We start from the raw sequence: 230,686 nt of genomic DNA on the forward strand, positions 1-230,686 counted from the left end.
TCCAATCCGTAGATCGGAAAAACCGACTTTATAAAGAGGTTAGCGTGACCGCTATTGATTTAACTGCGTTACACGTAACACTTTAAATTCTGTTCTTCTGTTCAGTTGTCTGCCTTCCGGATTATCCTTGCCATTAGGCAGGGTATTTGGCGCGATCGGCCTTGTTTCCCCGTAACCTTTCGCGATCATACGATCGCTCGAGATGCCTTTGCTGATAAGGTAATCCACACAGGACTGTGCTCTCCTCTGAGACAGTTTCATGTTGTATTCATCCTTACCCTTACTATCCGTATGCGCACTCATCTCGATGATGATATTCGGGTTATCCTGCATGATAGATACTACCGTGTCCAGTACGATCAGTGACTGCGGACGAAGCGTTGCTTTGTCGAAATCATAGTAGATATCTTTCAGGATAATAGGCTTACCTATTTCATAACGTTTCAGACATATAGTTTGGTTCACTAATGAGTCAACTTTTGTCAGATCGTCCGTATTTACATAGATCGCTTTTGAGAAATAATTCTCTTTCTCTGCCATGATCTTATAATGTTTGAGCGGCTCTACTTCAAAACGGTAGCGGCCTGTCTCATCCAGTGTTACCTGACCGATCACACGCTGTACGATCGTATCCAGCAATGTTACTTTCGCACCTGTCAATGGCAGGTCACCATCGCAATCCAACACTAAACCATTGATCGTTTTAGAGATTTTTTTAATAGTAAATACTTCCAGACAACAAACGGATTCCCTGTCAGAACTGATATAACCTCCCGCCATCGGATGGTCTCTGTCAGCGGCTGTAAAGTAAACGTCATCCTTTGGTGAATTAAGCGGCAAGCCCAGGTTCTTAGGTGATCCCCAGCTGCTGAAATCGCCATCACTCACAAAGAAATCCAGTCCGCCTAATCCTACTCTGCCATCTGTACTGAATATAAGCGCTTTCCTTTCTCCATCGTAAAAAGGGGCCTGTTCCTCATCACGGGTATTGATGTTGGTGCCAAAATTCTTTGCAGCACCAGCAGTACCGTTCTCCAGTGCACAATACCAGAGGTCATTTTTACCCATGCCGCCTGGTCTGTTGGATGCAAACAGTAAATATTTCCCGTCACTGGTAACGAAAGGCTGCATAGAACTATATCCGTCCACATTCACATTCGCGCCTAATACCTTCGGCTCTTCCCATTCATTCCCCTTGCGTTTACTACTGTAGATAGCAGCAGCTTTAATGCCATTTTTTGTCGTCCAGCGGGTCAGGTAAATAGTATTTCCGTCGGGGCTGACAGTCGCCACACCCTGATCGATGCCAGTGGCTTCCGGAATGGTGACCGCACGGCTGTTACTAAAGTTACTGCCTTCACCTGTCGCAACAAACAGATTATTGATATACGGGTTTACCTTCTTCGATTTCTTCTCCTTTTCCAGGTCACTGCTATCAGGACGGGAAGAGGTATACAGCAGCGTATTCTTAGCGAGTACAGCAGGAGCGTAGTTCGCACCACCCGCATTTACATCACCGGATAATTTGCTGATAGTATAACCAGGCATTCTGCTGGCTTCTGATACCGCAAACTCACAACTGGCTATTTCCAGTGTTGCTCTTGCACTGATATCATCCGTTTTGTTATATTCCTGTTTAAACTTCGTAAACTGTTCCAGCGCGTTAGTATACTTGCCATTTGCACGCAGACACACGCCATACCAGAAACGTGCGAGCGGGAACAGCGTAGTATTATTAAAACCTACAGCCTGCTCATAATATTTTTCAGCATTGCCATAGTCGTAATAGTGCCTGTATGATTCAGCCAGCTTGTAGATGACCGTTTCGTAATCCTTCAGCTTACCAGATTCCTTGCCACGTAATTCTACGGTATAAGGCAATATCTGTTCGGGTTTTATCTTAAAGGTCCCCAGTGCCCTGTTGTAATATTGAGCTGCGGAATAGTAATCCTTTGCTTCGAAATAAATATCACCGGTCCGCTTATAATCGTATACATACTGCGCTCTTGCAGTGCTAACAGTCCATAATAGCGCGATAACCAGCCAGTAGCGTACATTTTTTTTCATCCGTGTATTTTTTGTTTTTACAACCGCGGGCAAAAGAAATTCTCTTCAGAATAAACTTTCTTCTTCCTGCTTATGAAGGATAAGGATAGTTCAAAGCTGTTACTACCATTCACTAGTCTTCTGAGATTAGATGCGTTCACATCATAACTGAGACCCAGCACAAAATTTTTGAAATGGAAACCTGCAAAAGGAATCGCGGAGTCATTGATACGATAGTTAGCGCCCAGCAGGAAATCAAACTCTTCATTCAGGTACGCCTGACCATATAAACCCACCACTGCTTCATGCGCATTTCCCTGACGCATGTATAAACCGTGTGGTGTAAGGCTGAATATCTCATTCAGCTTTATACGTGTACCACCATGTCCGATATACCTTACCGGTAAACGTTTATTAGAGCCTGCAGACACAAATGGATCCTGTGGTTGTGTAAGGTGTCCGGCAGAGAAACCTGCAAATGGATTGAACTGGTGATTCGGGTTACCATCGAAGAACATCACACCAGCAGCCGCGTCAAATGAATTGGAAGACGTAGTACTGATATTCTCCCCACTCGGTTTAGAGGGGTCAAATCCCATCACAGGGTCATACTGACTACCAAGTTGCCATTTCGCGGGATCTATTTTACGATTGATCATACCTGCCTGGATACCGAAGACCAGCTGACTGGTACCGGTTTCCCCAAAACGTACGCCCTGGTAGGAAAAACTGGCCATTGCGTTGAGATAGTTATATCCGGCATCACCGGCAGACATGTTTGTGATATTCAGACCTACACCAATGTTATTGGCAGCCGCGGCATCAAACGATACCCCCACCGTAGAAAAAGGCTTACCGATATTTACCCATTGATTACGATAATTAGCACTGACACGATAATCTCCATCAACAACACCTGTCAGCGCAGGGTTCAGCCACATGGGATAAGCATAATACTGGGAGAAGTGAGGATCCACCTGTGCCTTTACCCAGCCTGGCATCAATGCGATCAGCACGGTTCCGACAACAAAGAGTATATTCTTATTCTTCATAGGAAGACTTTTTTGACGTTTTTTAAGGAATGGCCGGGATAGGGGACTACCCCGGCCTTATGTATTTTCTAACCCGTTTAGCGTACGATTGTGACGGTTCCCTTCATGTTAACAACTGAACCATCCTGGAGAGTAGCGCGGAGCACCCAGATATATACACCCACCGGTTGCTGGCGGCCGCCCATTGTACCATCCCATCCGGTACGCTGATCTTTTGTTTCGAAGATCTGCTGACCAAACTGGTTGTAGTATCTCACCACCACGTTGGCAATTGTGTTGCCGTATACATAATGGATGTCGTTGAAGCCATCACCGTTTGGCGTGAAGAGGTTCGGAACGAAGATCTTGTTGCCCTGTGGGTTTTCAGCTGTACCGGTCACCGCTGCAGAGAGTGCGCTGGTTTCACAATCAGCATCACCCAGTGCTCTTACACGTATCGTTACTGACTGAGTAGGCGTCAGACCTGATACAACATGTGTCAGACCGGCAGCACCAGAGCTTGGAACGATATAAGTAGTGCCGTTATCAAGTGTTACCTCATAAGATACCGCACCAGGAACAGCAGCCCACTGGAAGGTTACCTGTGTCGGTGTTGTTTCGCTGACGGTCACTACCGGTGCATCCAGTGCTTCCAGGATATTCACCTGTACCGCTATTCTGCTGCTGCTGGTACAACCACCTGCGCTTACTACTTCCACATAGTAGGTCGTGTTCTGGTTGAGAGCAGGTGTGGTAAATGCTGCCGTTGTAGCGACTGCTGTACCACCTGTCGCTGTTGTATACCAGCGGAAGCCTGCATTTGGTGTTGTTGAAGACGCGGTAAGCGTTGCAGTAGCACCCGGACAGATAGCGGCCTCATTACCGGTTACTGTCGCATTGTTTGCCGGTGCACCTACATTCACATTGACTGTGGTACGTGCAGCGCTTGCACAACCGGAACCATTCAGTGCTTCTACATAATATGTGACGTTTGCATTAATTGGAGGCGTGATAAATGTGCTGCCTGTGCCAGCCGCTGTACCACCTGTCGGAGTGGTATACCAGCGATAGGTGAGGGCTGCATTCGGATTCTGTATGCTCAGCGTAGCTGGCTGACCCTGACAGGCTGTTACACTTGCACTGGCCACTACAGGAGCGGTAGGTGTAGTATTCACTGTCACCTGTACAATCGTGCGGCTCTGGCTTACACAACCACCGGAAGATGCCTCCACATAGTAAGTCATGTTTGTATTCAGCTGCGGAGTGGTAAACTCGGCTCCAGTGAAGCCAGCAGTACCACCTATCGCTGCTTCGTACCATTTGTAGCTGATACCAGCCTGCGGATTCTTCACAGAAAGCAGGGCAGAAGTACCGGCACAGATAGTAGCGCCATCTGCCAGCGGTGCATCGATCGTATTCACGATGGTGACAGTCACGCCTTTTCTTGCCTGGCTGCTGCAACCGGAACCATTCAGTGCTTCCACATAGAAGGTCGTATTGCCGTTCAGCGCAGCAGTGGTGTACTCAGGACCGGTAGCCAGCAGGGTACCATTAGCCGGAGCATCGTACCAGCGATAGGTCAGTGCTGCATCAGGGTTGAGTACATTGAGGGTAGCAGTACCACCTACACAGGTCACCACATTCGCAGAAGCTACATCTGGTGTTGGTGCGGCAGCATCTACTACAATGCCTGCAGTTGCGCGGCCTGTACTTACACAGGTAGTACCTGAAGCAGCCTGTACATAGTAGCTGACATTTGCGGTTACCGCTGTCACGGTGAACGTAGTGCCTGTGAAGACAAGCGTACCACCGTTCGCTGCGTCGAACCACTGGTAGTCGATACCTGCCTGCGGACTCTGAACAGAGAGCGTTACATCCTGACCAGCACATACTCTTACGCTGGCGGCAGTCAGTACCGGTACATCAGGAGACTGACCTACAGTCACTGTAACTGCTGCTCTTGTACTTGAACCAGCGCACTGGTTGTTAGTGCTTACAGCTTCTACATAGTAGGTCGTGCTTGCATTCAGGTTTGGCGTTACAAATTCAGGACCACTGAATATTGCAGTACCACCTGTTGCGGTTGTGTACCAGTTATAGGTTACACCTGTTGTAGAAGAGGTGACACGCAGTCTTGCGGTACCACCTGTACAGGTGTTTACATTATTTGATTCAAGGGTTGGAACAGGCGGAACGCTGGATACTGTTACGCTTACAGCCGCTCTTGTCGCACTGCTACAATTACCATTGGTTGCTTCCACATAGTAGGTCACCGGTGCGTTGATCACAGGTGTAGTGAAAGTGCTGCCGGTGCCGGCAAGTGTACCACCCGTAGCAGCTGTATACCAGTTATAGGTCAGTGCTGCATCCGGATTCTGAACACTCAGATCAACCGTTGTACCTGGACATGTATTTACAGCAGATGCTGTTACTGGTGTAACCGGAGCTGGTGTAACAGTGATCGTCGCTGTTGCACGACCGCCTGCATTCACACAACCACCTGCATTCACCGCCTGTACATAGTAGATCACATTGGTTGTTACACCTGTTACAGTGAAAGAGTTGCCGGTAAACACAAGCGTACCGCCGGCATTGAACCACTGGTAGTCGACACCTGTCTGCGGACTCTGTACTGACAGCGTCACATCCTGACCGGCGCAGATACTTACGGTTGCAGCTGTCAGTACCGGTTTAACAGGGATCTGATTAACAGTTACAGTCACCGCAACTCTTGCGCTTGTACCTGCACACTGGCTATTGGTGCTAACCGCCTGTACGTAATAGGTAGTACTTGCAGTCAGGTTTGGTGTTACGAATTCAGGGCCACTGAATACAGGCGTACCACCTGTTGCTGCAGTATACCAGTTATAAGTCACACCTGTTGTACTGGATGTCACACGCAGTGTTGCGGTAGCACCTGTACAGATATTTACATTATTGGATTCAAGGGCCGGAACAGGCGGAGCGCTGGACAATGTTATGTTCACAGCTGCTCTTGTTGCACTTGTACAGTTACCATTGGTTGCTTCTACATAATAAGTAGCAGGAGCATTGATCACTGGTGTAGTGAAAGTGCTGCCGGTACCTGCGATCGTACCACCAGTAGGCGTTGTATACCAGTTATAGGTCAGTGCTGCATTTGGATTCTGTACCGCCAGATCAATGGTTGTACCCGGACATGCGGTCACATTGGAAGCCGTTACCGGCGTAGCAGGAACTGGTATAACATTGAGCGATACAGCAACCCGCGGACCTGCATTCGCACAACCATTTGCATTTACGGCCTGCACATAGTAGGTGATATTGCTGGTTACCGCATTTACTACGAATACTGGTCCGGTAGATACCAGCGTACCGCCGGTTGGAGCGTCATAGAACTGATAGGCCAGGTCATTCTGCTGATCCTGTATGAATATGATGGTATTCTGACCTGAACATACATCTATATTGTTGCTTACAACAGCAGGCGTACCAGGTCTTGGAACTACCGTCACTGTAGCCGCCACTCTTGCACCTGAAGCACCACAACCGGAAGCTGTATTCACTGCCTCTACATAGTATACGGTAGTAGTTGTCAGCTGCGCAGTCGTAAATTCAGGGCCGGAGAATACCGGTGTGCCGCCTGTAGCCGTAGTATACCAGTTATAGGTAATACCTGTTGTCTGGGAAGTTACACGCAGGGTGGCAGCCGCACCTGTACATACTGAAACATTTGCAGATTCCAGGGTCGGAGTCGGCGCAGGATCACTTACCACCACACTCACTCTTGCTCTTACCGCGCTGCTACAGTTGCCACTGGTAGCTTCCACATAGTAATCAGTATCTGTATTGATAACAGGCGTTGTAAATGTTGGGCCTGTGCCTACTGCGGTACCACCGGTAGCGGTAGTATACCAGCGATAGGTAAAGCTGTTATTCGGACTTTGTACAGCCAGTGCCGCTGTTGCGCCACGGCAGATATTAACCGCAGTGCTGGCCACTGTTGGCGTACCTGGAGCAGGTGTTACCACCACGCTTGCTTTTGCACGGGCGCCTGTACTGATACAGCCATTGCTGTTTACCGCCTGTACATAGTAATCTGCACTGGCGCTTGCAGCTCTTACCACAAAGGTCGGACCGGTAGCTACCAGTGTACCACCTGTAGCGGCGTCATACCACTGATAGGTCAGGGTTGCCTGTGGATTCAGAATGGCAAGGGTTGCATCCTGACCGGCACAAACCTGTACACTTGCCGTCTGCAGTGCAGGTGTACCCGGATTCAGGGCAACACTTGCTGTTGCTGCGACTCTCGCACCGGATGCTCCACACTGTGATGCATTATTGATCGCTTCTACATAGTAAACTGTAGTCGCTGTCAGCGCACCTGTAGTAAAGGTCGCACCTGTTGATACCGGTGTACCGCCCGTCAGCGCTGTGTACCATCTGTAGGTCACACCTGCTGCAGGAGATACCACTCTGAAGGTAGCAGTACCACCAGAACATATATCCACATTCTGTGCTTCCAGTACCGGTGTTGGAGCAGCTGCACCTACACTTACGGTTGCTCTTACTCTTGAAGAGAGTATGCAGGAACCATTACCTGTTTCTACATAGAATGCAGTATCTGTATTCAGTGCGTTAGTCACATATGTTGTACCTGTAAAGAGGAGTGTACCACCTGTTGGTGCACTGTACCAGCGGGTCTGGATATTCTGACCTGTTACAGTTGCTGTCAGGGTTGCCTGCTGACCAGCGCAGATAGTTGCGTTGGTGACAGTCGGCGTTACCAGACCAGGCACCACACTTACAGTAACAGATACCCTGTTCGGATTCGCGCAATTATTGCTGGTACGTACGCTCTGTACATAATAGGTAGTCGTAGCGGTCAGCTGTGGTGTAGTGAAGCTTCCGCCATCACCTACTTTCGTACCACCTACCGGTTGTGTATACCATTCCAGTGATGAAACAGCACTACCAGTTGCTGTCAGCGTTGCTGTATTACCGCTACAGATCGTAACGTTACGAACAGCAACAGCAGGAGCAGATACCTGTCTTGTAGCATAGTAAACATTCGCTTTCACCAGTGCGGCAATAATACCTGCTCTCAGGCGTACCTGAACACGGTCGTAAGTACCACCTGGTGCAAATGCTACGGTGAATTTGCTGGAACCTGTCAGCAGACGTACACTTACGCTGCTGTTGTTCAGGAATACAGCATCATTGTTTGGATTAGCACCATTGAAGCTGGATACTTCCAGAGAACTCAGCAGACCGGCATCCACTACCTGAGCAGGCAGTTCCAGGACGATGCGTACGCTATCGCCGGCAGCTGCTGCATCCGGGAAGATGAGGCTTTGCTGTACGCTACCGCTGCCGGCAGCCAATGGTACAGAAAGTATCGAGAAGTTATTGATATCAGCATCTGTTGTATTCGCTGCATCCTGTACAGAGCAGAGTACACATACAGCTGTTGTGCTGTTTGTCTGCGCATTTGCGAAATCACACGCAGTATTTGGCGCAACAGTCACGGTCAGCGGCACTGCTGTACGCTGGCTCGGACAGCTGCCTGCGCCAGCCACCGCTTCTACATAATAAGTGATGTTGCTGGTCAGTGCCGGCGTAGTGAATGTCGGACCTGTTGCAACCGGACTACCACCTGTGGCCACCGTATACCATGCGTAGTTTACACCTGGTGTTGTGGAACTGGCTGTCAGGGCTGCTGTCTGACCAGATACCACCTGACCATTCGCTGGTACAGTTGTTACGGTCGGAGCGGCAGGCACCGTATTTACAGTAACGGTAGTAGCCGTTCTGGATGCACTTGAGCAAGCGCCTGTTACTGCCTCTACATAATAAGTAGTAGTGACTGTCAGTACCGGCGTCTGGAAGGATGCGCCTTCAAATACCGGCGTACCGCCTGTTGCTGTTGCGTACCAGCGGAAGATGACACCTGGTGTTGCAGATGTAGCCACCAGCTGTGTGCTGTTATTCGCACAAATAGTAGCACTGGTTGGCGTTACCACCGGAACAGCCGGCTGATCGATCACATTGGCAGTTACCCTTGTGCGGGTTGTATTCGCACAACCGGTAGCATTTGATGCCTCGATATAGTATACAGTCGTCGCTGTCAGCGCCGGTGTAGTATAAGATGTACCTGTGAAGAAGGCAGTACCTCCTGTCAGCGCAGTATACCAGCGATAGGTAATACCTGCCACAGGTTTCACATTGAAGACAGCAGTGCTGCCACTGCAGATGGTCAGTGCTGTCGTATCCAGTACCGGTGCATCAGGAACAGGATCTACGATAGCTGTTACCGGCACACGTTGCAGATTAGGACAATTCAGACTTGTCTTCACTGCCTCCACATAATAAGTGGTGTTTGCTGTCAGGGCAGGTGTCTGATAAGCAGTACCGGTAAAGATCGAAGTACCTCCTGTAGCGGTAGTATACCAGCGGAAGGATACATTCGCCGGACCCCTTGCTGTCAGGTTTGCACGATTGCCTGCGCAGATCGTATCTCCCTGTACCACAGGCAGACCAACCACGCGGCTTGCGAAGTTCACACTTACAGCGCTCAGGGCTGTCGCTACGCCTGAATTCAGACGTATCACGATCCTGTCAAACAGCGCTTTCGGTTTGAAGCCTACCAGTGCCTGCTGACTGCCACCCAACAGGGCAACTTTCACCAGCGGACTATTCAGCGCCACAAAGTCATTATTGGAAGTCGCTCCATTATAAGAGCCTATTTCAACTGTAGAAAGCAGGCCAATGTCAGCCAGGGAACCATCGAAAGACAAACCAATCAGGGTGCTGTCATTCAGTTCGCTGATCTGTGGGAATACCAGTGATTGCTGTACATAACCGTTCAGCAGTCCCAGTACCACGTGAAGCGTAGATTTAGTTGCGGTGCTGTTATCAACTGCCAGGGCAGGATTTTCAACAAAGCAGCCTACGCATACGCCATTGGAAGTATGTTGCTCACTGGTAGCAGCATCACAAGGAATATCATTACCACCTGGTACAACCGTAGCAGTTACAGATACTCTTGGTCCACTGATACAACCACTTGCATTCACTGCCGCAACAGAGAAGGTAGTGGTGGCTGTCAGCGGACCTGTATTGAATACAGCGCCGGTATAGATAGAATCACCGGCAGCGTTGTACCATTTATAGATCACATTTGTGCCAGTCGCGAATGCCGTGAAAATAGCACCCTGACCGACGCTTACTGTTGTACTCAGTGGCGTAACGGTGAGGTTAACCGGAGCAGGGCTCACAGTAACCGGTACCCTGGTCCTTGTAACGCTCTTACAACCATTGTTGTCAGCTTCTACATAGAACGCAGTATCAGCCGTTAATGCATTGGTCGTATAATTTGCAGTAGATGACAGTAATGTACCACCGGTTGGTGCTGTGTACCAACGGAAGCTTGCACCCGCAGGAGCTGTTGCCAGCAGGGATGCAGGACTACCTGTACAAACAGATCTGCCGGCAGCTGTCGGAGCAGCAGGCGTAGCGCCTACATTTACTCTTACCGGTACCCTGGTAGGATTAGCACAACCAAAGCGGCCTGCTTCTACATAATAGGTAGCAGATGCGGTCAATACACCGGTTGTATAGGTAGGTCCGGTCTGTACGGCCGTTCCGCCAACAGCGGTCGTATACCAGGCAAGGTTAGCACCATTCGCAGTAGTCGCATTCAGCGTTGCTGTACTACCACTACAAACATCTACACTTGCAACACTCACTACCGGACGAGGCGTCACCACTGCTGCGAAGTATACTTTCACACTTGTCAGCGCTGCCAGTACACCATTGATGCTGACCATAACGCCGTTGAAAGCTTTGGATACCGGCAATGTTACACGAAACTTGTTACCAGTATTCAGCAGGGTAAGATGTACAGTAGGATTATTCAGGAAAACAGCATCTGCGTTTGGCGTGCTGCCATTATAAGTTTCCAGTCTGATGCCACCTAGCAATGTAACGTCTGCCAGCTGACCCGGAATTTCCAGATCCAGTGTGACACTGTCACCAGCAGGATAAGTGTTGTCAAACTGTAACAGCTGACCAACATAACCTAATGCACTGACAGTAGCGGTGATCGTAGATGCTGAGTTGGAATTCTCATCCACAGCCAGCGCAGGATCAGCTACAGAACATAGCAGACATACACCGGAGATCACAGGGCTCACCTGTTGTTTCGCATAGCTACATGGCGTCGGCTCGGTTGGCAGATTGATATCTACCTGTACTCTTGTACGGGCAGAGCTGGTACAGTTGTTAGAAGGATCTCTCACCTCTACATAATATACCGCAGCCGCTGAAAGCGCCGGAGTGGTAAAGGTGGATGAATTGCTTCGCACCACATTGCCACCAGCAGGCGCGTCATACCAGTTATACTGATAAGCCGGATTCGGGCTGGTAACAGTGAAGGTAGCTGTCTGACCAGCATTGATGGTTCTCACCGTTGGCGAAACCAGTGGCTGCGGCAGACCAACAATCACATATACAGGCTTTCTGACAGGATTTACACATCCTGCAGAAGAAATTGACTCAACATAATAGATCGCGTTGGTCATATCGCTTACCTGGAAGGTTGCGCCAGTGCCCAGCACTGTGCCGCCCGCAGGCTGATTATACCAACGGAAAGTAGTACCAGGACCAGTAGCACGCAGCGTACCGGTAGTGCCCTGACAGATATAAACGGTGTCTTTCTCAACAGTCGGCGTACCTGCGTAGATCTGTGCAGAATATACCTTCAGCGCAGTCAATGCGGTGGCCAGTCCGTTGAGTTTAATATTTACCCTGTCAAAAGCCGCTCCTGGTGCAAAGGAGTAGATCAGGTCTCTGTTACCGTTCAACAGTTGCAGATTCAGCGTACCCGAATTCAGGGTCACCTGGTCAGCATTTAATGTACCTCCATTCGAAGAGGAGATCTGGATACCGGCTAATGCGCTCAGGTCAGCCAGTCCGGTAGTGAAACCAAGTTTGATACGGATGCTGTCACCTTTCACACCCGGCCCCGGGAAGATCAGGGACTGCTGGATATTGGCCCCTACACCCAGAATGGTGTGAATAATCGAAGCTGTCTTAGAACTGTTATCTACCGCAGAATCCTGCTTCTCTACATAACAACCCACACAGATACCACTTGTGATACTCTGCTGGCTGGTAGCGCCACCACAATCAATATCACCAGGATTAGCCGGTCCACCATCACCATTGAGGGTAATAGATACCGGCGTACGTAAACTGCGACAGTTCGCATTACTCTGTGAAACCGCCTCTGCATAGTAGGTCACATTACCTGTAACCGGCGGAACAGTAAACTGATTACCTACAAATACCGGTGTACCACCTGTTGGTGTACTATACCAGTTATACTGATAACCAGGATTTGGAGAAACAATATTGAAGGTTGGTGTAGTACCTTCTTCTACAGAAGCAGAAGACGGTGTAACTGTCACACCTGGGAGACCAGTTTTGATCTGAACAGGGGTACGTCTTTCGCTGCCGCAACTGTCAGCGCCGGCGGCTTCTACAAAGTAAGTTGTGTCTTTGGTAATAACAGGCGTCACAAATGTAGCACCATAACCAACCGGAGAACCGCCTGTATAAGCTGTATACCAGCGGTAGGTATAACCAGTTGGAGCGATAATGCTCAAGGTAGCCGGACTACCCGTACATACGTAGGCTGTAGCCACAGCAGGTTGTACGATCGGCGTTACTACCTGGGCATAATAGAGGTTTAGTGAAGTCAGTGCGCCCACTACTGCATTCACCCTTATTTCAATTCTGTCAAAGTCTTTGTTAGCTACGAAAGTATAGGCATTTTGCTGTACGCCGTTGAGTAAACGGATCGTCAGCAGCGGACTGGAAAGACCAGCCATTTCTGCATCCGTTGGTCTTGCACCATTGCCCAGACCGACACCGATACCACTAATCACGCCAAGATCCAGCAGACCAGTTGTGGTACCCAAACCGATACGTACAGAGTCGCCGGCTTTCCCTTTGAAAGGGAATACGACATCCTGGTAGGCATATCCTAATGCACCAACTCCCAGACGGATAGTAGATGCGGTACCTGTATTATTATCTACTGCCAGCGTAGGATTTTGCGTACCACACAGCAGACAGGCCAGACCACCTGTGCCACTGCTCTGGGTCGTTGCACCACTACAGCTCAGTGGACCGTTGCCGGTAGCGCCATTCACGTCTACTTCCACAGCAGTTCTTGTAATACTGATCAGACCATCAGTAGGAGACACGGCTTCTACATAATAGGTCTTATCCAGGAACAGGGGAGGAGTTGTCAGACTATTGCCGGTATGAACAGGAGAACCTCCTTCTTTGGTTTCATACCAGTTGAAGATCACACCAGGGATGCTGGGGAGAGATGCATTCAGCGTAGCAGTCTGCCCTGCAGTGATCGTAGCAGGACTAGGTGTTACTGTTACAGGCGTCATTGCAATCACCTCATAAATATACAGGCTGTTTTCAACCGCCAGCAGACTGCTGATATCTACCTGTGCTGCGTCGAACGTCTTAGATACCGGTATCGCTACACGGAATTTATCGATACCTGCCGTTGTTTGCAGGAGATTTACCTTTAGGAGGGGGTTGTTCAATGTCTGCGGATCATTATTGCTGACATTGTTCAGGGAAGTGGTTATACGAATACTACCCAGCAGGGAAGCATCCGCCAGGAAACCTGGTTTGCTGCCAAGTATCAGAATGATGCTATCACCACTGTGATAGATACCAGGGAAATTGATTTTCTGTCCTACAGTAGAAGCTATGCCCAGTGGCAATGACAGTCTGGACGCTGTTGTGGAATCTCCATCAGCAGCAAATGCAGGATCTGTAATACTACAAAGTGCGCAGGCTACACCACCGGTGATAGGACCTGTCTGACCAGTACCATATGTCCACAGCGGACCAGTACCACCACCAATTGTTACCGGTACAGCTGTTCTTACGAGACTGGCTGTACCCGCAGGGTCTTCCGCTTCAACATAATATGTTGTGTTACGGATCAGTGCAGGCGTTGTGAAAGCGCCGGAACCGGTGAATACAGGTGATCCACCGGTAGGGGTGGTATACCAGTTATACGTAGGATTGGTGATCCGGATAGAAGGCGTTAATGTAACACCAGTATTATAAGGTGTTTTTGCCGGGTTAGGCAATACCGATACCGGGATCATTGCGGCCACTTCATATAATTTCAGTGAGCCGGATACGCCAACCAGTCCGCCGAAATCCACCTGTACCCCATCAAAGGTTTTGGTGGCCGGGATCGTAACACGGAATTTGCGGGCATTATTCAGACCAGCGCCCAGCAACTGGACTTTTACAGTAGGTGCATCCAGTGTCACGGCGTCATTGTTGGAGACCGCCGGACCTGCGATGCTATTATTGAAGGTAGTAACTCTTACTTTGGGCAGCACAACAGCCGCCAGGTTCTCAGTAGGTGCTTCCAGGAACAGGACAATACTATCGAGCGCCTGGTATACGCCCGGTAATTTAACCAGCTGACCTACATAAGCTGCCAGTCCTAAAGGAACTGTAAGGGTAGATGCTGTGGCGGTATCACCATCAGCAGCAGCTTCCGGTGTGCTGATCGCACAGGCCGCACAGGCTACACCGCTGGTGAAAGGGCCATCCTCTTCCTGACCATAGCTCCAGATCGTACCAGGACCACCTGCTACTTTTACTGTTACAGGCGTACGCACATAGCTGCTCAGATTATCTGCAGCGCTAAATGCTTCCGCATAGTAGGTAGTGGTACGGTTTAGCAGGGGAGTAGGGAAACTGTTGCCAGTTGCAACAGGAGTACCGCCCGTAGGCGTAGTGTACCATCTGTATATAGGACCTGCAATACGGCCATCGGTAGTCGCAGAGAGGGTTACGCTGCTACCCGCCGTAATCAGTGGAGCCGCAGGGCTTACTTTTACAGGTATGGTAGCTGCCGCCTCATAAATACGTAAAGAACCAAACGCACTGAATGCGGTGGTCAGACTTACCTGAGCGGCATCAAAATCTTTGGTGACAGGGATTGTCAGGCGCACTTTAGGCGAAGTACCGAGTCCGAGACCCAGTATATTCACACCAACAGTAGTGGCGCCCAGATTGATCATGTCATTATTGGCAACATCATTATTAAATGTCTGTATCTGAATAGCAGATAATGCACCGAGCGAAACAATCTGACCCGGGATATCTACATCCAATACAATCACATCACCGGCTTTATAGTCACCAGGGAATTTTAAGAGTTGTCCGACAGCAGTCAGTGCACCTACCGGCAGTTGCAGCATGGAAGCCGTAGTCGTATCTGCATCGACAGCGGCGGCAGGATTATCTACATAACAGAGCGCACAGGCAACGCCACCAGTTACTGGGCTTACCTGCTGGTCAGCATATGTCCAGATAGGACCTGCACCACCGCTCACGCGTACAGTAACAGGCGTACGTACCGGACTTACCAGCCCATCCAGTGGATTGGTGGCAGCCACATAATAGGTCGTACTGCGTTTCAGTGGAGGTGTCGTAAAGCCTGCGCCATTAAACACGGCGGTACCACCTTCGGGAGTGGTATACCATGAATAGGTAGCGTTAGGAATTCTGATAGAAGGAGAGAAGGTAACAGTACCACCGGAATTGATCGCCGGATTGGCGGGACTTACTGTTACCGGGATAAATGCGGCAGCTTCATATACACGAAGAGAAGTAAAGGTGCTTACCAGCGTTGATAAACTGATCTGTACTTCATCAAAAGCATGTGTAATGGGAGCTGTTACCCTGAATTTAGGTGTAGAACCAAGACCAAGACCCAGTAGGTCGAGACGGATCTGGGCACTATTCAGCGGCGTAGCGTCATTATTGGAAATGCCCCCATTAAAGGAGGTCACAGTAAGTGCGGAAAGTAACTGCTGGGAATAGATCTGGTCAGGTATTTCCAGGTCAAAGGCTACCTGGTCACCCACCTGATAACTGCCATTGAACTTTAGCTTTAGTCCAACCCCTCCGGCAGCGCCCACCGGCAGAACAAGTGTAGCTGCGGTATTGGGATTGGCGTCAATAGCATTAGCCCCATCGTCAACACGGCATAATGCACAGGCAACGCCGAAGGTGACAAAGGACTGGCTGCCGGCGTAGCTCCATAGTGGTCCATCGGCAGCGCCGGCATTACGCCAGGCATTTGGTAATAATGGCGCATAGGGGTGATGCAATAGGTAATTGTCCAACCTGGAGATTGCGCCGTCTTTCACAACGGCTTTAGTTACGGGGAGCTTCTTATAGGAAGCCTTACCCACCGGTAACCCAACCAGCCAGACCAGGCAAAAGAAAATAAGAATAAAAGCTCTTAACGGGCTTTTAGGAGTAGCTTTGAAATGCATAGCAATCAATTGGTTCGGGTTATAAAGCGTGTATGTTTTTCACGGTTTGAAATACAGTTTCTCGTACCACGGATTCTGGTCATATACTCTTTAGGGGCAGGCTATGAAACTTGGGGATAAGGATAAGGGAGCTACCAGGGCTGATTTAATAAATGCATGAACACGTAGGTGGTCCTTATACAGTTGTTTTTGTTAAAAAAATGTAAAACAACAAAGCGAAAGTATGTAGGGGCTACGATTTAAAGGGAGTTCTTTTTATTCAGTATATAAAATACTGTTCATTTCGTTCATTCATTAGTTTATGAACGTTCATTTTCATTCAAAAGCTTTTTGTAATGGAAAATATTACTATGATAAGGGAGTTATCGGATAGGGAAGAGGTTCATTATCAAACGATAGATCATGCAAAAAATTGCCTTGTTATGACTACTCATTATTTATACCGGGGTAGTCCTTTCTATTACAGACCCCTAAATAGATAAGCAGTACTAATCAAAATAAAAAAGCATTCTTCCCTGATAACAGGCTATTTCACTTTGACAAGCCGTGCCAGAAACAATTAACCTTCAGATAGTTAATTAATTATCAGTTGATATCACATTGCGTTCATTTTAATCTGTTTTGTTCATTTTATCCATTTTTTATACAAATAAATCTGAACTAAAAATGGATACGTATGTTTACTTTCGAGAACCGAAATCCATTTACTCAAAATCCATTTTCTTGTCCCCGTATGATAGATCTCTCCTATGACTTTATCATAACTCTGCAAAATGAAGTATCAAGAAAGTTCGGCGCTGACACGATTACGCCCAGCGATTGCAAAAGACTCTCTGATCTCATTAGGGATGAAACTACCAAGGCCGTCAGCGAGACCACTCTGAAAAGGGTATTCGGTTTTGCAACGACCAAGCATAGTTTTTCACGTTATACGCTAAATACCTTAGCGCAATATTGTAATTACCGTGACTGGGACGATTTCCAGGCGCAGCACTATGTGCAGACCGATGGTAATGAACTGAACGACAGCAAATGGCTGGACCTTAAAAATAAGGCCGTCACCATCTCCCACTATACGATCCTTACACTGAAAAACAGATCAGGTATTCCTTTCGCCCTCACGGTACCAAGGCCTTCCTGCTTTGCCCATATCGAACGTTTCCTGGAAAGCGACTATGCCGCCACCGCGCTGATCGCACCTTCCGGCTGGGGCAAGTCAGTTACCCTCGTACATATGGCAGAACACTTCTGGTTCAGTAAAGACGCCAAGTATAAAAAAGATATCTGCTGGTTCATTCACGCACACGCTGCCGGTAGCCTCCTCCTGAGAGGATTCTCACTGGCCACCTGGCTGGATAACCAGCTGAACCTGGGCACAGGAGAGAACTTTCGCGAATACTTCGCCAGTCATTTTGATAAAATAAGGGGAAGGCTGATCTTAATTATTGACGGATTTGACGAGATCGCAGTAGCTGGTGATAAACTCAAACTACTTTATACCAAACTGGAGGAATTCGTCTATTCGAACGATCTGTTCCCCTGGGTGAAAGTGATCCTGTCTATCCGCAGCAGTACCTGGTCAGATATTTTCCAACACTCCTTACAATACCCTGCCTTCCGCAGATACTGGTACCTCGGTCCCGAAATGGACGAAGAAACCAGTATCAATGTACCCTACCTGACGGAACAGGAAGTCAAGTCTGTATTATATAATCACCGTATCGATCCGGCTACCGTGCGGACCTTTAGTGAGGGATTTCTCCAGAAACTGCGGTATCCTTATTATCTCCAGCTGTTCTGTCAGTTGAATACCGGCCCCGGACAAACGTTTGTCAATGAACATCTCAGCCTGTTCGAGATGATCTCCAGGTTTGTACAGATCAAGGTATTCAATTCCCCCACCAATACCTTCAAGGTCAAGATCATAGAAAAGCTTTTGTGGTTGCTCGACCTGGGTAAAGCGGGACAGTATACAGATAAAAATCTGCTGCTCAACAAAAACGCCGATCTGTTCCCCGCCTATAAGGAATTACTCGCTGATAATATACTGGTAGAGGAAAATCTGAGTCAGGAAGTCATGTTCCTGGTGAAAGTGCGGTTTGCCCACCAGTTCCTGCTGGAATATTTTGCCGCAATGCATTATATCAAACACGCCAATGACGTGATCGATGATAATATGCTGCAAAAGATCAATAAGCAACTGCCTGCATCTTCCTACAGGGTGGGGGTGTTCAAATGGATCGTACGGTACGCTATTAATAATGCACAACTGGAAGGTATTCACAAAATATTCTATCTGCCGCTAAGCATGATGGAAAAGTCTTATCTCCTGGAATACCTCGCCGTCCACTATCAGCATGAAGGAGAAAAACAGATGCAGCTCAGCGCCGTATTCCCACAAGGATACTTCCGCAAGAATCCGCTGAGCCGTATCATTAATGATAACTTCCTGCACTTTGGCAAAAAACGGGTGCTGACTGCCCTGCTCGATCTCTCAGAAGTAGCAGAAGATAAACTCAAGATCCGTAGTATGCTCTTCACCATGTCCATGCTTCAGCTGGATGCAGAGCATTGTGAGATGGAACTGAACAGTATCAAGAAACTGATCCCCCGCGATACAATAGATGATGAAATATGGGTATCACCCTATGACCTCTATCTGTTCATCTACGAATACATGAAATTCGGCATCATCAACGAAAGTATTAAAGACAAAATATATAATTACCCCCGCTACCTGACCGGCAGCACACGCCATGCACCTACGGTCGCACAGGAAATGGTATTCCGGATGAGTGGTCTGGCTTTTGCCATGCTGACAGATTACTCCCATATGTTCAATTATACCAAACGGATATTTGAATGTTATCCATCACTGGCACTCCAACGCACAAATCCGTTAAGATTGTCATTATTGTGCTGGCAGGCATATGCACACCTGGGACTTAACAACCTTCCCATGGCCAGCAAAATATGCCAGCATACCGATAAACTGATACGTAATTATTCCTTCGACTTTACCAACGGACGCCATATTGAAGTGTTACAGAAACTGATCATGGCTGAAGTGTATTACGAGGAAAATGAACTGAACAGGGCTATTCGAACAGCAGAAACTGCTATTGAAATTTCACAGAAAATGGATTTCAAACTGTTATTGCTGGCTGGTTATAAACTGCTCAGTAAAATGTATCCACAGGCCCGTTTTGAAAAACAATATAATCAGGCACAACAACAGATAACGCTAATCAATAAAAGCACCTCATTTAAGCACTTCGACAGGATCCTAACCACTGCCGCCAAAACTAACTAATTAGCTACCAATACATTAAAAGAAAAAATTCAGAGAAAAAAAGATCATTTCCGATCGTATTTGCAAATTTTTAGAAGTCTTCTGGCATAATTTTGCGTTATTGCATACCATAATGGCTATTGATGAAAGCAAATACACTACATTCCAACGATTTCTGCTCAATTTACTGAGCCTGCTTACTATTATACCATTAGCTCCCTATCTGAACCGCTTTATTCCTCCGCTGGTCATCAATGGCTGGCACATGGATATGGTCGTCGCGGTACTGATCACAGTTCTCTTTGCACGTCTGCTTATCTGGTTATTCCGACCATTGATCATTCCCGCTTTTTTCCTGGTATGCACTATCTTTTGCATCAACTATTTCAACGACAATTATTCGTTCAACAATGTGTTGAATGACTATATGGGAATGGTACAGGGAAACTGGGGCGCCAAGAATAACAAACAATTTGATATCCTCAGCCTTTACCCAAGAAAGGTAGAAACCTACCGGGATAAAACCGTGCGCGGTATCCGGGATAAGGTGAATTATAAAGACTCTCTTGTCAGAAACTTCTCTGTGGCACATTCACTGGAAGATTTTGATGAATACTTTCCCAAGTATGGAAAAATCTCGCGTTACCTCGCATTGTTTCATTATCTGAACCGCCATTTCAAATATGTACCGGACACTCACCGTGACGAATACTTTGCAACACCCATGGAAACCATCCAGAACGGACTGGGAGGGGATTGTGACGACCATTCCATTCTGATGGCGTCTTGCCTGCAATCCATCGGTGCACGCTGCCGTATCGTACTGATACAGGGACATGCTTATCCGGAACTTTATTGCGGCAGCAAAGAGGAGTTTGAGATCATCAAACAGGCTATTGTTACGTTATTTCCTAATCCGCCGATAAAAGAAATCCACTACCACGAAATGAAAGGCGAATATTGGATAAACCTTGACTACACGGCACGCCACCCCGGTGGTAAGTACATGAACGACAAGGTTTATGCATTGATTGAATTATGACATTAGAATGAATTTGCCATGAGCCAAATCAAAACAATCAGACGTTATCACTCATTTTTCAGGTTTAAACGGGATTTTGAACGTTACAGCTTAAGGAAAGTAAGGAGTTACGAAATTATTATTCACTGGCTGCACAAAGTTTTAAGCAGAAGCCAGTTCCTGATCCTCTCAGGTATTCTTGTAGGGCTGGTCGCCGGTATGGCGGGTGTAGTGCTGAAAGTATTGGTGCACTATATCCACTACTTTATCACCTACAGGGTGCATTTCAGCACACAGGTCATCTTCTATGCGTTATTCCCATTTCTGGGGATAATGCTGACAACCATATTAGTGCTGTGGGTCTTTAAAGGACAATCCAGAAAAGGGATCGGGCTTATTCTCCATGAAATAGCGCAGAACTCCAGTAAAATCCCATCTGTAAAAATGTATTCTCAGATCCTGCAAAGCGCCATTACCGTCGGACTAGGTGGTTCTGCGGGCCTGGAAAGCCCTATTGCAGTAACCGGTGCGGCGATCGGCAGTAATTATGCATCAAACTATAATCTTGGATATAAGGAAAGAACGTTGTTACTCGCAGCCGGTGCCACTGCCGGTATAGCAGCCTCTTTCAATGCCCCGATAGCAGGAGTAATGTTCGCCTTTGAAATATTACTCACCGGCGTTGTATTCTCTGATTTCATTCCGCTCATCCTGGCAGCAATATGCGGCAGTTTATTATCAAAAGTCATTTTGCAGGAAGAGGTGTTGTTTCACTTTGAAACAAGACAGCCTTTTAACTATCATAATGTTCCATTTTATATTGCGTTAGGTTTATTATCTGCATTATACGCCCGTTACTATATTGTGATATCGCAGCGTGTCGAACATTTTATGGCTAAACTGAACTGGCCGGCGCTCCGGAAAGCTATACTGGGAGGGCTGATCGTATCCCTGCTATGCGTGCTGATGCCACCGCTATTTGGAGAAGGTTATTCCAGTCTGAAACTACTCACCGGAGGTTTCTCAGATGAAATCATCCAAAACAGTTTCTTCCGGTATTTCCCTGAAAAGAGCTGGATATTACTGGCATTCACCGGCTTCACCTGTCTGTTGAAAGTATTTGCCACCAGCTTTACTATTCAGGGTGGAGGGAATGGTGGTAATTTTGCACCGTCCCTGTTTGCAGGTGGCTTCCTCGGCTACTTCTTTGCGCTCCTATGCACTAATTTCGGATTTCAGGATGTCCCTTTTGCCAACCTTGTCCTTGTAGGCATGGCCGGTGTAATGAGCGGTGTGATGTATGCACCGCTGACAGCTATTTTCCTCATCGCAGAATCCAGTTTTGGATATGACCTGTTCATTCCACTCATGATTGTGGCTACCATATCTTTTGTAGTGGCCAAATGGTTCTCTGCGATCTCACCCGAATTGAAGCATCTGGCAGAAGAAGGAAAGATCTTTACCAAAGCACATGACAGAAATATCCTTTCTCTCTTAAAACTGGAGACGCTGATAGAAAAAGATGTCCAGACAATTGCAGCTGATCAGAAGCTACGGGATCTCATTGAACTGATAAAGGAAGGACACCGCAATATGATCGGCGTTGTCAATGCAACAGGAGGACTGGATGGCATCATCACACTGGATGATATCCGCCCGATCATGTTCAATGCATCCCTGTATGATATTACCACCGTCAGTCAGTTTATGAAGCCACCACCGGTGACCGTCCAGTTACAGGATAATGTTGCCGATGTAATTAATAAATTTGAAGAAGTACATACATGGAACCTGCCGGTATTGGATGATAATAAACTGGTAGGCTTCGTCTCAAAATCAGGTATACTTAATCAGTACAGACTATTATTGCAGGAATACTCCTGATCAGTTAGTCCGCAAAAACCAACGATACTTAATCTGATCTATGGCCAAAATTCTGATCTTATTTGCACATCCTGCATTCGAGAAGTCAAGGGTACATGCACAACTCGTGCGTGCTATCCGGGGTATGCAGGGAATTACGCTGCATGATCTTTATGAAATATATCCGGACCTTAATATAGATGTAAGACACGAGCAATCGTTACTCTTACAGCATGATATCATATTGTTTCAACACCCGTTTTACTGGTACAGCGCTCCGGCGATGATCAAACAATGGATGGACCTTGTACTGGAACATGGCTGGGCTTATGGCCATACAGGAAATGCACTGAGGGGTAAGATAGCAGGAAACGTAATTTCTGCCGGTTCCCAGGAAACGGCCTATCATAAGGAAGGCTGGCACAGACATTCTGTGAATGATTTCCTGTTGCCTTTCAAACAGACGGCTGCTCTTTGCAACATGCAATACCTGGATCCGTTCGTGGTCTATGGCACACATAAGTTAAGCCATCAGGAGATCAGCGAAGCTGCTATCAGCTACAGACAAATGCTGGAAAATTTACGGGACGGACAATTAAAACTTCAATGACATGGAGCATTCTTACTTCTTTATAGCAATGATCTATCTGGCGGCTGCGGTGGTCTTCATACCAATTGCCAGAAAACTCGGCCTGGGTTCTGTATTGGGCTATCTGCTGGCAGGTATCGTGATCGGCCCCTCGCTGTTAGGTTTCATCGGTCATGAAGGACAGGACATTATGCATTTCGCGGAGTTTGGTGTGGTAATGATGCTCTTCCTGATAGGCATTGAGCTTGAACCGGCCTTATTGTGGAACATGCGGGCGCCGATACTGGGATTGGGTGGTTTACAGGTGCTGATCACTACGGCAATTGTCACCGGACTGGCGTTATTACTTGGACAACCTTTGAATGCATCTCTTGCATTAGGTATGACCTTGTCCTTATCGTCCACAGCGATCGTGCTGCAAAGTCTGAAAGAAAAGGGGCAGCTTTCCTCTGCCGCAGGACAGAGCGCCTTTTCCGTGCTCCTGTTCCAGGATATCGCGGTGATCCCAATGCTGGCGATCTTCCCTTTACTGGCGGGTGCAGACACCGGGAATACCGCTGCACATGAGCAGACCTTCAGGGATAATCTGCCAGCCTGGGCGCAGACGCTGATGGTATTAGGGGCGGTAACGGTGATCGTAGTAGCAGGAAGATATCTGGTAAGGCCCTTACTAAGGGTAGTGGCCAGGGCACGTGTAAGAGAACTGTTTACAGCTTTTGCTTTATTGCTGGTGGTATCTATATCGGTATTAATGAGTCTTGTCGGACTCAGTCCGGCTTTAGGTGCATTCCTGGGAGGGATCGTACTGGCCAACAGTGAATACCGTCATGAACTGGAAAGCGATATAGAGCCATTCAAAGGATTGCTCTTAGGACTGTTTTTTATGGCCGTAGGCGCCTCCATCGACTTCAGGCTGGTACTTTCTATGCCCTGGGTGATACTCGGTCTTGTAGCGGCGCTAATGCTGGTTAAAGCACTGACGCTATTTATACTGGGTAAGACTTTCCGGATCAGTATTGAGCAGAATCTGTTATTTGCGATGGCGCTTTCTCAGGTGGGAGAGTTTGCATTCGTCCTTTTATCCTTCACACAGCAGAATAATATCCTTTCCCCGCAGACAGTCAGTATTATGACCGCTGTCGTTGCTTTAAGTATGGCACTGACGCCTTTACTGTTACTACTGCATGAGCGTATTATCCTGCCACGATTCAATAAAACAACTACTGACGATACACGCGAAGCGGATGAGATCCAGGAAAAGCATCCGGTGATCATTGCCGGCTTCGGGCGTTTCGGCAATATCGTAGGCCGTTTCCTGCGTGTTAACGGTATACAGGCGACTATTCTCGACCTTGATTCAGACAGGGTAGATGCCCTGCACAATCTGGGTATCAAAGTCTATTATGGCGACGCATCCAGACATGACCTCCTGGCTTCAGCCGGTGCGGCAGATGCAAAAGTGATCATTATTGCAATGGATACGGTTGAGCAGACGCTGGAGGTAGTGAAGGTGGTAAGAAAACACTTCCCGCATCTCCAGATGCTGGTAAAAGCAGAGAATATCCCGGATACCTATGAACTGATGGATCTGGGGGTACTGCATATCTATCGGGAAACGCTGGACACTTCCCTCCGTATGGGGGCAGACGCATTACAGCTACTGGGTGTCAGAGCTTATCAGGCGCAACGTAATGTGAATACGTTCAGGAAGCAGGACGAAAAAGCACTGAAGGGGTTATCCGCTATCCGCAATGATAAAAAGCTGTATATCAATACCGTAAAAGAAAGGATTGAAGAACTGGAAAAACTGATGTCCAACGACAGAGTTACCAGGTGGAACCCGGCTACGCAGGGATGGGATGAACAATCCCTCATTGACGAGGCAAACCAGGATTAAACGTTCAGCGCTTCCTCTATACGACGGGCGATCTCCTGCAGCAGTTCAGTGTCCACCGGTTTGTCAGCATTGACATTAACGTTGCTGATAGCGCGGTATTCACCTTCTTCATCTCTTTCAAAAGTAATATCGTGGCCTTCCACGATTACTTTGAAAGAGACCCTGTATTGCTGTATCCATGGATGGATCTCCAGGATATGCGGTTTCCCTTTGAATTCAAATTTGAGTATAAATGGTTCATCCATTCCTTCCATAATTCTTCAGTTAGCACGTAAAGATATACTTATTAAAAGCTTTTATTACGGATACGCATTTTCTCTTCTCTGGAAAGCTGATGAATGCCTAACAGGGAAAAATATGCGGCTGCGCTAATAATCAGTATGTAGCCGATAAAGCCGAGTGTATGAAATAACCAGAACAGGTTCCAGTCATTAATAATAGCGTACTGTCCTACAACAGCCAGCATTGTTCCGATGATCGCAAATGCGAATGCAATTCTCTTCATAAAGGGTACGTTTTGGGATCCGTTTAAATCTTCTCGAATTAATTGATCGTAATTGTCCGTTTTTTTTCTTTTGGTTATGTCCTATTGTCTAGGGGGCAAACAAAATGCCATGGCGTTAGCGCTGCAAAGTTACTATCGGCGCGGGTTTTCACGTAGATATTTTTCCACATTTCCGGGAAGCTTGGAAATGTGAATAACCACGGTTATTTTCTACATGCTGACACGCCAATTGAAATAGTAGCTATCATACTGATAATTCTTACATAACAGCATCATTTGTAAACTTTTTTACTTTATTTTTATCCTAATAAATGATTACATCACTACACAAAAGCCCCACAGTCATTACAATCAAAGCACATGTGTTGTGAATAACTCCCGGGCTATAAAATGTTATAATCTTGTCTGTTTCATTAAGACGAGCCATGCGCAGGTGCATTAAGCACCCGTATGGGATTAATTTGAGGGAAAGAGATACCCGGCGGGCTTTTCCAGGCCCCGGGTCTTTTTAATTTTATCGGTCTTATTTTATCACTAACCTATACTGATCTTAATATCAGCATTTTAATCGCTTAATCGCAGCGCTACACACACCTGGAAAATGAAACCGGCCATTTTCATTTTAGTAATGGCCCTTTTTTTATAGATCAACTTTACCATTACGCGATAAAATACCATCTCAGCAGCAGCTGGTATCGGAGGTTTATACACATCAATTACTACAAATAAAAAAGCCGGAATAAGATTATTCCGGCTCATTACCTAAACCTACAACTGTTACACTGTTAGTAACATATCTTTAATATCTTTTAGTGCATTGCACTTGGATCCAGTTTTGCGGCTTTCTTTCCTTTCACCATCATCACAAAAGGCACACAGATCAGGAACAGTACACCGAGGTAGAGGAATACATCCATGTAAGACATTACGGTGGCCTGCTTGGTCACACTGTATTCCAGTGACTGATAAGCGCTACCCAATGCTCTTCTTGTATCCATACCCTTTGAAGCAAAATTAGCGGTTGCTCCGGCCACTCTCTTCATCACATCCGGGTTATTTGTATCCAGTTTGCTCACAAGGTCCATTCTGTGTAACTCATTCCGGCGGGATACAAATGTTGTGATCAATGCCACACCGAAAGAACCACCCAACTGTCTCATCATACCGGTAAACGCCGCGCCTTCTCCAATTTCCTTCCCTTTTAATGTAGACAGGGAAAGCGTTGTGATCGGAATGAACAACATACCCATACCCACACCACGTACGATCAGCATCCAGAAAAAGGCTTCCGAACCGGTGTCGGGCGTGATGATCTTATATCCCCAGAAACAGAAAACAAAGAACAGGAACATACCTGCTGCTACCAGATACTGCTGCGGTATCCCTTTCTCCAGCATCTTACCAATGATCGGCATCATAAATGCCGTGGTGAGTGCTGCTGGTATCATCAGCATACCTGATTGCGTAGCGGTCCATCCCAGCAAACTCTGTGTATACAGCGGGATGATAAAGGTGGATCCGTATAATCCGAAGCCCATCAGGAAGGAGAGGAGTGTACCCACTCTCAGGTTACCATTCGACAACACTCTCACGTTCACGATCGGACTTTTATAGACCAGCTCTCTCCATATAAAGAAGAAGATGCCCATGACCGCCATTATTCCCAGGATCAATATCGTTGTGTCATTGAACCAGTCATCTTCCTGTCCGCGTTCCAGTACATATTGAAGGGAACCAACTGCCAGTGCAAGGAATCCGATACCCAACCAGTCAATTTCACTCGCCGATTTCTTTTCTCCGTATTTCGGACTTCTTACGAATTGCAGTGTCAGCAGGGTTGCTACTACACCGATAGGAATGTTGATGTAAAAAATGTACGGCCAGGTATAATGGTCAACGATATAACCACCTAATGGAGGACCTAATGTTGGTCCGATGATCACACCCAAACCGTAGATCGCCTGAGCCATCCCTCTTTTTTCCGGAGGATAACTTTCGGTGATAATTGTCTGGGAAGTTACCAGCAATGCACCACCGCCAAGACCCTGTATGAAGCGGAACAATACGAGTTCCCACATAGTGGTGGCGTTACCACATAGGAAAGAGGAAATAGTAAATATTACAACTGATACTGCAAAGTAGTTACGACGTCCAAACTGTTGTGACAACCAGCTTGTCATCGGTACGATGATCACGTTACCGATCGCATAAGCTGTGATTACCCATCCAATCTCACTCAGTGTAGCTCCCATGTTACCGCGCATTTCATTCAATGCCACGTTTACGATGGTCGTATCTACGATCTCCAGCAAGGCACAGAGTATGGCAGTTATAGTAATGATCACCCTGCGGGCGCCATACTCTACCAATGATTCTTGTTGTAGTAACACGTTTATTAGTTTTTATATGAAGGTCAGTTACCGAATGTTCCCGCCAGGTGACACGAAACATGCATTAATAGTATGCCAGTCTGAGAGTAGTTCCAATTTAGTTGTCAACCGCACCACTCTAGCGGGGTCATTCGTAACTGCTATTAGTCAAGATGTACATCCACCAGTACGTTCATACCTGGGCGGAGTTGTTTTACTTCAGCCTGATTCAGATTATCGAATTCGATCTTCACCGGCAGACGCTGTACTACTTTTACGAAGTTACCAGAAGCGTTATCCGGAGGCAGCAGTGCAAAACGGGCACCTGTAGCAGGAGAGAAGGAGGTAATTTTACCTTCGAGAGACTTACCAGGGAATGCGTCAACATGTACGCTTACTTTCTGGCCAAGTTTCATTTTATCCAGCTGTGTTTCCTTGAAGTTTGCTACTACCCATACATCGTTGGATAATACTACACTGAACAGGGACTGACCAGCCTGTACCAGCTGCCCTGGCTGTACGTAGATCTTAGATACTACACCGTTTTCAGGCGCCAGGATAATAGCGTAGCTAGCTGTCAGCTTAGCGTTGTCAAGTTCTGCCTGACGTTCTTTGATGATCGCTTTAGCAGCATTGATCTGTTCAGCAGTTGCATCGCTCTGGGTAGATACGGCGCTTGTCTGACGGGCAGCTACTTTTTTCTGCTCCTGCAGTACGTTCAGCTGACGTTCAGCAGTTTGTTTTGCAGCCAGTGCCTGCTCATATTGCTGTTGTGTGATGGAGTGATCTTTAATCAGGTTAGCATAACGCTCGTAATCCTGATTGGCACGCCATACGTTTACTTTTCCGGCTTCGATCTGTGCATCTACTGCAGAGATATTTGCCTGAGAAGAAGAGATATTGGAACGGGCAGCGTTTGTAGTGGCTACTGCTACCTGTACGTTTACTTCAGCAGCAGCCAATGCAGCTTCTGCCTGTTGAACTTTGATCTGCAGATCTCTGTCATCCAGCACTACCAGTGTATCGCCCTGCTTTACAACCTGGTTATCTTTTACACGAACTTCTTTTACATATCCTGTTACACGAGGTATAACAGGGCTCACGTTTGCTTCTACCTGTGCGTTGTCGGTTTCTTCATGGTGAAGGGAGTGAATATATTTTGAGATACCGAATGCACCACCACCGATAACAAGGACTGCCAATACGATGATGAAACGATAGTTCCTCTTTTTGGGAGCCTCCTGTACATTATTGGCACCTTTATTAGTAGCTGTAGCTGATTGCGTTTCCATATAGTATATATATGATTGTTACTTTTTTTTTAAAATCCTGAATTAGATAGTTGCGTTATTTAACGGCCTCTGCACCTGTCTCTGTCAATACACCTGCGGTTTCCAGCAGTTTGGTATAAGCTACAACTGCATCAGCTTTTGCGAAGGCGAAGTTCAGTTTTGCCTGAATATTGGCCACATCCGCTTCGAGCAGGTCAGTAGTTGTTGCGAGATTGTTCTCCTGTTTGTTCTTTACTATCTTATAATTCTCACCTGCCTGGTCGATTGCTTTCTGATATGCCTCGATCTTTTTCTGGTTTACCAGGTATTCCTGATATGCCCTGTTGATAGACAAATGGATGTTATCAACCAGCAGCTCTTCATTTACCTGTACTTCCTGCAGTCTTACTTTCGCTTCTGTTACTTTTGAACCGGACTTCCAGAAAGCGGAAGGAGAGTATTTAACACCTATTCCGACGTTGAGTGCATTTGTTACGGTCAGCGCATTCGGTACTGATATAGCAGCGTAACCACCGGTAAGACCAACAGAAGGATAATATTCACCTTTAGCAGCTTTAATACCTGCAGTGGCAGCTTTTTCACGGGCTGACAGGGAAGCGGCATCCTTACGGTTCTGTAATGCGATCTGTTCCCATTCAGCGGCTGCTTTTGAAGCAACAGGAGCAGACTGATCGAAAGTATTGTTATCTGCTACCAGTTCTGTTGTTTCAGGCAGACCTAACAACAGGTTCATCGATACGTTAGCCAGTTTCAGATTGCTTTCAGCTTCTACCAGGGTCACTTCCACATTTGACTGCTGTAACTGTACTTTTAATAAGTCGTTGCGTGCTACGAGGCCGTTCTTTTCGAGATTGGTGAAATCTGTTACGCGCTGTTGCTGTTGTTTCAGATTCTCACGTACCAGTTCTACTGCCTGCTGTGATTTATACAGATTGCTGTAAGCATTGATCGTGTTCTGAATAACTGCTTCGCGGTCTTTATCCGCATCAAGTTTTGCGGCTTCAGCCAGGTAACGTGCGGATTCCTTCTGGCTCTGGAGCATAAATCCTGAGAAGATAGGAACTGATACGGTTGCCATTGCGTAGGCAAGAGAGTTTACCTTCGGAGTAGATCCTCCACCTGAACCGGAACCGGTACTATCACCTCCGAGTTTGATTTTCAGATCTACATTTGGTTCGTTGATTCTGAGATATGAGCCTGAAACACTAACATCCGGTAACTGTGCATTGTTTGCTGTTTTTACAGATGCGAGTGCTGCGTCGATCCTTGTTTTGCTAAGTTTAAGTTCTTTACTGTTCTGTATACTAAGCGTTATGGCTTCTTTCAAAGACAGGCTCTTCTTGTCCTGCGCCTGACTGGTATAAGGTATAGCCAGTATTACGCAAACTGCCAGAGACCATAAACGCCTGTATGTGCTATTAAGCTTCATGGATTAGAATGGCTTTAAACAAATTTTTCAAATGATTGCTTGTATGAATAATTAAATATTCCTGTAGTTCACTATCTGTCAGATGTTCCAGATTGCTCATGCGCTGGAAATGGTGCCTGGTCGACATAATATGATTGGTTGTACCAGTCAGTGTCGCGACCATCATCAGCACATCCACATCCTTATTAAATATCCCCTGTTCCTGACCGGCGTTAATAAACGTACCGATCACTTCGTATACTTCCTTTTTACTTTCGTGAATCAGATCATTCACGAGCATATCCGCCTGGATCTGTGCCCTCATCATCATGAGATTAAAGCAGGGATTACCAATGATCCTGCGCACAAAATTCTCAATCAGTGAATCCAGTCTTTCTATATATGTTTTGGAATTATCAGCCAGCGTTTCGTTCAGAATTGCTTTCCAATTGATGATCCTTTTCAGGAAGATTGATTCAATCAATTTCTCTTTTGAACCGAAATAGTAAGATATCATTGCGATGTTCACACCTGCCTCATGCGCAATATCCCTCACTGAAGTAGCGTGAAAACCGTGGGAAGCGAATAGCTTCTCGGCAGACTCCAGGATTAATAATTGCTTCGGATTGTATTCCATGTGTAAATCGAATTGTGCGCACAAAGTTAAACAAACATTTAATTTAATCAAACGACCGTTTAAATATTTGCCAATATTAATACCTTTTTAAGCAGATTTTAAGGTGATATACCACATTAAGGTGAGAATAGTATAGGAGACTTTGAAGCTAAATCATTGATTTCCAACAGTTGGAAATTCAACCACTAAAAAAATGAACGGAACGAACTATTAAAATTAAAATGAACATAATGGACTCAGCAATTATGATCTTTTCATTTTACTTTTGAACTGTTGAGAGCGGAACTGCTTCCAACTCATTCATTTTGATATGCTATATCTATAAAAACCATTATCAAAATAATTCTGATTGCAGTTAACCAAACCATTCATCTTTATTATCCTGAACCAACGTTCTATGATCATTCATACTATCATCCATTATTTGTCAGACAGTAAGACTGCTCTATCCAATTTGTATCTGCTGATATATCCGGATATGATCAGATATCTGTACAATTTCTTGTCCATATCCATTATGTGAAAAACCTGTATCGGTTCAAAAACCAGTCAATCCGGCTTTTAGTTCACCTTTTCTTGTTTGCAATGCAGCATTGGTTGCCAATGTTGTAAGCACATCCATTGCTTGTATCTAAAGCGTTATAATTATTTATAATGCTCTGAGACTGTGTTTTTTCGGTCTTCCGATTACATCCAAGGTTGATAACGATCAAACCCGGGGCGTTGTCCAGCGCTCTGGTCCTTTATATCTCTTTTGAGGAATAGTATATTGAGGAATAGTCTGTTATGATTAGTTCTTCGATGTATACCCTTATTACTACGATACTACGCCGTTATCTCTTCGCTCATGAGCGGATAGATATGGGCCTAATAGCGGCATAATGGCCTGTTAACGGTACAATCCGGAGCTGCTGAACGGACAGGATGGGCATTGTAGCTTAACGGAGAGGAGTATTGTAGCTTAACGAAGAGGAGAAACGCCTGACGACAGCGACGTTTGAGAGAAGCTTTATGACCATATTACCGGACTTTGTTCATGGAATAATCTGCATCAATTTGAATAGGAAAGAGTATTATTATATAGTCAAAATATAATTTATTGAGCGCAAACACATTAGTTATGACACAATACAAAGTAGCCTGTTTTGGGGAAGTGCTCTGGGATATTTTGCCGGATAAAGCCCTACCCGGAGGAGCACCCATGAATGTGGCTTACCATCTTCAAAAATTGTCTGTTCCCGTAGCCATGATATCGGGTATCGGAGATGATGATCAGGGAAAATCCCTGCTGGAGCTTATGAAACGATATCAGCTGACAACCGACTTTGTTCAGATAGACCCGGTACACGAAACGGGTAAAGTATATGCACGTCCTTCTCCGGATAACCCGCTGGAAATGAAATATGAGATCGTTCAGCCGGTGGCCTGGGATTATATTGCTTTTACACCTGCCTTAAAAGAACTCGCACAGCAGGCAGGTGATACCTTCCTCGTATTCGGTAGTCTTGCGGCAAGAAATGCAGACAGCCGTCAAACCTTACAATTACTGCTTGAAGGCAACCGCACTTTTGTACTGGATATCAATCTGCGTCCTCCGCATTTTGAACAGGAACTGCTTGTTGGTCTGCTGCATCAATGTCATATCCTGAAACTGAATGAATCAGAATTATCTATCATCGGCAGCTGGCATCAATGGCCCGATACCATGGAGGCACAGGTGAAAGCATTAAGTCTGCAATATGCCATTCCAACTATCATTGTCACTTTAGGTGAAAATGGCGCGGCACTATTTACGGAAGGAAAATTCTATCAGCATCCCGGTTATAAAGTAAAAGTAGCAGATACGATCGGCAGCGGAGACGCTTTTCTCGCAGGATGTCTGTATAGCATTATCAAAAAATATTCACCGGCTGATACCTTATCATTTGCCTGTGCAATGGGTGCGCTTGTGGCATCTTATCATGGCGGATGCCCTGATTACCAACGTTCGGAAGTAACCACATTAATGGCAGCACACTAAAGCCGGATATATTGATTTTTCAAAGAGCATAATTTAATATTATGCTCTTTTTTTGCAATTTAATCATCCGATAAGACCATCCATTGAAAAAAATATAAAAATGGCAGTCCGCTTTCCTATATTTAAGGCATGTCTCAACTTATTCGTCATGTGATTACAGGATTAGGAATGGTATGCCTGTACCTTCCATCCTACGCACAACAAAAACCGGCCTATGTGCCACCCAGGCAGTATCATTCTTATCAAACTACTACTCCGATCAAAATAGACGGAGCCGGCAATGAAGACGCATGGTCTAAAGCCGTGTGGAGCGATGACTTCACAGATATCGAAGGAGATAAGCAACCTGCACCAGCCATGCGTACCCGTTTGAAAATGTTGTGGGATCAGGAGAATCTGTATATACTGGCAGAACTCGAAGATCAGCATATATGGGCGACGCTGCACCAACATGATACTATCATCTTTCAGGATAATGATTTTGAAGTATTTGTAGATCCTGATGGCGATGGCGAAAAATATTTCGAAATTGAGATCAATGCGCATAATACCGTCATGGACCTTTTCATGAACAAGCCCTACCGCGTTGGTGGCGACGCCCTGATGACCTGGGATACAAGAGGTATACAGACAGCAGTGCAGATAGACGGTACATTGAACAATTCTGCTGATAAAGACAGAAAATGGACAGTGGAAATGGCCATACCGTTCAGTGCATTCGCATTTTTCAACGAAGGCCTTACACCCAAAGATGGTGCACGCTGGAGAATCAATTTTTCCAGAGTAGAATGGGATACCGATATTGTGAAAGGTCAATACGTAAAACGTAAAGATCCCAAAACAGGCAAACCATTACCTGAACATAACTGGGTATGGTCGCCACAGGGCATCATCAATATGCATGCACCTGAGAAATGGGGATACCTGAATTTCATCAGCAAACCAGCAGGTAGTGCTCCTGTAACGATCACCTTACCTGCCATCGAAGCAGCAAAAGAATATCTCTGGGATATATACGGTAAACAACAACAATACCGCAGAAAAAATGGACGTTATGCTACAAGTCTGCAGGCGCTGGGCATCACCAATACAAACATTAAAGAACAGGGCGTTTCCTATACGTTAGAGCTGGAAGGCATCACGAATCAGTTCACCGCAACACTGCTCGACAAGAACACCAAACAACGCTGCTCTATTAACCAGGAAGGTAAAATTTCCCAAAACTCATCAAATGAATAAACGCAATTTCCTGAAATCAGTCGGTCTTGGTAGTCTGGCTATCATGCAACCTGGCTTACCATCCCTTTCCGCAACAGCAAAAGCAGCCGCGCCATCCGCAGCTAAAGCGAAACACCGCGTCTGGATCAATCCGGATGAGAAAGACACCACTGCCGATCTGCAAAAGCGCTATGCTGCTTACAAAAAGGCAGGTATCGGACTTATCTTCTTTGAAGCAGACAGTGAGAAACATTTCAGAGCGGCCAAAGAAAATGGTATTCAGGCACACCGATGGATCTGGACAATGAATCGTGGTGAGAAAGAATTGCTGGCCAGTCATCCTGAATGGTATGCTAAAAACAGAAAAGGAGAATCCTGCGCTACACACCCACCATATGTAGGATATTATCGCTGGCTTTGTCCGAGCAAGCCGGAAGTGATCAACTACCTGAAAGAACAGGCAGAAGCAGTACTGTCCAAAGACTATGTAGATGGCCTCCACCTGGATTACGTGCGTTACTGCGACGTAGTATTGCCGGTAAACCTCTGGAGCAATTACGGTATTGATCAGTCAAAAGAACTGCCTGAGTATGATTTCTGCTATTGCGAAACCTGCCGGGAAAAATACAAAGAACAAAAAGGCGTAGACCCGCTGGATATGGAACATCCTGATCAGATCCCTTCCTGGAGAAGATTCAGGTATAACCGCATTACAAATGTGGTGAACAATCTGGCGGCAGTAGCCAAACAGCATAAAAAACCTATCTCCGCAGCCGTATTCCCTACACCGGATATCGCCAAACGTATTGTGAGACAGGATTGGACAAACTGGCCCCTGGATTCAGTAAATCCGATGATCTACCACGGTTTCTATAAAGAAGACGTAAACTGGATAGGAGAGGCAGTCGCGGAAGGCGTCAGTGGTCTGCATGGTAAATTCCCATTGTACGCTGGCTTATATCTACCTGATTTCCATGGTAACATGGCCGATCTGGAAAAGGGTATTCGTCTGGCAATACAGCATGGTGCGGCAGGTGTTTCACTTTTTGGTGGCATAGATGACGCGGTATTAAGCACGCTGCAAAAAGCAAGTGTGTAATATGTTATTCCTGTTACCTGGATAAAAGATCTTTCAGATAACATAATTTAAATAACCGGGGATCAGGATTGATCCCCGGTATTCCATCTTAAAACCCCATGTTTCGCTATGAATTATTCCCAGTCAGTACGTTGACTTTATTTATTGATACATATTTATTGATACTTATTTACTCACATTCACCATCACCCTCATCCACACACACTCATTTATTTACACTTTTTTACTGATGCATATTTATTGATACTTATTTACTCACATTCACTCACCATCACTCTCATCCACACACACTCATTTATTTACACTTTTTATCGATACATTCAGTTTCTATAATTGATCAACACCCGCATATTATTCCCTCGCACATCATTACTGACCATTACCATAAAATATTCTTCTTTAGCATCATTCCTCTCTTTAAACAATAAATACTTTCATTACTGCATTATTGATTTAATATCTCAACGCAACTTTTCTACCCCAATTACTATGACTATCAACAACCGATAAAGTGCCAGACGCCATGAATGGCGTCCGGACTCAGTCTAATAACCTACTATTATACGATTAGAGCGATTCATAATTGGATAGTGCATAATCTTTATCTCCGTACATAATTTTTATCTCCAGCCATTTAAAAATGTCCAGGTGCCAGAATTAGCTCCTGGGTTTCTTCAGAATTGAAATACTCAAACAAATAATTGCGACTTCCTAAAGAGGTACGGTGGCCGTTCTTCATTAACTCATCTCACTTTACCGGCACACCGCTGCCTATCCTACAGTATGCATTTATATATAGACAGGAGATATCAACTTAATTTCTTAATCAGTTTAGTAAATGATGCAGGGCATAACCATGTCCATCCGTATGATTGCATACAGTAATCATGAGACATCTATCTACTTTTTTAATCAGCTTTAATAATCCACACAGCAGTCCATTATATCAGCACGATCTCTTACAGTAGCTATGAGATATCACGCTGATTTCCTAATCAGTTTTAATAACCGATCATGATATCACCACACCATCAACACACTCCCCAACAGCCACAATCCCTTATCCACACTCGCGTCCCACTCATCGTAGCAATAAGTACCAGGTGCCAGGAATGGCGCCCGGGAATGGATCAAATTGTTTGTTGATGTTAAACCCTCTGTTTCTTACATTCAAACATTAACTGAAAGTGAAATCTTAAAAATGAACAAATAATTTGCCGACACAAAGATTTAAAAGCCAGGTATCAGGAATGACACCCGGGTATACACAGTTTGTTTAACCCCTAAATAAATAACCATGAAAAACAAAGCAACCTCGCGGCTCCTATAATCATAAGGCACTTCGTATTATTCACATGACATAACACATCATTCCTTTAACAATTTATAGCTAGCGTAATCTTTCATTTTTACTGACAGGTAAATAAGCTGTTGCATCTTATCACTGATATGGTTAACTGAAAAACTATTATTATTCTGCCATTCATATTTGCATGACAGAACAAAAGTATAGTGCTGTTTTTAATTAACCTTGCGTCATTACATTCATTCAAATAGCGGCATTCATTTCATTCAGTATAAGTAAACACAAGGGTTTCAAAGGAAAAATTTGTAGTGATAAAAATGTAGGCCAACAGAGACATTCGTTGCCGTTCATCACTGAACAACTAACGTTTATACCAGTATGAAGATGAATTTTCTGTTCATTGGAGTAGAAATGACTGAACAGTTTTTACAGAAATGCAGAAAGTACAGAGATCTGATAAGAGAATAATTACAATTGGTTTTTCAAAAAGTTGCGATACTATAGTCCGTAAAATGCCTATTCCCGGTGGAGGTAACCAATCTCTACCCCCAACCGGGCAATAAGCTGCATCAAAATTCCACCACATTTCCAAACTGCACTATCTTTATGGCTGCCCGCAGCTCACTGCAGGAGCAGCAACATATCCCCCCTTCATAATGATCTGATAAGCGCAGAATCATAATCATGCGACATCAGCGTAAGATGTAAATTTCAATGCATAGGAGACTTTGTTAAGGGTTAGTAACACGAAGACATTACATCTCTGAACATACAAGGTCCTTTATGATCATATGCATGATCAATCAGACACGCAGGCATATGCAAAAAAGCAGGAGAGACCGCGTTAAACAGTCTCTCCTGAAGAATAATTAGTAGCCGTCGTTTTGCTTAAGGTTCTTATTAACAGCCAGGTCTTTAGTGGGTATTGGGAACAACAGGTTTTTAGGATTGTCTGATGGCTTCAGCTGCCATGGTTCCAGGAATTTACCAAAGCGGATCAGGTCTTCCCTGCGCCATCCTTCCCAGTACAGTTCGCGTCCTCTTTCATCTATCAGTTTGTCCAGATCGATAGAAGTCCAGGTGCTCGCTTTACGATGGGCTCTTATATCATTAACAATCGTGAGTGCATCACCTGCCTTGGATGTTCTCAACAGGGCTTCTGCCTTCATCAACAATACATCTGCATAACGAAGGAACACGTAATCGTTATTGGCGTTATTACCCCCCTTGGTTTCATTATTCGTCATATCCGGTGGATATTTTACTACCCTGATACCGGTTACTTCCAGTGTGTTCGGATCAGTTTCCTGTAATTTCAACTCACGGGTGAAGATCAATAAATTACCCTTTCTGTCTTTCAGCAGGGTACCAGCTGCATTTACCTGCTGACCTACCAGGAAGCCTACTTTCAGACCACTCTTATCTGTAACACCGGGATAAGCGCCACCACGACGTACATCGGTTGCTTCAAACTTATCGTAGAAGTCAGAAATAGTCGCATAGCCATTCCATCCACTTGGGTCCTGATTGTAGTGAAGGGTAGGCGCCCAGTGACAGTACACAGCATTACCACTTCTCACAGTACTGAAGCCTGGTCCGTTACGCTGTGTGAAGATGTTTTCTTTAGAGATCGCATCATTATTATAAGCAAAGTTGTCGAAGTAGTTCGTCAGACTGTACTTACCACTTGCAGTGATCGCATCTGCCAGTTCGATCACCTTTTGCATATCAGCGGCATCAAATGTTGGCGACTGTCTGTTGGCAAATGCACCTTTATTCAGGTAACACTTCATCAGCAGTGCTCTTGCAGCATTCTTATTAGCGGTATAAGCAGGCACATTTTCATCAAGTGCAGTTATGATCTCGGTCAGTTCACCGATAATATAAGTAGTAGCCTCTGTTGAATTCATCACCTTCGGTGCATTCAGCAAAGTATCTCCCGGGTTACGGAAAGGCACCTGTCCCCATCCATCCAGAATCGTATACATCGCATAGGCACGGAGGAAGCGCGCTTCCGCTGCCTGTTGTGCAGAAGGCTTGAAGCTGAGCACATTGGAAGCAAGGAACTGCAGCTGCAGGATATTCGAAAAGGTATTGCTGATATAAGTATGGTCAGGTGTCCAGTTGTGCAGTTTCAACGCACGCCATACACCGTTATCATCCCAGTCACCACCACGGGTAGGGGCTACGGCTTCATCTGCGGTCATTTCCTGAAGGGCCCAGAAGTTAGACTGGTCCTGATAAGGTAACTGAAGACCATTATAGGCAGATACCAGCAGCGCCGGCACCTCGATCAGTGAATCTGCCTGCTCGCGTGTCAGTGTAGATCCCAGCTGCTCATCAAGAGAACAGGAAGATAATCCACATCCGAATGCAAGTGATAATATGATGACTATTCTATTCAATCGCATAGTAGTAGTTTTTAAATCAGTGAATTATAACGAGAAGTTGATGCCTGCCAGAAAGTTTCTGGCGGTAGGATAAGGGGAATACTCAATACCAAAGGAGGTTACGCCATTGATACTTTTATCCGTATTCACTTCCGGATCAAATCCTGAATACTTCGTGATGATGAAGAGGTTTTGTCCGGTGATGTAAATGGATGCATTCTTGATCACCTTACCTATGTTCCCGATACTATAACTGATGGTGGCATTATCCAGTTTCATGAAATTGCCTTTCTCCAGATAGCGGCTGGATACTGTGATCGGATTGGAGAGATTTTCCTTTGTACCTATCACGTCCTTAGCCACGTTCCTGGAACCCAGGTTATTCAGCGGCAATACGGTATTGGCAGTGTTATTATAGACATCAAATCCGTAAGCGCCATGCGCACTCACATTCAATGCCCATTTCTTATAATTCACGGCAGTGATGATACCCAGCATGGTTTTAGGGTTTGGATCTCCTTTGAAGAACAGGGTATTACCACCATCTGTGTACTGGCCCTGACCATTCGCGTCAAATCCTTCGAATCTTCTGAGATAGAATGTGTTAAGTGGTTCGTTGTTTGCCAGACGCTGGGCATATGCATCAGATACACCCTGGCCGCTGATGGAACCTGTTAATACCGGCGGACCATCATAATTTTCCAGTCTGTTCTTCAGGAACGTCGCGTTCACACCGAGATTCCAGTTGAAATCTTTAGTCGCAACGATGTCTCCGCGTAATACCACTTCAATACCCTTGTTGATCACATTAGCCGGCAGGTTGATCCAGTAGTTGGATGCAGGCGCTGGCTGGATAGCCGGGAAGTTGAACAGCAGGTCGGAAGTGTTTTTATGGAAGTAATCCACACTACCATATAATCTGCCACCGAAGAAGGTATAGTCGATACCGGCGTTCAGCTGTTTAGAGCTTTCCCATTTCAGGTTAGGGTTAGCCACATTGCTCAGACTGGCGCCGCCATTTGAGTTAAGCGTATACTGTTCCTGTGCAGCACCTGCAGGGAACTCCTGGTTACCGGTGATACCCCAGCCCACACGCAGTGCTAACTGGTTGATCGTTTTGTTGTCTTTCAGGAAAGCCTCATTGCTGATATTCCATTTTGCAGCGAAAGACGGGAAGTAACCATATCTGTTATTGGAACCAAACTTACTGGAACCATCTGCTCTCAGGGTTGCTGTTAACAGGTATTTGTCCAGGAAGTTCAGGTTTGCTCTACCAAAATAGGATTGAAGCTTAGATTCAGGATTGCGGAAGGAGTTGATAAACGTATTGGTCTGAGAAGGGTTCTGGAGGATGTCGGTATATTTCAGCACATCTGTTGTGAAACCAAGTCCACCCAGATTTCTGCCTTTATAATCAAAGTCCTGACGCTCATACCCGATCACAGCCCCTAGAAATAATGCAGGCGTGATCTGCTTGCTATAGTTCAGGGTATGTGTCATCAACTGGGAAGTAAGGGTAGTGGTACCATAGTAAGCCTGTCCGTTATTCATCACCTGGGCGATGTTGATAAAGGAGGCTATCTGCGTTTCCCTTTCTCCGACCTGGTGGTTGATACTATAAGTAAAACGGTATTCCAGGTTATCAGTGATTTTATAAGATGGAGAAATGCTGGCTACAATACTGTTGATATTCACTTTATCATCATAAGCAGCTGACATTGCTTCCGGGTTGATGGCAGAACCTTCACCCAGTATATTAAATGAGCCATCAGGCTTACGCAGTGCAAGAGTTGGATTCCACTGGAGGGCCTGACCGATCAGACTACCGGTAAAACCAGCGTTGCTGGTGATCGGGGCTATCTGTTCAGTAGTATGTGCTGCCTGGATAGAGTAATCCAGCCCCAGCCTTTTATTTTCCATCAGTTTATACTGACCGTTCAGGTTGGCAGTATATTTCTTCAGACCGGTTTTCTTAATGATACCCTGTTGATCAAGTAAGCCGAAAGACGCTCTGTAAACGCCATTTTCATTACCGCCACTAACACCTACATTGACGTTGTGGGTAGTGCCGGTACGGAGAATGCTCTCCATCGCGTCAACGCTGGAGCCATTGTCACCACCGGTAAGGCTATATTGCTTCAGGGCGCTTCTGTATTCATCCGCGTTCAGTACGTCCAGTTTCTTAAGGAGCTTACTCATACCGGCTGAATAGTTAACATCCAGACGGGGAGCACCAACAGCGCCTTTCTTAGTTGTGATAATTACCACACCGTTAGCACCTCTTGCACCGTAGATGGCGGTTGCAGATGCATCCTTCAATACATCCATTGACTGAATATCAAAGGAGTTGATGAAGTTCAGCGGGTTAGCGTCCGGCGTCTGACCAAGACCGTTGGCGCTAACAGAAGGCTTAGCGGTACGGCCATCCAGCGGCATACCGTCTATTACATACAATGGCTGGTTACCCGTCCTTACGGAAGAGTTACCGCGGATCCTCACAGTAGTTGCACCACCTGGCGCACCACTGTTGGCGATCACCATGAGACCGGCTACCTTACCCTGGATCAGCTGATCAGGGGCAGTAACGATACCACGGTTAAAATCGGCAGATTTAATAGATACCACCGAACCCGTGAGGTCTTTTTTACGGGTGGTACCATAACCTACTACCACCACATCTGTGAGGGTTGTACTGGTGGGTACCAGGGCAATGGAAAATTCTGATTTGCCGGCAATAGCAATTTCCTGCTGTACATAGCCGACAAAAGAAACGACCAGTGTGGTAGCTGTGGCCGGCACATTCAGTTTAAATGTACCATCCGCCCCGGTGGCCGTACCTGTGCTGGTTCCTTTGACCTGCACAGTGGCGCCCGGAACGGCACTACCGTTTTCATCCGTGATCTTACCGGTCACGGGTTTGGTCTGTGCGCTGGCTATACCTGCAACAAGCAGTAATAACGAGCATAACAGACGCACCTTGCGAAATAGAAGATTGGTCATAGATCAGTTTTTATTGGTTTTGTGGAATAATGATGCCTGCATGAATGGGTCCGGTAGGCCTGGGCGGCCTGCCAAACGTGGAATACTTCTTTGCGCCGATGGCATATCATCAAACGTGGATAATGTCACACTATAAGTCCTGACCTGGTTGAATTAGGGCCGGGCATATATGATTCATAACGGATTTTTTTCTGACATTGATCGTAACGTGGTCTCACTGGTTTCAACTGCGTCGGATAGATTACGGCTGCGGTCGATAAGTCAAAGTAAGCCTGCCTGAAACAGGTTAACAATTTATATGGTACTTATATAGAAAATATTGGTTCAAAACATGTTTTCATAAACTTCAATTTACTGATTAACAATGCATTGTATTTATATTATCGTAATTTATATATAACGATAATAACCGGGTTTTCTTAACATTTCAGAGCGATTTTCAAAGGGCTTTGATGTCCATCAGTCGTTCTTCAAACTCTTCTTTTGGTATAATTGCCTTGTTTTTGATCTTCGTTTTATAAGTGTAAATAGTGTTCACTGAATATTCAAGAATCTGGGCAATTTTTACATTGTCGCTGATTCCGATCCTGATCAGTGCGAAAATCCTGAGATCGGTATTTAGCAGTTCGTTGTCTTTTAGTCTGATCCGGTCCTCTTCTTTAAAGAAGGAGTTAAAGACCGTTACAAAGTTGGGAAATATTTTCAGGAAGATACGGTCAAAATTCCGGAACAATTCATCTCTTTCCTCTTTAAGATCTATGTTATTGACCAGATACCTGACTTCGGCATATTTATTATCTGTTAGTTTCTGATCAGCCAGCTTTTTGAATTTTTTGATTTTGTCGAGGTAGGATGAGTTGATCTGAAAACAATAGCCGATATATTCCTCTTTGATCTTATTTGCCTCCATCAACTTATAGTTGATTTCCTGTTGCAATGCATGAGCAGAAGTAATGACCTGCTGGGCTGCCTGTAACTTTTTATATTGCCGGAAGATGATCACCGCCAGCCAGATAAGTGCCAGCAATAACAGGGTGGCGATCGTAGAGTAAACAAACAGCAGGGTTTTCTGCGCTTCTACTGTATTGATCTTTTCCACCTCGATGATAGGGAGGATAGCGCTTACCTGTACTTTTCTGAGCCGGGCGCCATAAAAGGAGGCATCCGCAACCGCATATTCTATATAACGGGAGGCATGTTTAACGTCGCGTTCCTTAAACAACAGTTCGGCCAGGATGAACATGGCGGTTGTTTCTTTGGTACTCGACATGATATCTGCCATTGCGGCACGGGTCATCATAATAATGGCACTGTCCTGTTTGCCTATACGTATATATATATTACCCAACGAGGAAGTAGCGATCGCCTGTTGATGCATGGTCAGGTCCTGATGAGCTACCGTAAGGGTGTAATAGTACTTCGCACTATCTAACTGCTGCTTTTTCTGATACATTAATCCATAACTATAGTCATAGCTAAAGGAATGGGGTTTATATAACATCAGTGCAGAATCTATGTAGATATTTCCCTGCCGGGTGTAGGAAGGAGCGAAGTAGGTATCGCTGCTATAATCAGACATGTCATAGTAATAGCGTCCCATGAGGGAGTAGTATTCCGCACGCGCCGTGTCAGGCAGTGAATGAACGTTGACAGTCAGCAGGTAGTCGCCCGCCTCCCGGAACATACCGGAAGACAGCAATACAAACCCCAGTTTTACCACGGCATAGTTTACCCGTTGAGAATCATTCATTTGCTTTGCCAGCTCCTGCAATTTCCGGGCATAGGCAAAAGCCGAGTCATATTTAAAAACCTTGAATTGTTCGTAGAGTTGCTGACAGATATTAAACTGTTCTTCGGTAGACAAATGCCTGCTGGTTGACAATGCCTGTCTCAGGACATTGATCTGCTTCACCCTGTCCGCATCATAAACGTGTGCATTTTCAATTGTCTGATTCAGCCTGTCCAATAAAGTATCCCGGGAGGATCCGGCAAATGATATTTTACACGCAAACAGCAATAACAAACAAATAAGCTTCGATTTCATTTTTCAGATTTGTGGAACAGTTCGGGGTCATCGTAATTCTGTATGCCCCGCTGAAATTTTCTATGAATTCTGTCCCGGAGAGAATTTGGGCTCAGCACGATCATCCCATCGCCATAACCCAGAATTTCCCTTTCGAGTTCGAAATTCTGTTGGACCTTCAGGTTAATAATGATACCATCTTCCCGGCTCTCCAGGAGCTCCTGGGAGTGATGCATGGGCTTTGTAAGTATGTATGGCGCATGTTCATGGCTGACGAGTATTTTGACATTTCGTGGATGCACATTATCAGAAACAGTTACACCTATTACGTGTTTATAATAATCGACCGGTTCTATATGTTCATTCTCAATATACAAAGGGCCGTCCAAAAGTTCTAATTCTGATATTCTGTCCAGCGCCAGGTGATACAGCTGATTTGATTTCCCCTTAACACCTACCGCAAACCAGCGATTTTTGAACTCCTTCAGCCACCACACATGATACTCAAATGAGTTACCGCTTTTAGCCTTAAAAGACTGATAAGCAATGCGGATCACTTTTTTCTGTACGACAGATTGATATAACAGCTCCAGGTGTTCCAGTCCCTTCAGTCGTTCGTTCTTTTCAAATTCTATCACGGAGCGCGTATTATGGGAGGCCGCATATACGTGGTCTTCCAGTTTCTGCACGACCTCATTGAGGCTATTGAAATGGGAAAAGCCCTTAAACTGTTTCAGGACCTCCACGGCTTCGTTCATACGGCTCAGGTCCACCTCACTTAAAGGTATATTGGTGATGCTGTACTCCGGATCCTCGTAGGTATAATACTTCTTGTCCACCACAATAATAGGCGCACTATATCCCAGTTTGTCGCTACGCATGGCCTGCAGATCCATCTGAATAGCCCTGCGGCTGATCCCTTTGTGAATGTCTTCATATTCGTACAGGGCATCGCCCACAGCATCGATCAGATCCTGCAGGGTCCATTTACGCCTGCGGTTCCGGAGGCAGTTATCTATTGTTCTGTAACGGATAAGGGCATTCTTATTAACGGGCATGCAGACTATTTTTTCAAAAAGTAGAAAAAAAAATCAAATGCGCAAAAAAAGTGCGCACATGAGTTTGACCTTTGTATTGTCATCGTTGATGATACAATTACAGATACTGTGGCGGGCCGGATGAGGGTTTTTGAGAGCCCCGTAGTATTGCCTCCGATGGATGGTAATATGCTTCCAAAGCAGGTCGTAATTGTTGCTGCGCAGTCTAAGCGTCACAGGTTCGAGTCCTGTTCCCGGAAGGGGTAGCTCAGTTGGTAGAGCGATAGATTGTGAGGGATCTATGGGTCGCAGGTTCGATTCCTGTCCCTGGAAACAGGGTAGCTCAGTTTGGTAGAGCAATGGATTAGCATCGGGCCTTCGGGCTCATTCACTTTTTCTCTAATCAGAAAAACAAGCCAGGCAGATGGCGAAACTGCCTTATAACAATGCGCCTCACACAACAGGATCAGCAACCTGGATCGATAGCAAAAGGCTATTATATCCGATTGCTACCGCCTTGAAAAAGGCAGATACCGTTGCTGAACGTGTAACTGATAGCCGGCTGGTAACCGGTTCATCCCTATACCCCTGATATCCCTGTACTATGTAGCACACCGGTTATCATCACCTGCATCACGTTACACCGCCACCAACTCAAGCCCGCTTCCGCAGGTACCAGTTTTAACGGTGCTGATCCTATTAATTTATTCACTAACAACCCGCAGGAGTCCATATAAATACCCTATAACCTTAAAATTATTCAACTATGATATCACGTGTAAAAATAGCAGCATACCATAAAGGACTGGTTTTCAAAGAAAACCGTTATGTAAAGCTGTTAAATGAAGGAACTCACTGGAAGAAATCCGGGGAAGATGTTGTGCTGTGTGATATGTTCAAACCATTCACTCCTGCTACTGATCTGAATATATTACTGCAAAATAAAGACCTGGCGGATGCGCTGGATGTCATTACTGTCAACCAGCAGGAAGTTGCGCTGGTATACGAAAATGGTCAGTTATATACCATATTGACAAATGGTAAATACGCCTTCTGGAAAGGACTGGTAGAACGTAGATACGATATCTATGATATGTATAAGGCGTTCACACCTGCCACTGACCTGAATGTACTGTTGCAAAACAAAGTACTGGCCGGCATGCTGGATGTACTGATCATCAAACAGCAGGAAGTGGGTCTGGTGTATGAAAATAACCTGTTGCAAACCGTATTGAATACCGGTAAATACGCCTACTGGAAAGGAGCCGTAGAACGTACCTATTCGATCTGTGATCTGGCGAAGCCATTCCAGCCCTTCATTGACCTGAACTTACTGCTGGCGCATAAGGACCTGGCGGAAAGACTGGAGATCATCAGCGTTGAGCAGGAAGAACTGGCGCTGGTATATGAAAATGGTCTGATCAAAACAGCGTTGCCTGCTGGTCAGTATGCCTACTGGAAAGGTCTGGTAAAACGTAAAGTCGTAATGGCCGACCTGTCCAAGTATGAGATCACCGAGGCAATTGACCGCGCAGTATTGGCCAAATCTGAATTACAGGCGTACCTGAGAGTATTCAACGTAGAAAACTACGAGAAAGCGATCCTGTATGTAGATGGTACGTTCAATAAAGAACTGGTGGCAGGTACCCACTATTTCTGGAAGAATCCGGCGCAGATGACGTTGTATAAAACAGATATACGTCAGGCCCAGTTAGAGATCAATGGCCAGGAAATCCTGACAAAAGACAAGGCGAACATCCGTCTGAACTTCACTGTACGATACAGCAATGCTGATATCTACAAACTGGTGGAGAACAAAGACTATGAGAAACAGCTGTATGTATTGCTGCAGTTAGCCCTGAGAGAACAGATCTCCAGTTATACGCTGGATGAACTGCTGGATAAACGTGACGATATATCGCCAATGGTGATGAATGCGGTAAAGGATAAAGCATTCCAGCTGGGGGTAACCCTGCTTGACTGTGGTATCCGCGATATCATACTGCCAGGCGATGTGAAAGAGATCATGAACCAGGTACTGATCGCTGAAAAGAAAGCACAGGCCAACAGTATCATGAGAAGGGAAGAAACCGCGAGTACGCGCAGCCTGCTGAATACCGCACGCCTGATGGAAGAAAATGAGATGTTATTCAAGCTGAAAGAGATGGAATATGTGGAAAAGATCGCTGATAAGATCAGTAGTATCTCGGTAACCGGAGGCGATATAGTCGGACAGCTAAAACAGATATTCGTACCAGCTAAGAAGGGATGATGAGGATCATCCCTTCTTTTTTTGCATAAAACCCCTGTTTTCAGGGATTTGCATTCCCGGTAATCAGTGATATTTTTAGCTTATGCTCAAATACGGCATTACCATCTTTATTGTGACCACTACCGCTATCTGTAGTTACTTCCTGTTAGCGTACAAGCTGGATACGATCGTGTTATACGATCGCACAGACGCTTATACCACTATTGCCCCTTATTTTGCGGCTGTTCCGGAAATTCTGGTCAAAAACGATAATGAACTGGACGTCGTGCTCAGTTTTGAAGGTGTCCGGGAGTCGGTTTACCTGAATAATCTTGAGATCAATATTGCACCTGGCAACGCTACACCAATGATGCCGGTTGCCGTCAGAGAAGACGGCAGTAATTGTCAGGCCTCCTGCTACAACGCCCTGCCCTGCAAATCCAAGATGCTGGAACCGCTGAAACAGGACCAGCATTTTACTTTTACATTTAATACCAGCAAGCTCCATACGAAACGTTATATGGTGACTATCAAGGGGGATATTGTCAATGGCGGCTTCAAATCTTCCTTCCGGAAACAGATCCCTATACAGGAAAAGGCTGTGTTCCTGGAGCGTAATTAATTGTTATTTTTAACAGGAATCAACCTGTTTTCTTTGCATCAATCAGTCTCAACCCGCTTATCTTCCCGGCAATTGGGTGTCGCCCTGTTCTCCGCATTTGTCGCTTTTGCGGCATATACCTGCATTTTTGCATTCAGAAAAGCATTCAATGTGGCCCCTTATCAAGGCTACAGCGTATTAGGTATCGACTACAAGATCATTCTTGTCATTACCCAGGTAGCTGGATATATGAGCAGCAAGTTCTATGGCATCCGGTTTATATCTGAAATGAAACGGGTGGGACGGGGAAGGTTGATATTGATCCTGGTTGGCATCTCCTGGTTGTCCTGGCTGCTATTTGCACTGGTACCTCCACCATATAACGCCTGGTGTTTATTCCTGAATGGATTTCCCCTGGGGATGCTGTGGGGAGTCGTCTTTTCATTTGTAGAAGGACGAAAAACGACTGATCTGATCAGTGCCGCACTGGCTGTCAGTTTTATCTTTGCCTCCGGACTGGCAAAATCCACGGCTCAGTGGGTGATGCAATCATTACATGTCAGCGAATACTGGATGCCTTTTGCTGTGGGGGCTATTTTTTTGTTACCCCTCATCGTATTCATTTATCTGCTGGAAAAAATACCGGCGCCTGACGCTGAAGATGAAGCCATGCGTATGCACCGTTTACCAATGCAGGCACAGGAAAGGAAAAAACTACTGGCAGAATTCTTACCGGGATTACTTACACTGATCGTTATCTATATACTGGTCACGATACTGAGAGAGGTGAGGGATAGTTTCATGGCAGACATGTGGCGGGTATCAGGCGTCGCATATAATGCGGCCACTTTCACACAAACTGAAACGATCATTTCACTGGTTATACTTGTGATGATAGCCTCCATGATCTTCCTGCAAAATAACTATCGTGCATTTCTGTTAACGCAGGTCATTATGTTACTGGGATTCATCTTATCCCTTACAGTGACCATCATCTATCTGCAACACATGCTTTCACTCTATATGTGGATGATATTGGTGGGATTGGGATTGTTCATGGTATACATTCCCTTTAACAGTATTCTGTTTGACAGGTTTATTGCGACGTTCCGGTTTTCGGGAAATGTTGGTTTTCTCATCTACCTGGCAGATTCATTTGGCTATCTCGGCAGCGTGGGCGTACTATTGACCAAATCGCTTTTCCGTATACAGACAGACTGGCTGCAATTCTATACACACCTGGTATTAATAGCTGGCGGTATAGGCATTGCGGGAACGATCATCAGTATTATTTATTTTACCCAAAAATATAAGCAACGATCATTGCAGTAGCTCAGACCACTGAAGAGGCGCGGGCAATGACTGATCACTGAACTCAATATGGATCACCCTGCGTTTGTGATTATTCGTCGTTCTGCTGGATGCGTGTAGCAATAAAGGACGCATGATCATAATACCACCTTCAGGTACATCACAGATCGCTTCCGTTTCTACTGTCCAGTCAATTGTTTCCGGCCGGTACATTCCTTTTCTATGAGAACCAGGTACTACTCTCAACGCGCCATTCTGTTCATCTGTATTATCAAGATGTATGCGGATCGTAAAATTCTGCTCCAGTATATGTAAAGGAGGTTGTACAGCATATTGCTGTTGCTTAACCGTCCATGGTCCAAATCCGGGAAGTTCTGCCTTCTCCTTTACAGAAATTGTCAGGTCCTGGTGATAAGGTACAAACCAGTTAGACTCCCCCGGCTTATCGAAGTAGATAGATTTGACCGGACGATATCCTTCTCCGAACAAACGGCTGATCACATCCTTTAGCTTATCATTAAATACCACCGGCACAATCGCCGGTATTTCTTTCAGAAACTGCCGGATAGCAAAAAGGTCTTTTGTTTTCCGAAAGGTATCATTCGAAGTATCTGCATCCTGAATGCACGTTGTCAGTGCAGCTACTTCTTCCGATGTAAAGATATTCCCGACAACCGTAAATCCTTTATCCGCTATTTCCTGTTGATGGAGTGCTGTGTTCATATACTATGGTTATAAAATGCGGCTCTGATGTTCACCAGTATATCTTCTGCTTTCTTCAGATCAGGTGTATCAGGCAAACCGGAACGTGCATACAGATCATCCATCTTTTCCATTTTCTCATCCACCATTTTCATGAGATCATCATATTCGAAAGCGCCTGCCTTTATCTGCAATAATAGTTCCCTGTCATTCCGTTTTACAATCACTTTCTGTTCCGTCGCAATTTCTTCAGCCATGCTAAGTAAACGGAATGTATGCATCATGTTTTTGGCATCATAATTTTTGCCATGGCTCATGGTATTCTGATAGCGGGCATCATTTCTCTTTTCCACCCATTCCCAGTATTCTAAGTATTCACGACAATACATAGAATAACCATCCTTATTGAAATTCATCACAGCCAGGTGCGGCACCGCAACCGGTATAGAACTAAGTTGCACATCATTGGCAGCATCACCGGATGCAATTCCTTTCAGATAAGAACCATCGTTTATCTGATGCTGATGAAAGAGCAGATACACATCCCTGAAATGATCTACCTGCGTAAGACCGCATTCCTCCTGTGCATACTCATTCTTCTCTAACCATTTCTTCAGCGGCATACTGCCATTACCGGCAATAATATAACAGAAGTCCAGAATGGATTTACGGGCAGGTTCCATCGGACGATGAATCTTTTTATTCAGCCCTTTCGCTTTCCTGATCTGCGAAGCAGCATAACCTGCGAAGGTATCTTTACAAAGCCTGGAGAGAAAGTCTTCCGATTTGATTTGCGCCATAAGGGGATGACGAAAGAGCACACAATCTTCCGGCGTACTTAACAACTCAATAATATTGGGGTTGTTTTTAGTAAGCAGATCGATGAAGCGACCTATTTCATAGTACACTTCATCATTTGTTTCATTTGCCACTTGCGTGGTATAATTCAATCCATATAGTTCTTTCGCAGGCAGCACAAAAATTCCTCTGATATCCGTATCTGAAGTAGGGGAGTGTAAGTGTTGTGCCCTGCTGCCACTGATAGATTTCAACAGCAGATCTGTTGTTCCTGTTTGTAGTTGCCCGAGCGTCATTTGAGTGATTATTTTCTTGTAAGAAACAAGATATATTTTTTTTAAAAATTTCCTTACATAAAATGCTAATATTAAAAAAATAGTTTCATCTTTGCATCGTTAAAACAAAACACAAGAACAAACAATGTTACGCATACAGCTACATAAAGATTGCAGAGGCTCATTTAGTCCGATAGAGGACAATGAGGCGCGCAGGGCTGCTTATGCTATCAATTAGTTAACAAAACTAACTCGATATAACTCAAGCCCTGCAAGCAATTGCGGGGCTTTATTTTTTTCACCCCATTGTCAATTATATGCATACACGAAAAATGTCCATACGATTCAAACGCATCAGCGCAGGCTCGCAGCAAAGCGGGTTAACGCCCTGTGCGTGGCTCAACGTGGGCTATGATCCCGAGAGACCCAATTATCAACGAACCGAATTTTTATAGTCTGAAAAAGCAATAGCTGCATTCAGTATAGATATAAAAAACCCGGTCGTTGCAACGACCGGGTTTTTTAATATCATCATCTGCACAGGAACTAATATCCCGTGGTGGAGAAGGTATGTCTTGTACCCGGCAAATGCAGGTTGCATAAGGGGATTCGTGTGCGCATACATATTCATTGATCTGTAGCTCAACGGTTAGAGCAACTGCCTTATACGCAGCAGGCTACCGGTTCAAATCCGGTCAGATCAACATATTTCCGGATAGTGTAATGGTTAACATATCACACTTTGACTGTGATGTTCTCAGTTCGAATCTGAGTCCGGAAACATACAAAATGGTGTCAGTAATTCAAGGGCAGAATACCCGAATGTGAATCGGGATATGAGGGTTCGAGTCCCCCTGACACCCATAAAATTATTAGTAACAAATATGACATAGCAAATGCAACACATCAACAAATGGAGGCGGCTTAACGGCGATGAAATACAACGGCCTATCGCAGATGAAATCACTGAAATGCTGATCGCTGAAAGAGAAGCAGGTAATGATCTCAAAGTGTGTATCGGCACCGATAGCCAGGTAAAGGGGCGAATCACAGAATTCGCTACCGTTATCGTTTTTCTCCGGAAAGGTAAAGGTGGATTCATGTATATCCACAACTTCAGCACACAACGAAAAATGAGCATCAAAGAAAGGATGCTGGAAGAAGTGGGCAGAAGTATAGAAGTGGCTTACTCATTGTGTCACATTTTCACAGCATATAATGTGGACATGGAAGTACATGCAGACATCAACACCAATCCGAACTTCAGGAGTAATGATGCATTAAAGGAAGCTATGGGGTACATCATGGGAATGGGCTTTACCTTTCGGGCTAAGCCTCACGCCTTCGCCAGTACCTCCTGCGCAAATAAAATAGTACATTAAAAACAGATCATATGGTTCATGTAAGCGTCCTGATGGACATTGCAGAAGCAAGACAGAAAGATATTACCAACACAGCACACATCCTCGGTTTTCAAACAACTGTGATGGCTACAACAAGAATGTCTGAGGAGGCAGATCTTGTTGATAACGTTAACGTGAAGATCACAAGGGGAGGAGCTACTTTACCTGCGATCGTGCAGGATGATTAGACATCCTGCAATGAACTTTTCTTTATCATTAATTCTATTATATGATATCCACAGGAGATCTCCTACTTATCCCCCTATATCCCTATTCCTTAGTAATTGTTATCCTGAGTCAGCATAGAACAAATGCTGACTTTAGCTTTTTTTGTATTAAAATTGTGCTGTCTTTTGTCCCATTGCCGACGTCTTTAAAGAAATGCGGATCAACCTGTAATGAACTATAGCGGGGCGTTATTACACTGCTCAACGATCATTAAATAGCTATTCCTTTTGTGGATTAACGATATTTCGCAAATCGTCATATGGAACTAATTTCCATATTATTCACAATCAGATAGTTATCTATTGGCACAAAATTCACTTATCAAAGACACACCATATAAATCAAATCAGCATTAGCAACCTATATGATCACACTTATTATTGACGACAATGCCATCGCGCGGACTACATTACTGGAACTCACCAGCCAGATAAAAGGCGTTGTTGTTGCCTGTGAGTGCGGAAATGCCATTGATGCTTATAATTATCTCCAGGAAAACACAGTAGACCTGTTGTTACTGGACATAGAAATGCCGGGAATGTCGGGACTCGAACTGATCAAAAACATGGGGAATAAGAAGCCTGTTATCATCTTCACGACTTCCAAGAAGGAGTATGCGGTAGAGGCATTCGAACTCAATGTCGCCGACTATCTCGTGAAACCGATCACGCCCGGCCGGTTCCTGCAGGCCATAGAAAAGGCTAAACAGGTGGTTGAAAGCAATAAAGAGGAGATCCGCTGGGAAAATGATGAGTTTATCTTTATCCGGGATTCCAATATTGTCAGAAGGCTGAAACTGGAAGAAATCCTCTATGCCGAGGCCATGGGCGATTATGTTAAGTTATTCACTGCCAAGAAGTTCTTCGCCGTACATACCTCTTTACGTTCGCTGGAAGAACGCCTGCCGGCGTCCCGTTTTCTGAGAATACACCGCTCCTATATGGTGGCCATCGATAAAATAGACACCCTGCAGGACGGAGCTGTCCTCATAGGGGAGAAGAGTCTGCCAGTGGCAGATGCCTACCGCAAGGCGCTTAATAAGCGCATGAACGTACTATGACCCCGGCTAACTGAATAGGGTCCCCGGCGATCGATTTTGCCCGTCTGGCGAAAGCCGCCCGACAGGGAGCTCCTGGTATATGACTTTTACGGATTGACATGAATAACAACCGCTTTACATACCTGATCCTTACCGCGTTCCTTATAGGGACGCTTATACTGGCCTTTATACAGTATAATTCCTCCAAAAACATTGATCAGCTGATCAAGGGTAATCAGAAGCTGTTAAGGGAACTCCAGGCAGGGAATAAGCTGCGGGAGCTCGAACGTGATATTATCTGGGTAGAATCCAGGATCAGGGCAGCAATCGCTACTGACGACACTTCTCATATCGAAGGGGTAGACGCCAAGATCTCTGAAGTGGAAGCATTTGTTGATACATTGAAAGACATGAATACGGACGATAGCGCCGTCATGTATATAGAACGTCTGAAATACCTGGCTGGGCTGAAATTGCACAACAAAAACCAGTTGATGCATGAGTTTTTCCGCACCGGCAGGATGGATGATACCAGTCTGATCGCCAATCCCCGTGCCAGGGAAATCTCTAATGAGATCAGTACCGTCACCAGGAAGATCTACGACAGCCGTCAGCATGTAATGACGGAACTGAGTAATAGCATCAATGAAAGCAGCAGAAGAGCCAGAAACTGGGGGATTATCCTGATCTGTCTTATCCTGCTGACAGCAGCAGGTATGCTTTGGTTTGTAATGAGCAGGATCCGGAGACAGCAACAGCTGATACTGGAACTGGACAGATCTGAGAAAAAGATCCGTGAGATTGCGATGATCAAAGAGAATTTCATGACCAACATGAGCCATGAGATCCGCACGCCGCTGAATGCCATTCTGGGCTTTACCAATCTCTTAAAATCCAGAAAACTGGATGAATCTTCTACCGAATTTGTTGGTTCTATACAGAAGGCAGGCGAAAATCTGCTGACCATCATCAATGACATACTGGATCTCTCCAAGATCGAAGCCGGTATGGTCAGGATAGAATCCAATCCTTTCAGTGTACGCGGATTGCTGCACTCTATCCAGACGCTGTTCAGCGAAAAAGTAAAGGAAAAGAAACTCGTATTACAGGGGGAGATCGCTGCTGATGTGCCGGATACGCTTATTGGAGATGCCACCCGTCTGACACAGGTATTGGTAAATCTGATCGGGAATGCGCTGAAGTTCACAGAAAAGGGCGGGATCGTCATTTCTGTCAGCAATAAGCAAAGCGATGGTAATATCATTCAACTGGCATTTGCCATCACAGATACAGGTATCGGTATTGAACCAAACAAACTGGCTTCCATCTTTGACCGTTTTAATCAGGCAGAAGATTCTATCACCCGGAAATATGGCGGTACTGGTCTGGGACTTTCTATCGTAAAAGACCTGGTCATATTACAGGGAGGGGATATCAGTGTGGAAAGTGAGCCTGGTAAAGGAACGACCTTCCGGTTCTTTATTCCCTATGCGATCGCATCTAAACAAATGCCGATACCAGACAGCATCGATATCAGTCAGTTCAGGATCACCACCAACAATGAAGTCAAGATACTGGTAGTAGATGATAATGAGATGAACCGTAGTCTGATGAAGCACCTGTTCACCGAATGGGAACTTGCTTTTGATGTGGCGAGTAACGGTATGGAAGCAATTGACTGTTTGAAAAAGAGCCGTTACGACCTGATATTAATGGATATCCAGATGCCGGAGATGGATGGCTATACCGCCACCCGCGTCATCCGTAAGGAAATGAAGCTGGAAGTGCCGATCGTCGCCATGACTGCCCACGCACTTGCGGGAGAAAGGGAAAAATGTCTGAGCAATGGAATGAATGAATACATCTCCAAGCCCATCAATGAAAAGGAACTGTATCAGCTGATCAACCGTTTTGCCGCTATCTCAAATGTCAGACAGGACAAACCAGCGCCGGTTATTCCGCCAGCATCGGTACCAGCTTATCAGTATATCAATCTGGATTACATGAAAGAGATCAGTCAGGGGAATAAGGTATATGAGCAGAAAGTGACCAGACAGTTCATTGATGCGATGCCGGTCGAACTGGCGCAATTACAGCAGGCATTTCACAACAACGACATTACAACATTAAGAAGTACAGCACATAATCTGAAGACCACCATTTCTATTATGGGGCTGACAGAGCGCTTATCTCCCACACTGGATGAACTGGAATCAGCGCCAGCCATCACTCCACCGTTACAGATTCACATTGATCTGTTGAAATCATTCACAGACAATGCGATAAGGGAGGCAGAAGATTTTTACTCACAGGTGTAATGTTAACCCAGTCATTTAAAAGAGCAGCTCACAACTGCTCTTTTTTTGTGCCCTCCCGTTTCCCCCGACAGCGACAGTTTTTGCCTGTTTAGCGAACGACGCTTTCCTTCGGCTTTCATTTAAAGTAGTTTTATATCAACACTTACAGCAAGCAATTATTCACTAAAATCTAAAGCGACCCATATGCTACGTCCTATATTTAACGCCGCTCGCGATCACTATCAGGGAGATCCATTTGCTCCTGTTGAGTTGGTGATGTACGCAGATCTTCATAACGCAACCTGCGCTTCTATATATCCAGCGATTCAGCACCTTCGCAGCATGATGGGTAATGACCTGAAATTTGTATTTCGTCACTATCCGGCGCCAGATAAACACCCGCTGTCCCTGGATGCAGCTATTGCGACAGAAATAGCCGCCAGATATGGTAAGTTCTGGGAAATGCATGACATTATCATCGAGAATCAGCCCCGCCTTTCACGCAGCATATTTCCTTATCTCGCGTCAGCTGTTGGTGTAGACATGGCATTCTTCGAAGAAGGCAGAAAACACCGGGAAGTATTTCACAAGATCATCAATGATTATGAAGGCGCAAGCCGTAATGGTGTAGATGCCGCTCCTACGATCTTCATCAACGGCAAAAGATACAATGGGCATCTTCACTATGCCAGCCTTTACAAGACATGTCGATACGCCATCACACTAAAAGAAATGGCATTCTAAAAATCCTCCTCCTTTAACGCTCAAAATATTGATGTTATGACTACCACGAAACCATTCTTTGAAATCTATACATTCGAACAGATCAGCAACAACCGTGAATTCAATAACAGTACCCCACATGCGCACGATCTTATAGAAATTATCTGGACCGTATCCGGTAATAGTTTCCTGAAAGTGGACATGCAAACTTATTCCCCTGAGGGCGATCAGATATTCTGTATCATGCCTAATCAGACGCATCAATTCTCTATCGACAATGATGATGACTCAACAGGTTACATCATCCGTTTCAATGAACTCTTCCTCCAGGAATATAACTCTGTATATCATGCAGATCTGCTCCTGGTCCTAATACAATCCGCCAATATCAGATATAGCCAGGAAATCCGCCAGGAGATGCAATCTATCATGGACAAGCTTATCCAGGAATTCAGTCATCAGCAGATCTATAGTCCGGACATCCTGAGCCGTTATCTCAACATCCTTTTCATACATATGTCCCGCCAGTCGCACAGTCAGCAACCGGTCAGCCAGCAGCATCATAACGTCAGACAGGCAAAACGTTTCATCCAGCTGGTAGACCAGAATTTCAGATCACACAAAAAGGTATCTGAATTTGCAGAGCAAATGTGCGTAACTCCCAGCTACCTGAACGAAGCTATAAAAAAGGCCACGGGGTATACCGCTGGCCACCATATCCGCCAACGTGTAATACTTGAAGCCAAGCGATATGCTGCGTATTCAGATGCCAGCATGAAGGAAGTCGCATGGGATTTAGGGTTCACGGATATCTGCTACTTCAGCAAGTTATTCAAGAAAGAGACCGGCTATAATTTTTCGGAGTTTAAGAAACGACAGGAAAAAGTTTTGGCTGTATAGCAGATCGGGCGTGCCGGCGAATGCCGGCATGCCTTTTTGGTTGTGTTTATTTTAAGTCAGGCCCACGGTGTAATGCCGTGGGTTTTTTATTTATCTTCGAAGCATAGACAGCACCTGCCATGAAATATTATTTCTCTCTGCTCATATTGATATTCCTTACCAGTCACGCATCCTCGCAAAGTAAACCAGTTAAAAGTGTGTATGGACAACTCGATACGATCATCGAATATGATTATAAGCAGCGGGCAGCCATTAAACCCTCTTCAGAAGGACATTATATGAACGGTACCCTTACCAACGATATAGCGTCCAGCAATGCGGAAGTATCCCGGAAAGAATTTGCGAATTGCAAACCCTGCGTAGTCAAAACGTACAACAAAGACGAAGTGCTTGTGCGGATAGCAGTACAATACAGTGATTGTCCCGCCGGTGATTACATTGACTACTATCCGAATGGAAAAATAAAAACGCGGGGACAGTTCAGATCAAATCCTTCCGGTGACTGGAAGACGTTTATCAAACAGGGACATTGTGGGGAGAAGGAGGGCAGATGGTTATATTATGGCATCTATGGTAATGTGCTCAAACTGGAAGATTACAGGAATGATACACTGGTATATAAAAAAGAAGTACCTCCTGAACAATAACAGATTCCCACTATTCACTAACAGCTAAGAAAATCCCAATCACCCCAAACATTTAAGCGCCGGAATGTCTGGTCGCCCTCCCTATTTGTCCACCTCAACAGATACTACTGTGCCGCCCATTGGTTTTAGAACATCTTTGTGTCATCAAACAAACAATTACACACAACAACTAAAACCAACAACAATGAACGCAAAAACATCAAAATTAATTTACTGGATAGGTGCCGTATTTATGTCTTTATGGTTCGGCGCAAGCGGTTTCTTTGAATTAACACACAATCCGGTTGTTTGGGACATCACCGTTCAACTGGGTTACCCTCCACACTTCATCTATATTCTTGGAGTAGCTAAAATCTGCGGTGTTGTCGTGCTGTTAACGCCAGAAAAACTGCTTCGACTGAAAGAGTGGGTATTTGCCGGCATGTTCTTCGACATTACTTTCGCATTCTTCTCTAAACTGGCTGTATTGAATTTTGCAGCAACGATCGATGCCATTATTGCATTTACAGTTTTATCCATAACTTATGTGATGTTCAGGAAATTGTATCCTGCGACATATGAGAGGGCTTAAGATGATAGTCTGAGTATACTTATCCTACGTTAGTGCTTCGTTTTTGAACGATAGATCAATGAAGGATATGTATACTCAGACTATTAATTTATAGCACCAAGTTACTGAATAAAACTGCTGTTGATGGTGGTGCCATCCAGCTTTATCTGGTAAGGCCATTGCTCGTCATTACTATCATTATTATCATTTAAATGTTCCCAGTGCTCAGTAGGAGCACCGCTAACTATCAACCATAGAAAGGCTGTATTGGCAGGAACTGTGTAGTTTACATCTCCATTAGTATTGTTATATGTGCTGCCATAGACACGGCTGCCATCTGTTTTTACCGCCAGGAAACCATATCTCCATCCAGCCTTATCGATCTTAATACTTCTGAATCCGGTTTGTCCGGCAATACCTTTAAATTGTAAACGGACTGTTGTTCCCGCTGCAGGCACATTTAATCTGATAGCATTATATCCATAGTTCTGCGGACAAACTTCAGGACTGATCGTATACCAGCCATTCGCAGCCGTATTCAGCTTTGAAATATGCTGATTTGCATACTGACTGGCAACACTCCTGATCCTCGATATATCCCAGGTCACAAACTTTCTGTAGGCATCAAACAGTTCATCATTGAACGCCTGCTGATCAACCTGGGCAAGCCGTTTATATGTGGTAACAGCATCTTCACCACGTCTGGCGCCTTTCCATAATTTCGCGACAAAATCCTTCCCCCGTTTATCAGACCAGTACTCCAATACAAAAGGAGAGTGGTATTGATTGATCTCATGCAGAAATGCGTAATTAGTATACTTCATAAATGCCTGCAAATGATAATTCTCAAAAGTCAGCCATTGGGGATATACCTGCCAGAGCATATACTGCGAGGTCATTTCAAATATCGTCTGACCATTACTTCCCTGCGGTGAACTGGAATAGCCCCAGTTACCATCCGACTGTACATAATACTGGAATACATGTCCTAATTCATGTGCCACAGCACCAAACGGATAAGTATTAATACGGGGAGGCGTTACCCAGAGTATACCGACCTTATTCTCTGCGCCGCCGCCATAGGCAGTCCCGTCGGTGGAGTTGGTAACATATATCAGTGCCTTCAGACTATCTGAAACAGACCTGCCTTTGTCAACAAATTTTAGCGTATCCGTATAGTATTGGAAAAAGCGTTCACACTCTGTTAGTATCTGTGTGATGTCAAATCGTTTATTAGGGTCTGTATTGGTAGCCGGAGTGGCGCCAAAATCCTTTGCCCAGAATGCTACAAAATCGGCCGATTCGGCCTTTCGCTGATTGCTGTAAAGGCTTGCGTCATTGTTGTAATCATTATTAGCAGGGACATTCCAGATCACCTTTGGAATGTATACTTTTTTCACAGGAGCAAGGCGCTTACCTAATGCCAGTGGTTCAGCAACATTCTTTTTTGCACAGGAATAAAAAAGGGTACTGATTGCTACAGTGAGACAGCAGATAATTTTTGTCATCTTTAGTTGGGTTAATGAATACTAAAATACCCCTCATTATAAGTCAGCATTTCATTGTATTTAACAAAGCCTGCTCAGATATTCACCTTTTATTACCCTTCTCCACAGTAAGTTAATTTCCGTCTTTCATCGGTTAATATGCGGGTAAGTACTGGCACAAATGGACACTATTTTTGGAAATACCAGACGCGATTCTTCGACTTTCTTAAACACTATTTAGTATGATCCGGCATAAGTATTTAAAGGGATTTTTGATATGTATATGCAGTTTGCTTTCAATCAACGTATTTCCTCAGTCAGTGATACTGTTATCATCTCCTGATAAAAGCCTAACCATTGAGATCAATACGAAAGATAGTCTGTCATGGAAGCTGATGAAGGGGAAGGAGATCTTAGTAGATCATGCAGTAGCAGGTATTGATATTGAGCACAAATCCTATATCGGTTTTAATGAACGTATAAAATCATTTAATAAGGTTGCTAAAAGTGAGTTGCTCCACCCGGTTGTTGCTGTAAGACAAAGCTCAATAAAAGATGCCTTTAATGAGCTTACGATCAACCTCAAAAGCGGCAATTCCATCATTTTCCGGGCCTATGATAACGGAGTCGCCTACAGATGGGTGACCCATTTTAAAGATTCCATCAATGTTAAAAATGAGATCGTTGATTACCAGTTCCCGGACAACAATCATGTACTATGGGGAGTAGAGGAGAACAAACAATTTCTTTCCCATTTCGAGTTATTATTCAGGGACACCACGCTGGCATCGTTTTCAACAGCAGAACATTGTGGTCTTCCCTTGTATATGTCTTCGTCTGCCGGTACAAAAATGCTTTTCTCCGAAGCCGATCTGCTGGACTATTCTAACCTGTTTTTCTTTGGTACAGGCAGTAATAAGATCACCAGTGGTTTTCCCAAAGTAATTCTGAGAGAAAGCCTGGTCAGAGACAGGGTTACCAAAATAGAAGAAATTGCTGATTACATCGCCAGGACCAATGGGACCCGTTCTTTCCCCTGGCGGCTGATCATGGTCGCTGATGAGGATAAGGGACTACTCGAAAACAACCTTGTGTATCAGCTGGCATCACCCAATATTCTCAAAGAAACAGACTGGATCCTACCCGGGAAAGCATCCTGGGACTGGTGGAATGCAAATAACATCTACGGCGTCGACTTCCGGTCCGGCATCAATAACCAGACCTACAAATATTATATCGATTTTGCTGCGAGATTCGGTCTGGAGTACATCATCCTGGATGAAGGCTGGTCAAGATCGACCTGGGATATCACCCATCCCAGGGATTCCATCAACGTACCGGACCTGGTTGCTTACGGCAAAACAAAGCAGGTAGCTGTCATTTTATGGACGCTCTGGCAGCCGATGGATAAGGATATGGACAATGTGCTGGCTACTTATGAGAAATGGGGTGTAAAGGGTATTAAAGTCGATTTTATGGCCCGTGCCGATCAGTATATGGTCAATTTCTACGAACGCCTGTCCGCAAAAGCCGCAGCACATCATTTACTGGTAGACCTGCATGGCGCCTATAAACCGGTGGGGTTGAACAGGCGGTATCCCAATATTATCTCTTACGAGGGAGTAAGGGGACTGGAAAATTATAAATGGAGTGATGATGAAGCAACACCTCCACATGAAGTGACACTGCCATTTACCCGGATGGTATTAGGCGCAATGGATTTCACCCCGGGCGCTATGCGTAATGCTACTAAAAAAGACTTTCATGCCGATTTTGATGCCCCAATGAGTCAGGGAACCCGGGCGCATCAGGTAGCCATGTACGCGGTTTATGAAAGTCCGTTGCAGATGCTGGCAGATAACCCTTCCAACTATCTGCAGGATACTGCCTGTACGCGTTTTATTGCGACTTTTCCTACTACCTGGGACACGACCATTGCACTGGAGGGAAGGATCAAAGCATACGTGGCCATTGCCCGTAAAAAGGGGAAACAGTGGTTTATAGGCGCGATGACGGACTGGAGTTCGCGGGACCTGACATTACATCTGGACTTCCTGGAGCCCGGAAAGCAATACAAAGTAAAAATACTGGCTGATGGAATAAATGCTGACAGGTTTGCGGAAGATTACCGGCTTTCTGAAGCTGTATGGCAAAAAGGGCAGCAGGTACCGGTACACATGCAGGCAGGAGGAGGCTGGTCTGCTATTCTGACGGAGGAGTAGCCTGAACTTCCAGTAATTTACCGGCGATCAGACAATGGGCAGCAATAGGCATAATTCCCTTTTTCCATAGTATACCGGGGCATAAAACTATGCTTAAGCTGTCTATAATCGTTAAATTTGAAGAACGCCCTACCGAAGCCGGTAATAACGACAACCATGACCCTGGGAAACAATTTACTCTTTTTCTTCAGTACCCTTGGCGCATTTAATGCGCTCATTATTGGCATCTATTTCCTTTGCTTCACTGCAAAGAAAAATCTGTCCAATTACTTGCTTGGCGCCCTGCTGATTGTATTGAGCATCCGCGTGGGGAAGTCCGTCGCCTATTTTTTTGACTATAATATACCAAGGATAATCCTGCAAATCGGATTAACCGCCTGTCTGTTCATTGGACCGTTTTTATACTTCTATGTAAAAACGGAGATGCAGCAGATCCGGAAACTGCCGGTATCCTGGAAATTACAACTGACGGGCTGGTTGGCTATGATACTGATAGCGGGTCTGCCTTTCCCTTATGCCACCTTTCCATATCTCTGGACGCATTACATTATTCCGGCCATCTATCTGCAATGGGGTATTTATATTGGTCTCACGATAACTTCACTTCACCCGCTCTTTAAAAAGATCAGGACCAGAGAGCAACTGAAACCTTTCGAGAAGTGGGTCCTGGCCATCTGTGCGACGATATCGCTGATCTTTATTGCTTATGTATGGTCTATTATGAAGATCACCAAAGGCAGTTATATTACAGGACCTTTATACTTTTCACTGGTCACCTATCTTGCTATATGCATATTGCTCTACCGGAAAAAGGCAAATGACCTGTCTTCTTTTACAGGCCAGAAATATGGTGATAAGAAACTGAATGAGGACGACGCTGTGCAGGTGATTGCCAGATTGCAAACGGCCATGAAAGAAAAAGAGCTCTTCCGGAATCCCAATTTAAAAGTGGGAGATCTGGCTCGCGAGGTCAACATTCCCAGTCACCAGTTATCGAGGATACTGAATGACAGTCTGCAGAAAAACTTCACTCTTTTTGTAAATGAATACCGGGTAAATGCGGCCTGTAAAATGCTGTCCCGCCAGACCAATTTCACCATAGAAGCGGTTGGAGACGAGGTGGGGTTTAATTCAAAGTCGACATTCTTCGCCACCTTCAAAAAAATTAAAGGATTGACTCCCAATGCATTTATAAAAGAAACTACTCCGGATTTGTAAATCCGTACTAATGTCTGCTCATCCGGAAGCTCCCTAAAAACATAAAAATGCACCTTTGGCTAAACGCCTTTTTTCATGAAAAAGATAGCCCTGTTACTGAGTTTATTTTCTATCAGTTTTCCTGCATTTTGCCAGGATACTTCTACCGAAAAACAACTAATTAAAAAGACGATCGAACTGTATTTCGATGGCTGGGCGACAGGAGATACGACTAAATTAGGAAAGGCGATGCATGCTTCCTGTCACCTGAAAAATTACCGGGATGGGAAATTTACAGTGTATACACGAGAGCAGTATCTGAGTTTCTTCAAGCCCCGTCCTGTTCCACCTAACCTGCAAACCCGTATTATCAGCCTGGATGTTACCAATAACATGGGTAGCGCCAAAGTAGAGATCAGTACAGAGAAAGACCTGTTTACGGACTACTTCAATCTGATGAAAACAGACGAAGGGTGGGTCATTGCGGACAAAGTATCCACCAGGACGCCACATATCACAGGGGACGCTTGTACAGCGGCAGGAAGGAGGGTAGACTCCCTGTTTGCCGTTTATAACTCACAGACACCCGGCGCCGCCGTAGCCATAGTAAAGGATGGGAAAGTGGTTTTTCAGAAAGGCTATGGCATGGCCGACCTGGAACATGATATCCCCATCACACCGCAGACGGTCTTTAATGTCGCTTCTGTTTCGAAACAATTTACCGCCTTCGCTACCTACCTATTAGCCAGTGAAGGCAGGATATCACTTGAGGATGATGTCCGTAAATACATACCAGAACTCCCGGACTACGGTCATGTTATCAAAATAAAGCATCTGCTCGGTCACACCAGTGGTCTGAGAGACCAGGCGGCCATCTGGTCATTAGCCGGAAGCATCTCAGGAGACATCTCGACAACCGAACAGACACTGAAATTATTAGCCAGGCAAAGAAATCTGAATTTCACACCCGGCACCGCCTTCGGTTACTGCAACACCGGTTATACCCTCCTTGCAGAGATCATACATCGCGTAAGCGGCCAATCATTTGCTACTTATACAGCGGAAAAGATATTCCGGCCACTCGGCATGACCAGCACGCAGTTCTGTGACAACTATGGCAAAGTGGTAAAAAACAAAGCGGAATCCTATGAGCTGATAAACGGCATTTATTACCACCAGCCATTGAATGTCTCTAATCCTGGTCCTTCCAATCTCCTGACTACAGTAGAAGACCTCACCAGGTGGATATTGAATTTTGAACACCCGGTAGTCGGTACGCCTGCATTAATTAAAGCCTTCAATGAGGCGTCCTACCTGGACAATGGCTCAAAAGTCATATTGCGGATAGCCGGAGACCATGACACCATCTTTCATGCAAAAGGGCAAAACCTGAGTAATTACAAAGGAGTGGAGATGATTACGCATGGAGGACATGCGGCTGCTTTCCGGACCTTTATGGGACGTTTCCCCCATGAACAACTTGCGATTATTGCCCTTAGTAATGATGAACATAATGAAAGGCTGAATGCCAGGTGGCAGATGGCGGAGTTTTATATAAAAGATAAGCTGAAGGAAGAGTCGTCCTCTCCGGCGGCGTCCAGGCCACCAGTGCTCAAGCCTACTGTAGAATATACAGGGGATGTAAAGGACTTTGGAGGGGAATATTATAGCGATGAACTGGGGACGAGTTATACGTTTATTCCACGCGGAAATGTGCTTGTTATGAGACATCTGAGATTAGATGATATTGTGTTGAAACGGGAGGGAGAGGGGAAGTTTTCAGGTGCTGGTCCGGAGACGTTTGCGTTTGAGATGGCGTTTGAGAAAGATGAAAAGGGAGGTGTAAAGGGTTTTGTGATTTCGAATTTCGGGGTGAAAGGGTTGAGGTTTGAGAAAGTGAGGTAGGCGACAGCTAAAAAAGTAAAGAGTATCTTAGTGGCTGTTACAAACATTAAGCACTCTTCGTTCAATGGAGCAACAATATTGGGAACTATTCGAGACTAAAGTCCGGCTGCTCACTGAAAGGCAGCAGCGGATAATTGCGTATCAGTTTTGTTTACTTGTGGAGACGGACCTGGATGATCTGGGTAAGGGTGCGCTTATGCTTGTGCAGCAGCTTACGTCGGATCAATTCTTATCGGAAGAGTGTGCATCTTACCGGGAGCAGTTGCAGGAAAAATTGCCAGACGAGGGCACAAGCCTGTATAGTCCTTTGATATGGGCATTAATGCCGAATACGGATAGTTATCCTGTATGGTATTCGACGGCTATTGTGGGGGGAAATATAGTTGATCTTGGGGTGAGCAGTTTTATGGAATTGACGGATTTAACGGAGAAAATTTTGAGCGGGGTTTAAAGCCGGTATAACTGGTTATATCAAGTGTAATAGCTAATACTTGATCTGACAGATTAAGCATTTTTGGTTCATAAGATCGTCTATAAAGCTATGCATCTTTTATCAATAAAAGCCCTCAGGTTGACACTTTGACTGTACCATACAATTGATCAATCTTCTTCTCATTAGCTAGTTCTTTGCTATCTAACCAGGTTTGCATGGGCGTTTTTCCATAGCAGTAACGCCCGCTGTGGGATCGTTCTGTGTTGTAATATTGAAGCCACTTATCGAGATCTTCCTGCAAAGCATCCAATGAATCATACATTTTCTTTCTGAACGCAATGGCATAGAACTCTTCCTGCATTGTTCGGTGGAATCGTTCACAAATGCCATTGGTCTGAGGGCTTTTGGCTTTGGTTCGCGTATGATCAATATCCTCGATAGTCAAGTATAACTGGTATTCGTGATGTTCTCTGGCTCCGCAATATTCGGTTCCGCGATCCGTAAGAATACGAAGAAGATCAATTTCCTGTTCCTGATAGAAAGGTAGTACTTTATCATTGAGTACTTCCGCAGCTACTAGTGCGTTTTTCCGATCATAAAGCTTGGCAAATCCAACTCGAGTATAGGTATCAATGAATGTCTGTTGATAAATTTTGCCTACACCCTTGATATATCCCACATAATAAGTGTCTTGTGCTCCGAGGTAGCCTGGGTGGAATGTTTCAATTTCGCCCCTGCTTTCCTGTTCTTCTTTTTTACGTTCCAGGGCTGCAACCTGGCTTTCAGTGAGGATAATGCCATCCTGAGCAACTTTAGCTTCTAAAGCTTTTAATCGCTTCTGCATTGTCTCTAAATCATGTCGTAGCCAAACACATCGGATGCCAGCTGGGGATACAATGGTCCCTCTTTTTCTTAATTCATTGCTGGCGCGAGATTGTCCCTGTTCAGGATGCTCAATAGCGTAAGCAACGACTGCGTCTTCGTCTTGACTGGGAATGCGATTTTTTAACAGGGGCTTACTGCGACTGATCTCTTTGAGAGCTAGTTCGCCACCCTCTTCATAAAGCTTTTGGAAACGATAAAATGAGTCCCGACTATAGCCCATAACTTTACAGGCTTCGGATACATTGCCGAGCTTCTCGGCCAACTTCAACAGACCCATCTTTGGCTGGATAATCTTTTGAGTTGTTGTCATGACTTTAATCTTTTACAATTATTAATTAACAATAACTGTCAGATTAAGTTTTAACTTCTACATATCAAGTAATATTTATCGCCAATTCAATGGTCTCCAAAAATTTCTTGATCAGAAAAGAAAGATTTAATTTAATGCAGGAGCTTTGCTAAAAATATTAAGGAAACATAAATAGAAAGACTGCTACAACTAATACTCGTAACTGCTTTTTTACCGAATAGGAGAACCTTATAAACATTTTTCTAACTTTTGTTAGAATTCAACGCTTGCGATTCACTTCATATACAAGATCAACTATCACAGCATCGGCCAAACATCTACACCAAATTCTTCCTTAATTGCTCTGACATAAGAAACCTGGCAGTTATCATCGTTAATCAGATTAGCAAAAAAGACATCAGCAGCCTCTCCATAAGCTTCCATGTCTGATCTTTTTCTGTTAATATATTTTTTTCTTTTCTCAGCTAGCAACAAGTCGTCCAATTTTAAAAGACTAACCAAATTGGAGGCCTCAATATCATTTCCATTTTTTGCAAAGTAATCCCCCTGATGATAGGCGATCCTTTCTTCAAAATCTTCAGAAGTTGGATGTAGAACTGGTTGAAATTTCTCCCATTTATTACCCTTTTCTTTATTCCATTGATTTTTTATTAGAAACCAATTGGTATAACTGTCCCCTTCAGTATTCTTAAGATTTGGATTGAAATGATCGATGTCTGAAGCATCCGCCCGACCAATATACTCATCAGTATAAGCACAGTAGCTTTTCTGCTCCTGAAGTAAATAGTCCTTGAGCTTTTTATTATGGGTAGAGTTATTAGGAATATACTTTAAGTCGTCAGCTAAAATTCCGGAATCTTCTGTTTTATTAGCCTTTCTCATCAAAAATTATATTTATCCCCTAATTGTGTTAACTCACTAAGTAATTCACGTTTCCTTTGTGGTTCCGTTTCCTCCTGCATTTTTCTTTTTAGATCAAGATATTGCTGATATGCCCGTTTTCCATAATCATTATAAAAATCAACCTGAAAATCATTCCTCAATATATCGTTGGGGTCATCGCCAATAGGAGACTCACCTCTACGAACAGCTATTTTTCCGTTTTTCTCATAATATAAGATAAAGCGTTCTTCTGGCTCAAAAGCCGCTGCAATAAAAGGAGAATGAGTGGCTGTTATAAATTGTGCATCTGGAGCGAAGCTTCTGTAATAGGAAAACAAATCTACCTGTAAATCAGGAAAAAGTGACCGTTCCGGCTCATCAATCAAAATGATTGAATCGGAAGTATCAAATTCAAATAATGGAAAAAAAGATAACAATAATCCTTTGGTTCCTGTACTCAGTGAAGAAATTGGAATAATATCATCTTGAACCTTTGACTTAATTGGAATTGCAAAATCTGTATTATCAGGATCAATTTCAAGGTTTAACTTTTCCAATATAGGATTGAATAATTCAGAAAATGGCACAAGTGGATTCTTATTAACTGCCGACCACTTTTGAATTTCCGCATTTACCTTATTTAAATCAGCTATTTTACCTTTTTTGATTAATTCGGTAGCCATTTGAAGAAACTTTCTCCGATATTCCAAAATGCGTCCTAAAAGTGAAAACCAAATTCGTTCGTCTACATCTTGAGTAAACTCATAAATATATCTGGATCCTATATATCTTTTGGTTATGTCAACGTCAAGTCCTTCTGATAAAGCGTTTATGATATTAAGGGGATTCTGATTAAAGATTTGAATAGTTTTCTCAGAAATGATGTCCGAACTAAAGTAAATCAATTTTATATCCTCTTGAATAAGACGTCCGACAGCGCCACCACTTAGTTTATCTCGATGAAATTCCTTTTCGCCAAAACGAATGCTACTATCATTCCTGATTAACAAAGGCCCCTCCATTAGAGAGAATTCAGCATTTCCATTATAAGTGAGCGTATCTAGTGACCACAAACCACCATTAGCTACCTCAGTCTGCGATAGTTGAAAAATCAAATTTTTAATTAACTCAAGAAGACTTGTTTTTCCAGTGGCACTCTGTCCAATTAAGCATATTTTATCCAATGGCATACCTGCTTTTGGATGCCCTTCGGGATACGTAAAGTCCAGATTAATATTCTCTAAATGTCTGTAAGACTCGATGTTGAGCTTTTTAATCTTCATATTTCAAAACTGGATAAAATAATCTGTGGTTATAGGTAAGATAAAAGATAATCCCCAAAACATTGACTTTGGATTTTTATGGGGCTTAAGTGAAGTTAGTTAAAACAAAAAAGTCTACAAACATCAAGCTTGTAGACTTTTTTCCGCTCCCCCTGCTGGACTTGAACCAGCGACCCTCTGATTAACAGTCAGATGCTCTAACCAACTGAGCTAAGGAGGAGTGTTTTCCCCGTTTCGGGATTGCAAAGATAGATATTTTCTTATTCTCGCCAAATCTTTTTCAACTTTTTCATCAAAAAGAATTCACCAATAATAGAAAACGCTTATCCAGAGCGGTTTCCCGCGTATAAAAATTTACAAATTGTAAGTCCAGACGTGTCACAGGGAACTGTACGAACGATTTTACCTCCTTCACTGCATACCCTCTGGCGATTAAAGAATCTCTGTGTTCTGCCGTTGTAAAAACCAGTGATGGTCCTGCAGGGATCGTATCGTATCGCAGGAGGGGGGCGTCGAGATAATACTCCATCGCATAGGAGTTCACCCCATAAAAACCCACAGCTCCGCCTTTCAGTTCACTGTTGGCATAGAACGCGGCAGTGCTTCCACTTTGATACCGGAGCACATCCGGATAGAACAGTCCATTGAGAAAAATATTTAAAAGGAATCCTGCCAGGCAGGTGCGAAAGAATATAAGCGGCCTTTCTTTCAACGGAAACCATATAAAAACAGCCGTTCCTATCACGATAAGCCCAACGGCCCAAAAATGAATTTCAGGCCTGTAAAGCGCCCATATTGCGATAATAGCAACACCCATGATCCCCATCAGGATATACTGTGTGACACGGAAGACTTTTTCCTTCACATCGTCTACTATATACTTCGCCGTTAGGATGGCGAAGAAAGGGAAGATGATATTCAGATAGTGCGGTAACTGAAATTTCGATAAAGAGAATAGCAGGAAAGTCGACAGAGCAGCGCTAATGCAATAGTACTCGGGCGCTGATCTCCCTTTTCTGATAAAGTTGACGATGGCAACATACAGGAATATCGACCAGGGTAGGAATGCCCATAATACGGTATGCAGGAAGAAAGAAGGATCGCCATGCCCTTTGATTGGTCCGTTATTCATGAAACGTCCGAACTGACTGTCCCAGAAAAAGAAACGGATACCGGATACACCGGTCTGTCCGAAAACTACTTTCTCCGGATGTGCATCAAACTGCTGGTACAGGGCATACAATTCCGGTGTAATGAAGATACCGATCAGCAATGCGACGACCAGCCAGCGCCAGTGAAACAACTCCTTCCATTGCCGGGTAAAGGTATACTGACCGATAAAGGCAAAGCCTATGGGAACCAATGCAAAAGGCCCCTTTGTCATAACAGCAAAAGCCGCGAACAGCGCACCTGGAATCAACTGCCGTTTGTACAGATGATAGACACTGGCAATGATCAGTCCTGTCAGATAAGGCTCTGCCCGTACATCCGTACTGGATATGACCAGGTGCTCGGCCGACAGGAAAATACATACCGCCCAGAGGGCCACCTTTTCACTGTATACCAGCAGGTCTTTGGCAAACTTATAAGTATACATCACTCCCAGCATCAGAAATAAGAACGCGGGTAGTTTATAGGCAAAACTTGTAAATCCGAAAAGCAGATAGGAGAGGGCAGCCATCCAGAAAGGGAAATGCGGCTTATCCAGCCAGTCATGTCCGTCAGCTAAGAGGTTCAGGTAGTCATGATGCTGCACCATGTGTTTGGCAATACCCGCATAAAGGGCGCCATCGGGTTCCATAATAGTAACAGGAAGGCCGGTCATGTGCATGAATATCAGCAGACCGATCATCATCCGGCAGACTTGTTTCTCTGAGATAGAATAGACTGTCATGCGCAAAAATTACAGCACTGCTGGCACTTCCGCAAAACAGAGGGGGCTTTTAATAGAAAATTAACAGGCTTACCAGCCGAAAAGACTTGATTTCTCCAATCCGATATATAGTCCGTCTGACCGTTGTTCAAGGGGATAGGTCTTGAGATAAAACCCTTCTCCACTACTGTTATAGCCGTTTTTAACGTTAAAACGGTACCTGTGCAGGGGACAGACAACATTACCGGCATCATCCATAAAACCATCCGCCATAATGCCGCTCGCATGCGGACATTTGTAGGCGAAGGCAAAGATCTGCTCCTCATATCTGGTATAGCAGATCTTTTTACCCTGGACCTCCAGGACGCCAATCTCACCTTCTCTCGCGTACAGGTCTGATAAACGATGCCAGTTGTATTGCTTTGCCATGCTGGGAATTAATAGAAATATTCGCTCTTGTAAGGATAACGTACCCTGTACAGTTCCACTACCTTACTAAGGATAGTCGCCCGCAGTTCTTCGACGTTTTTGCGTTCTGTTGCAGAAATAAACACACAGTTACCCTGGGTTCTGGTCTGCCAGTTTTCCTTCAGCTGATTCAGGATGTCCTGTTTGATATCCTCTGTCAACCACTTGTCAAAGGTCTGCTCTTCATACAGGTCCATTTTGTTGAAGACCATGATAATAGGCTTATCGAAGGCCTTCAGTTCCTGCAAAGTGCGGTTTACCACCTCTACCTGATCCTCATATTGCGGATGGGAAATATCCACCACATGCAGCAGGATATCGCTTTCTCTCACCTCATCAAGGGTTGATTTGAAGCTTTCTACCAGATGGTGAGGGAGTTTACGGATAAACCCTACGGTATCGCTCAGCAAAAATGCAGTCTGGTCAAATACCACCTTCCGGGTAGTCGTATCCAGCGTCGCAAACAGCTTGTTTTCAGCAAACACCTCGCTTTTGCTCATCAGGTTCATGATGGTACTTTTACCCACGTTAGTATATCCCACCAGGGCTACACGGATGTATTCACCACGGTCCTTACGCTGAGTAAGCGACTGTTTATCGATCTCCGCCAGTCTTTTTCTGAGCAGGGCCACCTTTTCCTTGATGATACGACGGTCCGTTTCGATCTCCGTTTCACCCGGACCACGGCTACCGATACCACCTCCCTGTCTTTCCAGGTGACTCCACATACCTTTCAGACGTGGCAGGATATACTGGTACTGGGCCAGTTCTACCTGCACTTTCGCCTGAGCCGTACGGGCACGGCGGGCAAAAATGTCGAGAATAAGGTCACTACGGTCTATCACCTTCACATTCAGCACTTTCTCTATGTTCGCTATCTGAGAACCGGTCAGTTCATCGTCAAAAATGACCAGATTGATATTTCTTCCTGCAATGAAATCCCTGATCTCTTCCAGCTTACCCTTTCCTACAAAGGTCGCCCTATCGGGACGGGCCAGTTTCTGGGTGAACTTTTTTACAGTTATAGCACCAGCCGTCTCAGCGAGGAAAACCAACTCATCCAGATACTCCTGTACCTGACGGTCTGTCTGCTCCTTATGGATCACGCCCACAATAACGGCCCGCTCTTCCTGTTGTACAACTTGTTTCTTTTCAATCAAAGTATATAAAAATTTACTGCAAAGGTATGGAATTAGTCCATAGCACTATTTTCCCTACTTTTAGCGTCCAAACAGAATCTGAACATGCATAAATCACTTTTGTTAACATCACTTTTTATATCAACTATGGCAGTGGCCCAGCAGAAAATGACGCCCGAGCTGCTCTGGCAATTGGGCAGAGTAAGCGGCGAGGCGATTACGGCAGACGGAAAGACAGTTATCTACGGCGTATCCCGATACAATATCGCCGAAAACAAGAGCGATAAAGACCTCTTCGCCATCCCGCTGGCGGGAGGCTCTCCCACGCAGATCACGAAGGAACCAGGAGCAGAAGGAGAGGTGAGCGCGATCAGCGGACAAAAAATCGCCTATGTCTTCAAAGGACAACGCTGGGAAATGAATGCCGACGGTTCCGGCGCCACACAGATCACCAATGTAGAGGGTGGTCTGCAGAACATGCGTATCTCCCCCGATGGAAAACATATCCTGTTTTCCAAAGAAGTGAAACTGAAAAAGATCAGCGGCGGCGACCATTACCCCGACCTGCCAAAATCCAATGTGCAGATCTATGACAACCTGAACTACCGTCACTGGGACACCTGGGAAGACGGTAACTTCCAGCATATCTTCTTCGCCACCTACGAAAATGGCCAGGTTGGTACACCTGTCGATATCATGGAAGGCGAACTGTATGACAGCCCGCAGATGCCGTTCGGCGGAGCCGAAGACGTCATCTGGAGCCCGGACGGCAAAAGCATTCTCTACGTTACCAAGAAGAAATTTGGTAAAGAATATGCTACCAGCACCAATACCAATGTCTATGAATACAATCTCGACACCCGTGCAACCAAAAACCTGTCCGAAGGACTGGCTGGTTACAATGTAGCCCCTGCATTCAGTCCGGACGGTAAATACCTGGCCTGGCTGGGTATGGCAAAAGACGGTTTCGAAGCTGATAAAAATGATATCATCGTACTGAATCGCGCCACTGGCGTCCGTACCAATCTTACCAAAGACTGGGATGGTACCGTAGCCTCCATTTCCTGGAGCAAAGACAACAAACAATTATTCTTCCTCGCCGTGGTAAAAGGCACTGAGCAACTGCACGAGATCACCCTGCAGAAAGACCTGGCTGCTACCAACGCGAAACATATCCGCCAGGTAACAGATGGCGAATTTGATATCAGTGGTATCATCGGACAGTCAGGCAACACCCTTGTGGTAAGCCGCACTGACATGAACCACGCTGCCGAACTCTTCACCGTACAGCTGCCAAAGGGTACCCTGCAACCGCTGACCACTGTAAACAAAGAAGTTTACGATAAAACAGGCATGTGTAAAGTGGAAAAACGCTGGATCAAGACCACAGATAATAAAGACATGCTGGCCTGGGTGATCTTCCCGCCAGATTTCGATCCTGCAAAGAAATACCCAACCCTGTTATATTGCCAGGGTGGTCCGCAGTCAGCACTGTCCCAGTTCTATTCCTACCGCTGGAACTTCCAGCTGATGGCTTCCCAGGGATATATCGTTGTAGCCCCTAACCGTCGTGGTATGCCAGGTCATGGAGTAGAATGGAACGCTGCTATCAGTAAAGACTGGGGCGGACAACCTATCCGTGACTACCTGAGCGCCATTGACGCTGTAAGCCAGGAGCCTTATGTTGATAAAAACCGTCTCGGTGCCGTAGGCGCCAGCTATGGTGGTTATTCCGTTTACATGCTGGCGGGTGTACATAACAACCGGTTCAAATCATTCATTGCACATGACGGTCTGTTTGATCTGAAAAGCTGGTATGGCACAACTGAGGAACTCTGGTTTGCCAACTGGGATATCGGGGCTTACTGGGATCCGGCTAACGCGAAGGTCTATAAAGAATTCAACCCTAGTGAATACGCCAGCAAATGGAATACGCCTATCATGGTCATTCAAGGTGGTACCGACTTCCGTGTAGGCATCGAGCAGGGTTTACAGGCCTTCCAGCTGGCACAGCTGAAAGGCATCAAGAGCAAACTGCTCTATTTCCCTGAAGAAAATCACTGGGTGCTGAAAGCGCAGAACGCGCTGGTATGGCAACGTGAGTTCTTCCAGTGGCTGAAAGAAACACTTTAATCAATCAACCGCATTCGGCACCGGCAAGTGGTGCTGAATGCGGTCCGTTCAATTCATATATAAATTCCCCAACGTTATGTTCACCTCTCTCTTATTAGACATCCAGGATGGTGTTGCTACGATCACCCTCAACCGACCGGATGTTTACAACGCATTTAATGATCCACTGAGTTATGAATTGCAGGACGCCCTCAAACAGGCAGAGAAAGATCCTGCCGTCAGGGTAGTGGTGCTGACAGGTGCAGGTAAAGCATTCTGTAGCGGCCAGGACCTCAAAGCTGCCATGAATGGCGAAAAACGTAATCTCAGCGAATCCCTGCATAAACGCTATAATCCTATCATCAGGGCCATCCGTAATATGCCCAAACCCGTCATCTGCCAGTTAAACGGCGTAGCCGCAGGAGCAGGTTGCTCACTGGCGCTGGCCTGTGATATGATCATTGCCAGCGAAGCGGCATCCATGGTTGAGATCTTCATCAATATTGCACTGGTGCTGGATTCCGGCTCATCCTATTTCCTGCCACGCACGGTAGGCTATCACAAGGCATTTGAACTGGCTACCAAAGCCAGTAAAATGACAGCCCAGGAAGCCCTGCAGATGGGCTTTATCAACAAAGTGGTCCCTGCCGGTGAACTGGAAGCAGCCGTAAAAGCGGAGGCTGCATTCTATGCTAACGCACCAACGAAAGCAATCGCCCTGCTCAAAAAAATGCTGACAAAAGGGATGACGGAAAACCTGGACACAGTACTCGATTATGAAGCTTATTGCCAGGAAATAGCGGGTAATACGGCTGATAATACAGAAGGCGTACAGGCATTTCTGGAGAAACGTAAACCTGTATTTAAAGGCGTCTGAGAAGATAATACCTTATAAAAGCAGAAGGGGCTGTCCACTATGTAGCGGACAGCCCCTTTTTAATATTTTCAGCTCAGCTTATAAACCGCTCAGCATAAATCCGAAAGAATATGGATTTACATCGTAAGTACCATTGTCCTTAAATAAGGTGGTGATCGCATAAGTACCATATACCGCGAAGTTACCATAACCCACTCTCGCAGTACCTGTAAAGCGCCATGTATTGAACTGACGTTTGCTGGCTTCCTTCTCAATCAGCTTAGAGCCTGCAAGGTTCTCAACAGAACGGGTATGCGCATTGAGCAGGTTACCGATCTTCAGGCCTAAACCTACTTTAAAACCGTGATTAGCGTTCTCAGGCACCTGGCGATAACGCAGTTCCAATGGAATTTCCAGGTAAGTGGTCGCCAGTTTGAACTTGCTATATGCGTTCGTTCCCTGGAAATCAGGAGTAGCAGATGTATTTCTCAGATCCAGACTCTGGTCCTTCAACATATAGTGATCAGATCCTATTCCCAGACCTGCTGCAAGACTGAAATTAGTTTTCTGCATCGGGAAATCGTACATGAAAGCAATATTGAGCTGGCGGTTGAATCCAGTGTTAATATTGCTGGCTCCTGTTCCTGACAATCCAACATAACCTAACTGAATCACTAAGAAATCCTTGGAATGTGATGCTGCTCCCATGGCCTTATTAGCAACTGCATTCTTGGCATCCTGTGCAAAAACACCGAGAGAAGCCGCCATCAATCCGATCGAAAAGAATAATTTCTTCATGTTTAAGTATAAAGTCTTGAAAAAGAATATTAGGCAAATTTAATGGAATAGGAATAAAACCAAGGGTTAAAATATTTATAAAATATCCGGAAGATGCTGCCGTCAATTTTTCAGGCTTCCCGAATTGGAAGATAATACATATCTTTTCGGATAATATATTATACCCTATGGAAGAATATGATGACCTCCCTTATCAGCATTCGACGGGCTGTTCCCGATGTAATACGCCCGAATATGAGCCTGGCTATGCGTTCAGGTTATGCAAGGCATGCAGGAAGAAGCTATCCAGATACCCTGTTAAAAAAGAAATCGTTTGGGCGACAATAGGTGTAGGCGTTATACTGCTTGTAGCCATCTTTCGCCTTCCTGGCTATTTCCAGGCCGGTGTTGGATATATGAAAGGAAAAAAGCTGGTGGAAGAACATAAATACCTCAGCGCCGAAAAGTATTTTAAAGCCACGCTGAAGAAATTCCCTGACCATCTGGGAGCCATGATGCACCTCATCAAAGCCTCTTACCTTAATGACAATGAGGCTCAGGCGGATAGTCTCCTGGCCCTGGCGGGAGGGAAGGATATTCCAACTGATGACGAAGAGCTGCAAGCCATGCTCGAATTTATTAATGATCACATATCCCATTCCAGGATAGAAGATACCGCGCTGGCCCGAACACTGGCCGACCTTGAAGAAGATACGGCAGCCTATCTTGCAAAGCTCGATTCATATGTAGTCGCCGCGCCCTATGATCTTGCAGCTAAAACTGCGCTGGCCTATACGTATGAAGATCTTCAGCTTTATGAGAAGGCTGATAGCCTCTGCGCACAGGTTATTCACAATGCCCCCTTACTGAGACCCGCCTATTATGAGCGGCTCAGCGCTCTGAGGGATCTCAAAAAATATAAAGAAGGATTAAAGCTGGCAGAGGATCTGTTGTCCCAGAATACTGAATCCATTCAGGCCTTAATGACACTGACCTCTTTTCAGTTAAGACTCAATATGGACAAGCAGGCGCTGCTCACCATAAGACAAGCCGCTGCGCTTGCCCCGGAAGATAGTAGTGTGTTGTTTATGCTTGCTCTTGCATGTCATTATAACCGTCAGCAAGATGAATCGCATCGTATTCTGACTAAACTCAAAAACCGTCCTGACGCAGACACTGGTAGTATTGCGCTGTTGCATAGTTATATTACCGACAAAGTTTCCTACAAATAAATAATTCGAAAATGTTCATACCAGGCCCTTTTCTGGCACTCGTTACCTTTCCCGGCGTAATCGTACACGAATTTGCCCACCAGCTTTTCTGCCGAATATTTGGCGTGGCCATCTTTGAGGTAAAATATTTCCAGATGGCCAACCCGGTAGGGTACGTAAAACACGAACCTGTACGCAACCCGGTACATCAACTGCTGATCGGTACCGGTCCTTTTATCATCAATACCCTCATTGCCCTGCTGATTGCATTCCCGGCGGCTATTCCGGTTTTTATGTTCAACGAGGGTACCATCCTGGACTACCTGTTGCTTTATCTGGGCCTGTCAATTGGTATGCATGCATTTCCAAGTACAGGAGATGCCAATGTATTGTGGCAGACCTTATGGCATGGTGAACAGGTGCCCTTATGGCTTAAAATTATTACAGTGCCTATCGTTGGCCTGATCTATCTGGGCGCCATAGGCTCCTTCTTCTGGCTTGACCTGATCTACGGAATGGGTGTCGCCTTCGGACTTCCGGTCCTTATTGTTCAGTTTTGTGCATAAAAGCAGGAAGGCATCCGTGATCACGGATGCCTTCCTGCTTATTAACAATATGCTGTTTTAACTGAAAAGGTACAATACATCCTCTTTCGTCAGTTTCTTCACAAATCCGGAATCATCTGCGATGATCTCTTTTACCAGTGATTTCTTACGCTCCTGTAACTGCAGGATCTTTTCCTCAACGGTGTCCTTACAGATCATCCTGTAAGCGAAGATGTTCTTCGTCTGTCCAATACGGTGAGTACGGTCAATTGCCTGTTGCTCTACTGCCGGGTTCCACCATGGATCAACGATATATACATAGTCAGCCGCCGTCAGGTTAAGACCCACACCACCCGCTTTCAGGGAAATCAGGAACACCCTGCAATCATCATTCGTCTGGAAATTCTGAATTGCGCGTTCACGCTCTGTAGCGGAAGTACTACCATCAAAATACTCAAACGGCACTTTCATGTGTTGCAGCTTCTCACGGATCAGCCCCAGCATCCCCAGGAACTGAGAGAAGATCAACACTTTGTGATTACTGATATTCTCACTCATCTCACGGGTCAGCTCATGCAGCTTAACAGAATGGTTCGGATACTGTTCCGCCTCATTCAGGATAGCCGGAGAGTCACAGATCTGACGCAGCTTCATCAGACCCTGGAGGATCGTCAGCTGCGAACGTTCCATACCCTGGTCTTCAATAACACCCAGGATCTTGGAACGGTAAGAGTTGCGATATGCGTCATAGATATGCCGCTGCTCAGCATCCATTTCACAGAAGATCACCGTTTCGATCTTCTCAGGCAGTTCTTTTGCCACCTGCTCTTTCGTACGGCGCAGGATGAACGGATAGATCAGCTTACGCAGATGGTCCTTACGTTCTTCATCCTGAAACTTGTCTATCGGTGTAGCAAATTCATTACGGAAGAAGTCCACGCTACCCAGCATACCCGGGTTCAGGAAGTTCATCTGCGCATAGATATCAAATGTATTATTCTGCATCGGCGTACCACTCAATGCCAGTTTGTTCCTGGTATTCAGCAATTGGGCCGCTTTGGTTACTTTACTCTGCGGGTTCTTGATCGCCTGCGATTCATCCAGTACCACATAATCCAGATCCAGTTTCATCAGCGTCTGTACATCACTGCGCAGTGTACCATATGTGGTGATCAGGATATCAAATTTCATCAGTTCTTCCGCTGTTTTCAAACGGGTAGGACCGTGATGAATATGATAAGTCATACTCGGCGTAAACTTACGGATCTCATTTTCCCAGTTATAGATCAGCGTCGTAGGGCATACTACCAGTGCCAGACATTTATCATCGTGCTTATTCTTATAATGCTGGATGAATGTCAGCGCCTGAATGGTCTTACCAAGACCCATATCATCAGCCAGGATACCTCCCCACTTCACTTCATCGAGGTAGTTCAGCCACTGGAAACCGCTTTCCTGGTAAGGACGCAGTGTTGCATGCAGGTTATGCGGCAGCTGTATATTACGGATCTCGTCAAACTGAAGCAGTTTACGACGCTTCTGTTCCAGTTCCATCAATACTGCCTCATCATCAATGAACTCATACAGTTCATCGATCACGCTGAAGTTATACTTGCTCAGTTTCAGCGCACCTTTATCCTTTTCCTCACCGATCTTGAATAACAGAGAGTACTTCTTCAACCACTCCTCCGGCAGCAGCCCCAGTGAACCGTCCGCCAGTTGCACATAGTTCTGTTTACCTGCCAGCGCCTGCTTGATTTCCCTGATACTTACCTTCTGATCGCCATAAGTCACCTCGATCTGCGCATCAAACCAGTCAATGCCGGAACTGATCTGCAGATTGGTCACTGGTTTATGAGCGCTGAATTTGAAGTTTTTCAGGTTCTCAAAACCGAATACACGCACATTCATTTCCTTCAGCGTATCAAAGAAGAGGAAGAACCAGTTGTTCTTCAGCGCTTCTTTTGCCTTCAGATAGAAGTAGTTATTGGTATTAGGCTGGGAGAAGTTCGTATGCAGACCGCTCAGCTTTTCTACGAATTGCTGCTCAGCCTCCTTATTTCTGTGGATGATGAGGACCTTATTACCTTCCTGTACCGTGATCTTACCGTCGCCATTCCATTCCACTTCCTGGCCATGATAAGCAAATCCTGGTTGGATAATAAATGTCTCGCCTACCTCACGCAGGAATACCCTGCATTCCGGTAATATATCGTCTACTTCCGCCAGCAGCGAATTATCAAACTGTATCTGATACTGTTTGCTCAGCGGTAAGAGATAATCCTGCAGATAAGTGCTCCACTGATCGGCAGGAATACGGATTTTCCCGCTCTCGCGGAATAATTCGATATGCAGTGCATCCTGTGGATTTTCGAAAAGGTATAAGACCTTGTTCTTCAGGAACAGGATAGAGCTATCCCACTCATTTTCAGAAACATTCACCAGTTCTCCTTCAATCTCCAGATGACAGGTCACCTCAATCGCATCATTCAGCGTATGTGTTTTAAACACAGGCTGTAATCTGTCTCCGGCCAGGTGGATCTGCTGAAGATTTTTAGTCTTGAACTGCTGTCTGTTAGGCAGGAGGAATAACAAGCCATGCGCAGCCATCTGCGGAAACAGTTTCGCCAGTTTCGGATGCAGGTATTCCAGCATCAGTTCTTTGGTTTCTGTTGGCAGATCGGATTCGTTATGGTCATGGGTGATATTCTCCCAGATACCCGCAAAAGGGGAGTTCTTACTAAGGAATTTGCTAACCTCCATGCCCTGTACCTTACGCACAGGCGTGATCAGGTCACGATCAGCTTCTTTATATAGGTAGAAGTCAACATACTTGGTCAGATCCAGTTTATTGACTAATGATACAAATTCACGTTGTTCGTCATTTATTTCACCACTTACCAGGTCGATCCGGAAGAACGGATATAATGGTTCGTTCGCGTTGAAAACCACACCAATACGCTGGGTAATGGTATTCGTTTCTTCTGTTGGCGGGGGAGGCGCTGCGGCAGCTGCCTGTCTGCTGGTTGCCACACCATCCACTCTTTTGATAGCGGGATCCAATACACGCAGATAGGGTTTACCTTCCATGTAAGTGAAAGTAAATTTCCCTTCCAGGTTATCATCCAGCGAGTACCCGTACAAGGCAAGCAGTTTATTCTTTTCCTTGTCCCAGTTACGCAGGGTATCGAAATAGTATGGACCGTGATTATTTAAAAGATGCAGGAACAGGGCGGTCTTGTGTTTACAGATGGCATGCTCTGTTTCATCACAGTTACAGGCGGTATCGAAGAAGCGTTCTTCATTCCGCTGTATGATCATGGGATATTCCTGCCCTTCATATTTCAGTGTGGCTTCGACCTTTTCATCCTTGGCGGATGCGATCTTAACCGCTTTAGCCGGTTTGGCCATTTTCTCTGCTTCTGCAAATATTTCATTGGAAGTCAGGAGTTTAAGCGATTTCAGATCAATAAACTTCATCTTTACCAGCGTATGTTGCTGGTTATATTGTGTATCGTAGCTTTCGAAGTGATTTTTGTCCAGCATTTCCTGCAACTGGAACATTGCTGCGGCTTCATGCCGGCAGATGTCTCCCAGGTTGTAGGGACATTGACAACGGACGGACATATTGCTCGTCTCGTGATACTTGCTGATTGAAACGCGATAATAATTCGCATGGGTATCGCTCTTTACCCGGAACGTGGCTGATTTCAAAACCGGATCAGCTTCTAACAACTCCACACCACCAGTCGCAAAGATGCGCTTCCCCCTACGGATCACCTCATCGGTTCCGTTATTATAAACGTATTTTAGCAACTGGGGCAGCGACATAGTTTCTCAAATTGCCCGGTTTATTTATCAGCCTGGGTTAAACGCTAAAATATTTAGCAGCTGATGAAAAGGCAATTCACAAAAGTACGCAGAAAAATTCTAAAAAGCTACAGCTTGAGTAGTGTCTACACTACATCGCATCACTTCCAGAAACAAACACTTTATGAAAAGAAATTATCTTGCGGCTATTCCGCAGCTACAAGCTCTCCATTTCGGTAAATAGGCAGCACATTGGCGCCATCCGGGGTCAGACAGTACCGGATATCTTTCTCCAGACCGAATTTTGCGAGACGTTTGTAGTGGGATGCCTGCTTCATTACTTCGTGGATATTGTCTTTTGAAGTAATGTATAATGCCTCTGCCGCGACAGCAGAGTCACAATCCACCGTGAAATGATCTTTGATACGGTTAACCACCGCTCCGGCAAACAAGGTATCTTCCATATTAACGCGGTCTTTCCAGGCAGCGCAACCAAGAATGACAGGTTTGCCCTGTGCGATCAGGTAATCACAAACGGCAGATATGTTCGGGAAGGAACCGGTGATGATCGCTATGGCGTCTTTGGCCATATGCAACAGCTTGGTACCATTTGTAGTGGTCAGTACCAGTGTTTTATCCTGTATAAATTCTCTGGGGTATTCAAAAGGAGAGTTTCCATGCAACAGACCTTCCGCTATCTTTCCGTCTCTTTCTCCGGCAGTAATGGCATTCTCGCCCAGCTGTTCGCCGATGCTGACACATTCCGGTACGGTGGCTACTGGTATTACACGGCTGGCGCCATTGTATAATACAGTACAAATCGTAGACGTAGCTCTCAATACGTCAATGATCACCACAATACTATTCTTCACATCATACAAATGCAATAAAGCCGGTGATAAACACACTTCCAGTCCTGGTTTCTGCTCTCCCATTATTCGTCAATTAGGAATTAAGAATTAATAATTAAGCACTTACAGCGCAAATAGCTCCCATGCTTAATTACTAATTCTTAACTGTTAATTCAATCTAATATTACTCTCCACTTTTCAGTCTCCGCATAATCTTTTATTACGCTATTCCGTATTCTTAGCAGTTCGGTCATATACTTATGCACATAAAATCGCTCTAACAATCTTCCGAACCATCCATACGGCATACCAAATTCCATGATGTCAATTGCTACTGTACCATTGCCTATCTCCTTAAAATGATGCTCATGTTTCATATAGGTAAAATCACCAGCTACCATTTCATCGCAGAAATACTCTTTTTTACGTATTTCTGTCATACGGGTGGTTAGCTGCCGCAACTTACCCAGGTGCTTAGCCTGCCAGGTTACCGTTTCATCCTTCTCTATAAGTCCGTTTGAACGGCCTTTGATTGCTGCTTCCTGCATATGCGACATACTGCGCTTATGCACAGTTATACTCCGGCTCAGGTCAAAGACCCGCTCCAGGGGAGCATAAATTACGGTTGTGACATGAATTGTCGGCATAGAATAGATATGGTTTTTTGCAATTTAGCCAACTTAACTCAAAAATGGCACCTTCACAACTTTGGCTTTCAATAATTTATCCCTTACGGCAATAAAAATTTCTGAATCCTGGGCTGCAAACTCGGTTTTTACGTATCCCAGACCGATCGCTTTCTGCATAGAAGGTGACTGTGTACCGGAAGTTACTTTACCGATCACCTGGCCTGCTGCATCCTTGATCTCGTAGTCGTGACGCGGAATACCCTTGTCAACCATTTCAAAACCAACCAGTTTGCTGGTCACGCCAGCTGCTTTCTGCTGCTCGAATTTCTCACGGGAAGTAAATTCCTTGGTAAATTTGGTGATCCAGCCCAGACCAGCCTCCATTGGAGAAGTGGTATCGTCGATATCGTTACCGTACAGACAGAAACCCATTTCCAGACGCAGGGTGTCACGTGCTGCCAGACCTATCGGCTTCAGACCCTTCGGACCGCCTACCTCAAAAATAGCATCCCAGATCTTATCAGCTGCACCATCTTTATCTTCAAAATAGATCTCAATACCACCTGCACCGGTATAACCAGTTGCACTGATCACCACATTAGGTACACCTGCAAATTCGCCTTTGGCGAAAGTGTAATATTTCAGGTTTACCAGCTCCACAGTTGTCAACGGTTGTAAAATACTCGCAGCATTAGGCCCCTGGATAGCCAGCAGACAGGTTTTATCAGAAATATTGTGCATTTCCACACCCTTTGTATTGAACTTGCTGATCCAGTTCCAGTCCTTTTCTATATTGCTCGCATTCACCACAAGCATATATACGTTGTTCTCTTCAATGCAATATACCAGCAAATCATCCACAATACCGCCTTCCTCATTAGGTAAACAACTGTATTGCGCCTTACCTACCGTCAGCTTGGAAGCGTCATTGGTGGTTACACGCTGGATCAGGTCCAGTGCATGCTCTCCCTTCAGGATGAACTCACCCATATGGCTTACATCAAACACCCCAGCATTATTCCTGACTGTCAGGTGTTCTTCATTAATACCAGTGTAGGAAATAGGCATGTTATACCCCGCAAAAGGAGCCATCTTAGCGCCCAGCGCTGTGTGCTTGTGTGTAAATGGTGTGTTCTTCATAAATAAACTAATGATCGGTTCTGTTTTGGGTATGCTTTTAGGTTCAAGTTTTGTTTAAGCCCCGCAAAAATAGGTTGATTTTCCAAATTCGGTGGGTAAATAGTGTTTTTGGTGCAATAATTGCCTCCCCGTAAGCAGTGCATTGCCGGTAAATCAGGGCGTTCGTTGCTAACCAGCTACTTAGATACGTATCTTTGCAAATGGAACCAGGTCTGCCGGCACTATCCGTGGACTTTAAAAAAACAACAACTGTGAAGCACACCACATGCCTGTTGGCACTGTTATTACCCTTTACTACGCAGCTTAACGCCCAGAAAAAGGCCGATCGTAAAACATTAGGCAACCTACAAACTCATATCACCTATCTCGCCAGCGATAAACTGGAAGGACGCCGTACCGGCACTCCCGGCGAACAACTCGCTGCTGAATATATTGCCAGCCAGATGAAACTGGCCGGTCTGTCGCCCGCCGGTGACAGCGGCTACCTCCAGACATTCCTGGTAAGTGAAGGCAAACTGATTGCCACTACCTCCCATCTGACCATCAACAAATCCACACTCACGCCAGGCGAACAGTTCATACCAATGCCCTTCAGCGCGCAAAAGAGCGCTAAAGGAGATGTGCTTCCCGACGTCAATGAACCAGATAATATCTGGCTCTTCAACGTCAAAGATTTTGAAATGTCCCCCCATGCCGATCCACTGGAGATCTACAGGCAGAACGCCAGAGAAGCAGCCAAAGCGGGCGCTACCGGCGTGATCTTTTATAATGGGACGGAGACGCCCAAAGATGTACAGAAGTGGCTATCTATCCCCGTTGAACCGCTGAAAATTCCCGTTATGTGGGTTAACAGCGAAATCAGTAAAGTGCTGGATGATGCGGAGGATCTCAGGATAGATATGCAGGTGGATTTTGCTTCCGGCAGACGTACAGGTACAAACGTTGTCGGACATATAGACAACAAGGCCGCCAGCACCATCGTCATTGGTGCACATTTCGATCACCTGGGTCATGGTGAAGATCATAACTCCCTGTCACCCAATGACCAGACCATTCATCATGGCGCCGATGACAATGCCAGCGGTACCGCTGCGCTCCTTGAACTGGCAAGACAACTGAAAGCATCCAGACTCCAGCAATACAACTACTTGTTTGTCGCCTTTTCCGGCGAAGAACTGGGCCTCTTTGGATCTAAATATTTCACAGAACACAGTTCCATACCACCATCGTCTTTCAACTACATGATCAACATGGACATGATCGGAAGACTGGACCCTGCCAAAGGCCTGGAAGTAGGAGGGATCGGTACCTCCCCGGTATGGCCGGCATTACTGCAACAGACCATCCCCGCCAGCATCCGTACTACCTACGACTCATCCGGCACCGGACCGTCTGATCATACTTCCTTCTATCTGAAAAATGTACCCGTACTGTTTTTCTTTACCGGTACACACAGCGACTATCATAAACCTTCAGATGAAGCTACCAAGATCAATTACGATGGCGAGCTGACCGTACTGAAAGTAGTATACGAGCTGATAGAGAAAACGAACGGTATGGATAAACTGGCATTTACCAGAACCCGCGATAAACAAACTTCCACCAGTGCGCGTTTTACTGTTACGCTGGGTATCATGCCGGACTATACCTGGCAGAAACCAGGTGTAAAGGTAGATGGCGTATCAGATAACAAACCCGCCAGCAAAGCAGGTATACTTGCAAATGACGTGATCGTCGAACTGGGCCCACACACGATTGTTAACCTGGAAGATTATATGCAGGCATTGTCTGGCTTTAAAAAAGGCGACAAAACCACTGTGAAAGTCAGGAGGGAAGACAGTGAAAAAGTATTTGATATCCAATTCTGACCGTTTTATAATATCTTGCATCCCTTAATATCGTTGTATGAAGCCTGTTTTGTTCATATTGGGTCTGGCAGTATTTAGCTTTTCGTGTAATCAGACACGTACGCGTGAAGAGAATAATGATGAAACCAAACTCGATGTCATTACAGAAAAATGCTACGTTGTGCGTGAGGTAAAACCTGTCGCCGGCAATCCGGAGACAGACTCGATCCTGGTACGTAAACAGCAGCTGATCTCCTATCTGGAACGCCATGGTTTTGTGCGTCACGTAGCAGATAAAGACGTCCTGCAATTCCGCAGGAATAACAGACAGCAGGTAAGTATCGATATGCCGGAACCAACAACCCCGGCAGCAGCAAATGTGATCATCATTTTCGACCCGATGAAAAATCCCCTGTTCCTTAATTTAAAAAGAGACACAACACAGGTGGAACACTATATTAATATGTAGGTTTTTATGCCGGGCTACTATCACCGGCGATAATTTTTAGAACTGGATTTGGAACCTAAGCAAAACATAAGACTCTGTGTGGATGCGGTGGTCTTCGGCTACACGGCCAAAGAAAGTATTTCCGTACTGCTCATCAAACGCACCATTCCACCTTTTATGCACCGCTGGGCATTGCCCGGAGGTTTCGTCATTGACGGGGAAACACTTGAAGAAGCTGTGACCCGTGAGTTATTGACGGAAGCGGGTGTGCATATCAATTACCTTGAACAACTCTATACATTTGGCGCGCCGGAAAGAGACCCGCGCGGCAGAATCGTTTCTGTTGCTTACTTCGGTCTGGTAAATCCGACCAACTTCAAACTGGCTGCCAGCTCTGATGCAGAAGATGCCAACTGGTTCGATATCAAAAAACTGCCCGATCTGGCCTTTGACCACGCTATCGTGGTCGATGCAGCTATCCAGCGATTACGCGCCAAGATCAGGTATGAACCTATCGGCTTCGAACTCCTGGACAATAAATTCCCGATCTCTGACCTGGAAAAATTGTATGAAACAGTCCTGGACAGGCCTATCGATCGCCGGAATTTCCAGAAAAAGATCAATCACCTTGGCATACTGAAAGGTCATAACGAAAAGCAGAAACACCCTTCTGCCGGCAGGCCCGCAAAGCTCTACAGCTTCAATGAAGAGCGTTATTTCCAGCTGAAAAAAGAAGGTATCACATTCGAGATCTGAGGAACGGTCTATTCCGCTCTCAGACTCTTTACCGGATTGGCTGTAGCGGCCCTTACAGCTTTGTATCCTACTGTCAGCCAGGCAATCACCAGCGACAATACGATCGCCAGCAGGAAGATCTCCCAGCCCATGTCAGTATGGTAATGGAATCCTGACAACCAGCGATGCATAAAATAGTATGCTGCCGGTGTGGCAATCAGAAATGCAATGCCTATCAGGATGGTAAACTCCCTGGAAAACAGATACAGAATGCTTTGAATAGAAGCACCCAGCACTTTCCGGATACCCACCTCCTTCGTTTTCTGCACCGCCATGAACGATACCAGCCCGTAAAGGCCCAGACTTGATATAAAGATCGCCAGTATAGCGAATATCTGGAATAGCTTGGCTATCAGCGCCTCATTGCTATAAAAGCTCCTGATACTGTCATCTACGAACGTCAGATCATACATATAGGTCGGATAGATCTCTTTGAACCGTTTTTCTATCGCCTTCAGTGTCGCATTCACTTCATCCTTGCGGAGACGCAGGGCTAAGGTACCATAACCGTTAAAGTCCGGTGAAAGCACAATAGGCGAAATACCATCCCGCAGAGAATTATCATTAAAATCTTTGACGACACCCACAATAGGATAAGCCTGCCCTCCGGTAAACCTGAGCGTTTTGCCAAGGACATCTTCAGATGATTTTAACCCCAGCTTTTTAACCAGTGTTTCATTGATCATCAATTCCCTGACCGTATCACTGGGGAATGGCAGGCGCCCTGCTGCCAGACTCATTTTGAAGAGGTTATAATAGGCGGAGTCACCATACAGCCGCTTTGCAGAATAAGGCTGTTTCTCCGTGTCATTGTTAAAATAGAAGTCACTGTACTGTATGGCATTAGAGGCCGGCGCAGTCCAGCATAAACTGGTCGCTTCCACACCTTTCAGCTTATTCATCTCCGCCACCAGATAAGGATATCTCATTTTCAATGAGCTGTCACTTGGCAGATCCACCATTACCACCGCCTCCTTCTCAAATCCCAGAGACTTATTCCGGAAGAAGGACATCTGTTTAATAACGACCAGGGTACCAATCACCAGCAGCTGGGCAATGACGAACTGAAATACGACCAGTCCGCGACGCAGGGAAATACCACCTACTGTACGGTTACTGATCCTGCTCTTGATCGCCATCAGCGGATTAAACCCGGACAGCACCAGGGCAGGGTAGAAGCCGGCCAGTAAAGTCACTACCAGACCAATGATCACCAGGAACAGGAGAATGGCAGGGGAATGAAATATGTTCATCGACAGCTGCTTACCCATAAGGGTACTCAGGTACGGTGTCGCTATCAGGGCCATCAGACTTCCCAATACAACTGCCAGTGCTGTAATTATTGCCGTCTCCTGCAGGAACTGTTTGATCAGTTGAGCGCGATCGCTACCCAGTACCTTTCTTACGCCAATCTCTTTTGCACGATTAATGGATTGGGCGGTCGCCAGATTGATGAAATTCACGCAGGCGACCATTAGTAAAAAAGTGCCGATCAACATCATCCCCCACAGCTCCTGCGGACTCATATTATCTTTCTTCAGTGTATCAAAACGCTTGTCGACATGCACTTCACGCATTGGTTGAAAACGCAGGTCTATCCGCGTCAGCGCATGTTCCTGTTCTTCGCGGTAATTCCTTTTCACAAAGGCCGCACTCTGCGCCTGTAACTTAGCGATCTCCTGGTTAGGTGACAACAATGCAAATAGCTGCGTGCCACCGCCCAGACTACGCCAGTCGCCCCAGTCCTTTTCTCCTATCAGATTCCTGAATGTCGGATAAGAAGCGCCAATACACACCGGCACATCTGTGTTTTCCGGCAAATCTTTAAATACCCCGGTAATACGCAATGGCACCCGATAGGACCACATCTGAACGGTTTTACCAATGGCGCCTTCAGGTGTACCAAAAAACCTGCGGGCGATCGACTCATTGACCACCGTGGTATTGGGTTCTTCCAATCCTTTTGTATTACCAACTATCCAGCTAAAATCAAAGATGTCGTACAGGGATTGTTCGGCGAAGAAGACACCGCTTTCTACCTTGTATTTCTTTTCCTCCTGTCCCTGCACCGGTATATAAAACTGTGCAGAACCAACACCCTGCATCGCAGCAACCTTCTCCAATCCCGGAAAGTCCCGACGTAAAGCATCCGCCAGCGGACGGGGAGCCATGCTATGCGAACCTGTCACCTCTCCGGTAGTCGGATTATGGTCTATCGTTACCATTCTGGCAATACGATCATACCGGCTCTGATAAGTATCATAGCTTTTTTCATAATGAATGACCAGGAAGATGAGCAAACTGGCTGCGATGCCTACTGCCAGTCCCAGTATATTGATCAGGGAGAATGACTTATTCTTCCAAAGGGCGCGGAAAGAAAGTTTGAAGTTGCTGTTCATCATAATCAGGGGAATTACTACCAGCGGAGCAAAAAGCAGGTCAAAAACAAAACAGATTCATTATCAATAAAATACAATCAATCAGATGAGCTGCAATGTGCGTTTACCGGACAACACCTGTTCACTTTTGAACAGCAATATAATATAATGCAGAAAGTCGGGAGGAGTATCCCGGCTTTCTATACATACATAGCGGATTAATTATACAGCAAATCTTTCAGCTACTTCCTGTCTGAAAGCTTCCGCACCGATTTCTACACGGCGGGCATAAGCCGCTTTTGCATCTGGTCCGGCGAGGTAGCGTAACTGGTCTTTATCATCGGTAGCCGCTTCATACACCACTTCTGCGATCTGTTCAGGCGTACTGAAATGTATGATCGAATTATCGCCATCCATACCTGCCATTAGTTTATTGAACAAAGGAGTATAGGCTTCATGCTGCGCCAGATCGAGGGAACGACCCATAAAATCAGTCGTGATGCCACCGGGAGATACCGTTTTAATGCGGATATTATGTGGAGCCAGCTCAAATGACATGCTCTCGCTCCAACCTTCTATTGCCCATTTACTGGCATGATACAGGGACCCCAATGGGTAAGTGGTCAATCCGGCGATGGACGTCGTATTGATGATCAATCCTCTTCCCTGTGCACGCAGGTAAGGCACAAACGCTTTCGTTACCCTTATTACACCCAGCGTATTGGTATCCAGCTGTCTTACAATCTGTTCATCTGTCAGCGCTTCCAACGCGCCCACTAATCCGTAACCTGCATTATTGGATACGACGTCCACAGGTCCGCCTGCGGTTACCTGTTTCGCCGTTTCTGCTATCTGTGCCGGGTTGGTTACGTCCAGCGGCAAGATCTGGATGTTCTCATGATCGAGATCTTTTGCCTGTGAAGGATCACGCATGGTAGCGATCACCGTCCAACCTTTTGCTGCAAATAATTGCGCCGTTACCTTTCCTAATCCGGTGGATGCACCGGTGATAAAAATGACCTTTTTCATATGTGATCTGCTTAGTTTTTTTGAAAGAATCAGGCATACCTTTCCCATTCGGGAAATGATCGTCTCCCGGCAGGTCTGCCATTATTAAATGATGGATTACTTAATGAATACTGGATGGATTGACACCAAAAAACTGCTTAAAAGCATAAGAGAAGTGGGAGAGGCTTTCAAAGCCAACTTCCTGGTACACGTCTGACGGACGTTTCTGCTTTTCCTTCAGCAGGTAATGCGCCTCTTCCAGCCTTCGCTGCTGCAGCCAGCGATTAGGCGTAGTATGGAATGTTTTCTGAAAATCGCGCTTAAAGGTGGCCAGACTTCTACCAGTCAGGAAAGCCAGCCTTTTCATATCTACATTAAAACGATAGTTCTGCTGCATAAAAACCTCCAGGTCTATCTTGCCTGGTATGCTGAAATCGAAGAACACATTCTTCAGCTCCGGTTGTAACTGGAGTAGCAGGAGCAGCAGTTCCTTTTTCTTTAGTTTGGCAAGATGCTCGTGCAGGGAGGAGTCAAAATAATGCGCCAGCGTCTCAAAGAAGTTCTTTATCAGGATATCGGGCTCCAGTTTCAACACTGCACGGTTGGTAGGGTAAGGGGTTTCAAAGACATACCCATGTTCCTTATTAAATTCCAGCAAAAACTCCCGGTCAAAGACCACCGCAATAGATCTGAAATCAAGCCCATCCTCAGGATGTTTCACAAACTTTGCCAGAAAGTTCTTACGGAAAAACAGCATTTCACCTGCCCTGAAGGCAGTACTTGCCATCGCATCCGCTACTTTGAACACACCGGAAAACATATAACACACCCCATGTTCTATTACAAACTGTTCTCCCACCATCTCCCTGCAATCAAGGTGGGAATACAGAATACCTGGTAATTTATCCTCCGCATAAATCTGCTTTTCCATATCCAGCGTTTAAGCACACCACAAAGTTGAAGATTATTCTGTTACGCCGTTTTCGTACAAAGCTCAAATTTACTTTCGTGAGAAGCTCAGTAGAGGAGAGGAAAACAAAAATTTTTTTTATATTCACAAGCTTCTCAAAAACAACCCTTTAAAATGAATCCACTGCCATTTCATCCTCCATGAAGAGGGTATTTGTGTAAAAAGTACAGAAAATATTTTGCTCATATAACAAACTTATATACATTTGTGTAACAAATACACAAAACAATATTCTATGACAACGCTAAAGCCTACAGGAGTAATAATAGCAAGGTTCCAGACACCTTCCCTGCACGAAGGGCATCTGCAACTGATCAAAGAAGTAAAGGCCAAACATAACAGGCTGATCATCGTACTTGGCGTTAGCCCAATCAAGGGGGGCCGCAAAAACCCGCTGGATTATTATACCCGCGAGCGCATGATCAAGAAGTTGTTTCCGGAAGTAATTGTGCTGCCTTTAAGCGACCAGCCTTCCGATAAAGGATGGTCCCGTAAACTGGACGAAATGCTGGGCAATAACTTCAATAATGAATCATTCATCCTGTATGGTAGCCGCGATAGTTTCATCCCATTCTATTCCGGCCGTTTCCCTACAGCGGACTTACCTCCGGTACAGGATTTCAATGCAACCGCTCAAAGAGAAGCGATCTCCGATAAAGTGTTTGATACAGAAGAATTCCGTGCCGGTATCATCTATAGCACATATAACCTTTATCCGAAAGTATATCCGACCGTTGATATCGCGTTGTTCCGGAACAACCGTAGCGAACTGCTCCTCGGACGTAAATCAGCTGAAAGCGGATGGCGCCTGCCAGGTGGCTTTACTGATCCGGAGGATATGAGCTTCGATATTGCCGCTAAAAGAGAATTACTGGAAGAATGTGGCCCCGTAGAGACCAGTCCGATGCAATATGAACTGTCTTTACAAATGGACGACTGGCGCTATCGCTCTGAAGTTGACAAGATCATTACTACCCTGTTCAGTACCGACCTGTTGTTTGGAGAACCTGCCGCTGATGATGACCTGGCCGATATGAGATGGGTAAAAGTGGACGCCATCACCACGATGATCACCCAGGGTGAAATCGTAAGCACCCACATCCCACTGTTAAAAAAATTAGCTGAAAAATATTCTACAAACGACTAAACTGACGAATCATGACAAAGGAAAACCTCATTTTGTTAGCTGATGCCTACAAATACTCCCACCACAAACTTTACATCCCCGGTACAGAATATATCTATTCTTATTTCGAAAGCAGAGGCGGTAAATTCAATGAAACTGTCTTCTACGGACTCCAGTATTTCCTGATGGAATACCTCCAGGGTGCTGTTATCACCAAAGAAAAAATTGACGAAGCTGAAGCGACATTGCTGGAAGTCTTCGGTCGTAATGATGTATTCGACCGCACCCGCTTCGAATATATCGTCGAGAAACACGGAGGACGCCTGCCTGTCCGTATCAAAGCAGTACCGGAAGGAACAGTCACCGGCGTTCGTAATGTGCTGATGACCATTGAAAATACAGATCCAAACTGTTACTGGGTGACCAACTTCCTGGAAACGCTCCTCATGCAGGTATGGTATCCATGTACAGTGGCTACGCTCTCCAGAGAGATCAAAAAAACCGTTAAACAATACTATAATGAGACCGCCAGCGAAGCTGCATTCGCAGGAATTGATTTCGTACTGAATGACTTCGGTTTCCGTGGCGCCAGTTCAGTAGAAAGCGCGGGTATAGGTGGTAGCGCTCACCTGATCAACTTCTCTGGTAGTGATACCCTGATCGCTTCTACTTTTGCCAAACGTTATTACCAGGCGCCGGCAGCTCCCGGTCTTTCTATCCCGGCTACAGAGCACTCTATTGTGACCATGCTCGGTGAAGACGGCGAACTGGAAATATTCCGTCACATACTGAATGCATTCCCTACCGGTACGATCGCCTGTGTATCTGATTCTTACAATATCCTCCGTGCCTGCCGCGAATACTGGGGCACTGAACTGAAAGAACAGATCCTCGGCAGACAAGGTACCCTGGTGATCCGTCCTGATAGTGGTGACGCCATTCAGACCCTGCTGAAAGTATTTGAAATCCTGATGGAAACCTTCGGTTACACTGTCAATGAAAAAGGCTACAAAGTATTGCCACCACAGGTGAGAGTGATACAAGGTGACGGTATTAGCTATTCTTCCATTCCTCCGATCTTCGAAGCCCTTAAACAGGCCGGTATCAGCGCTGAAAACCTGGTACTGGGTATGGGAGGCGCCCTGTTACAACGTGTAAACAGAGATACACAGGAATACGCTTTAAAATGCTCTTTTGCACAGGTGAATGGTAAAGCCATCAACGTACAGAAAAATCCAATGGAACTTGATGCCAACGGTAATACCCGCGTATCCTTCAAGAAGTCTAAATCCGGTAAACAGAAACTGGTAATAGAAAACGGTACCTATACTTCTCTTCCTGAAAATGAAGCACCTGAACTGGCCGATCAGCTGGTAACTGTGTTCGAGGACGGAGAGATCAAAAAAGCATACTCTTTCGAAGAGATCAGAAAGAACGCAACTATTTAAACCATCTTCATTGATTGCCCCCATACACAAAAAAGGCCGGAGTAGGAATACTCCGGCCTATTGTTTAAACCTACAACTGTTACACTATTAGTAACTAAAATCTTTATGATTAATTCAATGAAGCTTCTTCAATTTCCGCTGCATATGGCGCTACCAGACGTTGACGGATCAGTCGTTTAGCAGATGGTTTGTTCCAGCCAAAGCGGTCCATAATGCTATCCACGATCTTATAGACCACCGGTACTACGATCAGCGTCAGGAACATGGAACTGATCAGACCACCAATGATTACCCAGGCCAGACCGTTCTTAGTCGCCGCCACACCACCGGTAGCCAATGCGATTGGCAACATACCGATCACCATCGCAATAGTGGTCATCAGGATCGGACGCAGACGTGCATTGTTCGCATGGATCAATGCATCCATCGTATTCTGTCCCTGTTCTTTCATCTGATTGGTGAAGTCCACAAGGATGATCGCATTCTTCGCCACCAGACCGATCAACATGATCATACCCAGGATCGTGAAGATGTTCAGTGTATTATTCGTCAATGCCAGTGCCAGCAATGCTCCGATGATCGCCAGTGGGATAGAGAACAATACTACAAAAGGATAGATGTAGTTATCATACAGCGCCACCATGATCAGGTATACCATTACGATAGAGATCAGGAGTGCTGCTCCGAGTGTACCAAAGGAATCGCCCTGGTTTTCTGCATCACCAGCCCACAGATAACTGATACCCACCGGCTTACGCAATGTTTCCAGTTTCTTGGCAAACTCCTGCTGTACAGAACCGGAAGGACGGCCTACTACCAGCGATTTTACGGAGATAGAGGTATTCTTATCCCTTCTTTCCAGTCTGCTCGGTCCGGAACCTTCTGTGATCGTTGCAAATTGTGATAAGCGGATCAATTGTCCCTGGCTGTTGATAAACTCAATATTTGATACGTCATCCAGGTTCTTACGATCGAAATCATCGAAACGGATATTGATGTCATATTCGTAGTCACCCTGACGGAATTTCACTTTAGAATCATCTGCGGTACCGCTGAACGCCGTCTGCATTGTTCCTCCCACACCTTCCAGTGTCAGCCCCAGTGCAGACATTTTATCTCTGTCCACCTGTACGTTGATCTCCGGGTTACCTTCTTCTACTGAGAGTTTCACGTCACTGGTACCATCGATAGTTGACAGTACGCCCATCGCCGATTTCGCATAACTCATTACACTGTCCATATCAGTACCCATTACCACCAGCTCTACAGGAGAAGCTTCCGCAGTACCCAGGATACTCACATCCATTGTTTTCAGTTTCACACCTGGCAGCAGTTTTCTCAGTTCTACTTTTGTTTTTGCTGCATAGATATCAGAACCATCCAAACGTTCTTCTGCATCTACGAGCATCACGGTGATCTCTGATTTATAGGCAGTAGACTGGGACACACCAAAACCATCCTCACTGGTCTGACCTACTGTTGTGATCAAACGGGTGATCTCCGGCTTTTTAGAGAGATATGCTTCCGCTTTGCGGGTAGCCTGGTTTGTCTGTTCTACAGATGCATCCTTTGGCATTTCCAGTACAACGATGAACTGTCCGCGGTCACCTTTAGGAATAAATTCACCGCCGATATAACCTTTACCTACCAGCATGAAAGACAGTACCAGCAGGCCGATCGCAACGATCAGGGTATAGCGTTTGTGAGTCAGTGCCCATTTCAGGATAGACGTCATCCAGTCAGTGAATTTCTGCAGCTGTGCCTCAAACCAGAGAATGAATTTTTCGAAGAAATTCTTACCGGTGATATGTTCCAGCTTTCCGAAACGGGAGGAGAGCAGTGGTACGATCATAAAGGAAGACAGCAAACTGAGCATCGTTGATATCATTACCACCACACAGAACTCACGCAGGATCTTTGATACCAGTTCATTGGTCAGTGAAATAGGCAGGAACACCACCACGATTACCAGGGTAATGGAGGTTACGGTAAATCCGATCTCTTTCACACCATCAAATGCCGCACGTACCCTATTCTTACCCATCTCCATGTGACGGTAAATATTCTCCAGTACCACGATCGCATCATCCACGAGGATACCTACTACCAGTGACAGACCCAGTAAGGACATCAGGTTCAGCGAGAAGCCGAATAGCTTCATACCGATGAATGTTGCTACCAGGGAAGCCGGGATGGAGATCATTACGAAGATCGCACTACGGATACTGTGCAGGAACAACAGCATCACGGCTGCTACGAGCACAATCGCAATGATCAGGTCATGTATCACGGAATCAGCTGATTCCAGTGTAAAGTCAGATGAGTCGTTCGCAATAAATATTTTCAGATTAGCAGCAGTATAGTCTTTTTCGATGGATGCGATCGCCTTCTTCATTTCCTCACTCACGGTTACCGCATTCGCATCATTCTGTTTCTGTACCATCAATGCGATGGAGCTGGTACCATCCACACGGGCCAGACGATCCACATCTTTCTGCGCATCCTGTACATCTGCCACGTCTTTCAGACGGATCTGGGTACCGGTAGCGGTGGTTGACAATACCAGGTTACGCAACTGATCTACGTCTTTATATTTACCTGCCAAACGTACCAGGATCTGCTGATCCTGTGTTTTCACCTTACCGGTAGGGAAGTCCAGGTTCGCGTTGGTGATCAGCTGTCTTACCTGCAGAATGGACAGTTTATATGCTTCCAGTTTCTTTGGATCAATATTTACCTGGATCTCACGTTCCTGACCACCGATCAGGGAGATCTGGGCTACACCCGGTAAACGGGATAAGAGTGGTTGCAGTTTTTTATCGATCAGGTCATAGAACTGCTTGCTGTCCATATTGGCAGTGGCAGACAGTGTCATGATCGGTAAGTCGTCCAGGGAGAATTTGTTCAGCGAAGGCGCTTTTGCATCAGTAGGCAGGTCAGACAGGATTGCGTTCACTTTACGCTGTGCATCCTGCAGGGCGATGTCTACGTTTGCATCGTTATTCAATTCAACCGTTACGGTAGATAAACTTTCTGAAGATTTGGAAATGATCTTCTTGATCTTCTCCATTGATGCTACCGCATCCTCGATCTTTTTGGTGATGGTACTTTCCACCTCTTTAGGGGAAGCACCGGGATATACGGTGGCAATGGTCACTACCGGCGAAGTAAACTTCGGCAGCAGCTCATAGTTGAGTGACTTATAGCTCATCACACCCAGCAGCGTCAGGATGGTAAAGACTACCACCACGATCGTGGGTCGCTTTATGGATACTTCTGTGATCTTCATAGTTGATTATTTTTGTACGGATACTTTAGATCCGTCTACCAGGTTGATTTGTCCGCTGGTGATAACGGTTTCACCTTCATTCAGACCTTCTCTTATTTCCACTTTATCGCCATAGATACGTCCGGCTACTACCTTACGTACTTTAGCCGTATTATTCTCCAGTACATATACCTGGTTGCTGTTCACCCCACCGATGAAAGCTGTACGCGCTACAAGGATGGTAGGGATCGCATCTTTCATTTCGAAATGTGCGGTACCATACATACCTGCTCTGAGTTGTTTACCGCTGTTGTTGGTCACTTCCATTTCAACAGGATAGTTGAGGGTATTATCACCTTTTGCAGCGATGAAAGTCACATGACCTTCGTAGCTTACTTCAGGGAATACGCTGGAGGTCACACGTACTTTATCACCTTCTTTCAGGTTTACCACCTGCAATTCCGGAACGGATACTGCCAGTTTCAGGCGGGAAACGTCCACGATATCAAACATTTTATTACCAGGAGAGAGGTAAGCACCCTGCTCTATGTATTTTTTGTTGATCACACCACTGATAGGTGCTTTGATGTAGGTATCGCCTACACGACGGCTGGCAGCAGCATATTTTGTCTTAGCCAGGTCGTATTGCAGTGTTGCGTCGTCTACCTGTTTTTTGGTCACACCGCCTGTTTTAAAGGCTGCTTCATATCTTTCTTTATCCACTCTCAGTTGCTCCAGATTGGTTTTAGCCGCCTGCAGGTCTGTACCCAGTATTTCACCATCTACATTTGCAATTGCCTGACCTTGTCTTACAACCGTACCTTCATCTACCAGCAGTTTATTGATACGACCGGTCACTTCGGAGAGGTAGGTCAGTTCACGGAAAGGAGTGAAATTACCATTGGCCAGAAAGCCTTCAGAGAAATCAGATTTTGCCACTTTTTCCACCAGTACGGGTACTTCCCCAGCATTGCTCGTCTTTACAAATTCCGTTTTGGCTTCGTTGGCTTTTTTATTGGCGCCCAGTTTCCACATGATCAATACAACAGCTGCGATGGTCACTGCGCTCCAGATAAGAATCTTTTTCATATAGTTCGGTATGCGGTTTTTAGCGGTTTTAATTAGTTCAGCAGGCTTTTGAGATTACCGTTCGATTTAACGATATCCAGTTCTGCCAGCTTGTATTGTAATAAAGCTTCGTTGTAGTTATTCTGAGCAGATATCAGGGATGTTTCAGCATCCAGCAGGTCTGTCAGATTAGCCAGGCCCAGGTTATAGTTATTCTGGGTGGAGTTGTACACTTCGTTGGCCAGGTCTACGTTCTCTTTCTGCGCTTTGATCGTACTGAGGTTGTTCTGAACCTGCAGTTTTGCGTTTTCGTACTGTGTATTCAGGGAGAGGGTAGTAGCCTCCATATCTTTCCTGATCTGTTTCAGGGCTACGTTTGCCTGACCTACACGGGAGCGGCGCGCCCAACCATCGAAAATCGGAATTTTCAGTGTGAGGCTTACGGCAGCCATATCATACCAGCTGGCAGTTGATCCGTTGGATTTGGATTTCAACATATCAAACTTGTTACTGATACCATTATAAGAATAGTTACCGGAGAGGGCCAGTGAAGGGTAATATTCCGCCAGGTAAGCTCTCTTCTGGAATGTCTGTAATTCTTCCTGTTTTTTCAGGAGACGGTATTCGATCCTGTTGTCCAGGTTCATGCCTCCGAAATCGGCAGCGGTTGCTTTATTTTCAATTTCTTTAAAGGAGGTGGAAGGCAGATTGATCGGATTGGTCACGGACATACCCATCATCTGTTTCAGCTGATTGGATTGCAGCTGGAACTGGTTCTGTGCCTGGGTACGTTGTGTTTTATAGTTCGTCAGATTCACACGCATACGATCCAGATCGATTTTACGGGCGAGACCATTTTCTACCTGAGAAGAAGTTGTTTCGACGAGTTTTGTCATCTTCTCAATATTGGCATCCAGTACGATTGTCTTCTCGCGGGATACCAATGTGCTGTAATACAGTTGTGTCACATTATAGATCACGGTTTCTTCGCTTTGTGCTGTCTGCATGCGATAATAATCTTCACCTGCTTTTGCTGCTTTGAGACCGGTAAATACGGATTGATTATACACTTCCTGCGTAACGGTTCCGGAGGCGGTCACGTTATGTGTCACGCCTGCTTCCAGCAGGAGGGTGGTACCAGGTGCGCCGCCGGCAAATTCACCGGGAACGGGGATTACCTGTTTCTTAATATTGTTGGTATACTGACCCTGTGCATTTACCTGTGGTAGTGCTCTTGCTCTTACTTCGCTGGTTTTGAAACGGCCCATATCTTCTTCCATCCGGGTACGTGCCAGTTGCTGGTTATTAGCGAGTGCATACTTCAGGCACTCCTGCAACGACAGTTCCGATTGCGCATAGGAGGTATATCCCCCTATTCCCATTAAGAGAATAAGCGTTAACATTATCCTTTTCATCCGTATGTTTTCTTTGATTTTTTTAGTTGGCGGATATAGTATTTAAAGGTGGTTAGTCTTCTTTTATCTGTAGATATTCTGCTACCAGTTTACGTCCTTCTGCTGTGGCGATACCGAGTAAGAAATGCGCTGTTATTTCCCTGATGACATCAGGCATATTGAACTCCGTAGCGGGAAACAGTGCCGGCTGAAAAACCGTTTCCAGTTGTAGTAATCGCATACGGGCCATGATGTTCAGCTTAAAATCGTTGCGGTAACATCCTTCCTGTATTCCTCTTTCCAGATTGGCGGTAATGGCACGTATCAGATGATCCTTCTTGAACGTTTCCACTTCCAGCCAGAGATCAGGGTGGTATTTCTGCATTTCATACAACATGACCGGATTAATGGTATTACCCATCTCCTCCATGTATTTCACCTCTTTCAGTAGTTCCTCGATAGCGTTAGCAGATTGCTGGCGAAAATCTTCGAGATGCTGTCCGTGACCGTTCAGCATAGTTCTTATACCTTCCTGTACCAGTTCTTCCTTGTCTCTGAAATGTTCGTATACCGTCTTCTTTGACACTCCGCTCTCTCTCGATATATCAAACATTGTTACACTCTTAATGCCGTACATTCTGAACATCCTGAGCGCTGTTTCCAAAATCCGGTCTTTGACTGGCATGTTTCCTGTTTATTGTTTCTTTATTCCTCTTACGAATATTTCCGTCAGCAATTTCTGCTGTGCTACTATCTTTTCGAATCCTTCTTTATCCAATTCTACGATTGATTCCGGCATACAGCTCATCCCTGCAAAACGGAGGCCTTCCATGGCATCTTTATACAGAATACCTATTTCCTCCGGATTGGCGACGTCAAATTCGCCGGTCTCAACTCCTTTCTTAACTACTTTGGTCAGCATTACATACTCTCTCGCCTCCACAGACCTGACGATCTGCTGGATCTCTTCCGACTTATCATTGAGTATCTTAAACAGTTCCAGGCGGCTGAAACGTTCCACGAACTGTATTTTAATCGCGATCAGGTTGAAGAAGATCTCTTCAGACGTTATATCTGTTCTGTCGGCTTCCACCTCCAGTTCCTGGAAAAACGTTTCCCCGATTTTCATCAGCACGGCATTATGTAATGCCTTCTTATCAGAAAAGTAATAATAAAGTGATGCCTTTGAACAACGCAGGTCATCTGCGATCTCATTCATAGTTGTCTTTCCTGCACCATAGTGCATGAATCTTTTCAAAGCTGCCTCCAGGATTTTCTCCCGCATTTCGTCTTTGTTCTCAGCAAGCATTAACTTTTTGACTTTTTTAGTTTCGGAGTCAAAAATAGTAAGAAATCGCAGAATAGTAAAACCTGTTTACCATTTAACAATTGATTAACTTTTTGACTTTAAAAGTCAGATAGTTGAAAAGTCAAAAAGTCAGAAATGCAATTATTTAAAAATGAACGGTTTATAGTATGCTTATAAATCTAACTTCTTCGATGAGTCAAAAAAATGAAGGTTTGAAATTTTTTTTGAGAAAGAGGGATGGGAGAACTATGGAAAACCCGGAAACCATAAAAATGTATTTCGGGAGGTATCGGGAGAGAGGTATTAAGGGTACTTTTGTTGTGATTTCGGATACCTATGGTAGGTTAATGTCCGCTTTTTAGGGAGACTGAGAGAGGGGCTGAAGGAAGGAAGTGGATGGGCTGCTTTTGCTGTGGTTTCAGATATCGGGTAGGTTGGCGCCTGCTTTTTAGAACGACTGGGTTAGGGGCTGAAGGAGGGAAGTGTGTAGGGCTGCTTTTGCTGTGGTTTCAGATACCTGACGGACTGACGCCCGTTTTTAAGTTGATTAAGCAGTTGTGGTGGGGCTAGGCAGAGGAGCTTTGGGGGACGATAGCCTGGATGCAGGGGACGGGCTAAGGTCCGTCAGGCATCTGAAACCTCCGCTGTAAGAGCCAGGTGATTAAGTAAGGGGGAGGTGACGGTAATTGAGATACCTGCGATGGACTAAATATGCTATCGGTAACGGCAGAGATACTTTATACATGCTTTATACATGCTTCATACACGACGCATAGGTGGACTTGATCACTTTGCGTCTTTCACAAGGTTTTGGTCCCTGACCTTTCCCTTTTATACAACGCACTAAGTCCATTTTAAAATCTAATAGCAGTCCGAACACATGTCTAAACCCACAATAGAACAACCACCCGTAATTCCCTTCTTGCATTTCAGCCATCTCATGCCTACCTCACAATTAATCAATCTACCGGCGCTTATAGCGGAGGTTTCAGATACCTGTACGGACCTTAGCCCGTCCCCTGCATCCAGCTAACGTTCCCCAAAGCCCCAATCGCCCAGCCCTGTCACCACCGCCCAATCGCGTTAAAGGCGGGCGTCAGTCCGGGAAGGTATCTGAAACCATAGCAGAAGCAGCCACACAAACTCCCTCTCCATTCAGCCCATTAAAATCTACCGCACAATTAATCAATCTACCGGCGCTTACAGCGGAGGTTTCAGATACCTGTACGGACCTTAGCCCGTCCCCTGCATCCAGTTAACGTTCCCCAAAGCCCCAATCGCCCAGCCCTGTCACCACCGCCCAATCGCGTTAAAAAGCGGGCGTCAGTCCGGGAAGGTATCTGAAACCATAGCAGAAGCAGCCTGACATTCCTCACTACCACCGTCATTCATATCAAAAAACGCACAGCAATCCACCAGAAACCTGAAACAAAGCAAAAGAAGCCAAACACATCCCTGCTCTACTATAGTCAGACTATACCTCTACTACGTTAATGCTGCGTAAAAAGACGAAAGACCAACATAGTAGAAGTATAGTCTAAGGCATGATTAAACCTGCCAACATACGTTGTTCATCATTGCAACCGTTTGCATAGACCAACAAGAAATCTTTTTCCGGCAAATACAAAACATTTCGATCCCGATAAGGGTTATCTAAAAGCTGCCTGCCGGGAGCACCGGAAGCCCGCATGGATGCAACAGGCTTCAATTGCAGCTATTTTTCCCTGCGAATGTCACTTTCTGCAGGGGAGTAAACAGGTCTTTTCCCTTCTGACCGGATGGTCTCATTTTTCACGCTTTTAGCCGACACATTTTACACCTACATCTCGGAATAAACTGACTGGCATGGATCGGGCATTTGTTTTGCCTTACATAGGTAAAATCAAACGCTATGAAAAAGTTAATGCTTCTGCTGATCGCCGTAACCGGATTTACAGCTACAACCATGGCCCAGATCAATGTTAGTATCAATATAGGAAGACAGCCGGTATGGGGTCCAGTTGGTTATGACCACGTGGACTACTACTATCTGCCTGACATAGAATGTTATTACGATGTACCGGCCCAGGTATATGTTTATAGAGATGGAAATAGTTGGGTAAGGACCAGATCATTACCCCGCAGATATGCCAATTTTGACGTTTACCATGCGCACAAAGTTGTGATCAATGGGGTAGACAGACCTTATATGACGCATGATAAATACCGTCAGCAGTATTACAGCTACAGGGGTAAACATGACCAGATAGCGATCCGTGACAGCAGAGAGGAGAAATACTGGGCTAATAAATACCACCCGAATCATGGCCAGTGGAAGAAAGATCATAGAAATGATCATGATGGCCGTGCTGATCGTGGAGGACGTGGCCGGGACAGACACTAAGTAAATATTCCCTTCTTTCAACACCACACCTATCATGAAGAAGGCCGCTCCGTTTGAGACGGGGCGGCCTTTCTTCTTTTATGTTGCTTGCCATTTAAAATCCTATTGCAGCTTTTCCAGCGCAGCTTTCAGCTGAGCGATCATAGCCGGGATCTCCTCTTTTACGCAGGTACCTACGCTGAGGCGATACCATGGAGAAGTCTTGGGAGCACCGAATGCATAGAACGGCACCAGACCCAGTTTCGCTTCGTTCAGGATGTAGGAGGTAACCGCTGCCTGATCTGCCAGTACGGTGCCATCAGCTGTCTTTTTACCTGCCAGATCGATCTTCAGGGTCAGGTAGATCGCTGCCTGAGGAGCGATCGCTTCTACCGGGTGACCCGCTTTCTTCAGACCGTCAAATCCTTCGTAGATCTTCTGCAGACGCTCTTCTACCTCACCTTTGAACTGTTTCAGGTAAGCGTTCACTTCGTCTTTACGACGCAGGTAGCGTGCTGCTGCATGCTGTTCTGCCATCGGGCTCCATGCACCTACGTGAGACAGGATAGATTTCATCTTGCCGATTACGTGTGCAGGTCCTAATGCCCAACCAACTCTTACGCCGGTTGCAGCGAATGCTTTACTCATACCGTCGATGAAGATGGTATAGTCTCTCAGTTCCGGACGCAGGGAAACCGGTGTATAGTGTTGTGTCTGACCGAAAGTCAGTACCCAGTACATCTGGTCGAACATTACGTACAGCGGCTTTTCGTCAGCGCCACGGCTCTTGTTTTCAGCAATTACCAGGTCGCAGATCTCTTCCAGCTGTTGCTTACCGAAAGCAGTACCGGTTGGGTTCTGCGGTGAACACAGCGCCAGGAGGGTAGCACCCTTCAGCAGCGGTTTCAGTTCGGCAGCAGTCGGCATAAAGTCGTTTTCTGGTTTAGTTTCCAGTACAACGTGCTCTGCCTCGAGGAAATGTGTATAGTGGTTATTGTTCCAGGATGGAGTAGCATAAACTACCTTCTCACCTCTGTCTACAATTGTTCTGAAAGTTGCATAGATAATCGGACGACCACCGCAGGAGATAACAATTTCCTTTGCCGGATCGTAGTTCAGGTTTTCGTGTTCAGCGATGAACTCACTTACTGATTTTCTCAGTTCAGGAATACCGTCTGCCGGAGGGTAGTTGGTAAATCCTTCCTTGTAAGCCTTTATGATCTCTTCCTCAAATTCAGCCGGAATTGGGAATACCTTAGGGTCAAAATCCCCAATGGTAAAATTGTAGATCTTCTCGCCCTTGGCCTGTTTCTCCTTTATCTCACCGGCCAGCTTAATAATTTCAGACCCGATCAACGTTTCGGCTAAATGAGACAGTTTCATAACCCAAAGAATTTTAGTTTTAAAAATATTTTTTTTGCGCCCGCAAAGCTAAAGGATATGAACATCATTTAAAAGAAACAGCAGATTTTTTCATGCCGTATTAATAAATCGACATTTTATTAGATTTCATTCAATAAAAGAACCATCAATCAGCACTTTATCTAACATTGTATTTTCCGGTAATATCTGCAATTAGCGCGATACTTGACATTTCTTTCTATCTTTGTCCGCATTCTTAAAAAGCCTATTTTTAGTGCGGTTAACAAAATCCGAATTTCGGTCAATCGCCTCACCGGCCATTACACGGCTATTTTTGAATAAAGCAAAAAGTAAATACAATATATCACATGAAGTTTATCGTTTCTTCCTCTACTTTGTTAAAACAATTGCAGCAGATCAGCGGGGTGATCAACTCTAATACGGTGTTGCCTATATTGGAAGATTTCCTTTTCCTGATCGATAAGAACGAACTGACTGTAGTAGCTACGGATCTCGAGACTGTGATGAAGGTAAAGCTGGAGGTTGAAGCCAAAGAAAGCGGACGTATCTGTATCCCGGCCAAGATCCTTATGGATTCACTCAAAAACCTGCCTGACCAGCCGCTCACGTTTCATATAGACCTTAACTCATACGCGGTTGAAATTACTTCCGACAACGGTAAGTATAAGGTGATGGGAGAGAACCCGGAGAACTTCCCGAAAGAACCAGCTGCGGATGATACAACTTCATTCACCGTTTCAGCAACAGCCCTGGTTACAGCGATCAACAAAACCCTGTTTGCCGTGAGCAATGACGACCTTCGTCCTGCCATGACAGGTGTTTTCTTCGAACTGACACCAACCAGCCTCACTTTCGTAGCAACCGACGCTCACCGTCTGGTAAAATACGTTAGAACCGGCGTTGAATGCCCGAAAGCAGAAACCTTCATCGTGCCTAAAAAACCGCTGAACCTGCTGAAATCCGCATTACCTGATAACGACAGCGAAATCAAGATCGCCTATAGCCAGAACCACTTCTTCGTAATGCATGACGGCGCCCAGATGATCTGTCGCCTGATCGACGCAAGATTCCCTGACTATAAAGTGGTTATTCCAAAAGATAACCCATACCGCCTGACAGTCGCAAAAAGCGATTTCCAGAATGCCCTGAAACGCGTAAGCGTTTTCGCTAACAAGAGCACCAACCAGGTAGCCCTGAGCATCACTGGTAGCGAACTGCAGCTGTCCGCACAGGATGTTGACTTCTCCTTCGAAGGTAACGAGCGTATGAGCTGCCAGTACACTGGTGATGATATGCAGATCGCTTTCAATGCGAAGTTCCTCATCGAAATGCTGAACGCAGCAGAAGGTGATGAAATCACCATCGAACTGTCCACACCAACCAAAGCAGGTATCCTGAAACCTTCTGAAAAAGAAGAAAACGAAGACCTGCTGATGCTGGTAATGCCGCTTATGTTGAATAACTAAGCCGCTACTCCAACAACTAATAACTAATGTTTATTTATAAAGCAATCTCTCACAAGGAGATTGCTTTTTTCTTTTACCATAGCCACTTTCAAAAGATTTGTTATTTGAAAAAGTCGTAAATTAATAGCAGCAATAAGGACAGTAACGACTTGATTTGCCCCAGTTTGATGACCACTATTTCACGTTGAATAATAACAGCATGGGACCCATCCATGCAGACAAAAAACTGATTCCCGTATGGAAGAATTTTTTAATAATATTCCTCCGTGGTATCGCACCGCCTTTCTCGTAGGCGGACTCGTACTTCTCTGGATGATCGAAGGCGCTATACCCCGCCTCTCATTCAAAGGGGACCGGTATAAACATGCAGGTACCAATTTGTTCTTTACGTTAACCACAGCTGTCGTTAACCTCGGTTTCGCATTTCTGATCGTCACCGCATCAGAATGGACCGCAAAGGCACATTTTGGCCTGTTGTACACCTTTCCGCTGCCCATCTGGCTACACTGCCTGATAGCAATCATGATGATGGACCTGGTAGGCGCCTATCTCGTACACGTCATCCAGCATAAAATAGCCTGGATGTGGCACTTCCATAAGATCCATCATATTGATACAGCGGTAGATACCACTACCGCCCTGAGACATCATCCTGTGGAAAGCGTATTCAGGGTCATCGCCTTACTGCTCGCCATTGTTGTAATGGGCATACCAATCTGGATGGTCATGTTATACCAGACTATCTCAGCTTTCATGTCACAGTTTAACCATGCGAACATCCGTCTGCCCAAATGGCTGGATAATGCCCTTAGCTACGTCATTGTATCGCCTGACATGCATAAGGTACATCACAGTCATTATCAGCCGGAAACCGACTCCAATTATGCGAACATTTTCTCGTTCTGGGACCGCCTCTTCGGCACATTTGTGAAAGTAAAAGATGTAACGCGACTACGCTACGGACTGGATGAGTATCAGGACGCTCATTACCAGCACATCGGGACACTTCTGAAAGTGCCCTGGGAACAAACCAGGCAGGAAAAAATTATAAACTAATTATCATCATCACGCTTAATTCATCATCATATGCAACAGCACACCACCTCCACCCCCACTAAAATAGCCTGCTTCGTTTCCATGTTTGCAGGCATATTCGCAGCAGTATATGCCTTCGTGGCAAGAAACCCGGGTACAGCACTTGTATTTGGTATTGCTGCTATAGTTATCGGCGGACTTTCCATCTTAAAAGCCCACAAAAATATTGACGACACACAAGTAGCTACTGCCGGTGTATTCATGGCAGTAGTAGCCTGCGCGGTCGCTTTGTGGCAAATGTATAACTAGTAAGTTCATGACTACTATAATCTGTTTACAGGCAGCAGGCAGTATAACGCGATACTGTTTGTTGCCTGTGGACTATGGTAGCCGCACTATCTCTTTTTATCCGCCTTTTTATACTCTTCGAGGTATCCCTCCGCAGCTTTGATAGGAAACAGCACTAACGAGGTATCTGTCAGCGCCCTGATAAGTGTAGTATCTATGACAACAGCAGAATCCTTCTGCCGCGTACCCTCTATGTGACTCCAGAATAGCAGCGTATCATGTGATACACTCCACCTGTCATACACCATTGAATATGTATTAATGGACGTGATCGTCCCCTTTTTCTTTAAATGAAATCCCTGTGTCGTTTTATCAACTCCAGCTACCGGTTGCAGCCACTTTCCCAGCAACTGCTCCTCACTGTATGAAATCGTATCTGCCTTTATCATTGAAACAGAATCAATGACCGTTTCCGGCGTTACAGTATCCGGCACATCTATCAGACTGCTGTCCTCCACTTCAACAGTTGTTGCAGAAGGACCAGGCTGTTGACATGATGCCGCCATAACTGTACAGATCACTGACAAAAGCAGACTTTTTTTCATAGCTCCAAAGATAGGAATACTAGTTTAACAATTTTAACTACCTTTAAGGCACTTTAGGGGTGTTTCCCGGAAACTAAAAATGACCGGGAAGCTGAGATGAGACCCTCAGACCTGATGCAGTTCATACTGCCGTAGGAAAAAGTTACCTGCTTCGATACCCGTTATCACAGGTGAACATAGCTGAATTCTCCATCATTCCATCCTTAAAGTTTATTGTTCAACTAAATTCCCTGCAAACATGGAAGTGCTTGTAAACAATAAACTTTATGCGGTGCAGCCAGGAACAACTGTCGCTGCCCTCTTACAGTTTATCCAACTATCTTCAGAAAAAGGCGTAGCCATCGCCGTCAACAGCCAGGTCATACCAAAAACCTCCTGGCCCGATCAGACCTTGCAGTCCGCTGATAAGGTCACGATCATCCGTGCCACACAGGGCGGATAAACCAACGATCTGTTGTACATAAAAGAATTGCTAATGGAACTGCATTGCCATAAAGGTACTGTCATGCCCATACGTGATCACTTTGTACAACGGCCTTCTTTCATTCAACATTTTTCCAACGTAATTCCTGATCTGTAAAATCATTAAAGATTATGCATTCCATTTCCCGTACGCCATTCCCGGCATCCAGAAAAATCTACGTCGATGGCGTCGCCATGAGAGAAATAACGCTGACAAACACACGTCTGCACGGTTCTAAAGGAGAAGAAGTTCCCAACGCACCGGTGGTGGTATATGATACCAGCGGACCATACACCGATCCAAACGCACACATCGACGTACGTCAGGGCCTGCCCAGACTGCGTGAAAAATGGATCCTTGACCGGGACGATGTTGATAAACTGCCTGGCATCACTTCCGATTACGGCAGACAAAGACTGGAAGACAATCGTCTCGACTCCCTGCGCTTCGCTTATCAGCATTCCCCGATGAGAGCTAAAGCAGGTCACAACGTATCCCAGATGCACTACGCTAAAAAAGGGATCATCACCAGAGAAATGGAATACATCGCTACGCGTGAAAACCAGTGCGTAGAAAAACTCTTCCAGGAAAACAACGCCCTCTGGCAACAACACAAAGGACAATCCTTTGGCGCCAATACACCTGTTAAGTTCATCACACCTGAATTCGTAAGACAGGAAGTAGCTGCCGGCCGCGCCATCATCCCTAATAATATCAATCATCCGGAAAGTGAACCCATGATCATCGGGCGCAACTTCCTGGTAAAGATCAATGCCAACATCGGTAACTCCGCCGTAACCTCCAGCATCGAAGAAGAAGTAGAAAAAGCTGTATGGGCCTGCCGCTGGGGCGCTGATACCATTATGGACCTCAGCACCGGTAAACATATTCACGAAACAAGAGAATGGATCATCCGTAACTCCCCTGTGCCTATCGGTACTGTACCGATCTATCAGGCACTTGAAAAAGTGAACGGAAAAGCAGAAGAACTAAACTGGGAAATATTCCGCGATACCCTGATAGAACAGGCAGAACAGGGTGTTGACTACTTTACCATTCACGCCGGTGTACTGCTACGCTATGTACCACTCACCGCACGCCGTACCACTGGTATCGTATCCCGTGGCGGGTCTATCCTGGCAAAATGGTGTCTGGCGCATCACAAGGAAAACTTCCTCTACACCCACTTTGAAGAGATCTGCGATATCATGAAAGCTTATGATGTGGCATTTTCATTGGGGGATGGTTTACGTCCGGGTAGCATCGCTGATGCAAATGATGCTGCACAATTCGCAGAACTGGAAACACTCGGCGAACTAACGCACCACGCCTGGAAACATGATATACAGACCATGATCGAAGGTCCGGGACACGTACCGATGCACCTGATCAAAGAAAACATGGATAAACAGCTGGAGCATTGTAAAGAAGCACCGTTCTACACACTTGGGCCGCTGACTACAGATATCGCACCTGGTTACGATCATATCACATCCGCTATCGGGGCCGCTATGATCGGCTGGTTTGGTACCGCTATGCTGTGTTATGTAACACCCAAAGAACACCTCGGCTTACCTGATAAAGAAGATGTAAGACAAGGGGTAATCACTTATAAAATTGCCGCTCATGCCGCCGACCTGGCAAAAGGCCATCCTGGTGCACAACACCGTGACAACGCATTGAGTAAAGCGCGTTTTGAATTCAGATGGGAAGACCAGTTCAATCTGTCCCTCGATCCTGAAACAGCACGTTCCTATCATGACGAAACACTGCCTGCCGAAGGTGCAAAAGTGGCTCACTTCTGCTCTATGTGCGGACCACATTTCTGCTCCATGAAGATCACACAGGAAGTACGCGACTATGCCGCTTCACAACAGATCGATGAAACGCTGGCACTGGAAACAGGTATGGCAGAACAGGCAAACGCATTTAAAGAACAGGGTGGAGCCATCTACTTTTAATGATACAGATCATCACTCATCCTACCTGGCTGCCGGAAGAAACACTTTACTGGCAACAGCTGCTCGATGAAGGTGCTGACAGCATCCTGCTACGCAAACCGGGATGGTCAGCAGCTGATTACGAACAGCTGTTGCTCGAAGCAGATGCCACCTGTTACCGTCAAGTTATGATCGCCGGGCATCCCGCGCTTTGTGAAAAGTATGGCTTGCAGGGCATACACTTCAGCGAAAATGCAGGAATACTATTGACAGCAGCAGATATCGCCACCTACCGGCAGCAAGGCTGGCTGCTCAGCACCAGCGTGCATACAACGGACACTTTACAGACAGCCGCTGCTCACTGGGACCAGCTATTGCTGGCGCCCATCTTTGACAGCATCTCCAAGCCGGGCCATAACAGCCTGTTCAACGAAGATTTCAGACTGTCCAAAGGAGCTTACCAGGGTAGAGTGCTGGCATTGGGAGGAATTGATCATCATACCGCGATAAAAGCCCGCAATATGCAGTTTGACGGGATTGCCCTTCTGGGCGCCATCTGGCAGCAACCTGCAACAGCGATCAGCAGGTTTCGCCACATCAGGGAAATATGGAACAACACCGCCCGTTTGTCCTGAGTCTCGCCGGACTTGATCCTTCCGCAGGAGCAGGTTTACTGGCGGATATAAAGACATTTGAAGCACTCGGCACCTACGGACTGGGCGTGTGTACCGCTTTGACTGTACAGACGGATACGCAGTTCATATCTGCCGAATGGCAGTCCGCTGCGCAGATCATTGCACAGGCGCAACCCCTGCTGGAAACCTTTCCCGTACAGTACTGCAAAATCGGTATCATGAAAGATGTACATACCATGCTGGAAGTTATTAACGCCATCAGGGCCATCAATCCGGATATCCGGATCATACTGGACCCCGTGCTGAAAGCCAGTGCGGGATATACCTTTCATGATGATACCCGGCTAAGCGCCTGGAAAGCGGTGTTAACACAGTTATATCTGCTGACGCCCAATCTCCAGGAAGCCTTACTGTTAAGCGGAGAAAAGGAAGGGCCGGCAGCCGCCCGGGTATTAGCCTCTTATTGTGCGGTACTATTGAAAGGGGGCCATCGGGAAGATAAACCCGGTATTGACAGCCTGTATTTGCCTGCACAACGGGACACAGATAATATCCTTGATATACCCGCCGGCAAAGGCAGGGTATATCCGAAACATGGGTCAGGTTGTGTGCTGAGTGCAGCTATCACGGCGCAACTGGCTGCCGGTGTTCCGTTATCAACAGCCTGTATTACGGCCAAACTTTACACAGAAAAGTTCCTGGCCAGTCATTCATCACTTTTAGGTTATCACAACACATGATCAGCTCATTGCATTACATATCACAGCAAACGGCCGGCGCTACTCACCTGGACAACATCCTGGAAGCCTGTGAGGCCGGTTGCAGATGGATACAGCTTCGTATCAAAAACGAAGCACCTGAAACGATCCTCAGCACAGCCATGGCGGCAAAAGCCATCTGTTCGAAGTACAATGCCACATTGATCGTCAATGATCATCCCAACATTGCAAAGCAGGTGGGTGCGCATGGCGTACATGTCGGCAAACTGGATATGACCGTGAGGGAAGCACGTGCCCTGACGGGAGAGACATTTATCATTGGCGGCACGGCCAATACGCTGGAAGACATCCTCATTCACGTAAAAGACGGCGCAGACTACGTCGGACTCGGCCCCTATCGCTTTACTAAAACCAAAGAAAAACTCAGTCCGATACTCGGACTGGAAGGCATCGCCGGGATCATGCAATCACTGAAGGATATGGGCATCCATATTCCGGTCATTGCTATCGGCGGCATCCTGGCGGAAGACATACCTGCGCTCATGCAGACAGGTATCCATGGTATTGCGGTCAGCGGATTGATCACACACGCAGCAAACAAATCTCAAACCGTATCATCACTTACAATATGACACCTCTCGTTATAGCAGGACATACCTTTTCCTCGCGCCTGTTCACAGGTACCGGCAAATTCTCTTCCCTTGGTATCATGGAAGAGGCCTTACTCGAATCAGGCTCAGAACTGGTTACCGTGGCATTGAAAAGGGTAGATGTGCATAATCAGTCAGACAATATGCTGCAACATGTACATCATCCGCAGTTAAAATTATTACCCAATACTTCCGGGGTAAGAACGGCGAAAGAGGCTGTTTACGCAGCACAACTGGCCAGAGAAGCACTGGAAACCAACTGGCTGAAGCTGGAGATACATCCTGATCCGCGGTACCTGTTACCCGATCCGATAGAAACGCTGAAAGCCGCCGAGGAACTGGTAAAACTCGGCTTTATCGTACTCCCTTATGTACATGCGGACCCGGTGCTCTGTAAGCGGCTGGAAGAAGCCGGTACAGCAGCAGTCATGCCTCTGGGTGCACCGATAGGTAGTAACAAGGGTCTGAAAACAATCGATTTTTTAGAGATCATCATTGAACAGAGCAATGTACCTGTGGTAGTGGATGCCGGTATTGGTAGTCCGTCGGATGCTGCAAGAGCCATGGAGATCGGTGCGGATGCCGTACTGGTGAACACCGCCATTGCGGTAGCAAAAGACCCTGTGCTGATGGCGCGTGCTTTCAGACAGGCGGTGATTGCTGGCAGACAAGCCTATGAAGCAGGACTCCCTGCCGTACGACGGGAAGCGGTGGCATCCAGTCCGCTGATAGGGTTCCTTGATGAAGTATAAATCCATTCATTATGTCAGGATTCAAAGACGTTTTTGACCAGCATGACTGGGACGATATAAAAGCCTCCATTTACGCTAAAACAGCCCGTGATGTAGAGGCGGCGCTACATAGTAACAAACGTACGCTGGAGGACTTTAAAGCGCTGATATCACCGGCTGCCGCGCCTTACCTGGAGCAGATGGCACAACTCAGCAGGAAGCTCACACAACAGCGCTTTGGCAATACGATGCAGTTATACATACCGCTGTACCTCAGTAACGAATGTCAGAATATCTGTACGTACTGCGGTTTCAGTCTGGATAACAAGATTGCCAGGAAGACACTGAACAGGGAGGAGATCCTGCGGGAGGTGGCTGTTATCAAAGCGATGGGGTATGGGCATGTGTTGCTGGTGACAGGAGAAGCGAACCAGACAGTAGGTCTGCATTATTTCCAGGAAGCATTAGAGACCATCCGCCCACATTTTGCGAACATTTCAATGGAAGTACAGCCAATGGACGAGGCAGACTATGCCGCGCTGATCCCTTATGGATTGCATGGCGTACTTGTCTATCAGGAGACCTATCATCAGGCGGATTATAAGCTGCACCATCCAAAGGGAAAGAAATCCAATTTCTACTACAGGCTGGATACACCTGACAGACTGGGCAGGGCAGGTATTCACAAAATGGGACTCGGTGTGTTGATAGGGCTGGAAGACTGGCGTACGGACAGCTTCTTTACGGCGCTGCATCTGCAATATCTGGAAAAGACATACTGGCAAACAAAGTACAGTATTTCATTTCCGAGGTTGCGGCCCTGTTCAGGTGGATTACCCCCTAAAGTGGAAATGAACGACCGGGAACTGGTACAGCTGATCTGTGCCTACCGTCTGCTGGACCAGGAAGTGGAATTAAGCCTCTCTACACGCGAAACGCCGAGGTTCCGGGACAATGTTATCAAACTGGGCATTACAGCCCTTAGTGCAGGCTCTAAAACGAATCCGGGAGGGTATGCGACAGACCTGTCTTCCCTGGAACAGTTTGAGATCTCGGATGACCGTAGTCCGGCAAGCATCAGCGGTATGCTACGGGCGCAGGGATATGAACCGGTTTGGAAGGATTGGGATGAAGGATATTAAAGGGTACAAAATAAGGTCAGCCCCGCTTTTTGGCGGGGCTGTTAATTTACCTAAATCCATTACTGAAATTTGTTACTTATAGAGATAAGTAGCCGCTTAATCTTACATTTCAAATGTAAGATGCTCATAATGAACAACCACGTTGCGATCAATCTTGAACAAAAAGAACAACGCTATTCAAAATGAACGGCCACTCATCAGTGAGGGATCTTCTCCAGGTCCCTGTAAGTTCTTACGGTTTCCCTTGAACCTCTGAGCGCACCTTTCTGGTTAGCGATCAGTTCTCTGACAATATAAGGCATCGGGATACTGGAACGTAATATCTCCTCATAAGTCCGCTGTGCTGCAGCTTCTCCGTACTCGCAGGAGGAGAGGATGGAATGACGGTCGTGTCCGGAAAAAGTAGCTCTTACATCCATCCAGGTCCTGTAAATCTTTCCGTAAATAGTAGAATGCTCCTGTGTCTCTTCACCGTTATCGACTAATAATTTATTCAGCTGCTCGATATATGTATTACTTTCTTCTGCCATTCTTTGAAACAGGGCTTTCAGGTCTGCATCATCGGTCTGATCAATTGCCTTTCTATATCCTTCCACGCGATCCCGGTTGATCCTGACCAGGTCATTCAGGGCTTCCAACAATTTTTCATTGAGTTGCATGATAGTAGGTTTTTAAATAATTCTATGATGATAATATATATGAAAGTAGGGGTTCAAAAATATGACCAGTTCTCTGCATTCAACAGCAGCGGGGCTCACAGCTGTTTGCGCTTTGCGCTCTGACGGACATTTTGCCCTTGCTGGGGAATACGTTCCACACGTAAAACGGGTGCTGAGTTGATGGCACACATTCCTCATACAAGGGGATGATACCTGGAAATGCTTATAAACACTGGGCTTCCGCGGTATCAGGGACCATTAACACTATCTGGCATAAATTTTCTATTTACAATTTTAACCAAATCTTTTTGATATGAACGGCTTACTTTATTTAATCGCAGTTATTCTGATTATCGGATGGGTTCTGGGTGCGTTTGTTTACTCCGCTGGCGGTCTTATACATGCACTGCTGGTACTGGCTATTATTGCTATTCTTGTAAATATTATACGCGGCCGGGCTGTTTAGGCCAGGCAACCAAGCTCCATTGTGTGAAAGGTAATTAATCGTACTGAAATGAGATAAACACTCTGTCAGCACGATTGATTACCTTTTTGTAATTTAATGAAAACCAGCCACAGTCAAGCACTTCAATAGAAAAATATTTTAGCGGAATTAAAACCGGATAGATTTATACCCCGTATATCCAATCAGACGCACCTGTGTGATCCGGAAGCATCTGGTGTTTCAGCTCTCGCGAAGCTTTTCATTTCTATCATTGTATTATTCATTTCTATCATTTTCATTTCTCTTTCTCGGTTAACCAACCACGTATAAGTTTTCATTCACGCTAAAACTCATTTTATGTTTATACGGAAAACCCGCTCCGTGACCAGCAATGGTAAGGAGGAAGGTATTGCCATGCCCAATGTACATCGTCGTACATTCCTCAAATACGCTGGTTTGGGAGCTGCAGTCATCACTGCCGGATCATTAGCAGGCTGTAGCGGTGAAGACGATGGTGGTGATGTTACTCCTGGTACAGGAGTAAGTTTAGGTAGCGGAGACTTTGCAGTGTTAAATTATGCATTTGCATTGGAACAACTGGAAGCAGCCTTCTACACACAGGTAGTAGCGACTCCATATTCAGGTATTTCAGATGTAGAACGCATCTTTCTTACTGACATCCGTAATCATGAAATAGCGCACAGGGAATTCTTCCGTAAGGCGCTTGGAACAAATGCAATACCTAATCTTACAGTGGATTTCTCCACCATTGATTTTACCAGCCGGGATAAAGTACTCGCTGCTGCAAAAACCTTCGAAGATCTGGGTGTTGCAGCCTATAACGGAGCAGGGAAATTTATCACTACGCCTAACTATCTGGTGCTCGCCGGCAAAATAGTATCTGTTGAGGCAAGACATGCCGCATTGATCAGAGACCTTATCAGCAACGGTTCTTTCGCATCTGATGCAGACTCCAACGGGTTAGATTTTGCGAAAACGCCGCAGGATGTATTTGCGGCAGCAAAGGTGTATATCAAAACAGAGATTGACGCTAATACGCTGCCTAAATAACTACACATTCCTCATTGTAAAAACTGATCAATATGAATCTTCAAAATATATTCTCTGAACTGGAAAAACAGGACGCGGAACTATCCGGACGTCTTGATACGCGCAGGGATGCGATGAAGCAATTCCGGAATATAGGCCGCGTACTGGCACTATCAGCTATTCCGCTTGCATTGGGTAGTATGTTGAAAAAAGCCTACGGACGGACGCCTCAGGATGTATTGGGCGTATTGAACTATGCGCTTACGCTGGAATACCTGGAAGCAGAATTTTACGCGACCGCTATTACCAAAACGTCTTTATTCCCTACTCCTGCAGCATTGGCAGCGTTTACAACGATCGCCAATCATGAAGCAGCACACGTAGCGCTGTTAAAAAGCGCTATCAGTGGCGCTGGTGGAACACCTGTTACCAAACCTACTTTCGACTTTGCCGGAGGCTCACTGAACCTTCCTACATTCACAGATTATCCAACACTGCTGACTGTCGCGCAGGCATTTGAAGACACCGGCGTAAGAGCCTATAAAGGGAAAGCTACTGTACTGATGGAAAATCCGGCAGTGCTCACCGTGGCATTACAAATCCATTCCGTAGAGGCACGCCATGCGGCGCACTTACGCTATATGCGCAGAAATCTTGCATCAGCTCCGCAACCGGCATTAAAACCATGGATTACAAATGCAGAGAACAATGTAGCCATCATTCAACCCGTATATGCCGGAGAAGATAACGACGTTCAGGCAGGGATCACGATTACGGGTATTGCGAGTCAGGTAGATAAAGCAGCTGCCACAGAGGCCTTTGATGAATTCCTGACCGAAGACGCAGTACTTGCTATCGCAGGAAACTTCATCAAAAAATAATGTCCTTAGCCGTTCAATATCACGTGGGAAAATAACCACAAAAAAGGTGTCACAAAAGGAATCCTTCTGCAAAAGCAGCGGGGTTCCTTGTTTTCATTCGCTACTTTTGCAGACATGCAAAAAAAAGCGTCTGTCTATGAGAAAACTATTACTATTGGCCGTCTTACTGGGAGGCTGCACCGCCGCCAAAAAAACGGTCGTTAATGAAGCCCCTGTACCGGTTATTTCATCCCTAAAGCTGTTGCATAAATATGTAGTGCCCTACAACAGGCCATTTAACCGTACCTCGATCGGAGGACTATCGGGCATAGATTACGATACCGCCCGCAATGTCTATTACATCATCTCTGATGACAGGTCAGAACACCAGCCAGCCAGGTTTTATACAGCTCAGATACCAATGACTGGTAAAGCAGGTGACAGTGTGATCTTTAAAGACGTCACATCCCTGCGCATGCGGAACGGGAATGTCTATCCTTCCAATGCTGAATTTGCACCTGACCCGGAAGCAATGCGTTATAATCCGCGTACCAGAAGATTGATATGGAGCAGTGAAGGGGAGCGCCTGCTTTCTCCAACCGGCTATGTCATCAATGACCCGGGCGTTTATGAAATTGATATGAACGGATTAATGCAGGATAGCTTTTATTTACCGGGACAATTCCAGATGCATGCTTCTGAAAGTGGTCCCAGACGAAATGGTGTATTTGAAGGACTAGGCCTGACGCCAGATGGACAAAACCTTTTTGTCAGCCTGGAAGAGCCACGTTATGAAGATGGCCCAAGAGCAGATCTTAAGGATACCAGTGCATTCGTACGGCTGATAAAATTTGATATGAAAAGCCACAAGGCGGTTGCTCAGTATGCTTACAAACTCGAGCCGGTTGCACATGAGCCGGTACCTGCCAATGACTTCCGTGTAAATGGTATTTCGGATGTCATTGCTTTGTCAGCCAATAAACTGCTGGTAATGGAACGCTCTTTCTCCAGTGGTGTAAAGAATAACACGATCAGGGTGTTTTCAGTAGAAATACTGGATGCTACTAATATTAACAATGTAGCATCTTTAAAGACAACGAAAAACTTTATACCTGTAAAGAAGACACTACTGTTAAATTTCGACGATCTACATACCTATGTAGACAATGTAGAGGGTATGACTTTGGGTCCTATATTACCAAATGGGCACAGGAGTATGATATTTGTAGCCGATAATAACTTCGATAAAAGAGAGGAAACACAGTTCTTTATATTCGAAGTAGAGTAGAGATACTATTTTATCATTAATCATAAAGTTTAAAGGAAAGTATGCCAAAATGCTACTTTCCTTTTTTTTGTTTTTACAGCCCAGTTTCTCATATTTGTAGTAAGGCCGTGAAATCCGGCTTGTAGTCACCACCACGGCAGTTTCCATGACAGGAAAAGTTTTTTGCAAAAACGTTTTACTTTACTTAAAAAATATTATACTTTTAACTCGAGCTTAACATACTAAGGAACCGAAATCGTATCTAAAACTTAACTATTGTACTAAAAGCAGAATTCCGAAAACGTTATAGAATCATCAATTATTTACTGTAGCTTATTCCTTATCCCACGGATATCGATCAGCATTCAATTTATTTCATTACAGAGCCACGTAAAATAATGATGTAGTGTAGTTGTCTATTATCTGATCTCAGGAACGCATATGCGGACGAAAGTTTGCATGGCCAGCCAATCTATTCTCTAAAACCTCCAGAATATGAAGTCTAAATTCACACGTTTCATGAGGATTGCTGTGCAAGGAACATTAGCATTGCTAATGACATTGCAGGCGTTCTCACAAAGCCGGAAAATCTCCGGAAAAGTCCTCGACAACCGGGACAATTCACCTCTCCCCGGGGTTTCTGTACAACTTAAAGGCACGGCGACTGGTACACAAACAAAAGCAGATGGTACGTATAGTATAGATGCTCCAGGTGGAAGTACGATCGTATTCTCCTTCATCGGCTATCTGCCGCAGGAGAAGGTGGTTAATGGCGCCACTACCATTAACGTCAGCATGTCCTCTGACGTAAAATCACTCCAGGACGTTGTAGTAGTAGGTTATGGTACCCAGAGACGTTCTGACCTGACGGGTTCTGTAGCATCTGTTAAAACTGCTCAACTGGAAGAAAGACCGGCAGCATCTGTGAACCAGGCGCTGGCAGGCAGAATTCCGGGCGTACAGGTTAATACCAACTCCGGTCGTCCCGGTGGTCAGACCAACGTACGTATCCGCGGTTTCAGTTCTATCAACACAACCAGTAACCCGCTTTATGTAATCGATGGAGTGGTAATTCCGGTAGGTGCGCAGACGCAGAACAGTAACGCGATCGACTTCCTCAACCCGAATGAGATCGCTTCCGTGGAAGTACTGAAAGATGCATCTTCTACCGCGATCTATGGTGCAAGAGGTGCAAGTGGTGTTATCCTTGTTTCTACTAAAAGAGGTAATGCAAGCGGCAGCCGTGTCACTTATGACGCAGGTCTGTCTTACAACACCATCGGCCCTAAAAGAGTAGAAATGCTCAATGCAAGAGAATATATGCAGGTAGAAGACCTGGCCTGGAAAAATGCTGAGATCTATGATCCGGTAGGTTGGGCTGCAGGCAACTACGTGTCCAAAGATCCAAAGATCAAACGTTCAAACCCACTGTTGTTCGACAGCAATGGTAATCCACTGTACGATACTGACTGGTTCAAAGAATCAGTACAGAAAAAAGTATCTCACAGCCATCAGCTGGGCTTTACCGGTGGTGATGAAAACAGCCAGTTCGGTCTCTTCCTGGGTTACAGAAATGACCAGGGGCTGCTCCTGAACTCTTATCTGAAAAGATACTCTGCCCGTTTCACTTTCGATAGCCAGATGAAACCATGGCTGAAAGTGGGTGGTTCACTGGGTTATACCAACCAGGATGAAAACCTGGTAGATATCGGTACCGGTGGTCTGAACTCCGTACGTATGATCACAGAAGCACTGCCTTTCCTGCCTATAAAAATGCCGGACGGTACATACAGCAACAATAAACTGTATCCTGGTGCTGAAGGTGGTTCCAACCCTGTTCACATCCTGACTGACCGTAAATACGTTCTCCAGACGCAAAACGTACTGGGTAACGCCTATGCAACGATCGCCCTGGCGAAAGGCCTGGAATTCCGTTCTGTAGTGGGTGCTAACATAGTTACCCGTGGCAGGAACGAGTGGAACGGCCGCACCCTGCTGGATATCTCCGCTACACAGAAAGGTATTGCTATCGTAGCGAATGACAGAGAAACCTACTGGTCTTTCGAGAACTACCTGACTTATAACAAACGTTTCAAGCAGGTACACTCCATTAGCGCACTCGCTGGTTTGGGCTGGCAGAAAGATAACATCTATGGTTTCAACGTACGTGGTGAGAATTTCTCTACCGATTACTTCCAGACCAATAGTATCGGTTCCGCAGGTCTGATCCCTTCTTCCGGTGCTGGTTCACGTAACCTGGGGTTTGCATTTAACTCCTACTTCGGTCGTGTGAACTATAGCTACAAAGACAAATACTTAGCAACAATTACAGGCCGTGTGGATGGTTCTTCCAAATTCGGCCCTAACAATAAATATGCGCTCTTCCCATCTGGTGCATTGGCATGGCGTGTGTCTGAAGAACCTTTCCTGAAAGGCAATCCGACCATCTCTACCCTGAAACTGCGTACCAGCTATGGTCAGACAGGTAACTCTGAGATCGATCCATATAGCTCTCTGTCCCTGCTGGCTGCAAGCAACGACTACGCTTTCCCGCTGAATGGTCAGAAAGTACAGGGTGTCGGTACAAACAGACTGGCAAACGAAGACCTGAAATGGGAAAAAACCGCACAGTATGATTTCGGTCTGGAACTGGGTCTGTTGAAAAACAGAATCTCCCTGGAAGCTGACATCTACTACAAGAAAACGACAGACATGTTGCTCGAAGCACCGGTGCCAACTACCAGCGGTTACACCATTATCCGCAAAAACATCGGTTCTATGGAGAACAAAGGTCTTGAAATCGGTATCAACAGCGTGAACGTTGAAACAAAAGACTTCACCTGGACCACTACCTTCAACATCTCTTTCAATAAAAATAAGGTGCTGGCACTGGCTACTCCTGCCGACGTATTCGGCGTGGGTGGTCCTAACTTCACCAACCAGACAAACATCCTCCGTGTAGGAGAACCTGTAGGTTCCTTCTGGGGCCTGGTACGTGAAGGTACCTGGAGCACTAAAGAAGCAGCTGAAGCTGCGCTGTTTAAAGACTACCGTGGTGGTAAACCAATCCTGCCTGGTGATATCAAATATCGCGATGTAAACGGCGACCACGCGATCAACGACGCTGACCGTATGATCATTGGTAATGGTAACCCTGATGGATGGGGCGGTTTCTTCAACACCTTCAAGTACAAAAACCTGGACCTGACCATTGAGTTACAGTTCGTATACGGTAACGATGTACTGAACATGACTCACCACTCCGGTGAAGACCGCACAGGTCTGGCAAACAGCTTCAAATCAGTACTGAACTACTGGACAGAAGATCACCAGAACACTGACATCGCCGCTCCACGTGATCCGGCTGCTGGTTATGTAACCAACGTTGATACCCGCTGGGTAGAAAATGGTTCATTCCTGCGTGGTAAAAACCTGGGCCTGGGCTACAACTTCTCACCAGAATCTCTGAAAAAACTGCACCTCTCTAAACTGAGACTGTATGCTTCTGTTCAGAACTTCTTCCTGGTTACGAAGTTCAGCGGTAACGATCCGGAAGTTAGTACTTATACCCAGCCATTTGCGCAGGGTCAGACTTTCTTCGATTATCCAAAACCAACCACGTTCCAGCTGGGCGCTAACGTTGCGTTCTAATCCAACATTTATCAGAAAAAAGAGATGCTCATGAAGAACTACATTAAGAAAACCGCATTCGGCATATTACTCGGAAGCAGCCTGTTTATGACCGGTTGCTCCAACTTCCTGGATGAACAGGACCCATCCAACCTGTCGCCAGACAGCTATTACACCATCCCTGAACACGCAGATGCTGCTGTATATGCGGCCTATGCACGCGCCCGTTTCATCGGTAGCGGCGCAGGTATCTTCTCGGCTAACTTCCAGATGCTGGAAGCTCCAACCGGTACCATCACCACTGCAACAGCACAGAACTCTGACCTGAACAACCTGTTAGGTCTGGTATATGATGGTGATAACCTGCATGTGAGACAATGGTGGACCGGCGCTTACAGAGTGATCGCACAGGCTAACCTGGCACTGGACAAAATCCCTGGCATCAATCCAATGGATGAAGCACAGAAAAAAAGAACGCTGGGAGAAGCCAGCTTCATGCGTGCATGGGCTTACTTCTATATCGTAAGATTATGGGGTGATGCACCATTGATCCTGAAACCACAAACAGCTAGTTCTCCGGATTTTTATCCTACACGTACTTCTACCGAAGAAGTGTACACCCAGATCATTGCTGACCTGAAAACAGCTGAAGCAGCTGGTCTTCCATGGATGGATGCATCTGGCAGAGTAGGTCTTGCAGCTATCAAAACTGAACTGGCAAAAGTATATCTGACAATGGCTGGTGCGCCACTGAATAAGGGTCTTGAGTACTATAAACTCGCAGCTGATAAAGCAAAAGAAGTACTGGATTATTCAGTAGCAAATCCAACGGTTGTAAATCTGTTCACCAACTATGACGACCTGCACGCTGTAACACAGAACAACAGGGTGGAACACCTGTTTGAAATTCAGTACCTGGCTGATATCGAGGGTAACCCGATGCAGTCCCTGATGCTGCCAAATAACTCCCTGGCTAAAAACATCTCTGCATATGGTAGTGGTGTAGGTAGCTCTGTGCCTACCGTGTCTTTCTACAATTCTTACAAGAAGTATAATCCGACTGACAAACGTACAGACGAACAGCAGTTCTTCTTTACTTCTTACTTTGTAGATGGTGTAGGTGCAGTGTTCCCATTGGGATCTCCTTACATTTTCAAATTCTTTGATGTAGCTTGTCATGGTGCTCCTGGTAAACCAGGTACAGGTAGAAGTAACCTGAATATGACACAGATTCGTTTCGCAGAAACACTGCTGATCTATGCAGAAGCACAGAACCAGGCAGACGGATCACCAAATGCAACTTCTTATGATGCATTGAACCGCGTACGCGGCAGAGCTAATCTGCCAGTATTATCAGGTCTGACAAAAGCAACTTTCGAAGAAGCGGTATGGCGTGAGCGTTGGCATGAATTTGCCTATGAAGGTATCGTTTGGTTTGACATGGTACGTCTGAAAAAAGTGTACAACGAAGACACCAACGGTTTCGACAACTTCACAGGACACATTAACAAGAACTCTGGTGCTGCACTCGCAGATAAACACCTGCTGTTCCCGCTGCCGATTCAGGAAATTCGTAACAACCCAAATCTGAGACCTCAGAATCCAGGTTACGGTTCTTAAGCAAATTGCTTATAAAAAGGAAAGCGGCTTATCACCATATGGTGGTAAGCCGCTTTCTCTTTTATGAATATCCTGAAGCCGGTTTAAGACCAGATGCCATTAGAGGCTGTCAGTATTACCGGTTTGCCATCCGTTACGATGATCGTGTGTTCGTGCTGTGCTACAAAGCTGCCGTCATTGGTCACCAATGTCCAGCCATCTCCCATATCATAGGCATAAGAAGCTTTTGTAGAGATGAACGTTTCAATCGCTACCACACTGTTTTTCTGGAAGCGGTTCTTATTCCTGCGATCGTAGTAATTAGGGATTTCTTTAGGCTCTTCGTGCAGACTTCTGCCGATACCATGCCCCACGAGGTTCTTTATCACCCTGTAGCCCATTTTCTTTGCAGACCTTTCTATCAGATCACCTACATCCGCGATCTTCACACCACCTCTGATCTCATTGATCGCTTTCTGTAAGATGAGTTTGGAAGCATTCACCAGCGGATTATGATTGTGAATGTCTTCTCCCAGTACAAATGACCCACCGTTATCACCCCAGTAACCATTCAGCTCTGCAGATACGTCTACATTGATCAGATCACCTTCTTTCAGTATCTTATGTTCAGATGGGATACCATGTGCTACTTCGTTATTCAGACTGATACAGGTCCATCCAGGGAAACCGTAAGTCAGCTTTGGAGCAGATCTTGCACCCAGTTCACTGAGCAGTCTTCCTCCATATTCATCCAGTTCTCTCGTCGACATGCCCGGCGCAGCGTATTCTCTCATTTTCTTCAATGTAATACCTACTGCTTCGCTTACTGCCTCCATACCGGAAATATCTGCATTGGATGTAATTGACATACCTTGATTATTTTGTAATGTTATGAATGATGGCTGCGTGGATCTCTTCCACAGAACGCATTCTATTCTCCTGATCGTAACAAACGATCTTCGTCACAGTAGGGTCTGTATCTGCTAATATTTCATACTCACGTTTCACCGCCAGTTGCAAGGAAAAATCCTTCTCGTGTATATCATCTTTCCCATTCAGGTATTTCCTGTCATCTCCGGAACGACGCTGGGCTAAAGCCTGTTCCGTATGGGAGAAGGGAACATCCAGATACACGGAAAGATCCGGCTGAGGAATACGGTTGTATTCGTATTCAAACATATTGATCCAGTCACGCAGCTCTTGTTTCTCTTTGTCAGTTTTCAGCTTCGCACACTGGAAAGCGATATTGGACAATACATAGCGATCTACCAGTACCACATATCCGCTGGCCAGCCATTCATTGATGGTATGTGAAAAAGCCTTTCTGTCTTCTGCAAATAACAGCGCCACCAGTTGCGGATGAACATCTTTTACATCTCCGAATTCTCCCCGGAGGAATTTGGCGATCATTTCACCAAAAACACCTTCCTGTACAATAGGAAAATGTACGAATCTGGTTTCTGTACCCTGGCGGTTGAAATACTGTTGAAGTAAATTGATCTGTGTGGACTTGCCTGCTCCATCCAATCCTTCGATGGCTATAAACCTGCTGTTGTTTTGCATTAAAATCAGTTAAAACTATCGGCAAAGATACCACTTATTCAACGAACGAGGTCCGGCCTCCATCCAGCTCAGCGACATCTATGAGAAAATGCTCTTCATCCACTTCAAAATCGCCTGCTTTCATGTTTTTCAGGGTCAGTGTCTTCCAGGAGCGGGTCGGGTGGATAAATACCATCTGTTCTCCGGCGGTTGTCACTTTCACCGGCATACTAAAATCAGGGACGTCAGCCTCCCAGCGATATCTGACCAGCAGGTTATTCCCCTGTTCCTGCAGAGTGTATGCCAGCCGGGGCAGATGAGTATATTTCAAATACTGATTGAAAAATGGGCTATAGTCATGTCTTGTGAACTGGTTGATATAGCCGATCAGGCTCTCCGAAGAAAGCGTCTGATACCGGAAATGCTGCTGGATACCTTTAAGCAGACCGAACCAGAGGGTGTCATTGTGCAGTACATTCCGGAATGTATGCAACATCAGACTACCTTTGGTGTACATGTCATTGATGTCATAGAAAATGTGGTTCACATCGTATTCCCCGATCACCGGCTCCTTATTACCAACACCGTTTTTCTGGTCATTCAGGAACACGGTAGCCATCTCTTTGTCATACAGCTCCTCTATCACTAAAGATTCCGCATAAGTGGCAAATGCTTCATGCATCCACATATCTGCCATGTCTTTGCAACTGATCGCATTTCCCCACCATTCATGGGCTGCTTCATGCCATACGAGGGCTGGCAGTTCCGGCAACTGATTTCTGTTGATCTTGCCGATACAGACACCGCTCTGGTGTTCCATAGGGTAGGGGCTTTCCAGTAAGGTAAATCCGTCCCTCGGGAAGGGATAAGGACCAAAGCTTTTCTCATAACAGGCCAGCATCTGTTTTACTTTGGCAAAAAGCCGCTTTGCGGCTTCAAGATTGTAGGGCATCACGTAATAGTCAATAGTAAGACTGTCGGCGCCCACATAGAGGTCTGTATAATGTGCATACTTCCCGATACAGAAAGTAGCATTGTAATTGTTGATCGGATAGGTCACCGCCCATTCAAAGCGGATCTTTGTACCGACAGGTACTTTTTGGAGTAAACGGCCATTGGAGATCTCAGTAAAGCCATCCGGCACCGTAATCCAGATATGCATACTGTCCGGTTCGTCTGATAAATGGTCTTTACATGGCCACCACAGACTTGCCCCAGAACCCTGGCATACTACCTGTGCCCAGGGATTGCCTGCTTCATCCTTATCCCATAATACGCCTCCATTCATGGAAATACTTTTATCCGGCACCTGGGGCGTGCCTTCATAATAAACGGTGATTTCGCCGGTATTGCCGGCAATCTGTTTTTCAGGGAGTTGTACAAACACGGCGTCATATTCCCGGGTGTACGGCAATGGCTGACCTTTATACAGGATACGTTCAATCTGCATATTGGCATACAGGTCTATCTGCATCCTGTCAAAGGACTGCTCCACCTTATATCTGATCTTATTATTTCCCTTCAGAAAATGTCTGTCGAGGTCTACATCCACATCAAGATGGTAAAAGGTCACATCATAACAGGAGCGGAGTGGGGAGAGCTGTCCGCGGAGCGTATCCGCCCGGGTAAAGCCGTTCTGACGGTTAGAGACCTTCCTGACAACTTTCGCTGGAGGAGCCGTTTTCACTGAGTCTGGTAATTCTGGCTGAAGGATATTGTAATTCTCCCAGAAGGCAGCGTCGTAATTGCTGCCAATAAGATTATTCATAGAATTCTGATGACTGCTCACACCCGTCTGAAATTGCTGAACACTGTCCTTATCGATACCCGTTACCAGAAAATTGAAATCCCCGGTCCAGGGAATATTGCTGAGATTTCTTTTCCGGCTGTTGATCACCACATCCCAGTGCCGTAATACTGTGTGCAGGTAATATTTCCCCCGGAAGGCCTGGTAACTGATCGTCATTTTAATGCCGGTAAAATCAAGACTTCCGCCCACTACTTTTGACATGATCGTATACCGTAGGCCTCCTTTTCCATGTTTGTTAATATACTCATTCCCTTCAGGGGTCGTTTCTACTTCAAATCTGACCATTGCCAGCGTGGCCTCATCGATATAGATATTACCCTTTATAATCCCCTTTCTGGAGTTTTTCTTTGGTGTGATCCGGATGACCAGCAATTGACGTTCCCCCTCTGCGATCGTCTCTGCCAGGGTATAATTGTAATAGCGGAAATTATGCGGCGCGAGGATACTATTCTTTACGCTGTTGTATTTGATGATATCTTCTCCAAGCGAACTATATGCGGTATTGGTAATATTACCGATCCATCCATAGAATTGTGGATCATTATTGGGGGGAGAAGGTATTTTCCGGCCTTTGATGATACGTATCTGATCACGGTGTTCCTTGTCTCTGCGAAAAGTCCTGAAGACGTCCAGGACCGATTCATTATAATTCAGGGTATCGTTATCAAAATGAATATCCTCCCGGTAAAAGGCCGTCATCCGGGTATCGGTGGTATCATAGTTTTGGGGGATAGCTGCAATCGCCTTTTGCAATATCTCCAGTCCACTCTGCACATGTATCGCCACTTCCGGCAGGGAGATGACGGCAGGTGTGAGTCCGATGACTACCTGCTGGTCAGTAGTAGCGAACAATCTGGTCACAGGGCGGTAACCGATACAGGAGATCAGTACACTATCTGTTACCGACCGTTCCGGTATCTTAAAAGTGAACGTACCCAAATTATTACTGATGGTACCTGTACTGCTATTCTTCAACTGGATGTTGGCAGATGGAATAGGTTTATGGGTAGTCGCGTCTGTGATGATCCCGCTGATGATGATAAACCGGTCCTGACTGAAGGTCGGCAGACCAATCAGGAGTAAACATACAAGGAGTAGGAGTCGTGGATACATGGCTTCTTTTTTATCAGCAAAAGAAGCCTTTGCCCCTTGTTCTATCCACTCAAATCCGGATTTGAACAGTTTTTAAAGGGCTCATTTACAGGGTTCAGGCCATTTTATCCTGGTTATTCATGTATTCCCTGGGCGACATGCCGGTATTATTCCGGAAGGCACGCTGAAAGGTGGGGAGGGAGTTAAAACCCGATTCAAGCGCCAGGCTCATGATGGTATATTGCTCCTGTTGGGATTCCGCAATTTTCTGTTTGAAGGCGGCGACCCGGTATTCATTTACAAATTCATTAAAGCTCTTTTGGAGATGCTGGTTTAATACTGCGGAGATGGTTTTCGGCGGTAATCCGGTATGCTGTGCCACCAGGGAAAGGTTTAGCTCCGGATTCAGGTACAGTCGATCCTGTTCCATGGCTTTCATCAGTAACGGTACTGCTTCCCCAATGATCGTATCAGGAATAGGTGCGGGAGGAGCTGCTGCTTTTTTTGCCGCCGTTTCCTCTTCTGCTGTCATCATATATCCCTTGATTCCAAGGTAATAGATCAGTATCACCAGAGGAATGTATACGGGGTACCAATCCACCATATCCAGCAGCTTGTCTGTATACTTTGGAATCACATAAGGCACCAGGTAGATAAACCAGATCAGCTGAAAGACCAGGAAGACTTTCAGGAACTGTCTTATCCAGCGAAGGTGTTTTTCATTATTGACCTGGGCGACAGAAATATACCGGTAAGAGAGATATACATAAATGGTCATAGAAAGCCATCGGGGGATATCCGCATACACATTATAGGTATCGATCGCGATTCCCCAGGGTTGCGGGTGATTCCTGAATATACCACCCAGTACGCCACCAACATAGGTCAGAGCGATCAGCTGGGGAACGATATCAATGATGGTAGTGTAGAAATGAGGGGCGTGTGCTGTGGTCAACCTGAACGACGGGTCAAGACCTGATTTTACATAGAAATAAAGTAATGGCCCCATCGGCATGACCACGACGAGTGGTACAAAATTCAGCAGGAATCTCAGTAACGGTAGTTCATTAATCCAGTTGGACTCAAAAATATGCAGGTTCAGGCAGGCCGTTGCGATGAGCAGGATCAGTATAGCGAGCAGGCGATCTCTTGCCGGACGTTTCCTGGCAAAGAACAACAGTCCACTCATAATGAAGCCTTGCAGGGCGCCAAGCAACATCAGGGTACTGAATATTCCGGAGAAGCTCATCGGGTTAAATTAAGACCTCCTGAAGGTATTAAATCGGTCGTTACGATCCGATATATTTTTCTCTGGATGCGTAGATCCCCTCCATATGTTTAGCCGCCCATTCTGCCAGACCTTCCATATGTGGTAACAGACTGGCGCCTCTTTCCGTGAGTGCATACTCTACACGGGGTGGTATCTCCGGGAAAACTGTTCTGGTGATCAGGCCGTCGGCTTCCAGTGATTTCAGGGTGACGGTCAGCATTTTCTGCGAGATATCCCCGATCAGGTTGTGCAGTTTGTTGAATCGCAATGTGCCTTCTACTCCCAGTACAATGATCACTAACATTGACCATTTATCACCCAGTCGATCCAGGACATTTCTGACAGCGCACTCCCCATCAGTATCTGAATATTTTTTCCAATCTTCTTTTGTCATAACAAATTGATAATCAAAATTACTTACTTCCACGTAACCAGCTGATATTCAAGTGCCTTCTTGTCAGCTATTTGCTACGCAACTACCTTTGACTTACCAAAAGTAAGTTAAGGTAATTAGGTAACCAATACTATTAAATCTAAGAAAATGGGTAAAATACTAGTGACAGGCGTAACAGGACATCTTGGTCGTGCTGTATTAGATAAACTGCTGGTAAAAGTACCGGCCTCAAATGTGAAGGTCCTGGTCCGCGATGCGGCCAAAGCGGAGGCATTCAAACCACTGGGCGTGGAGATCGCTATTGGCAATTATGATGACAAAGCGTCTCTCGTGGCTGCATTCCAAGATACTGACAAACTGTATTTTGTATCCGGCAATGATGTAGCAAATCGCGGTCCGCAGCACGAGAACGTAGTCAATGCTGCGATCGATGCTAAAGTGGGCCACGTAATCTACACCAGTGTACAGCGCAAAAACGAATCCGCCACTTCCCCACTGGCATTCGTAGCGTCTACCCACCTGCTGGTAGAGCATCTGCTGAAAACCTCCGGACTCAGGTATACGATCATGGAGCATGGCTTATATGCGGAGGTTATTCCAATGTTTGTAGGCGATAGAGTACTGGAAACAGGCATTATCTTCCAGCCTGCCGGAGAAGGCAAAACAGCTTATGCATTACGTGAGGATATGGCGGAGGCCGGCGTAGCCGTACTGACAGGAGAGGGGCATGAAAACCGCAGTTATGTGATCACGGGTTCAAAAGCCATTTCTTATACAGAGATCGCGGCGGCTATTACAGCAGCTACCGGCAAACAGGTAAATTATGTATCCCCGACAGTAGAAGCATTTAAAGAAGAACTGACCAAAGTAGGTGTACCGGAGATGTATATAGGTTTGTTTGCGGGCTTTAGTACAGCCGTTAAAGATGGAGAATTTGCTGAAGTGAGCGGTGATCTGGAACAACTGATTGGTCGTAAGAGTGGTAGTGTAGAGGATTACCTGAAAACAGTTTACGGTAAATGACACTTTTAAATATCGGACAGGGAAACAAAACTCCAATTAGTTGGAGTTTTGTTTCCCTGTTTTTTGGGACATATAAAAATTCCGAAAAAAGCATCTAGATATCAATTAGTTATCTATTATTTATCCTTCAGCAGATTGTCCTCCCTGTGTTGAAGAAATAACCCCAGGACTATACGATAACAAATTATTCACACGTTAATGCTATATCCATTTTAGCTATTCTTCTCTTTTTTTGTACTTTTATTTTTTGGGTCACTCAATTATTGCGGGCGTCGTAAACAGAACCATCAAGGTTACAATAAATCAGCTATTATTCCCTTTGTTTGCCTGCATAACGAGTCACTCGTTTTATATTATCCTTAAGTTTTATATACCGATGAGGTTTTTCCTGCTTATTCTGGCAATTTTAGTGGCGCACAATGTTTACCCACAATGCTCTAACACATTTCGACTTTTATTAAAAGGCACTGGCAATGAGTCCGCATCAGATCTCAGACAATTACCTGGCGGCGATATTGTTATCGGTGGACAAACCAGCAGTTACGGTGCCGGTGGTAATGATTTGTTTGTTACCAGAATGACCAAAAATGGTCAGATCGTATGGAGCAAAACTTATGGCGGCTCAAACAATGAGCAGTTCAGAAGGTTAAGACTGAGCAGAGATGGAGATATCCTGGTGGTTGCCCAGACCGGTTCTTATGGTAAAGGAGGCGGCGAAGCCGTGGCAATGAGAATTGCACCAGACGGCACCCCCAGATGGTCCCGCAAATTTTCAGATGTCAATGAAACCAGTCTTGGATTGGATATCTACAGCACAGCAGATAATGGCGTTGTTGTAAGTGGGGTTGGATATGGCAGTGGAGGGTTTTCAGACTGGCAGATCGTGAAATTAGATGCACTGGGAAATATCCAGTGGACTAAACGACTGGATTATCAGACAGCAGAAGGAGCTTATTCTGTAATACAAAAACGCGATACCCTTATTTTCACCGGGGACTCCAGAGCACCTAACGACTATACCTGCATTATTTCAAAAATGTCTGTTGTAGATGGTACCATTTACAGCACACGTTCATACACGATGGATAACCGGGGTGCTTTTAGCAGCAACATTGATTATTCGTCCGGAGAATATCGCGTAAACGTACATATCTTAAATGGCGCAGATTATACAACAAAGGCAGATGGCTTTATCATACTTGACACTGCATCACTGGCCCCTAAAAAAACTTTTAAGATAAATCCTGCTGCTGGTAACAATAGTTCATTTTTTACTGGTTTCTATCAGACTGCTGATGGAGGATACGTATATACAACAAGTCCATGGACGTCAAATGCCGGGTATCTTTACAAATTCGATCAGCAATCCAACCTGGTGTATACACGCAGGTTTACGGCTTCTTCGACATTTATCTGCTATTCAGTAATGGAAGATAGTGACGGTGCTATATGGGTGACGGGAAGCGAAAATAGTGAAGCAGTTGTAATCAAGGTGGATGCAGATGGCAACTTTGAAAATTGTACTAATGATCCGATAACAGGCACAACTACACCGACAACGTTTGTGGAGACACCCTTTACCTGGACACGTGAAGACGTTTATACATTCAATAACATTTCTTTTACACCAACCGTTCGCGATATTACATTCCAGATAGATTCCCTGTGTAAGGCTCCAACATGTGGCGCGATAGAACTGACAGGCCCTCAGGCCATCTGTAACCTTGCAGATTCAGCTACTTATGTTGCATCAAAAACTGGTATGTGCGCTACCAATCTGCTATGGACATTACCTGCAGGTGTTTCATCCCGTATGGTAAATGACTCTACAGTAAGACTGGTATTTCCTGCAGCAGGCACCTACATGATCATTGCAGAAAACAGCATTGCCTGCTCTGTCCTTCGGGATACCGTTACTGTTACAGTAGCACCTTCTCCCCACAGTATTAACCTTGGTAATGATACCCTCATTTGTAGTGCCAATCCACTTGTATTGAATGCAGGTGCAGGTTTCTCCCGTTATCTATGGCAGAATAACAGCACAGGACAGACACTTACGGTGAACGCATCCGGAACCTACTATGTAACTGCCTGGAACCTTTGTAATGAACAGTTTTCCGATACGATTGTAGTTAATTACCGTCAACTGGCCGACTTTACAGTTACGCCGCAGGACACGGCCTATTGTGTTGCACTTGGCCCGATACAGTTTTTAGCAGGCGGAGGTCATACCTACCAATGGACACCAGCTACCTATCTGAGTGATCCACAGATTGCTAATCCTGTCGGTACACCAATTGCGTCAATTCAGTATATGGTGACCATTACGGATACTGTTTGTCATATCAGCAGAGATCTGCCTGTAAATGTGACGGTAACACCTTCTCCCCGCAGCATCAATCTGGGTAATGATACCCTGCTGTGTAACGCAGGTACGCTGGTATTAGATGCCGGCGCCGGATTTACACGCTATCAGTGGCAGGATAACAGCACCACGCAAACGCTTTCTGTAAGCACCTCGGGTACTTATTATGTAAAAGCCTGGAACAACTGTAACGAAGAATTTACCGATACAATCGTAGTTAATTATCGTTTGCCGGCCGATTTCACGGTTACACCAATGGATACGACTTATTGTACACCACTGGCGCCAATACAATTTACAGCCACCGGCGGACATTTATACCAATGGACACCTGCTACTTACCTGAACGATCCACAGATCAGTAATCCGGTTGGTATGCCAACATCTTCCATCAATTATACAGTAACGATTACAGATACTGTCTGTAACCGTACACAGGACCTGACTGTAAGAGTAGCGGTAACACCATCTCCGGCTCTAAATCTGGGTAATGATACCCTGTTATGTAATGCCAGTACGCTGGTATTGGATGCCGGCGCCGGATTCGCCCGCTATCAGTGGCAGGACAACAGTACTGCGCAAACACTTTCAGTAAGCACCTCAGGTACTTATTATGTAAGAACCTGGAATAACTGTAACGAAGAATTTACCGATACAATCGTAGTTAGTTATCGCTTGCCAGCTGATTTCACGGTTACACCAATGGATACGACTTATTGTACACCGCTGGCACCGATACAATTCACAGCAACCGGCGGACATTTATACCAATGGACACCTGCTACTTATCTGAACAATGCTCAGATCAGCAATCCGGTTGGTATGCCAACATCTTCCATTAATTACACAGTGACTATTACAGATACTGTCTGCAACCGTACCCAGGACCTGAACGTAAGAGTAGCCGTTACACCTTCTCCGAGCCTGAATCTGGGCAGCGATACTGTGTTGTGTAACGCGGGTACGCTCATACTGGATGCAGGCGCCGGATTTGCACGCTACCAATGGCAGGACAACAGCACCGGCCAGACACATACACTGAGCACAGCTGGCACTTACTATGTAAACGCATGGAACAGCTGTAATGAAGAGGTGTCAGATACAGTGCAGGTTAGCTATCGTTTGCCAAACTTCTCGGTTACACCTTTGGATACTGCCTATTGTACGGCTACTAATCCGATCAGATTCTCTGCGAGTGGCGGTCAGATATACAGATGGAGCCCTGCAACATATCTGAATAATGCACAGATCAGCAATCCTGTTGGTACGCCGGATGCTTCGATCCTTTACAACGTAACAATTACAGATACCGTTTGTAACCGTACGAGAGATCTGTCAGTAAGTATCACTGTGAATGAAGCGCCAGATTTAGTGTTGTCCAAGTCTAATGATATCAACTGTTCTGTAGCAGTTACGCAATTATTGGTAACAGGCGCCAGCCGTTACGAATGGGTACCGGACGTTTCATTAAGTGCACTGAACATTCCTAATCCGCTTGCTAAACCAGATCGTACAACAACTTATACGGTGAGAGGATTTAGCGATCTGGGTTGCGAGACGATCGATTCTATCACAGTAAATTTTGACCAGGTGGGCATCTCTACTATCCAGCTCCCGGGTGCATTTACACCAAATGCAGATGGACGTAATGATATTTTCCGTGTGATAGCAGCAGGTACAGTACAAGTGAAAGAGTTCTCCATATTTAATCGTTGGGGAGAACTGATATTCACCAGCAATAGTGGTGCGAAAGGCTGGGATGGAAGGTACAAAGGCATTATGCAGGAGTCCGGTGCGTATTACTGGTTTGTGAAAGCAGTTAGTCCTTGTGGGGGCGATTTATTTAAAAAAGGGAGCGTAATACTTATCAGATAATCTCTATATTGTGTAATATTGCGCTAATTTTTATAATCATGAAAGAGAATATATTCGGAAGGATTTTGTCGAAAATACCGTATTTACGTTATGCTCACTTCTATAGGAAAAATGCCGCTCACAGACCCGGACATTTCTATTCTCCCGTTGTAGACTTACATGATCTGAAAAGCCGTGAGGAGCAGATATGGGCTCCAAAGCCACTAAAAGGCATTGATATGAACGATCAGCAACAGCACGCGCTGATGACCGATCTCATAGAAGCGTCTAAAGTGATTCCGTTCTCGTCTCAGCCGTCACAGAATGGCTTCAGGTATTATTTTGACAATAAAACCTACGCGCATGCAGATGGTTTGGCATTGTTTAATATTCTGATGAAATATAAGCCTAAGCGTGTAATTGAGATCGGTTCCGGATTCTCTTCGTCGCTGATGCTTGATACGAATGATAAATTCCTGAATAACAGCATTCACTTCACTTTTATAGAGCCTAATCCATCTATTTCCCTGAACCGCTTATTGCGTCAGGAGGACTATAAAAATACAGATGTAAGGGAACAACTGGTGCAGCAGGTAGATCCACAGATCTTTACGACACTGCAGGAGAATGATATATTGCTGATCGACAACTCACACGTTTCCAAAACAGGTAGCGATGTGAATTATTTAATGGCTGAGGTATTACCTATTCTTAATAAAGGGGTAATTGTCCATATTCACGATATATTCTATCCTTTTGAGTATCCAAAAGAGTGGCTGTTCGAACATAAGCTGAACTGGAACGAGATATACACCGTTCACAACTTCCTGCTTTTTAATAGTGCATTTGAAATACTATTCTTCTCAGATTATATGCAACAGCAAACGAAAGGACAGTACGCGGATAAAGCACCCCTGTTCTTTAAAGACAGGCCAGGTAGTCTGTGGATCAGGAAAGTACAGTAAGTAAGCGATCTATACGTATATATAGAATAAAAAAGGAGGTTCTTATGAACCTCCTTTTTTATTCTTTGATCTGAATTAGTTTTCCATCCTGAAACTTCAACCAGGAACCGGCAGGGTAATAAAACCAGGTTTCTATTACGTGCGCACCTACCTGTGTTTTTACCCTATCGCTGGGGTAGCCCCAGGCGGCTTCACACATATTCTGATTCATGCCCATTTTTACTTTGCCGTCAGCAATGATATTCCCGTTTGCGGTTCCAAATTGTTTGATCATTGACTCCCGGTAGGCTTTAATGTCTTTTTGCAACTGTTTCTTATCGGCTTCTTCTTTCGCCAGTGCTGCTTCCTGTTCAGCTTTTTCTTTCTGTTTAACCGCCAGGTATCGCTCTTCCGACCAGATATAAAATAGAGAGAGTTGTTTATCAAGCGAGCCTCTGTCATCTATCTGCACGGCAATTTCTTTCTGGGCATCATTACGAAGGATGAGGTGTAGTTTGCCGAAGAAATTTTCATCAAACAGGAACGTCAGTTCTGTACATTGCCATTTACTACCTTGTACATACCCGAGCGTTTGCTTATCAAGCGGGTTGTAAAAGCTGGAAGGAGCGAAGCTTTCCTCAATAAAGTAAACAGGTTTATTTACCCAGGTCTGTTTGAGTTTTTCCAGATAGCCTTTGGTGAAAACGGCAATACCGGACTCGCGCCGGCCGTAGATCTTCCATTGTACTTTTTCACCATCCGCATCCTTTAAAGTGACCTGCGTCTGGCAAAGGTTATCTTCTTCTTTAAGGATTTCCCAGCCGGTAACGGTAAATGTCCTGTTCTCAAGGGCACTGTAAGGCGTAACGGCTTCTCCGGAGTAGGAGCTATGCTGTATGTAGATAGGTTTGTACAGATTACTCAGGACATCGTTGGTCTTTTTAGCAGTAGCGGCGGGTAATTTTATTTTGGCGATCGGAATGCCCGCATAACTGATAGATGGACCACTTCTGGACGCTTCTTTTGCAGGGTTACCTGCAACACCCTGAAGGGATGTCTGCTTGTCAGAAAAGAAATCTTTGAACGTAGTGTCCTGTTTCGCATAACCTTTAAAATACGGGCTTCTTTGTGCGAAATAGAATTCCTGACCGATCATAGATGCAGGATCGAACTGGCACTTGATGTTTTCAACGTTGACGGTACTGTCATAGGCTTTTTTTACCGGCTGATTGTTTTGTACGCTGCGATACCCAACTTGTCCCAATGCGGCATGCGCAGTCAGAAGGGCTACGATAAAGGGGAGCTTATTCATTGACTTTACGATATAGGGTTTAAAGAAGGGGCAAGGTAGTCGATATAAATGGAAAAAGCCTTACCGGTAAATTACCAGTAAGGCTTTTTTTGTGGTCCCACCAGGGCATGATCCTGGGACCCCCTGATTATGAGTCAGGTGCTCTAACCAACTGAGCTATAGGACCTGTTCTTTTCAGAACGAATATTTTGAAACTTTCTCGAGGGTTCCCTTTTCAGGGACCGCAAAAGTAATTCATTCAATTCAATAAACCAACAAGCTATTGACATTTTTATTTATACAGTATACCTCTAATAATAGGACTTCTTACCAGCACTGTATAAATTTGCATTTTCTCATTCACCAGTATATACGATGAAAGGCATTAAACATATCATTTTCGATCTGGGCGGGGTAATTATCAATCTGGATTACCAGCTGACCTACAAGGCGTTTGAAACACTGGGTGTAAAGGAATTCACCAGTTTGTACAATCAGTTTTCGCTGAACTCACTTTTTGACGATCTGGAAACAGGGAAGGTAGCACCTGAAGTTTTCCTGGATGAGATGCAGAAGCATACGGCGCCGGGTACTACGCACCAGCAGATCACTGATGCGTGGAATGCGATGTTGCTTGACTTCCCTTTACGCAGATTGCAGATCCTGCAGCAATTAAGGCAGCATTACGGGGTGTATTTGCTGAGCAATACGAACGAGATACACATGCAGGCTTTTAATAAAATATTGGAGGAGAGCAGGGGAATACCTTCGCTGGCGGCGTTTTTTGACAAGGCGTATTATTCACACCAGATCGGGTTACGGAAGCCTTTTAAGGAATCGTTTCAACTGGTGTTGGATGAGAATGGTCTGGATCCTGCCGAGACCTTATTTATAGATGACACATTGCCGAACATTGAAGGCGCGAAGGTCGTTGGCCTGCAAACAATTCATTTACTGCCACCGAAGACGATGGCAGATATTTTCAAATAACGGTCAGGACTACTTGATCTCTTCAAAATCGAGGTAATCTCCTTTGTCGGCTTTAGGGGCGGCAGCGCGTTGCTGCTGTTGTTGCTGCGCCTGAGCAGCCTGTCTCTGAGCCTGTTCCTGTTGCTGGTACTGACGGCGAAGATGCTCCTGAATATCTCCCATCTGTCTGCGTACGTGTTTTGTGGACTGATACACAGGTACGATGAAATCGAACACCAGTTTATACAGTAACCAGAACACAAAGGCCAAAAATGCATATTTCAGTATCATAAGGGCAAATTTAGCAGTTAATCTGTTTTCAGGGCGGAAAAAAGAGGGGGTTTAAGTTTTCTTTAACAGCCCTGAAAACAGCTAAAAGTTTATAGGCCAAGCAGTGCCGCGCTTTCGAGTGCTGCCTTCTTGTTATGCTCCCAGGCTAATTTACGGTGATTGATCGCATCCACAATAGTACCTATCACACAAAGGCCACCGGTCAGGAAGTAGAGTATCCCCATTCCGATCTGGTTCAGGATAAAGCGGTGAATTCCCGCTGCGCCTACCAGTCCGATAAGGCAGCAGATCAGTATCAGGGAAGGTTCCTTACGGCGTCCCTGATAGATGGCCAGAAAGCGCTGGCGGTTTTCGGAAGAGTAATTTCTGGTCAGTTCCTGTAGCCATAAGAGCTCTTCCTGTTCAATGCCGGGAAGTGAGGAGAATGCATAGTCGTTCATGTATAGTGGTTTTTAAGTTCCGCAAAAGACTGCCATTGTAATCTGCCCAGCTGGATGGTCCGGTATACGAGTATCGCCAATGCGAAAGGACCGAGAAAGTGGCTTTCCAGGGCCGCTTTCCATTCTCCGTGCAACAGAAAACTGATTGAGTGACCGAGGCCGCAGCCGGGGCACCAGGAGACGCCCATCCGTCTGAGCACACAGAAACCAGGACCATTATTATTGTGGGGATCCATTAAATAAAGGAGTACCAGCGCTGTTGGCCAGACGAGTAATTCGAAATTAAGGCGTTGTATGTATGCTTTAATTTGCATGCCTGGGAGGGGGCAACAGTTATTAAATATTTTTGAAATCTATGCGGACAGGGAGTTTTCTCTTATTAATTTATTCCCTACAAGTTAAAGAAAATGTTCTTGGATCAAAATAAAATCCTAAATTTGCATAGGAAAATGATACTAACGAAGGGGACTGAGCGGTCCCCTTCTCGTTTTTTTATGGCAAATGAACAAGTGATAACAACGATCCGGGACATGGCTGCAGAGATGCTGTCACCCTATCCGGAATACTTCGTAGTAGATGTGCGGATAAAACCCACGAACAACATAAAACTCTTTGTAGATGGGGACAATGGCGTGCCGGTTGATAAGCTGGTAGCATTCAACCGAAACCTATACAGCAGGTTGGAAGAAGCCACGCTGTTTCCGGACAATGATTTTTCCCTGGAAGTATCTTCACCCGGACTGGACGAACCGCTGAAACTTCTCCGTCAATACGTAAAGAATATTGGTCGCAAGATAACTGTTACTTTATTGGATAATTCCGAGAAAGAGGGTACGCTATTGTCTGTGACAGAAGCGGTTGTGACAATTGAGGAGCAGGTAGGGAAGAAGAAGGAGAAAAAAACAACCGAAATAAATTTAAATGAAATCAAGCACACAAAGGTGTGCATCGTGTTTTAAAATATATAATATAACCGAAACATGGCTAGTATTAACCTGATTGAGTCATTCACGGAGTTTAAAGAGGCGGAAAACATTGACCGCCCGACGTTGATGAAAGTGTTGGAAGATGTGTTCAAAACTCTTCTCCGTAAAAAGTATGGCTCTGATGAGAACTTTGACGTGATTGTAAATACTGAGAAAGGTGACCTGGAGATTTTACGCCGCCGTACCATTGTTACAGATGGAGAGGTAGAAGATGATAATGCCCAGATCGCTTATTCGGAAGCCATTTTAGTTGAACCAGACTACCAGGTAGGTGAAGACCTTTACGAGGAAGTAGAGATCCTGGATTTCGGCCGCAGGGCCATCCTGGCTGCAAAGCAGACTCTTTCTGCCCGTATCGGAGACCTGAAAAAGAATATACTTGTAAAGAAATATGCTGACCGTGTGGGTGAAATTGTAACCGGTGAAGTGTACCAGGTATGGAAAAAAGAAGTTTTATTGCTTGATGATGAAAGGAATGAGTTAATTTTACCTAAATCTGAACAAATTCCTACCGATTATTTCAAGAAAGGTGAAAATGTAAGGGCAGTAGTTAAAAAAGTGGAGATGAAGAACAACGCTCCGCTCATCATACTTTCCCGCACCCATCCTACCTTCCTGGCTAAATTGCTGGAAATTGAAGTTCCCGAGATCTTTGACGGCCTTATCGTAATTAAGAAAATCGTACGCGAACCAGGAGAAAGAGCTAAAGTAGCTGTGGAGTCCTATGACGACCGCATCGACCCTGTAGGAGCCTGCGTGGGTATGAAAGGTAGTCGTATTCACGGCATTGTACGTGAACTGCGTAACGAGAATATCGATATCATTAACTATACCGCTAATATTCAGCTGCTTATCCAGCGTGCACTCACGCCTGCAAGGATCAGCCGCATGGAGGTAGATAATGAGAATAAATATGCTTCTGTTTTCCTCAAGGCAGATCAGGTGTCTCTGGCGATCGGTAAAAAAGGCGTCAATATAAAACTGGCCTGCGAATTGACGGGTTATGAGATTGATGTCTTCCGTGACGAAGAACAGGAACAGGCAGAATATGACATTGACCTGGCAGAATTCTCCGACGAGATCGAAGAATGGGTACTGGATGAACTCAAACGTATTGGTTGTGACACCGCTCGCAGTGTACTTGACCTGACAGTAGAGGAACTGGTACGCCGCTCAGACCTTGAAGAAGAAACAGTAAAAGACATAAGAAGAATACTACAGGAAGAATTTGATAAAGAGTAGGTTCGCACCACTAACTTCCCCGGGATGTGGGCTTGCTCGACAGAAAGTATTTTTTAGTTATTGTTAATTGTTAAAAAGGAGTCCCGTTAGCCAACGGGAAAAATGGGGAGGCCCGAGATTACAATATGCCTGAAGTAACAAACAACACGCCACGATTGCTGGCTGCAGCCAAGGAGTTCAATATTGGTAAGGAAACGTTAATCGACTTCCTTGCTAATAAGGGCTATGATATGGGCGGCTTTGGCTCGCCTAACGCGCGCCTGACGTCTCAGATGTATGCAGCTTTGCAGTCTGAATTCCAGCAGGACAAGGCTAATAAACGCAAAAGCGATCAGATAGCCCTGCCTAAAGGAAGCGTGTTAGATGCAATGAAGAAGAAAGAGAAAGAAGAAGCAGAGGCAGCAGCCAAAAAGAAAGAAGCAGCTCCTAAAGAGGAACCCACTCCCGCGGTTGCAGTTGAAGCACCCAAACCCGAACCAAAACCTGAACCGAAGCCGGAACCAAAGGCCGAGCCGAAGCCCGAACCAAAACCGGAGCCAAAGCCTGAACCTAAACCCGAGCCGGTACCGGTTGCGGAAGTCAAACCACCTGTTGCAAAAACAGAAGAAGCGCCGAAAGAGCCTGTCGCAGCACCTCAGCAACCTGTTGCCGAGAAAACGCCGCCAGTACAGCCGCAGAAACCGGAGCCTCAGGAAGTTATAAAAACAGACACGCCAAGGATCAATGGCCCGAAAGTCGTGGCAACTATTGACCTGGATGCACTGAACAGACCAAAGAAACCACCTGTTCCTCCGGTTACCAAACCAGAACAGGAAGAGAAACCGGCTGCCGCAAGACAACCGGAACCTCCAGCCAGTGAGAAAGCGCCGGTAAAAGAACCAGCGCCGCAACCACCGGTACAACCGCAACAACCCGTTGCACAACAGCAAGCTCCGGTAGAGCCAGCAAAACCTGCTGTACAACCGGAAGTGAAACCAGTGCAACCCGTTCAGCCAGTACAAAAAGTAGAATCACTAGTACAACAAGAAAAAACAACTGCACCCGCTGCTGAAAAACCTGCTGTCCCCGCTGTAGAACAGAAACAAGCGCCGGCAGCCGAAAAACCGGCAGCTGCTCAGGAAAAAACAAAAGAACCGGCGGAAGTGAAACAGCCAATCACACAAAAACCGGCCGCACAGCATATGACCGAAGTTGCAGCAGCAGATATTGCATCAGCACCAGCATCAGAGCAGGACGATAACGGAAGCACTGCCGTTATCGAAAACATTCAGGCAGAAAAACTCACCGGTCCAAAAGTGATCGGTAAAATCGAACTGCCTGTTCACTCAGAAAGACGTGATAATAAGGGTAACAATAATTTCAACCGCGGTGGCAATAATAATAACAACAATGCCGACAACAACCGTAAGCGGAAACGCATCATAGTTGAAAAGAAACCAGAACCTGTTCAACCAGGCGATCTTTCTAAAGGTGGTAACACAGAAAACCGTAATTCCGGTAACCGCGATTTCAACAGAGATAACAGAAATACCGGTAACCGCGATAATCGCGATAATAATAATAATAACAGGCCAGGCGGCGGTCAGAACAGACCTCACGCAGCGCCAAACCGCGACGGACGTCCAGGTGGACCAGGTCAGCACGGTGGCGGTGGTAACAGACCAGGCGGCGGCCAGCATGGCAATCGTCCGGGTGGACCAGGCCAGCACGGTGGTGGTAACAGACCAGGTGGCGGTCAGCATGGCAACAGACCAGGCGGTAACTTCGGTAACCGTCCGGGTGGTCAGCATGGCGGCTACGGTAACCGTGACAATAATGCTAACAGACGTCCGGAAGATAAGGAGATCGACAAAAACGAAATCCAGAACAAGATCAAGGAAACCATGGCCAAAATGGGTGGTGGTAACCGCGGTAAAAACGTCAAAGCAAAACAACGCCGTGAGAAACGCCACGAGCTCGCTGAGCAACTGGCCAACAAAGGCGCTGAAAATAATAAACTCCAGGTCACTGAGTTCGTTTCCGTTAGTGAACTCGCTAACCTGATGGATGTTAGCTTCGCCGAAGTAATCTCAAAATGTATGGGACTCGGTATCATGGTATCAATCAACCAGCGTCTGGACGCAGAGGTGATTGAACTGGTAGCCGGCGAGTTCGGTTACGAAGTGGAATTCATCGGTGTGGATGACGCAGATGAAATGGAGGAAGAAGAAGTAACTGATAACGAGGAAGATCTGGTACCAAGAGCACCTATCGTGACTATCATGGGTCACGTAGACCACGGTAAGACCTCCCTCCTTGACTATATCCGTAACGCCAATGTGGTGTCCGGTGAAGCGGGTGGTATCACCCAGCACATCGGTGCTTACCAGGTAGAAACCTCTTCCGGTAAGAAACTGACCTTCCTGGATACACCGGGTCACGAAGCGTTTACCGCGATGCGTGCCCGTGGTGCCAAAGTAGCGGATATCGCCATCATCGTTATCGCTGCGGATGACGCCATCATGCCACAGACACGTGAAGCGATCTCCCACTCACAGGCCGCAGGTCTGCCAATGGTATTCGCAATCAACAAGGTGGATAAAGACGGCGCTAATCCTGAAAAGATCAAAGAACAGCTGGCCGGTATGAACCTGCTGGTAGAAGACTGGGGTGGTAAATACCAGAGCCAGGAAATTTCTGCCAAGAGCGGTCTGAACATAGACGTCCTGCTGGAAAAAATACTCCTGGAAGCAGAATTACTCGAACTGAAAGCCAATCCGAACAGAGAAGCTTCCGGTAGCGTGATCGAAGCATCCCTCGATAAAGGCCGCGGTTACGTGGCTACCCTGCTCGTACAAAGCGGTACCCTCCGCCAGGGTGATACGATCGCCTCCGGTTCTAACTTCGGTAAGATCAAGGCGATGTTTAACGAACGCGGACAGCGTGTTGAATCCGTAGGACCTTCTTCACCTGTACAGGTGCTCGGTCTGAACGGCGCGCCTCAGGCTGGTGAGAAATTCCGTATGTACGAAAACGAATCCGAAGCTAAAGAAGTGGCTAACCGCCGTGCTCAGATCATCCGTGAACAAGGTATCCGTACCAAGAAACACATCACGCTGGATGAGATCGGACGCCGTCTTGCGCTGGGTAACTTCAAACAGCTCAACCTCATCATCAAGGGTGACTTTGACGGTTCCGTAGAAGCATTAAGCGATTCCCTGCAGAAACTCTCTACTGAAGAAATCGTTGTGAGCGTGGTGCACAAGGCAGTAGGTCAGATCACAGAATCCGACGTATTGCTGGCAACAGCTTCCGATGCGATCATCGTAGGTTTCCAGGTACGTCCTTCCTCTCAGGCTTCCAAACTGGCAGAGAAAGAGAATATCGAGATCCGTACCTACTCTATCATCTACGACGCTATCGACGAACTCAAGAGCGCGATGGAAGGGATGCTGGAGCCAAAAATCGAGAAGAAAGTGGTGGCCAACGTGGAAATCCGCGAAACTTACCGCTTCGACAAGGTTACCGTTGCTGGTTGCTTCGTCCTCGATGGAAAGATCACCAGAAACACCCGTGTCAACCTGGTACGCGATGGTATCGTAATCTATACCGGCGAACTGCAATCCCTGAAACGTTACAAAGACGACGTGAAGGAAGTTGCGAGCAACATGGAGTGTGGTCTGAGTATCAAGAACTACAGCGCCCTGCAAGTTGGCGATATCGTAGAAGGCTTCGAAGAAGTAGAAGTAAAGAGAACTTTGTAATATCAGTATAAACTTTTGTTAAAAAGATAAGCCGCTATCATGCGGCTTATTTTTTATTGGCTATTTTTGAAATTCACTGCACTTGTAACATGAATAGAATTTTTGCACTTTCTGCAGGTACACTACTACTGTGTCAGGTAGCCGTTGCCCAACAGAAAATGGTAGCCGACAAAATTGCGGCTATTGTGGGGGATAAGATCATTCTCAGATCCGACGTTGAAGGAGAAATGGTGAATCTATCGCGTAATAACGCGGATGGTTCTCTGCCTCCCAATGCGCCATGCATGATCATGGAACAGATCATTTCCCAGAAAGTAATGGTGATGCAGGCAGAACGGGACAGTTTGCCGGTAAGTGAATCTGATGTAGACGGACAGATCGAGAATCGTATCCGCTACTTCCAGGACGTTTACGGCAGCCCTGAGAAAATGAAGGAAGTAACCGGCTATTCTATTTATCAGCTGAAAGAACGCTTCCGTCAGCCTATCAGAGAAGGTCTGCTGGCTAAAGCAATGCAGGATAAAATCACCAGCTCCGTAAAAGTGACGCCTTCCGAGGTGAAGAAATATTTCGACGCCATCCCGAAAGACAGTCTCCAGTACTACGAATCAGAACTGGAAATCGGTCAGATCGTGATCCAGCCGAAGGCAACGAAGGAGATGGACCAGTACGCTATTGACCGCCTGCTGGAATTCAAAAAACAGGTGCAGGAAAAAACCAGTGATTTCGGCCGTCTCGCGATCCTTTACTCTGAAGATCCGGGCGCAAAAGAAAATAAAGGGGTATACATCCTCAACCGTAACGACAAACAGTGGGATGCAGACTTTCTGGCCGCATCTTTCCGTCTGAAAGAGAATGAAATATCTTCTCCTATCAAGAGTCAGTTCGGTTACCACCTCATTCAGTGTATCAAACGTCAGGGCGATAATATCACCGTTCAGCATATCCTGCTCAAGCCAAACGTTACCCGTAGCGATCTGGCTGACGCAACAAAACTGCTGGACAGCGTTCGTACCGTTATCCTGAACGGCAAAATGACCTTCTCTGAAGCAGTAGTAAAATACAGTACCCTCCCGGCAGCTAAATTCGACGGTGGTATGCTCCAGAACAGAATGAATGGTACTACCTATATTACTATCGACCAGCTGGACGAACCTTCCGAAAGAGACATCGTACTGCTGCTCGACACCCTTAAACCAGGTGGTATCTCTAAACCAATGCCATTCGTAGACGATCAGCCAAACGGCCGTAATGGTGTACGCCTTGTTTATCTGAAAACACGTACCCAGCCACACCGTGAGAATATGAACGACGACTACGCCCGTATCCAGCAACGTACGCTCCAGCTGAAACAACAGGATGCCCGCGACAAATGGCTCAGGGAAAAGATCCCGACATATTATATCCATGTTGATGATGAGTTCAGAAACTGTACGCACATCAGCCAGTGGATAGGAGGTATAGCAAAACAATAACACATATAATTGAATAGGAATCCCCGGTATACAGCAATACCGGGGATTCTTATTTTCAGGCAGAACCTGCATTTATCATTGGTCGTTGGGCGTTCCGCTTTTTACCCGTAACTTTGCGCCTTCAATTCTAATAGGGATGAGTGATGCCATAAAACATGAATGCGGGTTAGCATTTATTAGACTCAGGAAGCCGTTTTCTTATTATCAACAACAATATGGATCGGTTTTCTATGGGCTAAACAAGTTGTACCTCCTGATGGAGAAACAACATAACCGCGGACAGGACGGAGCAGGTATAGCCACAGTGAAGTTAAACACAGAACCAGGAGTACCATTCATGCATCGCCTGCGAAGCAGTGCCCCGCAAGCAATAGGAGATATCTTTGCCAAGGTCAGAGACGAAGTAGACGAAATCGAGAAGTACCAGCCGGAAATCACCAAATACCCGGGCCTCATGAAAGGCCATATACGTTTCCTGGGAGAACTCTTAATGGGCCACCTCCGCTACGCCACCCAGGGTAAAAACAACGTAGAACTCTGCCACCCCTTCGTACGTCACAATACCATTCCATCACGCAATCTTGCACTTGCAGGTAACTTTAACCTGGTGAACGTAGATGAACTGTTTAAGTTCGCTAACGTCACTCCGGGTGAAACACACCGTAACAGTGACCTGGCCGCGATGCTGGAGGTAATTCATCACTTCCTGAGCCAGGAAGATGAAGAAAAACGTAACGGACTGGATGTGAAAAGCATTCTTCAGAAATCATTTTCAATGTTTGACGGAGGATACCACGTCTGCGGGTTAATCGGTAGTGGTGATGCGTTCGTAATGCGTGACGCGCACGGTATCCGTCCTTCCTACTACTACGTAAATGAAGACGTGATCGTTGCCGCTTCTGAGCGTGCAGCTATCCGTACCGCTTTCAACGTAGGCGAAAACGAAGTGATGGAACTGATGCCAGGTAATGCCCTGATCGTAAAAGAGAATGGTGAGTACAGCATCGAACAGATCCTGCAACCGAAAGAGCGTAAGGCTTGTAGCTTCGAACGTATCTATTTCTCCCGTGGTAACGATGAAAAGATCTATAAAGAGCGTACGGCTTTAGGTTACAACCTCTCCGAAACAGTGCTGAAAAGCATTGACAATGACCTGCGTAATACCATCTTCTCTTTCATTCCAAACACAGCAGAAATCGCCTTCTATGGTATGCTGAAAGGTCTGGAAGATTATCTGAACAAGATTAAGGTAGAACGTATCACATCATGGGGTAAAGATTTCGATGAAGAGAAACTGACGGAAATGATCAACCGCAGGATCCGTATCGACAAGATCGCTATCAAAGACGTTAAAATGCGCACCTTCATTACTGCTGATACCGGCCGTAATGAAATGGTACAGCACGTATACGATATTACTTACGGTACAGTACGTCCGGGTATCGATACCCTCGTGGTGATCGATGACTCTATCGTACGCGGTACCACACTGCGTGAGAGCATTATCAGAATGCTGGACCGTCTCGGCCCTAAACGCATTATCGTTGTTTCTTCCGCACCACAGATCCGCTATCCGGATTGTTATGGTATCGACATGAGTAAAATCGGTGATTTCGTTGCCTTTAAGGCGGCCATCGAACTCCTGAAGGACCATGGCAAGGAGCACATCCTGCAGGAAGCTTATGGCCTCTGTATGGAGCTGCAGCGTACAAATACCCTGCACGCACAGAACGTGGTAAGAAACATCTATAAACCATTCACTACAGAAGAGATCTCTGCGAAAATCGCTGAAATCATCACTCCAACCGGCATTGGCGCTAAAGTAGACGTGATCTACCAGTCCATCGACGGTCTCCACCAGGCTTGTCCGAACAACCTGGGTGACTGGTACTTTACCGGAAACTTCCCTACACCAGGTGGTAACCGCGTAGTGAACAAAGCCTTTATGAACTATATGGAAGGCAAAAACGAAAGAGGATACTAATCACACACAAATAAAAAGGCCTGTTTTAAAAACAGGCCTTTTTCATATATCTCCATTATTAAATTTCCTTTAAATCCACTCCAACAGGGCCTGCTGAGGCCCCTGTAGCACACTTACTTTCAGTAAAATCCGTAAATTAGGTAACAGTAAATGCTAATACTAACTCAAACCTCGCACAGCAGATCCTCTGCTGCATAATAACATCGTTGTTATGAAAACATTATTACTAATCCGTCATGCCAAATCGAGCTGGAATGACCCCGACGTAGACGACTTTGACAGGCCATTGAACAAACGTGGTAAACAGAATGCCCCGGAAATGGCGAACAGACTTGCGACCAGAGGTATCATGCCTGAACTCCTGATTGCGAGTCCGGCAAAACGTACCAAAACGACCGCCAGAATGATGGCCAAGGAATGGCACTATGACAAAGACGCTATTATGCTTGAAGATGAGCTGTACCTCTGTTACGCCTCCACCTTTCTCAAGGTCATTACCAAAGTAGACGACGATATCGACACCGTAGCCATCTTTGCCCATAACCCAGGCATTACTGATTTCGCCAACTATATAACCCAGGAAATCAGGATCGATAATATCCCTACTTCAGGTATTTTTGCTGTTCAGGCCAATACAGACTCCTGGAAAGAGTTTGACAGTGCGCGAAAGTCCTTCCTGTTCTTTGATTACCCCAAACAGGAGGTTGTCTGAAGTTAATCCTTAGCGATCTTATTGTAGGAAACAGTAATCCCCTTGATCAGTGAAGAGCTGAAACCCTGATGTTCCATTTCATTGAGGCCCGCAATTGTACAGCCTTTTGGAGTGGTCACCTTATCTATTTCCTCTTCCGGATGACGATTCTCTTTGATCAGTAGTTGTGCCGCCCCTTTCACGGTCTGTGCCGCGATCAGGTTAGCTGTACGTGCATCAAAGCCGATCTCGATACCACCCTGTATGCTGGCTCTGATGAAGCGCAGTGCATAGGCAATGCCGCAGGCGCCCAATACGGTCGCCGCATCCATCAGCTTTTCATCGATCATGACCGCAACGCCCAACTGATCGAACATATCCTTTACATACACCGCCTGCTCCGCAGACACGTTTTTGTGACAGATACAGGTCATAGACTCCTGTATGGCGATCGCCGTATTGGGCATCGCACGCACCACCGGCATACCAGCGCCTGCAATCTCTTCCAGATCGGCAATGGAAATACCGGTAATTACACTGATCAAAATCTGTCGGGAAGGGTCAAATGCACTCTTCACCTGCGCCAGTACTTCTCTGACATTATATGGCTTCAACGCAACCACGATAATTTCAGCATTACGGATCGCGGTTTCATTATCTGAAATTGTTTGTACTCCTAACGACTGTAATTCACTTAAAGAAGAAAGATTACGTTTTGTTATGGTCAGGTCCGCAGGCATTGAAAACCCGCTTTTTAACAATCCCTGAGCTATCGCGCTACCCAGATTACCACCACCGATGATGGCTATTTTCTTGTTGGACATGTTCACTTATTACTTTAAATCCTTCGGAAGGTAGAACAAAAATTTGTTACTTCGCATCCCTAAATACACCGTGTAATGCCGAAAGTTTTTATTTGTGTGGTGTCATGCCTTATCCTATGCCTTTTTACTCAACGTTCCTTCGCAGCCAATCCCCCGAAAAAGGTAAAGGGAAAAGTAGTTCGCATTGTGGATGGTGATACTTTTGAACTGCTCGTAAATAAGACAACTTATAAGATACGTCTCAGCGCGATCGATGCGCCTGAAAAAGGTCAGGACTTCTATCAAAAAAGCAAGCAGGCGCTATCCAATCTTTGCTTTAACAAAACAGTCACCGTAGAGTTGCTGCGGAAAGACAAATATCAACGCTGGATCGGAGATGTATACAGTGCCGATGGTCAGTACGTCAACGGCAGAATGATCTCTGATGGATACGCATGGCATTATACAGAGTATTCTGAAAGTGCTCCGCTGGCAGCAGCACAGGCTACCGCCAAACGCCAGAAACTGGGTTTATGGGCACTTAATAAGCCGGTAGCGCCCTGGTTATTCAGAGCGGAAAAACGGAATAACAAACCACGTAAAGCAGCCTAAGCTGTTTTTGCTTAACTTGCCGTTTGCATCATCACTGCCTGCTGAATGATTGATGCCCAGCCCATTAATATGTCAGTGAATAAGACCAATGCATCCCAGCATCACCTTACCGGTCATGCCTGTTATATGCGTCTGCTGGAAATTTCCGACAGACCATCTCCTGTAGAGATCATACGGCAACTGCGACAACTGCTGGATCAGTTGTTCCGGCATCTTACACGGGAAGAGACCCGCAGCTTCGGCAACCTGTTTGCCCGGATGCAGTTCTACTTCGATAAATACACCGTTCCCGCTCACCTGGAGGAACAATTAACCATACTTCGCATACTTACTTATAAAGCCATTAACCATCATCTGAGAACAGACGATGAACTGGCACTGATCTGCATCCGCACAATGGCAGATACTATCTGTCATTTTTTTGAAGAACCCATTCCTGAAATACTGGAGAGCTTGTGCAGTAATGTGCAAGACAAGACATTATCCTATGCGCCACAGCTTTCTGATGAACTGGTACCGCAACTGAAATGTCTGGTCACACAGGTGGGTATTCTGCAGAAAAAACCGGGGCATGCACCCTACTTCATGCTGGACTGCCGTAACGACGAACTGGGTCAGTTTCAGCTGATGATCTCAGAAAGTGTGTATACGCATGCCACCTCTCTGCATGCCCAGCTAAGAGCCTATGATACTATACATGTATTGTATTGCAGTAAAAGCGAAGCGCCGCAGGTATACGAGGCGGTAAGTGTTACCCGCATCATCCTGGAACCCGATCTGCTGATCGATATCAGTGACCTGGCGGAATGTTTTGGAAGACACGGCTCACATCAACTGCTTTACCTGGTAAGAAAACTGGTACCACAGACGCCGGGTATCGCCGCATTCAAGGGAAATGTGGTCAATTCTCTGCTGGACAATGTATTGCGTGACCCTAAAATGGAACTACGGCAATCCTTTGTAGAAGCAGTGGCTGATCATGTATTACAGGCGGCCGCTTACGGCAGGGCAGAACTCAATAGCATGTTTGCTGATATTCGCAGTCTGCACTGGCCCAACCTACTCCAATCAGCAGCAGAAATGCATAACCGACCGGTCAGAATAGAACCGACCTTCTTCTCCGCAAACTATGGACTACAGGGACGTCTGGATATCCTTGCGGAAGACGAAAGCGATCCGCTGCGTAAGGAGATCTTTGAATTAAAAAGCGGACGTAGTCCGGAGTATGGTGCCTGGAAGAATCACGAAATGCAGGTGGTGGGCTATAATCTCCTGCTGCAATCCGCTTTTGGTGATGAAAGACGGGGGAGTTCCGCGATCCTTTATTCAGCAGCAGCAGATACGCCACTCCGTAATGTCAGCAGCAGCAGACAGGCAGAAAACGAATTGCTGGCGCTTAGAAACGAGATTGTATCCCAGTTGCTGAGACTTGCCGCAGGCGAATACGACATACTGGATAAAATCACCGAGGAAGCCGCTGAAGGCTTACCAGCTTTCAATGTAGTACACTTCACAGCCTTCCATGACGTATACCAGCGCGCCAGCCCTTTACTACGCACTTATTATCAGCAGTTTCTGTCCTTTTTACTGAGGGAATACTTACTGGCGAAATGCGGTATGTACTCCGCAGCCGAAAGGGAAGAAGACGCCGAAGGTTTTGCCGCTTTATGGCTGCTGCATGAGCAGGAGAAACTGGAACGTTTTAATATTATGCCCGGCTTGCAATTCCGGCATTTCGATACCGATAGCAGTACGGTAGTCTTTAATGTCGAGATTCCGGTCAACCATAACTTTCGTCCGGGAGATACCGCGATCATCTATCCGCGTTCCGCTGACGGACTCTTTCCCTTACGTCACCAGGTACTTAAGGGCAGGATAGATGACCTTGCGAAAGATACCCTTACATTCTCGCTCAATAACCGGCAGATCGGTCATGACTTCTTTGCACAGCAACAGTTATGGGCGATCGAGCATGATATCTATGAATCGAATTACTGGATAGCGGCAACCGCCTTATTCCATGTACTGGAACCCCGGTTACAGGAGAAAATGGAGCTATTACTGGGACGCAGAGCACCTCAGACAGCCCCGCAGCGTATTCCGGTACCAAAGATGTTCAATGATAACCAGCAGGGGATTCTCCAGGCTGCGCTGGACGCAGAAGACTATTACCTGATACAGGGACCTCCCGGCACCGGCAAAACCTCAGCCTTACTGACCGCATTGGTAGGCGTACTGGCAGCAACCGAAACACAGACGATCGTGGTGGCTTTCACCAACAGGGCTGTAGAGGAAATCTGCCGTAAACTGGAGACCAAAGGCATTGCACACCTGCGTATGGGCAGCCGCCGGTCTGCCACCGAAAATCGGCTGCGACAGTATTGTATGGAAGGAGATATCGCTGGTGCTGCACAGTTCATTCTCCAGCAACGCGTATTCGTAGGTACCGTGGCGACAATGGCGACCCGTCTGCACCTGTTACAGATGCTGGGGGTAAAAACGGATATTCTGATTGCAGATGAAGCCTCTCAGCTCACCGAACCTCAGTTACTGGGCTTACTGATGCCATTCAGGAAGTTTATCCTGATAGGCGATCAGAACCAGCTGCCACCGGTAGTAGCCCAGGACGATTTTTTCTGCCATACCACACAACCCCTGCTGCATGCAGAAGGAATCTCCGATCTGCGTTGTACCCTATTTGAGCGACTGATCAGGCGCTGTAAGGACAACCATTGGCACTATGCATGGGGCATGCTGAATACACACTTCCGCATGCATACCGACATCGCTTCGCTAATCAATCATTATTATGCCGGTCAGCTATCAGCAGGTAGTGCGCAACAATCATATCCTCATAACATGACGGAGCACCCGGGTAGTGAAAACTGGGCACAGATACTTTCAAAGGGACGTACGCTGTTCATCCCCAGTCCGCTGGAACCTACCTCCAAAATGAACAGGACAGAGGCGAACAGGGTAGTCTCCCTGTTACACTATCTGCGTAACCGGTACGGGCAACGTTTCGGCAAGGAAACCGTTGGCGTGGTAACGCCCTGGCGTACACAGATCAGCCTTATCCGGGAACTGATCGGTAATGATGAGCAGCTACAGGCGATCAATATTGACACGGCAGAACGATTTCAGGGAGCAGAAAACGATATCATTATTATTTCGCTGGCAGTATATCATCCTGTACAACTGGGCTTGTTGCAGAACCTGGGGGTATTTCACTGGGAGCAGGATAGGGTAGAGGTAGACAGAAAACTGCTGGTCACGTTGTCAAGGGCAAGGCACCAGGTGATCATTATGGGATATGAACCGGTACTGAGAGCCAGTAGTCATTATGAAGAACTGCTGAATAGCATCACCAGTTGCGTATAAAGAAAAAGCCACCTGTCCAAAAAACAGATGGCTGTATGTCAGACAACATCATATGATCATTCCTGGTAAACCAGGCTTTAATCCAATGTTACATGGCTCCAGTTTTCTCCGCTTTTTATGCGGTAGAGCTGCATTTCGCTGATATCAAATTGTTCAGCGATCTGTTTCATTGTTTTTCTGCCGGGTTTAGCCAACAGACGTTTGATGCTTTTTACTTTGGTAATGTTCAGCTTCAGCCCTTTTACCCTGTTACGCTGTTTTTCCTTGTAGGCCAGCTTGGCAGGACTGAACTGCTGATGCGCTTCCATTTCTTCTTTGGTAGCCCATTGCAGGTTAGTGGCTTTATTGTTCTTCTTTTCGTAATCGATGTGGATTACATATTTGTAATTACGTCCCGGCTTCTTATTAAATAACTTTGCTACTTCCCGGTGCAGGTAAAGGGACTGATAACTGTCCGCTGGCTTTACGTTCAATACCGTATAGCCTTCTACCGTGGACCCGGACAACAACTTCCCGTCTAAAATGTCCTCATAATAGCTGATCACTCTTCCCATGTTAGAGACTGCATACTTTTTACGCAGGGCAGATTTATTTTTAATCTGCAAGTCTTTCCAGACTTCATTTTTCAGATTTTTAATCGTGGCCATGTGAAAGAAATTTAATAGTTGAACCTGGGGTTTATCCGTAAACGTTACAATCTGCTACTTCATTCTTTGCTGGCAGTAGGCTCTGGTCAGTAAGGGGGGATGTCCTTTCAATAATATGATCTTTGTAATGCAATGCTATCGCGTCTAACACATCTTCTACAGCTGCCAATGTACTGCAAGTTACTAATTGTTGTCTGAATTCTTTGATATGAGGTAAACCCTTCAGGTAATTGGTATAGTGCCTTCTCATTTCCAGTATTCCCACTACGTCACCTTTCCATTGCACAGAATGCTGCAGGTGTTTTTTACATACTTCCACCCGTTCAAGAACAGATGGCGGCGGTAAATGTTCACCCGTTTTCATAAAATGCTTTATTTCATTGAAGATCCACGGATACCCGATCGCGGCACGTCCGATCATTACGCCATCAACTCCATATTTCTCACGGGCAGCGATTGCCTGCTCCGGGGTACATATGTCCCCGTTACCGAATATAGGAATATGGATACGCGGATTATTCTTCACTTTTCCGATCAGTGTCCAGTCGGCATGGCCTTTATACATCTGAGTACGGGTACGGCCATGAATGGTCAGAGCCTGAATACCTACATCCTGCAGACGTTCGGCAACTTCTTCAATGTTTTTGGTGTCGTCGTCCCAGCCAAGGCGGGTCTTTACTGTTACCGGCAGCTTTGTAGCCTTTACTACGGCAGCTGTCAGTTTCACCATTTTGGGAATATCTTTCAGGATACCAGAACCGGCCCCTTTACATACCACCTTTTTCACCGGACAACCGTAGTTGATGTCCAGCAGGTCGGGGTTAGTAGCCTCCACGATCTGGGCGGCCATAGCCATAGGTTCTTCGTCTCCTCCGAATATCTGAATGCCCACAGGGCGCTCGTAATCAAAGATGTCCAGCTTCCGCCGGCTTTTTATGGCATCACGTATAAGTCCCTCCGAAGAGATAAACTCAGTATACATCAGGTCCGCGCCCTTCTCTTTACACACCGCACGAAATGGCGGGTCACTAACATCCTCCATCGGAGCAAGCAATAGCGGAAAATTGCCTAATGTTATATTTCCAATCTTTACCATTTTATCTATTGTGGGCTGACCCATATCGCTCCGGTAAATCCGGAAAGCAATTGTCAACTCGATTTCACAATGTAAATTTACGCAAATTTAATCTATGACAGGCCGTTTGAAGCAATATCCGCCTTCTCTTCAATTTGCAGCATTTGTTGCCATTTTCCTTATATGCTTCCTGCTATATATGACTTTTCTGGTGGCTATATTTCCTCTGATAAGCGGCACTTCCCTGGCTTCGATGCAAAAAGCGTTGACATATGCGCAGGAGTCGTCTGTCCCTGTATCCCCTAAAGTTCTCGGCTATCTGAAATTAACGCAATTTCTATACACTTTAGTAGTTTATTTATTCCCACCCGTAATTTTTGCCTGGCTGAGCTTTAAACGTGCGGCAAACTGGTTGAGTATTGACCGCAGCCCACGCCTGACGGGCATTATATTAGCACTTTTGATCATGTTCCTGGCATTGCCTTTTGTCAGTTTTACTGCGGACTGGAATCATACCTGGCCATTTTCAGCAGACCTGAAAAGGACGGAACAGGAAACAGAGGCGCTTACCCGGGTACTCCTCACAATGCCGGATATTACCAGCCTGCTGATCAATCTGCTGATCATTGCTGCCGCGCCTGCAATAGCAGAGGAATTCTTCTTCCGCGGGGTCATGCAACGTCTGTTTATCGAAATGCTCCCTAAAGTTCCCTGGCTGGCGATAGTGATCACTGCTGCCTGTTTCAGCGCCATCCACATGCAATGGATGGACTTCGTTCCCCGTTTACTACTCGGATTTCTCCTTGGCACCATCTATTACCTGAGCGGTAATTTATGGCTCTCAATAGCTGGCCACTTTCTTAATAACGGTCTTCAGGTGTTGATGGTTTACCTTTACCAGATAAAAGTCCTTAAAACTGATCCAATGGACGCCGGCACCACAGAATGGTACCTGGCCATTGGCAGTCTGGCGCTGACAATTGCAGTCGCCTGGCAGTTATACCAGCGGACGCCTTTGGCGGAAAGAAACTTTCCGCAGCAACGGACAGACTTTACAGACAATATTGAATCAATCGGGAAGTAATTTGTACTTTAGCCCTAACAAACAGATTATTATGGAAAAAGACTGGGTAAAAATTTATTATACCAACCAGGTATTCCGTGCGGAAATTGTTAAAGGAATGCTGGAAGAAAATGGCATTAATGTCGTTCTTATCAACAGACTGGATTCTTCATATCTGTCAGCTTTACCGGGCATGGCTGAATTGTTCGTTCACGACTCCCAGGAAGCGGAAGCCCGTCGCCTATTGGCCGAAAATCCGGAAAGCCTCTCCTGACACGCAATTTTGCGCTCAGGTGCATATTTATAAACCAATCGTCTTCTTTACATGAAAACATTCTTTACCCGTACAGCCACTGCGTTGGTTTTTGTGGCGGTAATGCTGGGCGGGATCTTATATAGTCCTTTTACATTTTTCCTGTTGTTCTTTCTGATCAACTTCTTTGCTTTACAGGAATATTTTAAGCTGATCCGTCACATTGACCCGGATTACGCCAACATATCCACCTGGCATAAGACCGGCTTGCTGGTAGCCAGCTGCTCGCTTATCATGGCTTTTACAGGGGAGCATTTTTCTTCTTCTGCGAATCTTTCCCTGGGCTTTCTTGGCTGGTGGATGACGGTCATCTTCCTACTGATCCTGCCGATAGGAGAGATCCTGCTCAGTAAGGACTTCCAGCTCAAAAACATGGGGTATTCCGCATTGGGGCTGGCCTATATCACCCTGTCACTCGGCCTGCTGATACACCTTTGCCTGAATTATAAAAGCATCCAGTTTACCGAAACAGCAACAGGTACCGGCCCGGGATGGCTGATCCCTCTACTGCTGATCGCCTTTATCTGGATCAATGACACCATGGCGTATATCGTGGGTTCACTGATCGGCCGTACGCCTTTCGCACCGGCTATTTCTCCCAAGAAAACCATCGAGGGCACAGTAGGAGGGATGATCCTTGCAATCGCCGCGGCGGGTGTATATGGACATTTCTGGGGCGAACAGTACCTCGCTTTACAACATTGGCTGGTATTGGCAGGCATTGCCGCTGTCTTCGGTACAGCAGGCGACCTCATCGAATCCAAACTGAAACGTATGGCGGGTGTCAAGGATTCCGGCAGCATTATGCCGGGTCACGGCGGCTTCATGGATCGCTTTGATTCTTTGCTGCTGGCGGCTCCATTCGCCTGGTTATATGTACATTTCTTCGCAATGATTTAACTTCGCACAAAATAACACAACAACAATGAAGATCCATCGAGAAGGATTAGCCACCATTTTACTGACTTTTGCTGTTCTTGCACTGATCAATGGCGTAATTTTCTACTTCCTGGGACATATGCCGCTGCTTTGCAGAATCGTAGCTGGTTTCTCCCTGGTTTTATTCCTTTTTATCATTTCCTTCTTCCGTATTCCGAAAAGAGAAATGAAACTGGACGAATCCCTGGTCATTGCTCCTTGCGATGGTAAAGTTGTGGTGATTGAAGAAACCTATGAGCCTGAGTATTTCAAAGACAAACGTTTACAGGTGTCCATCTTCATGAGCCCTGCTAACGTTCACGTGAACAGGAACCCTATCAGCGGTCAGGTAAAATTATCTCAGTACCACGCAGGTAAATACCTGGTAGCATGGCACCCAAAATCTTCTACTGAAAACGAACGTCACTCAGTAGTGATCGGAAATGGTAAAGCTGACATCCTGGTAAGACAGATCGCAGGCGCACTGGCCCGTCGTATCGTAAACTACCTGAAACCAGGCATGCAGGTGACCCAGAATGAAGAACTGGGCTTCATTAAATTCGGCTCCAGAGTAGACATCTATCTGCCAATCGGTACTCCTGTGTCAGTTCAGTTAGAACAGGTTGTACGTGGTGGCCAGACAGTGATCGCTACCATATAATTGGTTATATTTATCAGCATAAAACAGACAGTCATGAAGAAATTCATTATAGGTACCACAACCGTATTATTCCTTGCAGCTGCTGTATATGCCCAGGATAAATCCAAAGACCATTCCTGCTGCAATAAATCAGCTAAAGAAGGTGTCGCCTGTTCAAAGGCGGCCAACAAAAAAGGCGGCGCATGCTGCAAACAGCCTTCTAAGACCGCCGCTTTACGTACCGCAGCTGCTAAACCGGCAAAACCGGCACAGCCAGCTCCGGCAGTAAAACCAGCAGGAAAATAAATAATTGATTATCAATAAAAAAAGTCCCTTCTCCGTAGATATTGGAGAAGGGACTTTTTTTATTGATAAACCTGTACTGCTTAAAGAATGCCTTTCAGTTCGTGCAGGCTGTTAATAACATAAGTTGGTCGCAGATCGCCAGTCACAGGTTTCAGGGTATTAAAATATACCTGGTCTATCCCCGCATTATGCGCACCGATAATATCAATATCCAGTGCATCTCCGATCATGATACTGCTATCCGTAGTCGCACCCGCTTTGGTAATGGCATAATCAAAGATCTCTTTATAAGGTTTCAGACTGCCCGCCGACTCTGAAGTGATGACATGTGTAAAAAAGTGATCTATCCCGGAACTTTTCATCTTAACATATTGTGTCTCCTCAAACCCGTTGGTGATCATGTGGATAGGATAGTTCTTAGCGGCCAGGTATTCCAGCACCTCTTTTGCGTGCGGGAACAGGGCTGTCTGTGTCGGCAATTCTGCCAGGAACTGTACACTCAGAGTTTCACACAGCTTTTCATCACCGATCTTAAAATCCAGCAGGGTTAAGCGGAAACGTTTGTTACGCAGGTCATTTCTGGTGATGAATCCCTTCCGGAAACGGTCCCAGAGTTTCTCATTGTACACTGTATAGACATCGTAAAATGCTTTGAAAGAGGGTACTCCACGTCCTTCCAGATTGTATGCATGGTATAACTTCTCAAGCACCAGTGTGGAATTCGTTTCAAAATCCCATAATGTGTGGTCGAGGTCAAAAAATATATGCTTGTATTTCATTTGCTGACTCTCCTTGGCTGCCACAAAGATACTCATTACGTGGGGATGCACATTTTTTACTATTTTCCGGATTCTTTAATCAACAGATATGAACGCAGTTATTACAGGAGCCAGTAAGGGAATAGGTAAGGCGATAGCAGAAAAGCTGGCCAGTGAAGGATTTAATGTAGCGATCTGTGCCAGAAATGCAGATACACTGGAAAAAGCAGCCGCTGATATCCGATTGGTCAATCCGGCCATACAGGTCCTTGCCATACCGTCGGATATGGGGAAAAAAGAGGAGGTACTGGCATTTGCAGACCGGATCAAGTCCACCTTTACTACGGTAGATATCCTCGTAAATAACGCCGGTCTCTTTGTTCCCGGTTCACTGCACGAGCAGGAAGACGGCTTGCTGGAAAGCCTGATGGCGACCAACGTATATAGTGCCTATCACCTCACCCGTCAGTTACTGGGTGGGATGAAAGCTAATCGGAAAGGTCATATTTTTAATATGTGTTCTACTGCCAGCTATACCTCTTACCCTAATGGAGGCGCTTACAGTATCACAAAGTTTGCCCTGCTTGGGTTCTCAAAGAACCTGAGAGAAGAATTAAAAGCACACAATGTAAAAGTTACCTCACTCAGTCCAGGTCCTACATTAACTGCTTCCTGGGAAGGCTTCGAAGCTCCACCCCGCAGAATGATGGAACCAGAAGACGTCGCGAAGCTGCTGTGGGGAGCATATACACTGTCTGAACAGGCCGTTGTGGAAGAGGTCATCATGCGGCCGATATTGGGTGATATCTCATAAACCCTTCACCAGCAAGCACTTCCGGGCTTATATAGATTATTTTTTTAACTAACTTTTAACTGGGCTTTCGGCACCAACAGGGCTGGCTTTGGTTAAATTTGTTTTGCATTATGAATGTCACTACTGTTAGTATAAGGAAGTTTGTATTATCCCTGTTCTTTTGTCTGGGCGCAATCACGTGCCTGCAGGCGCAGGAATTCAGGTTCACTACCAGCGTCAGCAGTAATAAGGTCGCGGTGGATGAACCGTTTCAGATACAATTCATGCTGGAAAATGCGCCAAACGTCACCAGCTTTACTCCTCCGGCTTTCAACGATTTTGAAATCCTGCAAGGGCCATCCCAGATGCAGGGTCAATCTATCATGAATGGCCGCCGTTTCGAGTACATTGCCCTGATCTACGTGGTTCAGCCCAAAAGGGTGGGTAACTTTACCCTTCCGGGAGCCACTGCCCGCTCCGACGGAAAAGTTGTGCGCTCTAACCCGGTCACTATTGAGGTGGTAAAATCCAACTCCAGTCGTGGTCAGGCTCCTCAGCAAACAGCACCACAACAGGGTTATCCACAAAGCCGTGCACAGCGTCAGCAGCAACAACAGGACGAAATGGAAGGCGTGCTCCGGAATGGGGAAGACGTCAATGCAAAACTGAAGAAGAATATTTTCGTAAAGGTAGATGTGGATAAGACCTCCCTGTATGAAGGTGAGCAATTAACCGCTACTTATAAGTTATATACCCGGCTCCCAACCAACTCCAGTGTGACCAAGGTGCCGGCTTTCAAAGGCTTTTCTGCCAAGGATATCGAATTACCGAATCCGCCCCAGGCGACAGAAGAAGTGGTTAATGGCGTACGTTTCCGCGTATTTACCATCCGCAAAACACTGCTGTTCCCATTACAATCCGGTACCCTTGAACTGGACCCGGTAGAGGTAGATAACCATGTAAGACTGGTCAAACTTGTCAAGAACAATAACAAACGCGCAAGAGACCCGTTTGCAGATCTGTTCAACGACCCGTCTTTCAAAGATCCTTTCGATGATCCATTCTTTGATGACATCTTTAACCGTCCGGAAGTAACCTACGAGGACGTTCCGTATAAAATACAGACAGCTCCCGTGAAAGTGACGGTGAAACCGCTCCCTGTTGATACCCGTCCGGCCAGTTTTGCCGGAGCCGTGGGTAAATTCAACATGACGGCTACCATCGACAAGAAAAGCCTGAGCACAGATGATGCGCTCACTCTGAAAGTGATCGTATCCGGTCAGGGGAACGTGAATCTGCTAAATGGTCCAAAAGTCGATGTGCCCGCAGGTTTTGAGAAATACGATCCGAAGGTGACCGACAATATTGAGAAAAACAGTAACCCCTTATCCGGTTCCCGTCAGTTTGAATATGTACTGATGCCACAGGAAGCAGGCGATCAGACGATCCCGCCGGTGGAATTCTCTTATTTCGATATCGCCTCCAATAGCTACAAGACCATCCGTTCTGAAGCCTTTTCAGTTCACGTAACAGCTGGAAAACAAACCAAACGTGAAAAAGAAGACTTCAGCGTCAACAGAAATACCATTACTTCCAACTATAACGGTGTACTCAACTGGGTTAAACAGGGCAGCTTCCTGCTGGTCAGCCCATTGTTCTACATATTACTGTTGCTGCCACTACTGGCGCTGGTAGCTGCTCTCATCTACCGCCGCAAAAGGAACTATCAGCAGAACAATGCTGCATTCCTCAAGTACCGCTATGCAAACAAGGTAGCCCTGAAGCGCCTTGAACTGGCAGCCCGTTACCTGAAAGAAGGCAAAGACAAGGCATTTTATGAGGAAACGTCCAGAGCCATCTGGGGGTATCTGAGCAATAAACTGCATGTGCCTTTCGCAGATCTCAGTAAACAACTGATCCAGGATAAACTTGCACAGCAACAGGTGAGCGAACAATATACTGCCAAACTGTTTGACCTGCTGGATGACTGTGAAATGGCCCTGTATACACCAATGCATAACAATGACAGGATGCAGGGGACTTATCAGCAGGCCGTTGAGGTCATCAGCCAACTGGAAGAAGAACTCCAGCGTGCAAAAAGCGTAGTATAAACCCTGCTAACGATAAGGAAAGGATGAAGAAGATATTTACTGCTATATGTGCTTTCTTACTGCTGTATCACATTGCAGGCGCTGCCTCAGCACCACAGCAGGAATTTGAAAAAGCCAACGGCCTTTTCAGACAGAAACAATATACCGAAGCTGCCAACATTTACCAGCAACTGATCGACCAGGGGTTTAGTCAGCCGGAATTGTACCTGAATGCCGGCAACGCCTGGTACAAGGCCAATAAAACAGGCCTGGCTGTCTTTAATTATGAAAAGGCCCTTTCAGCGGATCCTTTCAATAAGTCAGCGGCGCACAATCTGACAGTTGCTAATCAACGTGTAGAAGGATATGTCAATGACCTGCCCCTGTTGTTCTTTCAGCAGTGGTGGTTGCACGTATTGCACTTTCATAGTCCGGACGGATGGGCCACAGGCGCCATCCTTTTGTTCTGGCTGTCCATTACCGGCATCGTTGTATTGCTGCTCATACCTGCTTTCAAACCAGTATTAATGAGATGGGGCGCAGGCGTCCTGGCGGCATGTTTCCTGTTTTATATGATCATGGGCATCAGTGCATATATGACGGCCAACACACACGACCAGGGCATCATCATGGGTACCGCCGTAAAGGTAAAAGCGGCGCCTGATAATGAAAGTAAAGACATGTTTGAACTGCACGAAGGAGTAAAAGTGCAGGTAACAGATGCGACCCAGGAATTCTGTAAGATATCGCTGCCGGATGGCAAGACCGGCTGGCTGGCTTGTGCAGAGATCAAGAGGTTGTAGACAAGCCGCAAACTACGGGCATCTGGTTGGATATGATCTACTTCTTTCGGGAAGCCTGTAGTTTGCGGCTTAAAGCTTTTCTATCCTATCCATGAACTCCTGCTTGCGATGACGTGATACCGGTATACAACTGCCATCGCTCATAATAATATCCCCTCCGTCTCCCTTGATATACCGGTCCATATAATTAAGATTGACCACATAGCTATGATGTACCCTGAAGAAGCCCTTATTCTTCAGCTGTCCTTCCACCTCTTTCAGTGAGCGGCATACCAGGGATGGCTCCGTTGTATTGACCAGATGCACCAGGGTTGTTTCCCCGTCAGCCACACAGTATAAAATGTCTTTTACCAGCAGCATGCGCAGTCCTTCCGGACTTGGTAAGGCGAGTCGTTCTCCCGGATAGAGGTGTTGATGTAATACTTCCAGGATGGAAGTATCTGATTTGCTTTCTGGCTGTCCTTTGTGCTGATGACGGGCTATAGCCTTATCAACAGCATCCGTCAGGTCGTCCCTGATAATGGGTTTTAGTAAATAGTCCAGCGCATTATGCCGGATCGCATCCAACGCATAATGATCATATGAAGTGGTAACAATAATGGAAAAGCTGGCGTCTTTGCACGCCTTCAGTACCTCAAATCCATTCAGACCCGGCATCTCAATGTCCAGGAAAAGCAGGTCTGGCTGGTACTTTTCTATTGCCTCTAATGCAGAAATCCCGTCAGCGCAAACTGCCACTATATTAACTGCAGGGCAATGCTTCTCCAGCAAAAGCTTCAAAACGCTTCTGCTAAGTTTTTCATCATCCACGATAATGGTGCGCATGTCGTATTTATTCTTGTCCCCAAAGACCCTCCGTCAGCATAAGAATAGCATAGGCGAGGGTCTATATAAAATACAATATTTACTGTAAAGATGTGAAAGTTTCTTTTACGCAGATGCCGTTTTTATACATTACATTACCCCTTCTCTGGCAGCTGCCTGCTGCATATTAATTATAACAACGTGGCCATCAGGTTGTTTCAGATCATTGTAAAGCTCCTGCTCAGTAATACCGGCATGCATATTATACCGCTCATTAATGGCCCGAAGTCTTGCCACGGCTATACTGATACCCTTGGAGAGATGGGCTTCATCTGTGGGTGGGTCCTGGTTAACACCGTTATCTTCTATTCTGACGATCAGCATCTCATTGGCACGGCTGATACAGATCCGGAGACATCCACCACTTTTGGTGGGTCTTAACAGCAACCGTCTCCAGATCGCTTCCTGTATATATGGCTGAATGATCAATGGCGGGACGAAGGTCACCTGCTGGAATACGTCCGGGGCAACGTCCAGTTCATAGTCAAACTGGGCGCCAAAACGTAACTGTTCCAGCTGCAGGTACAGTTCCAGGGCCTCTATATCTTCTTCTAAATTCACCCATTCCTTATTGCAGTTACGAATAATAAGGCGCATCAGACGGGCAAACCGTGTGAGGTAAAGGGAAGCAAGATCGGTACTGGTAGTAAGGATGTAGTGGTGTATAGCATTCAGACTGTTAAAGATAAAATGCGGATCCATCTGCGCCTGAAATGCATGCATTTCCAGGTGTATCAGCTGCTGTTGCCTGCTTATCTCTTTTGTTGATGCCTGCTTTATGCGCCGCTCCCTGACATAGAAGACACAGCAGATCATGATCAAACTCAACAGAAAAAACACCCAGTACGGCCAACCTACTGCATTGAGTATGTTAGAGCAAAAAACCAAATTTCTAAAGGTTTGCGAAAGGATATAATATAAGTCCCTTGCAAAGTCGTACGCTCCGGCAGGCACGATCATGCAATGTAGTCAAGACTGGTGCTAAATATCCATCAATTCCGCTTGCCGGGAAAGGGGCAATTATTACAAGGCAGCATTTGCAGAACAACCGGGGCAAAAATCAGGGTAACTGGTAACAATGGCTATTCGGTAAATTTATATCCCACACCTCTTACGGAATGGAAATACCTGGAGTTCCGGCTGTCTTCTTCGAAATATTTACGGAAGTTCAATATGAAGTTATCTATGGTACGGGTAGTAGGGTAGACGTTGTACCCCCAAACCACCTGCAGGATCTTCTCACGGGTCACGACCTCACCTTTATTCTCGATCAGCAGTTTCAGGAGCATGGTTTCTTTCTTGCTCAGCTCATAGTGTTTGCCATCTTTGCCAATACATTCCTGGGCGGCAAAGTCGATCTCATTGCTACCGAAGTGGTATACGGTAGAAACACTGTCTTTATCTTGTATACGCTTGTTTTTCACGATCAGCTTTTCTACCCTCAGCAGCAGTTCCTCCAGGTTGAAAGGCTTGGTCATATAGTCGTCCCCACCTTTTTTCAGGCCCAGCACACGGTCAGCGCTGCTGTTTTTGGCACTTAAAAACAGGATAGGCACTTCGTTATTCTGAATACGGATGTTCTCACAAACGGCAATACCGTCCATTTCCGGAAGCATGATATCCAGTATGATCAGATCAAAATACTCGTTCTTTACCGCCTTTAAAGCAGCGGTACCATTATCTACAGCCGTTACTTCATATCCCTCCAGTTCCAGGTTCAGCTTCAGCGCCTCCTGGAGGTTCTCTTCGTCCTCTACCAGTAGTATGGATGCTTTAGTAGCTTCCTTCATAGTTAATAATTGCTATCACTAATTTACACTCTTTGAATGGAATATACCGGCCAGGATATCTCAAAACTGGCGCCTGCGGGTATATTATCTTTCACGACAATCGTTCCTCCATGCTGCTGTACGATCTTTCTGCTGAGAAACAGCCCTAGTCCGGACCCCTTCGCCTTACGCGTATTCTCATTGCCTATACGATAAAACTTAAGGAATATCCTTTCCCGTTCATCTGCAGGTATACCCGGCCCTTCATCCGTAACTTTCAGCTTTAACACGTTGTTATTACATTCCTCCAGACTCACATCGATCCTGGTATTCCGGGGGGCATATTTTACGGCGTTTTCTACGAGATTGCTCAGTAAGATCTGCAGCATGAATTTATCTCCGTTGACCCAGACATCAGGCAAAATATGTGCCTGTATCGTATGTGTCGAAATGCGGGCCTGGATTTCCTTCACCCCATTTTCCAGCAGGGAAGAAAAGTCTATGTCCTCCCGGAATAACTGGTAACGCTGTGACTCCATTTGTGAAGCCAGTAATATATTATTACAAAGCTGGTCCAATCGGTTGGTTTCCCGGATGGTATTATCCAGTAGTTTTAGTCGCTTATCCTCGTCCAGCTTATGTTTGCGAAGTGTTTCAAGATTTAGTTTGGCGGCGGCTATAGGCGATTTCAGTTCGTGCGTGACCGCCATCATAAAGTTCTGCTGCTGCTGTGAAAGGCGCATTTGCTTCCAGATGGCACGATAAACGAAGAATCCTCCCAGTAAAATGATGGCCAGAAAAATAAGGCCTTCTCCAAAGAACATGACAGAACGTCTCTCTTCTGTCGTCTGTATACGCGCCAGTTCCTGGTGATATTCGACAGGATGTGCAATACTGTCAGTACGTAAAACGAGGTTTTGTATCTCAAACCGGGTGATCTGCTCGCTTTGATTAAACAGCAGCACCCCCCACCATACCAGTGCGAGAATGGTATATGCCAGCACAAAAAGATAAATAAAGGAGATCGCTCTCCCTTCCTGCATATTACGGAATAGCTTTTTCATTTTTTCGTAAACCGGCTTTCTCGATCCGCAGGCCTACATTCATAATATCGGGCAACGGATTTTGCCGCATGTTTTGTTCAAAAGTAAACTTGTAGGTTCCCGGTCTGTTCAGAATTGCATTCTGCTGAATAGGGATCCTGTGCTCGTAGATGTCATCCAGTCCGCTACCTAACCATTTGCCTGATACATCGGCCAATGGCAGTTCCACGCGCTGTGCCACCGGTTTATCGCCAGGGAACTGCGTATGGACCAGCAGCCAGATATTGCTGTAAGGGTAGGAGTCCTTATGCCTTACATTCACATAGATGTTATAAAGATAGGCCGTATCCTGAGGCTGCACGGTCACCTCAAAAACGGGTTTAGTAGCATAAGCCCACTCATGTCCCGGAATATCCAGGTTCTTTTCATAGGTGTCCATTTTCAGGGGCTGACAGGACGCTGCTGCAAACAACAATCCCGCGGCCGCCATCATCCGGCAGAGTCTATTCATATTTTATTGAAAATACGTTTATTACGTAAAGATCGACGCCTTTCTTACAATACATTCAATACCTGCTCTTTCGCCTTCTCCAGTTCATCTTTCATCAGCACCACCCATTGCTGGATGCTGGCGTCGTTAGCTTTTGAACCGGTTGTATTGATCTCTCTACCCACTTCCTGCAACACAAATCCCAGTTTTTTACCTTTCCCCGAATCACCGTCAGCCAGAATTTCCTTGAAATAACGGCAGTGATTCTCCAGTCTTATCAGCTCTTCTGAGATATCCAGTTTCTCTAAATAAAAGATCAGTTCCTGCTCCAGACGGTTCTCATCCACATTTTCCTTACCCACATGTTCTGCCAGCAGCGATTCCAGACGCTGACGTACCTTGTCTTTACGCAGCGGATCCAGTTCACGTACCTTCGCGCAATAGGTTCCGATGTTCTCTATACGCAGCAACAGATCGGCTGACAGCATCTTTCCTTCATCCGCACGGTGTGCATCCAGATCAGCTACCGCTTGTCTGATCACATTCTCAACCTCCTGCCACTCTTCTTCAGAGATCTGTTCCGTTGCAGGCGATACCACCTCCGGTAATTTCATCAGCACATTCAGCATATCCTCCTGCGGAAGGTTTAATTCTGTAGCCAGCGTCTTAATGGACTGATGGTAATACTTCGCAAGATCAGTGTTGATTACCACCGGACGCGTAGCTCCATTCTGCCTGATATTTACCGTCGCATCCAGTGTACCACGCAACAAAGACTGCTGCATTATATTACGGATGTCAAACTCATAAGGCTTTAATAATGGCGATATTTTAAGGTTCACCTCAAACTGCTTACCATTCAGCGATTTCACTTCCACAACAATCGTAGTTTCCCCCTTGGTTATTTCCGCCCTTCCAAAGCCGGTCATTGATTTCAGCATAATAGAGATTTGTAGGCAACAAACCTACCTAAATTAGCCCAAAACGCAAAGAATACGTGCAGGCAAACAATATACTGTTTCTGTACGCCCTGACGCTAAGTCCGTCGGGCCCTCTCCGTATACGCCGCCTAAAACAGCAGATCGAAGATCTCTTTCCGGTCCATTTCCCGCATCTGGCCCGGTTCTAAGCCCTCTACAGTAATGCGGGCTATGCGGTAACGGATAAGTCTCAACGTCGGGAAACCCACCGCAGCAGTCATTTTTCTGACCTGCCGGTTTTTTCCCTCTCCCAGGGTCAATCTTATCCAGGGAGCCGGGATCAGCTTACGGAAACGGATAGGGGGAGTCCGTTCAGGTACCGGCGGATCCTCCTCAAATATAGCCGCCTGACAACGGCGGGTCTGATAGGGCTTCCCATCTATAGCGATCTTAACGCCCTGCTTCAGCTGTTGTATCGCCCCGGCATTCACGGCTCCATCCACCTGCACCCAATATTCCCGCTCATGCGCAAATTTGGGGTCCAGTAAACGGTGATTTAAGGATTTATCGTTCGTCAGGATCAGTAATCCCTCGCTGTCATAGTCCAGTCTGCCCACCGGATACACATCCGACGGTACATCGAAATAGTCCGCCAGACTGGCCTTTCCCTCTTCTTTCCCGAAACGCGTAAGTACCTGGAAAGGCTTATATATTATATAATATTTAAATGGCATACCCGAAGTAGTAAGGTCGTACGATTATTTTGGCTGTAAATTAGTAATTTTGCCAACTGAAACTTATGTGTACGCCTTACCATAATGCCTCATGTGCGAATTGCCAGGACCGCTTTGGATCGATTTTATTCAAGGCAGAGAAGTGTAATCTGGAAGAGATAGAGTCCGCGAAAGTTTGTACTACATACAAAAAAGGACAGATTGTATTCCAGGAAGGCGCTTACCCGTTCGGCATTTATTGCGTAAATACAGGCAAGATAAAATTATCCCACTGTGGAGACGATGGCCGCGAACAGATCGTTCGTCTGGCCAAACCCGGCGATATTATAGGTTATAAAGCGCTGCTCAGCGCTGAACGCTATACCGCTTCGGCAATAGCCCTCGACGACTCCTCCGTCTGCTTCATTCCGAAAGACCTTTTCATGAGCGTATTGCAGAAAGATGCCAGCCTTTCCCTGGAAATGATGCGTATCCTTGCCAGTGAACTCAGAAAAGCCGAAATGAAGATCACCCACCTGGCGCAAAAACCAGTACGTGAACGTCTCGCCGAAACACTCCTTTTCATCAGAGAGACCTACGGGGTAGAACAGGATGGCAGCACCCTCAACGTTCGCCTTTCCCGTGAAGAGATCGCCAACCTGGTCGGAACAGCCACTGAATCGGCCATCCGCCTGCTGTCTGAATTTAAAAAAGATGGTCTGATCGAACTCCAGGGCAAAAAGATCCGCCTGCTGAATCCGGAAGAACTGACCCGGACCGCCAACCTTCAGGACTAATCCGTTTCCTCCGCAAAGATATCACCTCCATATTCCCTGCTTACTGACATAGATCAGTCCTCCCTTTGATACCCATCATTGCCCCCCTTTTTACATCCGGGTAGTTTTGCAGCAAACCATTTATCATGGCAAGTACCGCTGTCATTCCTGATACAAAATTGCAATGTGCTCACTGTGGAGAAGCTTGTCCGGACAACAAAATTGTACTGGAAAACAATCACTTCTGCTGCGAAGGATGCAAACTGGTATACGAAATCCTGAACGAAAATGGGCTCTGTGACTACTATACACTCAACGAAAATCCTGGTCAGTCGCAACGAATAACTGTTCGTAAAGATAAATTTGCCTTCCTCGACGATAAAAAAATACAGCAGCAACTCATACAATTCCAGGACGATAGTCAGACCCATATTACTTTTTACATCCCACATATCCATTGCAGTTCCTGCCTCTGGCTGCTGGAAAATCTCCATCGCCTCGATGCCGGCGTACAAAAGGTCACTGTCAACTTTACCCGTAAAGAAGCTCTCGTTATTTTCCGTCAGGAGGAAACCTCCCTCCGGCATATCGCAGAAACACTGACCAGTATCGGGTATGAACCTTATATCAGTCTGCAGGACCTTCGCCAGAAAAAACCACGCATACAACGCGACCTCATATACCGCCTGGGCGTAGCTGGTTGCTGCTTTGGCAATATTATGCTGCTCAGTTTTCCGGAATACTTCTCCAGCTACGGCTACTCAGACGAAAAGATGAACCATCTCTTCCGCTGGTTGAATCTCAGCCTGGCCCTGCCTGTTTTCTTCTACAGTGCACAGGTATTTTTCCGCTCGGCCTGGGGAGGATTAAAAACCGGGTTTCTTAATATTGATGTGCCGATCGTCCTGGCCATCATCGTCACGTTTATTCGTAGTCTGACAGATGTATTCAGCGGAACAGGGGCCGGTTATTTTGACTCAATGACCGGGATCGTCTTTTTTATGCTCGTCGGCAGAATATTGCAGGACAAAACCTATCAGGGTCTTTCTTTTGATCGCGACTATACCGCCTATTTCCCTATTGCCGTCTCCGTGCTGAAAAACGGACAGGAAGTACCTACCGCATTACCTGATATCCGTAATAATGACACCCTGCTTATTCACAATCAGGAACTGATTCCCGCCGACGGCATTCTCGTAAAAGGTAATGCCATCATTGATTACAGCTTCGTAACAGGAGAAGCGGTGCCAGTGCATAAAGCCACCGGAGAAATCGTATATGCAGGCGGCAAACAACTGGAAGGAAATATTGAAATTCTGACCATTAAAGAAGTGGCACAAAGCTATCTGACCAGTCTCTGGAACAGGGAAGAATTACGCTCTCCACAGGAGAAACAGGTATCCTTTATCCATATGCTCAGCCGTTATTTCACCTGGGTAGTGCTCAGCATTGCTGTCATTGCAGCTGCTTACTGGTGGATAAACGATCCCTCCCGTATATGGCCGGCCGTAACAGCAGTACTGATCATCGCCTGCCCCTGTGCATTATTGCTGGCAGCCTCTTTCACCAACGGGCATATCCTGCGCATCCTCAGCCGTCGTCATTTCTATCTGCGCAATGCAGAGGCGATTGAACGGCTGGCCACAATAGATCACATCGTATTCGACAAAACAGGTACACTTACCGGTAAAGCAGAAGCCACCATTTCCTATGAAGGCGAAACGCTTACACCCGAAAAACTGATCGCGATCGGTACACTGGCCGCACAATCCGGTCACCCACTCAGTAAAATGATCGCCAGCTTCTGCGGAAAGGATGAACGCCTGCCTGTCCGCAATTTCCGCAGTATTGAAGCGAAAGGGATCAGCGGCTGGATCGAATATAATTTCATTCAGCTGGGAAGCGCCGCCTTTATCGGAGCAGCCAACAGTATAAGCACCGATGGCAGCACGGTATATATAAAAATTGACGGCAATCACGCCGGTCGTTTTATCATTCGCCATCAGTACAGAAATGGCATACAATCCCTCCTCCAGCAGTTACAGCGGCAGTACGCTTTGTCCTTACTTTCCGGTGATAACGACGCGGAAAGTGCTTATCTGCAAAAGATCATGGGAGCTTCCGCCAGTCTGCATTTCGCACAAAAACCTGCTGACAAACTGAATTACGTCGTTTCATTACAGCAACAGGGACATCGTGTATTGATGATAGGGGATGGACTGAATGATGCGGGTGCATTAAAACAAAGCGACGTAGGCATCTCTCTGACAGAAAACAGCAACAACTTTACACCCGCCAGTGACGGTATACTGGAAGCAGCAGAACTGATACAATTACCCCGGCTGATCAGTATCTGCAAAAACAACAGACGCATCATCATCATTACTTTCATCATTTCCTTACTCTACAATTTCATCGGCCTTTTCTTTGCGGTACAGGGTATTCTTTCTCCGCTGACAGCCGCTATACTGATGCCCGCCAGTTCTATCAGCATCGTATTACTAACCTACGGCCTGAGCGAGTGGATGAACAGATCATGATATGAATCAGTATACTGGTTGAGCAGCATCATCGTACCCCCATCTGCAACAAACTAGCTTTGTTCATAGAAATTAAAACCAATTACTATGAGCGTGATCATCATCCTTCTCGGAGCCAGCCTGCTGGTAGCCCTGTTCTTTCTGGCGGCTTTTATATGGTCAGTAAGGAATGGACAATTTGAAGATAATTTCTCTCCTGCACATCGTGTGCTGTTCGAAACAAAACCGGCCGAAACGACCTGCAAATCAGGGAATGCATGCACAAACACCAACTGCAAATCACGCATCTGCAAGCATAACTAACGCTCCTCTTTATACTAGCAACGCATCTCTTATCATTCGTAATTGAACAAACATGTCTCTCGAAAAATTTTCGTACGATAACCGTACCGTGAAATGGTTTGCATACGCCTGTATCGGCTGGGGGCTGGTCGGTATGCTTGCCGGATTATGGGCTGCACTGGCGCTCGTGTTGCCCGATCTGAATCTTGGCTATGCACCTACAACATTTGGCCGTCTGAGGCCCGTTCACACCAACGCTGTCATCTTCGCCTTTGTAGGTAACGGTATATTCATGGGTGTGTATTACTCCCTGCAACGTCTCTGTAAAGCACGCATGTTCAGCGATCTGCTGAGTAAGATCCACTTCTGGGGATGGCAGGCCATCATCGCAGGTGGCGCTATCACACTGCTGATGGGTTGTACTACCGGTAAAGAATATGCAGAACTGGAATGGCCTTTCGATATCGCTATCACGCTGATCTGGGTGGTGTTCGGTGCTAACATGCTCGGTACGATCCTCCGTCGTCGTGAAATGCACCTCTATGTTGCCATCTGGTTTTACATCGGTACATGGGTAGCTATCGCGATGCTGCACATTGTGAACTCCTTTGAAATGCCGGTTTCCTTCCTGAAAAGTTACTCCTGGTATGCAGGTGTACAGGACGCGCTGGTACAATGGTGGTATGGACACAATGCCGTGGCCTTCTTTCTGACCACACCTTACCTTGGACTCATGTATTACTTCGTGCCTAAAGCGGCTAACAGACCGGTATATTCTTACCGCTGGTCTATTATCCACTTCTGGGCACTGATATTCATCTATATCTGGGCAGGACCTCACCACCTGTTATACACCGCATTACCCGAGTGGGCACAATCACTGGGAACTGTATTCTCTATCATGCTGATCGCTCCATCCTGGGGTGGTATGCTGAATGGTCTGCTGACACTGCGTGGCGCATGGGACCGTGTAAGAGAAGACGCTATCCTCAAATTCTTCGTAGTAGCACTGACCTGCTATGGTATGGCTACCTTTGAAGGCCCGATGCTGTCACTGAAAAATGTGAACGCGATCAGCCACTATACTGACTGGACCATCGCACACGTACACGTAGGCGCATTGGGATGGAATGGGTTCCTCACATTCGGTATCCTGTACTGGATGTTACCCCGCCTGTTCTCTACACAACTGTATTCCCGCAAATGGGCCAACACCCACTTCTGGCTGGGTACACTGGGTATTATCTTCTATGTTATTCCGCTGTACTGGGCTGCCTTCACACAGAGTATGATGTGGAAACAGTTTACACCGGAAGGACAACTGAAATTCCAGTTCCTGGAAACCGTAGCAACCATTATTCCGATGTATGCACTTCGCGGATTAGGTGGCGTATTGTATATCTCCGGCGTCATACTAATGATCTTCAACCTGGCTAAGACTGTCCGCAGCGGATCATTCGTTGCCAACGAACCAGCAGAAGCAGCTCCATTGCCAAAAGAAGTACATACACATGGTAAATCTCACTGGCATAACTGGATCGAACGCAGACCTATACAGCTTGCTGTTTTCAGTCTGATCGTAGTCGGCATAGGTGGTATCCTGGAACTGATCCCGACCTTCCTTATAAGAAGCAATATTCCTACTATCACCAGCGTAAAACCATACACCCCGCTTGAACTGCACGGTCGTGACGTATACATCAGAGAAGGCTGTTACACCTGTCACTCCCAGATGATCCGTCCTTTCCGTGATGAGGTAGCCCGTTACGGTGAATACTCCAAAGCCGGTGAATTCATTTATGATCATCCGTTCCAGTGGGGTTCAAAAAGAACTGGTCCGGACCTGGCGAGAATAGGAGGAAAGTATCCGCACTCCTGGCATTACAACCACATGCTCGATCCGACCTCCATGTCTCCTGGTTCTATCATGCCGCAATATCCATGGTTATTTGACGAGAAGATCGACAAAGCCAAAACACCGGCGATGATCAACGCTATGCGCAAACTGGGCGTGCCTTATCCTGAGGGTTATGAAGCAAAAGCAAATGCTGACATGCAGCTACAGGGAGAAGCGATTGCAGCAACGCTGAAAAAAGATAAGCTGGAAGTATCCTCAGACAAAGAGATCGTCGCACTGATCGCTTATCTGCAACGCCTGGGTACAGACATCAAATCGAATACAATCGCGGAGAAAAAATAATCTGAACAATTGTAAATCAAGCAAGACATGAAGTTTATCAACTACCTGGAATCCATCACCGGCGTAAGCATTTATCCGCTTTCCTCCCTGGTCATCTTTACAGTATTCTTTGTACTGGCGGCCTTCTGGGCATTCAAAGCAGATAAGGGCATGATAGATCATATCAGCAACATCCCGCTGGATGATCACCGATGACAACATGCGCATTTTACTATTCTCCAATTGCAACATTATGAACAAGAAATCAATCACTATAACTAGCCTTTTCTCCCTGTGCCTGCTGAGCGCCCTGCCCGCAGCAGCACAATACAAACCTGAGCCACCATCAGAGCTGGGACATCCGGTTGCGATTGTGTTACTGACTGTCATCATCGGACTACTCATCGCAATCGTTGTACTTGGCAGCGCTGTGATCAGTGCGATGGATATCTACAGGGAACGTGTGAAAAGCGAAAAGAGCAAAACAGTTGTCACCACTATACTGCTCTTCGCCGGCATACTTTCCGCCAACAGCCTGTTTGCACAGGATGCAAAGGAAACAGCGGAAGCTGCGGTTACCGTTGCGCCTATCATCAGTGGACTTTCTGATACCTCTTTTTACCTCCTGATCTCTGTGATCGCGTTACAGATCATGATCATCTTCTCCCTGCTCTACACATTACGTGTACTGGTGGGTATGGAAAGGAAAAGGAAACAAAAAGTAGCAGTTCCCGGCAAACCTGTAAAACATTGGTTTGAACGTCTGAATGACACCAGAACGCTGGATGAGGCATCCGAACAGGATGAAGATATGGGCCATGATTATGATGGTATCCGCGAACTGAACAACCCGACGCCTCCCTGGTGGAGATGGGGCTTCTACTGCAGTGTGGTATTTGCGGTTATCTATGTATGGCGCTTCCAGATCTCACATTCCGCTCCCTCTCAGCTGGAAGAACTGGCCATCGCGGAAGCAGCTGCTGCTGAAGCAAAAGAAGAATACCTGAAAAACGCCGCCAACAATATTGACGAAAACAACGTCACCCTGCTGACCGGCGCAGATGATATCGCTACCGCACAAAAATTGTTCTCCTCTAATTGCGCTCCTTGTCACGGCGCACAGGGACAGGGAATTGTAGGGCCTAACCTTACCGACGATCACTGGTTGCACGGAGGAAAACTGAAAGCCGTCTTCTCCACCATCAAGTACGGTGTTCCTGAAAAAGGGATGAAGTCGTGGAAAGATGACTTCTCACCGAAACAACTGGCGCAACTGGCCAGCTATATCAAAAGCATTCATGGTTCCAATCCTCCTAATCCGAAAGAAGCACAGGGCGCATTGGACAAAGAATAAGAAAAAGCATTTGTGATGGAAGAAACGTTCAGAGATAGCATCGCTACTGTTGATAGACAGGGAAAAAGAAGCTGGATATTCAGCCAGCAACCGAAAGGGAAATTTTATAACGCAAGGAGTGTGCTGAGCTTCCTTTATTTTCTTGCGTTTTTTGCCGGACCGTTCATTCAGTTGAACGGCCGGCCCCTGTTTTTATTCAATGTTGTAGAAGGCCGGTTTATCCTGTTTGGCGCCATATTCTGGCCACAGGATTTTTTCATTTTCGGGCTGGCCATGGTGGCCTTTATCCTGTTTATCGTATTATTTACCATGGCCTTTGGCCGCCTGTTCTGCGGATGGGCATGTCCGCAAACCATCTTTATGGAGATGCTGTTCCGCAGAATAGAATATTGGATCGAAGGAGACGCAGCCGCACAGAAAATGCTGCGACAGGCGCCCTGGAATACTGATAAGATAGTAAAGAAAACCAGTAAGCACATCCTCTTTTATCTACTCTCGTTCCTGATTGCCAACACCTTCCTGGCTTACATCATCGGTATTAAAAGCCTGACAGCGATCATTACCGGACCAGTAGCTGAACATGCTGGCGGATTGACAACCATGATCGTTTTTGCAGGCGTATTCTATAGCGTATATGCCTTTTTCAGAGAGCAGGTATGCACCATCGTATGTCCATATGGACGCTTACAGGGTGTATTACTGGACAGGGATTCTGTCGTAGTCGCCTATGACTACACCAGAGGTGAGCCCCGCGGACATTTCAAAAAGAATGCGGACAACAATCTGGGGGACTGCATCGACTGTAATCAGTGTGTGAAGGTTTGTCCGACCGGTATCGACATCCGTAACGGTACACAACTCGAATGTGTAAGTTGTACGGCCTGCATTGACGCCTGTAATTTCATGATGGAAAAGGTAGGCCGGCCGCTGAACCTCATCCGTTACGCATCCGAAAATGGTATCGCCAATAAGCAACCATTACGCTTCACGCCACGGCTGAAGGTATATACTTCCATACTGCTTGTTTTATTGACCGCCATCACCTGGATGTTGGCCAGCCGCAAACCTGTCAGTGGTACAATTATCCGCACAGCGGGTATGTTATACCAGGAAAGAGGAGCCGACAGTATCTCCAATCTGTACCGTATCAAACTTGTCAACAAGACAACCGCCGACATTCCGCTGACGCTCAGACTGGAAGACGTAAATGGCAAAATAGAGCTGCTGGGACACCCGCAGATACTAGTAAAAGAAGAAGATCAGGGCGAGGGTATTTTCTTTGTGATCCTCCCCCGTACAGCGATCGGTAAACGTAAGACGCCTCTTCGCATTTCCCTCTATGAAGGAGATAAAAAGACCGGTACACTCAACACAACATTTCTGGGACCGGCCAGATAATTCACAAACGTAAAATTTACAGTCATGAACTGGGGTCATAAAATCATCATCGTATTCATACTCTTTGCAGCAGGCATCCTTACCCTGGTCACCAAAAGTATGCACACACGCATCGATATGGTCACTCCCGACTACTATGCCGAGGAACTGAAGTACCAGCAGGTGATCGATGGCAGGAGGGAGGCACAGGCTCTTTCCACGCCTGTCAGCATCAACCAGTCAGTACAATCCATAGGGGTGCTCTTCCCGGCAGAAATGCACGGGGTAGCCCTGAAAGGCACTGTATTATTCTACCGCGCATCCGATTCCCGTCAGGATGTTTCCGTTCCACTCAAAACGGACGAAAACGGACTGATGCTGGTCAGCAAACGGAGTTTTCAGAAAGGAAACTACCGGGTGCAGTTACAATGGGAAGCTGGTGGTAAAAACTACTTCCAGGAGAACTTAGTCACTATCAACTAACACCGCATGTTCCTGACCTTGTTATACGCCTTATCGATGGGTTTCATCGGCAGCTTCCACTGCATTGGTATGTGTGGACCCATTGCGCTCACTTTACCGGTACAGCACCTGGATGGTGTACGTAAACAAACAGGCATTCTCCTCTACAATGCCGGCAGGATCACGGCATATGCTATTCCCGGCACGATCGCCGGATGGCTTGGACGACAATTCTTCCTGGGAGGATTGCAGCAGTGGCTGTCAGTGGCACTGGGTTGTGGTATGCTGCTGTTCATCTTATGCCGCTACGTCCTGAATAAGGTGCATATCCGGATGAACACCCGCTTTTATGATCGCCATATCAAAAGAATGCTGGGCGATCTCCTGCGGCGCAGACAATTACGCACGCTGTATGGCATCGGTTTCCTGAACGGACTCTTACCCTGCGGACTTGTCTGGTTTGCGGTTACCGGCGCTATTGCTACCGGTAGCTACCTACAGGGAGCACTGTTCATGATGGCATTCGGGCTGGGGACCTTACCAGCAATGATCGCTATTACCTGGAGCAACGATCTTATCAGTATCAACCTGCGTAACCGTTTACGTCGCTGTATACCCTACGCGATGACCGTCATGGCGTTGCTCCTGATCATGCGTGGGCTCAATCTTAACATTCCTTACGTCAGTCCGGCATTACCTGCTCCCAACGAAAGGGTAATGCAACACTGTTATAAACCTTCCTGACATGCAACTCATCAGAAAATATAATACTGCTGCTCCCCGCTATACCAGTTATCCCACTGTACCCTACTGGGATGAATCCTCTTTCGGTACCGACAGCTGGAAGCAGACTTTGCTGCAATCTTTCCGCGCCACCAATGACACCGAAGGGATCAGCATTTACATCCACCTGCCTTATTGTGAACAGTTGTGTACATACTGTGGCTGCAATAAGCATATTACGGTCAATCACGGGGTAGAAGCGCCTTATATTGCGTCATTGCTGCAGGAATGGTCATTGTATGTGGAACTGTTCAGGCAACGGCCACGTATCAGGGAAATACATCTCGGTGGAGGTACGCCGACTTTCTTCAGTCCTGAAAATCTCCACCGGCTTTTATCAGGTCTTTACATGCAGGCCGACCTGCTGCCTGATGCTACTCTCAGTTTTGAAGGACATCCAAATAACACCACGAGGGAGCACATGCTGACGCTCTATCATCTCGGCTTCCGTCGTATGAGCCTTGGCATCCAGGATTTCGATCCGCAGGTACAGGATATCATCAATCGTATACAACCTTATGAAACGGTGGAAGAGGTGACGGCGATCGCCAGAGAGATCGGTTATACCTCTATCAACTATGACCTGGTGTATGGATTACCACTACAGACTATCACAAGCGTAAAAGATACCATCAGCAAAGTCATGCAGCTGCGGCCGGATAGAATTTCCTTCTACAGTTATGCGCATGTACCCTGGGTGAAAGGTGTCGGACAAAGGCGATATGCTGAAGAAGATCTCCCTAAGGACGAAGAGAAAAGAGCACTCTATGAACTGGGTAAAACAATGTTTGCCGAAAGCGGTTATACAGAGATTGGTATGGACCACTTTGCCCTCCCGCACGACAGCTTATACCATGCCTGCAAGCAGGGTTCACTGCACAGGAATTTCATGGGTTATACCGATCACCATACCTCACTGATGATAGGGTTAGGCGCGTCTTCAATAGGAGATAGCTGGTATGCATATGCACAGAATGAAAAGAAGATCGCTACCTGGCAACAACTGGTCAACAGTGGTCAGTTCCCTGTTGTGAGAGGACACATTCTTGATACGGAAGATCTGCTCCTCCGTCGTCATATCCACGCACTCATGTGTGGTTTAGGTACCCGCTGGACTCCTGACAACAACACTGGCAACGTAATGGAAGAAAGCCTGCAAAGGCTTACTGAGCTTGAGAAAGACGGTTTGGTGGATATACAGTCCGGTAGCGTTACCGTCACAGAAAAAGGTAGACCTTTCATTCGTAATATCTGTATGGCTTTTGATGCCCGCTTATGGAGAAAGTTACCGCAATCCCAACTCTTCAGCAATGCAATCTGATATAAACTTTCACTTATTTACTTCATTCTTATCACTTTATAAGCAACAGTATCCCGTTATCCAAATGCGGGATACTTTTTCCAAAAAATGGAATTTCTAAACAGCAGATATCAGGCACGATAAAAACAGCTTAGGGCTGCTAATTGAAGCAATGAAAATTCAGAAAGTATGATCGGCGGAAATGCTTGTGGGGCGCGGATTCTGGCGGGCATTAAAAAAGTCTGACCGTGTTTACAATCAGACTTTCTTGTTATGTGAATGGGTTAGTAAGTACAGGGAACAAAAATTCCCTACACAATATTAAAAAGAATTTCATCACAAAAGAAAAAAATTGCAAACTTTTTTATTCACACCACTAAAAAAAGTGTGGATAACAACAGTTACAAAGAAGCGTTAAAACTTGATCTCTCATCTTCATGAAACGTAACGCTTGAATAATAATATCGGATTCTCTACTACCTTTGCCTTACTAAACAACAGAAAACATGAAGTTTAACGAACCGATCGCGGTAACGGAAATAGCAGCATTCATAGGCGCTACGCTGGAAGGCGACGAGAAACTGATGGCCACCGGCATCAACGAGATACATAAGGTTGAACCAGGTGACATCTCTTTCGTGGATTTCGAAAAGTACTATGATGCCTGTCTGCGTTCTGCGGCGACGATTATCATCATCAATAAAAAAGTTGCCTGCCCTCCGGGTAAAGTGTTACTGATAACAGACGATCCATTCAGCGCTTATGTAAAACTGGTTAAACGCTTCCGCCCATTCCAACCTGCCACCAGTCCCATCAGCGATACCGCTGTAATAGGCGAGGGCACTATCATACAGCCGAATGTATTCATCGGTAATAACGTAACCATTGGCACCAACTGCATCATTCATCCGAACGTAACTATTTACGACAACTCCATCATCGGTAACAATGTGATCATACATGCCGGTAGCGTGATAGGAGCGGATGCTTTCTACTTCAAGAAAAGAGCGAACAGGGAAGTGATGTACGACAAACTGGAAAGCTGTGGAAGGGTGATCATCGAAGATGATGTGGAAATCGGCGCAAGCTGTACGATAGACAAAGGGGTGAGTGGCGATACCATCATCGGTCGTGGCACAAAATTCGATAACATGATCCATATAGGTCACGGTACGGTGATCGGCCGTAACTGTCTCTTCGCTGGTCAGGTAGGTGTAGGTGGTAAAGCGCACATCGAAGACAACGTAATACTCTGGGGTCAGGTCGGTGTATCCAAAGACCTTACCATCGGTAAAGGCGCCATCGTGCTCGCACAAAGTGGTGTTCCTGCTTCTCTCGAAGGAGGTAAGACTTATTTTGGCTCGCCGGTAGAAGATGCCCGTACCAAAATGAAAGAGCTCTCCTGGATCAAACGTATCCCTGAGATCTGGCAAAAGCTGAATGGCAATTGATATTCTCTATAAAAGAGGCTTCATGCAGACAGAATGCATGAAGCCTTTTTGTTTGTTTAATCACGACATATGTTCCGTTATCTCCTTACAGTAGTACTCGTTATTGCCTCTGTTACAGCTGGCTTTTCCCAGAAAGGATTGTATGATGCTTCACAGGAATGGCCGGTAAAGATCGACGATGGCTGGTTCACTGCCCGTACCCTTACCTTCGGCACTTATAGCACCTCCTCCCGCAAAAATGGTATCGACCGGGATATTGACCTCTCTTTCATCAAATCGCCCCAGCATGCATTTAATATCCGGGTTAAAGGCCAGGAGCAGGACATACTTATACAAGTGGCACAAGCGGCCCATATTGCCTTTTCCGGACTCTCTCTGCCCTCATTTCTGGACAAAATGCCCGCGACTGCACTCTTCTCCTACATAGGCATCAATGCGGCTAAAAACGAGCCGTTAAAGCAATGGCAGCTTATCCTGAAGGATATGAATTACCTGGAGCTGAACGACAATAAACCGGCAGGCGTACTGCGTTCTCCAGAGACGGAGCTGCGTGTTACAGCAAACAACCGTTTTGGCGCCCGTAATTCCTATGAAAATATCTGTTATGAATTCCACCTCCGTAAACAGGTAGTGGCAGCTGTAGTGACGGGAGAACATCCCCGTGTATGGATGAGCGCGGATATGGAGGGAAATGCGCTTCAACCTATTCTGGCAGCGGCCATTGGCGCGCTGCTTGTCAGATAATCTTGTTTATTATTGTTTTTGGTCCTGTAAAAAGGCTTTGCACATGTCAGCAATCGTCTTTTCAAGGGGTATATACGTAAAATCAGGCAATGCCTGCTGCATTTTATCACTATTATAAAAAACCTGCATTTGTGCGGTACGGGCGGTTTCCTTTGTGAGAATGCTCTTCTTACCGGTGATCTTGCTCTTCAACGCTTCCATTCTCCAAACAATTTCAGCCATCCATGGTTTTACCGGTATGTGTGGCGCTTTCTTACCCAGTTGCTCCGCCATCTGCCGGAACAGATCATAGTATTTCCAGTTATCGGTAGAAACTACAAAACGTTCGCCGTCGATATCACTTTCCATCAAACGGTACATCACCTCTGCTACATCCCTTACATCGGTAAATCCATTAATGCCCTCGGTATAGTAAGGAAATTCTTTCCAGGCGTTTTTGATCAGCGCTCCCGAGCCATCACTCCAATAACCTGACCCCAGGATGATACTCGGGTTTACAATCGCGACCTCAAGTCCTTCGGCACGGCCTCTCCATACTTCCATCTCTGAGAAATATTTACTGACAGCATACCTGGAATTGTTCTTACTTTCCTGCCACTCACATGATTCATCCAGTTTACCCGCTTTGGCTCTTCCCAGAGCAGCAACGGAACTGACATGCACCAGCTTTCTGACACGGGCGTCAATGGCCATGTTAACAACATTCGCAGTACCCTCCACATTCACTTTCATCATCGTGGCATGCTCTCCGGGACTAAAAGACACAACAGCAGCACAGTGATAGACCCTGTCTATCCCCACCATTGCCTCTTCCAGTGAGATAACGTCCAGTACATCTCCCTGAAACCATTCTATCTTATGCTGAATATCTTTTACCTGCTGAGGAATTTCCCTGCGGTACAATGCACGTACCGGCTGCCCGACATTCACCAGTTTCCGTAATAAATGACTGCCTAAAAAACCTGTTCCTCCCGTTACTAAAATCATGAAGTAAGTCCCGTTTGCATCAAAGATAATTATAAAATCCCTTCCCGGTTTTCTTTCCGAGGGCACCTTCTTCTACTTTCTTTATCTGTAACGGACTGGGTGTAAAGCGGGGCGCCTGGTCAAAAGCGGCATAAATCGAACGGGTAACCGCCAGATTCACATCATTACCGATCAGGTCCATGAGGGCGAAAGGCCCCATACGGAAGCCTGCGCTCTCCAACAGACGGTCAATCTTTTTATAGTCAGCGACTCCTTCTGTGGCTATCTGCATCGCCTCCAGATAGTAGTGCCGCGCTACTCTGTTCACAATAAAACCCGGCGTATCTTTCACCATTACGGGTGTTTTTCCCATTTTACCTGCCAGGGTATATAACAGCTCCGCTACTGCAGGCGCAGTTTCATCGCCGCTTACAATTTCCACCAGCTTCATCAAAGGCGCCGGATTAAAAAAATGCATCCCGGCCACCCGCTCCGGATGCGCCATGTCTTTTGCAATAAGTGAGATGGAAAGGGAAGAGGTATTGCTGGCAAAAATAGTATCCCGTCCGTTGACTTCTGCCAGCTGTTTAAACAGGTCCTTTTTAATATCCGGCCGTTCTACAATAGCCTCAATAACGACATCTGCCTGGCATCGTCTGACATCTCTGGTAATGATAAGCCGTTGCAGGATAGCTTCTTTTTCTTCCGGGGTCATACGGCCTTTGCTGATCAGATTATCCAGGCTCTTTGTGATATTCCGCTCTCCATTCTCCAGCGCAGCCGTCTCCAGGTCATAAAGAACAGCATTATATCCGCTCATCGCTGCTACCTGAGCGATACCTGCCCCCATTGTACCGGCGCCGCATACAACGATAGTTTTTATCTGATCGATCGTTATCATAGTGGAATTTTTTCTGGGGTAAAAAAACAAAGGAGAAAACGGCGGTACATCGATCGCGCGTTTTCTCCTTGTAAAAAGAATATAGTCTACGGTCAAAGCGCTCCTTCAAACTGCTCCAGGAACCTTGTATCGTTCTCTGAGAACAGGCGCAGGTCTTTGATCTGATAATTCAACATGGTGATACGCTCGATACCCATACCGAAAGCAAAGCCGGTATATTTCTCCGGATCGATACCACAGTTTTCCAGCACTTTCGGATGCACCATACCACATCCCAGGATCTCTACCCAGCCGGTATGTTTACAAACGTTACAGCCGGAACCACCACAGATCTGGCAGGAAATATCCATTTCTGCACTTGGTTCTGTGAATGGGAAATAGGAGGGACGGAAACGGATACGGGTAGTATCTCCAAACAGCTCTTTCACGAAGTGGTAAAGCGTCTGTTTCAGGTCCGCAAATGACACATTCTCATCGATATACAATCCTTCTACCTGATGGAAGAAGCAGTGCGCTCTCGCAGAGATCGTCTCATTACGGTATACACGACCCGGACAAATGATACGGATAGGCAGCTTGCCTGACTCCATCGCTCTTACCTGTACGGAGGAGGTATGGGTACGCAGCAGCCAGTCCGGATGTTTGCTGATGTAAAACGTATCCTGCATATCACGGGCAGGATGGTTTTCCGGAAGATTTAACGCCGTGAAGTTATGCCAGTCGTCCTCTATCTCAGGACCTTCTGCAATCGCAAAACCCAGACGTTCAAATATGCTGATGATCTTATTTCTTACTACGCTGATCGGGTGACGGGAACCCAGTCTGTGTGGCTCTTCCGGCAGTGTCAGGTCAATATCGGTACTGGCGGCAGCGCCGTTTTCCTTCAGGTGCTCGAATTGAGTATACCTTTCCTCTGCCAGCTGCTTAAAGCCGTTCAGGACCTGTCCGAACTCTTTTTTACGGTCGTTAGGTACCTGCTTCATTTCGCCAAACATGGCCTTAACAATTCCTTTAGTTCCAAGGAATTTGATGCGGTATTGTTCAAGGTCCGCAGCTGTGGCTGGTTCAAAAGCCAGAATCTCCTGTTTGTAGGCAGCTATTTGCTGTTCTATCTGCTCCATAGGTCGCAAAGATAATTTAAAAGATCAGTTTATAACCAACCCCCCTTATATTCACGATCTGGACCCTCGGGTCGTCTTTCAGGTACCTTCTCAGTTTGGTGATGAACACATCCATGCTCCGTGCATTAAAGAAGCTGTCATCTCCCCAGAGATCCATTAAAACCGTCTTCCTTTCCATTACCTGATTCAGGTTTTCCGACAACCGCCGCAGTATCTCTGCTTCCCGGTGGGAGAGAAACTCCGTATGGTTATTACGGGTCAGCGTCTGTTTGGTATAGTTGAAGTGATACTGGCCAATAGTGATACTATCATTGCTGGCAGCAGGCGCTGCTCCGGAAGCATTCTTAAACCGCTCCAGCAGCGCTTTAATGCGGACGATCAGCTCATCCATGCTGAATGGCTTTTTCAGATAATCGTTTCCTCCCAACTCAAATCCCTTCACCACGTCTGTCGTCTGGGATTTGGCGGTCAGAAAAATGATCGGCGTCGTCTTATCCAGTTTCCTGATTTCCGTCGTCACCGTAAAGCCATCCATATTAGGCATCATGATATCCAGTACAACCACATCCGGCTGATGTTCCTGATACAAACGGAGGCCTTCTTTGCCGTCCGCTGCATATAACATCTCAAAGCCCCTCATTTCCAGGCTGTCTTTCACGATCTGTCCCAATTGCCATTCATCCTCTATCAGTAATACTTTCGACATAGTTGTACGTATTAAACCAGTATTTGTATGATAAATTCACTTCCTTTTTCAGGCTCGCTGTTAACGGAGATAGTCCCGCCATGCAGTTCCACGATCTTCTTCACATAACTCAGCCCCAGTCCGAATCCTTTTACATTGTGCAGATTGCCGGTAGGCACACGGAAAAAGGTATCAAAAATGTTCTGTTGATAGATCTTCGGGATACCGATACCATTATCTTTTACCCTGATTATCAACCTACTTCCCTCCAATACCGTTTTTATATATACGGAAGGCTGATCACCGGAGTATTTGATCGCGTTGTCTACCAGGTTACTCACCGCATTGGTCAGGTGTGTTCTGTCCACCTTCACCGGACGTTCTCCTACCAGATTGTCAAACCTGAACTGTACCGGCCGTCCGGACTTCAGCTGATGGTTGGTAATGATACTGTCCATCATTTCACTGAGATCGGTCGGTTCCCTGAACAGTTCTATTTCCTCTCTTTCTTCTGCTGCAATATGCAATACTTTCTCCACCAGATCAGACAAACGTTGTAATTCCTGCTTGGAAATATCCAGGTAGGTCTGGGTTTTCCGCTGGTCATTCAGCGCATTAAAGTTCTGCATGGCTTCCACTGCAGCGTATACGGTCGCAATAGGCGTTTTCAGCTCATGCGTCATGTTATTGATAAAATCATTCTTTACTTCTGACAAACGCTTCTGTTTCAGGATAGTACGCAGCATATACACAAAACAGATGGTGGTCAGTACCAGCAGTGCCAGCGATCCTACCAGCGTCCACATCATCTTAGCCAGGATATACTGTAAGGGCGATTCAAACTTCGCCTGTACAAACAGATTGCTGGCAGGATTGAACGGGATCTTGGACGTTTGCAGCGGCGGTCTTTTACGCAGACTATCCCTGAAACCTTCTCTTGAAAAACCATTGAAATCAATATGAAAAGTATCCAGGGAATAATCCGTCAGGATCTGGCGGGAATGCAGTTCGGCAGTAAATAAAGAATCCAGTTTTACCAGCTTAAGACTATCACTGGTCAGATTATTCAGCAATATCAGATCAGATATCTGTCTGGCAAGCGTGTCCGCATATTCACGTCTGGAAGGATCATTACCATTATGAGCGTCACGTCTGCGTTTAACCGTATCTGTTACTGATTCGCGTTGCAGATGGATCGTGCGCATATCCGGCTCTCCGGGAGGAGAAGGGATATCATGTGGTGACAGGCGGAACGAGTCGCGGTCGCGATCTTTCCCATAATTTCTGAAGTACCGGCGGGCATCCGCAAACTGTTTGTTGAAGACCGCCGTACGCAGTGATTCATTGATGTCCTTGTTGAACTGATCAAGCTGTATATGATAGGAGTTGTATAACCAGTATCCCTGAAACAGGTAAATGCCGACTATACATACACACATTAGTATCAGAATGTTGCGGATCCGCTGACGCATAACTGCCGATTTTCACTGTTAAGATGAGCTCCCCGGCAAAGGGGGTATGCTGCAAAACTATTGGTTCCTGCTATACCTGCTCTATCCCATTAACAATAATTAACAGTAAATAAAGCTATTTAACCAACAAATGAAAACCGAATAATGACTTTTGTATCAGAAAAAATCAGCGCATATGAAGCACTTATCAAAGACTCTACTCAGCGCCGCACTGGTTGCCTTTACTGGTATGACGGCGTTTGCACAGGATAAAAATACCGGCGTAATCGACTACGAGGTAAATGCAAAGATGCCCCAGCGTGGTGGTGCAGAAGGCGATGGCGAAGAGCAGGTGATCACCTTTAACCAGCATTTCTACTTCACCGGTGGCAAAGGCAAGCTGGACACAGAACGTCCTAACTTTGGCGGTGGCAACTTTGGTGGTCAGCGTCCTGGTGGCGGTAATGGCGGTCCCGGTGGCAATGGTCCACGTGGTGGCGGCGGTCGTTTCGGCGGCATGCGTAACTTCGGAAATGCCTATGTAGACCTGACAGGGAAGAAATACCTTCAGATCTTCTCTAAACCAGAAGATACTACAAAGGTTTATTATGCTGAAGAAGCCTATACACCCGCAAAAGATCCAAAACTGAGCGACAAAACCAAAAAGATCGCTGGTTTAACCTGTAAGAAAGCGACTGTTACCGTACGTAACGAGGAATATACGGTGTGGTACACCCAGGATCTTCCTTTCAGCTACAGCCCGATCAATGGTCTGCTGCCTGACGGTAATGGCGTAGTACTCTCCGCAGAAGGTAGCCGTCGCTCCTTTAACGCGATCAAAGTAGATTTTAAACCTGTCACTACTGACATCTCTATACCTGCGAATGCAGAAAAAGTAACAGAAGACCAGATGCGTGATATGCGCCGCGATGCGATGCAGAAATTCCGTGAACGGCAGAATGGAAACTAGCTAAGAACTGTAAGTTTGCATCGTTTCCTCTTTTACCAATACCCTTTTCATGAAAAGATTTACCCTTATTGCTATAACACTGTTCCTGTTTGCGCTGGCCACACAGGCGCAAACGGGACAGATAAAAGGTCTCCTGACCGACTCGTCTGCTGCACATCCTTTACCGGATGCAACAGTGGCCCTGCTGAACGGCCGGGATTCTTCCCTTGCCTCTACTGCCTTTACAGATAAAAAAGGCGCCTTCTCTTTCTCAGGCGTCGCCCTGGGTAACTATAGAATATATATCACATTCCTGGGGTATAAACCAATATTTAAAAGCGTCACGCTTTCAGCCGCCGATCCGGTGCTGGATATGGGAACCATAGAGCTAAAAGGCAAGGGCCTGCTGCTGAACGAGGTAGAGATCATTCAGGAAGTGCCGCCGATCGTTGTAAAGAAAGACACGCTGGAATTCAATGCCGGCTCTTTCAAAACAAGAGAAAATGCGGTAGTCGAAGACCTCCTGAAAAAACTACCTGGAGTTACCGTAGATAAAGATGGTACTATAACAGCACAGGGTGAAACAGTGAAAAGGGTATTGGTAGATGGTAAACCGTTTTTCGGCGATGATCCGAAACTGGCAACCAAAAATCTGCCGACAGATATCATTGACAAAATTCAGTTGATCGACCGTAAATCAGACCAGGCACAATTCACTGGTATTGACGATGGTAACACAGAAAAAACGATCAACATCACCATCAAGAAAGATAAGAAGAAAGGTTTCTTTGGTCGTGCATCTGCCGGTTACGGCGATAATGACCGTTTTGCTGTCAACGCAAGCCTGAACAGCTTCCGCGATGACAAACAAATGTCGTTCCTGGGTAGTGGTAACAACGTAAATAACCTTGGCTATACATTCAATGACGTCTTCAACTTCAGCGGCGGTGGTTCCGGCGGTGGAGGAGGAGGCGGTGGTGGCGGCCGTGCAGGCGGAGGCGGACGCGGCGCGGCGCAATCCACCATCAGTAACCTGGGCGGTAATAGTACAACGGGTATCACCCGCAACTGGAACGCCGGTTTTAACTATAACCAGGACATCAATTCCAAGCTTAAACTAAGCGGTAGTTATTTCATTAACGATACAAGAACGGAAACAAAGAGAACGAGTGACAGACAGACCTTCCTGCCCGATACTACTTATTATTACAATCAGCAGTCTGGTTCTGTTACTGATAATAAAAATCACCGTCTCAACATGCGGATGGAGTACCAGATTGACTCCATGCATTCATTGATTGTAACCCCGACCTTCTCTTATTCAGATGGTGGTACGACTTCAAGCAACACCTATCAGTCCCTGGATGAAAACAAGGTCCAGACCATTGATGGTGTGTCCAACAACCGGAGCCATGCAACATCACCGAACTTTTCTACGAATGCATTGTTCCGTAAGAAGTTCAATAAAATAGGCCGTACCCTGAGCGCTAATCTGACCTTTGGTTATAACACCACCGACAGACAGAACTTCTTCAAAACGCAGGATACACATCTTGGTTCTGATACAACAGACGCTTACTTTACTGGCTATGACAGAATGACCCAGGCCGATAACAAGGGCCGCAATATGGGTGTACGACTCACTTATACTGAGCCACTCATGAAAGATCGTTTCCTGGAACTGTCTTACGCCTGGAATAACAATTACAGTTCTTCCAACAACCTTACTTACGACGTCAACGGTGATAATGGTAAATATGATCGCCTGAACGATAGTTTGAGTAACATTTTCGAAAATACATTCACTACGCAACAGGCAGGTATCGATATCCGTACACAAAAACTGAAGTATGATTATACCTTCGGTCTGAATGTACAGTTTGCAAGTCTGCTGAATGATAACGTAAGCCGCAAAACACGTATCGATCAGCATACCGTAAACTTCTATCCATCTGCGCAATTCAACTATAATTTCCAGAAAGGTAAAAGATTGCGTCTGCGTTATAATGGTAGCACTACACAGCCGACCGTAACACAGTTACAACCACTGCCGGATCTGACCAGCTCACTGTATGTACAACAAGGTAACCCTGATCTGAAGCCATCCTTCCAGCACAGTCTGAACCTGGGTTACAATACCTTTAATAACAGCACATTCCGTGGTTTCTTCACCGGTATCAATGCGAGTTTAACGAGCAATAAAATTGTAAATGCCAACCGCGTGGATACTTCCGGTAAGCAATACACGAAACCAATGAATGCTAACGGCGCATATAATCTGAGCGCGTATGCAGTGAACAGTCTGCCGATTAAAAAGCTGAACACAACAGTAAGTCTGAATACCAATTTCAACTACAGCAGAGACGTGAGTTTTGTAAGTGGCAGAAATGATTTCGACAGACTGGCAAGAACATACACACAGAACTTTGGTGTTACACAGGGTATCAATTTCAACTATACCTACAAGGAATTGTTTGACTTCTCTACCAGCGCCAACGTTAACTACAGTGGTGCACGCTATGCGGTACAGCCAAACAACAATACGAACTATTTCAACTATTCGTTTGCATTTGACTACAATGTGAATCTGCCACTCGGATTCATCATTGGAAGTGATATTACCTATACCCTGAATGCCGGCCGGGCTGAAGGTTACAACGTAGACGTGACAATGCTGAACGCATTCGTTTCAAAAAGTGTATTTAAGAATAAGAGAGGCCTGATCAAATTATCCGGTTATGACCTGTTACACCAGAACGTAAGTATCGCGCGTAACACCGGTGAAAACTACATTGAGGATGTGAACAACATGGTATTACAACGATACTTCATGCTCAGCTTCACTTTCTTCATCAACAAGTTTGCAGGTAGCGGAAACGGGAACGGAAATGAACGTCGCAGAATGGGCGCACCAGGAATGAGAATGGGCGCTCCGATGATGATGCCAAGGGGTTAATAAGACAATACATTAAACGTAAAAGGTCTCACAAATATGTGAGACCTTTTTTTATTCAAATTTGATGTAAAATGACTCCGGTGTTGATGAGTTTTTTGAAAGGTTGAAAGGATAACAAAGGTGGGGGCGTACTTCCTCAATCGTACCTCCAGCTTTGAAACCTTACAACCTTAGTATTTTTTTGTTGGCGCTTATGGCACTATACACCGGCTACTTTGTACTTCGGTACTTTTTGAGCCGTCTTGCGTTCCCTGATGCTTTGTGTGACTTTTCTTACTACCCAGCTCAGTGTAAATGTTGGAATGAAATCAAGACCAGGGAATAGTTCTTCAATAAAGTTGAACACACTTCCAAAAGCACCCAGGTTACTGCCAAACATCCTGTAAAAAATAATAGCAGAAATTGGGGCCCAGATCACATCACTCACTTCTCCTAAAACCGGCACAGCATAACTTGCACATCCTATCAGGTCCATTACAATACAAGTCCATAATGCAGGGGTAAATCTTCTTTCCATAGACCTCCGCTTTAAATGTTAACAAAGTATAATCAAATAGCTTACCAATTTAAATTACGGTTGACCGGTATGGGAATTACGATGCGGCGTTGTGGCGTTTTTTGGGAGTAATTCTTTGTAATACAATCTATTAAAAAATGCTGATTTATTCTCTCTGTGTATTCGTAATCCTATAATCAAACATAATTGTCCTCTAAATAGTATAACGTATTGGCGCTACATAAAGTTACGAAGTATTTAACGTTACAGATGTACGGAATTTTAAATTGCGTAGTTTCACGTAAACTGTTTCCAACATGCTTAACGAAAATTCCCGCCGCGATATGATTAAAAAGGCTGCTGCTATGGCGTTTGCTTCCACATCTCTTGCATCTTTGTCTACCCGTGTGATGGCGCACGAAAACAAGGTAGAAGAAAAACTGAAAGGCCAGATCAACCATTCCGTTTGTGCATGGTGCTACAATGACATTCCACTGGAAGACCTCTGTAAAGCCGCCAACAGGATCGGTCTTGCCTCTATTGATCTGCTGGATCCCAAGGACTTCGCTACCGCTAAAAAATATGACCTGACCTGCGCTATGGTGGCCTCCATCAATAAAGACTGGAACATCGGCCGGGGCTGGAACAGAGAAGCACATCACGATCAGCTCGTTACATACTACGAATACCTGATAGACGAAACTTCAAAAGCCGGTTTTACAAACCTGATCTGCTTTTCCGGTAACCGGGAAGGACTGGACGACCAGGCTGGTATTGAAAACTGTGCAAAAGGCTTAAAACGCATTATGAGCTATGCAGAGAAGAAAAAAGTAACCATTGTAATGGAGCTGCTGAACAGTAAGGTGAACCATCCTGATTATCAGTGCGACCATACCAACTGGGGCGTGGAACTGTGTAAATCAATTGGTTCAGATCGCTTTAAGCTGTTGTACGATATTTACCACATGCAGATCATGGAAGGAGATGTGATCCGCACGATCCAGGATAATCACCAGTATTTTGCGCATTACCATACCGGTGGCGTTCCTGGCAGAAACGAAATTGACGAAACGCAGGAACTGTATTATCCGGCCATTATGAAGGCGATACACGATACAGGTTTCAAAGGCTTTGTTGCCCAGGAATTTGTGCCTAAACGCGCTGATAAACTGGCATCCCTGAAACAAGGCGTGGAGATCTGTGATATCTAGTGTTTCCAGTCCTGCTTCAGTATCCCCATCACCACCGTGTCTACATATTGCCCATGCAGTTTGGCACTGTGGCGGAGAATTCCCTCTTTGGCAAAACCAAGTCTGATGGGGATCTGGGCACTCCGCTCATTCTGTAAAGCAAAGCGGATCTCTAACTTATTCAGCCTCAGCGATTCAAAAGCAAAGGAGATGAGGGCTTTGCAGGCGTTCACGGCAATACCCTTGCCACGGAACTTTTCGCCCAGCCAGTACCCGATCTCTGCTATTTCCAGCTGATGATCCCAGTTGTGCAGATCGACCATACCGCCTAACTGCTCCTGGTACCATATACCAAAAGCAATGGCTTCCTGATCTTCTGTTTTGCGCAGCATCATCTCAATAAAACGAAGCGTATGATCTGAATGGGTGTTATAATCTACCCAGGGAAGAAAACGACGAAGACTTTTGCGGGAAGTATCCATTTGCTGATAGAGGGCAGGCGCGTGTTCCGGTTGCAGTTGCCTTAGTATAAGAGATTCATTGACAGATAATTCCAGCATAAAATAAAATGAGGTTTGGCGTCCGGCCAAACCTCAAAATTAATAAATTACTACTTCATTGCTATCAGCTGCTGCTTCTGCATATCCTTCACGATCTGCTTTGCAAACAGGTAAGCCTGCCGGTAAGCAGTAGGAGGGTCTACTGACGCGGACTGTGCGTTGTACAGTAACTTCTTCTCCTTCAGGTCATACAGGTTGGTATCCCACTCATATTTCGTATTGACCTGTGTGTATCCCGGATCGTACATCCGGCCATACCAACCCCTGTAATAAGGCCAGAAACCACCATAGTATGGATTACCGTAAGGACCATAAGCACCATAACCCGGTACATAGGTTCTCTCGCGGGATTTGTCTACCATCGCGATCGTCATCACCTGATCCACATCACTGCTGCGGAATTTTTTCAGGGCCGTCTTTTCATCTCCTTTACCAAGATTGTCATCAGGCCCATAGGTAGCATAAGCGGAAACCGCATTATAGCCTTCCTTCTTCAGTTCTGCAACCAGGTTATTCTCCATCAGTATACGCAGACTGCGTTCTTTCGCAGGTACCAGCGCTATCACCATGATCTTATTCTCCTGCTGTATCCGGGCATCCGGTGTCTTCCAGGACGAAGTTAGTTTGGTGCTGGTACAGGCTGTCATGGACAACAGCCCTATAGCCATTAAAAATAATCCTAACTTTTTCATAATTCCTCCTTTTAACTACCTGTTAGACGGAGGTAGACAAAAAGAGTTACAACTGGATAAGAAAATTAACATTTCTTTGATAACCAGAGACTTCGTTTCAATTAGAATTTAGGAATTACGAATTAAGAATTCATTTAATAATTGTGTTTTAGGGCCATTATTGCCATACCACAGAACCATTCATCAGTAACAGAAAAGGCTTTATCCTACATTGATCTTTCGTTTAAAAACGAAGCATCAATGAAGGATAAAGCCTTCTTATTAAGACAAAAGATAGTAATTCACTACATCACCGCACTAATCTCCCCGGCATTTCAATTCCTAATTCCCTAATTCTTAATTAGTAATTGATCACCTGTTCCTGTATACCCGCCGGAATCTCTCTGAACTCATACAACTGTGTACGCAGCTGTGGTTCGAAACCCGCTTCTTTAATCGCTTCCTGCATAGAACGGTAGGTGAATCTGTGCGGAGCACCAGCAGCGCTCACCACATTCTCCTCGATCATAATGGAACCGAAGTCGTTTGCACCGGCGTGCAGACAAATCTGCGCAACCTGCTTTCCTACTGTCAGCCAGGAAGCCTGGATGTTTTTGATATTAGGCAGCATGATACGGCTCATCGCGATCATACGGATATACTCTTCGGAACTTGTCATGTTATGTACACCACGGATACGTGATAACAGTGTATCTACGTCCTGGAATGTCCATGGGATGAAAGCGGTGAAACCATAATTTCCTTCCGGCTTTTCACTCTGTACCTGACGGATGTCGGCAAAATGCTGGAAACGTTCCATCAGTGTCTCCACGTGACCAAACATCATGGTAGCAGATGACGGAATATTCAGTTTATGCGCAGCTCTCATCACGTCCAGCCATTCCTGTGCACCGCATTTTCCTTTGGAAATGAGACGGCGTACGCGGTCATTCAGGATCTCGGCGCCTGCTCCCGGTAAACTGGCCATACCAGCTTCCTGCAATGCAGCCAGTACCTCGATGTGCGTGCTCTTTTCCAGTTTGGTGATATGCGCTACTTCAGGGGGGCCGAGTGCGTGCAGCTTCATAGCAGGATATAACTGCTTCAGCTGTTTGAAAGTATCTACATAGAATTTCAGCCCCAGTTCCGGATGGTGACCTCCCTGCAGCAGCAGCTGGTCTCCGCCGAATTTCAGCGTCTCTTCTATCTTTTTCTTGTATTCGTCAATGCTGGTAATATAAGCCTCAGCATGACCGGGAACTCTGTAGAAGTTGCAGAACTTACAGTTGGCCGTACACACGTTCGTTGTATTCACGTTTCGGTCAATCTGCCAGGTCACCTTTCCATGAGGTACCTGCTGCTTACGCAGTTCATTCGCCACGTCCATCAGTTCCGCAAGCGGTGCCTTTTCAAAGAGGTAAATCCCTTCTTCCGGTGTGAGCCACTCGAAGTTTAATGCTTTCCTGTATAGATCTTTCAGTTCCATGATGAACAAAGGTAGGAATAATGTTAAATTTATAGCACCGTTATTCTGTCACGGTCTCTGTATGCAAAATTCTACGCTGTTGAAGCACTGCTGGCTCATACCAATTGCCATTATGTGTCTGTTCCACGTTGCCTCGGCGCAAACGACACCTGCACCTGCAAGCACTCCCAAAGAAGGTGAGCTGATCACCCGTTTCCCGTTCAAACAGTATTATGGTGGCGTAGTCGTCATCAGGGCCTGTCTGGCAGGCATTCCTGACACCCTTCAGTTCATCCTGGATACGGGTAGCGCCGGTATTTCGCTGGATACCAATACCTGTGTGCAACTGGGCATCCAGTTAACGCCCACTGACCGTATCGTCAGAGGGGTAGGAGGCTCAAAAACCGTGGCCTTTGCCATGGACAGAACACTGTTATTGCCTGGTTTACAGGTAGATAGTCTGGATTTCCATGTCAATGACTATGAACTTATCAGCCAGGTGTACGGTCTGCAGATCGATGGTATCATGGGATACAGCCTGTTGAGTAAATTCATCGTGCAGGTAGATTACGACACGGAAACCATTTCCATCTACCACAAAGGCAAATTCAACTATCCGAAAGGTGGTCACCTGATGAAGCCATCTCTTACGCTGATCCCCATCGTCAACGGTTTTCTGAAAAACGGGAAGGCACAGCACTTCAATCGCTATTATTTTGACACCGGCGCCGGCATGTGCCTGCTGCTGTCCCATCAGTTTGTACAGGACAGTGCGATCCTCTCTTCCCGAAAAAGACAACGTAAAGTGATTCAGACGGAAGCACAGGGCCTGGGAGGAAAAATGAACATGGATATCACCACTTTACAGGAATTCAAGATCGGCAACTATAACTTCAGGAATGTACCCGTCTATCTCTTCGACGACGTTACCAATGTCACCGCTTATCCCTTCCTGGGCGGAATGATCGGTAATGACCTGCTACGCAGGTTTAACCTGATACTCAACTACGGTAAAAAGGAGATCTACCTGATGCCTAACTCCCATTACAGAGATCCCTTTGACTACTCCTATACAGGGTTGATCATCTATCTCATAGATGGCAGGTTAGAGATCACAGATATTATCAAAGGTTCTCCGGCCGAAAAAGCCGGTCTGCTGAAAGGAGACATCATCATGGCGATCAACAATACCTTTTCAAATAATTTACAGATATACCGCGATCTGCTGAAAAATGTAGGTACCCGTCCATCACTCCTGATCATGCGCAACAAAGAGTTGATGATAAAAAAAATGCAGATCAAAAGCATATTATAAGCGCCTGATATAATACATTGCACATTCCTCCGTTAGAAATCTGTGTGGGGCCATCCCGTTAAAAGGAGATAATGTTCATCGTGAGAAAGTACCTTTTTGCCATACTCGTATGCCTGCCGGTATTCCTCTTCGCACAGGTACCGGCCATTCAGAAACCAACTGCGACGGTTCCGTTCCGGCTGTTTGACCGTTACATGGTGATCAGCTGCGCCCTTTCCGGCGTAACGCCTACCGGTGTCGTGGACAGTCTGCACTTCATCTTTGATACCGGGGCAGAGGTAACCACTCTGCGGCAACAGACAGCTGACCGCCTGCAACTGAAAACAAAAAACAATGGTGGTCTCAGTGGCACCGATGCCGTTGTTGTCAGAGTGCCGACCGCAGAGCTCAGCGTCCTGTTTTTTGAAAAAACCAGGCTTCCTTTCGTCAAAGTATATATCGAACCCCTCACCGAATTCAATGACATTCCCGTCACCATTGATGGTATCATCGGCGTGGACCTGCTCAAAGCTTTCATTGTGAAGATCGACTACGAGAAAGAAGTATTACAGCTTTACCGTGCACAAAAGACACCGCCCAATACACCCGGACAACGAATGGCGCTCACCCGCAACTTCGAAACCCCGGCACTGGAAGGCACGATCACCCTGCCCGACGGTCAGACGCTGAATAGCTACTATCATCTCGTTTCTGGTGGAGAATACGGTATCCTGTTTAACTTTCCCTATGTGGAAAAGCATCACCTGAATACACGTCTGCCCATCCTGAGCACCGATAAGGTAGGTGATCTTTATAAAGATTTAACTTACACCAACACCAGTTTGCCTGCCCTGGAACTGGGTGCTACGAAACTGACACAGGTTGGAGCCAGTTACAGCAAAGACGTCAATGATGCCGGCTCTATCCGAGAAATGGCCGGTTCCATTGGCTATATGGTATGGCGCCAGTTCAAATCCATTACAATTAATTATACCGGACGCGAGTTATTTCTGGAAAAATAGTAGCAGTCCATTCTCCCATTCTTTTAGTTAACTTGCAACTCTCATAAACAGGGAAATATGATTCATTTCAATAAATTCACTTTAGCCAACGGATTGCGCGTGATCGTGCATGAAGACCATACCACGCCAATGGCAGTGGTAAACGTGATGTACGATGTGGGCGCACGTGATGAAGATCCAACAAAGACCGGCTTTGCTCACCTGTTCGAACACCTGATGTTCGGCGGCTCCATCAACATTCCTGAATACGATGAACCTTTGCAGATGGCCGGCGGCGAAAACAACGCCTACACTACCAGCGATCTGACCAACTACTATATACAACTGCCGGCAGAGAATATCGAAACCGCATTCTGGCTGGAAAGCGACCGTATGCTCTCACTCGCATTCAGCGAAAAAAGCCTGGACGTACAGCGTAAAGTAGTATCTGAAGAGTTCAAGGAACACTACATCAATAAGCCTTACGGCGACGTATGGCACAAAATGAGAGACCTCGCTTATTCCTCCCATCCCTACAAATGGATGACCATCGGAAAGGAACTCTCTCACATCGAAAATGCGACACTGCTGGATGTAAAAGATTTCTTCTTCAAATATTACCGCCCGGCCAACGCGATCCTCGTTGTTGGTGGTCACGTGACAACCGCACAGGTAAAAGCGCTGGCAGAAAAATGGTTTGGCGATATTCCGGGTGGAGAACGCATACAGCGTAACATCGCACCGGAACCACCACAGACGGCTGCGCATAAACTGGAAGTGAAAGCCAATGTGCCACTGGATGCCTTATACAAATGCTACCATATGCCTGGTCGTACAGGTAAAGGCTACTACGCTACAGACCTGATCTCTGACATCCTGGGCGGCGGTGCTTCTTCCCGTCTCAACCAGGTACTGGTGAAAGAGAAAAAACTGTTCAGCAATATTGATTGTTATCATTTTGGTACACTCGACGGCGGTCTGCTGACCATCGAAGGCAAACTGGTGAAAGGTGTGAAAATGAAAGATGCAGAGAAAGCCATACAGGAAGAAATCGATAAGGTACAGCAAACAGTCATCCCTGAAAGAGAACTACAGAAAGTGAAAAACAGGGTGGAAAGTATGCTGGCGTTTGAAGATATGGGCCTGCTCAACAGGGCAAACAACCTGGCTTTCTATGAACTGATCGGTGACGCTTCCCTCATGAATAATGAATTCAGTCATTACGAAGCTGTAACGGCCGCCGAAATGCACGAGGAAGCACAACATCTTTTCGACGAGAAAAATTCCAATACGCTTTACTATTACGCAGGATAACATGTTCATACACAACTGACATGTACCATCCTTTGTAAATAAATATGCTTTTAGATTAATGATAAACCGGAAAATTGCCCCTGAAATAAAAGATGCTACGGCCTTCGATATCAAGCTGAGACCTTACGAAAAGGTCACGCTGGACAATGGCATCCCTGTCTATATCATCAAATCAGACGAACAGGATACTTTACAGCTGGAACTGGTATTCCCGGGTGGCAGCTGGTATGAATCAGAAAATCTGGTTGCATCCGCCACCAACTTCCTCATGAAGAATGGTAGCGGAAAATACTCTGCACTCCAGATCAATGAAAATATCGACTACTTCGGCGCATATCTGAACCGGAACAGTCATCATGAATACGCGACCTATACGCTGCACTGTCTCACCAAACACTTTGCTGATCTGCTGCCCGTATTACAGGAAGTGATCCTGGATCCGGTTTTTCCTGAAGAAGAACTCGCGATCTTCCGTCAGAATATGAAACAACGCCTGGCGGTAAATCTGCAAAAATGTGACTTCGTAGCCAACAGGCATATCGACCGCTACCTCTTTGGTGAGTTTCACCCATATGGCAGAGTGAGCAGCATGGAAGCCTACGACGGGTTGCAGATAGCCACCATGCAGGCGTTCTATAAACAACATTACACTTACAATAACTGTAAGATCTTCGTAGCAGGCCACCTGCCGGCGAATATGATAGAAATGCTGAACGAGTATTTCGGTAAAACGAAATGGAACGGAGAAGCCTCCATCGTTCGTCCGGAGATCTCCATCATGGCAGCAGAAGAGAAGAAGTTCCGCATCTTTAATGATGAAAATGGCGTACAGGGCGCCGTTCGTGTGGCTCGTCCATTCCCGAACCGCTACCATCCTGACTTCCCTAAAATGCTGGTGCTGAACACCATTCTGGGTGGCTACTTTGGCTCCCGTCTGATGAGCAACATCCGCGAGGAAAAAGGATATACCTACGGTATCCATTCTCAATTGTATAACTTCCGCCAGTCCAGCGCTATCAATATCCAGACAGAAGCCGGACGCGATGTGTGCGAAGCAACCATTGAAGAGATCTACAAAGAACTGCGTACCCTCCAGCAGGAAATCGTACCGGAAGAAGAACTGCACCTCGTGCGCAACTTCATGATCGGTTCCATTCTCGGCGACCTGGATGGCGCATTCGAAGTGATCCAGCGCTGGAAAAATCTGATCCTGAACGGACTGGATGAAAACTACTTCTACAATAACATCAATACCATCAAGACAATCACCGCTGAAGAAATACAGGAATTAGCACAGGAATACCTGTCTCCTGAAGACTTCTACGAGCTGGTAGTAATCTGATCCCGCTTTAATTTTTACAGCTTTATCGCTGTTTTTATAGAAAAAGAGGCTTCCACAATGTGTGGAAGCCTCTTTTTTTTGCAGATTGATCTGAATTAATCCCTGAAAACAGCCAATCTCACATATTTATAATTTATTATATTTGCACCCCTAATTGTTCAATCCTATGAAACGCCTGATCCTTTGTTTACCGTTGTGCATCTGTATGAATGTTTTCGCACAAACCAGCAAATCTGCCGTTGACTCTCTCGAGAAGCGCTATCAGCAATGTCTGTCAGAAGAGAAAAGCAATTTTAACTGCGCCCTTCAGTATTACACACAGATGGATAGTCTGCTGCACAGTGTCTACACCGAACTGTATGATAACCTGGATAACAATCGCAAAGAAACCCTGCAGATCTCTCAGCAGCAATGGGAAGAGAAAAAAGAAACCTATTTCAGGGACATTGATGTGCGTGTAGAAAAGAAAAGACCACTTACATTATCTGGTCTGGACGATGATATGATCGTTACCGATAATAAAGCCGCTTTCCTGAGAACACGTGTAGTAGAGCTCCTGGGCAAAAACTCCTGAGTTTAATGGTGGGTAGCGCGGCGTTTGATCATGCCGCCTTTGGTGTCGTTGATATTGTGTTGCACAATGAATGCCTTTTCATCGATCTTCTCGATCTCGTCGATGATCTTGTGTACTTCCAGACGGGTAACGACGGTATAAATGATATCAATATCCCTGTCAACTGATCCGCGTTTGCCAAACCCACTCTGCCCTTTAAAAACGGTTACGCCCTTACGCAGGGACAGGGTGAGGGTCTTTCTTATCAGTTCACTTTCATTGGAAATGATGGTCAGTGCAATGTATTCTTCAAAACCCTGGATGATGAAATCAACCGTTTTGGAGGCCGACAGATAGGTCAGCATGGCATACAGGGCAGTTTCCACATTGATCAGTACCGCTGCAATACTGAAGATGACGATGTTGAAATACATGATCACTTCCCCCATCGACAACACTGTTTTCCGGTTGATGTAAAGGGCCAGTACCTCCGTACCATCCAGCACAGCGCCACCTCTCACAGACATACCGATACCTGCACCGAGAAAGAAGCCGCCGAAAATAGCGATCAGCAGCTTGTCACTGGTGATCGTTGGCATATTAATAAACACCAGGGCAGCCGCCAGTCCGAGGATAGCGCAAAGCGCCCTGATGGTGAAAGCGACAGACAATTGTTTGTACGCCAGCAGAATAAACGGAATATTGATCACAATCAGCAATATCGATATCGACCAGCCGGTGAGCCGGCTTATCAGCAGGGAAATACCCGTCACGCCGCCGTCAAGGAATCCATTGGGTAAAAGAAAGCCTTTCAACCCAACGGCTGCCAGTAAAACTCCGATACCGATCAATACGATATCCTGAACATTCTGAATATAACTAATGCGGGCACGCGTCTTCCTGGTTTGTGACATATCTGTAAACTTACAATCTTTCCTGGTGTCTCAGCCACCTTTCCGGTATTTCATTATTGCTCGCCATCAGATAATCACCATAGGAGCAGGGCAGGAAGCTTTTCTCCTTTGATTTGCCTTTTGCTGGCAGTTCCATCCACCAGCGACCCGTCTTTTTACTTTTGAGAAATACAGTGTCGATATCTGCACAAACGATATTGAATTCATAGAACCCGTCTCTTTCTTCCAGCAGTGCTTCTTTTTTCCTGATGGCGATACCATCCACAAAATACCAGAGCATCTGAGCGATCTGTTTGGCCGTCAGGGATTCCCTGTCTCTTTCCGGACGGTAACCATAAATACCAAAGGTGCTGAGTCTTCCACTCATGCCGGCATAACGTGCCAGCAAACAGGCTTCATCACCACCCAATCCGTTAGGAGAGAGGGTATTGGCCGGTGCATCATTATGTTTGATGATATTGATATCAATACTGAAAAGGTCTGTGTTACGTAATACAGGCTCTATTTCTTCCAGGTTTTCACGCACCCTGCCCAGCCGGTAACAGTCGAAACGCAGTTTATCCAGCGTTTCGATCATATGCGGATGTATAAAATAACTCTGGAAAGCGAGGTGATTGTAATGACGGATGTAATTAGGCTGTTCCGTCAGCATTTCCATCAGGAACTTATCTGCCGGTACCTGTGACTCTTCTTTCAGATCGATGATCGCATCCGCAACGGTTACTTCGATCACATATTTCTGGGAAGCGTAGGCTTTGTATTGTGCATAGGTCAGATCATGCGATCCGCCTAAGAGGATGACTGTTTTATTGGAGTTGATCAGTTCGGCCAGTACCGTTTTTAATGCGGCATAAGTGTCCTGCAGACTCACCCCTTTACGGAGATTACCCAGGTCAGCTATTTTCACATCTCTGTGCCAGTAATACAAACTGTAAAATTCACTTCTGACGATATCGGGGGATTCTGGTCCTCTTTTACCGGGACCATATCCGCGGTCCTCACTTACGCCGAGGAGGATCACGTCTGCAGCATCGAGATTGGGGATATGACCTTCTTCATAAGCATCGGTAACACCGCCGATCTGAAAGTCATCATATGCCTGGTCATTGTTCAGGCTGCCTTTAGAAATTGGTAACAGATAATCATGCAGATGCGTAAAGTCTGACATCACAACAACTTTTGTTTGGCGGCAAACCTACGAATCAATTATGAAATTTATCGTGCTGTGAAAAGATGAATAACAGATTGTTATCTACGGGAGAGGATAATCCATTGCGTTGGTAAAAGCTGAATGACTGATTGTTACACAACGGGCGTAACAGGGCTAACTGATTACTTAATACGTAGGGAAAAGATAAACTGGGATTATTTTCAAATCCGGACATCAGGGAGCACCGGATTATATATTGTATTGGGAAAAATCAAATGACTGATTATTACACACCGGGCGTAAACAAAGGCAACATGATGATTTAATACGTAGGGGAAAAGATAAACTGCAGATTGTTATCGATAGGGCACATCAGGGGTCACATGATCAATCTATGGTCATGAAATAATCCGCGAAGCTATGAGATTAGTTCTTGTGGACGATGAATTCGAATGCTTTATGCTCCTTCCTTGAAAATGCTTTCTGTAGTACAGATCGTTTGCTGGTGATGCGGTTCCTGTTGCAATCAGCAACTTCCATAACATTACATAGGTATTCCATGGTTTCAACCATGGTAAGCATATCGCTGATCTGCTTCACTGCATATTGAATCTGTTGTTCGCTATACCGATCCTCATGCAGTAAGATCAATAAGTCCCTCTCAACCTGTTTCATTTGAATAATTTGACTGTTCCCTTAAAATTGTTAAAGGCGTTTCCATATAGGTGTAAGCGGCTTGGCGTATATAACAACTGGATGTCACAAGTTTTCCTTCAAGATCGGGAACTCAACGGCAAAAAGACAAAGTACTTATTACTTAGTGCATACGTTTTTTATTCATGGTAGGGCATCCGCAGTCGTTCTTCTTCAATACCTTACAGCCCTGACTCATAATGATAAGACTACCGCACACTAAAAAGATAGTCATCCATTTTTTTGTTCTCATATTACTCTTAAGTTAGTTCACTTTATTATCAAAGCCTGTCCGACGAGAGTTTACCGTTTCTTAACAGTGCGCTTTTCTAAATTAAGCTAATTTCGTAAAAATTTCAAATATTTGTCCACAATTTCTACGCGCAAAACGATTCTCATAGTCCCGCTCGACTGGGGATTGGGACATGCCACCCGCGACATCCCGCTTATCCATGAACTATTAAACGCTGGCTGCAAGGTTGTTATTGCAGCGGAGGGAAAACACGCCGCTCTCTTACAGCAGGAGTTCCCGGAACTGACTATCCTTTCCTTACCTGGTTATCGCATCGAATACGCACAGAAAGGCTGGTTTTTCGGATGGAAAATCATCCAGCAGATCCCTAAGATCCTGAACGCTATTAAGTTCGAACAGCAATGGCTGGAAAAGGTAGTGGTAGAACATCAGATAGACGCCGTGATCTCGGACAACCGCTTTGGTTTATACCATAGCAAAATACCTACTGTTTTTATCTCGCATCAGTTACTGATCAAGACGCCTTTCGGTGGTTTCATCGAAAAGTGGTTACAGGCACTTAATTACCGTTATATTAACAGGTACAGCGCCTGCTGGATCCCTGACTATGCAGACGCGCATAACCTTTCCGGTATCCTGGCGCATCCTTCAAAATTACCGGCTAATACCACCTACCTGGGTTGCCTCAGCCGTTTTGAAGATCGTACAGACGTAAAACAACAATACGACCTGCTGGTACTCATCTCCGGTCCGGAACCTCAACGTTCCAACCTGGAGAAAATGATCCTTGATCAGATTGGCTCTTTACAGATAAGTGCCCTGATCGTCAGTGGTAAACCAGGTACGCCGGAGAAGAAACAGATCGCTCCGGGTGTACAGCAGGTTAATCACATGAATGCCAAAGAGTTGAACGAAGCCATGCTGGCATCCAAAATGGTACTGAGCCGTTCCGGATATACCACGCTGATGGACCTGGTGAAGCTGAACAAGAAGGCCATCCTGATACCGACTCCTGGTCAGTCAGAACAGGAATACCTTGGTAAGTTCCTCATGAAAAAAGGCTATTTCTACAATATCCCGCAGCATACATTCGATCTTAAAAATGCCCTCGAAGCAGCTGATAAGTTCGACTTCAAATCATTTGAACACGAACAGGATATGGAGCAGTATAAAGACGTCGTGAGGAAATGGGTGACACAGCTCCAGACGAACAACTAGCATATTCCGGATATACATAAAAAAGAGAGAGGCGCCCGCTTAGGTGGACGCCTCTCTCTTTTATACGCTTCAGTAGTTTACTTCGTTGCAGCAGCAGTCAATCCTTCTACCGCTTTCTTATCACTACCCACAAATATCTGTTTGCCAACAATCGCTACCGGACGCTTCAGGAAAGAATATTCCTGGAGTATAAGATCGCGGTAGTCATTCTCCGTAAGTTCTTTTTCATGCAATCCCATCGGACGGTACTTCTGTGACCGGCGACTGAACAGCGCCTCATAAGTACCCGCAAGTGCATGCATTTCCTCCAGCTGTGCAGGAGTGATCTTTTCTGTCTTGATATCCTGCAGCACAAATCCGTTCTCTTTTGCCTTCACTTCCTCCAGTATCCGCTTACAGGTGGTGCAGGTAGATAAATGATATATTTTCTTCATGTAGTTACGCTTTGCTACGCAAATATCCTTTTTTACAGGCAATGTCCAATTCGTACCATGTTCGCTGATCCCAATACGCCTTTCTCTATACATCCATCGCTTATCGTTCTCACATCTCTCTGTCAACCTTTCTTGTCCGGATTTCTTTATCTCATATCAGGTCATCGTCCGATACTTTCCGATGCCCAATTCTTACTGCTTAATTGCTGATAAGCCCTTCTGAAATACGCATGCAGACTATTTCTCCCTAATTCCTAATTGATCATTCCTAATTCCTAATTGTTTATTTTTGGCAGATGCAAAAGAAATTGTTTTTACTGGATGCAATGGCGCTCATCTATCGCGCGTACTATGCATTGATCAGAAATCCACGCCTCACCAGCACCGGGAGAAATACCAACGCACAGTTTGGTTTTACCTCCACCTTGCTGGACCTTATCAATAAGGAAAAGCCAACCCACATGGCCGTGGCTTTCGATACGCATGCCCCCACCGAAAGACATACCACCTTTGTTGATTATAAGGCCAACCGTATGGATGCGCCGGAAGATATCCTCGATTCACTGGATGATATCAAACGCATCATCAAAGGTTTCAATATACCTGTTGTTGAACTGGATGGTTATGAAGCAGATGACGTGATCGGAACCCTCGCATGGCAGGCCGCTGATGCTGGTTACAGTGTATACATGGTCACACCGGATAAAGACTATGGTCAGCTGGTAAGAGACAACGTATTTATCTACAAACCTCCTTACATGGGCAACAAAGAAGAAATTCTCGGTCCGAAGGAAGTATGTGAAAAATGGCAGATCACAGGTGTACATCAGGTAATAGATATCCTCGGCCTGATGGGTGACGCCGTAGATAACATCCCGGGTATTCCGGGTGTAGGGGAGAAGACCGCCATGAAACTCCTGTCTCAGTATCACTCTGTAGAAGAAGTGATCGCGAATGCCGATAAGATCGGCGGAAAAATGGCAGAGAAGATCAAGGCTGGTGCAGAAAGTGCGATCCTTTCCAAACAACTCGCCACCATCATCACAGATGTACCGGTTGCTTTCCATGAAGAAGATTTCTGCATCAAAGATCCTAACAGGGAACAACTGATCGAAGTCTTCACAGAACTGGAGTTCAAAACCCTGGGTAAACGTATCCTCGGTGATGGTTTCTCAGCTCCTGCAGCAGAACCAGCCACGCCTCCAAAGGTACAACTGGACCTTTTCGGTAATGAAATACAGGGCGCCGTGCCACCGCCTGCTGAAGAAGCACAGGATGTTCCGCTCAGCATCATGACGGCTGACAAGAATATCAACAATACGCCGCATAATTATATACTGGCAGACACGCCTGAAAAAAGAGCGGACCTGCTGGCACTCCTCCTCCAACAACAGGAGATCTCCTTCGATACAGAAACAACAGGTACTGATGCTAATGCAGTTGACCTGGTAGGAATGAGCTTCTCCATCAAAGCAGGAGAGGGATGGTATATTCCGGTTCCGGCCGACAAAGCACAGGCACAGGCCATCGTGGATAGTTTCCTGCCTTTATTCAATACCACCCACATTACCCTCATCGGCCAGAATATCAAATACGATATGATCGTCATGAAATGGTACGGGGTTGAATTCAATGGTCCAATCTTCGATACCATGCTGGCCCACTACCTCATCGAGCCGGAAGGCCGCCGTGGTATGGACCTGCTCAGTGCACAGTACCTCCAATACGAACCTGTTTCCATCGAAACCCTCATCGGTAAAAAAGGAAAAGGGCAGGGCAATATGCGTGATGTGGAGATCGAAAAGATCAAAGAATACGCTGTGGAAGATGCCGATATCACCCTGCAGCTGAAAGAGAAATTCGCCCCTTTGCTGCCACTCAAAGCGGTAGAAAAAGTGTTCTACGATGTGGAAAACCCGCTGGTAAGAGTGCTGACCGATATGGAATATGAAGGTATTGCCCTGGATATCCAGGCTTTGTCCGACTACTCCCGTGAACTGGAAACAGAGATCAAACGCGCGGAAGAAAGTGTATATACACAGGCAGGTGTCCGCTTCAACCTCGCATCTCCCAAACAACTGGGAGAGGTGCTGTTTGAAAAGCTGCTGCTGGACCCTAAAGCAAAAAAGACCAAAACAGGACAATACGCTACCGGCGAAGATGTACTGGCGAAACTGGCCAACAAACACCAGATCGTGGAAGACATTCTGGTGTTCCGCGAACTGAGCAAGCTGAAATCCACCTATGTGGATGCACTGCCGCTGATGCTGAACAAACGTACCAACCGTGTACACACCTCCTACAACCAGGCAGTGGCGGTAACCGGTCGTCTGAGCTCCAACAACCCGAACCTCCAGAACATTCCGATCCGTACTGATAGAGGCCGCGAAGTGCGTAAAGCATTTGTGGCGAAAAATGACGACTACGTATTAATGTCCGCGGATTACTCCCAGATCGAATTACGTATTATCGCCGCAATCAGCGGAGACGTACATATGATCGATGCCTTCCGTCAGGGACTGGATATCCATGCTGCCACTGCAGCAAAGGTATACGGTGTTGAACTGGCGGATGTAACTTCGGATATGCGCCGGAATGCCAAAAGTGTGAACTTCGGTATCATATACGGGGTGAGCGCCTTCGGTCTGTCCGAAAACCTGGGCATCGCCAGGGGAGAAGCCAAAACACTGATCGACAACTACTTTGCAACATACCCATCCATCAAAAAGTACATGGATGACCAGATAAAGTCCGCACAGCAGAATGGCTATGTGGAAACCTTACTGGGTCGTAAACGCTGGTTGAAAGACATCAACTCTTCCAACGCGGTGGTAAGAGGTTACGCAGAGCGTAACGCCATTAACATGCCGATACAGGGTACTGCTGCCGACATGATCAAACTGGCCATGATCTCCATCCACAAAACGCTCAAAAAGGAAAACCTCCGTTCCCGCATGATCCTGCAGGTACATGACGAGTTGGTCTTTGATGTGCATAAGGATGAAATAGAGCAGATCAAACCCCTGATCCAGGAAGGTATGCGCAACGCCCTGCCACTGGCGGTACCGGTAGATGTTGAAATAGGCATCGGCGCCAACTGGTTACAGGCCCACTAATAATGAGTGTTATTACTACAATTATATAGCTGCGGAAAAGTAATTACGAATGATGCCGGCGGGGGCAGAAGTACCCTCCCTCATTCGTAATTGCCCCTCCCGCAGTACAACCCCGGAATACATAGCAAAACTCCCTCGCAGCATCATTGCAGCTACTGTATTTATCCCTGATAATTAATATTTTTTAACCTCCTTTGCCTCTTGCGTTTTCCAAAATCGTTTACTAGCTTTCGGCCATGATCCTGACCTCCCGTCTCCAATTATTATCATGTACCCTGCAGTATTTCGAAGCGCTGTTGCAGGGCGAGGAGGTATTGAGTGAGTTACTCCACGTCCGTATCCCCGAACCCTGGACTGAATATCCGGAAATAATCCTCGTTGCTTACGATAAACTGCGTAATGACCCCTCTATGCTGGGTTGGTTTTTCTACCTGGTCATCCACAAAGAAGACAAATGCCTGATCGGAGCCGGCGGCTTTAAAGGACGCCCCGACAAAGACGGTACTGTTGAAATCGGTTATGAGATCTCTGCGCCCTACCGGGAACAGGGTTATGGTACAGAACTGACCCAGGCACTGGTACGCTTCGCCTTCAGTCATTCCTACGTGAATAAAGTCGTCGCCCACACAGAAGAAGAATACAACGCCGCCGTCAAGGTGCTCCAGAAATCAGGGATGCACTTTGCAGGAGAAGACCCCGAGCAACTCTGGAAATGGGAAATCACCCGCGACCAGTACCAATGGCCGCAGGATTGAGCTTCCAGCCACCTGCAATCTATTGCATCACCCATTCATCAATCTTTAGCCTCTAAAAATGACTGTTTTAGCTTAGATTCGACCTCTTTATTTTACAACAAAAGCTAAAACACCATTAAGAATGAAGAAATGGGCGCTATGCCTTGCCGTTTTCTGTTCTACAGCGGCGATTGCACAAACAACCAATAAAGAAGGCAGTAATTACAAATTCACCGTTGTGAAGAACCTGGACGCAGGTGATGTTGAAAACCAGGGTAACACAGGTACCTGCTGGTCTTTCTCTGGTCTTTCTTTCTTCCAGGCGGAAGCACTCCGTAATGGCAAGGGTAAAGATGTCAACCTGAGCGAAATGTTCGTTGTCAGAAGAATGTATCCGCTGAAGGCAGCAAATTATGTGCGTATGCATGGTAAAGCCAACTTCGGTGAAGGTGGTGGTTTCCCGGATGACCTGCTCTGTCTCCGTCAATACGGTCTGGTACCTCAGAGCGTATACGATGGCAACCGCGTAAAAACATACAATCATGCCGAAATGACAGCGCTGCTGGAAGGTGTGGTAAAAAAGATCGGTGCTACCGAAACAACGATCAACCCAAACTGGAACAAAGCAGTTGATGGCGTACTGAATGCCTACATCGGTGATGCTCCTGAGAAATTCGAATACAACGGTAAATCTTATACCTCTAAGACTTTCGCAAAAGACATGGGTCTGGATGCAGATGATTATGTAATGATCACCTCCTTCACCCACCACCCATACTATGAACAGTTCGTGCTGGAAGTGCCGGACAACTGGAACTGGGATAAAATGTACAACGTTACTTTAAACGATCTGACCACCATCGCAGAAAACGCTATCCAGAATGGTTATACCATCGCATGGGCAGCTGACGTAAGCGAAAAAGGTTTCAACTTCGCACAGGGTCTGGCCATCGTTCCGGATGTTGCTGCCCTGACACCTGATCAGCTGCAGAAAGCGTTCACCGAACCGGTAAAAGAACTGACCATCACTCCTGAAGTGCGTCAGCAGGCTTTCGATAACTACGAAACACAGGATGATCACGGTATGCATATCGTGGGTATGGCGAAAGACCAGAACGGTAAAGTATTCTTCCGCGTGAAAAACTCATGGGGTACCGCCAATCCTGGTAACGGTTACTTCTACGCTTCTGAGCCTTACTTTGCTTACAAAACCACCAGCATCATGGTGAATAAAAAGGCAATCCCTGCCGATATCGCAAAGAAACTGGGCATCAAATAAGCAGAATGCTTTAATATAAAGTGACGCGCTTAACACCAGCATTGCACAAAATAAAGGAGGCGGTCTGTAAAAGACCGCCTCCTTTATTTTAATAAGTCGATACCTGTGAAGCACTGGGCACTTCCCAGAGTTTCGTCACACCGGAAGTCGTCATATTCCTGTAACGCACTTTCAGGTTCTTACTCTCCGTACGTACAATGTTAGTGCCGCCGGAGAATGTACCGCCGTTGATGGTCACCGTTACATTATACTGTCCGCTTCCATTGGTGCGCAACACCTTACCAAAAGTAGTTACCCGGAAATTGTTAATGTTGATCGTACCATCTGCATTTATCTGCAAGACCTTGTCGTATGCATTCTTCGCAATACAGTTGTTCAGTGTAACCGTTCCTTTTGACTTCAGTGTCATGGCATCTTCTCCCACATCTATCCATTCTACATTATCCAGTGTTGCATTACCATATACATGCACACCATCGCAACCAGGTGCCCCGATCTTTACATTCTTCAACGTAGCGCCATTCTCCAGTCTGAAGATCGGTTTCTGATCCTCTGCCTGACTACCATCGCCAAGCCCCTGGGCAATAATAGTGTTGCCCTTTCCATCATAGGTTTCTCCCGCTTTTACAATGATGGTTTGTGTGATCGTTACATTGGCCATCGTACCTACACCTGCTGCCGCAATAACGTCAGGGGTGATGTTTGCCACATCAGAACCGTGTTCTTTTTTACACCCCATAGCAAAGACGCCGGCTAACATAGCCGACAATAAAATCTGATTTGTTTTCATGTCAGTAGAATTTATAAGTGATCAATAATTCATACAGTAGAATAGCAGGCATGACGATGTCAGTACCATATAGGTTTAGTTTAAAAAAACAGCAATGTCGGAAATGGAAAAGGGTTAATTAAGCTGGGCTTTCATCAGGGTTGAACTATCGTATTATTGTTCGCTTTTGGTTCTGATCCTTGTTTGATAAGGTTGCTACAGGTTGATGACCGAAATTATCTAAAAACAACACATAACAGCATAAACAGCGGGTATATTTTTACGCAAACGATGCCGAGAACGATTCCGTAAAAAACATTACTTGATTTAGTCAATCATATGCCTTTTCGGGATGTTTTTTGATACGTTTTTTGGAAAAAAACGGAGCTGTAAAAGAAGAGATTTTATTGTTGGAGAGGGGAGAATCTTCTTGAATAAAAAAGATGCTTTTATAAGCACAATATTCATTGACAAAAGCAAGTAATTTAATTGCCATCGTCATGTATTTCACTTTAAACATACATCTGCAAAGGAATACAGAAATTCTATGTTTTTAGATTTTATTTACCTTCGATTCTTTGCGCCTCCTGATAAGTGCCTAGTCTGAGCTTCACAGGAAGCTGCGTTTGCTTCTCCCAGTTCCATTCTTTTTTGCAGAAAAAACCAAAATGTTGATCGTAATAATCATTTGGTTTCAGGGGAGACTGCACCCTCAGATTCGGACTATGCTGAGGTATCTGAAAAGAGGAAAAATAAAGGGGGGCCGCCACCTCTGTTTTACTTTCCGGCATCCATTTACTTGACTTTGTCAATGGATAAAGGGGCCCAACTATCAGTTTTGTCTGTGCAGATACTTGCGTCAGGCAAGCAATCAGCAATAATCCCGCTATGGTCGTAACTTTGTTCATCTTTATTTCTTTTTATTGATCCTATACTAACGCTTCCCAGCTACCTGCTCCTTCTCTGATCAGTTCCGGTTCATCACCTGTACAATCGACCACGGTAGAAAAGGTCATACCGCCTATTCCACCGTCCACCACGATGTCAACGATACTACCAAACTTCTCATGGATGATCTCGGGATCAGTATATTCTTCTACGTATGTTTCGATCGGAAGAGAGGTACTCAGGATCGGATTACCAAGTTCCTTTACGATCGCCCGGCTGATATTGTTGTCGGGTACACGTATACCAACGGTGTCCTTTTTCTGCTTCAGCAAACGGGGTACTGCCCGGCTGGCCGACAGGATAAATGTATATGGTCCCGGCAATGCTTTCTTCAGCATTCTGAAAGTGGGAGTGTCCACACTTTTAGCATAGTCTGATAAATGGCTGAGGTCATAACATATAAAAGAGAACTGGGCTTTGGCTGGGTTGATATGTTTGATACGGCAGATTCTTTCCACCGCTTTCGGCTGACAGATATCACACCCCATACCATATACGGTATCGGTAGGATATATGATCACCCCTCCGTCTTTCAGACACTCTACGATCGTCTTCAGATGACGGGGATTCGGATTGTCCGGATGTACTGTTAAGAGCATATTACAAATTTACAAAACTACTGGCGGAAGCAGCCCCAATTTCCAGGCCAACACCTGTTGCACATTAAATAATCTTACTATCTTTCCGGCCAATTTGAAAAACCAATCCGGATGAATACAAAAGGGATTGTTCCGAGAACATGGAGAAGGGTCAAGAAGATCGCACTTATTCTGTTTATAGCACAATTTGTCTACATCATTATACTGAAGTGGATTAATCCTCCCATCACCCTGACCATGATTTCCAGCTGGTTTAGTCTGATAGGTACCGATAAACACTTCCATAAAACCTGGGTGAACTACGGTGAAATCTCCCAACATGCCAAACTGGCGGTATTAGCCAGTGAGGACCAGCTGTTCCCCGATCACAATGGTTTCGACTTCAAGTCCATCGAAAAGGCCATGAAGCACAACCAGAAAAGCAAGAAAATAAGAGGCGCCAGCACCATCAGCCAACAGGTAGCTAAAAACGTTTTCCTCTGGCAGGGACGTAGCTGGATCCGCAAAGGCCTGGAAGTATACTTCACCTTTATGATTGAGAAAATATGGGGGAAAGAGCGTATTCTGGAGATGTACCTGAACGTTGCACAGATGGGAGATGGGATCTTCGGGGTAGAAGCTGCCGCCCAGCAGTATTATCATAAAGGCGCCGCCAGCCTGAATCGTGAACAGGCCGCTATGATCGCTGCCTGTCTGCCGAATCCGGTGAAATACACCGTCATCCCTCCGGCAAGGATCACTTCCTTCCGCCAGCGTAAGATCTTACAGCAAATGCGGTTTATCGCACCTGACCCTGACATCTCCGAACTGGTCAGCAGCAAATAACTCACACATATACAACGACATATAAAAAAGCGTCTGCCAATGGCGGACGCTTTTTTTATTCTTTTCAGCTTTGGTAATTATAGTAGCTTATCAACTGCCGCAATTGCCGAAGCGATTCTTTCTTCCAGACTTCCCCTGATCTCCACCCAGGGAACACCCGATGCCATTACCAGCTCCCGGTAAACATTGTAAAAATATTCCCGCATTGCCGGATCTGGATGCTCCCGCTGAGGATCTTCCTCCCAGGGGATATCAATATAGGTCAGCAGGTACAGATCATACTTTCTGTCCTGAATGATCTGCAGTATCTCCGGATCACAATTGCCATACTTATGCTCACTCCATACCTTGATAACATGCAGATCCGTATCACAGATCAGCAGGCGATTGGCCCGGGCTGCCAGTTGATCTTCCTGCGCGAGTTGTCCTTTTGCAATAGAGAGCAGGTCAGATTGTTCATAGGGCCGGGGCAATGCTTCCAGGTATTGTCGTGCATACTCCGGCACCCACATCGTCTGATAATGCGCCGCGAGCTGCTCACTCAATGTACTCTTTCCGGTAGACTCCGGCCCTATGACAACTACTTTCAACATATAATAATATTACTTGGCCAGTCCGGCTGTATTTTGTTCACGCCATATCTTTCTCCAGCTGAAATATCCCATTACCGCCACAATGAACAGGAAAATGGTCAGCACTGCCGTCGGCAGCAGGTGCTTGTGAAATAACAGCGGTACCGCTACCAGGTTAGAGACATTCAGTACCACCCAGTTCTCGATCTTCCTTTTCGCCAGCAGCCACATACCGGCGCAGGCCGTAGCAGATACAAAAGCATCTATTACCGGAACATCTGAATTGGAATAGTTCCTGAGCAGATACCCAAACAGTGCCCAGCCGATTAACGTAATGCCGCCTGTTACCACCCACTCATTTCGTGTAGCCCAACCAACCGGCGTTTCCGGTTCGCTTGCGCTCTTTCTGGCCCAGTGGTACCAGCCGTATACGCTCATGATAAAATAGTAAACATTCAGCGTTGCTTCGGCATACAGTTTAAACTGCTCCCTGGACAATAGGTAGGCATAGATCCCTGTGCTCACCAGTCCTGTAGGATACAGCCAGATACTATTCTGCTTACTGCATATCACACTGATAGCGCCAAACAGTGCCGCTATGATTTCCAGCCAGCTCATTTGGTGTACGCCTTCCAGCAACCCCTGATATAGTGCGTCAAAATTCATCCTGCTAAGTTATATGGCATTATTTCTCTCCCAGTAAACTACCTGATACGTTCCAGGCACTGAAACTGTTTCCTTCTCTTTCTCCCAGGGGGATCTTCACTTTGAAAGTATGTACACCCGGTGTCAGATCGGGCAAAGGTATGGTAACCGGTTCAGTTACACTACCCGGGCACCAGTTGGATCGGCTCAGATCAGAAGAAGAAAGTCCGTTACCGAAATTACCTGATGACGGATTCGATAAACGGAAGTTACCACAGTCCGTTCTCCATGGAATGAAGTGGTATACCCGTTTGCCATCTACAAAGATCTCGTTCAGCTTCTGGTTGAACTCATCTCCGCCGCCCCAGCCACCATGACCGGTAGAAGTATAGCGCAAACGCAGGTTCTTCAGTCCGGCTGGTACATTTACTGTTACCTCCAGAGAATCTTTCCCGAACATGGTCCCATACTCCTGACTGGCCATTTCCATCAGGTTGGTCGTATTGAATATCGGCATGATGAAGTGTTCCTTATGGGTCGTATCCTGGTCATTATCTCCCGGATAGTACTTCAGACGCAGACTCACCTTATGCCCACCTTTATCATAGTTACCCACAAATATGCCGATCCATACCTCGCCGTTCAGACGTGGCTGAAGCTCTGTAATATCCTGACGGTACACCGCAGAATCAGCCCACTGGTATCCTTTGATCTTTACTTTCTGATTGTAGTGATGCACGCCGAACGGTGTAAAGAAGCGCATCAGTTCGAGGGTAGGGAGGTAGTCGTCAGTAGCGGTCACCCCGCGGTATTTCTCATGATATACCGGCAGTGCGTTTACGCCGTTTTTCAGTCCATCCAGGAAAGACTGCTTTTTATCCTTCGGGATCATAAACACGGATCCGGTACGGTCGTACGCATCTCCGTTGGAGTATTGCGCCACTTCTGCAAACACGGTACCTGCGTTCAGCGCAGGCAGGTTTACCTTTTTCAGGATCACGGTTCCGCCGGCATAATGGTAAGTCACGTTCTCCTGCTCTCCGGCCGGGTCATGGTGCTCGTTCCCCCAGCTGATCTGCTCCTGGTTGAAGATACTGATGGTGGTGAACCTGTTTTCTATGACCTGGCGCAGGTAAGTGGCATCATCTACCATCTGTCCCATAGCAACAGGCCATTGCAGTTCTTCGTCCTTGATATTACGCAGGTCCACTTTCGTAGCAATGTATTCTGAATTACCATTACGAATGGATCTTAGTACCAGGCCAAGACCAGGTGCATACCCCTGCACCGGGGTGCCTTTAAACGGTAATGCATTGGTATACCAGACATCTATGCTGTTGGAGCGTACGACCAGTTTCGCCTTTTTACAGGGGTATCCCAGTATGGTGTCGGTACCCGGCACTAATTCAGCCTGTTCGTAATCAGCAAATGCCTTCTTAAATGTCAGCAGGTGTCCATCTTTGTCGCTGATCTGCTGGAAAGTAGCTTTCGCCTTGTTATCCAGCAATTGTAATTCCTTTTTGTTCACTGCGTTCAGCGGCTGAAACCGGGCTCTATCTCCTTTGATGATGAGTTGAATACTGCCATCCGGCATATCCTTACCATTGTACTTAAAAGCATAGGTAACCTCGACGCCGGGTTGTGCAGACCTGGACTGCGCCAGTGCGGTTCCTGTGACGAGCAGGGTCATCCACACGAATGAAAATTTCCTCATAAGTATAAGTGTATCCTATTTATGGCTAAAGATACAGGTATAAATAAAAAAGCACAGTCCAAAGACTGCGCTCTTTTTTAACACTATCATTCTCTCAACTATGGCTTATTCTGCTTCTGCCACTACTTCTTTCACTTCCGGGATCATACGCTTCATCATGCCTTCAATACCGGCTTTCAGCGTGATCATAGAAGATGGGCAGCCTGAACAGGAACCCTGCAGCATCAACGTCACAGTACCGTCGTCGTAATCTTTAAACTGAATAGCACCGCCGTCCATTTCAACCGCTGGTTTCACGTAGTTCTCAAGTAATTCCTTGATACGTTTTACCACATCGGTATCATCTGCACTTACTTCATTGGTTGCGGCAGCTTTTGTAACCACTATTTCTTCTTCGTTAATAACGGGACGGTTATTATCTTCCAGATATTCCTTCAGGAAGGCTTTTATAGTAGGTATAATATCGTTCCAGTCGGTGTCAGGGGTCTTCGTCAGGGTAATGAAATTAGCCATGATGAACACGCCTCTGATAAACGGAAAACTGAACAGCTCAACAGCCAGTGGTGATGGCTTCGCACTCGCTTCATCAGGAAAATCGATGTGCTTACCAGGATACAACAGTTTGTTCGCTACAAACTTCATTGTTTCCGGATTGGGTGTCATTTCTGTATATATACTGATTATGGGATTGCCTGTTTTGATCATAGTACACTAAACTTTTATGATGGGACAAAGGTAGCAACTTTCACTCACAAACTCACCAGAATGAGCCGTAATAGGTATCGAATTTTACAATGCGGATATAGATAAATTTTGATGCATAGGTGCTTTTTTCCGATCCGGACTGCTTTCCGGCACCGTTTGTGCTGCTTAAGGAACTTCACTAACCGCATTCCGTCCCCGGGATTGGTTAAATGATTGGTTTTGTTATTTTCGCAGTTTTCAGGTCTTAACCTACATACTAGTCGAATGTTGAAGTATTTATTGGGTGTTGCGCTGTTGCTAACGGGTATCTTCAGCCGGGCAAAAGCACAATTGCCACCTAAAAGGGAATTTCGTGCAGTCTGGATTGCCACGGTGGAAAACATCGACTGGCCCTCACGGAAGGGTTTACCGGTCGAAACACAGAAACAGGAATTTATTAACCTCCTCGATAAGCATCAACGCAACGGGATGAATGCCGTTATTGTGCAGATCCGCCCGGCGGCCGACGCATTCTACGATTCTCCATTCGAACCCTGGTCCGAATACCTCAGCGGGGTACAGGGACAGGCGCCTAATCCATATTATGATCCCCTTCGCTTTATGCTGGAGGAAACACATAAAAGAGGCATGGAATTCCATGCCTGGTTCAATCCTTACCGCGCAGTCATCCGCAATGCCTCCGCCAATCACATCTCCCGTATGCGCCCGCAGTGGTTTGTGAACTTTGACGGTAAAAAATACTTCGACCCGGGTATTCCCGAAGTCCGTGAATATGTCACCCAGATCATCCGCGACGTTGTACGCCGCTATGATATTGATGCTGTGCACTTTGACGACTATTTCTATCCTTATCCGGTGCCCGGCAGGGAATTCGGCGACAACAATTCCTATCGCCAGTACGGTCGCAACATGATGAAAGATGACTGGCGCCGCTGGAACGTAGACACCATCATCCAGATGGTGAGCAAAATGATCAAGGAAGAAAAGCCCTGGGTAAAATTCGGTATCAGCCCCTTCGGCATCTGGCGTAACAAAAACAAAGACCAGGATGGTTCCTATACTACCGGTCTTTCCAACTACGACGACCTCTATGCCGATGTGCGTAAATGGTTGCAAAATGGCTGGATCGACTACGTAGCCCCGCAACTCTACTGGGAGCGTGGGCACCGTGTCGCTAACTACGAATTGCTACTCAACTGGTGGGCGCAACACGGATACGGCCGTAATGTATACATCGGACATGGAGTATACCGCCTCCGCAGCAATGCTGCCTGGAGCATTCCCAACGAGCTACCCGTACAGATCACGGAAGTCCGTACGCTCAATACCATCCAGGGTAGCGCCTTCTACAGCGCCAAGTCCTTCAATGGCAACCCTTTAGGAATAGAAGATAGCCTCCGTAACCATTTTTATCGCTATCCGGCCCTGCGTCCGGCAATGCCCTGGATAAAAATGCCAACGCCTTTCCCACCATATTTTACAGATGCCTTTGAACGTGCCGACGGCCTGCACCTGCACTGGGCAGATGATGATACCTCTGGGCGTACGCAACAATATGTTATATACCGCTTCAATGCCAGTGAGTCCATCAACCTGAACGATCCGGCGAAGATACTGGCCATCGTCCAGCAAATGCCTGATCCTCAATTCATAGATGCTTCTTACGTAAAAGGCAATCTGTATACCTATGTGATCACCGCCATGAACAGGCTACAAATGGAAAGCTGGGCCAGTGACCCGCTCTATATGCGCCAGTCCGGCCGGAAAACACAATTCATATTTGACCCGGAATAGCGCCGGCTTAACATAAAAGAAGAAGGGCGTTCGCTGACAGCGAACGCCCTTCTTCTTTTATGTTATCTCCATTATTTATATACGGCCTGCACCGGTTTCCCTACAGCGCCATTCGGCATCTGTATATGCAGCATCGCCGCAATCGTAGGCGCGATATCCGCCATACTCACCATATCATTGGTATATCCATGCTTCACATGCCAGCCCATAAATACCAATGGAAGATGCGTATCATAAGGATTCCAGTTACCATGTGTCGTTCCCTTGGATGATCCGGAATACCAGCCTGGTTCAGGAATGATGATCACTGATCCGCAACGTTTTGGATTGTATCCGTTAACAGCCATGCTCTTGATCGGTTCAGGCAGCGGACTGTTTCCCAGGTTTTCCATATCTGCCGCAAACTCAACTCCTGGTAATTTCTGCAGATACTGTACGGTTGCCTTCCTGATCGCATCATAGTCCAGTTTCTTTGCCTCAATGGTCTTCAGATCAAACCCGATATGGTAATTCTCTGCTGTCAGCGCCAGACGTTCTGCTCCAAAACGATCCTTCAGCATGTTATTGAGTCCATCCATCATTTTACCTTCCGGAAGTCCGGCAGGAAGCTGATTCTCCTGCATGAAACCAACTGAATGTGCTGCACCGTGGTCGGCGGACAGGAACACGAGGTAATTGCCTTTACCCACTTTCAGGTCCAGGTAACGGAAGAACGCAGAAAGGTCTTTGTCAAGACGCAGATACGTATCTTCTACTTCTATAGAGTTTGGCCCGTACTTATGACCTACATAATCCGTTGATGCACAGTTGATCGTCAGGAAGTCAGTCACAGCGCCGGCACCCAATTTATAGCCATCAATAGCCGCTTTTGCAAACTCCAGCGTCAGGGTGTTACCGGAAGGCGTGGAGCGCAGACTTCCTTTATCCTTCGGATAAATATCCTGCATGTTGTGCGGGAATGTGGCGGTTGTCTCTCCACTGAAAGTCCCTTCCCAACGCACATCATCAGCAGTACTCTGTACATAACTGTTGATAGGATAGAGGGTATTCCATGGTTTGGACATCAGCGCTGCCGGTACCTGGCGGGCATTGAATGCCTTTACCCATTCCGGCAGGTCTTTCATATAAAAAGAACTGGTCACGAAGCTGGCGTTGCTGTCATCCAGCCAGAAAGCGCCATTGGCAATATGTCCTGCCGGCAGGATAGACGCCCTGTCCTTCAGCGATACGCCCACCACTTTTGAGCGGAAATTGGTAGCCAGTTTCAGTTCATCTGTAATAGTAGAAGCAAGCAGGTTACGGGGAGACATCTTACCTGCATCGGTAGTCGTGCCGATAGGTTGTACGGTTGTATCCTCTGTACAATACCAGTGGCGGCCGGTTACCTGGTCTGTCCAGTCATTACCGGTAATACCATGGATGGCAGGTACAGAACCTGTATAGATAGTGCTGTGACCAACAGCCGTAAAGGATGGTAAGTGGGTGATAAACGTGTTTTCGCAGGTAAACCCTTCTCCCAGCATTCTTTTGAATCCGCCTGTTTCATAGCGGTCATAATAGCGGTAAAGGTAATCCCAGCGCATCTGGTCAACAACGATCCCAACTACAAGTTTAGGACGATCTACCGGCTTCTGAGCCCGGAGTGCTCCTGCCTGCAGCATGGCGCCGGTAAGCGCCAGCGCAGACAATGATTTGCAAATTCTTCTCATGATAGATAATTTCAACAGTAATAAGACCTGACTATTAACGCCTTTGGTGACTTAAGGTTGTTAAATTATCTATCCTTTGAGAATTTAAATTGTATAAATAGTACCAACGGGGATATAAATTTATAAGGGTCCCCGGTCAATACTTAAAATCCAGCTTCGGCAAAACGTACCGGATAATCGGAGATAATACCGTCCGCTCCCATTTCCTGCAGCTTTTTCATCTCAGTAGCTTCCTGCACCGTCCAGGGTACTACCTGGATCTTTTTGCTATGGCAAAGTGACAACAACTCCGGCGTTGTAAACTGATAGAAAGGGTTATAGAACTGCGGCGTAAATCCGAGCAATTCCAGTTGCTGTGCAGGCTTCACCTCTTTATCATAGGTAAGGAAACCCAGCGTCATATCAGGATACCTGCGGTGCAGCACCTGCAATGGACGGGGATCAAATGACTGTACGATCAGGCGTTTACCTAATGGCAGCAGGTTTTTTACCGCCATCAGTTTGTCAATATATTCTTCCGGCACGGGTTGTTCACTGCCATCCGTTTTTGCAGATGACTTGATTTCCAGTAAGTAAACCACTCCTGGCAGCTTGTGTGATTGCGTATATGCTTCCACCGAATCGATCATTTCTGACAGGAGCGGCGCATACGATTTCATTCGCTGCTGTTGCGGAAATTCAGGATATGCCTTTTCTCCGATCACAAACTCACGGATGCGGCTATAGTCCATTTTATAAAAAGTATACTCCGAACGGGAGGCCGCCGGAATCTCTGAGCCATCCGGCATAGTTGTATAAGCAGGATTGAAAGAGGCATCATGATAGACAACCACCTGACCGTCTTTCGTAATGTGCACATCAAATTCGATCGTATTCGCACCCGTCTCTATTGCTTTGATCATCGAAGGGATCGTATTCTCCGGCATCAGTCCCCGGGTTCCTCTGTGTCCTACCTTGTAAAATGTGGGTAACTGCTGCTGTGCTGTCATGGGTTTTGTGGATTTACAGGCGTTCAGACCTGTTGCTGCCAGCAGTACGCCTGCGGCCAGCATTGCTTGTTGTAAAGGTTTCATCGTTTAACGTTTTCCAGCTGTTAAAGTAATATCCGGTGTATCTTTTTACTAAGCCTTCCATGTTAACTGATTATTAATTCGCCCCAGCCTTCATGCAGAGGAAAAGTCCTGCTGCAAGGGCCGCTCCGGCTAATGGACCGATTATCGGGATCCAGGCATAATCCCATCCGTTGCCGCCTTTTCCTTTGACAGGTAATATGGCGTGCATCAGCCGGGGACCAAAATCCCTGACAGGATTGATCGCATAACCTGTTGTACCACCAAGAGACAAACCAATCGCCAGCACCAAAAGGGAAACAGGCACTCCTCCCAATGATCCCATGCCAATTGGTGTCTTGTCAGCACCGAATTCCCCTTTGTCGACGATATAGAAAATGGTGAACAGCAATACAAATGTGCCGATAATCTCACTGATCAGGTTACGCCCGGTATTACGGATAGCCGGGGCCGTACAGTAACACGCCTGGATCAGACCCGGGTCTGCCGTATCATCCAGGTGATCTTTGTACATCAGCCATACCAGGAATGCACCTGACATTGCACCCAGCAACTGGGCGATGACAAATAACGGGAACTGTGCCCAGCTAAGTTTTCCAGCCAAAGCCAGTGCCAGTGATACTGCCGGATTCAGATGCGCACCACTGCTGGGTCCTGCGATTACCACACCGATAAATACGGCCAGTGCCCAGCCGGTGGTGATCACGATCCAGCCACCACCATGGCCTTTTGTCTTGTTGAGGATTACGTTGGCCACTACGCCATTACCCAGCAATATCATCAACATCGTCCCCAGAAACTCTGCTATTAAGGGATTCATTGAAAGCGTTGTTTATCAGTTAGTCATTGGTGATGCACGGTCTCAGATGATAACTATGCACCGCTTACGTGAAATTCTATTTTGCAGCAGGGGCATTTTCCTCCTGCGTGGAAAACTGCGACCAGGCCTTCACGGCTTTAACCGCATGACTCCATCCGCGCACCCATTTGCGCACATCGTCCGCATTACCTTTTGGTGCGAAAGAGTGGTCCACCTGCCATTGACGGGCAATTTCTTCCTGGTCTTTCCAGAAACCTGTTGCCAGTCCGGCCAGATATGCCGCACCCATAGCAGTCGTCTCCGTCACTTTCGGACGAACGACCTGTGTATCCAGGATATCTGCCTGGAACTGCATCAGCAGATTATTATTGGTAGCACCGCCATCCACACGTAACTCTTTGATACTGATACCGGCATCTGCTTCCATTGCCCGCAGCACCTCCATCGTCTGATAGGCAATACTTTCCAGTGCGGCCCTGGCGATATGCGAAGCATTCGTGCCTCTTGTCATACCCACCAGTGTACCTCTGGCATGCTGGTCCCAGTGTGGCGCACCCAAACCGGCAAACGCAGGCACCAGGTATACGCCATCGTTATGTGATACCTTGCTGGCCAGTGCTTCCACTTCTGAAGAAGACCGGATAATACCTAAACCATCCCGCAGCCATTGCACCACGGCGCCGGCAATGAAAATGCTGCCTTCCAGCGCATATTCCACCTTACCGTTTATCTTCCAGGCGATGGTCGTCACCAGATTATTCTGTGAAATGATCGGTCGCTCCCCAATATTCATCAGCATAAAACATCCTGTGCCGTAGGTGTTTTTCACCATACCGGGCGCTGTACACATTTGTCCGAACAATGCCGCATGCTGATCTCCGGCAATACCAGCAATCGGGATAGTTGTGGAGAAGATCGCGGAGGTGGTCTGTCCGATCAGCTCACTGGATTGCTTCACTTCCGGCAGCATTGCTGAGGGAATATCAAACAGCGCCAGTAGCTCTTCGTCCCATTGCTGGGTATGTATATTAAATAACATGGTGCGGGAAGCATTGGTAATGTCCGTCGCATGTGTCTTTCCTTCTGTCAGGTTCCATACCAGCCAGGCATCTACTGTACCAAATGCCAGTAATCCTTTGGCCGCTCTTTCCCGTGCACCCTCCACATTTTCAAGGATCCATCTCACTTTGGTGGCGGAGAAATAAGCATCGATGACCAGTCCTGTTTTCTCTCTGATCAGTTGTTCATGCCCTGCTGCTTTGAGTTGATCGCAATAGGCGGCTGTCCGACGATCCTGCCAGACGATTGCGTTATGGATAGGTTTTCCGGTATGCCGGTCCCATACTACGGTCGTTTCCCGCTGGTTGGTAATACCGATGGCAGCGATATCTGTGCCCCTGAGTCCTGCTTTAGCGACCGCTTCTGCAGCTACGCCCAGCTGACTGGACCAGATTTCATTAGCATCATGTTCCACCCATCCCGGAGAGGGGAAGATCTGCCGGAATTCTTTCTGGGCAATAGCGACGATGGAACCTGCTTTATCAAATATGATGGCTCTTGAGCTGGTAGTACCCTGGTCCAGTGCCAGAATATACCGGGTTATTTCCTTTTCCTTCATATAGTTGAACGTGAAATTTGACTGCTATTAGTTATTAACGGATGGAGATGGTGGTAACAGATAATGAGCGGCAATCGCTGAAAAAGCGGTTACCTGCTCCTGTTCCCAGGCCTTGTCTTTTCCCAGTTCCGCCGCCATGATCGCGGCTACGCCAGGCGCCATTTCAATGGCAGCATGTGCATCGAGTAATAAAGCACGTAAGCGCCGGGACAACACATCATCCACTGTACGCGCCATTTCCTGCTGCACGGCCCAGATCACCTGCGCTTTTATATAAGGTAGTCTGGGGCTCAGTGACTCCTTCAGCTCCGGCCTTGTATTGCTCAGCGATTCCAGTTGTGTGGCATCGCTGCCATATACATCCAGTGGCACCGGTGTTGCATGTCCGGTAGTATATCCATGTATGTGTAAAGTTTCTGTTCCGCAGGGAATAGCCGCCAGACCGACAGTACTGATCGCCATGTCCACCGTGTCTTCCGCCATTTTACGGAAAGTGGTCCATTTCCCGCCGGTGATGGTGATCAATCCGGATGGGGCGACGATGATCTTATGACTACGGGAGATCTCCTTGGTGCTGTCTGTATCTTTTTGCGGAGCAGCCAGCGGTCGCAGTCCCGCATACACGCTCAGCACATCTGCACGGGTAGGGGCTTTTAGCAGATAGCCTGCTGCCGTCTGCAGAATGAAACTGATCTCTGTCTCGAGGGCCTGTGGCTCCAGACTATGTTCATTCAGCGGCGTATCAGTCGTACCGACCAGTACTTTCCCATGCCAGGGCAATGCAAAGAGTACGCGTCCATCAGCTGTTTTAGGGATCATTAATGCACTGGTACTGTTGAGAAAGGACGCATCCAGTACCAGGTGTACTCCCTGACTCGGACGGATGGTGGGTCTGGCGCCCGGTTCGTCCATCTGTAGTACTTCATCAGCAAATACGCCTGTAGCGTTGATCACTGCTTTTGCCTGTAACTGATAGCTTTCTCCGGTTTCCAGATCTGTTGCATGCACACCCTTGATCTTACCTGCTCCGTCTTTCTGTAAACCGCTGACTTTAAAATAATTGAGCAGCACAGCGCCTTTTTCAGCAGCCGTTTGTGCAATATTGATAGCCAGACGGGCGTCATCAAACTGTCCGTCGTGATAAACGATACCACCTTTCAGTTTCTCTCTGCGTATAGCCGGTAACGCTTTGATGACAGCTTCCCGGCCTATGACCTTAGAGGGTCCCAGGCTAAGCCGTCCTGAAAGGAAGTCATATAATTTCAGGCCGATTCCGTAGAAAGGACCCTGCCACCATTTATAATATGGAATGATAAATTCCTGGTCATGTGCGAGATGAGGTGCATTTGCCAGCAGGAGCCCTCTTTCATGCAGCGCTTCTCTTACAAGGCCGACGTCTCCCTGGGCCAGGTAACGAACACCGCCATGTACCAGCTTGGTGCTACGGCTGGATGTTCCTTTTGCAAAATCTGATTGTTCCAGTAACAGGGTGCGAAAGCCTCTTTGTGCGGCATCCATGGCAACACCGAGTCCGGTTGCTCCTCCGCCGATCACAATAATATCCCAAACGACTGATGCCGTATTGCCGATCTGTTGTTTAAAGGTTAACCTGTTCATAGTGAGGAAAATACTTTAATTTTCTTTTAATTGGTTTCAGTTTATTTCATCCACACGAGAAAAAAACATACCGGGCGCTGGCATTCCCGTTAACCGAAAATAGATGTTTTGTTCCTTCCTTTTCAGGAAGTTAATGCATAAACGATCATTTATACATGATATTCCTGACTTTTTGCTAAATATTTTTTCGGATACGATGTGTTTAATTCAACAACATGAAAGTAATTTTGTAACGAATTGGAAGAAGGCATAAGCGTATTTATTCCAAATCTGTTTTAAACAATTTTGCTTTTTTCTACAACTGCTAATTCTTTTACGCATATGTCAATGATCAATATTGCAGAGAGGCACAAATACATTCTTGACCGTTTATCAGAGAAGGGATATGTGAATGTAGTGGACCTCTGCAAGGAACTGGATGTTTCCGGTGTTACCATCCGTAAAGACCTCAAACTGCTTGAAGACAAATCCCTGTTGTTCCGTTCTCATGGAGGTGCGACAGTAAATAATCCGTACATCAACGATAAACCGGTGAACGAGAAGGAAAAGCTTCGCCGGGATGAGAAAAATAATATTGCTATAGCGGCAGCGGCGATGATTGCGCCAAACGACGCTATTATCATATCATCAGGTACGACAGCCCTTGCCCTGGCAAGGAACGTACATCCGAAAGGACACCTGACGGTGATCACACCGGCGCTGAACGTGGCGCAGGAACTGCTGAGACATCCGGAAATTGAGGTGTTACAGCTGGGTGGTATTGTGAGGAATAGTTCTTCCTCAGTAACAGGCACTTATGCAGAGCGCATCCTCGCTGACTTCTCCTGTTCGAAACTGTTCCTCGGACTGGAAGGTATTGATATAGAATTCGGTCTGACCACCACCAACCTGATGGAGGCACAACTGAATGCACGGATGGTAACTGCAGCACAGAAAACAATTGTCCTTGCTGATTCTTCTAAATTTGGCCGTCGCGGTTTCGGGAAAATCTGCGATCTGGAAGATGTAGATGAGATCATTACAGACAGCGGTATATCAGGACACGTGGTAAAAGCCCTTGAAGAAATGGGGATTAACGTCACGATCGTTTAACTTTTTGAAAGGGGAGGGCAGTAGCCTTCCCCTTTTTTATTGGCTTACTCCGGCTTCACTTTTTGATCTGCTTTTTTGCCCCCGGCATCGATGCTCCATGAGATGTCCCGTAGATGCGTCGTATATACGTCGTGTATGAAGCATGTATACCCTTATTTTTGACCCGATAGGGGCCATTCAGGACATATCAATCACAATTCATTCATTATCATCATATTAATAGTTAAACAGTACTTACTCTCCGTCAGCTGGCCGTTTCCTTCGGAGCGCTAGCGGAGGATAAGTATTATCTGACCAATGTATAGTGCCTGACCGGCATTATTTCATCGGCTCTATTATAGCTGTTGCCATCCGGCTTAACACCAACCGCCATAGCATAACAATTCTCTCTTATATGAGATCTTCTCAAGCTATTCCCTTGAAAGCAAGTCGGTTACTTCTTGGTCTGACTAGATAAGTTTCCAACCATTAAATAACTATTTTTACACATGTTCGTCTATTTATCCCCAACACATTAAACATCTTCTTAATCCAACAACTATCCCCAGGCCCCTAAAAAGGGCACATATCCGGTCGCTCCTTATTTAATTCTAACGAATACCTATACTTTTTTAATCTTTTCTAAATTTTTGGGGTTATACAAAACCTTTCGTAAAAAATACCGGCTTCCTTTAGTATCTTTATACCGTTCCCGAAACAATTACGGTACCTCAACCGCCTGGAGTAAGCGGGGAAGGTGTGCCAAGGTCAAAAAATCTAAACGAATGCAAGAAGTGAAGCAATTGCAAGGACTGTATCACCCGGAATTTGAACATGATGCATGCGGAACAGGCTTTACTGCCCACATCAAGGGCCGTAAATCGCATCAGATCATCCGGGACGCGCTGACCATGTTGGAAAACATGGAACACCGCGGTGCATGTGGTTACGAACAAAACACGGGTGATGGAGCAGGTATCCTGATTCAGCTACCTCATGAGTTCCTGTACGACGAATGCCTGAAAATAGGCTTTAGCCTCCCTGAATTTGGAAAGTACGGTGTAGGTATGATTTTCTTTCCAAAGGAACCCCGCTGGCGCGAAGAGTGCCGCGAGATACTGGACCGTGCGGCCGAAAAACTGGGATTGGAAATCCTCGGTTACCGTAAGGTACCTGTACGTCCCGATGGTATTGGTGAAGGCGCTCTTTCCGTAGAACCAGAAATTGAACAGGTATTTATCGCCTGTCCTTATCATATTACGGATAATGACATTTTCGAACGCAAACTCTTTGTACTGCGCAACTATGTTTCCAAAACAGTGCGTAACACCGTACCAAAAGAGAAGGCGCTCTTCTACATTCCTTCCCTGTCTACAAAAACGATTATATATAAAGGTCAGCTGACCACTTACCAGGTACGTCATTATTATGCCGACCTGAGTGATGAGAAAATGGTATCCGCGTTCGCGTTGATCCACTCCCGTTTTGCAACCAATACATTTCCAAGCTGGCGCCTGGCTCACCCTTACCGCTATATCGCGCACAATGGTGAGATCAACACCCTGAAAGGTAACCTGAACTGGTTACGCGCCGGTGAAAAAGACTTCGTGTCCAAATACTTCTCTCAGGAAGAAATGGACATGCTGCTGCCACTGGTGGAAGAAGGCATGTCCGACTCCGCCAGCCTGGACAACGT

Annotated in this window: 181 protein-coding genes, 4 tRNA genes, 1 pseudogene and 1 riboswitch (1 of these 187 only partly in view); of the genes and pseudogenes, 101 read left to right on the top strand and 85 right to left on the bottom strand. The window is 46.1% G+C overall.

Annotated elements, in window-relative coordinates; translation table 11 throughout:
- Positions 1-51: 51 nt before the first annotated feature.
- The 3 genes from BMZ72_RS16155 to BMZ72_RS16165 form a co-directional block, all read right to left on the bottom strand.
- Complete coding sequence (locus BMZ72_RS16155; protein WP_089810122.1) at positions 52-2,067, bottom strand: OmpA family protein; 2,016 nt, start codon at positions 2,065-2,067, stop codon at positions 52-54.
- Positions 2,068-2,084: 17 nt separating this feature from the next.
- Complete coding sequence (locus BMZ72_RS16160) at positions 2,085-3,098, bottom strand: PorP/SprF family type IX secretion system membrane protein (protein ID WP_089810124.1); 1,014 nt, start codon at positions 3,096-3,098, stop codon at positions 2,085-2,087.
- A gap of 77 nt (positions 3,099-3,175) precedes the next feature.
- On the bottom strand, positions 3,176-16,459 hold the full coding sequence (locus BMZ72_RS16165; RefSeq protein WP_089810126.1) for a gliding motility-associated C-terminal domain-containing protein: 13,284 nt from the start codon (positions 16,457-16,459) through the stop codon (positions 3,176-3,178).
- Positions 16,460-17,192: 733 nt separating this feature from the next.
- Between BMZ72_RS16165 and BMZ72_RS16170 the strand changes: the two genes are divergently transcribed.
- The 5 genes from BMZ72_RS16170 (at position 17,193) to BMZ72_RS16190 (ending at position 25,121) form a co-directional block, all read left to right on the top strand.
- On the top strand, positions 17,193-19,772 hold the full coding sequence (locus tag BMZ72_RS16170; protein WP_089810128.1) for an NACHT domain-containing protein: 2,580 nt from the start codon (positions 17,193-17,195) through the stop codon (positions 19,770-19,772).
- Between the two features lie 112 nt (positions 19,773-19,884).
- Positions 19,885-20,793, top strand: a complete 909-nt coding sequence (locus tag BMZ72_RS16175; RefSeq protein ID WP_089810130.1) for a transglutaminase domain-containing protein — start codon at positions 19,885-19,887, stop codon at positions 20,791-20,793.
- An 18-nt stretch (positions 20,794-20,811) separates the two neighbouring features.
- The gene (locus BMZ72_RS16180; protein WP_089810132.1) at positions 20,812-22,656 is read left to right on the top strand and encodes a chloride channel protein; all 1,845 of its coding nucleotides are present in this window, start codon (positions 20,812-20,814) and stop codon (positions 22,654-22,656) included.
- A gap of 40 nt (positions 22,657-22,696) precedes the next feature.
- A complete protein-coding gene (locus BMZ72_RS16185) occupies positions 22,697-23,245 on the top strand; it encodes a glutathione-regulated potassium-efflux system oxidoreductase KefF (RefSeq protein WP_089810134.1) in 549 nt (182 codons plus the stop codon).
- A gap of 1 nt (position 23,246) precedes the next feature.
- Entirely contained in the window at positions 23,247-25,121 is a 1,875-nt protein-coding gene (locus tag BMZ72_RS16190) for a monovalent cation:proton antiporter-2 (CPA2) family protein (protein ID WP_089810136.1), read from the top strand.
- On the opposite strand, the gene BMZ72_RS16195 is transcribed toward BMZ72_RS16190, so the two are convergent.
- The 6 genes from BMZ72_RS16195 to BMZ72_RS16225 all read right to left on the bottom strand — a co-directional run bounded on the left by BMZ72_RS16195 (position 25,118) and on the right by BMZ72_RS16225 (position 31,332).
- The gene (locus BMZ72_RS16195; RefSeq protein WP_089810137.1) at positions 25,118-25,375 is read right to left on the bottom strand and encodes a hypothetical protein; all 258 of its coding nucleotides are present in this window, start codon (positions 25,373-25,375) and stop codon (positions 25,118-25,120) included. The genes BMZ72_RS16190 and BMZ72_RS16195 overlap by 4 nt on opposite strands.
- 32 nt (positions 25,376-25,407) lie before the next feature.
- The gene (locus BMZ72_RS16200) at positions 25,408-25,626 is read right to left on the bottom strand and encodes a hypothetical protein (protein WP_089810139.1); all 219 of its coding nucleotides are present in this window, start codon (positions 25,624-25,626) and stop codon (positions 25,408-25,410) included.
- Positions 25,627-26,435: 809 nt separating this feature from the next.
- Positions 26,436-28,016: a DHA2 family efflux MFS transporter permease subunit gene (locus tag BMZ72_RS16210; RefSeq protein WP_089810143.1), complete on the bottom strand. Its 1,581-nt coding sequence runs from the start codon at positions 28,014-28,016 to the stop codon at positions 26,436-26,438.
- A 143-nt stretch (positions 28,017-28,159) separates the two neighbouring features.
- Positions 28,160-29,287, bottom strand: a complete 1,128-nt coding sequence (locus BMZ72_RS16215) for an HlyD family secretion protein (protein WP_089810145.1) — start codon at positions 29,285-29,287, stop codon at positions 28,160-28,162.
- 55 nt (positions 29,288-29,342) lie between these two features.
- Positions 29,343-30,716 carry a TolC family protein gene (locus BMZ72_RS16220; RefSeq protein ID WP_089810147.1) on the bottom strand — a complete coding sequence of 458 codons (1,374 nt, stop codon included), beginning with the start codon at positions 30,714-30,716 and terminating at the stop codon, positions 29,343-29,345.
- A complete protein-coding gene (locus BMZ72_RS16225; protein WP_089810150.1) occupies positions 30,706-31,332 on the bottom strand; it encodes a TetR/AcrR family transcriptional regulator in 627 nt (208 codons plus the stop codon). Before BMZ72_RS16225 ends, BMZ72_RS16220 begins: the two co-directional genes overlap by 11 nt.
- Positions 31,333-32,452: 1,120 nt before the next feature.
- Here BMZ72_RS16225 and BMZ72_RS16230 point away from each other — a divergent pair.
- The 3 genes from BMZ72_RS16230 (at position 32,453) to BMZ72_RS16240 (ending at position 35,669) form a co-directional block, all read left to right on the top strand.
- The gene (locus BMZ72_RS16230; protein WP_089810152.1) at positions 32,453-33,352 is read left to right on the top strand and encodes a carbohydrate kinase family protein; all 900 of its coding nucleotides are present in this window, start codon (positions 32,453-32,455) and stop codon (positions 33,350-33,352) included.
- Positions 33,353-33,481: 129 nt separating this feature from the next.
- Positions 33,482-34,591 (top strand): carbohydrate-binding family 9-like protein, encoded by a 1,110-nt coding sequence (locus tag BMZ72_RS16235; protein ID WP_089810154.1) that lies wholly within the window; start codon positions 33,482-33,484, stop codon positions 34,589-34,591.
- Positions 34,584-35,669: a family 10 glycosylhydrolase gene (locus BMZ72_RS16240; protein WP_089810156.1), complete on the top strand. Its 1,086-nt coding sequence runs from the start codon at positions 34,584-34,586 to the stop codon at positions 35,667-35,669. Before BMZ72_RS16235 ends, BMZ72_RS16240 begins: the two co-directional genes overlap by 8 nt.
- Positions 35,670-37,844: 2,175 nt before the next feature.
- On the opposite strand, the gene BMZ72_RS16245 is transcribed toward BMZ72_RS16240, so the two are convergent.
- The 4 genes from BMZ72_RS16245 to BMZ72_RS16260 form a co-directional block, all read right to left on the bottom strand.
- The gene (locus BMZ72_RS16245) at positions 37,845-39,386 is read right to left on the bottom strand and encodes a RagB/SusD family nutrient uptake outer membrane protein (protein WP_089810159.1); all 1,542 of its coding nucleotides are present in this window, start codon (positions 39,384-39,386) and stop codon (positions 37,845-37,847) included.
- Positions 39,387-39,410: 24 nt separating this feature from the next.
- Positions 39,411-42,365, bottom strand: coding sequence for a SusC/RagA family TonB-linked outer membrane protein (locus BMZ72_RS16250; protein WP_089810161.1), 2,955 nt, complete (start codon positions 42,363-42,365; stop codon positions 39,411-39,413).
- Positions 42,366-42,804: 439 nt separating this feature from the next.
- Positions 42,805-44,409: a DUF6377 domain-containing protein gene (locus tag BMZ72_RS16255; protein WP_089810163.1), complete on the bottom strand. Its 1,605-nt coding sequence runs from the start codon at positions 44,407-44,409 to the stop codon at positions 42,805-42,807.
- Positions 44,406-45,446, bottom strand: coding sequence for a helix-turn-helix transcriptional regulator (locus BMZ72_RS16260; protein ID WP_089810165.1), 1,041 nt, complete (start codon positions 45,444-45,446; stop codon positions 44,406-44,408). Before BMZ72_RS16260 ends, BMZ72_RS16255 begins: the two co-directional genes overlap by 4 nt.
- Before the next feature lie 232 nt (positions 45,447-45,678).
- On the opposite strand from BMZ72_RS16260, the pseudogene BMZ72_RS16265 reads away from it, so the two are divergent.
- The 5 genes and pseudogenes from BMZ72_RS16265 (at position 45,679) to BMZ72_RS16280 (ending at position 49,609) form a co-directional block, all read left to right on the top strand.
- Positions 45,679-45,758: pseudogene (locus BMZ72_RS16265) on the top strand.
- Between the two features lie 91 nt (positions 45,759-45,849).
- The gene (locus tag BMZ72_RS36590) at positions 45,850-46,017 is read left to right on the top strand and encodes a hypothetical protein (RefSeq protein ID WP_012788243.1); all 168 of its coding nucleotides are present in this window, start codon (positions 45,850-45,852) and stop codon (positions 46,015-46,017) included.
- Positions 46,018-46,191: 174 nt separating this feature from the next.
- A complete protein-coding gene (locus tag BMZ72_RS16270; RefSeq protein ID WP_255373216.1) occupies positions 46,192-47,697 on the top strand; it encodes a slipin family protein in 1,506 nt (501 codons plus the stop codon).
- A gap of 82 nt (positions 47,698-47,779) precedes the next feature.
- Entirely contained in the window at positions 47,780-48,298 is a 519-nt protein-coding gene (locus BMZ72_RS16275; RefSeq protein ID WP_089810167.1) for a hypothetical protein, read from the top strand.
- Between the two features lie 33 nt (positions 48,299-48,331).
- Positions 48,332-49,609 carry a DUF5690 family protein gene (locus BMZ72_RS16280; RefSeq protein WP_255373217.1) on the top strand — a complete coding sequence of 426 codons (1,278 nt, stop codon included), beginning with the start codon at positions 48,332-48,334 and terminating at the stop codon, positions 49,607-49,609.
- Here BMZ72_RS16280 and BMZ72_RS16285 read toward each other — a convergent pair.
- Together BMZ72_RS16285 and BMZ72_RS16290 are read right to left on the bottom strand one after the other, a co-directional pair.
- Positions 49,598-50,311 (bottom strand): phytanoyl-CoA dioxygenase family protein, encoded by a 714-nt coding sequence (locus tag BMZ72_RS16285; protein WP_089810171.1) that lies wholly within the window; start codon positions 50,309-50,311, stop codon positions 49,598-49,600. The two genes, BMZ72_RS16280 and BMZ72_RS16285, sit on opposite strands and share 12 nt — an antisense overlap.
- Positions 50,308-51,384, bottom strand: a complete 1,077-nt coding sequence (locus BMZ72_RS16290; RefSeq protein ID WP_089810173.1) for a DNA polymerase beta superfamily protein — start codon at positions 51,382-51,384, stop codon at positions 50,308-50,310. Before BMZ72_RS16290 ends, BMZ72_RS16285 begins: the two co-directional genes overlap by 4 nt.
- 610 nt (positions 51,385-51,994) lie before the next feature.
- Between BMZ72_RS16290 and BMZ72_RS16300 the strand changes: the two genes are divergently transcribed.
- From BMZ72_RS16300 to BMZ72_RS16350, 10 genes are all read left to right on the top strand, one after another.
- Positions 51,995-52,067: transfer RNA gene (locus BMZ72_RS16300), tRNA-Ile, on the top strand.
- An 87-nt stretch (positions 52,068-52,154) separates the two neighbouring features.
- Positions 52,155-52,226: transfer RNA gene (locus BMZ72_RS16310), tRNA-His, on the top strand.
- Positions 52,227-52,259: 33 nt separating this feature from the next.
- Positions 52,260-52,745: a ribonuclease H-like YkuK family protein gene (locus BMZ72_RS16315; RefSeq protein ID WP_012788249.1), complete on the top strand. Its 486-nt coding sequence runs from the start codon at positions 52,260-52,262 to the stop codon at positions 52,743-52,745.
- Positions 52,746-52,756: 11 nt separating this feature from the next.
- Positions 52,757-52,954 carry a hypothetical protein gene (locus BMZ72_RS16320; RefSeq protein WP_089810177.1) on the top strand — a complete coding sequence of 66 codons (198 nt, stop codon included), beginning with the start codon at positions 52,757-52,759 and terminating at the stop codon, positions 52,952-52,954.
- A 404-nt stretch (positions 52,955-53,358) separates the two neighbouring features.
- Positions 53,359-54,054, top strand: coding sequence for a LytR/AlgR family response regulator transcription factor (locus BMZ72_RS16325; protein ID WP_089810179.1), 696 nt, complete (start codon positions 53,359-53,361; stop codon positions 54,052-54,054).
- Positions 54,055-54,152: 98 nt separating this feature from the next.
- Entirely contained in the window at positions 54,153-56,351 is a 2,199-nt protein-coding gene (locus tag BMZ72_RS16330) for an ATP-binding protein (protein WP_089810181.1), read from the top strand.
- A 183-nt stretch (positions 56,352-56,534) separates the two neighbouring features.
- Entirely contained in the window at positions 56,535-57,074 is a 540-nt protein-coding gene (locus BMZ72_RS16335) for a DsbA family protein (RefSeq protein ID WP_089810183.1), read from the top strand.
- 36 nt (positions 57,075-57,110) lie between these two features.
- Complete coding sequence (locus tag BMZ72_RS16340) at positions 57,111-57,953, top strand: AraC family transcriptional regulator (protein WP_089810185.1); 843 nt, start codon at positions 57,111-57,113, stop codon at positions 57,951-57,953.
- Positions 57,954-58,072: 119 nt separating this feature from the next.
- Positions 58,073-58,600: a toxin-antitoxin system YwqK family antitoxin gene (locus BMZ72_RS16345; RefSeq protein ID WP_089810187.1), complete on the top strand. Its 528-nt coding sequence runs from the start codon at positions 58,073-58,075 to the stop codon at positions 58,598-58,600.
- 184 nt (positions 58,601-58,784) lie between these two features.
- The gene (locus tag BMZ72_RS16350; protein ID WP_089810189.1) at positions 58,785-59,171 is read left to right on the top strand and encodes a DoxX family protein; all 387 of its coding nucleotides are present in this window, start codon (positions 58,785-58,787) and stop codon (positions 59,169-59,171) included.
- A gap of 101 nt (positions 59,172-59,272) precedes the next feature.
- On the opposite strand, the gene BMZ72_RS16355 is transcribed toward BMZ72_RS16350, so the two are convergent.
- Positions 59,273-60,658, bottom strand: coding sequence for a DUF6055 domain-containing protein (locus BMZ72_RS16355; RefSeq protein ID WP_218155258.1), 1,386 nt, complete (start codon positions 60,656-60,658; stop codon positions 59,273-59,275).
- Between the two features lie 299 nt (positions 60,659-60,957).
- On the opposite strand from BMZ72_RS16355, the gene BMZ72_RS16360 reads away from it, so the two are divergent.
- The 4 genes from BMZ72_RS16360 (at position 60,958) to BMZ72_RS16375 (ending at position 66,412) form a co-directional block, all read left to right on the top strand.
- Positions 60,958-62,859 carry a glycoside hydrolase family 97 protein gene (locus BMZ72_RS16360; RefSeq protein WP_177222813.1) on the top strand — a complete coding sequence of 634 codons (1,902 nt, stop codon included), beginning with the start codon at positions 60,958-60,960 and terminating at the stop codon, positions 62,857-62,859.
- A gap of 117 nt (positions 62,860-62,976) precedes the next feature.
- On the top strand, positions 62,977-64,077 hold the full coding sequence (locus BMZ72_RS16365; RefSeq protein ID WP_143087713.1) for a helix-turn-helix domain-containing protein: 1,101 nt from the start codon (positions 62,977-62,979) through the stop codon (positions 64,075-64,077).
- A 75-nt stretch (positions 64,078-64,152) separates the two neighbouring features.
- Positions 64,153-65,961, top strand: a complete 1,809-nt coding sequence (locus tag BMZ72_RS16370; protein WP_089810195.1) for a serine hydrolase — start codon at positions 64,153-64,155, stop codon at positions 65,959-65,961.
- Positions 65,962-66,025: 64 nt separating this feature from the next.
- Positions 66,026-66,412, top strand: coding sequence for a hypothetical protein (locus BMZ72_RS16375; RefSeq protein ID WP_089810196.1), 387 nt, complete (start codon positions 66,026-66,028; stop codon positions 66,410-66,412).
- A gap of 115 nt (positions 66,413-66,527) precedes the next feature.
- Here BMZ72_RS16375 and BMZ72_RS16380 read toward each other — a convergent pair whose 3' ends face one another.
- The 7 genes from BMZ72_RS16380 to hflX form a co-directional block, all read right to left on the bottom strand.
- On the bottom strand, positions 66,528-67,589 hold the full coding sequence (locus BMZ72_RS16380; RefSeq protein ID WP_089810198.1) for an IS481 family transposase: 1,062 nt from the start codon (positions 67,587-67,589) through the stop codon (positions 66,528-66,530).
- Between the two features lie 297 nt (positions 67,590-67,886).
- The gene (locus BMZ72_RS16385; RefSeq protein WP_089810200.1) at positions 67,887-68,471 is read right to left on the bottom strand and encodes an HNH endonuclease domain-containing protein; all 585 of its coding nucleotides are present in this window, start codon (positions 68,469-68,471) and stop codon (positions 67,887-67,889) included.
- A complete protein-coding gene (locus tag BMZ72_RS16390; RefSeq protein ID WP_089810202.1) occupies positions 68,471-69,754 on the bottom strand; it encodes an ATP-binding protein in 1,284 nt (427 codons plus the stop codon). Before BMZ72_RS16390 ends, BMZ72_RS16385 begins: the two co-directional genes overlap by 1 nt.
- Before the next feature lie 146 nt (positions 69,755-69,900).
- Positions 69,901-69,974: transfer RNA gene (locus BMZ72_RS16395), tRNA-Asn, on the bottom strand.
- Between the two features lie 72 nt (positions 69,975-70,046).
- Positions 70,047-71,648 (bottom strand): ArnT family glycosyltransferase, encoded by a 1,602-nt coding sequence (locus tag BMZ72_RS16400; RefSeq protein ID WP_255373218.1) that lies wholly within the window; start codon positions 71,646-71,648, stop codon positions 70,047-70,049.
- Positions 71,649-71,717: 69 nt separating this feature from the next.
- Positions 71,718-72,056: a Rieske (2Fe-2S) protein gene (locus BMZ72_RS16405; RefSeq protein ID WP_089810204.1), complete on the bottom strand. Its 339-nt coding sequence runs from the start codon at positions 72,054-72,056 to the stop codon at positions 71,718-71,720.
- Between the two features lie 8 nt (positions 72,057-72,064).
- Positions 72,065-73,255, bottom strand: coding sequence for a GTPase HflX (gene hflX / locus BMZ72_RS16410; protein ID WP_089810206.1), 1,191 nt, complete (start codon positions 73,253-73,255; stop codon positions 72,065-72,067).
- An 84-nt stretch (positions 73,256-73,339) separates the two neighbouring features.
- Here hflX and BMZ72_RS16415 point away from each other — a divergent pair, with 84 nt between their 5' ends.
- On the top strand, positions 73,340-75,367 hold the full coding sequence (locus BMZ72_RS16415; protein ID WP_089810209.1) for a S9 family peptidase: 2,028 nt from the start codon (positions 73,340-73,342) through the stop codon (positions 75,365-75,367).
- Between the two features lie 76 nt (positions 75,368-75,443).
- Positions 75,444-76,223, top strand: a complete 780-nt coding sequence (locus tag BMZ72_RS16420; protein WP_089810211.1) for an enoyl-CoA hydratase-related protein — start codon at positions 75,444-75,446, stop codon at positions 76,221-76,223.
- Positions 76,224-76,301: 78 nt separating this feature from the next.
- Here the strand turns inward: BMZ72_RS16420 and BMZ72_RS16425 are convergent, their stop codons facing one another.
- Positions 76,302-77,000, bottom strand: coding sequence for an outer membrane beta-barrel protein (locus tag BMZ72_RS16425; protein ID WP_089810213.1), 699 nt, complete (start codon positions 76,998-77,000; stop codon positions 76,302-76,304).
- A 167-nt stretch (positions 77,001-77,167) separates the two neighbouring features.
- Between BMZ72_RS16425 and BMZ72_RS16430 the strand changes: the two genes are divergently transcribed.
- Together BMZ72_RS16430 and BMZ72_RS16435 are read left to right on the top strand one after the other, a co-directional pair.
- Complete coding sequence (locus BMZ72_RS16430; RefSeq protein ID WP_089810215.1) at positions 77,168-78,211, top strand: tetratricopeptide repeat protein; 1,044 nt, start codon at positions 77,168-77,170, stop codon at positions 78,209-78,211.
- Positions 78,212-78,222: 11 nt separating this feature from the next.
- A complete protein-coding gene (locus tag BMZ72_RS16435) occupies positions 78,223-78,756 on the top strand; it encodes a metalloprotease family protein (RefSeq protein WP_089810217.1) in 534 nt (177 codons plus the stop codon).
- A gap of 57 nt (positions 78,757-78,813) precedes the next feature.
- Here BMZ72_RS16435 and BMZ72_RS16440 read toward each other — a convergent pair whose 3' ends face one another.
- The 4 genes from BMZ72_RS16440 to gcvT all read right to left on the bottom strand — a co-directional run bounded on the left by BMZ72_RS16440 (position 78,814) and on the right by gcvT (position 85,165).
- Positions 78,814-82,566, bottom strand: a complete 3,753-nt coding sequence (locus BMZ72_RS16440; RefSeq protein WP_089810219.1) for a DEAD/DEAH box helicase — start codon at positions 82,564-82,566, stop codon at positions 78,814-78,816.
- Between the two features lie 185 nt (positions 82,567-82,751).
- Positions 82,752-83,480 carry a 2-phosphosulfolactate phosphatase gene (locus tag BMZ72_RS16445; RefSeq protein WP_089810221.1) on the bottom strand — a complete coding sequence of 243 codons (729 nt, stop codon included), beginning with the start codon at positions 83,478-83,480 and terminating at the stop codon, positions 82,752-82,754.
- A gap of 89 nt (positions 83,481-83,569) precedes the next feature.
- The gene (locus BMZ72_RS16450; protein WP_089810223.1) at positions 83,570-84,043 is read right to left on the bottom strand and encodes an SRPBCC family protein; all 474 of its coding nucleotides are present in this window, start codon (positions 84,041-84,043) and stop codon (positions 83,570-83,572) included.
- 33 nt (positions 84,044-84,076) lie between these two features.
- Positions 84,077-85,165, bottom strand: a complete 1,089-nt coding sequence (gene gcvT / locus BMZ72_RS16455; RefSeq protein WP_089810225.1) for a glycine cleavage system aminomethyltransferase GcvT — start codon at positions 85,163-85,165, stop codon at positions 84,077-84,079.
- Between the two features lie 251 nt (positions 85,166-85,416).
- Between gcvT and BMZ72_RS16460 the strand changes: the two genes are divergently transcribed.
- The 3 genes from BMZ72_RS16460 to BMZ72_RS16470 are packed head-to-tail and all read left to right on the top strand — an operon-like array spanning position 85,417 to position 88,216.
- Positions 85,417-87,033 carry a M20/M25/M40 family metallo-hydrolase gene (locus BMZ72_RS16460; protein ID WP_143087714.1) on the top strand — a complete coding sequence of 539 codons (1,617 nt, stop codon included), beginning with the start codon at positions 85,417-85,419 and terminating at the stop codon, positions 87,031-87,033.
- 37 nt (positions 87,034-87,070) lie between these two features.
- On the top strand, positions 87,071-87,481 hold the full coding sequence (locus tag BMZ72_RS16465) for a hypothetical protein (protein ID WP_012788275.1): 411 nt from the start codon (positions 87,071-87,073) through the stop codon (positions 87,479-87,481).
- Between the two features lie 48 nt (positions 87,482-87,529).
- On the top strand, positions 87,530-88,216 hold the full coding sequence (locus tag BMZ72_RS16470; RefSeq protein ID WP_089810229.1) for an NUDIX hydrolase: 687 nt from the start codon (positions 87,530-87,532) through the stop codon (positions 88,214-88,216).
- Between the two features lie 8 nt (positions 88,217-88,224).
- Here the strand turns inward: BMZ72_RS16470 and BMZ72_RS16475 are convergent, their stop codons facing one another.
- The 3 genes from BMZ72_RS16475 to BMZ72_RS16485 all read right to left on the bottom strand — a co-directional run bounded on the left by BMZ72_RS16475 (position 88,225) and on the right by BMZ72_RS16485 (position 92,572).
- Entirely contained in the window at positions 88,225-90,657 is a 2,433-nt protein-coding gene (locus BMZ72_RS16475; RefSeq protein WP_089810231.1) for an FtsX-like permease family protein, read from the bottom strand.
- A 198-nt stretch (positions 90,658-90,855) separates the two neighbouring features.
- Positions 90,856-91,662 carry an SDR family oxidoreductase gene (locus tag BMZ72_RS16480; protein WP_089810233.1) on the bottom strand — a complete coding sequence of 269 codons (807 nt, stop codon included), beginning with the start codon at positions 91,660-91,662 and terminating at the stop codon, positions 90,856-90,858.
- Positions 91,663-91,762: 100 nt separating this feature from the next.
- Positions 91,763-92,572, bottom strand: coding sequence for a helix-turn-helix transcriptional regulator (locus tag BMZ72_RS16485; protein ID WP_089810235.1), 810 nt, complete (start codon positions 92,570-92,572; stop codon positions 91,763-91,765).
- Between the two features lie 274 nt (positions 92,573-92,846).
- Between BMZ72_RS16485 and BMZ72_RS16490 the strand changes: the two genes are divergently transcribed.
- Entirely contained in the window at positions 92,847-93,758 is a 912-nt protein-coding gene (locus BMZ72_RS16490; protein ID WP_089810237.1) for an NUDIX domain-containing protein, read from the top strand.
- 11 nt (positions 93,759-93,769) lie between these two features.
- Positions 93,770-95,185, top strand: coding sequence for a nicotinate phosphoribosyltransferase (locus BMZ72_RS16495; protein WP_089810239.1), 1,416 nt, complete (start codon positions 93,770-93,772; stop codon positions 95,183-95,185).
- A gap of 109 nt (positions 95,186-95,294) precedes the next feature.
- On the opposite strand, the gene BMZ72_RS16500 is transcribed toward BMZ72_RS16495, so the two are convergent.
- Genes BMZ72_RS16500 through BMZ72_RS16520 form a run of 5 tightly spaced genes read right to left on the bottom strand, consistent with a single transcriptional unit; the run spans position 95,295 to position 102,224 of the window.
- Positions 95,295-98,474, bottom strand: coding sequence for an efflux RND transporter permease subunit (locus BMZ72_RS16500; RefSeq protein ID WP_089810241.1), 3,180 nt, complete (start codon positions 98,472-98,474; stop codon positions 95,295-95,297).
- A 6-nt stretch (positions 98,475-98,480) separates the two neighbouring features.
- Entirely contained in the window at positions 98,481-99,542 is a 1,062-nt protein-coding gene (locus BMZ72_RS16505; RefSeq protein ID WP_089810243.1) for an efflux RND transporter periplasmic adaptor subunit, read from the bottom strand.
- Between the two features lie 32 nt (positions 99,543-99,574).
- On the bottom strand, positions 99,575-100,936 hold the full coding sequence (locus BMZ72_RS16510; protein WP_089810245.1) for a TolC family protein: 1,362 nt from the start codon (positions 100,934-100,936) through the stop codon (positions 99,575-99,577).
- A 52-nt stretch (positions 100,937-100,988) separates the two neighbouring features.
- Positions 100,989-101,600 (bottom strand): TetR/AcrR family transcriptional regulator, encoded by a 612-nt coding sequence (locus BMZ72_RS16515; RefSeq protein WP_089810247.1) that lies wholly within the window; start codon positions 101,598-101,600, stop codon positions 100,989-100,991.
- Between the two features lie 9 nt (positions 101,601-101,609).
- Positions 101,610-102,224, bottom strand: coding sequence for a TetR/AcrR family transcriptional regulator (locus tag BMZ72_RS16520; RefSeq protein ID WP_089810249.1), 615 nt, complete (start codon positions 102,222-102,224; stop codon positions 101,610-101,612).
- A gap of 1,891 nt (positions 102,225-104,115) precedes the next feature.
- Here BMZ72_RS16520 and BMZ72_RS16530 point away from each other — a divergent pair.
- Positions 104,116-104,607 (top strand): hypothetical protein, encoded by a 492-nt coding sequence (locus BMZ72_RS16530; RefSeq protein WP_089810254.1) that lies wholly within the window; start codon positions 104,116-104,118, stop codon positions 104,605-104,607.
- Between the two features lie 102 nt (positions 104,608-104,709).
- On the opposite strand, the gene BMZ72_RS16535 is transcribed toward BMZ72_RS16530, so the two are convergent.
- Positions 104,710-105,969, bottom strand: a complete 1,260-nt coding sequence (locus BMZ72_RS16535) for a pyridoxal phosphate-dependent aminotransferase (RefSeq protein WP_089810256.1) — start codon at positions 105,967-105,969, stop codon at positions 104,710-104,712.
- Positions 105,970-106,316: 347 nt separating this feature from the next.
- On the opposite strand from BMZ72_RS16535, the gene dnaN reads away from it, so the two are divergent.
- The 3 genes from dnaN (at position 106,317) to BMZ72_RS16550 (ending at position 108,779) form a co-directional block, all read left to right on the top strand.
- Positions 106,317-107,435: a DNA polymerase III subunit beta gene (gene dnaN, locus BMZ72_RS16540; RefSeq protein WP_012788290.1), complete on the top strand. Its 1,119-nt coding sequence runs from the start codon at positions 106,317-106,319 to the stop codon at positions 107,433-107,435.
- A gap of 237 nt (positions 107,436-107,672) precedes the next feature.
- Positions 107,673-108,491 (top strand): sterol desaturase family protein, encoded by an 819-nt coding sequence (locus BMZ72_RS16545; RefSeq protein ID WP_089810258.1) that lies wholly within the window; start codon positions 107,673-107,675, stop codon positions 108,489-108,491.
- Positions 108,492-108,521: 30 nt separating this feature from the next.
- The gene (locus BMZ72_RS16550; protein WP_143087715.1) at positions 108,522-108,779 is read left to right on the top strand and encodes a hypothetical protein; all 258 of its coding nucleotides are present in this window, start codon (positions 108,522-108,524) and stop codon (positions 108,777-108,779) included.
- 86 nt (positions 108,780-108,865) lie between these two features.
- On the opposite strand, the gene BMZ72_RS16555 is transcribed toward BMZ72_RS16550, so the two are convergent.
- Positions 108,866-109,324 (bottom strand): lipocalin-like domain-containing protein, encoded by a 459-nt coding sequence (locus BMZ72_RS16555; protein ID WP_177222815.1) that lies wholly within the window; start codon positions 109,322-109,324, stop codon positions 108,866-108,868.
- Positions 109,325-109,408: 84 nt separating this feature from the next.
- A riboswitch (TPP riboswitch) is annotated at positions 109,409-109,518 on the top strand.
- 83 nt (positions 109,519-109,601) lie between these two features.
- Between BMZ72_RS16555 and thiS the strand changes: the two genes are divergently transcribed.
- The 7 genes from thiS (at position 109,602) to thiH (ending at position 115,643) form a co-directional block, all read left to right on the top strand.
- The gene (gene thiS, locus BMZ72_RS16560) at positions 109,602-109,805 is read left to right on the top strand and encodes a sulfur carrier protein ThiS (RefSeq protein WP_012788294.1); all 204 of its coding nucleotides are present in this window, start codon (positions 109,602-109,604) and stop codon (positions 109,803-109,805) included.
- Positions 109,806-109,957: 152 nt separating this feature from the next.
- Positions 109,958-111,787: a phosphomethylpyrimidine synthase ThiC gene (thiC, locus tag BMZ72_RS16565; RefSeq protein WP_089810265.1), complete on the top strand. Its 1,830-nt coding sequence runs from the start codon at positions 109,958-109,960 to the stop codon at positions 111,785-111,787.
- Positions 111,787-112,401: a thiamine phosphate synthase gene (locus BMZ72_RS16570; RefSeq protein WP_089810267.1), complete on the top strand. Its 615-nt coding sequence runs from the start codon at positions 111,787-111,789 to the stop codon at positions 112,399-112,401. The genes thiC and BMZ72_RS16570 overlap by 1 nt, the downstream gene beginning before the upstream one ends.
- Entirely contained in the window at positions 112,374-113,141 is a 768-nt protein-coding gene (locus tag BMZ72_RS16575) for a hydroxymethylpyrimidine/phosphomethylpyrimidine kinase (protein ID WP_089810269.1), read from the top strand. Before BMZ72_RS16570 ends, BMZ72_RS16575 begins: the two co-directional genes overlap by 28 nt.
- Positions 113,138-113,752 carry a thiamine phosphate synthase gene (locus tag BMZ72_RS16580; protein ID WP_089810270.1) on the top strand — a complete coding sequence of 205 codons (615 nt, stop codon included), beginning with the start codon at positions 113,138-113,140 and terminating at the stop codon, positions 113,750-113,752. The genes BMZ72_RS16575 and BMZ72_RS16580 overlap by 4 nt, the downstream gene beginning before the upstream one ends.
- A complete protein-coding gene (locus tag BMZ72_RS16585; RefSeq protein WP_089810272.1) occupies positions 113,749-114,522 on the top strand; it encodes a thiazole synthase in 774 nt (257 codons plus the stop codon). Before BMZ72_RS16580 ends, BMZ72_RS16585 begins: the two co-directional genes overlap by 4 nt.
- An 11-nt stretch (positions 114,523-114,533) precedes the next feature.
- Positions 114,534-115,643 (top strand): 2-iminoacetate synthase ThiH, encoded by a 1,110-nt coding sequence (thiH, locus tag BMZ72_RS16590; RefSeq protein ID WP_089810273.1) that lies wholly within the window; start codon positions 114,534-114,536, stop codon positions 115,641-115,643.
- 197 nt (positions 115,644-115,840) lie between these two features.
- Here the strand turns inward: thiH and BMZ72_RS16595 are convergent, their stop codons facing one another.
- Positions 115,841-116,302: a ferritin-like domain-containing protein gene (locus BMZ72_RS16595; RefSeq protein WP_089810275.1), complete on the bottom strand. Its 462-nt coding sequence runs from the start codon at positions 116,300-116,302 to the stop codon at positions 115,841-115,843.
- A 313-nt stretch (positions 116,303-116,615) separates the two neighbouring features.
- Here BMZ72_RS16595 and BMZ72_RS36355 point away from each other — a divergent pair, with 313 nt between their 5' ends.
- The 6 genes from BMZ72_RS36355 to BMZ72_RS16620 all read left to right on the top strand — a co-directional run bounded on the left by BMZ72_RS36355 (position 116,616) and on the right by BMZ72_RS16620 (position 125,174).
- Complete coding sequence (locus tag BMZ72_RS36355) at positions 116,616-116,768, top strand: lmo0937 family membrane protein (RefSeq protein ID WP_012788302.1); 153 nt, start codon at positions 116,616-116,618, stop codon at positions 116,766-116,768.
- 336 nt (positions 116,769-117,104) lie between these two features.
- Positions 117,105-117,818 carry a ferritin-like domain-containing protein gene (locus BMZ72_RS16600; RefSeq protein ID WP_089810278.1) on the top strand — a complete coding sequence of 238 codons (714 nt, stop codon included), beginning with the start codon at positions 117,105-117,107 and terminating at the stop codon, positions 117,816-117,818.
- 32 nt (positions 117,819-117,850) lie between these two features.
- A complete protein-coding gene (locus BMZ72_RS16605; protein WP_089810280.1) occupies positions 117,851-118,678 on the top strand; it encodes a ferritin-like domain-containing protein in 828 nt (275 codons plus the stop codon).
- A 136-nt stretch (positions 118,679-118,814) separates the two neighbouring features.
- Entirely contained in the window at positions 118,815-119,945 is a 1,131-nt protein-coding gene (locus BMZ72_RS16610; RefSeq protein ID WP_089810282.1) for an esterase-like activity of phytase family protein, read from the top strand.
- A gap of 474 nt (positions 119,946-120,419) precedes the next feature.
- Positions 120,420-123,575: a SusC/RagA family TonB-linked outer membrane protein gene (locus tag BMZ72_RS16615; RefSeq protein WP_089810284.1), complete on the top strand. Its 3,156-nt coding sequence runs from the start codon at positions 120,420-120,422 to the stop codon at positions 123,573-123,575.
- A gap of 30 nt (positions 123,576-123,605) precedes the next feature.
- Positions 123,606-125,174, top strand: a complete 1,569-nt coding sequence (locus BMZ72_RS16620) for a RagB/SusD family nutrient uptake outer membrane protein (RefSeq protein ID WP_089810286.1) — start codon at positions 123,606-123,608, stop codon at positions 125,172-125,174.
- 83 nt (positions 125,175-125,257) lie between these two features.
- On the opposite strand, the gene map is transcribed toward BMZ72_RS16620, so the two are convergent.
- From map to BMZ72_RS16645, 5 genes are all read right to left on the bottom strand, one after another.
- Positions 125,258-126,022: a type I methionyl aminopeptidase gene (map, locus tag BMZ72_RS16625; protein WP_089810288.1), complete on the bottom strand. Its 765-nt coding sequence runs from the start codon at positions 126,020-126,022 to the stop codon at positions 125,258-125,260.
- A 7-nt stretch (positions 126,023-126,029) separates the two neighbouring features.
- A complete protein-coding gene (gene tmk, locus BMZ72_RS16630; protein WP_089810290.1) occupies positions 126,030-126,716 on the bottom strand; it encodes a dTMP kinase in 687 nt (228 codons plus the stop codon).
- 34 nt (positions 126,717-126,750) lie between these two features.
- A complete protein-coding gene (locus tag BMZ72_RS16635) occupies positions 126,751-129,618 on the bottom strand; it encodes a M1 family metallopeptidase (protein WP_089810292.1) in 2,868 nt (955 codons plus the stop codon).
- A 94-nt stretch (positions 129,619-129,712) separates the two neighbouring features.
- On the bottom strand, positions 129,713-130,846 hold the full coding sequence (locus BMZ72_RS16640; protein ID WP_089810294.1) for a helix-turn-helix domain-containing protein: 1,134 nt from the start codon (positions 130,844-130,846) through the stop codon (positions 129,713-129,715).
- Positions 130,847-130,886: 40 nt separating this feature from the next.
- On the bottom strand, positions 130,887-131,261 hold the full coding sequence (locus BMZ72_RS16645) for a winged helix-turn-helix transcriptional regulator (RefSeq protein WP_089810296.1): 375 nt from the start codon (positions 131,259-131,261) through the stop codon (positions 130,887-130,889).
- A 147-nt stretch (positions 131,262-131,408) separates the two neighbouring features.
- On the opposite strand from BMZ72_RS16645, the gene BMZ72_RS16650 reads away from it, so the two are divergent.
- The 3 genes from BMZ72_RS16650 to BMZ72_RS16660 all read left to right on the top strand — a co-directional run bounded on the left by BMZ72_RS16650 (position 131,409) and on the right by BMZ72_RS16660 (position 137,468).
- Positions 131,409-132,284: an SDR family oxidoreductase gene (locus tag BMZ72_RS16650; protein WP_089810298.1), complete on the top strand. Its 876-nt coding sequence runs from the start codon at positions 131,409-131,411 to the stop codon at positions 132,282-132,284.
- Between the two features lie 376 nt (positions 132,285-132,660).
- On the top strand, positions 132,661-136,524 hold the full coding sequence (locus BMZ72_RS16655) for a T9SS type B sorting domain-containing protein (protein WP_089810300.1): 3,864 nt from the start codon (positions 132,661-132,663) through the stop codon (positions 136,522-136,524).
- Between the two features lie 38 nt (positions 136,525-136,562).
- Positions 136,563-137,468, top strand: coding sequence for a class I SAM-dependent methyltransferase (locus tag BMZ72_RS16660; protein WP_089810302.1), 906 nt, complete (start codon positions 136,563-136,565; stop codon positions 137,466-137,468).
- 58 nt (positions 137,469-137,526) lie between these two features.
- Here BMZ72_RS16660 and BMZ72_RS16665 read toward each other — a convergent pair whose 3' ends face one another.
- Positions 137,527-138,759, bottom strand: coding sequence for a hypothetical protein (locus tag BMZ72_RS16665; RefSeq protein ID WP_089810304.1), 1,233 nt, complete (start codon positions 138,757-138,759; stop codon positions 137,527-137,529).
- 92 nt (positions 138,760-138,851) lie between these two features.
- Positions 138,852-138,925, bottom strand: a tRNA-Ile gene (locus BMZ72_RS16670).
- A gap of 188 nt (positions 138,926-139,113) precedes the next feature.
- Here BMZ72_RS16670 and BMZ72_RS16675 point away from each other — a divergent pair.
- Positions 139,114-139,728 carry an HAD family hydrolase gene (locus tag BMZ72_RS16675; RefSeq protein ID WP_089810306.1) on the top strand — a complete coding sequence of 205 codons (615 nt, stop codon included), beginning with the start codon at positions 139,114-139,116 and terminating at the stop codon, positions 139,726-139,728.
- Positions 139,729-139,737: 9 nt separating this feature from the next.
- On the opposite strand, the gene BMZ72_RS16680 is transcribed toward BMZ72_RS16675, so the two are convergent.
- The 3 genes from BMZ72_RS16680 to BMZ72_RS16690 form a co-directional block, all read right to left on the bottom strand.
- Positions 139,738-139,998: a DUF4834 family protein gene (locus BMZ72_RS16680; protein ID WP_089810308.1), complete on the bottom strand. Its 261-nt coding sequence runs from the start codon at positions 139,996-139,998 to the stop codon at positions 139,738-139,740.
- 89 nt (positions 139,999-140,087) lie between these two features.
- On the bottom strand, positions 140,088-140,438 hold the full coding sequence (locus BMZ72_RS16685) for a TM2 domain-containing protein (RefSeq protein WP_089810309.1): 351 nt from the start codon (positions 140,436-140,438) through the stop codon (positions 140,088-140,090).
- A complete protein-coding gene (locus BMZ72_RS16690; protein ID WP_089810311.1) occupies positions 140,435-140,752 on the bottom strand; it encodes a DUF2752 domain-containing protein in 318 nt (105 codons plus the stop codon). Before BMZ72_RS16690 ends, BMZ72_RS16685 begins: the two co-directional genes overlap by 4 nt.
- 180 nt (positions 140,753-140,932) lie before the next feature.
- Here BMZ72_RS16690 and rimP point away from each other — a divergent pair, with 180 nt between their 5' ends.
- From rimP to BMZ72_RS16720, 6 genes are all read left to right on the top strand, one after another.
- On the top strand, positions 140,933-141,397 hold the full coding sequence (rimP, locus tag BMZ72_RS16695) for a ribosome maturation factor RimP (RefSeq protein WP_255373219.1): 465 nt from the start codon (positions 140,933-140,935) through the stop codon (positions 141,395-141,397).
- A gap of 21 nt (positions 141,398-141,418) precedes the next feature.
- Positions 141,419-142,666, top strand: a complete 1,248-nt coding sequence (gene nusA / locus BMZ72_RS16700; RefSeq protein WP_012788326.1) for a transcription termination factor NusA — start codon at positions 141,419-141,421, stop codon at positions 142,664-142,666.
- Positions 142,667-142,791: 125 nt separating this feature from the next.
- On the top strand, positions 142,792-146,409 hold the full coding sequence (gene infB, locus BMZ72_RS16705) for a translation initiation factor IF-2 (protein ID WP_089810314.1): 3,618 nt from the start codon (positions 142,792-142,794) through the stop codon (positions 146,407-146,409).
- Positions 146,410-146,498: 89 nt separating this feature from the next.
- On the top strand, positions 146,499-147,884 hold the full coding sequence (locus BMZ72_RS16710; protein ID WP_089810317.1) for a peptidylprolyl isomerase: 1,386 nt from the start codon (positions 146,499-146,501) through the stop codon (positions 147,882-147,884).
- Between the two features lie 256 nt (positions 147,885-148,140).
- Entirely contained in the window at positions 148,141-149,868 is a 1,728-nt protein-coding gene (locus BMZ72_RS16715) for an amidophosphoribosyltransferase (RefSeq protein WP_255373220.1), read from the top strand.
- 211 nt (positions 149,869-150,079) lie between these two features.
- Positions 150,080-150,580 (top strand): SixA phosphatase family protein, encoded by a 501-nt coding sequence (locus BMZ72_RS16720; protein ID WP_089810321.1) that lies wholly within the window; start codon positions 150,080-150,082, stop codon positions 150,578-150,580.
- Positions 150,581-150,582: 2 nt separating this feature from the next.
- Here the strand turns inward: BMZ72_RS16720 and proC are convergent, their stop codons facing one another.
- On the bottom strand, positions 150,583-151,383 hold the full coding sequence (proC, locus tag BMZ72_RS16725) for a pyrroline-5-carboxylate reductase (RefSeq protein WP_089810322.1): 801 nt from the start codon (positions 151,381-151,383) through the stop codon (positions 150,583-150,585).
- 75 nt (positions 151,384-151,458) lie between these two features.
- On the opposite strand from proC, the gene BMZ72_RS16730 reads away from it, so the two are divergent.
- Positions 151,459-151,974: a thermonuclease family protein gene (locus tag BMZ72_RS16730; protein WP_089810325.1), complete on the top strand. Its 516-nt coding sequence runs from the start codon at positions 151,459-151,461 to the stop codon at positions 151,972-151,974.
- A 69-nt stretch (positions 151,975-152,043) separates the two neighbouring features.
- The gene (locus tag BMZ72_RS16735; RefSeq protein WP_177222816.1) at positions 152,044-155,355 is read left to right on the top strand and encodes a DEAD/DEAH box helicase; all 3,312 of its coding nucleotides are present in this window, start codon (positions 152,044-152,046) and stop codon (positions 155,353-155,355) included.
- Positions 155,356-155,432: 77 nt separating this feature from the next.
- Here BMZ72_RS16735 and BMZ72_RS16740 read toward each other — a convergent pair whose 3' ends face one another.
- Both BMZ72_RS16740 and dusB read right to left on the bottom strand, forming a co-directional pair.
- Positions 155,433-156,002, bottom strand: a complete 570-nt coding sequence (locus BMZ72_RS16740) for an NUMOD4 domain-containing protein (protein ID WP_089810329.1) — start codon at positions 156,000-156,002, stop codon at positions 155,433-155,435.
- Between the two features lie 31 nt (positions 156,003-156,033).
- Positions 156,034-157,098, bottom strand: coding sequence for a tRNA dihydrouridine synthase DusB (dusB, locus tag BMZ72_RS16745; RefSeq protein WP_089810331.1), 1,065 nt, complete (start codon positions 157,096-157,098; stop codon positions 156,034-156,036).
- Between the two features lie 94 nt (positions 157,099-157,192).
- Between dusB and BMZ72_RS16750 the strand changes: the two genes are divergently transcribed.
- From BMZ72_RS16750 to BMZ72_RS16770, 5 genes are read left to right on the top strand one after another with little or no spacing between them, the layout of a single operon-like run.
- Positions 157,193-158,161, top strand: a complete 969-nt coding sequence (locus tag BMZ72_RS16750) for a CPBP family intramembrane glutamic endopeptidase (protein WP_089810334.1) — start codon at positions 157,193-157,195, stop codon at positions 158,159-158,161.
- A 31-nt stretch (positions 158,162-158,192) separates the two neighbouring features.
- Positions 158,193-158,414, top strand: a complete 222-nt coding sequence (locus BMZ72_RS16755) for a putative signal transducing protein (protein ID WP_089810335.1) — start codon at positions 158,193-158,195, stop codon at positions 158,412-158,414.
- Between the two features lie 51 nt (positions 158,415-158,465).
- A complete protein-coding gene (locus BMZ72_RS16760) occupies positions 158,466-159,353 on the top strand; it encodes a phosphatidate cytidylyltransferase (RefSeq protein ID WP_089810337.1) in 888 nt (295 codons plus the stop codon).
- Positions 159,354-159,378: 25 nt separating this feature from the next.
- On the top strand, positions 159,379-160,032 hold the full coding sequence (locus tag BMZ72_RS16765; protein WP_012788339.1) for a phosphatidylserine decarboxylase family protein: 654 nt from the start codon (positions 159,379-159,381) through the stop codon (positions 160,030-160,032).
- Between the two features lie 33 nt (positions 160,033-160,065).
- Positions 160,066-160,317: a hypothetical protein gene (locus tag BMZ72_RS16770; protein WP_089810338.1), complete on the top strand. Its 252-nt coding sequence runs from the start codon at positions 160,066-160,068 to the stop codon at positions 160,315-160,317.
- Between the two features lie 80 nt (positions 160,318-160,397).
- On the opposite strand, the gene BMZ72_RS16775 is transcribed toward BMZ72_RS16770, so the two are convergent.
- Positions 160,398-161,132, bottom strand: coding sequence for a YjjG family noncanonical pyrimidine nucleotidase (locus BMZ72_RS16775; RefSeq protein ID WP_255373221.1), 735 nt, complete (start codon positions 161,130-161,132; stop codon positions 160,398-160,400).
- A 52-nt stretch (positions 161,133-161,184) separates the two neighbouring features.
- Here BMZ72_RS16775 and BMZ72_RS16780 point away from each other — a divergent pair, with 52 nt between their 5' ends.
- The 3 genes from BMZ72_RS16780 to BMZ72_RS16790 all read left to right on the top strand — a co-directional run bounded on the left by BMZ72_RS16780 (position 161,185) and on the right by BMZ72_RS16790 (position 164,761).
- Positions 161,185-161,889, top strand: coding sequence for an SDR family oxidoreductase (locus tag BMZ72_RS16780; RefSeq protein WP_089810339.1), 705 nt, complete (start codon positions 161,185-161,187; stop codon positions 161,887-161,889).
- A gap of 110 nt (positions 161,890-161,999) precedes the next feature.
- Positions 162,000-163,979, top strand: coding sequence for a BatD family protein (locus tag BMZ72_RS16785; protein WP_089810341.1), 1,980 nt, complete (start codon positions 162,000-162,002; stop codon positions 163,977-163,979).
- A gap of 23 nt (positions 163,980-164,002) precedes the next feature.
- Positions 164,003-164,761, top strand: a complete 759-nt coding sequence (locus BMZ72_RS16790) for an SH3 domain-containing protein (RefSeq protein WP_089810343.1) — start codon at positions 164,003-164,005, stop codon at positions 164,759-164,761.
- Positions 164,762-164,830: 69 nt separating this feature from the next.
- On the opposite strand, the gene BMZ72_RS16795 is transcribed toward BMZ72_RS16790, so the two are convergent.
- From BMZ72_RS16795 to BMZ72_RS16825, 7 genes are all read right to left on the bottom strand, one after another.
- Positions 164,831-165,586, bottom strand: a complete 756-nt coding sequence (locus tag BMZ72_RS16795; RefSeq protein WP_089810345.1) for a LytR/AlgR family response regulator transcription factor — start codon at positions 165,584-165,586, stop codon at positions 164,831-164,833.
- A 129-nt stretch (positions 165,587-165,715) separates the two neighbouring features.
- Positions 165,716-166,441, bottom strand: a complete 726-nt coding sequence (locus tag BMZ72_RS16800) for a sensor histidine kinase (RefSeq protein WP_177222817.1) — start codon at positions 166,439-166,441, stop codon at positions 165,716-165,718.
- A 266-nt stretch (positions 166,442-166,707) separates the two neighbouring features.
- Complete coding sequence (locus BMZ72_RS16805; RefSeq protein ID WP_012788347.1) at positions 166,708-167,415, bottom strand: response regulator transcription factor; 708 nt, start codon at positions 167,413-167,415, stop codon at positions 166,708-166,710.
- A 23-nt stretch (positions 167,416-167,438) separates the two neighbouring features.
- On the bottom strand, positions 167,439-168,458 hold the full coding sequence (locus tag BMZ72_RS16810) for a sensor histidine kinase (RefSeq protein ID WP_089810349.1): 1,020 nt from the start codon (positions 168,456-168,458) through the stop codon (positions 167,439-167,441).
- Positions 168,439-168,948, bottom strand: a complete 510-nt coding sequence (locus BMZ72_RS16815) for a gliding motility lipoprotein GldH (protein WP_089810351.1) — start codon at positions 168,946-168,948, stop codon at positions 168,439-168,441. The genes BMZ72_RS16810 and BMZ72_RS16815 overlap by 20 nt, the downstream gene beginning before the upstream one ends.
- Before the next feature lie 44 nt (positions 168,949-168,992).
- Positions 168,993-169,868 (bottom strand): YicC/YloC family endoribonuclease, encoded by an 876-nt coding sequence (locus tag BMZ72_RS16820; protein ID WP_089810352.1) that lies wholly within the window; start codon positions 169,866-169,868, stop codon positions 168,993-168,995.
- Between the two features lie 128 nt (positions 169,869-169,996).
- Positions 169,997-170,581 (bottom strand): pseudouridine synthase, encoded by a 585-nt coding sequence (locus BMZ72_RS16825; protein WP_089810354.1) that lies wholly within the window; start codon positions 170,579-170,581, stop codon positions 169,997-169,999.
- 65 nt (positions 170,582-170,646) lie between these two features.
- Here BMZ72_RS16825 and BMZ72_RS16830 point away from each other — a divergent pair, with 65 nt between their 5' ends.
- From BMZ72_RS16830 to BMZ72_RS16885, 12 genes are all read left to right on the top strand, one after another.
- Complete coding sequence (locus BMZ72_RS16830; RefSeq protein WP_012788352.1) at positions 170,647-171,357, top strand: Crp/Fnr family transcriptional regulator; 711 nt, start codon at positions 170,647-170,649, stop codon at positions 171,355-171,357.
- A 125-nt stretch (positions 171,358-171,482) separates the two neighbouring features.
- Complete coding sequence (locus BMZ72_RS16835) at positions 171,483-173,876, top strand: heavy metal translocating P-type ATPase (protein ID WP_089810357.1); 2,394 nt, start codon at positions 171,483-171,485, stop codon at positions 173,874-173,876.
- 87 nt (positions 173,877-173,963) lie between these two features.
- A complete protein-coding gene (gene ccoS / locus BMZ72_RS16840; RefSeq protein ID WP_089810359.1) occupies positions 173,964-174,179 on the top strand; it encodes a cbb3-type cytochrome oxidase assembly protein CcoS in 216 nt (71 codons plus the stop codon).
- A gap of 52 nt (positions 174,180-174,231) precedes the next feature.
- On the top strand, positions 174,232-176,358 hold the full coding sequence (ccoN, locus tag BMZ72_RS16845) for a cytochrome-c oxidase, cbb3-type subunit I (RefSeq protein ID WP_089810361.1): 2,127 nt from the start codon (positions 174,232-174,234) through the stop codon (positions 176,356-176,358).
- A gap of 27 nt (positions 176,359-176,385) precedes the next feature.
- The gene (locus tag BMZ72_RS16850) at positions 176,386-176,553 is read left to right on the top strand and encodes a CcoQ/FixQ family Cbb3-type cytochrome c oxidase assembly chaperone (protein ID WP_089810363.1); all 168 of its coding nucleotides are present in this window, start codon (positions 176,386-176,388) and stop codon (positions 176,551-176,553) included.
- Positions 176,554-176,590: 37 nt separating this feature from the next.
- The gene (locus BMZ72_RS16855; protein ID WP_177222818.1) at positions 176,591-177,691 is read left to right on the top strand and encodes a cbb3-type cytochrome c oxidase N-terminal domain-containing protein; all 1,101 of its coding nucleotides are present in this window, start codon (positions 176,591-176,593) and stop codon (positions 177,689-177,691) included.
- 15 nt (positions 177,692-177,706) lie between these two features.
- On the top strand, positions 177,707-179,089 hold the full coding sequence (gene ccoG, locus BMZ72_RS16860) for a cytochrome c oxidase accessory protein CcoG (RefSeq protein WP_089810367.1): 1,383 nt from the start codon (positions 177,707-177,709) through the stop codon (positions 179,087-179,089).
- Positions 179,090-179,113: 24 nt separating this feature from the next.
- Positions 179,114-179,551, top strand: coding sequence for a FixH family protein (locus tag BMZ72_RS16865; protein ID WP_089810369.1), 438 nt, complete (start codon positions 179,114-179,116; stop codon positions 179,549-179,551).
- Positions 179,552-179,557: 6 nt separating this feature from the next.
- A complete protein-coding gene (locus tag BMZ72_RS16870) occupies positions 179,558-180,274 on the top strand; it encodes a sulfite exporter TauE/SafE family protein (protein WP_089810371.1) in 717 nt (238 codons plus the stop codon).
- A gap of 1 nt (position 180,275) precedes the next feature.
- A complete protein-coding gene (hemN, locus tag BMZ72_RS16875; RefSeq protein ID WP_089810373.1) occupies positions 180,276-181,634 on the top strand; it encodes an oxygen-independent coproporphyrinogen III oxidase in 1,359 nt (452 codons plus the stop codon).
- Between the two features lie 485 nt (positions 181,635-182,119).
- Positions 182,120-183,064, top strand: a complete 945-nt coding sequence (locus tag BMZ72_RS16880; RefSeq protein WP_089810375.1) for a UDP-3-O-(3-hydroxymyristoyl)glucosamine N-acyltransferase — start codon at positions 182,120-182,122, stop codon at positions 183,062-183,064.
- A gap of 69 nt (positions 183,065-183,133) precedes the next feature.
- Positions 183,134-183,808 (top strand): hypothetical protein, encoded by a 675-nt coding sequence (locus BMZ72_RS16885; protein ID WP_089810377.1) that lies wholly within the window; start codon positions 183,134-183,136, stop codon positions 183,806-183,808.
- Between the two features lie 9 nt (positions 183,809-183,817).
- Here BMZ72_RS16885 and BMZ72_RS16890 read toward each other — a convergent pair whose 3' ends face one another.
- From BMZ72_RS16890 to BMZ72_RS16910, 5 genes are all read right to left on the bottom strand, one after another.
- On the bottom strand, positions 183,818-184,795 hold the full coding sequence (locus tag BMZ72_RS16890; RefSeq protein ID WP_089810379.1) for an NAD-dependent epimerase/dehydratase family protein: 978 nt from the start codon (positions 184,793-184,795) through the stop codon (positions 183,818-183,820).
- A gap of 19 nt (positions 184,796-184,814) precedes the next feature.
- Positions 184,815-185,675, bottom strand: a complete 861-nt coding sequence (locus BMZ72_RS16895; RefSeq protein WP_089810382.1) for a 3-hydroxyacyl-CoA dehydrogenase NAD-binding domain-containing protein — start codon at positions 185,673-185,675, stop codon at positions 184,815-184,817.
- A 92-nt stretch (positions 185,676-185,767) separates the two neighbouring features.
- Complete coding sequence (gene pheS, locus BMZ72_RS16900) at positions 185,768-186,796, bottom strand: phenylalanine--tRNA ligase subunit alpha (RefSeq protein WP_089810384.1); 1,029 nt, start codon at positions 186,794-186,796, stop codon at positions 185,768-185,770.
- Between the two features lie 16 nt (positions 186,797-186,812).
- Positions 186,813-187,502, bottom strand: a complete 690-nt coding sequence (locus tag BMZ72_RS16905; RefSeq protein WP_089810385.1) for a response regulator transcription factor — start codon at positions 187,500-187,502, stop codon at positions 186,813-186,815.
- A gap of 11 nt (positions 187,503-187,513) precedes the next feature.
- Positions 187,514-188,953 (bottom strand): sensor histidine kinase, encoded by a 1,440-nt coding sequence (locus BMZ72_RS16910; protein WP_089810387.1) that lies wholly within the window; start codon positions 188,951-188,953, stop codon positions 187,514-187,516.
- Between the two features lie 175 nt (positions 188,954-189,128).
- Between BMZ72_RS16910 and BMZ72_RS16915 the strand changes: the two genes are divergently transcribed.
- Together BMZ72_RS16915 and BMZ72_RS16920 are read left to right on the top strand one after the other, a co-directional pair.
- Positions 189,129-189,902 (top strand): GLPGLI family protein, encoded by a 774-nt coding sequence (locus tag BMZ72_RS16915; protein WP_089810389.1) that lies wholly within the window; start codon positions 189,129-189,131, stop codon positions 189,900-189,902.
- Positions 189,903-189,951: 49 nt separating this feature from the next.
- A complete protein-coding gene (locus tag BMZ72_RS16920; RefSeq protein WP_089810391.1) occupies positions 189,952-192,837 on the top strand; it encodes a TonB-dependent receptor in 2,886 nt (961 codons plus the stop codon).
- A 199-nt stretch (positions 192,838-193,036) separates the two neighbouring features.
- On the opposite strand, the gene BMZ72_RS16925 is transcribed toward BMZ72_RS16920, so the two are convergent.
- A complete protein-coding gene (locus BMZ72_RS16925; protein WP_089810393.1) occupies positions 193,037-193,354 on the bottom strand; it encodes a hypothetical protein in 318 nt (105 codons plus the stop codon).
- A gap of 296 nt (positions 193,355-193,650) precedes the next feature.
- Between BMZ72_RS16925 and BMZ72_RS16930 the strand changes: the two genes are divergently transcribed.
- A complete protein-coding gene (locus BMZ72_RS16930) occupies positions 193,651-194,544 on the top strand; it encodes a hydroxypyruvate isomerase family protein (protein ID WP_012788372.1) in 894 nt (297 codons plus the stop codon).
- Here BMZ72_RS16930 and BMZ72_RS16935 read toward each other — a convergent pair.
- The 3 genes from BMZ72_RS16935 to mqnC form a co-directional block, all read right to left on the bottom strand.
- On the bottom strand, positions 194,541-195,083 hold the full coding sequence (locus BMZ72_RS16935; RefSeq protein WP_089810395.1) for a GNAT family N-acetyltransferase: 543 nt from the start codon (positions 195,081-195,083) through the stop codon (positions 194,541-194,543). The genes BMZ72_RS16930 and BMZ72_RS16935 overlap by 4 nt on opposite strands.
- Positions 195,084-195,133: 50 nt before the next feature.
- The gene (locus BMZ72_RS16940; protein ID WP_143087716.1) at positions 195,134-195,775 is read right to left on the bottom strand and encodes a hypothetical protein; all 642 of its coding nucleotides are present in this window, start codon (positions 195,773-195,775) and stop codon (positions 195,134-195,136) included.
- Positions 195,776-196,115: 340 nt separating this feature from the next.
- Entirely contained in the window at positions 196,116-197,240 is a 1,125-nt protein-coding gene (gene mqnC / locus BMZ72_RS16945; protein ID WP_089810399.1) for a cyclic dehypoxanthinyl futalosine synthase, read from the bottom strand.
- A 61-nt stretch (positions 197,241-197,301) separates the two neighbouring features.
- Here mqnC and BMZ72_RS16950 point away from each other — a divergent pair, with 61 nt between their 5' ends.
- The 5 genes from BMZ72_RS16950 (at position 197,302) to BMZ72_RS16970 (ending at position 202,744) form a co-directional block, all read left to right on the top strand.
- On the top strand, positions 197,302-198,534 hold the full coding sequence (locus tag BMZ72_RS16950) for an aspartyl protease family protein (RefSeq protein ID WP_255373222.1): 1,233 nt from the start codon (positions 197,302-197,304) through the stop codon (positions 198,532-198,534).
- An 80-nt stretch (positions 198,535-198,614) separates the two neighbouring features.
- Positions 198,615-199,535, top strand: coding sequence for a retropepsin-like aspartic protease (locus BMZ72_RS16955; protein ID WP_177222819.1), 921 nt, complete (start codon positions 198,615-198,617; stop codon positions 199,533-199,535).
- A gap of 57 nt (positions 199,536-199,592) precedes the next feature.
- Positions 199,593-200,828 carry a M16 family metallopeptidase gene (locus BMZ72_RS16960; protein WP_089810406.1) on the top strand — a complete coding sequence of 412 codons (1,236 nt, stop codon included), beginning with the start codon at positions 199,593-199,595 and terminating at the stop codon, positions 200,826-200,828.
- A 58-nt stretch (positions 200,829-200,886) separates the two neighbouring features.
- Positions 200,887-202,170, top strand: coding sequence for a M16 family metallopeptidase (locus BMZ72_RS16965; protein WP_089810408.1), 1,284 nt, complete (start codon positions 200,887-200,889; stop codon positions 202,168-202,170).
- A 166-nt stretch (positions 202,171-202,336) separates the two neighbouring features.
- A complete protein-coding gene (locus BMZ72_RS16970) occupies positions 202,337-202,744 on the top strand; it encodes a lysozyme inhibitor LprI family protein (protein WP_089810410.1) in 408 nt (135 codons plus the stop codon).
- Between the two features lie 2 nt (positions 202,745-202,746).
- On the opposite strand, the gene BMZ72_RS16975 is transcribed toward BMZ72_RS16970, so the two are convergent.
- From BMZ72_RS16975 to BMZ72_RS16985, 3 genes are all read right to left on the bottom strand, one after another.
- The gene (locus BMZ72_RS16975) at positions 202,747-203,637 is read right to left on the bottom strand and encodes a YitT family protein (protein ID WP_089810413.1); all 891 of its coding nucleotides are present in this window, start codon (positions 203,635-203,637) and stop codon (positions 202,747-202,749) included.
- 10 nt (positions 203,638-203,647) lie between these two features.
- Positions 203,648-204,805 (bottom strand): formimidoylglutamase, encoded by a 1,158-nt coding sequence (locus BMZ72_RS16980; protein ID WP_089810415.1) that lies wholly within the window; start codon positions 204,803-204,805, stop codon positions 203,648-203,650.
- 408 nt (positions 204,806-205,213) lie between these two features.
- The gene (locus BMZ72_RS16985; RefSeq protein ID WP_089810417.1) at positions 205,214-205,462 is read right to left on the bottom strand and encodes a hypothetical protein; all 249 of its coding nucleotides are present in this window, start codon (positions 205,460-205,462) and stop codon (positions 205,214-205,216) included.
- A 382-nt stretch (positions 205,463-205,844) separates the two neighbouring features.
- Here BMZ72_RS16985 and BMZ72_RS16990 point away from each other — a divergent pair, with 382 nt between their 5' ends.
- Entirely contained in the window at positions 205,845-206,951 is a 1,107-nt protein-coding gene (locus tag BMZ72_RS16990) for a glycosyltransferase (RefSeq protein WP_143087717.1), read from the top strand.
- 77 nt (positions 206,952-207,028) lie between these two features.
- Here BMZ72_RS16990 and BMZ72_RS16995 read toward each other — a convergent pair whose 3' ends face one another.
- Positions 207,029-207,385 (bottom strand): arsenate reductase family protein, encoded by a 357-nt coding sequence (locus BMZ72_RS16995; RefSeq protein ID WP_089810422.1) that lies wholly within the window; start codon positions 207,383-207,385, stop codon positions 207,029-207,031.
- 296 nt (positions 207,386-207,681) lie between these two features.
- Here BMZ72_RS16995 and polA point away from each other — a divergent pair, with 296 nt between their 5' ends.
- The 3 genes from polA (at position 207,682) to BMZ72_RS17010 (ending at position 212,514) form a co-directional block, all read left to right on the top strand.
- A complete protein-coding gene (polA, locus tag BMZ72_RS17000; RefSeq protein WP_089810424.1) occupies positions 207,682-210,501 on the top strand; it encodes a DNA polymerase I in 2,820 nt (939 codons plus the stop codon).
- 236 nt (positions 210,502-210,737) lie between these two features.
- Entirely contained in the window at positions 210,738-211,256 is a 519-nt protein-coding gene (locus BMZ72_RS17005; RefSeq protein WP_089810426.1) for a GNAT family N-acetyltransferase, read from the top strand.
- A 121-nt stretch (positions 211,257-211,377) separates the two neighbouring features.
- Positions 211,378-212,514 (top strand): C1 family peptidase, encoded by a 1,137-nt coding sequence (locus BMZ72_RS17010; protein WP_089810428.1) that lies wholly within the window; start codon positions 211,378-211,380, stop codon positions 212,512-212,514.
- A gap of 88 nt (positions 212,515-212,602) precedes the next feature.
- On the opposite strand, the gene BMZ72_RS17015 is transcribed toward BMZ72_RS17010, so the two are convergent.
- The 3 genes from BMZ72_RS17015 to BMZ72_RS17030 form a co-directional block, all read right to left on the bottom strand.
- The gene (locus BMZ72_RS17015; RefSeq protein WP_218155259.1) at positions 212,603-213,304 is read right to left on the bottom strand and encodes a pectate lyase; all 702 of its coding nucleotides are present in this window, start codon (positions 213,302-213,304) and stop codon (positions 212,603-212,605) included.
- Positions 213,305-213,843: 539 nt separating this feature from the next.
- Positions 213,844-214,191, bottom strand: a complete 348-nt coding sequence (locus tag BMZ72_RS17025; protein ID WP_089810432.1) for a hypothetical protein — start codon at positions 214,189-214,191, stop codon at positions 213,844-213,846.
- 21 nt (positions 214,192-214,212) lie between these two features.
- Positions 214,213-214,830, bottom strand: coding sequence for an L-threonylcarbamoyladenylate synthase (locus BMZ72_RS17030; RefSeq protein WP_089810434.1), 618 nt, complete (start codon positions 214,828-214,830; stop codon positions 214,213-214,215).
- Between the two features lie 111 nt (positions 214,831-214,941).
- Between BMZ72_RS17030 and mtgA the strand changes: the two genes are divergently transcribed.
- Positions 214,942-215,655 (top strand): monofunctional biosynthetic peptidoglycan transglycosylase, encoded by a 714-nt coding sequence (gene mtgA, locus BMZ72_RS17035; RefSeq protein ID WP_089810436.1) that lies wholly within the window; start codon positions 214,942-214,944, stop codon positions 215,653-215,655.
- 77 nt (positions 215,656-215,732) lie between these two features.
- Here the strand turns inward: mtgA and BMZ72_RS17040 are convergent, their stop codons facing one another.
- The 4 genes from BMZ72_RS17040 to BMZ72_RS17055 all read right to left on the bottom strand — a co-directional run bounded on the left by BMZ72_RS17040 (position 215,733) and on the right by BMZ72_RS17055 (position 219,291).
- Positions 215,733-216,248: an AAA family ATPase gene (locus tag BMZ72_RS17040; RefSeq protein WP_089810438.1), complete on the bottom strand. Its 516-nt coding sequence runs from the start codon at positions 216,246-216,248 to the stop codon at positions 215,733-215,735.
- A 9-nt stretch (positions 216,249-216,257) separates the two neighbouring features.
- Positions 216,258-216,893 carry a nicotinamide riboside transporter PnuC gene (pnuC, locus tag BMZ72_RS17045; RefSeq protein ID WP_089810439.1) on the bottom strand — a complete coding sequence of 212 codons (636 nt, stop codon included), beginning with the start codon at positions 216,891-216,893 and terminating at the stop codon, positions 216,258-216,260.
- Between the two features lie 19 nt (positions 216,894-216,912).
- On the bottom strand, positions 216,913-218,586 hold the full coding sequence (locus tag BMZ72_RS17050; protein ID WP_255373223.1) for a PNGase F N-terminal domain-containing protein: 1,674 nt from the start codon (positions 218,584-218,586) through the stop codon (positions 216,913-216,915).
- A gap of 105 nt (positions 218,587-218,691) precedes the next feature.
- The gene (locus tag BMZ72_RS17055; protein WP_089810441.1) at positions 218,692-219,291 is read right to left on the bottom strand and encodes a NifU family protein; all 600 of its coding nucleotides are present in this window, start codon (positions 219,289-219,291) and stop codon (positions 218,692-218,694) included.
- Positions 219,292-219,555: 264 nt separating this feature from the next.
- On the opposite strand from BMZ72_RS17055, the gene BMZ72_RS17060 reads away from it, so the two are divergent.
- Entirely contained in the window at positions 219,556-221,085 is a 1,530-nt protein-coding gene (locus tag BMZ72_RS17060) for a glycoside hydrolase family 10-like protein (RefSeq protein ID WP_089810443.1), read from the top strand.
- Positions 221,086-221,156: 71 nt separating this feature from the next.
- Here the strand turns inward: BMZ72_RS17060 and pafA are convergent, their stop codons facing one another.
- The 5 genes from pafA to BMZ72_RS17085 all read right to left on the bottom strand — a co-directional run bounded on the left by pafA (position 221,157) and on the right by BMZ72_RS17085 (position 227,919).
- Positions 221,157-222,794 carry an alkaline phosphatase PafA gene (gene pafA / locus BMZ72_RS17065; protein WP_089810445.1) on the bottom strand — a complete coding sequence of 546 codons (1,638 nt, stop codon included), beginning with the start codon at positions 222,792-222,794 and terminating at the stop codon, positions 221,157-221,159.
- A 143-nt stretch (positions 222,795-222,937) separates the two neighbouring features.
- On the bottom strand, positions 222,938-223,867 hold the full coding sequence (locus BMZ72_RS17070; RefSeq protein WP_089810447.1) for a glycerophosphodiester phosphodiesterase family protein: 930 nt from the start codon (positions 223,865-223,867) through the stop codon (positions 222,938-222,940).
- A gap of 73 nt (positions 223,868-223,940) precedes the next feature.
- Positions 223,941-224,684, bottom strand: coding sequence for an MIP/aquaporin family protein (locus BMZ72_RS17075; protein WP_089810449.1), 744 nt, complete (start codon positions 224,682-224,684; stop codon positions 223,941-223,943).
- Between the two features lie 76 nt (positions 224,685-224,760).
- Positions 224,761-226,302: a glycerol kinase GlpK gene (gene glpK, locus BMZ72_RS17080; protein ID WP_089810451.1), complete on the bottom strand. Its 1,542-nt coding sequence runs from the start codon at positions 226,300-226,302 to the stop codon at positions 224,761-224,763.
- A gap of 27 nt (positions 226,303-226,329) precedes the next feature.
- On the bottom strand, positions 226,330-227,919 hold the full coding sequence (locus tag BMZ72_RS17085; protein ID WP_089810453.1) for a glycerol-3-phosphate dehydrogenase/oxidase: 1,590 nt from the start codon (positions 227,917-227,919) through the stop codon (positions 226,330-226,332).
- Between the two features lie 321 nt (positions 227,920-228,240).
- Between BMZ72_RS17085 and BMZ72_RS17090 the strand changes: the two genes are divergently transcribed.
- Positions 228,241-229,011, top strand: coding sequence for a DeoR/GlpR family DNA-binding transcription regulator (locus BMZ72_RS17090; RefSeq protein ID WP_089810455.1), 771 nt, complete (start codon positions 228,241-228,243; stop codon positions 229,009-229,011).
- 764 nt (positions 229,012-229,775) lie between these two features.
- On the top strand, positions 229,776-230,686 hold the 5' end (the start) of the coding sequence (gltB, locus tag BMZ72_RS17095) for a glutamate synthase large subunit (RefSeq protein ID WP_089810456.1). Its footprint extends 3,619 nt past the window's final position; the window shows 911 of its 4,530 coding nt (coding positions 1-911); the start codon lies at positions 229,776-229,778; its stop codon lies off the right edge, out of view.

The sequence above is a fragment of the Chitinophaga sp. YR627 genome, assembly GCF_900114995.1.
GTDB lineage: Bacteria > Bacteroidota > Bacteroidia > Chitinophagales > Chitinophagaceae > Chitinophaga.

Coding starts and splice junctions, on each gene's coding strand:
- BMZ72_RS16155 (WP_089810122.1), bottom strand. CDS start 2,067: ATGAAAAAAAATGTACGCTACTGGCTGGTTATCGCGCTATTATGGACT.
- BMZ72_RS16160 (WP_089810124.1), bottom strand. CDS start 3,098: ATGAAGAATAAGAATATACTCTTTGTTGTCGGAACCGTGCTGATCGCA.
- BMZ72_RS16165 (WP_089810126.1), bottom strand. CDS start 16,459: ATGCATTTCAAAGCTACTCCTAAAAGCCCGTTAAGAGCTTTTATTCTT.
- BMZ72_RS16170 (WP_089810128.1), top strand. CDS start 17,193: ATGATAGATCTCTCCTATGACTTTATCATAACTCTGCAAAATGAAGTA.
- BMZ72_RS16175 (WP_089810130.1), top strand. CDS start 19,885: ATGGCTATTGATGAAAGCAAATACACTACATTCCAACGATTTCTGCTC.
- BMZ72_RS16180 (WP_089810132.1), top strand. CDS start 20,812: ATGAGCCAAATCAAAACAATCAGACGTTATCACTCATTTTTCAGGTTT.
- BMZ72_RS16185 (WP_089810134.1), top strand. CDS start 22,697: ATGGCCAAAATTCTGATCTTATTTGCACATCCTGCATTCGAGAAGTCA.
- BMZ72_RS16190 (WP_089810136.1), top strand. CDS start 23,247: ATGGAGCATTCTTACTTCTTTATAGCAATGATCTATCTGGCGGCTGCG.
- BMZ72_RS16195 (WP_089810137.1), bottom strand. CDS start 25,375: ATGGAAGGAATGGATGAACCATTTATACTCAAATTTGAATTCAAAGGG.
- BMZ72_RS16200 (WP_089810139.1), bottom strand. CDS start 25,626: ATGAAGAGAATTGCATTCGCATTTGCGATCATCGGAACAATGCTGGCT.
- BMZ72_RS16215 (WP_089810145.1), bottom strand. CDS start 29,287: ATGGAAACGCAATCAGCTACAGCTACTAATAAAGGTGCCAATAATGTA.
- BMZ72_RS16220 (WP_089810147.1), bottom strand. CDS start 30,716: ATGAAGCTTAATAGCACATACAGGCGTTTATGGTCTCTGGCAGTTTGC.
- BMZ72_RS16225 (WP_089810150.1), bottom strand. CDS start 31,332: ATGGAATACAATCCGAAGCAATTATTAATCCTGGAGTCTGCCGAGAAG.
- BMZ72_RS16230 (WP_089810152.1), top strand. CDS start 32,453: ATGACACAATACAAAGTAGCCTGTTTTGGGGAAGTGCTCTGGGATATT.
- BMZ72_RS16235 (WP_089810154.1), top strand. CDS start 33,482: ATGTCTCAACTTATTCGTCATGTGATTACAGGATTAGGAATGGTATGC.
- BMZ72_RS16240 (WP_089810156.1), top strand. CDS start 34,584: ATGAATAAACGCAATTTCCTGAAATCAGTCGGTCTTGGTAGTCTGGCT.
- BMZ72_RS16245 (WP_089810159.1), bottom strand. CDS start 39,386: ATGCGATTGAATAGAATAGTCATCATATTATCACTTGCATTCGGATGT.
- BMZ72_RS16250 (WP_089810161.1), bottom strand. CDS start 42,365: ATGACCAATCTTCTATTTCGCAAGGTGCGTCTGTTATGCTCGTTATTA.
- BMZ72_RS16255 (WP_089810163.1), bottom strand. CDS start 44,409: ATGAAATCGAAGCTTATTTGTTTGTTATTGCTGTTTGCGTGTAAAATA.
- BMZ72_RS16260 (WP_089810165.1), bottom strand. CDS start 45,446: ATGCCCGTTAATAAGAATGCCCTTATCCGTTACAGAACAATAGATAAC.
- BMZ72_RS36590 (WP_012788243.1), top strand. CDS start 45,850: ATGGCGAAACTGCCTTATAACAATGCGCCTCACACAACAGGATCAGCA.
- BMZ72_RS16270 (WP_255373216.1), top strand. CDS start 46,192: ATGATATCACGTGTAAAAATAGCAGCATACCATAAAGGACTGGTTTTC.
- BMZ72_RS16275 (WP_089810167.1), top strand. CDS start 47,780: ATGCTCAAATACGGCATTACCATCTTTATTGTGACCACTACCGCTATC.
- BMZ72_RS16285 (WP_089810171.1), bottom strand. CDS start 50,311: ATGAACACAGCACTCCATCAACAGGAAATAGCGGATAAAGGATTTACG.
- BMZ72_RS16290 (WP_089810173.1), bottom strand. CDS start 51,384: ATGACGCTCGGGCAACTACAAACAGGAACAACAGATCTGCTGTTGAAA.
- BMZ72_RS16315 (WP_012788249.1), top strand. CDS start 52,260: ATGCAACACATCAACAAATGGAGGCGGCTTAACGGCGATGAAATACAA.
- BMZ72_RS16320 (WP_089810177.1), top strand. CDS start 52,757: ATGGTTCATGTAAGCGTCCTGATGGACATTGCAGAAGCAAGACAGAAA.
- BMZ72_RS16325 (WP_089810179.1), top strand. CDS start 53,359: ATGATCACACTTATTATTGACGACAATGCCATCGCGCGGACTACATTA.
- BMZ72_RS16330 (WP_089810181.1), top strand. CDS start 54,153: ATGAATAACAACCGCTTTACATACCTGATCCTTACCGCGTTCCTTATA.
- BMZ72_RS16335 (WP_089810183.1), top strand. CDS start 56,535: ATGCTACGTCCTATATTTAACGCCGCTCGCGATCACTATCAGGGAGAT.
- BMZ72_RS16340 (WP_089810185.1), top strand. CDS start 57,111: ATGACTACCACGAAACCATTCTTTGAAATCTATACATTCGAACAGATC.
- BMZ72_RS16345 (WP_089810187.1), top strand. CDS start 58,073: ATGAAATATTATTTCTCTCTGCTCATATTGATATTCCTTACCAGTCAC.
- BMZ72_RS16350 (WP_089810189.1), top strand. CDS start 58,785: ATGAACGCAAAAACATCAAAATTAATTTACTGGATAGGTGCCGTATTT.
- BMZ72_RS16355 (WP_218155258.1), bottom strand. CDS start 60,658: ATGACAAAAATTATCTGCTGTCTCACTGTAGCAATCAGTACCCTTTTT.
- BMZ72_RS16370 (WP_089810195.1), top strand. CDS start 64,153: ATGAAAAAGATAGCCCTGTTACTGAGTTTATTTTCTATCAGTTTTCCT.
- BMZ72_RS16375 (WP_089810196.1), top strand. CDS start 66,026: ATGGAGCAACAATATTGGGAACTATTCGAGACTAAAGTCCGGCTGCTC.
- BMZ72_RS16380 (WP_089810198.1), bottom strand. CDS start 67,589: ATGACAACAACTCAAAAGATTATCCAGCCAAAGATGGGTCTGTTGAAG.
- BMZ72_RS16385 (WP_089810200.1), bottom strand. CDS start 68,471: ATGAGAAAGGCTAATAAAACAGAAGATTCCGGAATTTTAGCTGACGAC.
- BMZ72_RS16390 (WP_089810202.1), bottom strand. CDS start 69,754: ATGAAGATTAAAAAGCTCAACATCGAGTCTTACAGACATTTAGAGAAT.
- BMZ72_RS16400 (WP_255373218.1), bottom strand. CDS start 71,648: ATGACAGTCTATTCTATCTCAGAGAAACAAGTCTGCCGGATGATGATC.
- BMZ72_RS16405 (WP_089810204.1), bottom strand. CDS start 72,056: ATGGCAAAGCAATACAACTGGCATCGTTTATCAGACCTGTACGCGAGA.
- BMZ72_RS16415 (WP_089810209.1), top strand. CDS start 73,340: ATGCATAAATCACTTTTGTTAACATCACTTTTTATATCAACTATGGCA.
- BMZ72_RS16420 (WP_089810211.1), top strand. CDS start 75,444: ATGTTCACCTCTCTCTTATTAGACATCCAGGATGGTGTTGCTACGATC.
- BMZ72_RS16425 (WP_089810213.1), bottom strand. CDS start 77,000: ATGAAGAAATTATTCTTTTCGATCGGATTGATGGCGGCTTCTCTCGGT.
- BMZ72_RS16430 (WP_089810215.1), top strand. CDS start 77,168: ATGGAAGAATATGATGACCTCCCTTATCAGCATTCGACGGGCTGTTCC.
- BMZ72_RS16435 (WP_089810217.1), top strand. CDS start 78,223: ATGTTCATACCAGGCCCTTTTCTGGCACTCGTTACCTTTCCCGGCGTA.
- BMZ72_RS16440 (WP_089810219.1), bottom strand. CDS start 82,566: ATGTCGCTGCCCCAGTTGCTAAAATACGTTTATAATAACGGAACCGAT.
- BMZ72_RS16445 (WP_089810221.1), bottom strand. CDS start 83,480: ATGGGAGAGCAGAAACCAGGACTGGAAGTGTGTTTATCACCGGCTTTA.
- BMZ72_RS16450 (WP_089810223.1), bottom strand. CDS start 84,043: ATGCCGACAATTCATGTCACAACCGTAATTTATGCTCCCCTGGAGCGG.
- gcvT (WP_089810225.1), bottom strand. CDS start 85,165: ATGAAGAACACACCATTTACACACAAGCACACAGCGCTGGGCGCTAAG.
- BMZ72_RS16465 (WP_012788275.1), top strand. CDS start 87,071: ATGAAGCCTGTTTTGTTCATATTGGGTCTGGCAGTATTTAGCTTTTCG.
- BMZ72_RS16475 (WP_089810231.1), bottom strand. CDS start 90,657: ATGATGAACAGCAACTTCAAACTTTCTTTCCGCGCCCTTTGGAAGAAT.
- BMZ72_RS16480 (WP_089810233.1), bottom strand. CDS start 91,662: ATGAAAAAGGTCATTTTTATCACCGGTGCATCCACCGGATTAGGAAAG.
- BMZ72_RS16485 (WP_089810235.1), bottom strand. CDS start 92,572: ATGGAAAAGCAGATTTATGCGGAGGATAAATTACCAGGTATTCTGTAT.
- BMZ72_RS16490 (WP_089810237.1), top strand. CDS start 92,847: ATGACAACGCTAAAGCCTACAGGAGTAATAATAGCAAGGTTCCAGACA.
- BMZ72_RS16495 (WP_089810239.1), top strand. CDS start 93,770: ATGACAAAGGAAAACCTCATTTTGTTAGCTGATGCCTACAAATACTCC.
- BMZ72_RS16500 (WP_089810241.1), bottom strand. CDS start 98,474: ATGAAGATCACAGAAGTATCCATAAAGCGACCCACGATCGTGGTGGTA.
- BMZ72_RS16505 (WP_089810243.1), bottom strand. CDS start 99,542: ATGAAAAAGATTCTTATCTGGAGCGCAGTGACCATCGCAGCTGTTGTA.
- BMZ72_RS16510 (WP_089810245.1), bottom strand. CDS start 100,936: ATGAAAAGGATAATGTTAACGCTTATTCTCTTAATGGGAATAGGGGGA.
- BMZ72_RS16515 (WP_089810247.1), bottom strand. CDS start 101,600: ATGCCAGTCAAAGACCGGATTTTGGAAACAGCGCTCAGGATGTTCAGA.
- BMZ72_RS16520 (WP_089810249.1), bottom strand. CDS start 102,224: ATGCTTGCTGAGAACAAAGACGAAATGCGGGAGAAAATCCTGGAGGCA.
- BMZ72_RS16530 (WP_089810254.1), top strand. CDS start 104,116: ATGAAAAAGTTAATGCTTCTGCTGATCGCCGTAACCGGATTTACAGCT.
- BMZ72_RS16535 (WP_089810256.1), bottom strand. CDS start 105,969: ATGAAACTGTCTCATTTAGCCGAAACGTTGATCGGGTCTGAAATTATT.
- dnaN (WP_012788290.1), top strand. CDS start 106,317: ATGAAGTTTATCGTTTCTTCCTCTACTTTGTTAAAACAATTGCAGCAG.
- BMZ72_RS16545 (WP_089810258.1), top strand. CDS start 107,673: ATGGAAGAATTTTTTAATAATATTCCTCCGTGGTATCGCACCGCCTTT.
- BMZ72_RS16550 (WP_143087715.1), top strand. CDS start 108,522: ATGCAACAGCACACCACCTCCACCCCCACTAAAATAGCCTGCTTCGTT.
- BMZ72_RS16555 (WP_177222815.1), bottom strand. CDS start 109,324: ATGGCGGCATCATGTCAACAGCCTGGTCCTTCTGCAACAACTGTTGAA.
- thiS (WP_012788294.1), top strand. CDS start 109,602: ATGGAAGTGCTTGTAAACAATAAACTTTATGCGGTGCAGCCAGGAACA.
- thiC (WP_089810265.1), top strand. CDS start 109,958: ATGCATTCCATTTCCCGTACGCCATTCCCGGCATCCAGAAAAATCTAC.
- BMZ72_RS16570 (WP_089810267.1), top strand. CDS start 111,787: ATGATACAGATCATCACTCATCCTACCTGGCTGCCGGAAGAAACACTT.
- BMZ72_RS16575 (WP_089810269.1), top strand. CDS start 112,374: ATGGAACAACACCGCCCGTTTGTCCTGAGTCTCGCCGGACTTGATCCT.
- BMZ72_RS16580 (WP_089810270.1), top strand. CDS start 113,138: ATGATCAGCTCATTGCATTACATATCACAGCAAACGGCCGGCGCTACT.
- BMZ72_RS16585 (WP_089810272.1), top strand. CDS start 113,749: ATGACACCTCTCGTTATAGCAGGACATACCTTTTCCTCGCGCCTGTTC.
- thiH (WP_089810273.1), top strand. CDS start 114,534: ATGTCAGGATTCAAAGACGTTTTTGACCAGCATGACTGGGACGATATA.
- BMZ72_RS16595 (WP_089810275.1), bottom strand. CDS start 116,302: ATGCAACTCAATGAAAAATTGTTGGAAGCCCTGAATGACCTGGTCAGG.
- BMZ72_RS36355 (WP_012788302.1), top strand. CDS start 116,616: ATGAACGGCTTACTTTATTTAATCGCAGTTATTCTGATTATCGGATGG.
- BMZ72_RS16600 (WP_089810278.1), top strand. CDS start 117,105: ATGTTTATACGGAAAACCCGCTCCGTGACCAGCAATGGTAAGGAGGAA.
- BMZ72_RS16605 (WP_089810280.1), top strand. CDS start 117,851: ATGAATCTTCAAAATATATTCTCTGAACTGGAAAAACAGGACGCGGAA.
- BMZ72_RS16610 (WP_089810282.1), top strand. CDS start 118,815: ATGAGAAAACTATTACTATTGGCCGTCTTACTGGGAGGCTGCACCGCC.
- BMZ72_RS16615 (WP_089810284.1), top strand. CDS start 120,420: ATGAAGTCTAAATTCACACGTTTCATGAGGATTGCTGTGCAAGGAACA.
- BMZ72_RS16620 (WP_089810286.1), top strand. CDS start 123,606: ATGAAGAACTACATTAAGAAAACCGCATTCGGCATATTACTCGGAAGC.
- map (WP_089810288.1), bottom strand. CDS start 126,022: ATGTCAATTACATCCAATGCAGATATTTCCGGTATGGAGGCAGTAAGC.
- tmk (WP_089810290.1), bottom strand. CDS start 126,716: ATGCAAAACAACAGCAGGTTTATAGCCATCGAAGGATTGGATGGAGCA.
- BMZ72_RS16635 (WP_089810292.1), bottom strand. CDS start 129,618: ATGTATCCACGACTCCTACTCCTTGTATGTTTACTCCTGATTGGTCTG.
- BMZ72_RS16640 (WP_089810294.1), bottom strand. CDS start 130,846: ATGAGCTTCTCCGGAATATTCAGTACCCTGATGTTGCTTGGCGCCCTG.
- BMZ72_RS16645 (WP_089810296.1), bottom strand. CDS start 131,261: ATGACAAAAGAAGATTGGAAAAAATATTCAGATACTGATGGGGAGTGC.
- BMZ72_RS16650 (WP_089810298.1), top strand. CDS start 131,409: ATGGGTAAAATACTAGTGACAGGCGTAACAGGACATCTTGGTCGTGCT.
- BMZ72_RS16655 (WP_089810300.1), top strand. CDS start 132,661: ATGAGGTTTTTCCTGCTTATTCTGGCAATTTTAGTGGCGCACAATGTT.
- BMZ72_RS16660 (WP_089810302.1), top strand. CDS start 136,563: ATGAAAGAGAATATATTCGGAAGGATTTTGTCGAAAATACCGTATTTA.
- BMZ72_RS16665 (WP_089810304.1), bottom strand. CDS start 138,759: ATGAATAAGCTCCCCTTTATCGTAGCCCTTCTGACTGCGCATGCCGCA.
- BMZ72_RS16675 (WP_089810306.1), top strand. CDS start 139,114: ATGAAAGGCATTAAACATATCATTTTCGATCTGGGCGGGGTAATTATC.
- BMZ72_RS16680 (WP_089810308.1), bottom strand. CDS start 139,998: ATGATACTGAAATATGCATTTTTGGCCTTTGTGTTCTGGTTACTGTAT.
- BMZ72_RS16685 (WP_089810309.1), bottom strand. CDS start 140,438: ATGAACGACTATGCATTCTCCTCACTTCCCGGCATTGAACAGGAAGAG.
- BMZ72_RS16690 (WP_089810311.1), bottom strand. CDS start 140,752: ATGCAAATTAAAGCATACATACAACGCCTTAATTTCGAATTACTCGTC.
- rimP (WP_255373219.1), top strand. CDS start 140,933: ATGGCAAATGAACAAGTGATAACAACGATCCGGGACATGGCTGCAGAG.
- nusA (WP_012788326.1), top strand. CDS start 141,419: ATGGCTAGTATTAACCTGATTGAGTCATTCACGGAGTTTAAAGAGGCG.
- infB (WP_089810314.1), top strand. CDS start 142,792: ATGCCTGAAGTAACAAACAACACGCCACGATTGCTGGCTGCAGCCAAG.
- BMZ72_RS16710 (WP_089810317.1), top strand. CDS start 146,499: ATGAATAGAATTTTTGCACTTTCTGCAGGTACACTACTACTGTGTCAG.
- BMZ72_RS16715 (WP_255373220.1), top strand. CDS start 148,141: ATGGAGAAACAACATAACCGCGGACAGGACGGAGCAGGTATAGCCACA.
- BMZ72_RS16720 (WP_089810321.1), top strand. CDS start 150,080: ATGAAAACATTATTACTAATCCGTCATGCCAAATCGAGCTGGAATGAC.
- proC (WP_089810322.1), bottom strand. CDS start 151,383: ATGTCCAACAAGAAAATAGCCATCATCGGTGGTGGTAATCTGGGTAGC.
- BMZ72_RS16730 (WP_089810325.1), top strand. CDS start 151,459: ATGCCGAAAGTTTTTATTTGTGTGGTGTCATGCCTTATCCTATGCCTT.
- BMZ72_RS16735 (WP_177222816.1), top strand. CDS start 152,044: ATGTCAGTGAATAAGACCAATGCATCCCAGCATCACCTTACCGGTCAT.
- BMZ72_RS16740 (WP_089810329.1), bottom strand. CDS start 156,002: ATGGCCACGATTAAAAATCTGAAAAATGAAGTCTGGAAAGACTTGCAG.
- dusB (WP_089810331.1), bottom strand. CDS start 157,098: ATGGTAAAGATTGGAAATATAACATTAGGCAATTTTCCGCTATTGCTT.
- BMZ72_RS16750 (WP_089810334.1), top strand. CDS start 157,193: ATGACAGGCCGTTTGAAGCAATATCCGCCTTCTCTTCAATTTGCAGCA.
- BMZ72_RS16755 (WP_089810335.1), top strand. CDS start 158,193: ATGGAAAAAGACTGGGTAAAAATTTATTATACCAACCAGGTATTCCGT.
- BMZ72_RS16760 (WP_089810337.1), top strand. CDS start 158,466: ATGAAAACATTCTTTACCCGTACAGCCACTGCGTTGGTTTTTGTGGCG.
- BMZ72_RS16765 (WP_012788339.1), top strand. CDS start 159,379: ATGAAGATCCATCGAGAAGGATTAGCCACCATTTTACTGACTTTTGCT.
- BMZ72_RS16770 (WP_089810338.1), top strand. CDS start 160,066: ATGAAGAAATTCATTATAGGTACCACAACCGTATTATTCCTTGCAGCT.
- BMZ72_RS16775 (WP_255373221.1), bottom strand. CDS start 161,132: ATGAGTATCTTTGTGGCAGCCAAGGAGAGTCAGCAAATGAAATACAAG.
- BMZ72_RS16780 (WP_089810339.1), top strand. CDS start 161,185: ATGAACGCAGTTATTACAGGAGCCAGTAAGGGAATAGGTAAGGCGATA.
- BMZ72_RS16785 (WP_089810341.1), top strand. CDS start 162,000: ATGAATGTCACTACTGTTAGTATAAGGAAGTTTGTATTATCCCTGTTC.
- BMZ72_RS16790 (WP_089810343.1), top strand. CDS start 164,003: ATGAAGAAGATATTTACTGCTATATGTGCTTTCTTACTGCTGTATCAC.
- BMZ72_RS16795 (WP_089810345.1), bottom strand. CDS start 165,586: ATGCGCACCATTATCGTGGATGATGAAAAACTTAGCAGAAGCGTTTTG.
- BMZ72_RS16800 (WP_177222817.1), bottom strand. CDS start 166,441: ATGATCTGCTGTGTCTTCTATGTCAGGGAGCGGCGCATAAAGCAGGCA.
- BMZ72_RS16805 (WP_012788347.1), bottom strand. CDS start 167,415: ATGAAGGAAGCTACTAAAGCATCCATACTACTGGTAGAGGACGAAGAG.
- BMZ72_RS16810 (WP_089810349.1), bottom strand. CDS start 168,458: ATGAAAAAGCTATTCCGTAATATGCAGGAAGGGAGAGCGATCTCCTTT.
- BMZ72_RS16815 (WP_089810351.1), bottom strand. CDS start 168,948: ATGAATAGACTCTGCCGGATGATGGCGGCCGCGGGATTGTTGTTTGCA.
- BMZ72_RS16820 (WP_089810352.1), bottom strand. CDS start 169,868: ATGCTGAAATCAATGACCGGCTTTGGAAGGGCGGAAATAACCAAGGGG.
- BMZ72_RS16825 (WP_089810354.1), bottom strand. CDS start 170,581: ATGCCATTTAAATATTATATAATATATAAGCCTTTCCAGGTACTTACG.
- BMZ72_RS16830 (WP_012788352.1), top strand. CDS start 170,647: ATGTGTACGCCTTACCATAATGCCTCATGTGCGAATTGCCAGGACCGC.
- BMZ72_RS16835 (WP_089810357.1), top strand. CDS start 171,483: ATGGCAAGTACCGCTGTCATTCCTGATACAAAATTGCAATGTGCTCAC.
- ccoS (WP_089810359.1), top strand. CDS start 173,964: ATGAGCGTGATCATCATCCTTCTCGGAGCCAGCCTGCTGGTAGCCCTG.
- ccoN (WP_089810361.1), top strand. CDS start 174,232: ATGTCTCTCGAAAAATTTTCGTACGATAACCGTACCGTGAAATGGTTT.
- BMZ72_RS16850 (WP_089810363.1), top strand. CDS start 176,386: ATGAAGTTTATCAACTACCTGGAATCCATCACCGGCGTAAGCATTTAT.
- BMZ72_RS16855 (WP_177222818.1), top strand. CDS start 176,591: ATGAACAAGAAATCAATCACTATAACTAGCCTTTTCTCCCTGTGCCTG.
- ccoG (WP_089810367.1), top strand. CDS start 177,707: ATGGAAGAAACGTTCAGAGATAGCATCGCTACTGTTGATAGACAGGGA.
- BMZ72_RS16865 (WP_089810369.1), top strand. CDS start 179,114: ATGAACTGGGGTCATAAAATCATCATCGTATTCATACTCTTTGCAGCA.
- BMZ72_RS16870 (WP_089810371.1), top strand. CDS start 179,558: ATGTTCCTGACCTTGTTATACGCCTTATCGATGGGTTTCATCGGCAGC.
- hemN (WP_089810373.1), top strand. CDS start 180,276: ATGCAACTCATCAGAAAATATAATACTGCTGCTCCCCGCTATACCAGT.
- BMZ72_RS16880 (WP_089810375.1), top strand. CDS start 182,120: ATGAAGTTTAACGAACCGATCGCGGTAACGGAAATAGCAGCATTCATA.
- BMZ72_RS16885 (WP_089810377.1), top strand. CDS start 183,134: ATGTTCCGTTATCTCCTTACAGTAGTACTCGTTATTGCCTCTGTTACA.
- BMZ72_RS16890 (WP_089810379.1), bottom strand. CDS start 184,795: ATGATTTTAGTAACGGGAGGAACAGGTTTTTTAGGCAGTCATTTATTA.
- BMZ72_RS16895 (WP_089810382.1), bottom strand. CDS start 185,675: ATGATAACGATCGATCAGATAAAAACTATCGTTGTATGCGGCGCCGGT.
- pheS (WP_089810384.1), bottom strand. CDS start 186,796: ATGGAGCAGATAGAACAGCAAATAGCTGCCTACAAACAGGAGATTCTG.
- BMZ72_RS16905 (WP_089810385.1), bottom strand. CDS start 187,502: ATGTCGAAAGTATTACTGATAGAGGATGAATGGCAATTGGGACAGATC.
- BMZ72_RS16910 (WP_089810387.1), bottom strand. CDS start 188,953: ATGCGTCAGCGGATCCGCAACATTCTGATACTAATGTGTGTATGTATA.
- BMZ72_RS16915 (WP_089810389.1), top strand. CDS start 189,129: ATGAAGCACTTATCAAAGACTCTACTCAGCGCCGCACTGGTTGCCTTT.
- BMZ72_RS16920 (WP_089810391.1), top strand. CDS start 189,952: ATGAAAAGATTTACCCTTATTGCTATAACACTGTTCCTGTTTGCGCTG.
- BMZ72_RS16925 (WP_089810393.1), bottom strand. CDS start 193,354: ATGGAAAGAAGATTTACCCCTGCATTATGGACTTGTATTGTAATGGAC.
- BMZ72_RS16930 (WP_012788372.1), top strand. CDS start 193,651: ATGCTTAACGAAAATTCCCGCCGCGATATGATTAAAAAGGCTGCTGCT.
- BMZ72_RS16935 (WP_089810395.1), bottom strand. CDS start 195,083: ATGCTGGAATTATCTGTCAATGAATCTCTTATACTAAGGCAACTGCAA.
- BMZ72_RS16940 (WP_143087716.1), bottom strand. CDS start 195,775: ATGAAAAAGTTAGGATTATTTTTAATGGCTATAGGGCTGTTGTCCATG.
- mqnC (WP_089810399.1), bottom strand. CDS start 197,240: ATGGAACTGAAAGATCTATACAGGAAAGCATTAAACTTCGAGTGGCTC.
- BMZ72_RS16950 (WP_255373222.1), top strand. CDS start 197,302: ATGCAAAATTCTACGCTGTTGAAGCACTGCTGGCTCATACCAATTGCC.
- BMZ72_RS16960 (WP_089810406.1), top strand. CDS start 199,593: ATGATTCATTTCAATAAATTCACTTTAGCCAACGGATTGCGCGTGATC.
- BMZ72_RS16965 (WP_089810408.1), top strand. CDS start 200,887: ATGATAAACCGGAAAATTGCCCCTGAAATAAAAGATGCTACGGCCTTC.
- BMZ72_RS16970 (WP_089810410.1), top strand. CDS start 202,337: ATGAAACGCCTGATCCTTTGTTTACCGTTGTGCATCTGTATGAATGTT.
- BMZ72_RS16975 (WP_089810413.1), bottom strand. CDS start 203,637: ATGTCACAAACCAGGAAGACGCGTGCCCGCATTAGTTATATTCAGAAT.
- BMZ72_RS16980 (WP_089810415.1), bottom strand. CDS start 204,805: ATGTCAGACTTTACGCATCTGCATGATTATCTGTTACCAATTTCTAAA.
- BMZ72_RS16985 (WP_089810417.1), bottom strand. CDS start 205,462: ATGAAACAGGTTGAGAGGGACTTATTGATCTTACTGCATGAGGATCGG.
- BMZ72_RS16995 (WP_089810422.1), bottom strand. CDS start 207,385: ATGAAGAAAATATATCATTTATCTACCTGCACCACCTGTAAGCGGATA.
- polA (WP_089810424.1), top strand. CDS start 207,682: ATGCAAAAGAAATTGTTTTTACTGGATGCAATGGCGCTCATCTATCGC.
- BMZ72_RS17005 (WP_089810426.1), top strand. CDS start 210,738: ATGATCCTGACCTCCCGTCTCCAATTATTATCATGTACCCTGCAGTAT.
- BMZ72_RS17010 (WP_089810428.1), top strand. CDS start 211,378: ATGAAGAAATGGGCGCTATGCCTTGCCGTTTTCTGTTCTACAGCGGCG.
- BMZ72_RS17015 (WP_218155259.1), bottom strand. CDS start 213,304: ATGAAAACAAATCAGATTTTATTGTCGGCTATGTTAGCCGGCGTCTTT.
- BMZ72_RS17025 (WP_089810432.1), bottom strand. CDS start 214,191: ATGAACAAAGTTACGACCATAGCGGGATTATTGCTGATTGCTTGCCTG.
- BMZ72_RS17030 (WP_089810434.1), bottom strand. CDS start 214,830: ATGCTCTTAACAGTACATCCGGACAATCCGAATCCCCGTCATCTGAAG.
- mtgA (WP_089810436.1), top strand. CDS start 214,942: ATGAATACAAAAGGGATTGTTCCGAGAACATGGAGAAGGGTCAAGAAG.
- BMZ72_RS17040 (WP_089810438.1), bottom strand. CDS start 216,248: ATGTTGAAAGTAGTTGTCATAGGGCCGGAGTCTACCGGAAAGAGTACA.
- pnuC (WP_089810439.1), bottom strand. CDS start 216,893: ATGAATTTTGACGCACTATATCAGGGGTTGCTGGAAGGCGTACACCAA.
- BMZ72_RS17050 (WP_255373223.1), bottom strand. CDS start 218,586: ATGAGGAAATTTTCATTCGTGTGGATGACCCTGCTCGTCACAGGAACC.
- BMZ72_RS17055 (WP_089810441.1), bottom strand. CDS start 219,291: ATGATCAAAACAGGCAATCCCATAATCAGTATATATACAGAAATGACA.
- BMZ72_RS17060 (WP_089810443.1), top strand. CDS start 219,556: ATGTTGAAGTATTTATTGGGTGTTGCGCTGTTGCTAACGGGTATCTTC.
- pafA (WP_089810445.1), bottom strand. CDS start 222,794: ATGAGAAGAATTTGCAAATCATTGTCTGCGCTGGCGCTTACCGGCGCC.
- BMZ72_RS17070 (WP_089810447.1), bottom strand. CDS start 223,867: ATGAAACCTTTACAACAAGCAATGCTGGCCGCAGGCGTACTGCTGGCA.
- BMZ72_RS17075 (WP_089810449.1), bottom strand. CDS start 224,684: ATGAATCCCTTAATAGCAGAGTTTCTGGGGACGATGTTGATGATATTG.
- glpK (WP_089810451.1), bottom strand. CDS start 226,302: ATGAAGGAAAAGGAAATAACCCGGTATATTCTGGCACTGGACCAGGGT.
- BMZ72_RS17085 (WP_089810453.1), bottom strand. CDS start 227,919: ATGAACAGGTTAACCTTTAAACAACAGATCGGCAATACGGCATCAGTC.
- BMZ72_RS17090 (WP_089810455.1), top strand. CDS start 228,241: ATGTCAATGATCAATATTGCAGAGAGGCACAAATACATTCTTGACCGT.